Annotated in this window: 170 protein-coding genes, 3 pseudogenes and 1 CRISPR repeat array (2 of these 174 cut by a window edge); of the genes and pseudogenes, 82 read left to right on the forward strand and 91 right to left on the reverse strand. The window is 70.5% G+C overall.

Features of this window, described 5'->3' with window-relative positions:
• The 4 genes from EDC02_RS25690 to EDC02_RS25705 form a co-directional block, all read right to left on the reverse strand.
• Nucleotides 1–25653, reverse strand: the 5' portion of a protein-coding gene (locus EDC02_RS25690) for a toxin glutamine deamidase domain-containing protein (RefSeq protein ID WP_123604161.1). 17487 nt of this gene lie to the left of the window's left edge; the window shows 25653 of its 43140 coding nt (coding positions 1–25653); it begins with the start codon at nt 25651–25653; its stop codon lies beyond the left edge, outside the window.
• A gap of 246 nt (nt 25654–25899) precedes the next feature.
• Nucleotides 25900–28320, reverse strand: coding sequence for a hypothetical protein (locus tag EDC02_RS25695; protein WP_123604162.1), 2421 nt, complete (start codon nt 28318–28320; stop codon nt 25900–25902).
• A 237-nt stretch (nt 28321–28557) separates the two neighbouring features.
• On the reverse strand, nt 28558–29763 hold the full coding sequence (locus EDC02_RS25700; protein WP_123604163.1) for a S8 family serine peptidase: 1206 nt from the start codon (nt 29761–29763) through the stop codon (nt 28558–28560).
• Nucleotides 29760–30134, reverse strand: a complete 375-nt coding sequence (locus tag EDC02_RS25705) for a hypothetical protein (RefSeq protein ID WP_148083622.1) — start codon at nt 30132–30134, stop codon at nt 29760–29762. The genes EDC02_RS25700 and EDC02_RS25705 overlap by 4 nt, the downstream gene beginning before the upstream one ends.
• A gap of 384 nt (nt 30135–30518) precedes the next feature.
• Between EDC02_RS25705 and EDC02_RS25710 the strand changes: the two genes are divergently transcribed.
• Nucleotides 30519–31193, forward strand: a complete 675-nt coding sequence (locus EDC02_RS25710) for a hypothetical protein (RefSeq protein ID WP_148083623.1) — start codon at nt 30519–30521, stop codon at nt 31191–31193.
• A 38-nt stretch (nt 31194–31231) separates the two neighbouring features.
• Here EDC02_RS25710 and EDC02_RS25715 read toward each other — a convergent pair whose 3' ends face one another.
• From EDC02_RS25715 to EDC02_RS25735, 5 genes are all read right to left on the reverse strand, one after another.
• Nucleotides 31232–31669, reverse strand: coding sequence for a hypothetical protein (locus EDC02_RS25715; protein WP_148083624.1), 438 nt, complete (start codon nt 31667–31669; stop codon nt 31232–31234).
• Nucleotides 31670–31884: 215 nt separating this feature from the next.
• Entirely contained in the window at nt 31885–33189 is a 1305-nt protein-coding gene (locus tag EDC02_RS25720; protein ID WP_123604167.1) for an aminotransferase class III-fold pyridoxal phosphate-dependent enzyme, read from the reverse strand.
• Nucleotides 33186–34139, reverse strand: coding sequence for a transketolase C-terminal domain-containing protein (locus EDC02_RS25725; RefSeq protein ID WP_123604168.1), 954 nt, complete (start codon nt 34137–34139; stop codon nt 33186–33188). The genes EDC02_RS25720 and EDC02_RS25725 overlap by 4 nt, the downstream gene beginning before the upstream one ends.
• Nucleotides 34136–35230, reverse strand: coding sequence for a thiamine pyrophosphate-dependent enzyme (locus EDC02_RS25730; protein WP_123604169.1), 1095 nt, complete (start codon nt 35228–35230; stop codon nt 34136–34138). Before EDC02_RS25730 ends, EDC02_RS25725 begins: the two co-directional genes overlap by 4 nt.
• An 86-nt stretch (nt 35231–35316) precedes the next feature.
• Entirely contained in the window at nt 35317–36543 is a 1227-nt protein-coding gene (locus EDC02_RS25735) for an MFS transporter (RefSeq protein WP_123604170.1), read from the reverse strand.
• 324 nt (nt 36544–36867) lie between these two features.
• On the opposite strand from EDC02_RS25735, the gene EDC02_RS25740 reads away from it, so the two are divergent.
• The 13 genes from EDC02_RS25740 to EDC02_RS25790 all read left to right on the forward strand — a co-directional run bounded on the left by EDC02_RS25740 (nt 36868) and on the right by EDC02_RS25790 (nt 49286).
• On the forward strand, nt 36868–37626 hold the full coding sequence (locus tag EDC02_RS25740; RefSeq protein ID WP_123604171.1) for a ferritin-like domain-containing protein: 759 nt from the start codon (nt 36868–36870) through the stop codon (nt 37624–37626).
• A gap of 214 nt (nt 37627–37840) precedes the next feature.
• Nucleotides 37841–39712: a RiPP maturation radical SAM C-methyltransferase gene (locus tag EDC02_RS25745; RefSeq protein WP_123604172.1), complete on the forward strand. Its 1872-nt coding sequence runs from the start codon at nt 37841–37843 to the stop codon at nt 39710–39712.
• Between the two features lies 1 nt (nt 39713).
• Nucleotides 39714–40262 (forward strand): DUF5825 family protein, encoded by a 549-nt coding sequence (locus tag EDC02_RS25750; protein ID WP_123604173.1) that lies wholly within the window; start codon nt 39714–39716, stop codon nt 40260–40262.
• Between the two features lie 12 nt (nt 40263–40274).
• The gene (locus EDC02_RS25755) at nt 40275–41528 is read left to right on the forward strand and encodes a cytochrome P450 (protein ID WP_123604174.1); all 1254 of its coding nucleotides are present in this window, start codon (nt 40275–40277) and stop codon (nt 41526–41528) included.
• 124 nt (nt 41529–41652) lie between these two features.
• Nucleotides 41653–42402, forward strand: a complete 750-nt coding sequence (locus tag EDC02_RS25760; protein ID WP_123604175.1) for a GAF and ANTAR domain-containing protein — start codon at nt 41653–41655, stop codon at nt 42400–42402.
• Between the two features lie 82 nt (nt 42403–42484).
• Nucleotides 42485–43213, forward strand: a complete 729-nt coding sequence (locus EDC02_RS25765; RefSeq protein ID WP_123604176.1) for a GAF and ANTAR domain-containing protein — start codon at nt 42485–42487, stop codon at nt 43211–43213.
• Nucleotides 43214–43361: 148 nt separating this feature from the next.
• A complete protein-coding gene (locus EDC02_RS25770) occupies nt 43362–44141 on the forward strand; it encodes a SigB/SigF/SigG family RNA polymerase sigma factor (protein ID WP_158632302.1) in 780 nt (259 codons plus the stop codon).
• A 121-nt stretch (nt 44142–44262) separates the two neighbouring features.
• A complete protein-coding gene (locus tag EDC02_RS40990; RefSeq protein WP_199757767.1) occupies nt 44263–44436 on the forward strand; it encodes a hypothetical protein in 174 nt (57 codons plus the stop codon).
• Complete coding sequence (locus EDC02_RS25775; protein WP_123604178.1) at nt 44433–45449, forward strand: glycosyltransferase family 4 protein; 1017 nt, start codon at nt 44433–44435, stop codon at nt 45447–45449. Before EDC02_RS40990 ends, EDC02_RS25775 begins: the two co-directional genes overlap by 4 nt.
• Before the next feature lie 92 nt (nt 45450–45541).
• Complete coding sequence (locus EDC02_RS42885) at nt 45542–45967, forward strand: hypothetical protein (protein ID WP_370461493.1); 426 nt, start codon at nt 45542–45544, stop codon at nt 45965–45967.
• Between the two features lie 51 nt (nt 45968–46018).
• Nucleotides 46019–46744 (forward strand): glycosyltransferase, encoded by a 726-nt coding sequence (locus tag EDC02_RS42890; RefSeq protein WP_370461494.1) that lies wholly within the window; start codon nt 46019–46021, stop codon nt 46742–46744.
• Nucleotides 46741–47793: a glycosyltransferase gene (locus EDC02_RS25785; RefSeq protein WP_370461495.1), complete on the forward strand. Its 1053-nt coding sequence runs from the start codon at nt 46741–46743 to the stop codon at nt 47791–47793. The genes EDC02_RS42890 and EDC02_RS25785 overlap by 4 nt, the downstream gene beginning before the upstream one ends.
• A complete protein-coding gene (locus EDC02_RS25790; RefSeq protein ID WP_123605143.1) occupies nt 47790–49286 on the forward strand; it encodes a glycosylase in 1497 nt (498 codons plus the stop codon). The genes EDC02_RS25785 and EDC02_RS25790 overlap by 4 nt, the downstream gene beginning before the upstream one ends.
• Before the next feature lie 88 nt (nt 49287–49374).
• On the opposite strand, the gene EDC02_RS42895 is transcribed toward EDC02_RS25790, so the two are convergent.
• From EDC02_RS42895 to EDC02_RS25800, 4 genes and pseudogenes are all read right to left on the reverse strand, one after another.
• Nucleotides 49375–49659 carry a hypothetical protein gene (locus EDC02_RS42895; RefSeq protein ID WP_370461496.1) on the reverse strand — a complete coding sequence of 95 codons (285 nt, stop codon included), beginning with the start codon at nt 49657–49659 and terminating at the stop codon, nt 49375–49377.
• Between the two features lie 25 nt (nt 49660–49684).
• Nucleotides 49685–49921: pseudogene (locus EDC02_RS42900) on the reverse strand (DUF5994 family protein); the annotation flags it as partial.
• Between the two features lie 2 nt (nt 49922–49923).
• Nucleotides 49924–50991, reverse strand: a complete 1068-nt coding sequence (locus EDC02_RS25795) for an acyl-CoA desaturase (RefSeq protein ID WP_123604179.1) — start codon at nt 50989–50991, stop codon at nt 49924–49926.
• A gap of 311 nt (nt 50992–51302) precedes the next feature.
• Complete coding sequence (locus EDC02_RS25800; protein ID WP_123604180.1) at nt 51303–51881, reverse strand: hypothetical protein; 579 nt, start codon at nt 51879–51881, stop codon at nt 51303–51305.
• Nucleotides 51882–52609: 728 nt separating this feature from the next.
• Between EDC02_RS25800 and EDC02_RS25805 the strand changes: the two genes are divergently transcribed.
• Nucleotides 52610–53524, forward strand: a complete 915-nt coding sequence (locus tag EDC02_RS25805) for an AfsR/SARP family transcriptional regulator (protein WP_123605144.1) — start codon at nt 52610–52612, stop codon at nt 53522–53524.
• Here EDC02_RS25805 and EDC02_RS25810 read toward each other — a convergent pair.
• From EDC02_RS25810 to nocL, 12 genes are read right to left on the reverse strand one after another with little or no spacing between them, the layout of a single operon-like run.
• On the reverse strand, nt 53521–54786 hold the full coding sequence (locus EDC02_RS25810) for a cytochrome P450 (protein ID WP_148083625.1): 1266 nt from the start codon (nt 54784–54786) through the stop codon (nt 53521–53523). The two genes, EDC02_RS25805 and EDC02_RS25810, sit on opposite strands and share 4 nt — an antisense overlap.
• Entirely contained in the window at nt 54776–55945 is a 1170-nt protein-coding gene (locus tag EDC02_RS25815; protein WP_123604182.1) for a cytochrome P450, read from the reverse strand. Before EDC02_RS25815 ends, EDC02_RS25810 begins: the two co-directional genes overlap by 11 nt.
• Entirely contained in the window at nt 55942–57174 is a 1233-nt protein-coding gene (locus EDC02_RS25820; RefSeq protein ID WP_158632303.1) for a cytochrome P450, read from the reverse strand. Before EDC02_RS25820 ends, EDC02_RS25815 begins: the two co-directional genes overlap by 4 nt.
• A gap of 26 nt (nt 57175–57200) precedes the next feature.
• Nucleotides 57201–58211 (reverse strand): lantibiotic dehydratase C-terminal domain-containing protein, encoded by a 1011-nt coding sequence (locus EDC02_RS25825; protein WP_123604184.1) that lies wholly within the window; start codon nt 58209–58211, stop codon nt 57201–57203.
• The gene (locus EDC02_RS25830; protein WP_148083626.1) at nt 58201–60813 is read right to left on the reverse strand and encodes a lantibiotic dehydratase; all 2613 of its coding nucleotides are present in this window, start codon (nt 60811–60813) and stop codon (nt 58201–58203) included. The genes EDC02_RS25825 and EDC02_RS25830 overlap by 11 nt, the downstream gene beginning before the upstream one ends.
• Nucleotides 60810–62258, reverse strand: a complete 1449-nt coding sequence (locus EDC02_RS25835) for a nitroreductase family protein (protein WP_123604186.1) — start codon at nt 62256–62258, stop codon at nt 60810–60812. Before EDC02_RS25835 ends, EDC02_RS25830 begins: the two co-directional genes overlap by 4 nt.
• A complete protein-coding gene (locus EDC02_RS25840) occupies nt 62236–64125 on the reverse strand; it encodes a TOMM precursor leader peptide-binding protein (protein ID WP_158632304.1) in 1890 nt (629 codons plus the stop codon). The genes EDC02_RS25835 and EDC02_RS25840 overlap by 23 nt, the downstream gene beginning before the upstream one ends.
• A 5-nt stretch (nt 64126–64130) precedes the next feature.
• Entirely contained in the window at nt 64131–66050 is a 1920-nt protein-coding gene (locus EDC02_RS25845; protein ID WP_148083627.1) for a hypothetical protein, read from the reverse strand.
• Complete coding sequence (locus EDC02_RS25850) at nt 66047–67327, reverse strand: AMP-binding protein (protein ID WP_123604189.1); 1281 nt, start codon at nt 67325–67327, stop codon at nt 66047–66049. Before EDC02_RS25850 ends, EDC02_RS25845 begins: the two co-directional genes overlap by 4 nt.
• Nucleotides 67297–67491 (reverse strand): hypothetical protein, encoded by a 195-nt coding sequence (locus tag EDC02_RS25855; protein ID WP_123604190.1) that lies wholly within the window; start codon nt 67489–67491, stop codon nt 67297–67299. The genes EDC02_RS25850 and EDC02_RS25855 overlap by 31 nt, the downstream gene beginning before the upstream one ends.
• Entirely contained in the window at nt 67481–68200 is a 720-nt protein-coding gene (locus tag EDC02_RS25860; RefSeq protein ID WP_123604191.1) for an alpha/beta fold hydrolase, read from the reverse strand. The genes EDC02_RS25855 and EDC02_RS25860 overlap by 11 nt, the downstream gene beginning before the upstream one ends.
• Nucleotides 68197–69351 carry a 3-methyl-2-indolic acid synthase gene (nocL, locus tag EDC02_RS25865; protein WP_158632305.1) on the reverse strand — a complete coding sequence of 385 codons (1155 nt, stop codon included), beginning with the start codon at nt 69349–69351 and terminating at the stop codon, nt 68197–68199. Before nocL ends, EDC02_RS25860 begins: the two co-directional genes overlap by 4 nt.
• Nucleotides 69352–69777: 426 nt before the next feature.
• Here nocL and EDC02_RS25870 point away from each other — a divergent pair, with 426 nt between their 5' ends.
• From EDC02_RS25870 to EDC02_RS25880, 3 genes are all read left to right on the forward strand, one after another.
• The gene (locus EDC02_RS25870) at nt 69778–69927 is read left to right on the forward strand and encodes a thiocillin/thiostrepton family thiazolyl peptide (RefSeq protein WP_089009173.1); all 150 of its coding nucleotides are present in this window, start codon (nt 69778–69780) and stop codon (nt 69925–69927) included.
• Nucleotides 69928–70080: 153 nt separating this feature from the next.
• The gene (locus EDC02_RS25875) at nt 70081–71319 is read left to right on the forward strand and encodes a coproporphyrinogen-III oxidase family protein (RefSeq protein ID WP_123604193.1); all 1239 of its coding nucleotides are present in this window, start codon (nt 70081–70083) and stop codon (nt 71317–71319) included.
• On the forward strand, nt 71316–72470 hold the full coding sequence (locus tag EDC02_RS25880) for a hypothetical protein (RefSeq protein ID WP_123604194.1): 1155 nt from the start codon (nt 71316–71318) through the stop codon (nt 72468–72470). The genes EDC02_RS25875 and EDC02_RS25880 overlap by 4 nt, the downstream gene beginning before the upstream one ends.
• 33 nt (nt 72471–72503) lie before the next feature.
• Here the strand turns inward: EDC02_RS25880 and EDC02_RS25885 are convergent, their stop codons facing one another.
• A complete protein-coding gene (locus EDC02_RS25885; protein ID WP_199757769.1) occupies nt 72504–72989 on the reverse strand; it encodes a hypothetical protein in 486 nt (161 codons plus the stop codon).
• Nucleotides 72990–73263: 274 nt separating this feature from the next.
• Here EDC02_RS25885 and EDC02_RS25890 point away from each other — a divergent pair, with 274 nt between their 5' ends.
• Nucleotides 73264–74553, forward strand: coding sequence for a cytochrome P450 (locus tag EDC02_RS25890; RefSeq protein WP_158632306.1), 1290 nt, complete (start codon nt 73264–73266; stop codon nt 74551–74553).
• Between the two features lie 13 nt (nt 74554–74566).
• Here EDC02_RS25890 and EDC02_RS25895 read toward each other — a convergent pair whose 3' ends face one another.
• The 6 genes from EDC02_RS25895 to EDC02_RS25920 form a co-directional block, all read right to left on the reverse strand.
• Nucleotides 74567–75403, reverse strand: coding sequence for a TylF/MycF/NovP-related O-methyltransferase (locus EDC02_RS25895; protein WP_199757770.1), 837 nt, complete (start codon nt 75401–75403; stop codon nt 74567–74569).
• Between the two features lie 36 nt (nt 75404–75439).
• Nucleotides 75440–76387, reverse strand: coding sequence for an NAD(P)-dependent oxidoreductase (locus EDC02_RS25900; protein ID WP_123604196.1), 948 nt, complete (start codon nt 76385–76387; stop codon nt 75440–75442).
• 48 nt (nt 76388–76435) lie between these two features.
• The gene (locus tag EDC02_RS25905; protein ID WP_123604197.1) at nt 76436–77638 is read right to left on the reverse strand and encodes a glycosyltransferase; all 1203 of its coding nucleotides are present in this window, start codon (nt 77636–77638) and stop codon (nt 76436–76438) included.
• A gap of 1 nt (nt 77639) precedes the next feature.
• The gene (locus tag EDC02_RS25910; RefSeq protein WP_123604198.1) at nt 77640–78470 is read right to left on the reverse strand and encodes a class I SAM-dependent methyltransferase; all 831 of its coding nucleotides are present in this window, start codon (nt 78468–78470) and stop codon (nt 77640–77642) included.
• 283 nt (nt 78471–78753) lie between these two features.
• Nucleotides 78754–79524, reverse strand: a complete 771-nt coding sequence (locus tag EDC02_RS25915) for a VOC family protein (protein ID WP_148083628.1) — start codon at nt 79522–79524, stop codon at nt 78754–78756.
• Nucleotides 79525–79526: 2 nt separating this feature from the next.
• A complete protein-coding gene (locus EDC02_RS25920; RefSeq protein ID WP_199757771.1) occupies nt 79527–80195 on the reverse strand; it encodes a TetR/AcrR family transcriptional regulator in 669 nt (222 codons plus the stop codon).
• A gap of 90 nt (nt 80196–80285) precedes the next feature.
• On the opposite strand from EDC02_RS25920, the gene EDC02_RS25925 reads away from it, so the two are divergent.
• Nucleotides 80286–81581, forward strand: a complete 1296-nt coding sequence (locus EDC02_RS25925) for an MFS transporter (protein WP_123604200.1) — start codon at nt 80286–80288, stop codon at nt 81579–81581.
• Between the two features lie 6 nt (nt 81582–81587).
• On the opposite strand, the gene EDC02_RS25930 is transcribed toward EDC02_RS25925, so the two are convergent.
• Nucleotides 81588–83087, reverse strand: a complete 1500-nt coding sequence (locus EDC02_RS25930) for a SulP family inorganic anion transporter (protein WP_123604201.1) — start codon at nt 83085–83087, stop codon at nt 81588–81590.
• Nucleotides 83088–83525: 438 nt separating this feature from the next.
• On the opposite strand from EDC02_RS25930, the gene EDC02_RS25935 reads away from it, so the two are divergent.
• Nucleotides 83526–85688: a UvrD-helicase domain-containing protein gene (locus EDC02_RS25935; RefSeq protein ID WP_123604202.1), complete on the forward strand. Its 2163-nt coding sequence runs from the start codon at nt 83526–83528 to the stop codon at nt 85686–85688.
• Between the two features lie 52 nt (nt 85689–85740).
• Here the strand turns inward: EDC02_RS25935 and EDC02_RS25940 are convergent, their stop codons facing one another.
• Entirely contained in the window at nt 85741–86763 is a 1023-nt protein-coding gene (locus EDC02_RS25940) for an ADP-ribosylglycohydrolase family protein (RefSeq protein ID WP_123604203.1), read from the reverse strand.
• Nucleotides 86764–87004: 241 nt separating this feature from the next.
• Here EDC02_RS25940 and EDC02_RS25945 point away from each other — a divergent pair, with 241 nt between their 5' ends.
• Together EDC02_RS25945 and EDC02_RS25950 are read left to right on the forward strand one after the other, a co-directional pair.
• Entirely contained in the window at nt 87005–88324 is a 1320-nt protein-coding gene (locus tag EDC02_RS25945) for an MFS transporter (protein WP_199757772.1), read from the forward strand.
• Nucleotides 88325–88980: 656 nt separating this feature from the next.
• A complete protein-coding gene (locus EDC02_RS25950; RefSeq protein WP_123604122.1) occupies nt 88981–89292 on the forward strand; it encodes a MerR family transcriptional regulator in 312 nt (103 codons plus the stop codon).
• Between the two features lie 203 nt (nt 89293–89495).
• On the opposite strand, the gene EDC02_RS25955 is transcribed toward EDC02_RS25950, so the two are convergent.
• Nucleotides 89496–90839 carry an RNA-guided endonuclease TnpB family protein gene (locus tag EDC02_RS25955; protein WP_199757773.1) on the reverse strand — a complete coding sequence of 448 codons (1344 nt, stop codon included), beginning with the start codon at nt 90837–90839 and terminating at the stop codon, nt 89496–89498.
• A gap of 19 nt (nt 90840–90858) precedes the next feature.
• Here EDC02_RS25955 and tnpA point away from each other — a divergent pair, with 19 nt between their 5' ends.
• Complete coding sequence (gene tnpA, locus EDC02_RS25960; RefSeq protein ID WP_123600934.1) at nt 90859–91329, forward strand: IS200/IS605 family transposase; 471 nt, start codon at nt 90859–90861, stop codon at nt 91327–91329.
• Here tnpA and ggt read toward each other — a convergent pair.
• The 4 genes from ggt to EDC02_RS25980 are packed head-to-tail and all read right to left on the reverse strand — an operon-like array spanning nt 91272 to nt 95671.
• Complete coding sequence (ggt, locus tag EDC02_RS25965) at nt 91272–93011, reverse strand: gamma-glutamyltransferase (RefSeq protein WP_123604204.1); 1740 nt, start codon at nt 93009–93011, stop codon at nt 91272–91274. The genes tnpA and ggt overlap by 58 nt on opposite strands.
• 2 nt (nt 93012–93013) lie before the next feature.
• The gene (locus EDC02_RS25970; RefSeq protein ID WP_123604205.1) at nt 93014–93835 is read right to left on the reverse strand and encodes a cysteine hydrolase family protein; all 822 of its coding nucleotides are present in this window, start codon (nt 93833–93835) and stop codon (nt 93014–93016) included.
• Nucleotides 93832–94020, reverse strand: coding sequence for a hypothetical protein (locus tag EDC02_RS25975; protein ID WP_123604206.1), 189 nt, complete (start codon nt 94018–94020; stop codon nt 93832–93834). The genes EDC02_RS25970 and EDC02_RS25975 overlap by 4 nt, the downstream gene beginning before the upstream one ends.
• Nucleotides 94021–94048: 28 nt before the next feature.
• Nucleotides 94049–95671, reverse strand: coding sequence for an L-lactate permease (locus tag EDC02_RS25980; RefSeq protein ID WP_123604207.1), 1623 nt, complete (start codon nt 95669–95671; stop codon nt 94049–94051).
• Nucleotides 95672–96193: 522 nt separating this feature from the next.
• Between EDC02_RS25980 and EDC02_RS25990 the strand changes: the two genes are divergently transcribed.
• The 4 genes from EDC02_RS25990 (at nt 96194) to EDC02_RS26005 (ending at nt 100866) form a co-directional block, all read left to right on the forward strand.
• Nucleotides 96194–96892: a LysE family translocator gene (locus EDC02_RS25990; RefSeq protein WP_123605148.1), complete on the forward strand. Its 699-nt coding sequence runs from the start codon at nt 96194–96196 to the stop codon at nt 96890–96892.
• Between the two features lie 104 nt (nt 96893–96996).
• Nucleotides 96997–98865: a carbohydrate-binding domain-containing protein gene (locus EDC02_RS42905; protein ID WP_123604209.1), complete on the forward strand. Its 1869-nt coding sequence runs from the start codon at nt 96997–96999 to the stop codon at nt 98863–98865.
• 151 nt (nt 98866–99016) lie between these two features.
• Nucleotides 99017–99871, forward strand: coding sequence for a class I SAM-dependent methyltransferase (locus tag EDC02_RS26000; RefSeq protein ID WP_123604210.1), 855 nt, complete (start codon nt 99017–99019; stop codon nt 99869–99871).
• Nucleotides 99872–99927: 56 nt separating this feature from the next.
• Entirely contained in the window at nt 99928–100866 is a 939-nt protein-coding gene (locus tag EDC02_RS26005; protein WP_123604211.1) for a beta-ketoacyl-ACP synthase III, read from the forward strand.
• Nucleotides 100867–100913: 47 nt separating this feature from the next.
• On the opposite strand, the gene EDC02_RS26010 is transcribed toward EDC02_RS26005, so the two are convergent.
• Both EDC02_RS26010 and EDC02_RS26015 read right to left on the reverse strand, forming a co-directional pair.
• Nucleotides 100914–101774 (reverse strand): cytochrome c biogenesis CcdA family protein, encoded by an 861-nt coding sequence (locus EDC02_RS26010; RefSeq protein ID WP_123604212.1) that lies wholly within the window; start codon nt 101772–101774, stop codon nt 100914–100916.
• Nucleotides 101775–101804: 30 nt separating this feature from the next.
• The gene (locus tag EDC02_RS26015; protein ID WP_158632307.1) at nt 101805–102392 is read right to left on the reverse strand and encodes a redoxin domain-containing protein; all 588 of its coding nucleotides are present in this window, start codon (nt 102390–102392) and stop codon (nt 101805–101807) included.
• 123 nt (nt 102393–102515) lie between these two features.
• On the opposite strand from EDC02_RS26015, the gene EDC02_RS26020 reads away from it, so the two are divergent.
• Both EDC02_RS26020 and EDC02_RS26025 read left to right on the forward strand, forming a co-directional pair.
• Nucleotides 102516–102809, forward strand: a complete 294-nt coding sequence (locus tag EDC02_RS26020; protein ID WP_123604214.1) for a metal-sensitive transcriptional regulator — start codon at nt 102516–102518, stop codon at nt 102807–102809.
• A 116-nt stretch (nt 102810–102925) separates the two neighbouring features.
• Complete coding sequence (locus tag EDC02_RS26025) at nt 102926–105217, forward strand: cation-translocating P-type ATPase (RefSeq protein WP_123604215.1); 2292 nt, start codon at nt 102926–102928, stop codon at nt 105215–105217.
• On the opposite strand, the gene EDC02_RS26030 is transcribed toward EDC02_RS26025, so the two are convergent.
• On the reverse strand, nt 105207–105416 hold the full coding sequence (locus EDC02_RS26030) for a heavy-metal-associated domain-containing protein (RefSeq protein ID WP_123604216.1): 210 nt from the start codon (nt 105414–105416) through the stop codon (nt 105207–105209). The two genes, EDC02_RS26025 and EDC02_RS26030, sit on opposite strands and share 11 nt — an antisense overlap.
• Before the next feature lie 280 nt (nt 105417–105696).
• Between EDC02_RS26030 and EDC02_RS26035 the strand changes: the two are divergent.
• From EDC02_RS26035 to EDC02_RS26045, 3 genes and pseudogenes are all read left to right on the forward strand, one after another.
• A pseudogene (locus tag EDC02_RS26035) lies at nt 105697–107577 on the forward strand (adenylyl cyclase).
• A 99-nt stretch (nt 107578–107676) separates the two neighbouring features.
• Complete coding sequence (locus EDC02_RS26040; RefSeq protein WP_123604217.1) at nt 107677–107871, forward strand: phosphatidylethanolamine-binding protein; 195 nt, start codon at nt 107677–107679, stop codon at nt 107869–107871.
• Nucleotides 107872–108007: 136 nt separating this feature from the next.
• The gene (locus EDC02_RS26045) at nt 108008–110596 is read left to right on the forward strand and encodes a SpoIIE family protein phosphatase (RefSeq protein ID WP_158632308.1); all 2589 of its coding nucleotides are present in this window, start codon (nt 108008–108010) and stop codon (nt 110594–110596) included.
• Between the two features lie 78 nt (nt 110597–110674).
• On the opposite strand, the gene EDC02_RS26050 is transcribed toward EDC02_RS26045, so the two are convergent.
• Both EDC02_RS26050 and EDC02_RS26055 read right to left on the reverse strand, forming a co-directional pair.
• Nucleotides 110675–111454: a trypsin-like serine protease gene (locus tag EDC02_RS26050; RefSeq protein WP_123604219.1), complete on the reverse strand. Its 780-nt coding sequence runs from the start codon at nt 111452–111454 to the stop codon at nt 110675–110677.
• Nucleotides 111455–111650: 196 nt separating this feature from the next.
• Nucleotides 111651–112196, reverse strand: coding sequence for a peptidase inhibitor family I36 protein (locus EDC02_RS26055; RefSeq protein WP_123604220.1), 546 nt, complete (start codon nt 112194–112196; stop codon nt 111651–111653).
• 387 nt (nt 112197–112583) lie between these two features.
• On the opposite strand from EDC02_RS26055, the gene EDC02_RS26060 reads away from it, so the two are divergent.
• Together EDC02_RS26060 and EDC02_RS26065 are read left to right on the forward strand one after the other, a co-directional pair.
• Nucleotides 112584–114233, forward strand: coding sequence for a sigma factor (locus tag EDC02_RS26060; protein WP_158632309.1), 1650 nt, complete (start codon nt 112584–112586; stop codon nt 114231–114233).
• Nucleotides 114234–114298: 65 nt separating this feature from the next.
• Nucleotides 114299–116113, forward strand: coding sequence for a glycoside hydrolase family 15 protein (locus EDC02_RS26065; RefSeq protein WP_123605149.1), 1815 nt, complete (start codon nt 114299–114301; stop codon nt 116111–116113).
• Here EDC02_RS26065 and EDC02_RS26070 read toward each other — a convergent pair.
• Nucleotides 116046–117353, reverse strand: coding sequence for a glycosyltransferase (locus EDC02_RS26070; protein WP_123604222.1), 1308 nt, complete (start codon nt 117351–117353; stop codon nt 116046–116048). The genes EDC02_RS26065 and EDC02_RS26070 overlap by 68 nt on opposite strands.
• A gap of 91 nt (nt 117354–117444) precedes the next feature.
• Between EDC02_RS26070 and EDC02_RS26075 the strand changes: the two genes are divergently transcribed.
• Nucleotides 117445–119214 carry a glycoside hydrolase family 3 protein gene (locus EDC02_RS26075; protein WP_233606288.1) on the forward strand — a complete coding sequence of 590 codons (1770 nt, stop codon included), beginning with the start codon at nt 117445–117447 and terminating at the stop codon, nt 119212–119214.
• Between the two features lie 42 nt (nt 119215–119256).
• Here the strand turns inward: EDC02_RS26075 and EDC02_RS26080 are convergent, their stop codons facing one another.
• The gene (locus EDC02_RS26080) at nt 119257–119976 is read right to left on the reverse strand and encodes an ABC transporter permease (RefSeq protein WP_123604223.1); all 720 of its coding nucleotides are present in this window, start codon (nt 119974–119976) and stop codon (nt 119257–119259) included.
• Between the two features lie 51 nt (nt 119977–120027).
• On the reverse strand, nt 120028–120918 hold the full coding sequence (locus tag EDC02_RS26085) for an ABC transporter ATP-binding protein (protein WP_123604224.1): 891 nt from the start codon (nt 120916–120918) through the stop codon (nt 120028–120030).
• 134 nt (nt 120919–121052) lie between these two features.
• Here EDC02_RS26085 and EDC02_RS26090 point away from each other — a divergent pair, with 134 nt between their 5' ends.
• Entirely contained in the window at nt 121053–122177 is a 1125-nt protein-coding gene (locus EDC02_RS26090) for a sensor histidine kinase (RefSeq protein WP_123604225.1), read from the forward strand.
• 17 nt (nt 122178–122194) lie between these two features.
• Nucleotides 122195–122797 carry a response regulator transcription factor gene (locus EDC02_RS26095; RefSeq protein WP_123604226.1) on the forward strand — a complete coding sequence of 201 codons (603 nt, stop codon included), beginning with the start codon at nt 122195–122197 and terminating at the stop codon, nt 122795–122797.
• Nucleotides 122798–122839: 42 nt separating this feature from the next.
• On the opposite strand, the gene EDC02_RS26100 is transcribed toward EDC02_RS26095, so the two are convergent.
• On the reverse strand, nt 122840–123295 hold the full coding sequence (locus tag EDC02_RS26100; protein ID WP_123604227.1) for a hypothetical protein: 456 nt from the start codon (nt 123293–123295) through the stop codon (nt 122840–122842).
• Between the two features lie 184 nt (nt 123296–123479).
• Here EDC02_RS26100 and EDC02_RS26105 point away from each other — a divergent pair, with 184 nt between their 5' ends.
• Nucleotides 123480–124220, forward strand: a complete 741-nt coding sequence (locus EDC02_RS26105; protein ID WP_123605151.1) for a VIT family protein — start codon at nt 123480–123482, stop codon at nt 124218–124220.
• A gap of 9 nt (nt 124221–124229) precedes the next feature.
• Here the strand turns inward: EDC02_RS26105 and EDC02_RS26110 are convergent, their stop codons facing one another.
• The 3 genes from EDC02_RS26110 to EDC02_RS26120 all read right to left on the reverse strand — a co-directional run bounded on the left by EDC02_RS26110 (nt 124230) and on the right by EDC02_RS26120 (nt 127157).
• Nucleotides 124230–125609, reverse strand: coding sequence for a cell wall metabolism sensor histidine kinase WalK (locus tag EDC02_RS26110; RefSeq protein ID WP_305036218.1), 1380 nt, complete (start codon nt 125607–125609; stop codon nt 124230–124232).
• On the reverse strand, nt 125599–126291 hold the full coding sequence (locus tag EDC02_RS26115) for a response regulator transcription factor (RefSeq protein ID WP_123604228.1): 693 nt from the start codon (nt 126289–126291) through the stop codon (nt 125599–125601). Before EDC02_RS26115 ends, EDC02_RS26110 begins: the two co-directional genes overlap by 11 nt.
• A gap of 170 nt (nt 126292–126461) precedes the next feature.
• Entirely contained in the window at nt 126462–127157 is a 696-nt protein-coding gene (locus EDC02_RS26120; RefSeq protein ID WP_123605153.1) for a DUF2202 domain-containing protein, read from the reverse strand.
• Between the two features lie 103 nt (nt 127158–127260).
• On the opposite strand from EDC02_RS26120, the gene EDC02_RS26125 reads away from it, so the two are divergent.
• Nucleotides 127261–127563 (forward strand): hypothetical protein, encoded by a 303-nt coding sequence (locus EDC02_RS26125; RefSeq protein WP_123604229.1) that lies wholly within the window; start codon nt 127261–127263, stop codon nt 127561–127563.
• Nucleotides 127560–128207: a bifunctional 2-polyprenyl-6-hydroxyphenol methylase/3-demethylubiquinol 3-O-methyltransferase UbiG gene (locus tag EDC02_RS26130; RefSeq protein ID WP_123604230.1), complete on the forward strand. Its 648-nt coding sequence runs from the start codon at nt 127560–127562 to the stop codon at nt 128205–128207. Before EDC02_RS26125 ends, EDC02_RS26130 begins: the two co-directional genes overlap by 4 nt.
• A 232-nt stretch (nt 128208–128439) precedes the next feature.
• Here EDC02_RS26130 and EDC02_RS26135 read toward each other — a convergent pair whose 3' ends face one another.
• The 3 genes from EDC02_RS26135 to EDC02_RS26145 all read right to left on the reverse strand — a co-directional run bounded on the left by EDC02_RS26135 (nt 128440) and on the right by EDC02_RS26145 (nt 130944).
• Nucleotides 128440–130221 carry a hypothetical protein gene (locus tag EDC02_RS26135; RefSeq protein WP_123604231.1) on the reverse strand — a complete coding sequence of 594 codons (1782 nt, stop codon included), beginning with the start codon at nt 130219–130221 and terminating at the stop codon, nt 128440–128442.
• Nucleotides 130218–130640 (reverse strand): DivIVA domain-containing protein, encoded by a 423-nt coding sequence (locus EDC02_RS26140; protein WP_123604232.1) that lies wholly within the window; start codon nt 130638–130640, stop codon nt 130218–130220. Before EDC02_RS26140 ends, EDC02_RS26135 begins: the two co-directional genes overlap by 4 nt.
• A gap of 88 nt (nt 130641–130728) precedes the next feature.
• Nucleotides 130729–130944 carry a hypothetical protein gene (locus EDC02_RS26145; RefSeq protein WP_233606290.1) on the reverse strand — a complete coding sequence of 72 codons (216 nt, stop codon included), beginning with the start codon at nt 130942–130944 and terminating at the stop codon, nt 130729–130731.
• A 393-nt stretch (nt 130945–131337) separates the two neighbouring features.
• Between EDC02_RS26145 and EDC02_RS41905 the strand changes: the two genes are divergently transcribed.
• Together EDC02_RS41905 and EDC02_RS26155 are read left to right on the forward strand one after the other, a co-directional pair.
• On the forward strand, nt 131338–132594 hold the full coding sequence (locus EDC02_RS41905; protein ID WP_233606291.1) for an XRE family transcriptional regulator: 1257 nt from the start codon (nt 131338–131340) through the stop codon (nt 132592–132594).
• A 754-nt stretch (nt 132595–133348) separates the two neighbouring features.
• Complete coding sequence (locus EDC02_RS26155; protein ID WP_123604234.1) at nt 133349–133786, forward strand: VOC family protein; 438 nt, start codon at nt 133349–133351, stop codon at nt 133784–133786.
• A gap of 399 nt (nt 133787–134185) precedes the next feature.
• Here the strand turns inward: EDC02_RS26155 and EDC02_RS26160 are convergent, their stop codons facing one another.
• Nucleotides 134186–134545, reverse strand: a complete 360-nt coding sequence (locus EDC02_RS26160; protein WP_123604235.1) for a DUF4180 domain-containing protein — start codon at nt 134543–134545, stop codon at nt 134186–134188.
• On the reverse strand, nt 134538–135023 hold the full coding sequence (locus tag EDC02_RS26165; protein WP_123604236.1) for a helix-turn-helix domain-containing protein: 486 nt from the start codon (nt 135021–135023) through the stop codon (nt 134538–134540). The genes EDC02_RS26160 and EDC02_RS26165 overlap by 8 nt, the downstream gene beginning before the upstream one ends.
• A 247-nt stretch (nt 135024–135270) precedes the next feature.
• Between EDC02_RS26165 and EDC02_RS26170 the strand changes: the two genes are divergently transcribed.
• The 8 genes from EDC02_RS26170 (at nt 135271) to EDC02_RS26205 (ending at nt 144482) form a co-directional block, all read left to right on the forward strand.
• The gene (locus EDC02_RS26170; protein WP_123605155.1) at nt 135271–135750 is read left to right on the forward strand and encodes a hypothetical protein; all 480 of its coding nucleotides are present in this window, start codon (nt 135271–135273) and stop codon (nt 135748–135750) included.
• Nucleotides 135750–137174, forward strand: a complete 1425-nt coding sequence (locus EDC02_RS26175) for a hypothetical protein (RefSeq protein ID WP_123604237.1) — start codon at nt 135750–135752, stop codon at nt 137172–137174. The genes EDC02_RS26170 and EDC02_RS26175 overlap by 1 nt, the downstream gene beginning before the upstream one ends.
• Nucleotides 137171–138511 (forward strand): VWA domain-containing protein, encoded by a 1341-nt coding sequence (locus tag EDC02_RS26180; protein ID WP_123604238.1) that lies wholly within the window; start codon nt 137171–137173, stop codon nt 138509–138511. The genes EDC02_RS26175 and EDC02_RS26180 overlap by 4 nt, the downstream gene beginning before the upstream one ends.
• 51 nt (nt 138512–138562) lie before the next feature.
• Complete coding sequence (locus tag EDC02_RS26185; protein ID WP_123604239.1) at nt 138563–139678, forward strand: AAA family ATPase; 1116 nt, start codon at nt 138563–138565, stop codon at nt 139676–139678.
• Nucleotides 139675–142710 (forward strand): DUF5682 family protein, encoded by a 3036-nt coding sequence (locus EDC02_RS26190; RefSeq protein ID WP_233606292.1) that lies wholly within the window; start codon nt 139675–139677, stop codon nt 142708–142710. The genes EDC02_RS26185 and EDC02_RS26190 overlap by 4 nt, the downstream gene beginning before the upstream one ends.
• A 241-nt stretch (nt 142711–142951) precedes the next feature.
• Entirely contained in the window at nt 142952–143155 is a 204-nt protein-coding gene (locus EDC02_RS26195) for a cold-shock protein (RefSeq protein WP_123604240.1), read from the forward strand.
• A gap of 68 nt (nt 143156–143223) precedes the next feature.
• Nucleotides 143224–143913: a methyltransferase gene (locus EDC02_RS26200; protein WP_370461564.1), complete on the forward strand. Its 690-nt coding sequence runs from the start codon at nt 143224–143226 to the stop codon at nt 143911–143913.
• A gap of 14 nt (nt 143914–143927) precedes the next feature.
• On the forward strand, nt 143928–144482 hold the full coding sequence (locus EDC02_RS26205; RefSeq protein WP_233606294.1) for a Uma2 family endonuclease: 555 nt from the start codon (nt 143928–143930) through the stop codon (nt 144480–144482).
• 75 nt (nt 144483–144557) lie between these two features.
• On the opposite strand, the gene EDC02_RS26210 is transcribed toward EDC02_RS26205, so the two are convergent.
• The 5 genes from EDC02_RS26210 to EDC02_RS26230 form a co-directional block, all read right to left on the reverse strand.
• On the reverse strand, nt 144558–145853 hold the full coding sequence (locus tag EDC02_RS26210) for a serine hydrolase (protein ID WP_123604241.1): 1296 nt from the start codon (nt 145851–145853) through the stop codon (nt 144558–144560).
• Nucleotides 145854–145973: 120 nt separating this feature from the next.
• Complete coding sequence (locus tag EDC02_RS26215) at nt 145974–147608, reverse strand: DUF11 domain-containing protein (protein ID WP_123604242.1); 1635 nt, start codon at nt 147606–147608, stop codon at nt 145974–145976.
• 97 nt (nt 147609–147705) lie between these two features.
• The gene (locus tag EDC02_RS26220; RefSeq protein WP_123605159.1) at nt 147706–148401 is read right to left on the reverse strand and encodes an FMN reductase; all 696 of its coding nucleotides are present in this window, start codon (nt 148399–148401) and stop codon (nt 147706–147708) included.
• Between the two features lie 5 nt (nt 148402–148406).
• Complete coding sequence (locus EDC02_RS26225; protein ID WP_123604243.1) at nt 148407–149549, reverse strand: LLM class flavin-dependent oxidoreductase; 1143 nt, start codon at nt 149547–149549, stop codon at nt 148407–148409.
• Nucleotides 149550–149655: 106 nt separating this feature from the next.
• Nucleotides 149656–151014 carry a condensation domain-containing protein gene (locus tag EDC02_RS26230; protein WP_123604244.1) on the reverse strand — a complete coding sequence of 453 codons (1359 nt, stop codon included), beginning with the start codon at nt 151012–151014 and terminating at the stop codon, nt 149656–149658.
• 104 nt (nt 151015–151118) lie between these two features.
• Here EDC02_RS26230 and EDC02_RS26235 point away from each other — a divergent pair, with 104 nt between their 5' ends.
• The 5 genes from EDC02_RS26235 to EDC02_RS26245 all read left to right on the forward strand — a co-directional run bounded on the left by EDC02_RS26235 (nt 151119) and on the right by EDC02_RS26245 (nt 155982).
• Nucleotides 151119–152054: a type 1 glutamine amidotransferase gene (locus tag EDC02_RS26235; protein ID WP_123604245.1), complete on the forward strand. Its 936-nt coding sequence runs from the start codon at nt 151119–151121 to the stop codon at nt 152052–152054.
• Nucleotides 152051–152656 (forward strand): hypothetical protein, encoded by a 606-nt coding sequence (locus EDC02_RS26240; RefSeq protein WP_123604246.1) that lies wholly within the window; start codon nt 152051–152053, stop codon nt 152654–152656. Before EDC02_RS26235 ends, EDC02_RS26240 begins: the two co-directional genes overlap by 4 nt.
• 340 nt (nt 152657–152996) lie before the next feature.
• Complete coding sequence (locus EDC02_RS39755) at nt 152997–153488, forward strand: hypothetical protein (protein WP_148083629.1); 492 nt, start codon at nt 152997–152999, stop codon at nt 153486–153488.
• A gap of 589 nt (nt 153489–154077) precedes the next feature.
• On the forward strand, nt 154078–154800 hold the full coding sequence (locus EDC02_RS39760) for a DUF6518 family protein (RefSeq protein ID WP_148083630.1): 723 nt from the start codon (nt 154078–154080) through the stop codon (nt 154798–154800).
• A gap of 729 nt (nt 154801–155529) precedes the next feature.
• Entirely contained in the window at nt 155530–155982 is a 453-nt protein-coding gene (locus EDC02_RS26245; RefSeq protein WP_233606295.1) for a hypothetical protein, read from the forward strand.
• 215 nt (nt 155983–156197) lie between these two features.
• Nucleotides 156198–156596: a CRISPR direct-repeat array (repeat unit 36 nt; unit sequence GCCTCAATGAAGGGCAGCTCCCGAGAGAGCTGCGAC).
• Nucleotides 156597–156906: 310 nt separating this feature from the next.
• On the opposite strand, the gene EDC02_RS26250 is transcribed toward EDC02_RS26245, so the two are convergent.
• Both EDC02_RS26250 and EDC02_RS26255 read right to left on the reverse strand, forming a co-directional pair.
• Entirely contained in the window at nt 156907–157104 is a 198-nt protein-coding gene (locus tag EDC02_RS26250; protein WP_370461497.1) for a DUF397 domain-containing protein, read from the reverse strand.
• On the reverse strand, nt 157101–157958 hold the full coding sequence (locus EDC02_RS26255; RefSeq protein ID WP_233606296.1) for a helix-turn-helix transcriptional regulator: 858 nt from the start codon (nt 157956–157958) through the stop codon (nt 157101–157103). Before EDC02_RS26255 ends, EDC02_RS26250 begins: the two co-directional genes overlap by 4 nt.
• Before the next feature lie 285 nt (nt 157959–158243).
• Here EDC02_RS26255 and EDC02_RS26260 point away from each other — a divergent pair, with 285 nt between their 5' ends.
• The 7 genes from EDC02_RS26260 to EDC02_RS26290 all read left to right on the forward strand — a co-directional run bounded on the left by EDC02_RS26260 (nt 158244) and on the right by EDC02_RS26290 (nt 166180).
• Nucleotides 158244–158570 (forward strand): recombinase family protein, encoded by a 327-nt coding sequence (locus tag EDC02_RS26260; RefSeq protein WP_158632310.1) that lies wholly within the window; start codon nt 158244–158246, stop codon nt 158568–158570.
• Complete coding sequence (locus tag EDC02_RS26265) at nt 158567–158917, forward strand: recombinase family protein (protein WP_123604249.1); 351 nt, start codon at nt 158567–158569, stop codon at nt 158915–158917. The genes EDC02_RS26260 and EDC02_RS26265 overlap by 4 nt, the downstream gene beginning before the upstream one ends.
• A gap of 123 nt (nt 158918–159040) precedes the next feature.
• Complete coding sequence (locus EDC02_RS26270) at nt 159041–159331, forward strand: hypothetical protein (protein WP_123604250.1); 291 nt, start codon at nt 159041–159043, stop codon at nt 159329–159331.
• The gene (locus tag EDC02_RS40425; protein ID WP_158632311.1) at nt 159328–159591 is read left to right on the forward strand and encodes a hypothetical protein; all 264 of its coding nucleotides are present in this window, start codon (nt 159328–159330) and stop codon (nt 159589–159591) included. The genes EDC02_RS26270 and EDC02_RS40425 overlap by 4 nt, the downstream gene beginning before the upstream one ends.
• A gap of 653 nt (nt 159592–160244) precedes the next feature.
• On the forward strand, nt 160245–160607 hold the full coding sequence (locus tag EDC02_RS26280; protein ID WP_123604251.1) for a hypothetical protein: 363 nt from the start codon (nt 160245–160247) through the stop codon (nt 160605–160607).
• Nucleotides 160604–164983, forward strand: a complete 4380-nt coding sequence (locus EDC02_RS26285; protein WP_123604252.1) for a caspase family protein — start codon at nt 160604–160606, stop codon at nt 164981–164983. Before EDC02_RS26280 ends, EDC02_RS26285 begins: the two co-directional genes overlap by 4 nt.
• Before the next feature lie 183 nt (nt 164984–165166).
• Nucleotides 165167–166180 carry an alkaline phosphatase family protein gene (locus tag EDC02_RS26290; protein ID WP_158632312.1) on the forward strand — a complete coding sequence of 338 codons (1014 nt, stop codon included), beginning with the start codon at nt 165167–165169 and terminating at the stop codon, nt 166178–166180.
• Nucleotides 166181–166187: 7 nt separating this feature from the next.
• Here the strand turns inward: EDC02_RS26290 and EDC02_RS26295 are convergent, their stop codons facing one another.
• From EDC02_RS26295 to EDC02_RS26320, 6 genes are all read right to left on the reverse strand, one after another.
• The gene (locus EDC02_RS26295) at nt 166188–166325 is read right to left on the reverse strand and encodes a hypothetical protein (protein ID WP_199757924.1); all 138 of its coding nucleotides are present in this window, start codon (nt 166323–166325) and stop codon (nt 166188–166190) included.
• Nucleotides 166322–166654 (reverse strand): glyoxalase superfamily protein, encoded by a 333-nt coding sequence (locus EDC02_RS26300; RefSeq protein ID WP_123604254.1) that lies wholly within the window; start codon nt 166652–166654, stop codon nt 166322–166324. Before EDC02_RS26300 ends, EDC02_RS26295 begins: the two co-directional genes overlap by 4 nt.
• Nucleotides 166655–166738: 84 nt before the next feature.
• The gene (locus tag EDC02_RS26305; RefSeq protein WP_158632313.1) at nt 166739–167974 is read right to left on the reverse strand and encodes an MFS transporter; all 1236 of its coding nucleotides are present in this window, start codon (nt 167972–167974) and stop codon (nt 166739–166741) included.
• Entirely contained in the window at nt 167952–169961 is a 2010-nt protein-coding gene (locus EDC02_RS26310) for a DUF4910 domain-containing protein (protein ID WP_123604256.1), read from the reverse strand. The genes EDC02_RS26305 and EDC02_RS26310 overlap by 23 nt, the downstream gene beginning before the upstream one ends.
• Nucleotides 169961–171859 carry an aminotransferase class I/II-fold pyridoxal phosphate-dependent enzyme gene (locus EDC02_RS26315; RefSeq protein WP_123604257.1) on the reverse strand — a complete coding sequence of 633 codons (1899 nt, stop codon included), beginning with the start codon at nt 171857–171859 and terminating at the stop codon, nt 169961–169963. The genes EDC02_RS26310 and EDC02_RS26315 overlap by 1 nt, the downstream gene beginning before the upstream one ends.
• Nucleotides 171860–171864: 5 nt before the next feature.
• The gene (locus EDC02_RS26320; RefSeq protein ID WP_148083631.1) at nt 171865–173079 is read right to left on the reverse strand and encodes a hypothetical protein; all 1215 of its coding nucleotides are present in this window, start codon (nt 173077–173079) and stop codon (nt 171865–171867) included.
• A gap of 43 nt (nt 173080–173122) precedes the next feature.
• Between EDC02_RS26320 and EDC02_RS26325 the strand changes: the two genes are divergently transcribed.
• The gene (locus tag EDC02_RS26325; RefSeq protein ID WP_123604259.1) at nt 173123–174142 is read left to right on the forward strand and encodes a GNAT family N-acetyltransferase; all 1020 of its coding nucleotides are present in this window, start codon (nt 173123–173125) and stop codon (nt 174140–174142) included.
• Nucleotides 174139–175314, forward strand: coding sequence for a hypothetical protein (locus EDC02_RS26330; protein ID WP_123604260.1), 1176 nt, complete (start codon nt 174139–174141; stop codon nt 175312–175314). The genes EDC02_RS26325 and EDC02_RS26330 overlap by 4 nt, the downstream gene beginning before the upstream one ends.
• Before the next feature lie 14 nt (nt 175315–175328).
• On the opposite strand, the gene EDC02_RS26335 is transcribed toward EDC02_RS26330, so the two are convergent.
• From EDC02_RS26335 to EDC02_RS40435, 5 genes are all read right to left on the reverse strand, one after another.
• Nucleotides 175329–176234, reverse strand: coding sequence for a nucleoside-diphosphate kinase (locus EDC02_RS26335; RefSeq protein ID WP_148083632.1), 906 nt, complete (start codon nt 176232–176234; stop codon nt 175329–175331).
• A 340-nt stretch (nt 176235–176574) separates the two neighbouring features.
• Nucleotides 176575–177861 (reverse strand): pitrilysin family protein, encoded by a 1287-nt coding sequence (locus EDC02_RS26340; RefSeq protein WP_123604262.1) that lies wholly within the window; start codon nt 177859–177861, stop codon nt 176575–176577.
• Nucleotides 177858–179003, reverse strand: a complete 1146-nt coding sequence (locus EDC02_RS26345; protein WP_123604263.1) for a hypothetical protein — start codon at nt 179001–179003, stop codon at nt 177858–177860. Before EDC02_RS26345 ends, EDC02_RS26340 begins: the two co-directional genes overlap by 4 nt.
• A 115-nt stretch (nt 179004–179118) precedes the next feature.
• Nucleotides 179119–179268, reverse strand: a complete 150-nt coding sequence (locus EDC02_RS40430) for a hypothetical protein (RefSeq protein WP_158632314.1) — start codon at nt 179266–179268, stop codon at nt 179119–179121.
• A gap of 254 nt (nt 179269–179522) precedes the next feature.
• Nucleotides 179523–180323 (reverse strand): DUF6406 domain-containing protein, encoded by an 801-nt coding sequence (locus tag EDC02_RS40435; RefSeq protein WP_370461498.1) that lies wholly within the window; start codon nt 180321–180323, stop codon nt 179523–179525.
• A 2622-nt stretch (nt 180324–182945) separates the two neighbouring features.
• Here EDC02_RS40435 and EDC02_RS42910 point away from each other — a divergent pair.
• On the forward strand, nt 182946–183680 hold the full coding sequence (locus EDC02_RS42910; RefSeq protein WP_370461565.1) for a hypothetical protein: 735 nt from the start codon (nt 182946–182948) through the stop codon (nt 183678–183680).
• A gap of 2892 nt (nt 183681–186572) precedes the next feature.
• On the opposite strand, the pseudogene EDC02_RS42915 reads toward EDC02_RS42910, so the two are convergent.
• The 3 genes and pseudogenes from EDC02_RS42915 to EDC02_RS26455 form a co-directional block, all read right to left on the reverse strand.
• Nucleotides 186573–194867, reverse strand: a pseudogene (locus EDC02_RS42915) (toxin glutamine deamidase domain-containing protein); the annotation flags it as partial.
• A 135-nt stretch (nt 194868–195002) separates the two neighbouring features.
• Nucleotides 195003–195344 (reverse strand): hypothetical protein, encoded by a 342-nt coding sequence (locus EDC02_RS26450; protein WP_123604281.1) that lies wholly within the window; start codon nt 195342–195344, stop codon nt 195003–195005.
• Nucleotides 195341–195733 (reverse strand): YbaB/EbfC family nucleoid-associated protein, encoded by a 393-nt coding sequence (locus tag EDC02_RS26455; RefSeq protein ID WP_123604282.1) that lies wholly within the window; start codon nt 195731–195733, stop codon nt 195341–195343. The genes EDC02_RS26450 and EDC02_RS26455 overlap by 4 nt, the downstream gene beginning before the upstream one ends.
• Nucleotides 195734–195890: 157 nt before the next feature.
• On the opposite strand from EDC02_RS26455, the gene mycP reads away from it, so the two are divergent.
• Nucleotides 195891–197291, forward strand: coding sequence for a type VII secretion-associated serine protease mycosin (mycP, locus tag EDC02_RS26460; protein ID WP_123604283.1), 1401 nt, complete (start codon nt 195891–195893; stop codon nt 197289–197291).
• A gap of 9 nt (nt 197292–197300) precedes the next feature.
• Here mycP and EDC02_RS26465 read toward each other — a convergent pair whose 3' ends face one another.
• The 3 genes from EDC02_RS26465 to eccB form a co-directional block, all read right to left on the reverse strand.
• On the reverse strand, nt 197301–197585 hold the full coding sequence (locus tag EDC02_RS26465; protein WP_123604284.1) for a WXG100 family type VII secretion target: 285 nt from the start codon (nt 197583–197585) through the stop codon (nt 197301–197303).
• A 14-nt stretch (nt 197586–197599) separates the two neighbouring features.
• Nucleotides 197600–197923 (reverse strand): WXG100 family type VII secretion target, encoded by a 324-nt coding sequence (locus EDC02_RS26470; RefSeq protein ID WP_370461566.1) that lies wholly within the window; start codon nt 197921–197923, stop codon nt 197600–197602.
• Between the two features lie 185 nt (nt 197924–198108).
• Nucleotides 198109–199524, reverse strand: a complete 1416-nt coding sequence (gene eccB, locus EDC02_RS26475; protein ID WP_123604285.1) for a type VII secretion protein EccB — start codon at nt 199522–199524, stop codon at nt 198109–198111.
• Between the two features lie 75 nt (nt 199525–199599).
• Between eccB and EDC02_RS26480 the strand changes: the two genes are divergently transcribed.
• Nucleotides 199600–200460 (forward strand): SUKH-3 domain-containing protein, encoded by an 861-nt coding sequence (locus EDC02_RS26480; protein ID WP_233606297.1) that lies wholly within the window; start codon nt 199600–199602, stop codon nt 200458–200460.
• On the opposite strand, the gene eccD is transcribed toward EDC02_RS26480, so the two are convergent.
• Nucleotides 200450–201835 carry a type VII secretion integral membrane protein EccD gene (eccD, locus tag EDC02_RS26485; RefSeq protein ID WP_123604287.1) on the reverse strand — a complete coding sequence of 462 codons (1386 nt, stop codon included), beginning with the start codon at nt 201833–201835 and terminating at the stop codon, nt 200450–200452. The genes EDC02_RS26480 and eccD overlap by 11 nt on opposite strands.
• Nucleotides 201836–201960: 125 nt before the next feature.
• On the opposite strand from eccD, the gene eccCa reads away from it, so the two are divergent.
• The 5 genes from eccCa to EDC02_RS26510 all read left to right on the forward strand — a co-directional run bounded on the left by eccCa (nt 201961) and on the right by EDC02_RS26510 (nt 210127).
• Entirely contained in the window at nt 201961–205917 is a 3957-nt protein-coding gene (gene eccCa, locus EDC02_RS26490) for a type VII secretion protein EccCa (protein ID WP_123604288.1), read from the forward strand.
• Between the two features lie 77 nt (nt 205918–205994).
• The gene (locus tag EDC02_RS26495) at nt 205995–206591 is read left to right on the forward strand and encodes a hypothetical protein (protein ID WP_199757775.1); all 597 of its coding nucleotides are present in this window, start codon (nt 205995–205997) and stop codon (nt 206589–206591) included.
• Between the two features lie 31 nt (nt 206592–206622).
• Entirely contained in the window at nt 206623–208293 is a 1671-nt protein-coding gene (locus EDC02_RS26500; RefSeq protein ID WP_123604289.1) for a WXG100 family type VII secretion target, read from the forward strand.
• Nucleotides 208294–208400: 107 nt separating this feature from the next.
• Complete coding sequence (locus EDC02_RS26505) at nt 208401–209669, forward strand: S8 family serine peptidase (RefSeq protein ID WP_370461499.1); 1269 nt, start codon at nt 208401–208403, stop codon at nt 209667–209669.
• Entirely contained in the window at nt 209648–210127 is a 480-nt protein-coding gene (locus EDC02_RS26510) for a hypothetical protein (RefSeq protein ID WP_123604291.1), read from the forward strand. The genes EDC02_RS26505 and EDC02_RS26510 overlap by 22 nt, the downstream gene beginning before the upstream one ends.
• A 7-nt stretch (nt 210128–210134) precedes the next feature.
• On the opposite strand, the gene EDC02_RS26515 is transcribed toward EDC02_RS26510, so the two are convergent.
• The 3 genes from EDC02_RS26515 to EDC02_RS26525 are packed head-to-tail and all read right to left on the reverse strand — an operon-like array spanning nt 210135 to nt 212316.
• The gene (locus tag EDC02_RS26515) at nt 210135–211445 is read right to left on the reverse strand and encodes an SseB family protein (protein WP_233606298.1); all 1311 of its coding nucleotides are present in this window, start codon (nt 211443–211445) and stop codon (nt 210135–210137) included.
• Nucleotides 211442–211933: an SUKH-3 domain-containing protein gene (locus EDC02_RS26520; RefSeq protein WP_123604292.1), complete on the reverse strand. Its 492-nt coding sequence runs from the start codon at nt 211931–211933 to the stop codon at nt 211442–211444. The genes EDC02_RS26515 and EDC02_RS26520 overlap by 4 nt, the downstream gene beginning before the upstream one ends.
• Complete coding sequence (locus EDC02_RS26525; RefSeq protein WP_199757776.1) at nt 211933–212316, reverse strand: YwqJ-related putative deaminase; 384 nt, start codon at nt 212314–212316, stop codon at nt 211933–211935. The genes EDC02_RS26520 and EDC02_RS26525 overlap by 1 nt, the downstream gene beginning before the upstream one ends.
• A 180-nt stretch (nt 212317–212496) precedes the next feature.
• On the opposite strand from EDC02_RS26525, the gene EDC02_RS26530 reads away from it, so the two are divergent.
• From EDC02_RS26530 to EDC02_RS26540, 3 genes are read left to right on the forward strand one after another with little or no spacing between them, the layout of a single operon-like run.
• The gene (locus EDC02_RS26530) at nt 212497–214176 is read left to right on the forward strand and encodes a right-handed parallel beta-helix repeat-containing protein (RefSeq protein ID WP_123604294.1); all 1680 of its coding nucleotides are present in this window, start codon (nt 212497–212499) and stop codon (nt 214174–214176) included.
• Between the two features lie 3 nt (nt 214177–214179).
• Nucleotides 214180–215724, forward strand: coding sequence for a type VII secretion protein EccE (eccE, locus tag EDC02_RS26535; RefSeq protein ID WP_123604295.1), 1545 nt, complete (start codon nt 214180–214182; stop codon nt 215722–215724).
• On the forward strand, nt 215721–216410 hold the full coding sequence (locus EDC02_RS26540) for a hypothetical protein (RefSeq protein ID WP_123604296.1): 690 nt from the start codon (nt 215721–215723) through the stop codon (nt 216408–216410). Before eccE ends, EDC02_RS26540 begins: the two co-directional genes overlap by 4 nt.
• A 44-nt stretch (nt 216411–216454) precedes the next feature.
• On the opposite strand, the gene EDC02_RS26545 is transcribed toward EDC02_RS26540, so the two are convergent.
• From EDC02_RS26545 to EDC02_RS26555, 3 genes are read right to left on the reverse strand one after another with little or no spacing between them, the layout of a single operon-like run.
• The gene (locus EDC02_RS26545; RefSeq protein WP_233606299.1) at nt 216455–217990 is read right to left on the reverse strand and encodes an FtsX-like permease family protein; all 1536 of its coding nucleotides are present in this window, start codon (nt 217988–217990) and stop codon (nt 216455–216457) included.
• Nucleotides 217987–218691, reverse strand: a complete 705-nt coding sequence (locus EDC02_RS26550; protein ID WP_123604297.1) for an ABC transporter ATP-binding protein — start codon at nt 218689–218691, stop codon at nt 217987–217989. The genes EDC02_RS26545 and EDC02_RS26550 overlap by 4 nt, the downstream gene beginning before the upstream one ends.
• The gene (locus EDC02_RS26555) at nt 218688–219224 is read right to left on the reverse strand and encodes a PadR family transcriptional regulator (RefSeq protein ID WP_123604298.1); all 537 of its coding nucleotides are present in this window, start codon (nt 219222–219224) and stop codon (nt 218688–218690) included. Before EDC02_RS26555 ends, EDC02_RS26550 begins: the two co-directional genes overlap by 4 nt.
• Nucleotides 219225–219331: 107 nt before the next feature.
• On the opposite strand from EDC02_RS26555, the gene EDC02_RS26560 reads away from it, so the two are divergent.
• The 3 genes from EDC02_RS26560 to EDC02_RS26570 are packed head-to-tail and all read left to right on the forward strand — an operon-like array spanning nt 219332 to nt 222965.
• Nucleotides 219332–219853 (forward strand): PadR family transcriptional regulator, encoded by a 522-nt coding sequence (locus tag EDC02_RS26560; RefSeq protein ID WP_123605165.1) that lies wholly within the window; start codon nt 219332–219334, stop codon nt 219851–219853.
• The gene (locus tag EDC02_RS26565; RefSeq protein ID WP_123604299.1) at nt 219850–220527 is read left to right on the forward strand and encodes an ABC transporter ATP-binding protein; all 678 of its coding nucleotides are present in this window, start codon (nt 219850–219852) and stop codon (nt 220525–220527) included. The genes EDC02_RS26560 and EDC02_RS26565 overlap by 4 nt, the downstream gene beginning before the upstream one ends.
• On the forward strand, nt 220524–222965 hold the full coding sequence (locus tag EDC02_RS26570; protein ID WP_123604300.1) for an FtsX-like permease family protein: 2442 nt from the start codon (nt 220524–220526) through the stop codon (nt 222963–222965). The genes EDC02_RS26565 and EDC02_RS26570 overlap by 4 nt, the downstream gene beginning before the upstream one ends.
• A 33-nt stretch (nt 222966–222998) precedes the next feature.
• On the opposite strand, the gene EDC02_RS26575 is transcribed toward EDC02_RS26570, so the two are convergent.
• Nucleotides 222999–224285 carry an erythromycin esterase family protein gene (locus EDC02_RS26575; RefSeq protein ID WP_370461500.1) on the reverse strand — a complete coding sequence of 429 codons (1287 nt, stop codon included), beginning with the start codon at nt 224283–224285 and terminating at the stop codon, nt 222999–223001.
• A gap of 104 nt (nt 224286–224389) precedes the next feature.
• On the opposite strand from EDC02_RS26575, the gene EDC02_RS41000 reads away from it, so the two are divergent.
• On the forward strand, nt 224390–225424 hold the full coding sequence (locus tag EDC02_RS41000) for a hypothetical protein (protein ID WP_199757777.1): 1035 nt from the start codon (nt 224390–224392) through the stop codon (nt 225422–225424).
• Here the strand turns inward: EDC02_RS41000 and EDC02_RS26585 are convergent.
• Nucleotides 225411–226304, reverse strand: coding sequence for a CPBP family intramembrane glutamic endopeptidase (locus EDC02_RS26585; RefSeq protein WP_233606300.1), 894 nt, complete (start codon nt 226302–226304; stop codon nt 225411–225413). The two genes, EDC02_RS41000 and EDC02_RS26585, sit on opposite strands and share 14 nt — an antisense overlap.
• A 54-nt stretch (nt 226305–226358) precedes the next feature.
• On the opposite strand from EDC02_RS26585, the gene EDC02_RS26590 reads away from it, so the two are divergent.
• Nucleotides 226359–227474 (forward strand): FAD-binding oxidoreductase, encoded by a 1116-nt coding sequence (locus tag EDC02_RS26590; RefSeq protein ID WP_123604302.1) that lies wholly within the window; start codon nt 226359–226361, stop codon nt 227472–227474.
• A 19-nt stretch (nt 227475–227493) separates the two neighbouring features.
• Here EDC02_RS26590 and EDC02_RS26595 read toward each other — a convergent pair whose 3' ends face one another.
• Complete coding sequence (locus tag EDC02_RS26595; protein WP_123604303.1) at nt 227494–229041, reverse strand: peptide deformylase; 1548 nt, start codon at nt 229039–229041, stop codon at nt 227494–227496.
• 354 nt (nt 229042–229395) lie between these two features.
• On the opposite strand from EDC02_RS26595, the gene EDC02_RS26600 reads away from it, so the two are divergent.
• Nucleotides 229396–230187, forward strand: a complete 792-nt coding sequence (locus EDC02_RS26600; RefSeq protein ID WP_123605167.1) for a hypothetical protein — start codon at nt 229396–229398, stop codon at nt 230185–230187.
• Between the two features lie 69 nt (nt 230188–230256).
• On the opposite strand, the gene EDC02_RS26605 is transcribed toward EDC02_RS26600, so the two are convergent.
• On the reverse strand, nt 230257–230686 hold the 3' portion of the coding sequence (locus EDC02_RS26605; RefSeq protein ID WP_123604304.1) for a YbhB/YbcL family Raf kinase inhibitor-like protein. It continues 113 nt past the right edge of the window; only the last 430 of its 543 coding nucleotides appear in the window; the start codon falls outside the window, past its right edge; its stop codon occupies nt 230257–230259.

Raw genomic sequence — 230686 nt, forward strand, 5'->3', positions numbered from 1 at the left:
CCACGGAACCCTCAACTGGTCATCGAGAATCGGGAACCTGTCCGCGTGGGTATCAAACTCTATGGCGAGGCTCGTCTCGGACCTGGAACCGGAAACCGCGTGAGCGAGCGGAACCTGGAACGGCAACAAATGGCGTGGGTCCACACTGTCTTTGATCAAGCGCGCGACCCTCAGCAGATACCCCGGCGGGACGCCCAGCCGCAATGCCAACTGACCGAGGTCGTCCGGGATCCGGCCGATCTGCACAGAAAATGTGGTGAGGAGAGGCAGTTCTTCTTTGCTCAGCCCGGCACGGCGTCCCGCGACCAGCACGGCCTGCGGATCGAACCACGGCACCTCAGCCGTCAGGTGAGTGAATTCCGACACGTCGATGTGCAGACGGTCGGCCCACTCGGCCGCTTCGCTCGCCGAGTAGCCGTTGCGGGGCAGACCGGCGTGCAGTGCCCTACTGGGCGCCGCCTGGCCCTCACCGAGCAGTTTCAACTCGTCGCGGACCATCTCCAGTGGCACGTCACCAAAAGTCTCGTGCATCAGGAGCACGTGGTGCCGGGACGGCTGCAGGAACGCGAGGTCACCCGCCGGGAATCCGAGCCGGCCGGACAGGGAGAGATACCGCTGGACGTTCGGACCGGCAACAGCACCCTGTGCACGCAGCGCCGCACGCACCCGGCCAGCGACCTCCACCGCCTGCCACCGGGAACGATCCGCAGCCGACCCGTACACCTCCGGATCACCGGCCGCGTCCACCGCGGCGACAATCTGCGGCTCGATCACCGCAAGGTACTCCGGCCGCACCTGCAACTCCGCGGCGAGCAACTTCACCGCGAGACCGTCACGCAACCCCATCAAGACCCAGCGCTCGACCGGATCACCCGGCTCGCCGGACACCTCCCGCAGGTCACCACGATACTGGGCGAAGAAGCTGAGCGCCCGACGCACCTGCGCCACCGAGAACGCCTCATGCAACAGCGAATCAGGCAGCGAATGCAACAGTTCCACCGGCACCTGATAATCCCTGAAGGACAGCAAAACCTTCAGATCCCGCGGTGAAAGCCCGAGCCGCGCACCGATCTCACCGAGCCAGACCAGCTCATGGACCGCCCGTACACCCCGATCCGCCAGCACGCCGAGCAGCCGCGCCGCCGTAACCCCACCACCGTCGGAGACCAACGCTTGGATCTCCGACGCGAAGACCGCCAACGCGCGCGGATCGATCACGAGTTCCGACGCCAGCCGCAGCGCCGGCCCGGCGTCGGTCAGACCGAGACCATCGGCCGTCTCAGCGGGATCCGGCACCCGCCCGACCGCCTCCACCCACGACAACAGCCGGTTGTCCAACGGCAAACCAGAAGCCGCGGCCAGACCGGCCAGCCGCCGCGCGGTCGCCCGCCCCAACACCCGATCGGTGATCACCCGCTCCCACTGGCCGGAGTCGACGCCAGCGGGTGGGCGCTGGGCGGCGTCGGGCATGGGGGCGCGCGGGTAGGCCGGCTCTGTCGGATAATCCCGCAGCGCTCGCGGTGCAGGGAAGTAGTACTCCCGCATCTGTGCAGCCGCCGCTGGATCGAGCAGGACCTCGACCCAGCCGGGCAGCAGTTTCGCCGTCGGCTCCAACATGCGCCCGGTCGCCGGCCTCGTCGAGATCAACTGCGCTGCGACGACAACCCAAGGCGAGCCGTTCATCCGGACCAGACCGGTAGGTGTCGCATTCCGCAAAGTGAGGGTGCTGCCCGCTGGTCCGGGACCGCCCGCGAGAAGGGACAGCAGGCTCCCGTGCAGCAGGTCGGGATCGGGAGTCCGACCCGACCCGGCCTCGATGCGCAGCACTCCGGCCAGATCGTTGAGCGTGTAGGGCGCGACGGTGCCGAGAGACGCCCGGCCCTGGCCCCACCAGGCCCGGTCAACCGGGAACTCCCGGCGGCGGCGGCTGCCTTCCGGCAGCGGAGCCACCGGGGTCGGCTCGTCGGGTCGCAGACTCTCCAACAGATTCGCCGAGACGCGCTCGACGGCGGCACCCTTGTGCAACTCGATGGCGAGCTCGACCTGACCGGAGTACTCGGGCCCCCACACACCCACCTCGGACAGCCGGTACGGACCGACCCGACGGGCCCGCACGACCAACTTGATGTCACGCCGGCCCTGCGGCGGATCGACCGGCCACAGGACCATCCCCTTGTCGCCCATCGCCGTCGTCAGCTTCCTGGCCAGCGCGGCGTGTCCGATCAGATCCGCCAACGAGGCAGGCGCGTGCCGCCGCCTACCGGCTTTCCGCCACAGGCCCGAGCCAGCCGGGACGCCGCCTACGTGCCGCCGCCGCCACAGGCCGGTCTGGTCGAGGAGCTTGCCGGCCAGGTGAGCGGTGGTGAGCTCCGGGTTCCGGTCCGCGGCCAACCGCGGGTTCACCTCCGGTTCCCTGTCTTCGCCCGCCAGGTGAGCGGTGGTGAGCTCCGGTTCGGCCGGCCGGCGGAACCGGTCCATGGCTTCGCCCAAGTCTGTGTCCGCCGGAGGGGCCGACGGAAACAGCGCCACAGTCACCCGGCCGGACGCCACCTCCGACGCCGACAACTCGGCGGGAACGACCCCGCCACCGAGATACCCCAACGGCAGGTAACCATCGCCGACCCGGGCCACCGAAATCTGCGGACGCGTCGGATCACCTTCGGTCCGGACACTGCCATCGGGCTCCCACACCGCCACATGCGGCTCGGAACTCAAACCCCACCCGACCCGGTACGGCTCCCACACCGCGACGACACTGGCCAGATCCGTCGGCCGGTAGGACAACGGTTGAAGACCGAACTGCGCCGCCGTGTCCGACAAGGTCCAGCCCCGCACCAGGCCGCTGGTCACGACCAACCGCACCCGGGAGACATCACGCGGCGCCGACGCCTGCTCACCCCTCTGGCCGTCCCAGAACACCACCCGACCGTCTTCGTCACGGAACACGTTGAAGGCATGCGGCATCCCGCCGTCGGCACCGTTCACCACCACGATCCCCGACGCCCGATCCGACACCGCGCCCGCCATCAGCGTCTCGACCTCGTCGAGGCTCCCCACCTCCCGCAGCTCGGCACCCGCGTAGCCCTCCAGGACCCCCACCTCGGTCACCACCGAGTCCGGCGCCACCAACCACTCACGGCCATCCGACCCCCAGTTGGCGTCGGCGACGATCGACGCAAACACACAGTTCGTCTCCGAGTCCTCCGGATTGGTCTGGGCGACCTTCAGACCCGGATAACGCGCCCGGTAGCGTTCACCGTCTATCTCTCGGCCCACCGGCACCCAACCCGCACGATCCACCGGACCAGCACCAGCGAGATCGTTCCAGCCCGGAGCGAACTCTGGATTCGGCCACCAGCCGAGGTGGTACAGCGCCGCGGCCTCCCGCTGGTCGTCCGGTTCGACGAACAGTTCGTCGATCATCCGGCGGGCCGGGAGGGTCTGGGCCGGGTCCAACGGCTCGTCGGAGCGGAGTTCCACCTCGCGCTGGTCGGCTGCGGCGTCGTCGGGTTCGGGCCGGTGATCCAGGGGCAGGTCGTGGTCCAGGTAGTGGCTGCCACGCATCGCGGCCGCCACTGCGGCGGCGGCCAGCCGGGCCAGCGCCTGGATGATCCCGGGGCTCAGCTGGGTGCCTTCGGTGGACAATTTGAACGCCTCGTCCACACGGGCCTTGGCATTAAGGCTCATGTCCGCGTCGCGCGGCGTATCCGCCTCCAGCATCCGCTGGAGCGTGGCAGAGTGGCCGTCGACCAGGCGGCTCAGCCGGTCCCGCGCCGCGTCGTCGAGCACTCGGCCGCGTGGTTGAGCGGTGACGGTGACGAAGACCTCCTCTGGTGCGATCAGGCTGGAGATCTCTCGCGACACCCGGACGAGCAGCTGGTCCCGGCCGGTAACCGGTACGCGGATACCGACCCGGCCGCCACCGCGTCTGATGACGACTCCCCGGTGAGCCAGCAGCTGGTTCAGCCGGTTCTTGTCCACGTCGTCCTCGGCGAGTCTGAACCAGACGCCGGTCGCCACCTGGCTGATCCCGTCCACCTCGACCAACGGCAGGCGGTCGCGCAACGGAATCAGATCCAGAGTCCGATCCAGCCGCAGCCGCATCCGGGCCCGCTCCGCGTCGAAAATCTGCGGCGACTCAGTCATGATCAGCGGTTGAGGGCGCGGACCGTAGCTGTCGTAACCGGTCGGGCCCTGCCACAGGTGCAGCGTCCGCGTCGACTCCGGCCCGAACGCGACAGAACCTTCCGGCGAGGTCAACACGATCTCGACACCGAGCGCCCGCGCCACGAACGCCACCGCGGCCGGGGCCGCGACACTGGACCCCAGGTCCGGCCGGGCCAGCAGTCTGGCCAACAGCCGACCCACGCTCGGAAGTTGAGCACGTCCCTCGGTCAAGCCCCACAACAAGGTAAGAAGCAAATCCTGCGCAGACAGTTCCTGTTCCGGTCCTTGTTCCTGTCCCACCGTCTGCAGCCACAGCCGCAACAGCAGCCGGACACGGTCATCACCCCGGTCGATACCGGCGGCCACCTCGCCCCGCAACCCCAACCGCGTCCGCCCGGCAAGAGCCGCAGGACCCACATCAGGCAGCAAGGCGAGCTGAACGCCCAACGGCAACGCGGCGGCGATCACCTGACCGACCGTCAGCGCCGGCGAGGCACCCGTCGAGTCCGCACCCGCCCGCCTCTCCAGGTAACCACCCAACCCCTCGACCGTGGCCGCCTCCGCCGGCAGATCCACCCCCTGCCGGCGAGCGGCGTCCACAACCACCCTCAGGAACGAGTCCCCGCCGACAGACAACTCGATCCGGCGCAACAACGCGGCATCGGGGGCAGGGACCGAACGGACGTCACCGTCGGATACGGCGACGGCAGCCTCGGATACGGGGACGTCGGCGTCCGGCATGTCGACATCCTCAGCCGCGGCCGTGAACCACCGATGCCAATCCGCCAACGGAATACCGCTCGCGCGCAACTCCGCCCAGACCGCATCCGCCGCCCGCGTACGCTCCGCGACCACCGAAGCGCCCTCACCAGCCGCTGCCAGCGACCACACCTGCCGGACCCGGTCCACGAAACCCGACCAGAACGCCGGCGGCAACACGACCCCGTCAAGATCGGTAGCACGCATGCCCGGGGCAATCAGCCCCTGCTCGGCCAGAGCAGCCAACAGAATCTTCGGATACTCGACGGCGGCGTGGCCGAAGTCGTCCTCGTCCCACGGCGACGGAAGTCCGAGCCGCCGCGCCTCATCCGCACTCAGGCCGACCGGCAGCCCCTCATGACCCGGCCCCGGATGCCAGGGATTCACCAGGAACAACGCGGCCACCTGCCAAAGATCGGCTCCGTCGCCGAACAGACTCTCCAGAAAGGTCCATGTGGCATCGTCGGGATCGTCGTGCAGGAGCCAACCGCCGCCCGGGTGATCGGCCGTGCCGACAGCCCGGCCACCGACCTGCGGTCCGTCCCCGCCCAGATCGGTGACGCCGCGACCGGCGGCCCGCAGCAGACCCAACGCGATCTTGATGTTCGCCTGGATCAACGCGAAATCCAGAGTCGACGGCTCGAACAGACGCAGCACCAGGGACCCGTCGATCGATTCGATCGCGCCGTCGAACCCGTCACGGCCCAACGGCTCACGGACCCGACCGGCAGCCGGATCGGCGGCGAGCCGGCTGAGCATGCCGGCGTGCTGCCGCACCAGTCCACGGGCCGCGGTCTCCGCCTCGGAAATCTTGTCCAAACCGCCGACGGCGACCGTGAACGAGCCGGGCGTCGGGCGGGCACCGTAACGGCGCAGGACATCAAGAACGTAGCCGAGCCTGCGCCACGGCCGCCCAGCCCCGCCGAGATCCAACGAGACACGCACGGCCTTGCCGTCGAGGTCGAGCACCAACTCGCCCGGGCCGATGCCGACCTGCTCGATCCGGCGGCTACGGTCCACCGGATCCACGGAGGTCCACGGGTTCACCGACCGCGACACCGGCAGGTCGACCATGAAAGCAACCCGCACCCCGTACAGGCCGCGGCCCCCGCCGGGTAGCAGACCGTACGGGTCGTCGTCGGTATGCGGCACCGGATACAAACCGCGCCTGACTCTCTCGGCGACCCATCCACGCAGACTCGAACGGATGCGGGCGGTCGGCTCCCCGAGCACCGGGGCAAGCCAGGCCCGCTCCTCAAGATCGGCCCCGTCCTGCCACCGACCCTCCGCGGGGTACACCTCGTCGATCAGCCGAACATCCCGAACAGTGTCCGCCCAGGCATGGTCGTACCGTTCCAGGCCGGACCTGCTCCAGTCGTCGGTGGGTCCCGGGTCCGGCGGCAGGCCGTTGAGCACGGCGTGTGCCCGCGCCAGCACACTCGCCGGCAACGGAAGCTGTTCGGACCGCAACAGCCGCACCGCATCACCCACAGTCAGGCCGACTCCCGCGAACTCAGGAAGGACCTGCCCCGGCGTGCTGAAGATGAGCAGAACCTCCGAATCGGTCGCACTCCCCCTGATCCGGCCCCGGAGGTGGTCGAACCACAAGCGCCCACTCCCCGTCAACCCGGGAACCGACTCGCTGAAGCTCCCCCACGCTACGAGTCGTCGCCCAACCGCCTCGAGATCAACGGACTCGCCCCGTACCGGACCGATAGCCAACGGAGGCAACTCGTAGGAGTAACGGTGGCCCGGTGCGACAACTCGGCCCGGCTCCTCGGCCGTGACTCGGTCCAGGCCTGGGCCACCCTCCCAACCGTCGACGAGGAACAACGCCGCGAGTTGCGCCTGAGCGGTCGCGTCAGGCACGACGGAGAACAAACGCCGTGCCGCGTCGTAGGGGTCAACGACCGTCCGGTCGATGATCGTCCGCCGGCCGCCGTCGTCCGCCGGCGCGAACACCGAGTCTCTCGCCACCCCGCCGGGGTCACTTCCCGCCGCAGCCCTGACCAGGCTGTAGTAGAGCAGCACAGCCGCCTGCAACCGTGGTCCGCTGACGGTGGGCAGCCGGAACGTCACAGTGTCCGTCTCACGCCACTCGACGTCCAGCCACAGCGCGCGGTCCATGCGACGTTGATCGGCCAGGAACGCCGGGACCGTCGGATAACCGAACCGTTCGACGTTGTCGGCACGCGACACCTTCGGAAGGATTCCCAACCGCCGTAGCACCGGCTGATGCGCGTAGAACGCTTCCGCCAACCGCAGATAGGAGACGTAATGCTCACCGTACCCGGTTTGGATGGTGACCGACTCCACATCCGGCAGCTGGTCAGCGGACCTCTGATACCTCTCCCAGAACCTGGGGTCGCCGTTCAGCGGCACGCTCAGGTCCAACTCATCGTCGATCTGGCTGGCAACCCGCACGCCGGACCTACGCATCAGGTTACGGACTGCGGTCAGGTCGGAGCCTGCCTTTCTCTCGAACTCGACGGAAACACCTCGCGGCACCGGCAGACTGTCGATGAACGGGGTGACAGCCTCCGATCGCCGGCCTATCCGGTCGGCTGCGGCCCGCAGAAGATCGAAGGAATCCTCCGGGTGATCCTCCGCCAGTCTGGTCAGCGACCAGGCCGAAAGCCGGTTGTCCCTGATCCGCAGGGCGAGAATTTGGTCCTGCACGGCGCGGCTCTGCGCCGACAGATGCTGCAGGCTCAGACGGTTACTGCCCAGCCTCGCCCCTGCCCAGCTAATTTCGCCGGCCTGCAGGTGCGCGTCTCGCTCCAACCTGCCTGTCCAGTCGGCGAACTGCGTCTCGACGGTACGAACGACTCCCCCGCCTGTCGGGCCAAGAACCTGCGCCGCGATCGCCACCGAGTCGGGAGGTTGTCCGAGCCTGCCGGACAGGGTTGCCAACTCGGCGGGCGTGAGCCCCGCCCGTTCCGCCCAGCCCACGAGATTCTCGGCCAGCCGACCGGTCGATCTGTAGACCGCCAAAATCCACTCGAGCATCGTCGGATCGGGGCGCCTCGGCGAGGTGTCCGGAAGCTGCTCGACCGGCTCGAACCGCCGAGAAGGCGGACCGGACGCCAGCCCACCCAGCCCGTCAGCCTCGGTAAGCTCCGCCGGGTCCAGAGCCCGCTCCGCGGCGTACGCCAGAACCAAACCCGCATCGGCGACACCCAGACGTCCGGCAATCTCCGGCAGGTCGGTCGGCACCCGACCGATCGTCAGACTGAACGCCCGCACCCAGGCCACGCTCACCCGCAGCCTGGCCGCTAGGAGCGCCATGTCGTGCGGGTCAAGCCCCGCATCGTCGGCGAGCGAACGCAGCAACCGGTGCCAGCTGCCGAGTTTTCTCAAGGGCAGCTTGTAGGCCCCCATTCTGGTCCGGCGGACACCGAGGACGCGGGCGAAATGGTTGAGCGTCTGCTCATAGGTAGGTTCGCTCAAGGGCATCGCCAGCCCGTCGGTGACGACCAGACCGGTGTCCGCCCGTTGGGCGAGGTAACTGCCCGACACCACCCTGCTGCCCAGCGTCAGCAACGCCGTCCAGGTGTCCGCGACGCCGTCGGCACCGCGTGCACCGAGCAGGACCGGGTCGACGTCCCATTCATGTGCATGCGTGAACAGATCCTTCGCTGAGACCCCGAACTCGTCCGCCAACGCCAGCAGGTCGGATGGCACCCGGCCGATGGTTAGACTTAAGTCCCGCACCTCGTCGGGTTTGACCCCGATCTCTTCCGCCAGTCGCACGACAGCTCGATGGTCAAGCCAACGTCGGGCGGTGAAGTCTTCCCGGATCTTGGACGACAGTGTTGGGTGGAACCACACCGACCACCAGGTACTAAGCCATCCTTCGCCGCCGCGCGCCAACTGCTCGTCGGTGAGCCGGGGGTCGGGCAGTTTTTCGAGTTGGCCGAGAAGGTCCAGATCGGTCATGGTGTCGACGGTGCGGTGCAGCGGAAGGTACGGCAGCGTTTCCTGGTACAGGGCAGCCAATGCCGTCAACCCGGCCGCGATACGGGCGGTGTCGTCCCGTTCGCGGTCCGCTGGGCGCGGTAGGTCGGGGGCCAGTCCTAGCGCGGTCGCGGCCAGCACGGCTGTCGCCCGTACGTACGCGGTGTCCGCGTTGTGCACAGCGACGAGGTGGAGCTCCTCGTCGTTGCCGGAATTATGCGCTGAATCCCAATTGGCGGTATAGGCTGATCGTTCCTGACTAGCTCGGACGAGCTCGTCGCGACGGTGGGAGACCTCTTCGATGCGGGCCTTCAGCCGCTGACCGAAGCCGCTGGCCGCTGCCTGTGCGGCGTCAGTGAACGCCGACGGCACCGTCTGACGTTCCGTCTGGTCGGGCGGGCTGTCCTGAAGGATCACCAGCAAGCGCCGTCGCAATTCATCGACGTAGTCGGTGACGACAGGGTCGATCTGCTCAGCCACGCCGGGCCACAGGTGCGCGCCGAATACATTGAGTCTCTCCGGCAGTGTTGTCCGGAGATCCTGGGCGAGTCGGCTGACGAGGGTGTCGATGTCGGAATCAACTGACGCGTGATCGCCAGCCGGTCGACCGGCCAGCTTCGCCACCTCACGCTCGACCACGACCGCTGACTGGTTCGTGCCATCTTCAAGGGCCAGCAGCATTACTCCCTCAAAACGGCCCTGGGTCTCCGGCTTGCCCGCCTTGAGGAAATTCCGCACGATCTGCGCTGCGGCCTCTTCCACCTTGGCATCGAAGGCATTCCGGTGTTCCAGCTGCTCCTCAATCGTCTCGGTCAGCCATTTCATCATCGCATTCAGGCCGGAGGGAGCACGGTCCAGCTCCTTTAGCCGCTGATCGGCAACCTCGGGGAGCCACGCCTTGAGCGCGATCGCCAGATTCAGCCCGGCACCGCCATCGACAGTCGGGGCGAGTCCGTTCAGCGTCCGAATAAGTGCAGTCGACGCCCGACGTTTGACCGCCTGGATGCCCCGCGCGAGTTTGACTATTTCCTCGCTCTCGCGAGTCTGCTCGAATTCGTCGGGCCACCGTCGGTCGACAAGAATGGGCAGGTACTTTGCGATCCAGGCTGAGTCGTAGCGTCGGCCACCTGGTCCGGCCATCCATCGGAAGACCTGCCGGAAGGCCCACGGAACCCGCATCTGGCTGTCGAGAACCGGGATCCGATCAGCGGCAGTTCCTAACTGACCGGCAAGGTCTTCCAAACCAATCTTGTCACTAATCTCGTACACCTTGGGAGCTACGCTGACCATGCGGGCGAGTGGATCCTGGAACGGCAACAAGTGGCGCGGGTCCACCCCGATCTGCCCCGCCACCCGGAGCAGATACCCCGGCGGGACGCCCAGCCGCAATGCCAACTGACCGAGGTCGTCCGGGATCCGGCCGATCCGCACAGAAAGATCAGCGAGGGCAGCAGTTCTAGCGTGGGTCAGCCCGGCACGGCGTCCCGCGACCAGCACGGCCTGCGGATCGAACCACGGCACCTCAGCCGTCAGGTGAGTGAATTCCGACACGTCGATGTGCAGACGGTCGGCCCACTCGGCCGCTTCGCTCGCCGAGTAGCCGTTGCGGGGCAGACCGGCGTGCAGTGCCCTACTGGGCGCCGCCTGGCCCTCACCGAGCAGTTTCAACTCGTCGCGGACCATCTCCAGTGGCACGTCACCAAAAGTCTCGTGCATCAGGAGCACGTGGTGCCGGGACGGCTGCAGGAACGCGAGGTCACCCGCCGGGAATCCGAGCCGGCCGGACAGGGAGAGATACCGCTGGACGTTCGGACCGGCAACAGCACCCTGTGCACGCAGCGCCGCACGCACCCGGCCAGCGACCTCCACCGCCTGCCACCGGGAACGATCCGCAGCCGACCCGTACACCTCCGGATCACCGGCCGCGTCCACCGCGGCGACAATCTGCGGCTCGATCACCGCAAGGTACTCCGGCCGCACCTGCAACTCCGCGGCGAGCAACTTCACCGCGAGACCGTCACGCAACCCCATCAAGACCCAGCGCTCGACCGGATCACCCGGCTCGCCGGACACCTCCCGCAGGTCACCACGATACTGGGCGAAGAAGCTGAGCGCCCGACGCACCTGCGCCACCGAGAACGCCTCATGCAACAGCGAATCAGGCAGCGAATGCAACAGTTCCACCGGCACCTGATAATCCCTGAAGGACAGCAAAACCTTCAGATCCCGCGGTGAAAGCCCGAGCCGCGCACCGATCTCACCGAGCCAGACCAGCTCATGGACCGCCCGTACACCCCGATCCGCCAGCACGCCGAGCAGCCGCGCCGCCGTAACCCCACCACCGTCGGAGACCAACGCTTGGATCTCCGACGCGAAGACCGCCAACGCGCGCGGATCGATCACGAGTTCCGACGCCAGCCGCAGCGCCGGCCCGGCGTCGGTCAGACCGAGACCATCGGCCGTCTCAGCGGGATCCGGCACCCGCCCGACCGCCTCCACCCACGACAACAGCCGGTTGTCCAACGGCAAACCAGAAGCCGCGGCCAGACCGGCCAGCCGCCGCGCGGTCGCCCGCCCCAACACCCGATCGGTGATCACCCGCTCCCACTGGCCGGAGTCGACGCCAGCGGGTGGGCGCTGGGCGGCGTCGGGCATGGGGGCGCGCGGGTAGGCCGGCTCTGTCGGATAATCCCGCAGCGCTCGCGGTGCAGGGAAGTAGTACTCCCGCATCTGTGCAGCCGCCGCTGGATCGAGCAGGACCTCGACCCAGCCGGGCAGCAACACCTCTCTCGACCCCGTCGCACGCCGGGCCGACAGCATCGTGACGCGCAACTGGGCTGCGACGACAACCCAAGGCGAGCCGTTCATCCGGACCAGACCGGTAGGTGTCGCATTCCGCAGGGTGGAGGTGAGGCCCGCTGGTCCGGGACCGCCCGCGAGAAGGGACAGCAGAGTCCCGTGCAGTAGGTGGGGAATGAAGTGGGTTCGGCCCATCCCGGGCTCGGTGCGCAGCACTCCGGCCAGAGCGTTGAGCGTGTCGAGCGTGACGGTGCCCAGCGACGCCCGGCCATGGCCCCACCAGGCCCGGTCGACCGGGAACTCCTTCCCGCCGTTGCTACCGACGGGCAGCGGAGCCATCGGCGCCGGCTCAGCGGGCCGCAGACTCTCCAACAGATTCACCGCGACGTCATCCACGACGGCGTCACCGTTATACAACTCGATGACAAGTTCGACCTGACCGGAGTACTCGGGCCCCCACACACCCACCTCGGACAGCCGGTACGGACCGACCCGACGGGCCCGCACGACCAACTTGATGTCACGCCAGCCCTGCGGCGGATCCACCGGCCACAGGACCATCCCCTCGTCGCCCATCGCCGTCGTCAGCTTCCTGGCCAGCGCGACGTGTCCGATCAGATCCGCCAACGCGGCAGGCTCGCGCTGCGGCGCACCGGCTTGCCGCCACCGGTCCCTACGAGCCGGGTCGGTGGCCGCGTCCGGCGGCAGGCCGGACCGGTCCATGAGTTCGCCGGCCAGGTGAGCGGTGGTGAGCTCCGGGTCCCGGTCCGCGGCCAACCGCGGGTTCACCTCCGGTTCCCTGTCTTCGCCCGCCAGGTGAGCGGTGGTGGCCTCCGCGCCCAGGTCTGGGTCCGCCGGAGGGGCCGACGGAAACAGCGCCACAGTCACCCGGCCGGACGCCACCTCCGACGCCGACAACTCGGCGGGAACGACCCCGCCACCGAGATACCCCAACGGCAGGTAACCATCGCCGACCCGGGCCACCGAAATCTGCGGACGCGTCGGATCACCTTCGGTCCGGACACTGCCATCGGGCTCCCACACCGCCACATGCGGCTCGGAACTCAAACCCCACCCGACCCGGTACGGCTCCCACGCCGCGACGACACTGGCCAGATCCGTCGGCCGGTAGGACAACGGTTGGAGACCGAACTGCGCCGCCGTGTCCGAGAAGTCCATCGGACCGGCACCAGCGAGATCGTCCGAGCCCGGCTGAGGTTCGTCCCGCAGCGCAGGCAGGCTCTTCACCTGGTCATACTCCGACTTCGCTAAACCGGCGAGGGTGCCGAACCAACGACGAGCGTCGGCAACCGTCCCCCGGCGTGCACCGTACGAGCGGACCTCCAGGACGCCCAGCGGCACGGCGAGCCGCCCGTTGTCGGTGTCCAACTGGTCGATAGTGCTCATCGGAGCCAACTTGTCCTGGCTCACGGAATCGCCGGTGAGCGCGGCGACCAGGTATCCATGTAAGGTTGTTCCCGTCCCAGAATTGGACATGGTCCACGGCTCGCCGGGACTTTCCCGTCTGACACCTTTCGCCGCTAGCCGGGACCAGAGAGTATCACTACGCTCCGAGTAGAACTCGGCAAATCGATCGTGTATACGCGTTGCCGAGTTCGCGAGATAGCTGCGGACCCAGTCCGGGAGCTGGTTCACGTACAACGCCATGGGTTGTCGAGACAACACCCCAAGGTGCGCCTTTGCCAGAGCGTCGTTTCCGAGATCGTCAGCGAAGGCCGCCGAATGTGTGTAGATCAGCGCGAGCACACCCTTGAACGCGCCGATCACCCGGTCTGACGGGTCACCGAGGCGCGACCGCAATATGGCCGCCTCACGCTCGGCAAACTCGAGCGCCCACTCCAGGTTCTCCTTCGACCGATAACCGATCTCACCAATGGGCGACGAGTACCGGACAGATCGATCGCGCCAGGTGTTTTCTGCCACGTGGGCGAGAAAGTCAAAGATGCCCTCGATCGGCACACCCATCGTTATATGCCAGTGCCAGGCACCAGCATCCCCCGCTGGCGGCGCTGCGATGTACCCGTCCACTTCGACGGTGTCGCCCTCGATATTGAGCGTTTCCAGTCGCGCACCACCATCGACGATGGCGCCGGCCAGATCGTCATCCATCATTCCCGGATGACCATCGACGTTCTCGAAGCTGCTCTCCAGCCGTTTTAGACGATCCCAGAAAGCGTCGTCATTTCTAATGCGACCTTGCTCTTCATCGAGAGTCTGCAGGACTCCGGTGACCAGCTCCGGAATGACGAACTCGACCAACTCGCTGTCGTCGGTCGGTGCCAGCATGACCGCACCGTATGGAAACTCGTCGGTGTCACCCTCCTGCTCGTACAGATGCTTGGTCTCGACGATGACCTGGTAAGTGCCGCTTGGATCGGAGGCAAGAGCCTGGCCTTTGACCTTGTCGGGCTCGACCTCGCCACTGTCCGAGTCAAGCGACTCCCGCACCAGGGTGATAGGCATGGTGCGCTCGCCTTCCAGGCCGCCGCCAGCCGCCAGGTCCTCGGCACCGCTGACAGACGTTCCAGAAGCGGCCGGGTCGGGGTCCGCCGGATCGCGGCCCACCCCGTCGCCGGCCCGTCGCCTGCCGCTAGTCGATGGGCCGGAGTCGGTGGTCGGCGCGGTCAACTCGGTCAACAGTTGCCGCTGGCGAGCCGCCGCTGCGGCGTCGCGCGGTAGTGCCTGCGGCTGGTCGCCCTGCTGGTCGGCTCGATCGGCGGGAACGAGCCCTGGCACGTCGATGACGGGTACCCTGGCCTCGACCATCGCCACCACCCAGCGGACCGCGCCGGGTGGATCGGACCGGCCGGACCTCGGCCGCGCCGGTGAGCCGGGAGTGCCGGTCACCTTGAACAGCACTTTGCGGTGGGCGAGAACGTTGGGCGGGTTGGTGGCGTCAGCGTGCTGGCCAGGGAGCCGCCGGGCACGCCGGTCACCGTCGTTTACTGTGGAGCCTGGCGCTACCTGCTCGCCGCCGACGGCCGACAGCGTCAGGTAGTCGATGTTTGCCGTACTGAAGTTGCCCGGTGCAGTCCTGAACGCCGGGGCGACCTGGTCACGGGCTGTCCAGATCGTTGCGCCCAACTCACCCTGGACGACGCCTTCACGCGCGGCCATGCTGGCCGAGCCGGCCTTCGCCGAACTGATCGGCGAGTGCTCGATGACCCCCCGCCCGCCGGTGCCCACGACGAACGGGGTGGGGTCGCCGTCGACCCGGTCGTCGGACAGTTCCCAGGGCGTGGCGGCGACCGGCTCGATCCGCAACGTCGCCTGACGATCGACGAGAATTCCCGAGTCCGGAGTGAAGGTGCGTTCGGCTCCGGCCGGGCGTAGCAGTCGATGAACGTTGGCCTCGCGGGTCGGTCCGCCAAGGTAACTGTCGACGTCCCGCCGACCGTCCGAGGTCTCGTTGACCTGTGGTAGCACCTGTCGGGCCGCCGCTACCAGCTGATCATGGCCGTTGAACCAGCTGACCCGGACGGCCGGCGTCACCGGGTCGTACGGGGCCAGCTCCGGCATGCGTGGGCGCGGGTCGGTGCTGAACACCTGCGCTGCGGCCAACCAGTTGGGCGCAACGACCTGGATCGGTCTGGGGCTGGTGTCGCTGATCGACGCGCGTACTTTCGCCCTCGCGTCGACCCAGTCCGAGGTCGCCGCTCGATCGCCGGTGAGGGCGGCGAGGGCGGCGTTCGCCAGCGAGTTTCTCAGTGGCTTGAACTGCACCCGGATGGCCAACTGCACTGGAATGTCGAAGTCGACCGAGGGATCGCTGTTACGGATGGTGAACTGATCCGTCTCGGTCTGTCGTTGCGAGTCGGCACGCCCGGTCTCGTCCAGCAGCGTGGCGGCGACCCGGGCGGTGTGCCATCGCAGGTTGCCACCCCCGGGTATGGCAACCGGCACCGCACTGCTCCCGCCGAGGACCAGGAGGTTACCGTCGGCAGTCGACGTCGATCTCGATACGGCGCTGTAGCCTTCGAGACCAGCTGTGGTCAGCTCGCGGCCGAAGACGTTTCTGATGCCGTCTACCGTGTCGAACCCATCTGCCGGCTTTGCCAGCAGTTCGACCCGGCCCTCGACCGCATGGCCATGGCGGGTGGTGGTGAACGGTTTGGAGTTGATGACGACAGGGCCGAACGCCGATCCGGAACTGAAGTACTTGACCATGCCGGCTACAGCCGCGCTCGGCGCGCTCATGTCGGCGATGCCCTGTCGGACTCCGGGCATGTACGTATCCGAGCCGGGCAGGGTGACGCCGGGCAGTTGCTCCTCGACGAGAGCCAGCCCGCTGCGGAACAGTTTCCGGCTCGACGGATTCGGGGCCTCCTCGACGCCCGGTACGGCCGGGGTTTCGGTGCTGGGGCCCTCGGTTCCGGTCGTCTGTGGCCGACTACCCAGCTCGATGACGCTTCCGCCGCCACCCGGGTCGTGTTGTTGCAGGACCCCGAGCCGCTCCGCCTCGCCGGTATTCACCTCGCGGCTCGGCCCGACGACGGTCCGCCCGACCGGTGGCGTGGGCTGGCCCGGTGCCGGTCGCTGCCCGACCGGTCCGCCGGTCTCGGTGACATTGACGATCGTGGCGTCGCCGAGACCCAGCCGGGCAGCGATCCGGCGTGGCGGGTAGCGCACACCATCCTCGATCGGGGTCTGATGGGCGCTCCGCAGGACTTCGTCGGCCTGCCGCTGGGCGGCTGCCCTTTCGATCCGGGTCGTCAGATCCACGGGCAGACCGTCGATCGGTGGTCCGTCCTCGCCGAGCGCGGTCCGGGCCTGCCACAGGGTGACCAGTTCCTCGAAGCTGAGGTACGGCTGGATCGCGTCCGGCACGTCGACCGCGAACTGCGCCTCGCTGGACGAGTCAAGACCGACGGCGGAGGCGGCCGTGGTGGCGACGTTGCGTGGCGCGCCGTGCAGGGTGCCGACGAAGGTCACCGGAATGTGCACCTGATACGACTCGTCAAGGCTGGTGAACGTACGGACGTCCGTGGAGCTCTCGATCTCGCCGTCCTGCTGGAACCGGTCGATGCTCGCGCGGCCGCCGAGGCTCGGCACCTCGACGCGGTGCCCTCCGATGACCAGCATCAGCGAGACCGATCCGTCACCCCGGTCCCGACGGCTGACGGTCCGGCTCCCGCCGCCCCCTTCCGTGATCGACTGGGAATCCTCGTAGTAGACGCTGGACAGGCCCTTCCCGGCCCGCGGTGGACGGTAGCTGGGGCGCCCCGGGTATGCCTGCAGCTCCAGGTAACCCTCGGACATGGAGACCTGACCCTCCTCCACGGTCTGCTCGCTCGTGTAGGAGCCGGCCAGCATCTGCCCGAGCTTGTCGCGCAGCCGGGCGGGGCTGACGAACGCCCGCCGGGCCTGCGCCGACAGCGAAGCCTCGCTGGCCGGGCTGTAGCCGGTGAACCAGCTGTGCACGCTGCCCTTCGGCGCGCCGAACACGGTCTTCGCCAACTGCTGGAACATCCGGTTGAGTGCCGGCGCACCGGCGACTGTGGTAGTTCCCGGCGGTAGCCCGTACTGCTGGTCTGGCCGTCGGTTGAGGCCGGCCCGGTCGGCATCGGTGACCGGGCGCGGCATTGGCTTGGTCGGTGCCGGCGCCCGCTGACCGTGCAGCACCACCAGGTCGGGCAACCAGGCCCGGACGGTGACGCTCTGATCAGCGGGCCCGCTGTCCGGGTCGGTCGCGGTGGTCCAGGAGGGGCCGTTGTCGCCGGCCTGGTAGATCTCTGCCGAGAGCCGGCGGGGCAGGTCGAAGGCGTGGACCGGTTCGTCCGGCCAGGCGAAGATCGTCGTACGATCGAGGGTCGAACCCATCGGCGTCTCATGCTGCGTCCCCTGGCGGTGCTCGTACGGGCCGACGGTGATCGGGACGGAGGCCAGGACATCGGTTGCGTTCTTGCGCACACCGGGTATGACCCTGCCATCGACCCGGGCGGACACGGAGCCGCCCGACTGCCGCTCGGCGGTCATCGGAGTGCTTCCGTCGACCCCGAAGAGGAGTCGGCCACCGTCGGTCAGGCCCCGGTGAACGGCGTCGCCGTCGCGACTGAGTTTCCACCGCACCATCACCCGTTCGACCTCGGCGAAGTGTTTCTTCTCGAACGGGATCCAGATCGAGTCGCCGTCCAACTCGTCGAAGTGCGCCTCGCGGAAGTCCGGACTGGTCACCTGAAGCAACCGGTGTAGGTTCCGGACCTGTTCCGGGCTGGGATTTGGCCCCTCCGGAAGGAAGTGGTGTGCGCGGAGCTGCTGTTCGACCTGCTGGTCCACGCCGAGCCCAGCGGCCGGTGGGACAGTCTGGAAGTCGCTGAAGGTGGCATGCCCGGCGGACCCGGTGCCCCCGTGCTCGAGTTCGGCAGGCGGGTGGATCTGGTCATCAGCTCCGGACAGGGCCACCGGCACCCACCGCACCCGTCCACCGCGGCGCTGCGCGGCCCGGCCCTCGAACGACACCGGTGCGACGGACCGCCTGCCATCGATCAGTTCGGCTGTCCACACCATGTCGACGTCCGCGACCTCAGCCGGGTTCAGCTTTCCGTCGGGCGTGTTGCCGTTCTGCCAGCCACGCATGAACGATGCCGATCCGCCGGACTGCTGGGAGCGACCGTCGCCGAGCGATGCCCGGACCTGGACACCTGCCTGGCCCAGGGTGTATGTGCCCCAGGTCGCGGTGTCGGCCATCGACGCATTCACGTCGACCAGGTTCCCGCCGACTCCGAGGCCGACCCCACCGCTGCTCGTCAGGCCCGCCGAGCCGCTCTCGCTCACCTGGTTCTGCTGAAAGAGATCGATCCGGGTAACGGGTGACGTGGTGACCGTGCGGGCCGGCGCCGGTTGTGCCTTGAGCCGCAGGACCCCGACGAACTTTCCGTCGCGGTCGTACAAGGCCTCGGACAGCACGCCCGTACGCCGCAGTCTGCCGAAGCCACCGGACAGATTTGAGCTACCCACCGTCTTGAGCAGATTGCGCTGCGACTCGGGATTCAGCCTGTCGAACACGGCGATGCGGCTGCGCAACTCACGTTCGAGCCACCCCGGGTCGTGTACGCCGTCCAGGATCGCCACCGGCTGATCTGTCAACTGCGCGGCCCGACTCTCGAACGTCCCTTCGACGTCGACGTGCGGGCCCCCCGGGCGCGCCAGGTGTTCGGCGAACATCACGGTCGTCGGCTCGGCCGACTGCACGGTCCGGACCACCGGCCGCGCTACCGGTGCCGCGTCCGAGGGCGCCGTCCGCGCTGTCGTCGACGGCGGAGTGGTCAACGGGACGTTCGCCGACTCGACCCGGACCCGCCAGACAGTGTCGTAGCTGTGCGGATAGTGCGGCTCGCGCACTCGGTGAATGTGCGAATGCGACACGCCGAACATGGTCTGAATCTGGCGGGAGAGCTGGTTGTGAATCATGTTCAGCGAAAGGCTGGGGTTCAGCGATCGCAGTACCGGAATCTTGTTGAGCAGGCCGGCGATGGCCCCGAACGGGATCACCAGGTTCCGGTTGGTCCGGGCGGTCTGGCTGGTGTCGAACCTCGTGTCGTGGTGGCTGCGGGTCTCCCCCTCGACCCCCGCCGTACGGGTCCCGGTAGACGCCTCATCGGCCCGACGGACCATCTCCACCGAGAAGGTGACCCGGACGGCGTCGTCGCCGGCGCCGATGACATGCGCGCTGCCGCTCGGTGTGCTGGCCTGCCGGCCGTCCCGGCCCAGCGCCTCGGCGGTGGTCAAGAGGCGCACGCCCTGCCGGATGCGTTCCCGCGCCGCTTTGTCCGGCCGCCCCGACCGCCAGTGCTCGTCCAGCGCGGCCAGCGCCTCCTTCTGGATGTTCGCCGCGTCCGGGCCGGTGACGATCGTTTGACCGCTCGTGTCGAGCATCGACATGCTGCTGCCCAGGTCGGTCAGATCGGCCTGCGCCCGGCGACGCGCCTCCCAGCCCTCCACCACAGGCAACTGCTGCTGCAACCGCGACGCCGAAGCATCGTACGAATCCCGCTTGACCTCCAACGTACTCGCGCGGGTCTGTTCCTCGCTCTCCGCTGCGCGCAACGCTGTCCGGGCTTCCGTCTCCTGCTCGCGCAGCGACGTCAGCTGGCCGTCCAAGCTGGTCTCGTCGGCCCGACTGATGGTCAGTTTCTCGCTGGCGGCCCGGTGCAGCTGCGAAAGCCGGCCGATCTCCGATTCGAGGGACTCGACCCGTTCCTCGGCGGCGGCCAGTTGTCGCTGTTTGCTCTCCACTGCCTCGCCAGCTCGGACGCTGGTGGATTCGAGTGGCAGTCGGTCCGCCGGAGTACGCTCGTCCGGCGGCAGGGCCGCCTGGGTCCGGTCGAACTCGACGAGCGCCTCAGCCGCCTCCTTGACCTCCTCTTTCAACGTCTCCAGCTCGGTCTTAGTGTTCCCGATCTCCGTCTCGGCCAGGCTCAGCTCGTCCCGGGTCCGGTCAAGGTCACCCTGGAGGGCGCGCACGTCCCCTTCCTGCTCGGTGATCCGACCTCGCAGCTCGGCCAGCTTGTGCTCAATCTCGCGCAGCTGAGCCGACAGCCGGTCGATCCGGGACTGATGATGCGCGACGCGACGCTCCGATTCGGCATGCCGCCGGGTCGCCAGGTCGAGCCGGTTGGCGGCATCGACGAGCTCGGTGTGGATCCTGGTCAGCTCGTCGTGTTCCCGCGACCACCGGCTGAACGCCTGCGCCGACGTCAGTTCGAGATCGGTGTCGGGCAACGCCGAGGCGGTGGTATCGGCTGGACCGGCCAGCAGCGCCGCCAACGGCGGCGGCGGGATCGTCCCGGGGACCGACCGCATGCCGGACCGGGCGTCGTCGTACGTGTTCAGCACGGCAGCGAGCAGGAGCTCCCGGGCCGGGTCGGGTGTGCCGTCACCGCTGGTGCCCCGCACCGCGTCGAGGTCGTTGACGAACGTGCCGAGCTTGTCCACGACGGCTGCGGCGCCCGGATGGCCACCCTCGGCCAGGTCCCGGACCGCAGCCCAACTGCGGTCGGCCCAACGCTGGTACCGGTCGACGATCCGGTCCACGGCGACCGCCGGGTCCAGCTCCGCGGCACGTAGCAACGCCAAGGGGCCGGCCTGGTGCAACGGGATGAAGCGGATCTCGGATGGATGTGCCGGCAACCCGGCCGGTTGACGGGTCACCACATCGACGAATGTCACGACGTCCGGCTGCTCGCCCGGGCGATGGACGAGGGTGCGCGTCGGCGGCGCATCGGGCGTGGTCCAGGTCGACAGGACACCGGCAGATCCCGGCGGCGCCTGCCGCATCGCCTGCTCGACCCGGTCGTAGCTGGCCGCCTCGGCCGGCAGGCGGGTACCGGTCGCCTCCGGGTACGTCTCGTCGGATGTCGCCTCGGCGAACCGCAGCGCCGCGACGCCGTCGGGCCCACCCGCGACGCGAGCGATCAGCCCGGCGGCGGCCCGGTCGCGTACGGCGTCGGAAGCGCCGGCTGGCGGGTGGAACTGCGGGACGGTGCCGTACAACTGCGCGACGGTGTCCGCCGCAGCGCCCCTGCTGACCCGCCGCGCCGTCGACGGGGCCGTCGGGGTGCCGGACCCGACGGCAGCGGAACCGGTCGGGGTACGGCCCGATACGCCGACGCGGTCCTGGTCATCCCCGGATGGCGACTGCCGCGACGGCGGTACGTCGCGTGCTGCCGGTGTCGGCACCACCCCGCCGGTCGCGACGAACCGGACCCGCGACACCGCCGGCGGCACCCACGCCTGCCTGCCCGACCCATCGTCCCAGGTCACCTGACTGTCCCAGAACACCACCCGGCCGTCGTCATCGCGGAACACGTTGAACGCGTGCGCCACCGCACCATCCGCGCCGTTCACCACCACGATTCCCGACGCGCCCGGCGAGGCGTCCGCCATCGCCGCCTCGATCGCGTCAATCCCCTGGACGTCGCGCAGCTCCGCGTTGGCGTACCACGCCAGCACTCCGATCTGGGTTGCCACCGACTCTGGTGCCTCGTACCGGCCGCCGATTCCTAACCGCTTCGACCGCCAGACCATGTCACTCACGATCGAGGTGAACACGCAGTTCGTACCGGACTGCGTCGGATTGACCTTGACAGGTTCCAGATCCGGATCAGCGGCCAGGAACTTGTCCCGGTCCACCGTCGGTCCCACCGGCACCCAACCAGCCCGGGAAGCCCGGCCCGCGCGAGCCACCTCACCGGTCGTCGGCGCAGGTGGCGGCGCAGGCTTGTACCGGGGAACCGACGGCGGCGGCGGTCCGACGGCCGGAAACGGATCACCCGGCGGAACCGCCGACAAGTTCCGCCGTACTTCCTCGCGCACCAGCAGCGCGTCGGCCGTATCGAGCACACCCTCGTGGGCCGCAAGCAGCGTCTCTGCCCGAGCCGCCGCCACGTCCCGCGACGAGCCGTCGAGCAGCAGCGACGTCGCCACCTTCCCGGCCGGCCGGGTCTGCCAGTCGGTCCGGCCCAGATGGTCTGTCCGTCGACCGGGCCGCAGCTGCATGATTCGCAGCTCCCACCGGATCCCCTCGATCGCGGCCGCCCGTCCGAGGCCGTCGCGACGCGCACCGTCCGGTGCGGGGCGACGGGCCAGCCAGGCCGCCACCGCCCCGGAAAGCTGGGCCGCCACTGAGTCAGCGTCCGCGCCCCGGCTGATCAGGATCTCGGCCCCGTCCGGGTCGTCCCGCAGCGACAGCACCGAGCCTTCAGGCGCACCCGCTGGCGGCCCATCGACCAGGCGCATCGGGATGCGACCGGTGTCGGTGCCGTACGCCGCGCTGCCCCGGTCCGTCCGCAGGCGCAGCACCGGATCCCCGCCGCTGCCGACCACCTCGGCATCGAGCAAGCCGGGCAGTCGCGTCGCGGCCAGGAACCGCATCGCCTGGTCGGCCACGCCGAAGATCTCCCCGGACCGGTCAGCGGCGAACCGGTCAACGGCGGACCGGGCACCGGACGGGCCGCCATCCGCTGTCGGGTCGGTGGAGCTCAGCGGATCGGTGGCTACCGACGCCGTCTCCCGGTCGCTGTCCGTCGGACGCGAGCCGGGATCTGACGCCGACCCGGCGGCTGGCGACCGGGTCGTGGTCAGCGGCATCGGTACGCCGACCAGACCGACCGGGTCGTCGCTTTCCGTGTCTATCCCGTCGTTACGTGTCGTGCCGCCACGTGCCCCGTCGCCACGTGCCCCGTCGCCACGTGCCCCGTCGCCACGTGCCCCGTCGCCACTACGGGTCTCGGCTGGACGCGGCGGGGTCGCGCTCTCCACCGCCGGCGGTGTCTGCCGGCCAGCGGCCGCCTGTTCGGGCTGCTGGCGCCCCGGGTCACGGACCGTCCGTTCGGCAGCGCTCGCCGGGACCTCGGCGGTGGGCTGCCGTGACTGATCCACAGCGGATACCCGCTGGTCGGGGGTGAGTGTCGGGACCGCTGCGGCGCCGGTCTCCGTCTCACTCGCCTCGGATTCCACCGCCCCGAGGTCGTCGACGTCGGCGACGTCCTGCGAGGTGAGGAACTGGGTGAGCCCCTCGGGTTGGCGTCCGACGGCATCCTCGTCAACGGAGGATCTGGGGGCGGTGGGTGCAGTGCTGGTCGCCGGTGGGCTGGCGGTCGCCGGTGGGGTGGCGGCCGCCGCCCGCTGCGCACCGGAATCCTTTGCCACTGGCGCCGGTGCGTCCGACTGGACCACCGAGGTGTTCCGAACGTCCACGCTGCCGACTTGGATAGAGCGCGGCTGACCACCACCGACGGTCTCGTTCGACGCTTGCTCGGCCGAGTCATCCGGCGCGACCTGCACTGGATCGGGGGCGGCTCCGTCCGCCGAAAGATCCGGGTCGCCCAAGGTCGTCGGCGCGACGACCGGATCGCCAGCGACCGGATCCGCATAACTACTCGGCGGCGGGCTGCCGTTCTCCGCCGAGACCGTCTCCGGCAACACCGTCTCCGGCGACGGGGCAGCCGCACCTTGGGCCTCGGTCGTCCCGGGCCGGACGCTGTCACCGGCACGGCTCCCCTCGCTGCCCCGGCTCCCCTCGCCAACCCGGGTGCCCTCGCCGCCCCGGGTGCCCTCCCCTGCACGGGTCTGGGTCTCCGACTGGCGGGCGCTGCCGGTCTCGCCGCGCTGAGACGGCTCAGTCCGCCCGGCGGTGTCGCCGGAACGCGTACCACCCTCGGCTGTCTGCGCAGCCACGGCACCGCCGCCCAGGACACCGGTGACCGGACCGGTCCGTCCGGATCCGCCGGCGCCGTTCTGATCCGCCGCCTGCCCACCGTTCTGGTCAGCGATCTCGCCGGCGGCCGGAGCGCCGTTCATCTCCCCGTCGACGACCGACGCTTCGGGCTGCCCGTTGGCGGTACGGAAGGCGTCCGTACCGGCCGGACCACCGCCGATCTGGCTGTTGACAGAACCGACGGAACCGATGGAGCTGTCCTCGCCGTCGACCCGGCCGCCGGCGTCGACCGGTGAGACCAGGTCACCGAGCGAACTGGTGACCGGTACCCCGCCGGCCCGATCGTCGCCGCCCGAAGCCGGCGTGTCCGCCGCCCCACGGCCAGCGCCCACCCCGTCGACAGCCCCGACGCTCCCCTGCCCGGCGAACCCTTGCTGCTGGGCCTGGATTCTGCCGCCAAACCCGACCAGACCAGGCACTCCGCTACTCGGCAGGATGTTGGCCGCTGCGTAGTCGAGGAGCCGGTCGTCCTCGTCGTCGGTTGCCCAGTCCTGGGAGTCGTCGTCAGACCAGATGCTCGATCCGTCGTCGCCGAGCAACCGTTGCTCGGTGACGTCCCCGATCCAGGTGGTGTCCTCGTCATCGCCGACGACGCCGTCATCGCCAATGACGCTGTCGTCGTCAGCGACCAGGGTCGCGTCGTCACTGAAGACACTGCCGTCACTGAAGACGCTGCCGTCGTCGGCGACCACCGTCGCGTCGTCGCTGACCACGCTGCCGTCGTCGCCGATCACCGTCGCGTCGTCGCTGACCACGCTGCCGTCGTCGGCGATCACACCGTCGTCGTCGGACAGCGGCCGGAAGGCGCGGTCCCATCCGGTGACCGACGGCAGGTTCACCGACTCCTTGAGCTCGGTGGGGGTCGCCGCGTTCGACTCGTGCATACCGCTCACGAAGGCACTGGTGGCGGTCCCCCACCGCACCTCGATCGGCGCACCGACCGCGGCCTGCCCAGCCAACTCGGCGGGAATCGCGACCGCCCCCTGGGCACCGCCCTTGGTGGCGATCGCCCCGGCGCGGAACGTCCAGTGGTTCTTGATGAACACGGTGCCGTCGGGCAGCGCCCGATCGACCCTCGCCCATCTCCCCGCGCCCCACCGGACCAGCGACTGGGCACCGAAGTTGGTCACACCGGCCGCACCGGCCTGAATGATCGTCTGAATGGTCGCGTCGCGGATCGCATCCCAGTTGATGCCCTCGCGGTAGTCCCGGTGCTCCTGGATCGCCTGGATCAGCAGCATCAGCAGCGGCTCCTGCGCCAGCTCCTGCGCCACCTCGACGAAGATCTGACGGAGGATCGCGGTGACGATCGCCCGCGTCCCGGCGATGGCCGCCGGGATGGCGAGCGCCCCCCACAGCGAGGCGATCAGCCACGCCAACTGTATCGCCAGCAGCGCCAACTGAATGACGACCATCGCCTTGGCCTCACCAAGGTCGGCCGCGCCGTTCTTCAGGTCCTTACGCATCTCCTCGACCGTGTCACGCAGACTGTCGATGTTCTCAATGACATTCCCGAGTGACTCGTCGACCCCGTCCGCGAAGCTACCGGACAGCACATCCGGAACTGCGGACCGCTGCTGCACGACCTTTTCGCGGGCCGTGTCCAATGCATTACGCAGAGATTCCCACTCGGCGGAGTGGGCCCGCAAACCGCCTTCACTCCCGACCGGCCACCGCTGACCGACGAGGAACTCCAAGATGCCATTCAGCCAGGACGGGATCTGAACGTCCATGGCAGATCACCGATCTGTTCCAGGCCGACGAGCCGCCGGGAACGCGGACAGGTCGTCGGCGGCAAGAGTCGAGACGCGAGCGCCGGAACCCGGAAGTTGTCCTACCACCGCTCGCCACCCCCTGACACGTATCGACGCGTCAAGCATGCTGCTCACCGGCACGGCGACGACCGGGCCAGCCCGCCGGCGTCATCCGTACAGGGAAATCCCTCGGCGCACGTCGGCCCGCGCTCCAGCGGGCCGGGGTCAGACTGATCGGAGCTGCGGGCCGCCCGCTACGGCAGTCTCCGGGTTCTGCACCAGGTAACCGAGCGGCGGCCCGGCCAGTCGATCGATCGCTTCCTCATCGGTCAGCGCCTGGGGCGCGACGGACCACCGCCGGCGCAGGGCCCGCTCAAGCCGGTTCAGCGCCGCCCGGTCCGCCTCATCCAGGCCTGAAATGTCCGGCTCACCGGGGAGCACCTCCCGCAGCAGCACAGCGGTCGTTGGGACTGCGACATCCTCGGACGGCGGCGGGCTGCCTTCCCGGACGGCGAGGACCTTGAACCGGGCACCAGCTAGAAAGACCGCCTCATCCAGCTCCTGCCGTTCGGCCAACGCACCGGCCTGCCGGGCGGTACGGGACCAGACCAGGTAGTCCACGTCGGCACCCTGCACGGCCAGACCAGCACCACTCACGCTGCGGAACCCCGGCTCGACCAGCGTCGTTCCCTCCGAGTAGAGCTGTTGTGCCGGCACCGCGAGCCGGCCCTGGCAGAGCATCGCCCGCCGGCACGGCGGCAACCGGCGCAGCCCGGACACCAGGCACGACAGGTAGCTGGACAGTTCCGGCTGTTGCCCGGCCCGCAGCCCGGCGTTGAGTCGGGCCGCGCCCAGCTGCGACCGGCCGAAGAAGACCCGTACCGCGACCAGGTCGATCTTCGCTTTCGCCGAGATGTCCTGACGCAGCGCGGGCCACGCGGCCAGCGCGGCGTTCACCGTGGTGATCGAGTCCGTGTACGCCGGCCCGAGGGCGGCGGTGAACTCCCGCTGTTCCTGCAGGGTGCTGTCGCGATCGGGGACCGGGGACCCGGCCGCCGCCACATACTGCTCAGCTGACCCGGATGTGCTCTGCTCCGGCGCGGCGGGCTCCAGTTCCCCGGCCGTCGTCGGCGGAAGCTCGATTGCGGCCGGCGGTGAATCCCCGACCGTAGCGGGAATCTCGTCGGAGCTGTCGTCGTCGGGCAGCTCCGGGTCCGGCCCGGAACTGGTGATCACGAGGGGGTGGGTAGGCGGTGGGACCGTCGCAGGCGGTGGGGCCGGTTCCGGCCGTACCGGCACCGACACCCGTGCCGGCAGCGGTACGGTCAACCGTGGCGCCCCGGTAGCTGGCCGTACCGGCTCAGCAGTCGTCTGTTCGACGTAGCGCAGGTCGGATTCCTGCCTGTCCGGTACGCCCTCGCCCGGTGCGACCTTGTCCGGTGCGACCTTGTCCGGAAAGCCCTCGCCCGGTACGTCCGCCGAGCGACTACCGAGCGCGGCGGTCAGTCGATCGGTGGCTGAGTGGGCGAGACTCGGGTCCACCCGGAGTTCGCCGGGCGCTGTCGCGACGGTACGACACAGCGCCGCCACCAGCGGCTCGGATGCCGCCACATCGAGCCTCAGCACACCGGCGGCCGGATCGATGAATGCCTGGTCCGCCCGGCGGTAGGTGCCAGCCACGCGGAGGAGAATCCCGGTCGCGGTGACCTCCGACAGTAGTTTCGGCTCGACCGCGTGGCGGTAGAGCCGGTCACTGACCCGGATCCACCCGGCGCGCAGCACCGCTGGCGGCGGTGGACCAGCGAACTCGCGGCGGCCGATCGGCTCCGCGCCAGCGGTGACCTGACCGTTGTCAGACGAGCGCTCGAGTACCAGTGCGAGCCGGTCCAGCCACTGTGGCCCGGGCTGCTCTGCCGCAGGGTCGATCAGACCGGTCTCGATACGAACCATGCTCCGGGCCGGCAGTCGGGCGAAGATCACCGCCAGCTGGTCCGGCTGCACCGGCGGCTCGCCCACCTGCCGGAGCACCAGTGTCGGCCCGCGTCGGTCCACCGGCAGGTTGAAGGCCGGGTCCGAGCGGTCGACCACCGACCCGGCGCTGGCTCGGAGCAGGACCCCGGCCGGAATGGGGTCGGCGACGAGGCCGGGCAAGCCAACCGGGCGGTCCGGCAACGCGGTTTCCCACGGTGGTGTCGGATAGCGGTTGGCGATCAGGTGACTGTCGCTGCCGGGACGGAAAGATCGCCAGCCTGAGGCGCCGGCACCGGTGCCGACGTAGCGGGTGCCGTCCAGGGTGAGATGGATCGGACCGTCCGGGGCCACGAGCTCGGCTCTGACGTGGGTGGCCAGCCGCATCAGCCAGTCGGCGTGCGGGTCCCCCGGGTTCCCGAGACCGTCTGCGGCCACCCAGACTCGTCGGGCGCCCAACTTCCGTGTCGCGTGTTCGACGACGCCACGCAGCCGGGCGCCACAGGTGGGGTGGTCGAATGCCCGGTTGGTGACCAGGACCAGTGCGTCGCCGCCGCGGCAGGCGGCAGCGTCCCGCAGCAACCGCCAGAGCAGTGCCGGCGGATCCTCGGCGTGCGTCACGACGGCGACGTGCCCGTACCACAGTGGATAGATCTGGTCCGGCGGCGGAACGTCCACGGCACCGGGCCGCCGTCGCCACCTAAACCACCGCGGCGGTGCCATCCCCACCAGACCTCCAGATCCGCAAGGCCCGACCTCCTCGCGTTCGCCATCTGACAGATTGACGCGTCGGCCGCCGGCGATGCACCAGGCCACTCACCATCCGCACTTCTGCGGGATAACCCTTGCTGACGTGGCCGGCCGCGCGACAGGTGACCTGCCGGGCCTGGTCACCGGCCGTGCTTCCGGCCGTCATCAGCCGGATCGCCGGGCCGACGTACGCCATCTCCGACCAGCGATCAGCACACCCGCCAGGGCCGAGCCGGCCAGGACGAGCCCGATCAGGACGAGTCTCCAGTCGGTACGGGTAAGGCTGCCCGTCGAGGGCGCGGCACCGTCGTCCACGACGTCCTCGCCTACGTCCGCGACGCCCTCGCCTACGTCGTCCGGCTGCACCTGGACCGCCCGCCCCGGGTTGATCAGACCCCAGCCACTGATCGGATCGGGCGGTACGTCGGCCAGCCCATCGGCCGTCCGCTGGATCTGCTCGGCGGTCGCGACCGCCGACAGCCCGGCCGCCGACGAGCGGACGAGCGCGGCAAGCCCGGCCACGAACGCGACCGACAGGTGCGAACCGGTCCGGATCACCTCGCCCGAGCCGTTCGCGCTGAGCGTGACGACCGCCGAACCGGGAGCAAGGACGTCGACCGTGTCGGGTTGGTAGTTCCCCACCAGACGGTTCGCCGCGTCGACGGCGCCGACCCGGAGCATCCCAGGTATCCGGCCGTCGCCGACGAGTTGGTCTGCGGCGACCACGACGACCACGTCACGGGCGGTTGCCGCGCGAACCGCCCCGGCCACGTCCGCGTCGGTGAGGTCCACGCCCCCGGCGATCATGACCACGTCCGCACCTGCGGACACCGCTACCTGCAGACCCAAGGAGAGTTGGGCGGAGCGCAGCGGACCGTCGGTGGCTTCGATCCGCACCGGGAAGACGGTCGCCTCCGGTGCGATTCCCACCAGGTCGCTGCCGGGCCGGGAACGGGCGACGGCCACCCCGGCCATCTCCGTACCCTTGCCGAGACAGTCGGTGTTGGCGAAGCTCTTCCCGGTGACGATGTCGGCACCTGCGGCAACCTGACCGGCCAGCGCCGGTGCGGCCGAGTCGACGCCTGAACCGATCACCCCGATGGCGATCCCCCGGCCACGCCCGCTCGGCCATGCCGCGTCCGGCGCGAGCCGCAACTGCGCCCAGGAAACCGAAGTAACAATCTGGTCGACCGGTGTCGCGCAGCCGGTGCCCGGTGCGGCCGTGGTTGGTTCCGGGGCGGGCGCGGCCACCGCCGGGGCTGATCCGACGACGACACCTGCCGCAACCGCTGCGACGAGTCCGGCCGGCCATCGGCCGAGCGCCGAGGCCGCAGCGCGCCAGGTCAAGACACCGATGGCGATCGGCATCATCTCGCGCCCCGCCAGAGCAGCACCAACGCGCCGCCGGCCAGGCCGGCCACCGTGATCAGCAGCGCCGCGCTGATCAGCCGACGGAGCAGGTCTGGTGCGAGGTAACGTGACTGTCGATCGGCCGGCTGCGGCTCGACGGCTACGGCTTCCGGCGAGGTGATGGCCGGAGGATCTCCGACCATCACGCCGGGACCAGAGGCGTCCGGTGGGAGCAGGAGCACCCAGCCAGGTTCGATCCGGGTGGGATCCACCAGCCGGTGGCCGTGCGGCTGCGGGCGTCCCTGATTCAGGTCGAAGATCTCCTGTAGCCGGTTGCCGTCGCCGAGCGTGGCTGCCGCGATGGCGAACAGGAACTCGGGTTGGCCGTTCACCGGCGGGCCAACGATGTAGTACTTGACGGGCCCGGTACTGGCCGGCGCCGCCATGAGATCCATCACGTCCCGGTGTGCTATCGACGCTGAGACGGGGGCCGACAACAGGACGGCGCAGAGCACGAAACCGGGGACCCTGCCTCGCAAAGTGTGGACCTCCCCGGACAGCTCACGCGCCCTTCGACGACAGCTCATGCGTCCTTCGACGTGGCTCCGGCCGCCGGCAGCCGGAGCCGCTCAAGGATAGCGTCACGACCCTGCCCAGCCTGCTCCAGCGGCAGGTCCGACCGGATCGCGTCCGATAGGCTTCGGCGGATGGAGCCGGACGGAAGGCCACGCAGCGGATCGACCCGCCACCGACCGCTTGCCATGCTCTGGGCCGCGGTGCCACTATCCGTCGCCCTGGTCTTCATCCAGATCGTCGAACCTGACGGTGCGGCCATGCCCGATGCCAGCACGGCGGAGAGCGGAGCTGTCACGACACCGGGCGATCCCCTGCCGCAGTGGCCCAGAGCACAGCTCGCGCAGGCCCAGTCGGACCAGGCCCAGTCTGAGCAGACCAGCCAGCCGCAGGAGCAGGCCAGCCCTTCGCCGACGGTCGGGAACCCGGTGTCATCGACCACGCCCTCGGTGCGGCCCACCGGGTCGGCCGAGGCCAGCGCGCCGGGAGCCACACCGGCCACCCCACCCGTCACCACGGTAAGCGTCGAAGCAGAAGCATCGAGCAATCTCCTGGGCGGCGATGCCAAAGTAGCCAGCTGTGCCACTTGCGACGGCGGAGCCCGGGTTCAGTACGTCAATGACGAGAACTACCTGGAGGTGTACGTCGACCTGCCGGTCCCCGGTACCCGTTCGGTAGCGGTCCGCTACGAATCCGACGGGCTACGGAAGATGGGGGTCCAGATCAACGGCGGTCCGACGCTGACGTACCCGGTGGCCGGCTCCGGCGGTTGGGAGACCCCGGCGACCTTCACCTTCGAGGCTCACCTGTCCGCAGGCCGCAACGCGCTACGGTTCTCCGGACACTCGCCAGACATCGACCGGATTGTCGTTGGCTGACTCACCCGACTCAACGAGGTTGACAGGTTGCGGTGCGGCTATTTCCGCCCAGCACGCCGTACCTCCTCGACCAGGTCGACCTCGCCCTCAACGGCCGCGGCGGCGAAGCGAACCCTTTCGCCGGACCACAAGGTGAATTTGTAGACGGTGAACGCCGCCACCGGGAACACCCGGTCGTGGTGCCACGGGGCCACCACCTTCAATCGGCCGGCGACGCCGCTCACCGCGATCCCGCCGGTGTAGAGCAGCAACATCGCGTTGCGGCGCATCAAGAGCGAGGTCGCGGCGATAGCCGCTCCGGCAAGCACCAGCGCCGCACCGACAAGCCACGACACCAGCGTCATGATGGCTCCCTGAACGATCAGGGTAACGCCGGCCAGGATGACAAATGCAACAACCGGGCGGTAATGCCACCGAAAGTCACCAAGGTTCGCGTCGCGGGCCGCCTTCTCGACCAGTTCGTGTGGGCTCGGCACCCTGCCCTCCGTTCCTTGTTGCACGTCGATCCATCCCGGTGCCGACAAGCTTGCAGCGGCTGGATGGCTGAGGTCGGTAGCCGGCGCGGGTTGGTCACATCCCATGACTGTGTGTCCGTCGATCGTGGCCAGTCTACGCCCGGGTATGCCGAGAGCGAGCCACAGCCGCGTTCGTCGAGGCTGGACCCGAGGAACAGACTCGGGGGCCGGGCCGGCTACCGCGCGCCGAGGTGCTCGGCGGCGTACGCGGTGATCGTCTTGCCGAGGATCGCGGCGAGTTCGGCGCACTCGTCGGTGTCGATGGTCAGCGGCGGCAGCAGCGGCATCACGCCGTCGGAGTAGCTGGTCAGCAGCCCGTTGTCCCGGCAGGCCAGCCGGAGCCGGTAGACGTCGCGCACCGTCCACGGCGTACCGTCGTCGCGGTAGCGCAGCTCCAGGCCGAGCAGCATCCCCTCACCACGTACGTCCCCGACGTGCGGATCGTCGGCCAGCGTGTCACGCAGGATGTCGCACAGCTGCCGGCCACGGTCGCGGACGCCGTCGAGGAAACCGTCGGCGGTGAGGACGTCCAGGACGGCGAGGCCGGCGGCGGCACCGAGCGGGTGCCCGTCGGTGGTGCTGCCGTTCGGGAAGCCGAGCCGGAACGGCGGCTCGGCGAGCGCGTCGAAGATCGGGTCGGCTACCGCGAGCACGGCGAGCGGGAAGTATCCGGCGCTGAGGCCCTTGCCGAGCACGATCATGTCGGGTGGCTCGGGCAGCCGCTCGCTGACCGTCATCGCCGCGACCCGACCGGCGCCGGTGGTCACCTCGTCGGCGACGACATGGATGTCCCGGGCCCGGCAGTAGTCGATCAGCGCCGCCAACTGGTCGACGCTGGCGGCGTGCAGATAGTTGCCCATCACCGGTTCGACGATGACGGCGGTCACCTGCGCCGCGCCGAGCCGGTCGACGACGGCAGCGACGGCGTCGAGCAGCCCGTCGCCCCCGGCGACGTGCACCACGCGGTCGTCCAGCGGCGTCGACCACTCGTGCAGGATCTGCTCACCGGTGAGCGCGGTGGCCAGCGGCCCGGTGCCGTGGTAGCTGCCGTGCACCGCGATGATCCGGTCACGGCCGGTCTCGCCGGTCATTCTCCGGTAAAAGCGGGACAGCATGCCGGCCGCCTCGGTCATCTGGCTGCCGGTGTTGCCGAACCGGATGTGCCGCAGGGTCGGCGGCAGCGTCGCGGCGAGGGCGGCCGCGTACCGCACGGTGACCCGGGGCGGGTGCTCGTAGCGCATCACCGTCCCGGACGGCAGCTCGTCGAGCTGGCGGCGCATCGCCGCCTTGACCGGCTCGCACGAGTAGCCGAGGGTGACGTTCCACATCGACGAACGGGCGTCGAGGTAACGTCGGCCGGCCTGGTCGACGGCGTAGCTGCCGTCGCCGCCGACGAGGAACATGTCCGGGTCGGACTCGGCGAGGAACTCGCCCATCGGGGTGATGCCGTGCCAGGCGTGGTAAGTGGACCGGTCGATCATCGGGCGGCTCCTCGGCGGGCGGCGGACACGACGTGTTCCTCGTCCGGCAGCAGGGCGGCGCTCAGCGGCGGGCTCACCGGGGCCGGCACCGGGGCACCGGCGACCACGTCGAGCCGCTGCGGCGCGACCGCGCCGGTGCGTACCAGGTGCAGGCCGAGCGCGGACATGACGCTGACGCCGGCTGGGGCCTCGTCGACCAGGATCACCTGACCGCCGGCGGTGCGGACCATGGCGGTGACGCCGTCGAGGTCCAGCGGGGCGGCGGTACGCAGGTCGACCACCTGGGCGTGCAGCCCGTCCCGGTCGAGGACGGCGGCGGCCCGCAGGCAGGTGGCGACGGTGTTGCCGATGCCGACGAGGGTGAGGTCGCGGCCGGGGCGGGCGCGGCCGGCGACGCCGAACGGCAACGCGGCGTCGGTCGGCTCCGGTTCGGGCAGCGACGCCCAGTCGGCGGCGTACAGCCGGGGCGATTCCAGCACCACCACCGGATCCGGATGCACCAGCGCGGTACGCAGCAGCCCGGCGGCGGCGTTCGGTGACCCGGGCACGGCGACGACCAGCCCGGGAATCTGGCTGAGCAGGCCGTGCGCGGCGTGTTCGTGCTGGGCGCCGAGTTGCTCGCCGCCCTGGGTCAGCCCGCGCACCACCACCGGTACGGTGAACTGCCCGTCGGACATGTACCGCCACTTGGTGGCCTCGTTCACCAGCTGGTCGAAGGCGGTGAACAGGAAGGCGGCGCGGGCGATGCTGACCAGCACCCGGCGGCCGAGCAGCGCCATCCCGACCGCCATGCCGAGCATGGTGTTCTCGGCGATCGGCAGCCGGACCATCCGCTCGGCGCCGAACAGTTCGATGAGGTCGGGCTGCTGGTACGTACAGAACATGCTCATTGTGGGCTGGTCGGCCAGGGCGCCGCGGACCGCGCCGACGGACGGGTGCCGGCGGGTCATGCCGCCGGCTCCCGCACCGTGACGGCTTCCGGCCAGGTGGCGCCGGGCGGCCAGGTCGCGGCGGTGACCGCGGTGACCGCGCTCGCCGGGTCCGGCCGGTCGGCGGCCAGGGCGTCGGCGAAGACCTCGGCCAGCTCCGCGGTGGCCTGCTCCCGGACCGTGGCGGCCCGCTCCCGGCCGGTGGCGGCCTGCTTCCGGATCGCGGCGGACGGTCCGGCGAGGGTCGCCTCGACGCGGGTCAGCGGATCCCGGGCCAGCCAGCGCTCCCGCTCGGCGGCCGGTCGGTACTCGCCTGGCGGCTGCGGTCCGAGCTGGGCGTGGAAGTGCCGCAGGTAGGTGTGGGCGACGAGGACCTGCGGGCGGCCCGCCCGACAGTGGGCCAGGGCCGCCGCCGCGGCCCGGTGCACCGCGGTCACGTCGTTACCGTCCACCTCCGCGCAGTCCAGCCCCAGGCCGCGGGCGGTCTCACCGGGTGTCCGGTGCCGCACCAGGTCGCTCGGGGTGTGGTCCTGCCAGCCGTTCTCCTCGCAGACCAGCAGCAGCGGCAACCCGAGCACGGCGGCGACGGTGAGCGTCTCGTAGGCGGCGCCGGCGCCGAACGCGCCGTCACCGCAGAACGCGATGACCGCCCGGCCGCTGCCGGCGGTCTTCTCCGCCAGCGCGGCACCGGCCGCGATCGGCAGCTGCGTGGCCACGATGGAGCTGGCACCGAGCAGGTAGCGGGACCGGTCGGCGATGTGCATCGACCCGGCCTTGCCGCCGCAGACCCCGCCGACCCGGCCGAGGATCTCCCGGGCCAGCCCGGCGGCGGCAACCCCGGCGGCCAACGCGTGCCCGTGGCACCGGTAGAAGCTCACCACCCACTCGTCGGGCTGTCGGGCGGCCAGCACCCCGACCGCGACAGCTTCCTGCCCGGTGTACGGGTGGACCGATCCGGGCACCTGGCCGGCGGCGGCGCATGCCAGGACCTGCTCCTCGAAAACCCTGATCCGAACCATCTCGCGGTACGCGTCCGACAGGTCCATCGTCTGGGTGTTCCCCGTCCCTGCGCCGGCGGAGATCCGTGCACCGGCCGCATCGGAAGCAATCATGATCGCCTGCTGAATGCCGCCAATTATGGTGCCGGATCGACGCCGGTCGCAATACTGGAATTGGTCGGGGTCCGGTCAGGATATGGTCAGGATGTGGGTGCGGTCACTCGCCGGGAAACCACGGTGACGGTGCCGAGGAAGGCCACGGCTGCGAAGCAGATCAGGGTGGGCAGCACCCCCCAGAGTTGCGCCGCGACGCCAGCGAGCAGCGATCCGACCGGCACCGCCAGCACCGCGAGCGCCCGGCTCAACGCAAGCACCCGGCCCAGCAGCGGGCCGGGGACCACGGACTGCTGCAACGACACCGAGGCGATCAGCCAGACCGTGGCGCAGTACCCGAAGATCGTCTCGTAGACGATCAGGGTCAGCACCGACGGCGTGACGGCGGCCAGCGGGATCAGCATCAGGGCGGCCCCGGCGAGCGGGGCGAAAACCGGGACCACCCGGGGGTGGCCGAGCCGGGCGATCACCCGTCGCGCGGTGGCCACGCCGGCGACGGCGGCGACGCTGTTCACCGCGAAGGTCAACCCGAGCACCCACGGCGACAGGTCGAGGACCCGGTAGGCGTACAGCACGTAGAGGCCGCCGATCGCGGACCCGCCGAGGTTCAGCGCGGCGGCGGTGACCGCGATCCGGACCAGCTCCGGGCGACCGCGCAGCGCCGCCACCCCGTCGCGCAACGCCCGTAGTGGATGTTCCGGCACCGGCGGTGTCCCGCCCGGCCGGGGCCGCAGTGCGGCGAAGCCGACGGCGGCCAGCGCCTGCGCTGCGGCGTTCGCCGACATCGCCAGCGCCCCGCCGAGGGTCTGCACCAGCCAGCCGGCCAGCGCCGGCCCGGCGATCTGGCCGGCCGACTGGGCACCGGCCAGCGCGGCGTTCGCCGGCACCAGCCGGTCCGGTTCGACCAGTTGCGGCACGGTGGCCTGCAGGCCGATGGTGACCAGCCCACCGAGGATGCCGGACAGGCCGGCCACGGCGTACAGCAGCGGCAGGGAGAGCGCTCCGGCCAGCGCGGCGACCGGTACGGCCAGCACCACGGCGGCGGTGCCGGCGCTGGCGGCCATGAGCAGCCGGCGCCGGTCGACGACCCGGTCGACGACCACCCCGAGCAGCGGTGCGGCGAGCGCCTGGGCGCCGTACTCCAGGGCGAACAGGGTGGCCGCCGCCACCGGCGAGGCGTGCAGCGCCACCACCGCCACGGTCGGCAGGGCCAGCGCGGCGACGTGGGTGCCGACGACGCTGGCGGCCTGAGCGGCGACGGCCGGGCGCAGCGGTCGATCAACCGCGATCGACGTGATGAGACGGCCGGGCATGGGCACCACTCCTCGGCTCGGTCGGTCGAGTCACCTTCCCACAGCCACGGTCGCCATCGAAAGTCACGGTGATCAAGGTAAATACCCTTAGCCCGCTCCACTGGTCGCGAACCGACCACCGGCCGTCACGGTAATGCTTGCCGTTCCGACGTGAGGTCATTTATGCTCATCACATCGTGCGCCGCAGACGGCGCACATCCTCGCCGACGCACACGAACCAGCGCACCGAGAAATCAGCGCACCGACGAATCAGCGCACCGAGAATCTCCTGCTTGTCGTAATCCCGTGACCGACGCTGGGCGGCAAGCCTGTGGGGAGTCGCCAATGGCACTCATCGATGCCGACGATCTTGATCGCAACGAGTTGGCGTACCGCGTCTTCGGCGTGACCCGCGACAAGACGCCGTGGCGCGCCGCGGACATCATCGCCGGCGGGCCGGCGGACCCCAGCTGGGAGCGGGCCGAGCTGGCCTGGCGGATGTCCTCGCGCGGCTACTACGCCGAGCAGGCCGGGCTGGTCGCCGCCGCCACGCTGGCCGCGCAGACCGAGGACGCGCCGCTGCGGTTCAGCCTGGCCCTGGCCACCGCGGACGAGGCCCGGCACGCGGACGCGTTCTACCAGTACGCGAAGCTGGCCGGCGGCGGCGAGCCGGAGCCGGAGGCGCCCGAGCTGATGGAGCCGCTGGACACTGCGCTGGCCCGGCTGCCCTACATGGGCCGGGCGCTGGTGCACACCATGCTGGAGGGGTTCGCCGCCGACGAGTTCATCCTGCTGCGCGAGGTGTTCGCCGGTGACCCGCTCGGCCTGCTCTACCACCACGTACGCCGCGACGAGATTCAGCACGTCGCGATCGGCCTGAACTACCTGGCCCGCGAGTCCACCACGGGCGAGGGGCGCGAGCTGTGGCGCGAGTACGGGTCGCAGTGGCACGAGATCGGCATGCGACTGACCTACCTGGACAAGATCTCGGTGTCCCTCGCCGAACTGACCGGCCGTGAGCCCGACCGGCTGCGGCACTGGTTTCTCCGCCGGCACCGAGCCCGCCTGAGCGCCGGTGGAGTCGACATGGACGGAGGGAGGTGAACATCTTGACCATCAAGAAGGTCACTATCAAGACGCCGGCCCACGGCACCTGCAAGTACCTGGTCCCGACCCGGAAGGCCGAGAAGTGATCGCGGCCGGCGAGGCGCGGGTAAGACCGCGTGGAGGGCCGAAGACGTGATCGGCCGGATGGGGCGGTCCCGCCCCATCCGGCGTACCTCGGTACGACGCGCTCACCAGCTGAAAGGCCCGACCGATGTCCGTATGTCTGGTCGCCATGCCCTGGCAGGCCATCGAATCACCATCACTGCCGATCGGGTTGCTCAAGGCGATGACGGTCGCCACCGGGCGGCCCGCCCCGACGGCGTACCACGGCAGCCTGCGCTGGGCCGAGTTCCTGATGGAACGCAGCGACGGCGAGCTGAGCCCGGCCGACTACACCGAGGTCGCCGAGGTGGGCCTGTTCGACGGCCTCGGTGACTGGGTCTTCGCCGGGGTGCTGCACGACGACCCCGAGTTCGGCGTGCAGACGCTGCGCCGCTACGCGGCCGAGTACGGCACCGGCATCGCCGGACCGACCGCGATGCGCCAGTACGCCGCCGACTTCGTCGAGCTGGCCGCCGCCGAGATCCTCGCCACCGATCCCCGGCTGGTCGGCTTCACCACCACGTTCATGCAGAACGTGCCGAGCCTCGCGGTCGCCCGGCGGATCCGCCAGCTCGACCCGGGCGTACGGATCGCGTTCGGGGGCGGCAACTGCGACGGCGCGATGGGGATCGCCCTGCACCGCAACTTCCCGTTCGTCGACTTCGTGGTACGCGGCGAGGGCGAGGTCGCGTTCCCGATGCTGTTGGACGCACTCGACGCTGGCGACAACCTCGACGCTGGCGACGAGCGTGACGCCCGACTCGCGCGGATACCCGGGCTGTCCTGGCGCCGGGCCGACGGCAGCGCGCGGCACAACCCGCAGGGCGCGCTGCTGCCCCCGGCACGCATCCCCACCCCGGACTTCGACGACTGGTTCGACCAGCTCGCAGCCTCGCCGGTCGGCGAGTACATCGAGCCCAAGCTGGTCCTGGAGGGCGCCCGGGGCTGTTGGTGGGGCGAGAAGCACCACTGCACCTTCTGCGGGCTCAACGGCACCGCGATGACGTTCCGGGCCAAGCCCGCCGAACGCATGATCGCCGAGATGACCGAGCTGGTCGGCCGGCACCAGACCCTCGACGTGATCATGGTCGACAACATCATCGACAACCACTACTACGCCGACTTCCTGCCCCGGGTCGCCGCGCTCGGCTGGGACCTGCGGCTGCACTACGAGGTGAAGTCCAACCTGCGGCCGGCCGAGATCGACGCGCTGCGCGCCGCCGGCGTGGCCCACGTACAGCCCGGCATCGAGTCGCTGGTCAGCCCGGTGCTCAAGTTGATGGACAAGGGCGTCGCCGGCGTGCACAACGTACGGACCCTGCGCGACTGCGAGTCCGCCGGCCTCACCGTGTCGTGGAACTGGCTGTACGGGTTCCCCGGCGAACGCCGCGTCGACTACGACTCGGTGCTGCGCCAACTCCCCCGGCTGGTGCACCTGCAGCCGCCGGCCGGTTCGTCGCGGATCCTGCTCGAACGGTTCAGCCCGTACTTCGAGAACCCGGTGCTCGGCTTCCCGACCCGCCGCGCCGCCCGGCTCTACCAGCACGTCTACGACCTGCCCGAGAACGAGCTGGCCGACCTGGTCTACCTGTTCGACACCGAGCCCGCCGGACTGTCCGAGCAGGACGCCGAGCCGCTGAACGAACTGCTCAAACGCTGGACCGACGGCTATCCGGCCAGCGCGCTGCAGCTGCTCACCGGCCTGGACGCCGACGAGATCGTGATCGCCGACCGGCGGGTCGGCTGGCCGGACCGCGAACACCGCATCGCCGACCCCCGGCTGCGCCGTGCCTACGCCGAGCTGGAGCACGGCCGTACCGTCACGGCCCTGGCCGGGCGGCTCGCCGCCGCCGGACTGCCGGTGGAGACCGACCAGCTGGCGCGGTGGCTGGCCGAACTCGACGACGCCGGGCTGGTCTTCGAGGAGAACGGCCGCTGGATCACCCTGGCGACCGCCGTCGAACCGGTCAAGGTGGCGTGAGATGAGTACGGCGACGCTGCTCACCGACCGTACCGACCTGGCCGCCTGGTCGCTGCGGACGGTGACCCTGCCGGAGCCGCTGGACTTCGGTGACTCCCCCGAGCAGGACCTGGCCCAGTTGCGGTTCCTGCGCGCGGTGACCAGCCACGCCGTACGGCTGCGCTGGACCCTGCGCGGGCGGCCGTCGCTCCCGCTGGACACCCACGTGCACCTGGTCGCGCCGTCGGCCGGCACCGACCAGGCCAGCCGGGCCTACGCCGGTGAATGGGGCCTGGCCTACCGGTACGGCAGCTGCTACTACCGTCGCGGGCCGGGAATGGTGGTGGTCAAGGACGTCCGGCCCGGGGTCGAGGCCAGCCGGATGGTGATCACCGACGGGGCCGACGCGTTCCTGCGGCTGGCCGAGGACCCGTCCGGGGTGCCCGCACCGGGTGATGTCGACGCGGCGGCCGTCGCCGTCGAAGTCGGGCTGGCCTGCGCGGCCGGCGACGCGGTGCTGATCCTGCCCTACCGGATGCGGCACTGGCCGGTGCCGCACGTGGCGGTGTGAGGCAGCCCGGCGATGACCGCGTCCGCACCACACGACCCGCAGCCGCACGACGAGCCGCAGCCGCACAAGCCGCCGCTGTACCCGTTCCGCGACTACGACGAACTGGCGCTGGATCCCAGGTTGGCCCGGCTGCGCGCCGAATGTCCGGTGTCCCGGATCCGGCTGCCGTACGGCGGCGACGCCTGGCTCGCCACCCGCTACGCCGACGTGACGACGGTGCTCGCCGACCCCAGGTTCAGCCGGGCCGCCGCCTGCGGCCCGGACGTGCCCCGGCAGACCGAGTCGCCGCCGGTGGCCACCACCATCCTGGACCTGGACCGGCCCGAACACGGTCGGCTCAGACGCATCGCCGCCAGCGCGTTCGCCCAGTGGCGCATCGAGCGACTGCGCCCGTACGTCCGGCAGGTCGCCGCCGAGCGGATCGACGCACTGCTGGCCGGCCCCTCACCGGGCGACCTGTACGCGACGGTCGCGCTGCCGGTGCCGCTGACCGTGCTGTGCCACGTTCTCGGCGTACCGCTGGCCGACCGTGAGCGGTTCCGCGCCTGGACGCATGCGCTGCTGATGCCCGGGCCGATGCCGGCCGACGAGTTCCGGTCGGTCACCGCCGCGCTGGAGGACTACCTGCGGGAACTGATCGCGTACCGCCGCGAGTCGGCCACCGACGACCTGCTGAGCATGCTGGTCCGGGCCACCGACGACGGCGACCGGATGACCGAGCAGGAGCTGGTGTCGTTCGGCGTGACCCTGCTCGCCGCCGGGTTCGAGACCACGGCCAGTCAGCTGGCCAGTTCGGCGTACCTGCTGCTGCGCCGCCGGCACGTGTGGGAGTCGCTGTGCCGGGAGCCGGACCGGGTGCCGGCGGTGGTCGACGAGCTGCTCCGGTTCGTGCCGCTCAACGGCGGCAGCGGGCTGCCCCGGGTGGCGACCGAGGACGTGGTGCTGGGCGGCGTGACGGTCCGGGCCGGGGAGGCGGTGTTCGCCTCGACCATCTCCGCCAACCGTGACGACGAGGTGTTCCCGGAGGCGGACACCTTCGACCCGGACCGGCGCCCGACGGCCCGGCATGTCACCTTCGGCTACGGCCCGCACCGCTGCCTCGGCGCCTGGTTGGCCACGATGGAGATCCAGGAGGTGGTCGGCGCGCTGGTCGCGGCGGCGCCGGGCCTGCGGTTGGCCGACCCGGACGGAGTACGGTGGCGCGCCGGGACCATCGTGCGCGGCCCGCTCGCGCTGCCGGTCGACTGGCGACGGTCACGAGGCTGACCTGACGGCTGCTCGACCTCGCGCTGCGTCGCATTCGAGAGTACGGTGCAACCGTTGCCCGGACTCCCGGCGGCCGCAGGACGCTCAACTACTTCAGACAATCTGAGTTGGAGTCGGGTCGGCAGTGGGCAGGGACACCCCGGAGTACGGCGATCCGATGCACTCCGGTCGTCGGATGCGGCTGTGGACCGCGGTACTCGAGGCGGCACGGGGACACACGGTCGAGGTCGATCACGTCTGTACGGCGACGGTGTCGGTCGCCGGCGTCGACTCCGCCGCCCTCGCGGTGATCCTCAACGCCACCCCGCGTGAGCTGCTGCACGCCACGGCCCGGACCGCGTCGGAGCTGGAAGACCTTACCCTCACCCTCGGTGAAGGGCCGGGCGCCGACGCGATGAGCGGCGGCCCCGTCCTGGTGGCAGATCTGACGGCGACCGAGTGCCGGCACCGCTGGCCGGTGTTCGCGCCAGCGGCGCTGCTCACCGGGGTCCGAGCGGTGTTCGCTCTGCCGCTACGGATCGGCGGGATCCGGCTAGGTGTCCTGGACCTGTACCGGGCCCACGCCGGCGGCCTCGGGGCCGAGCAACTGGCCGATGCGCTGGTCCTGGCGGACCTGGCCTGCGCGGTGCTGCTCGGCCACCGGGTGGACCGCGATGATCCGCGGCCGGAACGGATCGGCTTGCAACATCCCGAGGTACATCAGGCGACCGGGATGGTAACCGTTCAGTTGGGAGTGACTGCGGAGGTGGCGCTCACCCGTTTGCGCGCCTACGCGTACTCCCATGACCGGCGCCTCCAGGACGTGGCAGCTGACATCGTCGCCCGGCGCTTGCGTCTCGAACCTGCCAGGACACATGGTGATCGGGGTGGATGAGCAACAAGGTGATGCGAGGGCGGCGCGTCCCAGACCCTCCGTCAGACGACCGGCGGAACCACTGATCGACGAGGTGACTGAGATGGCCGAGACCCAGCTAGCCGCTGTCTTCGTGGAGATGGCCGACACTCTCGTCGACGATTTCGACGTGATCGAGTTCCTGCACGTGCTCACCGAACGGTGTGTCGAGCTGTTGGGTGTGTCGGCGGCAGGGCTGCTCCTGACCGACGAGCGGGACACGTTGCAGGTGGTCGCCGCGTCGTCCGAACGCACCCGGTTGTTGGAGTTGTTCCAGCTGCAGACCGACCAGGGCCCATGTGTGGACTGCTTCCGTACCGGCCAACCGGTGTCGGTGACCGACCTGCCTACCGCCGATCGGTGGCCGAGGTTCACCGCTGCCGCGGCCGAGGTCGGTTTCGCCGCGGTGCACGCCCTGCCCATGCGGCTGCGTACCGAGGTCATCGGTGCGCTGAACCTCTTCGACGTCCGGCCGGGTGCCCTCGACGAGGGTCGGCTCCGTATCGGTCAGGCGCTCGCCGATGTCGCCGCCATCGGCCTGCTGCAACAGCGCGCCATCCTTCGACGCGACATCCTCACCGAACAGCTTCAGACCGCGCTGGACAGCCGCGTCCTGATCGAGCAGGCCAAGGGGGTCCTGGCCGAACGCCTCCAGGTGGATGTGGGCCAGGCGTTCGCGATATTGCGCGACGGCGCCCGCAGCCGCAACCGACGTCTGGCCGAGCTGTCCCAGGCGGTCCTCGACGGCACCGAGCAGCTGTTTCCGGGACCGGTCGCCAACCGGCCCGGCTGACGACCAACGCAACAGCCGACCCCCGCTTCCGGAAGCGCGGCTTCCAGGGGTGTCGGTCGGGGAGCTGAGGGCGTACGGTGGCTGTGTCGCCCGGGTCCCCGGTGGCTGCCGATCTCGCCGCCACCAGCCCGTGAGGGGTGCACAACAGATGGCTACCCCCATCGCGACAGCAACCGCCCTTTCACCGCCCGCGACCAGCGAACAGTTGCTGCGCCGACGTGCGTCTCTGTCCCTGGACGACCCCGACCGTGCGCGGCTGCGGACCCGGATCATCGAGGCCAACCTGCCGCTGGCCGGTCGACTGGCCCGCCGCTACACCGGCCGCGGAGTGCCTTACGAGGACCTCGCGCAGGTCGGCGCGCTTGGTCTGATCAAAGCCGTCGACGGGTACGACCCCAACCGGGGCGTGCCGTTCGTCAGCTACGCCGTACCGACCATCCTCGGCGGCATCCGTCGACACTTCCGCGATACGGCCTGGGCGATCCGGGTGCCGCGCTCGGCCCAGGAACTGAGTGCCCGGGTGCTCAGCGCCTGGGGCGAGTTCAGTCAGCAACGGGGCCGTCAACCTACTGACGACGAACTCGCCGACCATCTGGAGGTGACCGTCGCCCAGCTCACGGCCGCTCTCGTCGCCGCCGAGGTCTATCGGTTGCCGTCGCTGAACCAACCTCCGCCCCGCTCCGACGGCCCCGAGCGTGCCGATCTCATCGGCACCGATGATCCGGGATACCAAGCCGTGGACGACCACCTGACACTCCGGCTGGTCCTCGCGTCGCTTCCCCCGCGCGAGCGGCTGATCCTGGCCATGCGCTTCTACGGCGACCTGACCCAGGCGCAGATCGCCACCCGGGTGGGCTTGTCCCAGATGCACGTCTCACGGCTGTTGAGACGCTCCCTGGCGCAGCTCAGAACAGGGATGCCCCGTTGACCGGGCGTCGTCGTCTCGGGCTACGGCTGCGGCGGACCCTCGGGCTTCGACTCCGGTGGGCCGTCGAGGGCCGCGCGCTGCCGCAGGTGTTCACTCCGAACGGCTTCATGAGGAGCATCCCTTGAGCATCGCCAGGCAACGAATCGTCACGGCTCTACGCGAGCGCGGTCAGCAGATCAGGGCCGACTGGGTCGAGCGGGAACTGCCCGAGCGGGTCGATCCCGACAAGCATGTCGGGCTCCTCACGACCCTGCGTCTCGATCCGGCCGACCTCACCGACCGGTCAGCGTCGTGAGGGTGGCTCTGCTCGGGCCGGTAGCCTGGCGGACACCCCCGTACCACTACGGCCCCTGGGAGCAGGTGACCGGTCTGCTCGCCGAAGGACTGGTCGCGCGCGGGGTGGACGTGACTCTGTTCGCGACGCTGGACTCGGTCAGCTCAGCCGCCCTCGACGGTGTGTGCCCACGGGGGTACGCCGACGACCCGGTTATGGACGGCCGAGTGTGGGAGGCGATGCACGTCTCGCACGCGTTGGCTCGCTCCGGCGACTTCGATGTGGTGCACAGTCACCTCGACTGGCTGCCGCTGGCCTTCGCCGGACACTGGCGCTCCCCGCTGCTCACCACTGTTCACGGCTTCTCGGGGGCCGGTAGCTTGCCCGTCTACGCCTCGGCGCGCTCGTCCTACGTGTCGACGATCTCCGACGCGGACCGGCGCGCCGGTCTGGACTACCTCGCCACGGTGTACCACGGTGTCGACCTCACCGGATTGCCGTTCACCCGGGACCCCGGTCCCGGACTGGTCGTCTTCGGACGTATCCATCCCGACAAGGGCATCCGCACCGCGATCGAGATCGCCCGCCGCGCGGGCCGGCCGCTGACCATCTGCGGCGTCGTGCAGGACGAGCGATACTTCGCCGAGCAGGTGGCCCCGCACGTCGACGGCGACCAGGTCGTTTTCCTCGGCTCGGTCGGCCCCCGACGACGTGCGGAGATTCTGGGCTCGAGCACCGCCCTGCTCCACCCGATCGCCTTCGACGAACCGTTCGGACTTTCCGTGGTCGAGGCGATGGTCTGCGGCACACCGGTCGTCGCGTACCGGCGGGGGTCCATGCTGGAAGTCGTCGACGAAGGCGTGACGGGACGTCTCGTCACCACCGTCGATCAGGCCGTCGCAGCCGTCACCGAGGTCGCCGCCCTCGACCGGGCGGACTGCCGGAAGCGGGCCTGCCAGCGCTTCGGCGCAGACCGGATGGTCACCGACTACCAGGCTGTCTACGACGAACTCACCCGTCGGCAGCGCCCCTGAGAAGACCGAGCGACCGCAGGTGTACCCGACCACACGGTCACGGGCGTATCCCGCCGATGAATCCGTTCCGTCGGCCACACACGCTGGCCGACGTGCGCCGTCACCGCGTGAAGGCCGCCACCGTACCCGGCGGCCGACAACCGAAAGGCCCGACGCTCATGCCCAGCTACGGGTTCCTCAGCACCCACCCGCCGACCCGGTGCGGCCTGGCCACTTTCAACTCCACCCTCGCCGCCCACCTGACCGCCGACGGCACGCGCGGCGGCATCGTCCGGGTTATCGACCGCGGCGGCGACCAGCGGGCCGGGCCCGAGGTCGTGCACACCTGGTCGACGCACGGTTCGGCCGGGTGGCGGGACGCCTCCGACGTCCTGAACACCTTCGACGTGGTGATCGTCCAGCATGAGTACGGCATCTACCCCGGCGCCGACGGGGAGGACGTACTGCCGTTGCTGCGCTGCCTCAAGGTGCCGAGCATCGTGGTCCTGCACACCGTGCTCCGCCGGCCCTCCGCCTGACAGAAGTTCCTACTGGAGCAGATCGTCACGGCCGCCGGGGCGGTCGTCACGATGACCGGCACCGCTCGTGCACGGCTGCTCGTCGGCTACACCGTACGTCCGGAAAAGGTCACGGTCATCCCGCACGGCGCCGCCGAGCACGTCGGCGTGCCCGCCGACCGCCGTACCCGCCCGCACCTGCTGACCTGGGGACTACTCGGTCCCGGCAAGGGCATCGAGTGGTCGTTGCGGGCCCTCGCGCGGTTGCAGGACCTGGACCCGACCCCCACCTACACTGTGGCGGGCCGGACCCACCCGAAGGTGGTCGAGCACCGCGGTGAGGCGTACCGGTCGGGACTGCACCGGCTCGGTGCGCAGCTGGGCATCGCGCACACAGTGGACTACCAGGACGCCTACCACGACCAGCTCACCCTCGGCCGGTTGATCCGTTCCGCCGACGTGGTCGTGCTGCCCTACGACTCTCACGAACAGGTCACCTCCGGCGTGCTGATCGAGGCGGTGGCCGCCGGGATTCCGGTCGTCGCGACGGCGTACCCACACGCCGTCGAGCTGCTCACCGACGGACCCGGTCTGGTCGTACCTCACCAGGACCCAGCGGCGCTGGCCGCCGCCATCCGACGAATCCTCACCGAACCGGGCCTGGCCGCCCGGCTGGCCGGCCGCGTCCGACCGCTGGCCGCTGACCTGCGGTGGCCGGCGGTGGCTGCCCGCTACGAAGCCCTCGCCGAGCGGCTCGTCGCCGCCCGTGCCGCCACGGTCGGCGCGGTGTCGGCGTGACCGCGACCGTCGACCCTCCCCGCCCGCCGGTGCGCGGTCTCCGGCCCGCGCCGCCCCGGCCGAGTTTCACCCATCTGAGCCGGATGAGCGACGACACCGGCCTGTTCGAGCACGCCCGGCACGCTATCGTCCGCCGCGGGCACGGCTACTGCACCGACGACGTCGCGCGCGGCCTGGTCGTCACCAGCCGCGAGCCGGAGCCGACCGAGGCGGTGCTCAGGCTCGCCGAGTGCTACCTCGCCTTCCTGACCCATGCGCAGGACGGTGGCGGCGCCTTCCACAACCGGCTCGGTCACGACCGGCGCTGGACCGACCAGCCCGGCCTCGGCGACTGGTGGGGACGAGCGTTGTGGGGGCTGGGCACCGCCGCCGCGCGCAGTCCCGCAGCCTGGATCCGCGAGGAGGCGCTGGTCGCGTTCAGCCGGGGCGCCGTACGGCGCTCCCCGGCACCGCACGCGATGGCCTTCGCCGGGCTCGGTGCCGCCGAGGTGCTGCGTCGCCATCCGGCCCACGCCGCCGCGGCCACGCTGCTGACGGACGCGGCCACCACGGTCGGCGCCCCCGGACCGGATCCGCAGTGGCCCTGGCCGCAGCAGCGGCTCACCTACGCCAATGCGGCCTTCGCCGAGGTCGTCATCGCCGCGGGCAACCTGCGCCACGGCGGTCGACGCCTCGACGCCGGTCTGCGGATGTTGGCCTGGCTGCGCGACATTCAGGTCCTCGATGGGCGGCTGTCGGTCGTCCCCGCCTGCGGGTTGCGGCGCGGCGCGGCGCGGCTGCGCCACGACCAGCAGCCGATCGAGGCCGCCGCCTTCGCCGACGCCTGCGCGACCGCCGCCACGGTCACCGGTGACCCCGGCTGGGAGACCGGGGTGAACTTGGCGGTCGGGTGGTTCCTCGGCGACAACGACACCGGCGTGGCGATGTGGGATCCGGCGACCGGCGGCGGCTACGACGGGCTGACCGCGCACGGGCCGAACCGCAACCAGGGTGCCGAGTCCACCCTCGCCCTCATCTCCACCCTGCAGCACGCCGGCCGGTGGTCATGACCCTGACCGTCCGGCAGGACATTACCCTCACCCCGGACCCACGCCGGGTCATCGTCAAGCTCTTCGTCCCCGGTGAGGACGACGCCGTGGTACGCAGCCGGGCGCGGGCGCTCATCGACCGCGTCGCGCACCTCGACGACGCGGAGACCGGCCGGCTGCTGAGCGACACCTACGACCGCTTCGGCGGCCGGCACCGCGACCTGGATGTCACCTTCCACCACCACTACGACCTCGTCCGGCACCGGATCGCCCGGGCACAGGACCTGTCCCCCACCACCCGGCTCCTGGTTGGTGCCTACTTCAGCCACGAGTACGCGGTCGAGGCCGCCGCGCTGTGCAATCCGTCAGTGGTCGATCATCCAGACCAGACCGGTCTAGGCGCGGGGCAGTTGCGTGTCGCGGTGAGCCTGCGCCAGATCGGTGAGGGGCACCTGTCGTCGATCGGGTTCGCCGTCGCCGTCCTCGGACCCGGCCGCCGGCTCACCATTGTCGACCGGTCCGGTCCGTTGGTCGTCGGGCAGCGGGTAGGCGTACGGCACCGCCGGGATCTGCTCGCCGCCGGCCTCGCCGAGGAAGACTGCGACAACGAGGTCACCGCCACCGTCCTGGACACGCTGCCCGACCGGTACGACGAGGCCGCCTTCGAGCGGGTGCTCGGCCAGTTGCCACCGGACCTGCTGGCCCGCAGCACCGGCCCCGGAACTCTCGAACGTCTGCGCCGTACCAACGCCGCCAGCTACGCCACAGCCTTCCCCGCCGACACGGCACTGCACCAACGGGTGCTCTGGCCCACCACCCCGGCGGAAAGCAACGGCTTGGAGGACGCCCGCTTCGTTCGGTTCACCCACGAGTCGGAAGCGGTGTACCGGGCCACCTACACCGCTTTCGACGGACGGCGCATCGTCACCCGCATGCTGGCCAGCTGCGACCTGCGCCGCTTCGAGATCACCCCGATGCGCGGGCCGGGCACCCGCAACAAGGGCGTCGCGCTGTTCCCCCGTACTGTCGGCGGGCGGCACCTTGCCCTGTGTCGCACCGACGGTGAGACCATCGGCCTGACCTGCTTGGCCGCAGACAACCAGTGGCAGGCTCCGGTTCCGTTGCACGCCCCCCGCGACAGCTGGGAACTCGTCCAGGTCGGCAACTGCGGATCTCCGATCGAGACCGACGCCGGTTGGCTCGTGCTCACCCACGGGGTCGGCCCGATGCGCCGGTACGCCATCGGCGCGCTCCTGCTCGACCTGGATCGACCGGAACGGGTCGTCGCGCGGCTCCCCGGCGCGCTGCTGGCCCCCGAGGAATCCGACCGGGACGGGTACGTGCCCAACGTCGTCTACTCCTGCGGCGGGCTGATCCATGACGGCGATCTGTGGCTGCCGTACGGAGCGAGCGACGCACGGGTCGGGTTCGTCACAGTGCCGGTGGCCGACCTCCTCGCGGCGATGACGGCGCCACCGCTGCTCCGGGACGGACCGGCAGGGGAAGCTGGTTGACCTGATGGTCGTACTCGGCCGCTGAACCGGTCGGTGGGGGCGTCCGTCAGGCGACAGCCGTCACGCCGGGTGGCTTCGAGCAGCCCGGTCAGCTCCGAGACACGGGCGGGCGAGGGTTAGGTATGGCCGTGCTCCCGCCCTCGTTGTCCCATACTGCGCTCGGATCGGTCGCCGCTGTCGGCGGCGGTGGCGCGGATGTGCCGGTGAGAACCTCGGGCGCGTGCAGGGTGTTCATCGGGTCGGCTGCGGCGGTCATCGCCTGCTCTGCCGCTGCGGTTGTGCTGCCCGGCGGTACGACGAGCAGGTCGAGTTGGTCTCCGCGGTCGGTGGTGGCGATCAACAAGGCGGTATCCAGTGATGCGAGCCAGCCCACCCGGACCGCGTCCGTGCCGACTGCGAAGTCGACGGAATCGGCTGCCCCAAACGTCGTCGTTGAGCATCACGTTCCGGATGCGTCCGTAGCGGCTGGACAAGGCCAGGAGGAGCCCGGGGAGTTCGGCCATCGGGTCCCAGGAGCGGGGCCACCACCCGCCGTCCAGGACGGTCCGGCTGGCTCGGACAGGGGCGAGTACCAGTCGAGGTCGCGAGGGCGGCGAGGACGAGGTCACGGTGGCCCGCTGTATGGCGGTAAGCATGGTCAGCTCTCCTGCGCGCGGAGTGGGGGGTCGGCGGATTGCCGTCCGACCTGGTGCAGGTGGCGTAGGACCTGCCGGTACGAGGCGAACACGCCGGTCTCGGCGTAGCTGACGCCGTGCTCGGCGCAAAACCTGCGGATCAGATGCTGCGAGCGGCGCAGGTTGGGCCGCGGCATGCTCGGGAACAGGTGATGTTCGATCTGGTAGTTCAGCCCGCCGAGAACGAAATCCGTCAGCCGGCCGCCGCGGATGTTGCGGGAGGTGAGCACCTGTCGACGTAGGTAGTCCAGGTCGTCGTCGGCGGTCAGCACGGGCATGCCCTTGTGGTTGGGGGCGAACGAGCAGCCCATGTAGAAGCCGAACAGTGCCTGGTGGACCGCGATGAACGCGATCGCCTGCCAGGGTGGGAGCACCAGGAACACCACGGCCAGATAGGCCACGGTGTGCACGGCGAACAGGGTGGTCTCCAACGCCCGGTCGGCGCGCGACCGCACCGTCGGCCCGGCGAGTGCCCGCACGCTGGCAACGTGCAGATTCAGCCCTTCCAGCAGCAGCAGGGGGAAGAACATGTACGCCTGCGCCCGCCGCCAGAGCCGGAGCGCCCTGCTGCGCAGTGGGGCGTGCCACCCGGTGAAGACCAGCACGCCTGGTTCGATGTCGGGATCGCTGCCGACTTCGTTGGGATGAGCATGGTGACGGTTGTGCTTGTCGATCCACCACCCGTAGCTCAGCCCGACGCCCAGGTTCCCCAACGCCACGCCGAGCAGGTAGTTGGCGCGCCTGGTCCGGAAAATCTGCTTGTGGCCGGCGTCATGGCCGATGAACGCGACCTGGGTGTAGACCACCGCCAGCAGTGCTGCGACACCCGGTTGCCACCAGGACGGACCGACCACCACGAACGCTACCCATGTTCCGGCGAACGCCAGCACGGTGAGCGTGACCTTGAGTGTGTAGTAGCCCGGTCTCCTGTCCAACAGACCAGCGGCCTTGACTCGTTTCAGAAGCTTCCCGTAGGCGCTACCCCGCGCCGCGCTGGCAGGCCGGCCGGTGACCGAACCAACGGTCGTCATGGTCGTTCCTTCCGGTCAGTCACTGGCGCCACGACAGGTGGGACGTAGCGGCACCACCCTTGTCCAGACGAGTACGACGTACCCACCGCTCCCGTGCCGAAGGTTCCGAAGGCCCAGCTGGCCCAGATCCCGCGTTCGACGTCGGTGTTCCTTCCCCGTTCCAGGTCTTGTACACATCGAAGAAGAGGTTGGATAGCCAGCCCTTGGAAGTCACGGCAGACGCGGTCTCCGGCGCGGCCACCGGTCAGGCCCTAGGTATGCAGCCGAGTGGTCGTCGGTCAGCTCTGTGCTGGGGTAACGGAAGCTGCAGCTCAGGTCAACCGGAGCGACCGCTCCCAGTCCACCGCCACTCGGTCGGGGTCGACTGGATCCACCTTGACCTGCAGCACCCGGCCGGGGGCCACCGACCCGGCAGACGAGGCATCCAGGTACTCGCCGGTCTTGACCAGGTATCGGGCACCGTCCGGTCGGACGACCTCCAGCTCCAGGTAGACCAAGTGGCGGAACTGACTGGCCCGGTGTGCGGACGCGAGGAACTGCACCACCGCTGTGGTCGGCACCCCAGCGGCGAGCACCGCCTTCTTGTGCCGGGTGGCACGCTGGGCGATCCGGGAACGTTCCAACGGCCGCCCGACCGTGTCGCGCCGCGCCGCCATGGCCTCGACCGCGCGTGGACGGGACTCAGGCGAGCGGTGACGTAGCCGGAACCGCAGCCAGACGAACACCAGCAGCCCGCAGCAGACCGCCAGTGGCGCACCCACCAGCACCCACCACAGCGGCGCGTCGTCGACCACGATCGCCGCCGCCGACAGCGCGAATCCGGTCACCGCCCCGCCGTAGACCACCACTCGGAGCGTCCACGTGCTGATCCGGCTCGGTTCGTCGACCACGACGCAGCAGCGTAACGACTGTACGCAAGCGAGGCCGGCGAACCCGAGCGCCAGGGGTTCGCCGGCCGCTGGAGCACGGCCACCAAAGATCCAATACAAATAACGTTGACCAGATAGATCATCGGCAATCTTGCAAAACGAGACAAGGCGCGCAGCCTTGGATTGCGACTCAGTCCACTGGGATACCATCGGACCAGTCGGCCGCAACCTGGGTAGCGCCACGATGCCACTCAGCGGACTCCCGCCGCAGTGAGGACAGACCAGCCGAAGCGCGGCCAAGGCCCAGAGCCATACAGCCGAAGCGTCACCGAGGCACCGCAGAGGGTTACCCCCCTGCCGATCGGGTGCTATGGTCGAGGAGCGTTGCCGACGGGGGTGCCTGGAGAATACCGACGGGAGTGTTCAACTCGGGCTCTTTAGACAACGGCGTCTTATGCCCGTCGAAATGCATCGAAATCGATCTTCTGGCGACCGGCACCACGACACGTACGACCATTCTGTCGGATCGACCGGTGCGGCTTCGCAGGGACCAGTGATGGCGGGGGAGCCTGACGCCACCCGTCCAGATCTAGATACCGCGGTGGCCGCCCGCGCTGTGGCTTTTTGTGGTGTCGGTCGGGTTCTCGCCGCGAGATGTGCGTTCGAGTCTTCCAGCTCGGACCGTGCCGCCGACACGAATTCTCGCAGACCGAGAGCTGGTCCGCGTTCTTTGCACTTGGGGAGTGACCGTGCGTATTGCAATCCTAGGCCCGCTAGCTGCGACTCACCACGGTCAGCCCGTCGTTCCCACCGCCATCAAACCACGAACAGTTCTTGCCGTGTTGGCGGCGCATGCCAATGACGTAGTTCCGGTGGACATTCTGATCTCCGAACTTTGGCCCGAGTCGCCGCCCAGACATGCCCGTACCACCATCCAGACGTACATTCTGGGCCTTCGCAAACTGATGCAGAGTGCCGCCGCCGCCGCAGGAGAAGCTGACGATGCCAAGCAGGTCCTCGTGACGACTCCGGCCGGCTATCTGCTCCGCGTACGCCGCGACTCGGTCGACGCCGGCCACTTCGAGCGGCTCGCCAACATCGGGTACCGGACGCGGGAACGGCAGGAGCATGCAGCCGCCGCCCGGGCCTTCGCCGAGGCGCTCAGCTGGTGGCGGGGGCCCGCCCTCGCGGACGTCCAGGCCGGCCCGCGACTACGGCTGTACGCGCAGAACCTGAGCGAGGGTCGGCTCAACGCCCTCTCCTGCCGGATCGAGGCCGATGTACGTCTCGGGCGACACCACGAACTCATCGGCGAGCTGTCCGTGGTCACCTCGCAACACCCCACCCATGAAGGCCTAGTGGCGCACCTTATGCTCGCCCTCTACCGGTCGGGCCGCCGGTGCGAGGCGCTGGAGGCATACCAGCGACTCCGCGCCAACCTCACCGACAAGCGCGGTTTGGAACCCTCGCCAGCTCTGCGTCGCCTGCACCGTTCGATGCTGAGCGCCGACCAGGCGACGACGAACCTGATCGAGCCCTGGCAGGGCACCCTGGGGACACTGGGTGCGCCCGGGGCGCAGGGCACGCCACAGCGGTCCGTACCACAGCAGCGGATCCCGACCGACGTCGCAACCGCACCGTGGTCGGTGGGTGGCCCGGGCTAGGCCCTGCCCGTGCTCCCCCGCTCGGACCCCGGGTCGGCTCGGCCTCCCGTCGGCCGGTCCGCCACGCGGTACGGAAACGCCCGGGCCGTCTGCGCGAACCCGTCGTCAGTCAGCCGAAGGCCCGACACATCCGGGTGAACGCGAACGGCGCCTACCAGACCAACCAGCCCTGCCACCACCTGCAACCTGGCACTGGCCGCACCGAGGCAGTAATGGGCACCCTTGCCGAAGGTGATATTGAGGTTGCGGCTACGTCCCGGGCAGAAAGCGAGGGGATCGGTCATTCGGCCCGCATCGCGATTGACGGCCACCAAATCGACGACCACCGCCTCACCGGGACGCAGCCGGACACCGAGACAGTCGCAGTCCCCCAGCACCCAGCCGTACACACCGAGGAAGGGCGGCGACAGCCGCATCGCCTCCTCGGCCACGTCCGCAGCGTCAACCGTGCCCTCTCGCAACAAGGCCAACAGCGCGGGATCGCCATACACGGAACGGCAGGCCACGGCAGTGCCCGTCGTCACCTGGGGCACACCGGCCGCCAGCAGCTGCGCCACCGCAGCCACGTCGCCCCACGGGTCCGGTCCCTCCGCCGCGGCGTGTGCCTGGAAACTCGCCACCACCGGCGTCACCGCCGCGCCGGCCGTCAACTCGTCCATGGCCGCCCGCAGATAGCGCAACGCGGTGCTGAACGCCGCCGCCTGGCGAGCTGGCAGATCCAGGACACCGCGCGAGCGCGCATGGATCACCAGCATGATGACCCGGTAGACCTTTGCCAGCATCGGCCACCGGGCAGGGGGGAAACCCATCAGCCGCAACGTGCTGTCCAGGCAGAACGGCTCGATGAAGTCGGCGACCAGGTCGCCAGCGGACGGCAGCGCAGCGGCCCGGGCCGTGGCCAGGTCGACGAAGGTTGTGGCGAAGTCTGCGACCGCAGCGGGGGCGTACGCGCGACGCAGGTGCCGGCCAAAGGCCGGATGGTTCGCCCCTCGTTGGTACCACAGCTCGAAGAACTGGGTCACGGACGGAACCTCTTCGGGCGTAGGCAACGGTACGGGCACCCGGTCGGGCGCCAGCTCCATCCCGACGTGCGAATCCCGCAACACGATGTCGGCGAGGTCGTGGCTTCGGACCAGCCATTGCTTCGTGTCGGCGCGCCAGGACAAACCGGCGGGCAGGGCCGGTGCACCGTCCGTGGGGTCGCCTGGTGCGCCGACCGGAGAAGCCGCAGCTGCCGGGCACTGGTCCGGTTCAGGCGGCATCGTCGCTCCCGATCCGGTAGGGGATCGCCCGTACCTCCTTGAGGTTGTTACTGGTGTCGATGCGGACAGCCGCAATGTCCACTTCCAGTTCGGGCGCCCCGTGGATCAGCTGGCGCAGACCGGTGGCGATCTGCAGCCGTGCGCTGTGCGCGCCCAGGCAGTAATGCGTGCCCTTGCCGAAGGTGAGCAGCTCGCTGGGCCGGACCGGGCAGCCCTGGGCCGGGTCGGCCGCAGGGTGGTGGCTGAGGTTGACCGCAGCCGTGTCCACCGCGACGATCGTTCCGGGCTGCAGTTGAACGCCCAGACAGTCGCAGGGCTGGCTGACGAACCGGAAGATGTTGCCGAACGGTGGGTTCTGTCGCAGCACCTCCTCGGCGATCTCGCCGGTGTCCACCATCCCGCGCAGGATCGACTCCCGCAGGTGCGGAGACGACCAGACCTCGCGGCACGCGATGCTCGACCCCACGATCATCGGCTCGATTCCGGCCATCAGGAGTTGCCCGATCAGGGCGGCGATGGGCCAGCTGCTGGAATCGACTGTGGCGAGCTGGCGGGCCGCCGCCAGGAACGGTTGGGTGCCGGGGCCGGCGAGTAGCTCATCGGTCAGTCTCTTGAGATAGAGCATGGTGGTGGCAAAGGCTGTCTGCTCCCGATCACCGTACTCGGTGACGCCCAGCAGTTGCTGTTTGAACAAATGGATCACGAGCCGAGAGACCTTGCCCAGGCGGCTCCACTCCTGCTCAGGTACGCCGAGCATCAGGAAGGTGCTGTGCGTCAGGTAAGGCGACAGGTAGTCACGAGACAGGTCGCCCCGGGCAGGCATACCGGCCACCAGCCGGTCCGCCTCGGCCCGGAAAGCCGCATTGAACTCCTGCACCGTCCGAGGAGTGAACACCTTTCGTAACTCGCTGTTGAACACAGCGTAGTGCTCACTGACCGTGTACCACATCTCGAAGAACTGCGTGATCGTCGGCGCATGTCCTGGTGGGGGCAGCTCGGCCGGCCGGCCCGACTTGCCGTGGTCGACGCCCGTGATGATGTGCTGGTCGCGAAGCACGATCTCAGCCAGCCGCGGATCACGGACCTGCAGCCGGCCCCGGACGTCGTCCCAGAGCAAACCGGCCGGGAGCGTACTGCCGGCCAACGGCGTGGCGTTCATCGCTCGTCCCCAGAGGTGGTCAGCCGTAGTTCCCTCGGGTAGTACGTGAACAGATTGCTGGCCAGGACCACGTCGGAGAGGTCCTCTGCGGGGCGGAGGTACGGGAACCGCGCCAGTACCCGGGAGATGCACTCCTGCATCTCGCTCCGGGCGAGGGCCGCGCCGAGGCAGTAGTGCGGGCCATGGCTGAAGGCGAGCTGGTTGGTCGCCGACGGCCGAGTGAGGTCCAGCACGTCGGCGTTCACGCCGAAGACTGAAGTGTCACGGTTGCCCGACCCGAGCGAGACGAAGACCGTGGCACCGGCCGGGATTGTCGTTCCGCCGACCTCGATGTCGGCGGTGGCGTACTTCGCCACCGCGAACCCGGTGCCCATCTGTGCCCATCGCAGCAGTTCGTCCACTCCGGTGCCGATCAGCTCGGGACGTTCCCGTAGCAGGGCCAGCTGGGTGGGGTTGAGGAAGAGTGCGAAGAAGGCGTTGCCCAATTGCACGGCGGTGCTCTCGTACCCGGCCATGAGCAGCAATATCACAGTGGAAATCAGCTCCTCGGTGGACAACTGTGACTGGTCCTCGTCTCGAAGCGTGATGAGCCGGCTCAGCAGGTCTTCGCCGAGGTCGCGGCGCTTGCGCGAGATGAGCCGGGCCGCGTACCGGCCGATACCGCTGATCGCCTCGCCGAACTCGACGAACGACGACTGCATGTCCCGGCGGGTGATCTTGGCCGCGAGCTCCACGAACTCGGGCCGATTCTCGACCTCGATGCCGAGCAGGTCGCTCATCACCCGGATGGGCAGCTCGTAGGCGAAGTCCGCCATCAGGTCGAACTGGTCACTCCGCACGGAGATCCCGTCCAGGATCTCTTCGACATGCGCGGCGATACTCGGCCGCATCGCGTCCGCCTGCCGCTGGGTGAACGCTTTCGCTACGATCCGCCGCCAGCGGGTGTGTCCCGGTGGCTCGGAAATCGAGGATCCGAACGTGAACGTGGGACTTGACCGGTCGGCCTGGTATCCCGTGTCGACCCGAGCCGCGCCCGCCCGGTTGATGGAACGGCTGAAGCGGGGATCGACCAGGGCTGTCCGGACATCCTCGTACCGGGTGACCACCCAGGCCGGGTCGCCGCTGGCCAACTTCACCCGGGTCACCGGGGCATGTTCGCGGATCCATGCCCACTGTGGTGGCTCCACGAATGGCTTGGTGCGGGTGAACGGGTAGGGGGTGGCGGTCACGTCCATGATCGTCCTCCGGCTTGGGGTCAAGAAACGGGGTGAGTCAGGGCACTGAACCGCTGTGCCCGTTCGGCGCGGGTCTGCTGGAGCAGATCCTGGTCCGCGACGGTGCCGGCATACTCGGCGAGCACGTGGTGCCCCAGGTAGCCCAGGAACGCCTCCTGCTCCGGGGTGAGACCGAGCCGGTTGTTGTGGGTGTGTAGGTAGCTGACCAACAGCACCCGGCGGCGGCGTGCCGGGTCGGCGTCCGGACCGGCCAACGTCACCGCCCGCAGCACCGTCGCCTCGGCTGCCACTGCGGCGACGGCCGTCCGTACCGCCGTGCTGTAGCCGTCGGTCAGCGGTCGGGCGGCGAGCAGCCGCCCGGTCTGGGCAGTCACCTGGCCTCGGCGTTGTGCCAGGAGCTGCGGCCAGGTGTCGAGGAACTCGTCGAAGACGTAGGGCGACCACATGAGGCAGTAGTGGCGCAGGAACGCCGCCGCCTCCGCCAGCGACAACCCCGCCGCGTCGAGACCTCGGAGCATCATCGTGAAGCCCAGGCCCAGACGGCGGCCGGGGCGTTCGATCACCTGCGGTAGTACGCTCAGCGCCAGGCTGGCACTACGGTCGAAGAACTCCTCGGCTACGGCCACCCCGGCCGGTCCGCCGTATTTGTCGTACTCGGGGACGTACGGTGCCTCGCGGACAGTGCCCGGTGGGTACGTGCTTCCCGCCGGTATTCCCTCCAGCGCGGCCATCGTGGGTTGTGCGATACGCGCGAACTCGTCGAGGTCGAACGAATGGTCCTCCGGGTGTACGCGCAGGTACCGGGTCAGCACCCCGGCCAGGTCCGCTACGACGGCATCGGCGTCCGTCGACGCGCACCGGACCCGCACCCGGACGTGGTGTCCGCCCTCCCAGTACCGCAGAAAAAACGCCCGGCGGACGCGGCATTGCGCCCGCAGGGCGGCCAGCGCGGGACCCAGCCCATCGGTCAGGAACGCGTCCTGCCCACCGAGCCGGTGCACGTGCACACTGCGCCAGACATCACCCGACATCGGTCACCCTCCGGTTGAACTCCACGAAGAACTCTTCGGCGCCGCCCGCCCCGTCCTGGTCCGCCGTCTGGGGCAGGCACTCGTGGAGCACCACGGATCCGCCGCGAATCGCCCTCGCCTGCTTCGCGAAGACGTGTGCCAGGAAGGGATTGCGGGTATCCAGGTAGTGCGGTTTGTGCAGTCGGGCGCTGCGCGCTTCCAACGCCCACTGCCGGGTTTCGGCGAGCAGGTCCCGCTCGCCGTGCGGCACCGCCCGTGGCGGAACCAGCCGGAAGAACACCTGTCGCGGCAGGCCGACGGATCGGCGCCAGGAGTCGAAGTCCGCCAAACCGCTGGACTCGTACCGTTCGAGCTGTGCCAGGGCCGGCAGGTCGTCGATGTCGAACCGCCACGACCGGCGGTCCAGCACGAGATCGCCGAGGAGCAGGCGGGGCCGTGGGCCGACGTACGGCCCGTCGGCGCGGTCCAGTTGGTCCCACAACCCGCCCCGGTACGTCCGGGTCGGCGCGAAGACGCATAGGAACCGGTACAGCATGGGTGCCGCCGCCGGGTAGAGGAAGTTCAACGGCACCAGGTCGATAGGCTGTCCGTCCCGGTCGGACACCAGCACCAGGCGGTGCCGCTGCCGGTCAGCCCGTACGCTGAGGTCGCCCACGGTCAGCGGTGCGGCACCGCCGGGTGCCGCCACCGACCCGGGGTACACCAACTCCATCGGACTCAACCGGGGATGAAGGTTGAAGTTCAGGCCCAGCACCACCGTGAGGTCGGTCTGCCTGGGTGCGGTGCGGGCGACGTGCCGCCGCAGCACCGTTGCCAGGCTCCAGCCGTCGGAGTCCTCGGGCTCCAGCAACTCGCAGAAGCGGGAAAAGAACACCCCGCGCCCGGTGGTCATCCCGTTGACGACGGCGGTGCCAGTTTCAACATCGAACTGCACCCGGTACGCGGCCGAACGCCACGGTGCCACGGAGGGCGGGAGCCGGTCCACGAACGCCGCGAGTTCGGCCGGGGCCAGGACCAGCCGCTCGGCCGCCGGATCGGCGGCCAGCCGGGACCGCAGCAGGCCGAAGAAGTCCTCCCGCAGCCTGTGTACCGTCGCACTGGTGGGATCGTCCACGCCGCACATCACCGCGCTGGCCGCAGCCGGCGGCAACTCGGCGAACCGCCGGTACACCTCGACGAGGGGCACCTGCGCGGTGGACCCGAACTGCTGGACGAAGAATCCGTACAGGCCCAGCTTCTCGATCGTGGCGTCGTCCAGGACGGGGACCAGCCGCTGCAGCAGGTCGAGGTTGTCGCAGTTGGCGGCGAGAATCTGCGGCCGCCAGGTGTTGGGCCGGCCGGTGGTGCCGACGTCCTCGTAGAGCGCCGCCCGCATGGCCTCGGGGGTGGGTGGTGGGCCGCTGCACACCTCGGCGAAGCGGTGCACCAGCGTTCTGAGCTGGGCAAGCAGGTCGGTCCGACGTCGGGCACTCGCGGCGCCGTACGTCCGCTCGATCGCTCGCAGGCCTTCGAGGATCTCGGCGCACGCCGCAGCTTGCGGGGTGCCGAGGCGGCGCAGCCGGACGGCGGCCTCCCCCGCCAGGTCGGTGGTCTGGTCCGGCAGCCCGAGCCCGCGGTGGCACAGCCCCAGCCGAATCAACTTCTCCACAGTGTCCCGGACGGACGCTGCCGGCAGCCCCACGGCGACCAACCGGTCGCACAGCTCGGTGACGGTCAGATCTCCCGCGCCGAGGATCGTCGTCAGGGCCCGCACCAGGTCGGTGTGCCGGGCAACGACCACCTTGTCCGGCTCGAACCCGTCCTCGGACCCCTCGATGGGTCGGCGGACGAAGACAGCACGGCCGTCCTGGACCCGCAGCGAATTGTTCAACCGGACCCGCAGTAGGGCGTCCGCCCCGTCGATCCGGTGCAACTGATGCAGCATCCACATGACCAGCCCGACACTGAGCCGGACCTGGGTACGCCGAACCGCCGTAGTGGGCACCGGCGCCCACGGCCCGGCACCGATTTCGGTGAAGGCGCCGAATGGCGAGGGTTTCAGTGCGACCCGGTAGGCGAAGCTGGTCACCGTGCTCTCGGCCCGGCGCGTCCGGCTGGCCTTTCGCCGGGCTTCCAGCGGATTCCCGGCATAGGCCATCACTTCCCGGTAGACGTCCTCGCCGGACAGTTGCACCCCACGCTGGAAGTCCTCGCCTCGGGCGACCTCGGCCAGCGCCTGCCGTCCCGCGCTCAGCTCCGCTGCCAGTACCTCCTCGGTCCGCGCCGCCAGCCCTTCGGCGATGCCGCGTTCGGCGCGCCATTCGTCGAGCAGGCCTCGGAGCGGGTCGGAAAGCAAATCGGGGCAGGACGGCGAGGGCGGCATCCGGTCGTTGTGCACCGCCCGCCTGATGGCGAGCAGTTCCCTCCGATACTCGGTCGCGCTGAGCGGGACGGCGGCGTACAACGCGTCGGCGAGCTTCTGGCGCAACGGCGCTCGCCGTCGGGCTGTCTCCTCCGCCTCGTCCAGCAGTGCCCAGAACCGCTCGGGCACCAGACCTCGCAGCGCGGGCAGGCCGAACGCGCCCCGCCGGAACAGCACGTACGGGCTGAAGTCACCGGTCATCGGGGCCTCACCGCCACCTCCCACTCGTCGCCGGCATGTACAGCTCCGACACAGATCTGTGCCTGCGCGCCGCTGTCCTGCCCGTCCAGGCCGTACGCCGCGTCCACCGCACCGGCGTCGAAGCCGAGGAAGGGGTGGTTGCCCAGGTCCACAGCGGTCGCGGCGAGGACGGTGGCTTCGATCGCCACGCCTACCGCCAACTGCTGGGTGCGGTAGTGCCGGGCCGACCGGCACCCGTGGCGGGGGGAGGCCACGACGTGGACGGTGAACGCCGCCAGTTCGGCGTTCACACCGCTGCCGAACAGGGCTTCCTGCAGGCGGGGACCGAGTCCGGGGTCCGGGCCCCGGCCGGCCGGGGCAAGCAGGTCCGGACGGTACGCATACCAGCCGGTCGGCACGCCCCGCACCCGGTGTACCGCCACGAACAGTCGGATGTCCGGCACAGCCGGATCCGCTCGGTCGCGCAGTTGCGCGCCAGCGGCCTCGGCGTGACATAGCACGGTGGACAGCGTCGCCGGGTCGACGGGGTGGCCGGTGAACGCCCGTCCGCCGGAGCGTCGACGCACGATGACCCGGGGGTCGTTGAGGTCCACCGACGCTGCCGCAGGCAGCGCCACCGCCCCGACGCGGGACGCCACCTCCGGCGCGGCGCGGAACGCCACCGGGTCCGGCGGCAGCACCTGAGCGCTCGCCTGGACGAAGTCGAACATCAGGGACCGCTTGACGCGCCGGGACCGCTCCAAGACGCTAGGTGCCTCGATCGGTGCCGGATCGACCCGTCCGGCCGCGCCGTCCGCCTCCACAGGGCCGCAACCGACGACGGCGTACACGCTTTCGTCCCGGCCGTCCAGGCCCAAAGCGGCGTTGACGGTGGCGTCGACGAAGTCGGTGCGGACCAGGGCGGTCCCGAACTCCGCCTCGGCCAGCCGGAGCACGCGACCGAGCACGACGCCGGCATCGACGGCGCCCAGTCGGAAAGAAAAGTTCCCGTACTTGTAGAAGTTTTTCCAGAATCGGCTGGTCAGGACCAGCACGACGGGCGGCAGGGCGGCCCCGGGCGCGAGCCGCAGACCCACGCACAGGAGACGGCTCGGTCGGTCCGCCGGCAATGCGAGCAGTTCCATCCGGTACGGGTCGACGTGCCAGAGCCGATCGGTGTGGGCGCACAAGACGTACACCTCGGTGGGGTGCATCGCACCACCGGATGGCACGGCGCGACGCAGCGTAGTCCGAGGGCCCCGTACCGCAGTGACCGCGACCGATCCGCCCAACACCCGCGCCAGTGGCCCCTCCGGCGACACCCGGGTCCCACTCTGGTGCACCTTCACCGGCCACGGCCCGTCCGGATAGTCCACCCGCCAGTCGGGTGCGTTGACCGACTGCGGATCCTCGCGTAGCCGCCGCAGGTACTCGGTGATCCGGTCAGGGGAAGGGGTGCGGTACATTTCCTACCTCCTCTCCAGCGGCCAGTTGACTGCGGTAGGGCAGGCTCGTCCCGTCGGTGAGGCGCGGCAACCCTTCGGTACGCCGGTTCAGATGGCCGAATGTCATCGGCACCAGGCCAGGCACGATCACCCGGGTACAGTGCAGCCCGTTGCGGGCCAGCTCGGGCATCGTCTGGTCGACGACCAGCACGTCCAGTCCGACGGCCAGGAGATCACCGACAGCCTGATGCAGGTCGCTCCGAATGTCCGGATCGTGCACGGCGACGGTGGCCACGACCTCGTCCAGCGCAACAGTCGGCTGGACGGTGTCGAGCAGGAACGAGTAGCGGTCGCGTGCCTCGGGCAGGGCACCTACCAGCGAGTGGTCCTCCATCCGCCGGACAAGTGTGGGGTCGGCCAACATCCGCAACGCCTCCGGCCGCCGCTGTGGATAGCTGTGCCGGGTGGCCAGGATGCTGCCGACGAGTTCGTGGAGTCCGCCAGTGACTGCCTGCCGGGGGTCCGGATGGGCTCCGGAGCCAGCGAAGACAACTGGCCCGACACCTGGCTGCGATCGGTACGCCATCAGCCAGAACGTCGGCAGCCGATATTCCATCGTAGACTGAAAGCAACGGACGTCGAAGCCGGTAAAGAGCTTGGCCTTGCGCAGCAGCACGCCGAGATCCCCATCGGTGGGCAGCTCTACCTCCGGCAGGGCCAGGCGTCGGTACCAGGTGAGCAGGAACGAGTCGCGTTCAGCTACCTCCCGCAGTCCGTGCAGCACCGCTTCCTCGACAGAGTTGCCAAGGGCGCACCCGTTGGAGGTGTCGTAACAGAACGACACCTCCTGGTCGTGCCGCGGCCCCCAGAACGCGGACCGTTCGGGTACCAAGATCCGGTCTCCGGTCCGGAACGAGTACGCCCACACCCAGTCGACGACGATGTCCGGATCGAAGGCCTGGTAGCGAAAGTTTTCCCGGGCGTACGAACTCGCGGGGTGCATGCCCAGCCGGGGTGGGTGGAGGGCCTGGTCCGCGACATCGGCGTAGGCCGCGCGCACCGGTGCCCGCCGACCGCCGCGATGCAGGCCGGCGTAGCGTTCCAGGCCTTCCAGCACGGCGATCGTGCGGCTGTCCGCGTAGCTGCGGGCCCGGCCGATGGCCGGCTCCCGCCGCCCCCAGCGAGTGGTCAACTCGACGGAGCAGGCCCCGTACGGGCTCTGCAGGTCCTGCCGGAGCTCCTTGAACAGCCCCAATCCCGAGAACAGATAGTCTCTGCCGAGGGTAGCGGCGTCCAATTGTCGGGTACGCAGGGTCACCGGTGTCAGTTTGGGCATGGCGGTGTCGGTCGGGGTGAACGATGGCACCGTCGTCGACGCGGGCCGGCCGCAGCCAGCGCAGGTCGAGTCGGGCAACAAAACCTGGGGCTCGGCCGTCCCGACCTCGGTGTCCAGCACGAGCACCCGGCCCGGGGGCAGCAGCGCGCCGTCCAGGGCAGCCTGGACGTAGCGCTCGACCATCCCCAGCGCAGCCGGGCGCAGCGACCAGATCCGCGAGTCCTGGCTCGACGACTCCGGCATCGTGTCGCCGTCCACGTCCGGACCGAACGGAGAGTTCGCCACCCGGATCACCAGGCAGCGGGGACAGCCGGCCCGGGTGGGCGTCCACATCGGCCCTATGTACACCAGGGCGCGCCACATGCCCACGAACAGCAGGGACTGGCCGAGCCCGACGCATTCCACCATCGTGTCGTGATGACTGTCGACGTCGTCGAGTTTGGCGACCAGGAGGCGGACCCCGGTGCCCGGGCCCGCCGGCCAGGTCAGCCGCGCCGCGAGGTGACGGGCCAGGAAGCCGGTCCCGACGACGTCCATCGATGCAATCGCCATCGCCGTCATGCCGGCACCCCCGGAACGGCCACAACGAACGCCTGGTCGTCGAGGAAGCCCAGGAGGTGGCCGAGGTCGAGACCGTCCGCCCACCGGGTCCGCCGGTCGAGCCAGGCCAGGGCCTCCGGCCAGGTACGTACCGGCGGGGCCAGATGGGCGGCCCGGACCGGCCCGTCGTCGGCAGCGCACGCAAGGCCGTCGGCCACCGCCCGCAGCAGGGCGTTGTCCCGGGCGTGGCCGGCGGTGAGACCCTGGCCGGTGACGATCCCCGTCGTGGTGTCGAGCACGACCCGGACGAAACCCGTCGCGTCGTCGGTCACGGCAGCCGTCCGCCAGGAGCCGCAGGTGGCGAGTTCGCTGGCGAGGAACGTACCCACCGGTCCTGTCGTGTCGTCCAGGGTGGGGAAGGCGCGGGTCGGCGCCACCTCCGCTGGGACGGCTTGCGTCACGGTGGGCACGGCCTGCGCCGCAGCGAGGCGGGCCCGGTACAGGGACTCCGCCCGGGACCAGCCCGCACCGACGTACCAGCCCTCGGCGAGCAGCCCGGCGCGGTCGGCCAACTCCCGGGCCAGCTCTTCCCACGCCGCCAGGACGACCTGGTTGCGGGCCTCCCTGGGGGACACCGCGCGGCAGACGATGCGGACGACACGGGGCACCCGGGCACTGTTGTCGGGCCGGGCGACCCGGCACGCGCTACCTGCCAGCGGAGCCTGGTCGATGTCTTCCTCGCCGAGGGCCAGCACTGGCCCGACGACAGGGTCGGTCCACCCCGCGCATGCAACGACGATCCGGTCCGCGACGGCGAGGACGTCGGCCGTGTCCTCGGGAGTCGGGACGTCGGGACGAACCAAATCGTCCTCGTCACCGGCGGGCTCCAGTCGGGTTCCGTGCGCGGCGTGCTGCGCGGTGGCCGGGTCCGCCCGGTGTGACGGGCAGCGCGGGTGCCGGCGCGGCTGGTGGGACCGCACCACCGGGGCGATCGGTTCGATGGTCGCGATCCGCTCGAACGCGGGTTGCGGCACTCCGGCCAAAACGGCGAAGGCGTGCTGTGCCAGATGCAGTGCGGCGATCGCGGCGGGTGCCGCAGCCATCGGCAGCGGTTCACCGGTGGTCGCCACCGCCCGAGCCGCCGTCCAGCGGTGCATACAATCCCAACAACTGCGGGAACCGCCGGGCAGAGCCACCGTGAAGTCGCCGCATCGGCCGAGAACCGACAGGAACCGTCCCTCGTCGCGCAGCCGGGCCTGAGCGTCGGCAAGGCGGGAGACCGCCGCTGGATCATCGTCCGCCTCGTCGGCAAGCAGCACCATCGGCGCGTTCAACTGCTCCGCTCGGTCGACCAGTTCCGCCGGCTGGACCTGGTCGACCTGTTGGACGTCGTACCGCACCTGGTCGTCCCGTCGTTCGGCGGTGGCGAGGACCTGCGCGACCCGCTCGTCGTCCGACTTGGCCACCACGACGTGCAGTCTGGCCAGCCCGAAATCGGTCAGCGCGCCGAGCAGCGCGGTGAGCGCGACGCCACGACCGGCCACGAGCAGCGGTGTCGACCGGGCACGGTGGAACCGCGCCACCGGCCGTTCCTCCGCGTGCAGTTCGAGGAAGTCCAGCTGGGCCGGGTAGTACCGGCGGAGCCGGTCCGGCACCGGCTCCGCCGGATGCCGGACCTTGGCGAGAAAGCCGTTCGCGTCCAGGGTCGCGACCAGTTCCAGCACAGAACGGCGGGCCGCGTCGGGCAGTCCACATACCAGGTCGTCCAGCGTGCGTTCGCCGTCAAGGCTGCCGAAGAGCGCGGCGACGAGCCGGTAGGCGCCAACACCGCGGATTGTGAACGAACCGGAGTTGTTACTCAGCCGCACCCCGTCGGGCCGTCGTACGAAAAACGCGTCAGGCCGGATGCGGAACCGACGCGAGTCAGCTGCCGTCATCGCAACTTCCCGTGCGCGTTGTATACGGTGCCGGCCGCCTGATCAGCGAATACCTGGACGTCGATCGGCCGTTCCAGCTCGTCGAGCTCCAGGCAGTGCGCCCGAACCGCGGCCGGTTCGACGTCGCCAACGATCCGGGCGACGAGCCGCTCCAGACCGGAGTCGCGGCGCTCGACCAGTACCCGCACGTCCGACACGCCGGGCAGTCGCAACAGGTGGCGTTCGATCGCCCGGGGGTAGATGAGCACACCGTGCAGCTTCTCGCCAGCGTCGACCCGGCCCTCGAGACACAGGTTCCCGGCGGCGTCGAACCGGCCGTAATCCATGCCCTCGACATGATCGCCGGTGGCACGCGGCGACTCCCCGGGCCGCCAGAGATAGCGGCAGCAGTCCGGTCCGGCCACCGCGACCCTGCCCACCCCCCGCTCGTCCGGTTCGTCGATCCACACGGTCTTGCCGAGAATGGGCCGACCGACATGCTGGTTGTGGCCGGGATCATGGTCCACGGTGATGGCCCCGGTCTCGGCCGTCCCGTACAGGTTGGCCAGCGAGACCCCCCGGAACCGATCCCGGATCAGGTCGACCCGGGTCTTGGTTACATGGCCGCCGCCGAGAAAGAGGCGGACGTGCCGCATGTCGACGGGTGCGGCGGTGCCGGCACAGGCCGCTGCGGTCACCGCTGGCACGCCCAGCACGAAGGTGTCGCGCGACGACTCCGACACCGGCGCCCAGTCGTGCGTCGGGAAGACGACCATGTCCCGCTGCAGGAACAAGCTGGGCAGAACGACCATGAAGAACGCTGCCGAGAACTGCAGCGGCAGGCAGGTGGCGAGAACCGCCGGGGTGCGACCGTCAAACGCGGGCTGGAACATTGCCCGCTCGTAGTGCAGTGCGACGAGTTCCCAGGCGTCGGCGTGACCGATCGCGATCTTCGCGGCCCCAGAGCTGCCGGAGGTGGCCACGCCCCAGATCGGGCGGCCGGTGGGACCCGGCAAGGGTGGATCGATCTCGTAAAGACCGGTGGCGAGCTGCCGGCGTGCGCCAATGGAGCCGGGAGTCGCCCACAGCAGGGTGGTGTCCGGGACCGACGCCACCGCGAGGAGTGCCGCCACGGATGCCAGACCGACGGACGGATCAACCACGTAGGCCCCGCCCGGTCGGACCTCGGCGACCCGATGGGCCGCGAGGTCCCGCCAGCTTGCGTGCTCGCCGCCCCAGTACACCCCGGTGGTGGCGGACGATGTGGTCAGGAAACGGTGGAATGCTGCTCGACCCATGCCACCCACCCCTCGATGGTCAGCGGCCCGTCCTCGGCGGGCGTGCCGTAGCCCTGATTCGTCAGGTACGTCCGGATGACCACCGACTCCAGCGAGTCAAGAGTGCGACGGGCGTCTTCTTCCTGCACCAGATGGGAAAGCTGAGCTCGCACGTCATCGCTCACTGCCGTGCTCCTTCCGCCAGAACGCCTCGACGGCGCTGTTGAACTCATCCGGCGCGTCGTGGCTGGCGATGTGTCCCGCGCCGTCGATGACATGTCCGTGCACCCGTGGTCCGTACCGATCCGCATCGCGCGCGGCCGCCAGCTCCACTGACTTGAGCGTCCCATTGATCAGCAGCGTGTCGGTGTCGAGCGCGGCCAGGGCCTCTGGACGGACCAGTGCGGTGTCCTCGTACGCCCGCTCGACGTGCTCGGTGAAGGCGGCCAGCGTCGCCCTCCACCGGGTGCCGTGCAGGCGGTCGTACTCGACGACCAGGGCGAGGTCCGCTTCCACCAACGTGCCGAATCCGGCGAGCAGGGTGACAAAGGCGTCCCGCCGCAGGCCGGGCGCGAAGCCGGTAAGGACCAGCGAGTCGACCAGGTCCGGTCGACCGGTCGCGCACCGCACGGCCAGGGGTCCGCCGAGGTACGAGGCGGCGACCAGCCGTCCGGGGCCGCCGAACCGCTCGATGACCGTCGTGACGTAGTTCAACGCGGTGTCGAGGTAGTCGGGGCCAGCGTCGAGCCGGCACCGGCCGTGTCCGGGAAGGTCGACGGGTACCACCCGGTGCCGCCCCTCCCAGGCCCGGATCTGCCCGCTGAAGTGTCCGTACCCGGTGCCCAGCAGCCCATGCAGCAGGTACACGGGCAGCTGGTCTGCCTGCCGGTTCAACCGATCGCGACGGTCGGCACGCCGGCGGGGTCGACGAAGTGATCGACCCGCATTCCGCTGGCCTGCAACCGGCTGAGGATGTGCCGAGGGCGGCGCAGGTCGGCGACCAGGAATTGTGAGGTGTTCACATCGTTCTGCGCCTGGGTGCCCGCGCGGTACGGTGCCACGTCCGGGCTGCCAGGGCTGAAAACTCCGGCCAGACCGACGGCCTTGTCCTGGAAGTCCTGCGGCTCTCGGGTGGTGAGTACGAGACGCTGCTCCGGGCAGGTGAATGCGACGACTGCGAGCATCCGCAGGTAGTCGTCGTCGTTTACGCGGGTGGTGTCGCGGGAGGCGTTGGCAGGACGCATCCGTGGTAGCGACAGATCGACCACGGCGCCGCGTTCGTGCAGGTGGGCACCGTGCGCGACGAGGTCCACGAGTTCGGCGGCCAGATCGTCGTGCAGGCCGACCAGCACTCCTGGGTTGACGTACCGGAACCCGGCGTCGAGCCAGCGGTCGAAGGAGACGACTCGGCGGTCGAAGTCGGCCTTCGGCACCTCCTGCGGCGTCCGGCCCATGAACCGCTTGTACGTCTCTCGGTCGTAGGACTCCTGGAAGACGCACATGGTGACGGGTTCGGAGGGGCGGATCCATTCCCCGAGGACGTCGATCTCGTCTGGTTCCATGCTGCCGATGTTGAAGTAGATGCGCTCGAAGCCCATGTCGAGCGCGGCTCGCATTGCCCAACCGATCCGGAACGCCGTGCTGAGCCGTGTGTACTTGTCCTGGTACTCGCCGGTCAGCAGGCCGACCCCGCGGACGCCTTCATGGGTGTAGAGGATGTCGAGCTGCTCGAGGATCTCGTTTCGGCCGGAGAACTTGCGATCCATCCGGGTGTTGCCCTTACGCATCGAGCACATCTTGCATTCGGAGTCGCAGTGGTTGGTGGTGTAGAGCGGCACGAACGTGTGCAATCGCGGCTCGCGAGTCGCGCACCGGGCCTCTGCGGCGGCGATGAGCTCTTCCGTGGAGATCGTCCGGTCCTGCCACAGGGCCAGTGCGACGGCAGGTCGGCCTGCGGCGGGAACCTTACCGACGGGCGACGCCAGCGCGGCCCTCGCGTCGACCGCCTCGGCCTCCTTCTGCACAGCGCCGAAGTCCGGTTTCACGAAATCGGATGTGGCTGTGGCGCTCTGATCCCTCACGACTTCCCCTTCCGACAGTCGGTGGTGGCGCAATTTCCCGTTGCTGCCAACATACGAAATTGACGCATCCCACTGGGTGACCTCGGTGAGGCTACCTCGGTGCAACCACAAGACGCAACCACACTTGACAACACAAAAACACCCCGGTAAAAGCCATCCGATTGCCCAAGGCCAAGGGGTCTAGCTGCAACAACAGGTCCGGACCATGGCTATCCTTGACGTCAACGATGCCACCCGTAGAGCCGGATCATAACAAGGTTTTAGCACCCTTGTAGTCAGAATCTACTTTGCCAAGGATTGTTTGGCAAAGCTTGACAGAGCCGCCCATCGATCAATAACTTCACCTTCGGGGCCGCATCCGGAACCACTTTCAGAGAAAGAGGTGGCAAAATGGAGAACGAACTCTCGACGCTCGACATCGACGACCTGGAGATCTCGGAGTTCCTGGACGAGAGCCGGCTCGAGGACAGCGAGGTCGTCGCGAAGGTCATGTCGGCGTCCTGCACCACCTGCGAGTGCAGCTGCAGCTGCTCCTCCTGATCACCCTCGACCGCCTGGGTTCGCCAGTGAAGTCCGGTGACCCGGCGTAGAGAACGCTCGCACGACTGAGCGTGTCCCGTGGTCGACGGCCCCACCGCCACGGGACACGCTCGGACGGCAACCAACCCGCAGACTGCTCGAAAGGACCGGCTGATGAGGACCGCCCCCGCCGCCGACAACCAGCTCGGCCTTCCCAGCAGCACTGCGGACAGGCGCGTCCTGCTGCTGTACGTACACGTACCTTTCTGCCACTCACGCTGCACGTTCTGCGACTGGGTGCAGGCGATCCCCAACAAGGACCTCCTCCGCAAACCCGGCGACTCCGTCCGGGAGAAGTACATCGACGCGCTCTGCCGGGAGATTCGCGAGCGCGGTGCCGAGCTCGCCGGGAGCGACACGATGTCGTACGTCATCTACTGGGGTGGCGGAACCGCGAGCAGCCTCGACAACGACGAAGCCACCCGCGTCATGACAGCCCTGCGGGACGCGTTCGACCTCAGCATGGTCGCCGAAGCAACGATCGAGTGCAGTCCGGACACGGTAGACGCGGAAAGATTGGCCTTCTTCCGCAAACTCGGCTTCAACCGAGTGTCCAGCGGGGTGCAGTCCTTCGACGACGACCGGCTGCGGCGGCTGGGCCGCCGGCACACCGCCGACCAGGCCATCCGACTCACTCACGCCGCCCGCGAGGTGGGGTTCGACGACGTGTCGATCGATATCATGTCCGGCTTTCCGGACCAGCGTCTCGACGAGTTACGGTACACCGTCGACCACGCGGTACAACTGCCAGTCAACCATCTGTCCCTCTACTCGTTCCGCCCCACACCCGGCACGTTCATGCGACGTCGGATGAACCCCGAGGAGAAGCGCGGCTACCTCCGCGATCAGAAGCACCTGTTCACGCAGGCCCGACGGCTCATCACCACGGCCGGGCTGAGTGAGTACGCGTCCGGCTACTTCGGGAAGGTGTCACCGTTCGCGGCGATGTACTTCCAACTGCGCGCCGACACGGTGGGCTTCGGATCCGGGGCGATCTCACTGGTCAACCAACAGTTCCTGGCGCATCGCAAGGGCCTGCTGCACAGCTACGTCGACGCCCCTACCAAGTTCGACGTCGCGGTCCCGGCCAGCCAGGACCGTGTCCTGATCTCCTTCCTTCAGGCCGGCCTGGCGATGTTCGACGGCATCCTGCGCGACGAGTGGCTCGTCTCCACCGGCACCGACCTCGACGAGGTGCTCACCCGTCCGGCCATCGCGCCGCTGACCGATTTCCTGCGGGGACGAGGGCTCATCTGTGACGAACGTGGCATCCGTTTACCAGTACGCAACGTCGGAGTGACGCTCATCGAGCTCGCCTTCGAGATGGCGATGTCGCAGCCGGAGTTGGCGTGACCCACGCCGATTGGCAGTGGTGGGAGCTGGAGCTGGTCGTTCCGGCGGACTACTGGTGCGCGACCGTCGTCGAGGTCGGTGGACCGCTGCTGCGTACGGTCTCGGAAGTAGCGGCGCCGATCGCCGACACCGTACTCGTCCGTGATGTCACCGTACACGGATCGACCGCGCTGTACCTGCAGGCACGAGCGGCCTCCGGCAGCGACCTGGCCGAGGCTTACCGGGCCGTACGCGGCGGCATCCAGCGGTCGCTGCCGGTCGCCGCCGACGCCACCGTCGACCCGTCGGGTCCGACGGCGCGCGCCCACTCGGGCCGCGGAATCGTGGCGACCCCCGACACCGCAGTGGTGCGTCCCGCCAGCCTCGTCCCGCTTGCCGGTCCGGTTTTCGGCGGACGGGCCCTGCCCGCCCTCACCCGCTCCTTCCTGCGACAGGTCGGACCGGCGCTGGTTCAGCTGGCCGTCGCCGGCCGTCGACAACGGCAGTCTCTCGTCAAGGAAGCCTTGTCCGTCATGGCGGCGCAGCTGGCGGCGCAGGGACCGTCGGCCGCGCCCGGCGCGTCGGAACTGCCACTCAACGGCGTACCGGTAGGTTTCGTCAGTTTCCGGTCTCACGCCGAGGCGTTCCTCAGCACCTGCCGTGATCCGCACGCCGCGCGTGCGTCAATGGACGAGCGCTACCAGCGTGCGCGATCCGTCGTCGACACGTCGGTCGAGGGCGTCCTCCGAGCGGCTGATGGCGGCCTGCTGACGGACGGGCCGGCAGGGCTGTGGTACCGGACCGCCCAGGCGGCGAGGCAGGAGTTCGAGGCGGCCTTCCGATCGGGGGAGATTCAGGTAGCCGCACCGGTCGATCCCAGCACGCACGACAACGAGCTGGCCCGGAGCGGATTCCACCGCAAGGCGGCGGCCTCCGCAGCACTCCAACGGTACGTGCAGAGCGACCCGGCCTTCCTGGCGGTTCGCCTCGGTACCAGCCTGCTCTATCTCGGACTACACACAGCCGGTCTGACCATGGCCGAGCGGTACCTGCTCTGTTACCTGGTCAGCCGCAGCTGCGAATCGTTGAGTGGCACCGACGCGCTGTCGGTCCTGGACACTCTGTCGGCACCGGAGTCCTCGGCAACGGATCCGGCGGCTACCGGCCGGTGAGGCTGCCGCGCGGGCGCGGAACGGTCTCAGCCGTCAGGACCGTTCGCCCGGATCGCCCTTGGTCGTCGGAATGACCAACGCGTCAGGCTCGGGGACGTACTCCCTGGGCCGGCTGAGCGGTTCCACCGCAGGTTCCTGGAATGCCAGTCCGAGGCCGGCCATCAACGCGCCGACCGCACTGATGCCCTCGACCGCAGCTTCGACCGAGAAATACTCCCTCCTGGTCGGCCGGTAGCCGATCAACTCCCCCACCCGGGATACGGCCGGCGGTCTGCCGTACGCGGCCTCCTCGTTGTCCCACAGGTAGACCGCACCCCAGAGCTCGCCCTCCGGACCGGTCGACGAGATCCAGAGCTTCTGCCTCAGCCCGACGATCTGCGAATACGCATCGACAGCGTAGTCACGAAGGTAACCCCGCAACGAGGTGATCGTCTGTTCCGACTGGGAGAGATTCCAGAGGATGATGGAGCAGTACAGGCGCTTCGCCACCACGGCGTCCTCCTCATAAACTGTGGCCACCGATAATCCTAGAAGATGAACGGGCGAACGGACAGTTCCGGGAGGTGACCCGAAGGTCCCGACACAGCCTCACTTCGGATGGTGCGGGCGATCGCCTAAAGGTTCGGTCTAATCTCGCTACAGCGGTGTTCTATTCGACTTGACCAGAAGCAAGACACCTTGCGAAGCACGGATGTCCACGCTATCTTTTGAGCCACCGGTGGGCAGCCCATCCACTCGTCCGTCGCGCGGATTTCATGACCAGAGGATCCACCCTCCTGTCAGCGGAGTTGAGATGAACACCGAAACGGACAAGACCTCAGCAGACGGCGGCACCTCGGTATCCACCGGTTCGGGTTCACCGGCAGATCCGCCGACGTATCCGTTCGCCGCCGAATGCCCCTTCCGACTCCCGCCGGAGCTGGGCCGGCTGCGCCGCGAAGCCCCAGTCGCTCAGGTTCGGCTTCCCACCGGCACACCCGCGTACCTGGTCAGCAGCTACCAGCACGTTAGGCAGGTGCTGACCGACGAGCGGTTCAGCCGGCGGCCGGTGCGTGCCCGGGCCGTCTCCGGCCAGGCCGGTGGGTCACCCGACGGCCGGACCCGGCCCGCCACACCCGCCTTCGACTTCGGGCTGTCGATAGCCGATCCGGCGGACCACGCCCGCTGGCGCCGACACGTCAACCAGGTGTTCAACGTCCGCCAGGCCGAAGCCATGCGACCCCAGGTCGCACAGCTCGTCGAGGAGTTGCTCGACGAGCTGGCCAGTACCCCACCGCCAGTGGACCTGATGGCGCACTTCGCCTTCCAGCTGCCGCTGCGGGTGTTGTACGCACTGTTCGAGGTGCCCGACAACATCCGTCCCGCCTTCGGTGAGTGGGCGGTCTCTCTGCTGGATAGCGGCGCGTCGATGGCGACTTTCGGCGCCGTGATGTCCCGCCTGCACCGCGCCGCCGTCGAGCTGCTCGACGTCCGACGCGCCCAGCCCGGTGACGGTCCACTGTCCCAGCTGATCCGACAGCCGGGTGAGCTCTCCGACGACGATCTGGTCTCCACGGTGCTCCTGCTGGCGATCGCCGGTTACGAGACCGTGGCGACCCAGCTCGGCAACGGGTTGCTGGCACTGTTCCAGCACTCCACCGAGCTGACCCGGTTGCGGTCGGGCGAGGTGGCTCTCGACGCTGCCGTCGAGGAGATCCTCCGGTACGCCCAAGCCAGCACCGGATTCTCCGGCATGATGTACGCCACCTGCGACGTCACCGTCGCTGACGTCGTGATCCCGGCCGGCGCGGCGGTGCTGGTGTCGATCGACTCGGCAGGCCGCGACGAGATGCGGCTGTCAGCTCCCGAGTCGTTCGGCCTCTCCCGCGGATCGACCAACAGCCACCTCGTATTCGGCGCTGGTGCCCACTTCTGCCTGGGCGCGCCGCTGGCCCGGGTCCAGCTACAGGAGTCCATCGGCCGGTTGTTCGGCCGGTTCCCCGACCTCGCGCTGGTCACTCCGGTCGCGGACGTGGCCATTGTCAGTAACCGGTTCAGCCGGAGGCCGGCCCGACTCGAGGTGCGGCTGCGACCTCGCGACTAACCCGGACGGGCGCTCAGATCTCCTTACGCCAGTACACGCCGCACTGGTCGATGGTGGTCAGATCCGGCTCCGGCGTACCGGAGGCCTTCAGATAGTCGTGTACGGCCTGCCGACACTCGTCCAGGAAGTGATAGTCATCCACGACGACGTACCCGCCGGGCGAGACCCGGGGATACAGGTGTTCCAGGGTCAGGTAGGTGGAGTCGTAGAGATCGTTGTCCACCCGCAGGATCGCCAGTTGCTGCACCGCTGCCGTTGGCAGCGTGTCGGCGAGCCATCCGGGTAGCAGGTTGACCTGCTCGTCGAGCAGGTCGTACCGGCGGAAGTTCTCCCGTACGTCGTCGGCCGAACCGCCCCGGAGGAACAGCGCCTTCATCGCCTCGGCGGCCTGCCGGCGCCCCTCGTCGGCCTCGCCGGCCAGCTCCGGGTACACGTCCCGCAGTTGGTACCGGACTTCGGCGGGAGGCTCCGGGAATCCCTGGAACGAGTCTGCCAGCCACACCCGGCGGTCCGTGACCCCGTACGCCTTGAGCACGCCACGCACGAAGATCATGGCACCGCCGCGGCCGACGCCGGCCTCCAGGAAATCCCCGGGTACGCCATCGCGCAGCACTCGCTCGGTGAGCTCGCGCAGATTGTCGAGCCGGGCGAAGCCCACCATCGTGTGCGCCTGGCTCGGGCAGTCGAGCCCTTCGACGCGGGCCTCGAGCCCGAACGGTACCTGCGGCGCCCACGGCGGAGAGATCGGCGGGTCCTGGTAGATCACGTTCGTCACGCAACGCTTGAGTAGGTCCAGGTAGAGCTGGACTGGGCTGTGGTGGCCCGTCCCAGGTGGCGGGAGGTCTGTCACGGTCGTTGATCCTCTCTCGGCGTGTGGGCGGGCCGGTCAGCCGGCGCGGCGTAGACCGTTCGGCGCGGTCCAGTGCTCGCCCTCGGTCTTGATGAACCAGTCGACTGTTTCGGCCAGGCCGTCGGACAGCTCCCGCAGGGTGCCGGGATCGATGCCGATCCTGCGCAGCGTCTGCGCGTCCGCCCTGACCGGCACCTGCGGATCCTCACCCGGTCGCATCGGCAGATCGACGATGGGGACCCGGCTGAAGCCCTGTTCGGCGGCCAGGTCGATCGCGATCTCGGCCAACTGACGGATGGTGGCCGACCGGACGGGGCCCACTTCGACCACGTCAACGATCCGTCCTGCCGCCACCGTCTCCAGGGCGGAGACCAGGGCTCGGGCGACGTCGCCGACCCACACCATGTCCGACACCTGGTGCCCACCGCCGTACAACTCGACAGGCATGCCGGACAGCGCCCGGCACACGACGGCCGGGGTGATCTTCCGGACCTTGCTCGACCCGAACGGCGCGGCCGCGAGCTGGCGCGGCCCGTACGCGTTGACGACCCGTACGCTGCTGACCCGGGTCGCGCGTTCGACGCTGTACATCCGGACGAACCGCTCGATGGTCGTCTTGGTGATCGAGTACGAGTTGTTCATGGTGTGGTTGCCCACACAGATGTAGACGCCGGGCAGGTCGTACTGGGTGATCGCATCGAGGAAGTTCAGGCCACCGAAGATGTTGATCTCGGCAGCAGGGCGTGGATTGCCGATCGTCTCCTGCGTACCGAGAACAGCGGCCAGGTGGATGACGGCGTCGCAGTGGGCGGCCAACTCGAACATCGCGGTGGCGTCCCGGACGTCACCGAGCATCACCTCCCATGGCGGTGCCGACGCTCGGCGTTGGCGGTCGAATGCCACCGGTTCGTGGCCCCGCTGTGCCAGCTCCTCGCAGACGTAGGTGCCGATGAATCCGCAAGCTCCGGTCACTCCGACCTTCATGGCGGTCCTTTCAAAGTCCGGCTGATACTCACAACCGATCGGGTCAAGTCACCGGGCCGCAGCCGCGACATGCGATTGCAGGTCGGCGGCCAGACGGTCCAGCGGGGGCAGAGCCCGCATCTGGCGGCGCAGGTGCACGGCGCGGGTCCGGTAGCCGGGATCGCGTAGGACAGTGGTCACCGCCGCGCGCAGCGCCGCCGGGGTGACGGTGTCGGCGTTCAACTCCAAGGCCAGCCCGAGCCGGGAAAGGCGAGCGGCGGTGGCGGGGTGGTCGCCGAACAGGGGCAGGGTCACCATCGGAACCCCGGAGCCGATAGCCTCCCGGACGCCGTTGAATCCACCGTGGGTTATGAAGAGATCACAGAAGGGCAGCAGTTCCTGCTGCGGAACGAACGACTCCAGCCGTACGTTGGTCGCCCGCGCTCCGCCCCATCCGTCTGGATCCTGATCCGATCCGATCGCCACCACAGCCCGCACTGGAAGCTGCCCCAGTGCCTCGACGGCGGCATTGAGCAAGTCGACGGCCCGAGGGTCGAAGCGTGGCGCGTTCATCCCCAGGCTCATCAGCACGAGGGGCCCCTCGCCGTCAGGCAGGGAGACGTCGACGGCCCCCGCCGGGTTCTTCTGCTCGTCCGCTGCGGACGGGCGGTAGTAGGAAGCGCCGGACCAGCGCAACTCGGCCGGGTAGAACGCGGCTGGGATTAGCCCCACCCGGAACGGTCGTACCGGGTGCCAGGGATCGTCGGTCGCCGGCAGATCGACCTCGGCACGCAGACGATTGAGTTCGTCGTGGGCGCCGGGCCGGGCGCACGGCGACAGCGGAGCTATATCCACTGTGACGTACGGGACCTTCAGAGACTCAGCTGCCAGGTAACCGCCCAGTTCGGTGCACTCCCGTAGGACGCAGGTGGGTCGCCACTGCCCGAGCAGCTCGATGATCTCGGTCGCCTGTCGACCGGTGTACGGAGTGATGAAGGGATGGGCGGGCATCCGCGACGTCCTCCCTCCGGCCGGGCGCGGGACCGCTGGCGCCGGAGCCTGCCCGGCGGCTGCCCGGGCGCTGAGCAGTTCGTCTATCGTCCGCATGCTCGGCACGGTCAGCGCGTGGAATCCCGCCGCTTCGATCAGTTCGCTGACCCCGGGTCCCGACACGACGGCCACCTCGTAACCTGCGCGCCGGGCGACGCGGGCTGCGGACAGGGCACCGACCAGGTGGCTCGGATTCGGGTGAGTGGTGACAGCCACGCGCATGTCAGAAGCCCACCATCTGGGGTGCGGACGCTCCCCCGTCGGCGGCGTAAAGCTTGGAGTAGACCGCACGCAGACCGGCGTTGTACCGCTGCCAGTCGCCCAGTGTCATGGTGACGCTGGCAGCGACATACCGGCCGAGTCGGACGACGCTCCTGACCTCGATGCCCGCACGGTCGGCCACCGCGTCCGCCACCTCCCCGGCCGTCAGGCCAGCCGGGTCCCAGGTGGCGTAGAACTTGCCCTTGGTGAAGGCCAACGGAGTCAACTCGCCACTCAGGTACTGCTCCCAAAGCGCCATCGCCACGCCTGGAATATGGGCGCTCGACCAGTCGTCGACCACTACGACCCCGCCGGAACCGAGTGCCCGGCGGGCGGTCTCCATGTCGGCGCGGGCGACCTCGTAGGTGTGCCCACCGTCGATGTGCACGAGCCGGCACGAACCCGCAGCGACAACCTTGCCGAGCTCTTCGGACGGCCCGACATGCACGCGTGGCAACCGATCGTGAAACCGCAGGTAGTTCTTCTCGAAGTCCGCCTGGTGCAGGCCGGGGTAGAACGCCGCGTTCTCCTGGGCGTTCCCGTCGCTCACCATGGCACCGGAGTCGAAGATGTCGCAGACCGTGAGCGATTCACCCGCTGCGGGGAAGAACCCCAAAAGGATCGCGCTCTTTCCTTTGTAGGCACCGATCTCGACGATATCGCCACGGAACCCGTGGCCAGTCTGCAGATCATTGATGACGCCCATCAGGTAGGCGTCCGTGGGATAGAGCCATCCTTCCACGTCGTCCCGGCCGGGGTCGCAAACAAAGTCGAGATAGTCGGCCAGCCTCATGTCAGCACTCGGTTCCTCTCACGACGGATTCCGGCAGCGCACCGGACGTCGTTCCAGCTCTCCCTTGCAGTCGACGGAGAAGCTGGTGGAACAGTTCGGTGTGCGGGCGAGCCTAGGATCACGCTCAGAACTATGTCAACCAGCGTCTATTTTTGTGGCCGTAGTAAAGCACGATTCAAGCGCCCCTTGAGCGAGACTGTGTCGAGCAGCGGATTCCAGCGTCGCGAGCAGCCCGCCTGCGCGATCTGGATCCAGTCGACACGGAGCAGGTCGGGAAAGATCGCTACATCTGGTCCCGGTGTCCGGCGGTCGTCGCCGTGGCTGCCGTCACCTGGACGGCGATCCCCTCGGCGCTGGACAACAACCGGCGTGTGGAAGGTGGCTGCGAGCCGGGGACGGGTGGTGCGAGGTTGCCGCCGGATCGGGCGGCACGCTCGCCGAGTGCGTCAAGGTCCTCGTCGACGGCGACGACGAGTTGCCATTGGGTGGCGACCGCTCCGCCGCGAACCCGGATCAGGTCGGCGGAGTGCAGGGCCGCGCCGAGTGTCTCCTGGTAGAAGCGGCGGGTTTCGTCGGGTCGTGGGCAGCCGAGAATCATCCGGTGTGGGGCGGTGATGACGCCTGCCGGATGTCGCCAGCCGTGGCTGCCCTTGCGGTGCCACAGCGATACGGGCGTACCGGAGGGGTCGATCAAGGTGGCGATACGCCCCTGGTCGGCGATGTCGAAGGGTGCGACGACGAGTTGGGCGCCTGCGGTGGTGGCCGCCGAGGTCCGGTGGTCGACATCGTCGACGGCGAGGTAGTAGGCGACGTGCGGCGGGGTGCCGGGTGGGTAGATCGGGGCGGCCAGGTCGCTGACGGTGCCGATCCGGTGGGTGCCGACGGTAATCGTGGTGGCGCGGCGCCAGTCGTCGTCGTCCACCGCGAAGCGCCAGCCGAGCGTGGCGGAGAAGAACCGGGCGGTGTCGGCGACGTCGCGGGTCTTGATGTCCATCCAGCAGAATTCACCGTCGGCGCCGAGGTGCGGCGGCGTACCGGCAGCGGGATTGCGCATGTTCACGACAGTTCCAGCGTCAGGCTGGCCGGGATGGCGTCGAACGCGTCCTCGACGAGGCGAGCGAGCATCGGGAGTCCGCCGTAGCCGATCTGATGTTCCTGGCCGGGTTCGCCGTTGCTGCGGCCGGCGACCCAGTTGCGGGCACCGCACCGCCAGGCGCTGAGGGCGAACTCGCCGAGCAGTCGCAGGCGTACGTCGTAGCGGCTGTCGGCATTCAGCCGGGTTTCGAGGATCTCGACGAGGCGTTGCTGCACTTTCATCGACGACAGGACGCTGTGGTCGCGCAGCACGGGCGTACCGGCCGCGAGCCGGCGGGTGGCCAGGAACCGGCGTTCCCAGTCGTCGGGCATTCCCACGATGGCCGCGACCAGGCTGGCGCGTAGGGCGGGTAGGGCGGGTCCGGGCTCGTCGTGGTCCTGGAAGTGGGCGATGTACGCCTGCCAGAGCTCGCCTTCGGCGGCCATCGCCACGTCTTCCTTGCTCGGGTAGTAGCGGAAGAACGTGCTGCGGGCCACTTCCACGTGGGCGGTGAGCTCCTCCAGGGTGACCCGATCGAAGCCGCGCTCGGTGAACAGTCGCAGCGCGACGTCGGCCAGCGCCCGCCGGGTGCGCTGTTTCTTGCGCTCGCGCAGCGGCAGGGCTTCCAGCCGGTCTGGATCGGCAGTCACCAGAGGATCATAGCGGAGCAAGCCTGAGACGCATTTCACACTTGATGCCAAACAAAACTCGACCCAATATAAGACTCGATTTACTTTTCGATGGCGCTGGGGGTCGCTGTGGTCGTGCCGGTCGATCCGCAGCCCCGACCCCAGTCCAGGCCGGGTCGACCCGTCCTCGCCGTGCTACTGCTGGCGTCCACTCTCGGCGTGATGGGTGGGGCGACGATCGCCCCGGTCATCGAGGTCGTCCGACAGGAATTGGCGGTCGGCGGCACCGAGGCCGGTCTGGTCCTCACCTCGCACAGCCTGGCTATCGCGCTGGTCAGTCCGCTCGCCGGGCGGGCGGCGGACCGGTTCGGCATCCGCGTACCGCTGGCGGGTGGGCTGCTGTTGTACGGCGTCGGCGGTGCGGCGGGGATGCTCACCGCCACCTTGCCGACGCTGCTCGCCACCCGGCTGGTCCTTGGCACCGGAGCCGCCGCCATCTTCACCTGCTCGGCGGTGGCGATGCTGGCGCTGTACCAGGGCCCCGACCGCGACCGCGTCATGGGCTGGCGCACGACCGCCGTCACCGTCGGTGGGTTCGCCTATCCCCTGGCGGCAGGGATGCTCGGACACGTGTCCTGGCAGGCGCCGTTCGCCATCTACCTCGTCGGCGTACCGCTCGGAGTGGCCGCCCTGCTCACCGTCCCGGCCGGCGCTGCGGCCTCGATCCGCCCGGCCCGAGGCACCACGTCGCCAACGTCCAACAGCCGCCGGGGCGCCGTGCGGTTGCTGCGAGACCGTCCGCTGCTGCTCGGACTCTGCGGGATCTGGGTCGCGACCGCCGGGCTGATGATGGTCCTCGCGGTCTTCCTGCCACGCCGGCTGGACCAGCTCGGCGTCCAGGACACGGTGCTCGTCGCGGTCTACTCGATGGTGGTCTCCGGTGCCACCGCCAGCCTGGCCGGCCTATCCTACGCGCGGCTCCGCGCCTGGCTGTCCTATCCGGCGCTGCTGCGCGGGGCGGTGCTGTGCTGGACGGGCGCATTCGTCGTCTTCGCCGTCGCGGACCATCCGCTGCCGCTGCTGCTCGTGCCGGCCCTCACCGGTCTCGGCAGCGGTCTCGGCAGCGGTCTCGCCATGCCGACCTTGACCGTTCTGATCGATCACGCCGCGCCGCCCGGGCAGCGCGGAACGGCCACTTCGCTGCAGGGCAGCGCGCTGTTCGGCGGCCAGTTCTTCTCCCCGCTGGTATTCGGGCCGTTCATCGAGGCGACGTCTATCGCCGTCGGTGCGGCGACTGCAGCCGCCGGCACCGCGATCATGTTCGTCGCTCTGCTCCGGCTCGCCGACCCGGAAGGGTCGGCGGACCGGACGTCCACCGGTCAGGCCGGCGGCGCTCCGCCGGCCTGACCGGTGTCAGTGGCCGACCCTGAGCTGCCCGGCGAGGGTGTCGTGGATCCGGGCGCTGGGCTGGTTGAGCTCGATGATCTCGACGCTCTTGCCGCGACTGGCGTACTTGGTGGTGATGGCGTCGAGCGCGGCCACCGACGAGGCGTCCCAGATGTGTGCGTGCGTCATGTCGATGATCACCCGGTCCGGGTCGCCGGCGTAGTCGAACTGGTAGACGAGGTCGTTGCTGGAGGCGAAGAACAGTTCGCCGTGCACCGAGTAGATCCGGGTAGTGCCGTCGGGGTCGAGCACGCTGGTGACCTCCACCATGTGCGCGACTCGGCGGGCGAAGATCACCATGGCGACGAGGACACCGATGATGACGCCGATCGCGAGGTTGTGGGTGATCAGCACTGCGGCGACGGTGGAAACCATCACCGCGAGTTCCCCCCACGGCATCCGCTTCAGCGTGGCCGGGGCGACGCTGTGCCAGTCGAACGTCGACACCGCGACGATGATCATCACGGCGACCAGGGCGGCCATCGGGATCCGGGCCACGATGTCGCCCAGGGAGACGACCAGGATCAGCAGGAACACGCCGGACAGGAACGTCGACAGCCGGGTCCGGGCACCGGCCGCCTTAACGTTGATCATGGTCTGGCCGATCATGGCGCAGCCACCCATACCGCCGAAGAAACCGGTGACGATGTTGGCCACCCCCTGCCCCCACGACTCGCGGGTCTTGTTCGAGTGGGTGTCGGTGATGTCGTCGACCAGCTTCGCGGTCATCAGCGACTCCATCAGCCCGACCAGGGCGACCCCGAAGGCGTACGGAGCGATCAACTGCAGGGTGGCCCAGGTGTACGGGATCTGCGGCAGACCGAGCACCGGCAGACTGTTCGGCAGTGAGCCCTGGTCACCGACGGTCGGCACGGCGAAACCGGCGACGACCGTGACGACGGTCAGCACGACGATCGCGACCAGCGGCGCGGGCACCGCCTTCGTCAGCCGGGGCAGCCCGACCATGATCACCAACGCGACGGCGACCATCGGATAGACCAGCCACGGCACCCCGATCAGGTACGGAACCTGCGCGGCGAAGATCAGGATCGCGAGGGCGTTGACGAAGCCGACCATCACGCTGCGCGGGATGAACCGCATCAGCCGGGCGACGCCGAGCGCGGCGAGCAGCACCTGCAGCATCCCGCCGAGGATCACCGCCGCCAGCAGATAGCCGAGCCCGTGGTCGCGGGCCAACGGGGCGACGATCAACGCGATCGCGCCGGTCGCCGCGGAGATCATCGCCGGCCGGCCGCCGCAGATGGCGATGGTCACCGCCATGGTGAACGAGGCGAACAGCCCGACCCGGGGGTCGACCCCGGCCAGGATCGAGAACGAGATCGCCTCCGGGATCAGCGCGAGGGCCACCACCAGGCCGGCGAGGACCTCGGTACGGAACACCTTCGGCGACAACCACGACGGGCGGGACAGACGCGGCCGGAACGCCGCAGGGGAGAACGCAGACATACAGCCTTTTCCGATCAGGGCGCGCGGCGGCGCGCAGGGGTCTCGTGACGGGATCCGCAGACCAGCACCGATCCCGGTGATCATGGCGGCACGATCCGTCACGATCACGATGACCCGAGAAGATGACCTGGTTGTTTCCTGGCGTCGTCGCCTCGGAAACCATCCCCCGCCGTGCTGGTCGAACAGCACGGGCAGCAGGGGTGAATCTACCGTTGCGGAAGGGTAGGGATGGCGCAGAGTGGCAATCGTCACCATTGGCGGATGGTGAAGCCGCGGCGGCGACGGGGTGCCGAACCTGTCCCGCCCCGGTCGCCGAGCAGCCCTCGGACTCTACCCTGACGTCACGGTACCCTGGCGGACAGGCGTCTTGCGCCGGCACCCGGCCCTGGCGAGCAGGACGTTCGAGTCGTTCCACGGCAACCTGATCCGGAGATTGCTTTGACAGACGCGCAGCCACGAGACGAAGAACAAGAGCGCAGGCATCTGGCCGAGACGGTCCGGCTGCTGACGACGGAGCTTGATCGTTTCACCACCACCATCGGCAGTTCCGCCAGCGCCATCCGGGCGCAGAAGGAGCAGATGTGGGCGAACTGGCGCGACATGGATGGTGCCGAGAAGGCCAACGTCCGCGTCGAAGTAAACACCTCCGTCGCCTTGGCTGACCATGCCGTGACAGCGCGAAAGCGGATCCAGCGGCTGCTGGCGACTCCCTACTTCGGGCGCGTCGACTTCCATGTGCGAGGCGCAGCCGACGCCAGCGCCCACTACATCGGGGTGCACAATCTGACGGACCCGAGAACGCAGCAGATAGTAGTACACGACTGGCGCGCCCCTGTGTCCAGCCTTTACTACGACTTCGAATCAGGGGACGCGCACTTCGAGGCACCTCAAGGGATCATCCACGGCGAGATCATCGGCAAGCGCCAGTACAAGATCCGGGATGGGCACCTGGAATACATGTTCGAAAGCGCGCTGAACATCGGCGACGACGTCTTGCAGCGGGAGCTCAGTCAATCCGCCGACGACAAGATGAAGAACATTGTTGCCACCATCCAGCGCGAGCAGAACGCGGTGATCCGGAACGAGACCGCCCAGATACTTATCCTGCAGGGCGTGGCCGGCTCCGGAAAGACATCGATCGCCCTACACCGGGTGGCGTTTTTGCTCTACCGCTTCAAAGACACCCTTTCGTCCGACAACGTGATGATCCTCTCCCCCAACAAGGTCTTCGGTGACTACATCGCCAACGTCCTCCCCGAGTTGGGGGAAGAGCAGATAGCTGAGATCGACTTCGGAACGATCGCGGACAGGTTTCTCGCGAAGATCACCGACTACGAGACCTTTAGCGAACAGGTCGCCAACCTACTCGATCACGCCGACGAAGCGGCGACCGAGCGCATACGTTACAAGGCGACGCCGGAGTTCGTCGCCGATCTTGGAGCGTGGATCGACTCACGTGCCGACGAAGACTTCACGCCTCGCGAGATCGAGCAGAAGAACGAACGGCTCTCAGCGAGGTGGGTTGCAGCCACCTTCGCAGATGCACCGACACTTCCGATCTTCACGCGGCTCGATCTGCTGACCAACAGCGCCGTCCATCTGTTCAAGCAGCGGGTGCTGGACAGAGGCGGCAAATGGACAGCCGCCGACACGGCCAGCATCCGCAGGCAGGTCCGCGCCATGTTCCCACACAAAGACGCACTCGCGTTGTACAAGGCGTTCTACTCCGACCCAGCCCGCCGCAACCTGTTCAAGCCGCTCGGCCGGAAAAAGATTGAATATGCCGATGTCTTTCCCCTGATCTACACCATGATCAGGACAGCTCGCCAGGAGAATTACGGCAGAATCTTGCATCTCGTGGTTGACGAGATGCAGGACTACACACCCATCCAGTACGCCGTGGTCCGCGAACTGTTCTCCTGTAAAATGACGATCCTGGGAGACTCCAACCAGTCGGTGAATCCGTTCAGTTCGTCCACGCCTGCGACGATCCACAACATCTTCCCGGAGGCTGACTGTCTCGAGTTGCGCAAGAGCTACCGGTCGACAATCGAGATCACGAATTTCGCCCAGCATATCTCCAGAAACAGCAAGACCATACCTATCGAGCGCCACGGGCGTCCGCCCCAGATTATTAGCTGCGCAGACCCCAAGGACCAGGAGTCACGGGTCCTGGCTCTCGTCGAGGAACACCAGCGCACCACACATCGATCCATGGGGATAATCTGCAAGACCGCCCCTCAGGCTGAAGAAATTCATCGCGCGCTGTCGGCGGCCGGCGTCGAACTGACTTTTCTTGACTACGACAGCACGGAGTTCGTTGGCGGCATCATCGTCACCACAGCACATATATCGAAAGGACTAGAGTTCGATTCAGTCATCGTCCCTAACGTGAGCGACGCGAACTACTCCAACGACATGGACAGAAGCATGCTCTACATCGCGTGTACCAGGGCGATGCACGAACTCCACCTGACTCACCACGGGCCCGTCTCACGCTTCCTACGATTCGCCGACGAGCACCCGGGTACCGGCACAACCGACGTCAACGCCGACGCTGCGGAGATCCACAACCGCGCGCCCGGCGTCCAGGTGGGCTGACGGTACTCGGCGTGCTGCCTGGCACGCGGCCGCTGCCTGGCACGCGGGACGGTCAGCTGCCGTCGACCGGACCGCCCGGGGTGACCGCCGCCAGCGCACTCGCCACGTGCCACAGCCGCCGGGTGTCCGCCACCCGCAGCCCCCACAACACCGGCAGGCCCTGCTCCCCGCACCGGGCGCCGCACACCGCAGCCGCCATGGCCGCGATCGTGTCGGTGTCCCCGCCGACCCGGATGGCCGATCGGACGACGTCGTGCGGCCGCTGCGGGCCGGCCAGGAACACGGCCAGCGCCGCCGGCACCGACTCGACAGCGGCGACTCCGTTGCCGACCGCCTCGGCGATCTCCGCCGGGGTCGCCCGTCGCCGGGCCAGTGCCCGCACGATGGACAACGCGGCCCGGAACTGCGGCGTCTGTAGCTGCGCGGCGACCGCCGCGATGAGCAGGTCGGCGTCGATCGGCGTGTCCTGGCGAGATCTGGCCGCGACCGCGACCGCCACCGCCTGTGCGACGGCACCGTCCTGAGCCAGTGGATGAGCATGGGTGATCTCGGCGGTGCGACGGGCGCGGCGCGCCACCTCGGCCAGTGGCAGACCCGGTAACAGACCGACCGGGGCGACCCGCATCGCGGCCCCGTTACCGTAGGAGCCCGCACCGCCGAAGGCCCCCCGTGACGTCGCCACCCAGGATTCACCGGCGACGATACGGCCGAACTGTTCGGCCACCCCGGCGCCGTACCCGAGGTCGGGGCGGGCGGACCACTCGGCCGCGAACGCCGCAGCCAGCTGGTCCTGGTCGACGTCCCCACCTCGGCGCACCAGGTGCTCCGCCAGGGCCAGGGTCAACGCGGTGTCGTCGGTCCATCGCAACTGGGGCGGTGTCTCCAGCAGGTGATCCACCGCGGCCTCGTCCACCGCCGTCACGCCCTCGAAAGGAGCGCCCAGCCCGTCGGCACAGGCGCTGAGCAGGATCGCACCACGGACCCGCAGCGACCATGGGTCGGGCCCACTGGCCGGCAGGTCCAGCCCGCTGGCCGGCGTCGCTGGCGACACCGGCTCGTCCTCCCGAAACGCCACCTCGGCATCCTACCCTCACGCGAAGGTAGAGTCCCGCCCGTCCCGCCCGGCACGTCGGTTCGATCCGGCACCATCGGCTCTGTTAGCCGCACCACTGGGCGCCACCCACAAGGCTTCCCGCACGTTAGGTTCGAGATGGTGGCCGCAGGGCCCGACCGCTGACCGCCCGGCGCCGCAGTTGGCATTGAAGCCGCACGTCCGACACCCCGACTCCGCGGTGTTCCCGACCGAGGAATGGACCGTGACCAGCAACCGCGAGCCCTCTTCGTCGGAGTCGACCGCCGCGCCGCCGGTGCGCTTCCACGGCTGGCGCATCGTCGGGTACGCCAGCGTCGCGCTCGCGATGACCGCCCCCGGCCAGACCCTCGCCGTGTCGGCGTTCATCGACCCGATGATCGCCGACCTGGGAATGACCCGGTCCACCGTCTCCACGGCCTACCTGGTCGGCACCCTCGCCGGTGCCGCCGCACTGCCCGGCATCGGCATCCTGATCGACCGCTACGGTGTCCGCCGCTGCATGGCGGTCATCGGCGCGGTGTTCGGCACCGTACTCATCGCTCTCTCGCTCGTCACCGGGATCGTCGGCCTGACCGCCGGATTCGTCGGCATCCGCCTCGCCGGCCAAGGCGCCCTCGGCATCGCCGCCACCACCGTCACCGCGCACTGGTTCCTACGCCGACGCGGCACCGCCCTCGCCATCGTCTCCGCCGTCGGCACCACCGGTATCTCCCTGGCACCGCTCCTCCTCGAACGCCTCATCGCACTCCAGGGCTGGCGCACCGCGTGGCTGATCGAAGGGCTGGTGGTCTGGGCCGTCGTCATCCCCATCGCCCTGCTCGGCATCCGCGACCGGCCCGCCGACGTTGGCCAGTTCGTCGACGGCCAGCCACCCACCAGGGCCGGCGGGGACAGCGGACCGGTCGGCGTTACCCGGGCCAGGGCGCTGCGGACGCCGTACTTCTGGATCCTCGCCGCAGCGGTCGCCACCGCCGGCATGCTCACCACCGCCGTCGGCTTCCACCAGATCAGCCTGCTCACCGAACGAGGACTGAGCACCACCGCCGCAGCCGCGAACTTCCTGCCGCAGACCGTCGCCGGACTCGCCGCCACCCTGCTGGTCGGCCCGCTCGTCGACGGCCGGCACCCGCGCGCCCTGCTCGCGGTCGCGATGGCCGGCCTCGGTACGGCGCTGACCTGGGCGACGCTGGTCACGCCAGGCTGGTCCGCGATCGGCTTCGGCGTCGCGATCGGGGCCGCCTCCGCCGCCATCCGTACGGTGGAGACCGCGCTCACGCCCCGGCTGTTCGGCACCGCCCACCTGGGTGCCATCCGGGGTCTGCTGACCGCGATCACCGTCGGCTCCACCGCCTTCGGTCCGCTGCTGTTCGCCCTGGTCCACGACGCCACCGGCGGCTACCAGGCCGCCCTGCTCGGCTGCGCCGCGCTACCGGTGGCGGTCGGGCTCGCCGCCCTGGCCACCCCACTACCCACACCCCCCGCCAACGGCGGCGCACCCACGCCGGCCCGATCGACCACCACCAGCGGCGGACGCGACGGCTGACCTCCGGTCGGTCGTCGATGCGCCCCTTGCCAAGCCTCGGACCACCGGCCGAGAAAATCTGGTCTCCGTCGACTAGACATTCTCGGTGCGGCTGGGTAGTGTTACCTCCGTTGACAACGGAGATCGGTAAAAGACGCCGACGAGACAGGCCGAGGGTCAAGCATGGCCCGGTTCCCTTCGTGGCCCCCTCGGTAACTGCGGTGGAACCACATCACCGCATGCAGTAGGGCAAGTGCAGGTCAAGACCTTGACGTAACTCCAGGTCAAGGCAGCGCAGGCAGGGCCGATGCAGGTTCGGGGCTCCGCCTGATGTGGGACAGATCCGCCGCACGTGTACGGGGTCGTGAAGTTGCGTGGGCCCCGACACCGGCGGTCAGTGCCAGGTAAAGGCAACAGAGGAAAGGGAGGGCGGTACGCCGTTGGATCGCCCGCCGGCAGGACGTAGTCGCAGTCCTGCCGCGGACACCGTAGTCCCATCGAACGTGAGGTGGTGGTCTCCGGTCACGCTTATGCGATCCTCGCATCCCCTGTCGCAGATGGCGGCACGGTGCGGAAGCGAGAACCCGACGAACCTGTCGGTAGATGGTGTATTCAACCCGTAACCCTGGGCCCCGGCGCGCTCTGCGCCGGGGCCCTCGTTCATGAAAGAGGTATGCATGGCCCCACCCGACGACATGCTCGACGACGACGACTACCCCGCCTACACCATGGGCCGAGCCGCCGAGATCGTAGGCACCTCGCAGGACTTCCTGCGCCGCCTCGACGAAGCGAAACTGATCATCCCGTTCCGCTCCCCCGGCGGGCACCGCCGCTACTCCCGCTACCAACTGCGCCTGGCCGCACGAGCCCGGGAGATGGTCGACCACGGCACCGCCCTCGAAGCCGCCTGCCGGATCATCGTCCTCGAAGACCAACTCGAGGAAGCCCTCCAGCACAACCAGCGCCGCCAGCAAGCCGGCACCGCCTGACCCCACGCCCTCACGGTCCTTCTCCCCCACGAGAGGGACCGTCGGTCGTACCCGAATCCCGTCGCCGGACCGCACAGTTGCGGGGCCTCGCCTGTCGCGTGGCGCGTTGACGTCGCCGAGTTCGGCACTGCGGCGCCGGCCGAAGTGGATGACGGTATCGGCTGCCTCGTGGCGACCACCTCGTCCACCACCGCCCAACCCGACTACGCCCAACCGGCGCAGGTGCCATCCGCCGATGTCAGCAGCGCAAAGGTAGCTGATGGGCAGGGCGGCAGTGTGCCACTCATTGACATCCTCTCCGCCCTAAACTGAAGGACGGAGATTCCCTCCACGCTGCGCGTGGAACACGCAGCGTCCGGGTGGGTTACCGCTTCACTGCGCACCGCCGGGACAAGTCCCGGTCTTACGTGCGCTCGACGGTCGTTGAAGTCCGCCTGTCCGGCGGCCTTGATGTTGATGGCGGCGTTGATGTCCCGGTCGTGGTGACTGCCGCACGGGCAGTCCCACTCCCGGACGTTCAACGCGATCTTCTCGTTGATCCGGCCGCAGTCGCAGCACATCCGGGTGGACGGGAGCCACCGGTCCACCCGGGCGAACGCGCGCCCGTACCGCTTCCCCTTGTACTCCAGCATGCCGGTGAAGGCGGCCCAGCCCGCATCGTGCACGGACTTCGCCAGCCGAGTCCGGCCGAGACCAACAACGCACAGGTCCTCGACGTACACCGCTTGGTTCTCGCGGATGATCGCCGTGGACAGCTTGTGCTGCCAGTCCCGCCGGGTGTCGGCTACCCGCGCGTGAGCGCGGGCCACCTCGATCACGGCCTTCTTGCGGCGGTTGCTGCCCCTCTGCTTGCGTGAGAGTGCCTGCTGCAACCGCTTGAGCTTGCGGGCCGCGCGGCGCAGGAACTTCGGTGCGGTCACCTTCGTGCCGTCGGACATGACCGCGAAGTGGGTCAGGCCCAGATCGATGCCGATCTCGGAGTCGACCGGCGGCAGCGTCTCGTCCTCGCCGATCCGCACGACGAACGAGGCGAAGTACCGGCCCGCTGTGTCCTTGATCACGGTGACCGAGGTGGGATCCGACGGCAGGCCGCGCGACCAGCGCACCGGAACGTCGCCGATCCTCGGCAGCCGCAGGCGGCCGTTGTCACAGACCTTGAACCGGGAGTTCTCCGTGAACCGGATCGCCTGCCGGTTGTCCTTACGGGACCGGTACCGGGGCGGGGCCACCTTGCGGCCCCGGCGTTTGCCGGACAGCGAGTTGAACAAGTTGCGGTACGCGGTGTTCAGATCGGCGAGGGCCTGCTGCAACACCACGGCCGACACCTCACCCAGCCAGGCCCGGTCCTCGCTGGCCTTGGCCGCTGTGATGACCAACTTCGACAGGTCGCCGTCGGAGATGTACTTCTCGCCCGCCTCGCGGGCCTGCTGACGCAGCCTGAGTCCGTCGTTGAAAACCACCCGGGCACACCCGAACGCCTGCGCCAGCGCGGTGCGCTGGGCGGCGTCCGGGGTGATCCGGTAGTTGTAACGGAGCTGCACGGCCATCACTGTATCATGTTGGTTTATGGTCGAACTTCAAGGCGTCCGCACCGGCAGGCACTGCACCTTCGCGATGCATGTCCACTTGGTTTTCGTGACGAAGTTCCGACACAACGTGTTCGCCGACCGGCACCTGACCCGGATGGAGGCGATCATGCGAGACGTGTGCGCCGACTTCGAGGCCGAACTGGTCGAGTTCAACGGCGAGAACAACCACGTCCACCTGCTGGTCAACTTCCCGCCCAAGGTCGCCGTGGCCAGGCTGGTCAACAGCCTCAAAGGGGTCTCCTCGCGCCGCCTCCGGCAGGAGTTCCCCGACCTGGTGCGCCACTACTACCGGGCCAACAAACTCTGGTCCGGCTCGTACTTCGCCGGGTCTGTCGGCGGCGCACCCTTGAGCGTCATCAAGCAGTACATCGAGCAGCAGAACCGTCCCGGTCAAGGCACTGCTCGGGCCTGGCGGCCCTCCCAGCGCGGGCCTTCACCCCCGGCCTGAAGGCCGGAGCACTGGCCCGCATTCCGGTAGCCGAGGGCCGCGCCGTCACCGCGGGGATCCGCGCCAGCCTCCAGCAGTCCTCGTTCGTGGTCGATCCGGATGGCGTGGGCATGGCCCATGTTGTCGTCCCAGTTGGGCAGCATCCGCACCGGCTGGCCACGGCGCTGCAGCTCGCGGATGACCTCGTCGCCGATGCGTCCCTCCAGCGACAGGTCCTGCGCGGTCGTCCCCCAGGTACGCCCCATCAGCCAGCGGGGCGCCTCGATGGCCTGCTGGACGTCGTACCCGAAGTCGATCATGCGGGTCAGGAGCGCGGCGTGGGTCTGTGGCTGGCCCTCACCACCCATACTGCCGAAGGCCAGCCAGGGTCTGCCGTCCTGGCAGGCAAGACCGGGGATGAGGGTGTGGAAGGTTCGCTTGCCCGGCTCCATCCGGTTGGGATGGTTGTCGTCGAGGGAGAAGAACGAGCCGCGGTTCTGCGGGATGATGCCGGTGTCCCCGGCGATGATCGCACTGCCGAAGTCGTGGTAGATGGACTGGATCGCGGAAACGACGAGGCCGTTGTCGTCGACGGCGCTGAACGCGCAGGTGTCGCCCTGCGGGGGCCGCCGTCGGGTCTGCGGACCGAACCGGATCCCCGCCTCGACGTCCGCCATCACCATGGCCCGGTCGGCCCGGATCAGCTCGCGGCGCCGCGCCGCGTATTCCCGGTCGAGCAGGTCTGCGATCGGGATGTCGACCCAGTGCTTGTCGGTGAGCCACTCGTCGCGGTCGGCGAAGGCGAGCTTCACCGCTTCGGCGAGGTGGTGGTAGTAGTCAGGGGTGCCGTCTCCCCAGCTGGCCACGTCGTAGCCGGAGATCAGGTTGAGGATCTGCAGGGCGGCGAATCCCTGGGTGTTCGGGGGCAGTTCGTAGATGGTGTGGCCGCGGTAGTCGGTGGAGATCGGGTCTTCCCAGTGCGCCTGGTAGGCGACGAAGTCCTCGACGCGCAGCGGGGATCCGGTGGGGGCGAGCGAGCCGCAGATCCGCTGGGCGAGGTCGCCCTCGTAGAAGCCGCCCCGGGCACCGTTGGCGGCGACCGCCGCCAACGACCGAGCCAGGTCCGGCTGGGCCAGCCGGTCACCCTCGCGGGCGGCACGCCCGTCGGGAACGAAGATCCGGGCCATGGACTCCTCGGCGCTGAGCAGGCCCAGATCCTCGACCAGCCAGTCACTGAGCGATCGGGAGACCGGAACGCCGTGCCGCGCATAGTGGATGGCGTCGGCGAACAGGTCGGACCAGGACAACCGTCCGTAGCGCTCGTGGGCGAGCCGCCAGCCGTCGACCACACCGGGTACGGTCAGCGCGGCCAGACCACCCCGAGCGGGCACCTCGTCGGTGTGCCCTCGCTCCCGGTAGTAGTCGCGGGTGGCGGCGGACGCGGACGGGCCGGAGGCGTTCAGTCCGCGTACCGTGCCGCCGGGTTCGGCGATCAGCCAGAAGCCGTCGCCACCGAGCCCGGCCATGTGCGGATAGGCGACGCAGAGCATGGCGTTGACAGCGATGGCGGCGTCGACCGCGCTGCCTCCGCGACGCAGGGCGTGTAAGCCGGCCTGGCTGGCCAGGGTGTGTGACGAGGTGACCGCGCCCCGGTCGACCCGGGTGGGTGGCCGGCCGGTACGCGGGCCGTGTGGGGCGGTCATCTTCAGTTCCCCGATCGTGGTCGGTACGGCCGCGGGTCAGCGAACCGGTCGCTGGTGGTGACGAAACCCCAGCACTGTTTGGTGTTGAACACCACGGCGTCCTTGCAGTAGGCCGGGCTGGAGGTGGCGGTCGCGTCGGCGATGAGCACCGCGTTGTAGTCGCGGAAGTAGGCGTCCTCCAGGGTGGTGCTGACGCACTGGTCGGCGTTCACTCCGCAGACGAAGAGGGTCTGGACGCCCTGGGTCCGCAGCACCTGGTCCAGGTGGGTGCCGTAGAAGCCGCTCATCCGTACCTTTTCCACATGGATGTCGTCGTCGCGCATGTGGATCTTCAACTCGTCGACCGTCTCCGCCCCCCACGACCCGGCGGTCAACACCGACCCGTTGTCCAGCTCCTCGCCGATACCGCGCTGATCTCGGCGGTGTTTGAAGGAGAAGAGTGTGGGGGCGCCGAGGTTGCGCAGGTCGGGCCGGTTGTGCCAGTAGACCCAGATGACGAACATGTCGTGCCGACGGGCAGCCTCGATCGCCCGCCGCACGCCGGGGATCGCCGCCCGACAGGCCCGGTAGTCCAGGCCCGAACGGTCGGTCCAGCCGCCAGGAGCGCAGAAGTCGTTCTGCATGTCGACCACGACCAGCGCACCACGGTTGAGGTTGTCCACGAACGGCAGCAACTCGGCGTCGAATCGGACCAGCTGGCCTTCGGTGTGGTGCGGCGACAGGTGCACGTGGTCCTCGTAGAGGTGCCAACGGTCGGCAGCGGCACCCAGTTGCACGCCCCCGTCCCCGGTGTCGGCGTAGATTTCCCGGAAGCGACCCGTCACCCCTCCTCACCCCCGTCGTCGGCGGGTGCGAACTTCAGCACGATCGGTATCGCGCCGGCGACCCCGACGAGCGCCAGGCCGGCCCACCATGCCGGCGGTGTGTCGGTGTCGGTGCCGAGGCTGAGCACCGGCAGTGCGACGAGGAACAGCACCAGCGCCAGCAACAGCCAGCGGAGCTCGGTCATCACGTCCTCCCGACGCCATACGAAGCGGTCATACGAAGAGCAGAGTCAGCAGACCGATCACTGCGGCGGCTGCCAACGTCCAGGGCAGCGTCTTGCGCAGCACCTCGCCTTCCTGGCCGACGATGCCGGCGGTGCCGGTGCCGAGCACGATGTTGGCCGGGGCGATCGCGTTGCCGACCGCACCGCCAGCACTCTGCGCGGCAATGATGGTGTTGCCGGACAGGCCCGTACCGCTCGCCACGCCCTGCTGCAACTGACTGAACAACACGTTCGACGCGGTGTTGCTGGAGGTCATGAAAGCGCCGAGCAGTCCGATGAAGTTCGCGACGAAGGCGTAGACCAGCGGCGGGGAGACCGACTCGATGCCCTGCGCCAGCACGTCGGTCTGGCCGGAATGCTCCATCACCCCGGCGAGCACCAGGAACGACAGGATCGCCACCGACGCCGGTGCCGCGTTGTCCGCGAGGGAGGACCAGATCGACTGCTGGCCGGCGCGCTCACGCTGCGCGGCGAAGAAACCCCGGGACCGGAAGGTCAGCCAGGTGACGGCCGTCGCGACGATGAGCGCGAACCCCGGGTGAGTGAACGGCGAGATCGGCGAGTACGGGCGGTCCGGCTCACTGGTCACGTCGTAGCCGGTCGTGACATCGGGGAACGGAAAGCCGAACTCCACCTGGTCGAGCAGGTTCTCCACCGGCGCGATCGCCAGGGTGAGCACAGCGACGGCGGTCAGTACGGCGTACGGCAGCATCGCCCACGCCAGGCTCATCGTCGGCTTCGTGTCCTCGTCCTCGGCGGCGTCCCCGGCTTCCTCGTTCATCGCCGGACGCCGCTTGATGTCGTGCGCCGGCTCACGGTAGCGGGACCATCGGGACAACGGGTAGAGGGCTACCAGGGCGACCGTGGTGGCGAGGAAGTTCGACAGCACCGGCTCCCAGTACATGATCACGAACTGCAGGCCGGCGTGGATCGCCGAGATGATCAGGATCAGCGGCCAGGCCAACCGGACCGCCGCGCCCCGGCCCGCCATGTAAGCGATCGTGAACCCGGCCATCAGCGTGATCGGCGCCAACAGCACCGCGGTGACAAGGGCGGTGGTCAACTCGTCGTCCAGCTCGACCACCTGCAGCGTGGCCAGCCAGCCGACCGCCAGTGTGCCGAACATGTTCGCCCAGGCGTGCCCGATCAGCGGGATCGCCACCGCGTACACGGCCCGGACGCCGATCGCCAGCAGCAGCGGTGCGACGATGGCGATCGGCGCGCCGAAGCCGGCGATGCCCTGCATGAACGACGCGAACACCCAGCCGAAGGCGAGCACCAGGAAGACGTGGTTGCGGCTGTAGCGCGACAGCCCTTGCCGTAACGCGTCGAATGCTCCGGCCGCAGTGCCGATCCGGTAGAGCAGCAGCGCCGGCCAGATCACCAGTAGGATGAAGATCGCGTCCCAGATCCCCTTGCCGGCGCCGACCGCGACCGTTTCCCACGGCGTACGGAAGAACACCACGGCGAGCAGGATGGCCAGGAACATGCCGACCGGCCCGGCCTGCGGCGCCTTCCACCGCAGCACCGCCAGGAGAACCAGCAACAGCACGACCGGGCTGATGGCCAGCAGCCAGGTGCCGATGGTGATGGGCAGCGTGGTCTCGTTCACGTCGGGTGCCGCCGCACACGTGACGCTGCGAGCGGGTAGCCCGGGTCCGCCATGGCTTCAGTTCTAGCCCAAAAGTCGGACCGATAGGATCAATACGAAAATTTCGTCCATGGCCTGGTTCGTCGACTACCGGGAGGTCGGCGCCTCCCGGATGCACGTCATCACCGCGAAGAGACGTGCGGTCATCGACGCCGGGGACCGGATCGGGACAGGAGGGCAGCTCCAGTGCGGCGGTGGCGCGCCGGGCGGAGGCCTTGACGAACGGCCGGTCGGCAGGTCGGCGATTCATGTAGGTCGGCCGAGTGGCGCCGTACTCCGGATCTGCTTACCTGACTTTTCCCCCTTTTAGGCATGCACCGGCCGGTGTATGGTCATGTCGATCTCCCCGGGGTCTGGTGCGGCGGGCGTCGCACACCCGGATGTGACTCGTCCCCACGCGCAGATCGATGCATGCCTGACCGCGCCCATCAGGAGGCACCCCACGATGCAACTGCCGAAGATGCCCGAGGGGTGCCGCATTTGTTGAGCGGCGAGCTCGTCACGTTCGTCGGCGTGGCGGCCGCGATGGTCGTCCTACCCGGAGCGGACTTCACCATGGTGGTACGCAACGCACTCGACGGCCGCAAGCTGGGGCTGGCCACCGCCGGTGGCATCATCAGTGGGCTGCTGCTGCACTCGTCATTGGCTGCACTCGGAATCGCGGCGCTGATGATTGCCTCGGCGACCGCCTACCGGGTCATCCAGTTCGTCGGCATGGGCTATCTCTGCTATCTGGGCATCCGGCTGCTGTGCAGTCGGCCGGGAACCGACCTACCGTCCGGCCGGGCGGTCCCCAGCGAGAATGACGTACGCCGCCATCGTCGGATCCAAGGTAGCGGCCTCTGGCGGGCGTACCGGCAGGGCCTGGTGACCGATGTGACGAATCCCAAGGTGTTCGTGTTCTTCGCCAGCCTGATTCCGCAATTCGTTCCTACCGGCGTGCCGGTCGGGCCGCCTACCGCCATGTTGGCTCTGCTGATCGTGCTACTGGCGGTGATCTGGTATCCGATACTGGCGGTAACGGTCGACCGGGCCGGCGGCTTCCTCCGGCGACCGGTGGCCGCCCGTACGCTCAACCTACTCACCGGACTCACGCTGCTCGGGCTGAGCCTGCACCTCGCCACCGAGCTGACGCTGCTGCTCGACGGCCCGGAGCCTCCCGCGCGCCTGGGATCAAGGTAGCCGGGCTGGGACGCGGTTCGCCGGAACCATCGAGATTCATCTATAGTTATCGATGTGTTCACGCGCGCGTCCCGTCCCATCCACCCGAGTCAGGACAGATCGTTATGAAACGCATCCCCCTGAGAGCCATCGTCCCCGCCGGGCTCGCGATCGCACTGATCACCGGCCCGCTGCCGGCACCGGCAGCAGCACAGGCCACCGTCCCGATCACGCTGACCGGCACCAGCGCCACCAGCCCGAGTGCCGACGTCACCATCGCCGGGCGGGCCGTCACGATCACCGCACCGGGCACCTATCAGGTCACCGGCACCCTCAACGACGGCTACCTCAACGTCGACGCCTCAGGCACCGTCAACCTGATCCTCAACGGCGCCGCCATCACCAACTCCAGCAACGCGCCGCTGCAGGTCACCGACGCCGACCAGGTCGTGATCACACTCGCCGCCGGCACCACCAGCCGACTCACCGACGCGACCAACTACGTCTATCCCGACCCGGACACCGACGAGCCCAACGCAGCCCTGTTCAGCCGCGCCGACCTGCGGATCACCGGCACCGGGGCGCTGGCCGTACGCGGCAACGCGTACGACGGCATCACCAGCAAGGACGGCCTGGTCATCGAGTCGGGCACGATCACGGTCGACGCGGTCGACGACGGCATCCGGGGAAAGGACTTCCTCGACATCACCGGCGGAAGCCTCGATGTCACCGCTGGCGGTGACGGCATCAGGTCCGACGACACCGAGGCGGACCGGGGCCGACTCACCATCACCAACGGCACCGTACGGGTGAACGCCGGTGACGACGCCATCAAGGGCGAGAACACCGTCGACATCTCCGGCGGCACCGTCACCGTCACCAACTCCTACGAGGCGATCGAGAGCCGGCAGGTGACCATCTCCGGCGGCACCGTCGACGTCACCGCCCGCGACGACGCGATCAACGCCGTCGAGGACGGGTACGGCGACTTCGAGGTGGCACCGAACGCGTTCGTCCGGATCACCGGCGGGACCACCCTGGTCGACTCCAGCATCGACGGTATCGACTCCAACGGCACGGTGACCTTCGCCGGCGGCACGGTCGTGGTCAGTGGGCCGAGCAGCGGCAGCCCGGGCGAGGGCGCGATCGACTCGAACGGCGCGGTCCACTTCACCGGCGGCACGATGCTCGGGGCGGGGTCGACCGCGCTGGCGGTGCTGAGCCTGCCGCCGACCTCCGGCCAGGGCTGGGCCGCACCTCAACTGTCCAGCAGTCAGCCCGCCGGCACCCTGCTGCATCTGGTCTCCGGCGGCCAGGTCCTCGCCTCCTATCGCGCCGCCAAGGCGTTCCGCGAGGTGGTCTTCTCCTCCAACCGGATCCAGAACGGGCAGAACTACGACGTCTACCTCGGCGGCAGCCTGTCCGGTCCGACGATCGGCGGCATGTCCACCACCGGCGGCAGCATCGCGGGCGCCAACCGGCTGATGACCGTCACCGCCGGGCAGTACCGCGGCGGTCTGGTCGGCTGGCCACCCGGCCCCGGCTGGCCCCCGCCGCCGAATCCCACCACCCCACCGCCGAATCCCACCACCCCACCGCCGAATCCCACCACCCCACCGCCGAATCCCACCACCCCACCGCCGAACCCGACCACCCCACCGCCGAACCCGACCACCCCACCGCCGAGTGCTAGCGGCTGCACGGCGGCCTACTCCGTGGTGGGCCAGTGGCAGGGCGGCTTCCAGGGCGACGTACGGGTCACCGCAGGCTCGTCCGCGATCAGCGGTTGGCGGGTGACCTGGACCTTCGCCAACGGTCAGACGATCAGCCAGTCCTGGAACGCGACCATCAACGCCAGTGGCTCGGCGGTGACGGCGACCAATGTCTCCTTCAACGGCTCGCTCGGCGCCGGGGCCAGCGCCACCTTCGGATTCATCGGCACCTGGAACGGCAGCAGCAACGCCGCACCGGCCCTGACCTGCACCGCGACCTGAACTACGACAGCGACCTGATCGGACAGCGCCGGCGCTCGCCCGGCGTCCGATCAGCGTCCGATCAGTGGGGCCCGGCACCACGCCGGGTGCCGGGCCCCGGCACACCGACAAGCGGATTGATTCTCCTTTGGAGATAAGCCAGGATCGATCAATGAACCAGACCCGTGAAGACGACGTGGCGGTACGGCAGTTCTACGAGACCTACGGCTGGCAGCGCGGATCATCCGGGCAGTACCGGGACGCGGAAGCCTTCGTCGACCTGCGACCGGTGATGGACGGCTACCATCGGCGCCGTGACCAGCGGGTCGCCCGACTGCTGGCGGGCGAGGGACCACTGTTGGACCTCGGGTGCGGTGGGGCGCCGGTGCCGGTTGCGGCCGACGGCGGCCTACGGGTCAATCTCGATTTCGCGGCAGCGGCGTTACGCGGCGCACGGCAGACCCTCGGCGACACCGCCAGCTACCTGCAGGCCGACATCTGCCAGCTGCCCTTTCCGGCGGACACTTTCGGCCGGGTGCTGTGCGCCCACGTGCTTTACCACCTCACACCGGAACGACAAACGCTGGCGCTCACGGAGATCTGCCGGGTCCTGCGGCCGGGCGGCGTCGCCGTGCTCGTGTACATCCAGACGTTCGCGCGGCTGCAGAATCTGGCCCGCCGGCTACGGCTGGACTCCCGTCCGGTAGCGGACCTCCCGCCGTTGCCGTACCACCCGGTCGACCATCGCCGGCTGCAGGTCGGGCTACGCGATCGGGCGCGAATCGAGGTTCGAAGCTGGTCCATTCTCGCGCCGGAGATCACCCGTACGGTGGTGCCCGGCGGGCGGGCCGGCCGGGCGATGGTGGCCGGCGTGGCCGCGGTCGAGGATCACCTGCCCCGCTGGAGCGCACGACTCGCCCGCTACCCGATGCTGATCGTCCGCAAGAGCCGCAGCCACGACGACCCGCCTACTCATGGCGATCGGCCGGAAACGCCACCCCGGTCGGAGGGCGGGCAGGCACTATAGTCGACCCCAGTCGCTGGCATCACTCGTGGCAGCCCAGCCCAAGGGAGATCAAACCGTTGACCGGTTCACGCATCCTCTCCGTTGGGCACTACCAGCCCAGCCGGATCCTCACCAACGACGAGCTGTCGAAAATGGTCGACACCAGCGACGAATGGATCCGGTCCCGGGTCGGGATCCAGACCCGGCACATCGCCGAGCCGGACGAGACCGTCGACGAGATGGCGGCGCACGCCGCCCGCAAGGCCCTCGCCCAGAGCGGCCTGTCCCCCGCCGACATCGACTACGTCTCGGTCGCCACCTGCACCGCCATCGACCGGTCGCCGAACATGGCCGCCCGGGTCGCCGCCCGCCTCGGGCTCGGCCACCCGGCGGTCATCGACGTCAACGTCGCCTGCACCGGATTCACCTACGCGCTGGCCGCCACCGACCACGCAGTACGCGCCGGCGCCGCGCGTAACGCCATCGTCGTCGGGGTGGAGAAGCTGTCCGACTTCGCCGACTGGACCGACCGTACGACGTGTGTGCTGGTCGGTGACGGCGCGGGGGCCGTGGTGCTGACCGCCGCCGATCAGCCCGGGATCGGCCCGGTCGTCTGGGGCTCGGTTCCGGAGATGTCCGACGCGGTGCGGATCGAGGGTCGTGCCGGCAACTTCCAGCAGGCCGGCCAGGCGGTCTACCGGTGGGCGACCACGGTGCTGCCGACGATCGCCCGGCAGGTATGCGAACGGGCCGGGGTCGCCCCGGCAGACCTCGCCGCGATCGTGCCGCACCAGGCGAACCTGCGCATCATCAGATCGCTCGCCGAACGGATCGGCGCACCGGACGCGATCGTGGCCGAGGACGTCGTCGAGTCCGGCAACACCTCCGCCGGCAGCATTCCGATCGCGCTGTCGAAGCTGGTGATGCGCGGCGACATACCGTCCGGCGCGCCGATCCTGCTGTTCGGCTTCGGTGGCGGCCTGTCCTACGGAGGCCAGGTCGTCCGCTGCCCGTGACCACCGGCTGCCACGGCTGACACCGTTGGCCAACACGTACCTGACAACTATCTCCTGCCCGGACGGCGGGACCGGGCCAACCGGAGCAGGCCGGCACCGACCAGCAGCACGACCAGGACCGCTGCCAGGACGGCTGCCCCGGCCTGGTCCAGCGTGCCGGCCAGCCACCGCTGGATTTGACCGGCGCCGTCGATCAGCGGGTCCCCGCCCGGCCCGCCGCGCAGCAGTCGGATCTCGTACCAGCCGTACCAGGCGATGTAGCCGCCAGCTGCCACCAGCAACGCGCCGCCGAGGCGGGACAGCAGCGGGGCCGCGCGGCGGACCCGGCGCAGCAGCCCGTCGCGGGCCAGCGCGACGGTGACGGCCGCGATCGCGACGGTCAGCCCCATCCCGGCGGCGTACGCCACGAACAGGGCCACCCCGGACGCGACCGAGCCGGCGCGGAAGCTGGCCGCCACGATCGCCAGGAACGGAGCGATCGTGCAGGACAGTGACGCGGCGGCGTAGGCCATCCCGAAGACCACCATGGACAGTACGGACCGGCTGGTGGCCGGGGCGCGGGACGGCACCATGCCGATGCCGGGCAGTTGCCGACCGGCCAGCAGCACCCCGCCGAGCCCGATGAGCAGCAGCCCAATGCCGATGGTCAGCCACGGCAGGTGGCGCTGCACCGCTCCGGCTGCCGGCGCCACGACCAGGCCGAACACTCCGAAGACGACGACGAATCCGGCGGTCATCGCCGCTGTCGTGGTCAGCGCCCGGCCGACGGCGGCACCTCGGCCGGTGCCGGCCGCGTCGCCGCCACTGACCAGAAAGGACAGGTACGCGGGCAGCAGCGCGAACCCGCACGGGTTGACCGCTGCGAGGGTGCCTGCCGCCAGGGCGAGGGCGAGCGGTGCGTCGGTCATCGGATCGGCTGCGTTCGGTGGCCGGGTCGGCTATCCGGCCAGCAGCCGGTCGAGGGTGCCGGGCAGCGCGTCGACGTCGACATGTCCCTTGTCGACGATCTCGCCATCGGCGTCGAGGACGACGAAGGTGCTCTGTGCGGTGATCTCGAAGTGCCGCCACACCGCACCCTGCTCGTCGGCCAGTTGCGGAAAGCCGGAGAGCTTGGCCAACTCGACGAAGTCGTGCATGGCCGGCACCCCGTCGAGCCCGGCCACGCCGACCACGCTGGCGGTCTCGGCGTAGTCGGCGGCCAGCGAGTTGACCCGGGCGGCCTGACCGAGGCAGGTGGAGCACCAGGGTGCCCAGAACCACAGCACCGCCGGTTTCCCGGCCAGGCTGCGCCCGTCGAAGGTGTCGCCGGCCAGGGTGTCGGCGGTGAAGGCATAGCTGGCGCTGACGCCGCCACTGTCGGTGTCTGTGCCACTGTCGGTGTCTGCACCGGTTTCGGGGTCGGTGTCCCCGGCTGGCGCGCTGGCACCGGTCCCGTCCCCGCCGGACGGCGGCGTGCCCTCTCCGTCGGCCGGAGTGCCGCAGCCGGCCAACGCCACCGAACCGGTGACGACGAGGCTGATGATCATCGACCGCACCCGCATAATGTCCGCTCCGTCCCGACATCCGACGTCCGACGATGTTCCGGTAACCGTACCTGCCCGACAGCCGGTTCCTCGCATATACCCCCTGGGGGTTGCTAGCCTACGAGGATGACCAGCCAGACCACCCGCGGCTACACCGCGTCCAAGGACCAGCTCCAGGCCCGGCTGCGCCGCATCGAGGGACAGGTACGCGGTATCGAGCGGATGGTCGACGACGACCGGTACTGCATCGACGTGCTGACCCAGATCTCCGCCATCCAGGCGGCTCTGGACAAGGTCGCCCTCGGCCTGCTGGACGGGCACGCCCGGCACTGCATGCAGGAGGGATCCGCCGAGGGCCGCGCGGACGAGATGGCCGCCGAGATGATGGCGGCGATCGGTCGGCTGATGAAGCGCGGTTGACCTCGTCACACCCACCCAACGGCACCCCGACGGCTTTACCCCCTAGGGGTATGGTGGGTCCCGCAATAGCAGCGAGACGAGGGTTCCGCCAGCACCGCGCGGGCGAGGAGGACGGCATGAGCAGCACCGGAGCGGGCCGGACCACGACGGCGACCCGGATCGAGCTGAGCATCGGTGGGATGACCTGCTCGTCCTGCGCGGCTCGGATCGAGAAGAAGCTCAACCGGATCGACGGGGTGACCGCGACGGTGAACTTCGCCACCGAGAAGGCCAGCGTCACCGTCGAGGATCCGACCGTGACCGCCGACGAGCTGGTCGACGTCGTACGCCGTACCGGCTACACCGCCCAGGCGCCCGCTCCGCCGCCGACGGATCGGGACGCCGACGGATCGGCTGGCACCGACCGGCCGGCCGTCTCCGACGACCTCGGTACGCTGCGTACCCGGCTCTGGGTCGCGCTGGTGCTCAGTGTGCCGGTGGTCGTCCTGGCGATGGTGCCCGCCTGGCAGTTCACCTACTGGCAGTGGGTCAGCCTAGTGCTGGCCGTCCCGGTGGTGGTCTACGGCGGCCTGCCGTTCCACCGGGCCGCCTGGACGAATCTGCGGCACGGCGCGGCGACCATGGACACCCTGGTCTCGATGGGGACCCTCGCCGCCCTCGGCTGGTCGCTGTGGGCGCTGTTCTTCGGCACCGCCGGCACCCCCGGTATGACCCACCCGTTCAGCCTGTCCGTCGACCGCGGGATGGCCGCCGCCAACATCTACCTGGAGGTCGCCGCCGGGGTGACCGTGTTCATCCTGCTCGGCCGCTACTTCGAGAGCCGGGCCAAGCGCCGTGCCGGCGCGGCGCTGCGGGCCCTGCTCGAGCTGGGTGCCCGGGACGTCGCCGTGCTGCGCGACGGCGCGGAGACCCGGATTCCGGTCGACCAACTCGCGGTGGGTGACCGGTTCGTCGTCCGGCCCGGCGAGAAGATCGCCACCGACGGCGTGGTGACCGAGGGCTCCTCGGCGGTCGACGCCAGCATGGTCACCGGCGAGTCCGTGCCGGTCGAGGTCGCCCCCGGCGCCCCGGTGGTCGGCGCCACCGTCAACGCCGGCGGCCGGCTGGTGGTGACGGCCACCCGGGTCGGCGCCGAGACCCAGCTCGCCCAGATGGCCCGGCTGGTGGAGCAGGCGCAGGCCGGCAAGGCGGCGGCGCAGCGGCTCGCCGACCGGATCTCCGGCGTCTTCGTGCCGATCGTCATCGCGCTCGCCGTCGGCACCCTCGGCTACTGGCTCGCCACCGGGGGCGGGGCCACCGTGGCGTTCACCGCAGCGGTCGCCGTACTGATCATCGCCTGCCCGTGCGCGCTCGGCCTGGCCACCCCGACGGCGCTGCTGGTCGGCACCGGACGCGGTGCCCAGCTCGGCGTGCTGATCAGAGGCCCGGAGGTGCTGGAGTCCACCCGTCGGGTGGACACCGTGCTGCTGGACAAGACCGGCACGGTCACCACCGGCACCATGACGCTGGTCGACGTGCTGGTCGACGGCGCCGACCCGGATCCCGACGAACTGCTCCGGCTGGCCGGTGCGGTCGAGGCCGGGTCGGAGCACCCGATCGGCCGGGCGGTCGCCGGGGCCGCCGCCGAGCGGGTCGGGCCGCTACCGGCGGTGACCGACTTCGCCGGCCGGCACGGACTGGGCGTACGTGGCACCGTCGGCGGGCGTACCGTGCTGGTCGGTCGGCCGGCGCTGCTGACCGACGACGGCCTGACCGTGGACGCGACGCTGGCCGGCAGGATGACCGCCGCCGAGGCCGCCGGCCGGACCGCGGTCATGGTCGGCTGGGACGGCCGGGCCCGGGGCGTGCTGGCCGTCGCCGACCGGGTCAAGCCGACCAGCCGGCCGGCGATCGACGCGCTGCGTCGGCTCGGACTCACCCCGGTCCTGCTCACCGGCGACAACGCCACCGTCGCCCGGGCGGTCGCCGCCGAGGTGGGGGTCGACGAGGTGATCGCCGGGGTGCTGCCCGCCGACAAGGTGGACGCGGTCAAGCGGTTGCAGGCCGATGGTCGGGTGGTCGCGATGGTCGGTGACGGGGTGAACGACGCCGCCGCTCTGGCCCAGGCCGATCTCGGCCTGGCGATGGGGACCGGCACCGACGCCGCGATCGAGGCCGCCGATCTCACCCTGGTGCGGGGCGATCTCACCGCCGCCGTGGACGCCGTCCGGCTTTCCCGCCGCACCCTGCGGACGATCCAGGGCAACCTGTTCTGGGCGTTCGCCTACAACGTCGCGGCGCTGCCGTTGGCGGCGGCGGGACTGCTCAACCCGATGATCGCGGGTGCGGCGATGGCGATGTCGTCGGCGTTCGTGGTCGCCAACAGTCTGCGGCTGCGCCGGTTCCGGCCGGTTGCGCTCAGCCGCTGACCAGCTCGTAGCCCGCCTCCTCGACGGCGGCGGCCACCGCCTGGTCGCTGACCGGCTGCTCGCTGGTGACGGTGACCCGGCCGGTGGCCAGGTCGACGTCCACCTCGGTGACCCCGGCGATCCCGCCGACCTCGGTGGACACCGAACCGACGCAGTGGCTGCAGGTCATCCCCTGCACGGTGTAGGTGCTGACCTCCATCGGTCTCTCCCTCGCTACTCGTTCCGATCCGACTCGACCGCCGAGCTTACCCCTACCGGGAATACGTATGTTCGCGGATCCGGCACCGCCGTCGGCCGGCGACCGGCGAGCGCCCCATAGCCAAAGACCGATCCAGCGGGTAGAAACAGATCATTCCCCGCCGGCACCGGTGGTGCCGGCGGGCGAGATCGAGAGAGCGCTCTCACGCAGCTCTGACCGACCCGACCCCACCCCACGCCGCGCCGGGGCAGCCGCCACCGGCGTGACCGGAAGGAACCCGATGATCCGACGACACCCCGGCCGGCTCCGGCGGACCGCCGGCAGCCTCGCACTCGGCCTGGTCGTGACGACCGCAGCCGCCGGCCTGACCAGCACCACCGCCGCCGCCGGCCCACCGCACCGGCCCGACCGGACCGGCCTCGGCCCACATGTCACGGTCTTCCACCCGGGCATGCCGGTCGACGAGATCCAGGCCCGGCTGGACGCCGCGTACAACCAGCAGGTCGACAACGAGATGGGCCGGCAACGGTACGCGTTCCTCTTCCGACCCGGTAGTTACGGCACCGCAGATCAGCCGCTGCACATCCGGGCCGGGTACTACACCGAGATCTCCGGCCTCGGCGCCAGCCCCACCGACGTGGTGATCACCGGCAAGATCGAGGCGTACAACCGCTGCCTGACCGACGGCGGCACCGGCAACTGCATCGCCCTGGTCAACTTCTGGCGGACGCTGTCCAACCTGTCCCTGCGCATCGACCCGACCGGGCAGGACGAGTGCCGGTCGACGGCGAACTTCTGGGCGGTCTCCCAGGCGGTGTCGATGCGCCGGGTGGACGTCAGCGGCGGCGGCCTGTCGTTGATGGACTACTGCACCGCCGGGCCGCAGTACGCCAGCGGCGGCTTCATCGCCGACTCCCGGCTGCCCGACGTCACCAACGGCTCCCAGCAGCAGTGGCTGACCCGCAACAGCGAGATCGGCAGCTGGTCCAACGGGGTGTGGAACCAGGTCTTCGCTGGCGTCGTCGGGGCACCGGACGACGAGGCGTTCCCCGACCCGCCGTACACCACCCTGGACAGCACGCCGTTGCGTCGGGAGAAGCCCTACCTGTTCGTCGACCGGCGCGGGGCGTACCAGGTCCGGGTGCCGGCCGTGCAGCGCGACAGCAGCGGCATCTCCTGGGGCACCGGCCTGACGCCGGGCCGTACGCTGCCGATCCGCGACTTCTTCGTCGCCACCCCGGCCGACCCGGTGCACGTGATCAACAGCCAGCTCGCCCGCGGCCGCCACCTGCTGCTCACCCCCGGCGTCTACGACATCGCCCGCAGCATCAAGGTCCGCCGACCGGACACGGTCGTGCTGGGCATCGGGCACGCCACGCTGACCGCCCGCAACGGAGCGGTCCCGCTCGAGGTCGCCGGCGTGCCCGGCGTGGTGGTCGCCGGGGTGACGATCGACGCCGGGGAAACCGAATCGCCGGTCCTGCTGCGGGTCGGCCGCGAACACGGCCGCAACCTGAGCACGCCGCGCAACCCGGTCACCCTGTCGGACGTGTACTTCCGGGTCGGCGGCCCGCACATCGGCCGGACCGACACCGCCCTGCAGATCAACAGCGACCACGTGCTGATCGACCACACCTGGGTGTGGCGGGCCGACCACGGCGTCGAAGGGTTCACCGAGGGCGTCAACGGCGACACCGACCGCTGGCACACCAACACCGGACGGTACGGCGTCGTCGTCAACGGTGACCACGTGACCGCGACCGGGCTGTTCGTCGAGCACTTCCAGCGGTACAACACGGTCTGAAACGGCGACCACGGCACCACCGTGCTCTACCAGAACGAGCTGCCGTACGACCCGCCGAGCCAGGCCGACTGGATGAACGGCGACACCCCCGGCTGGGCCGGCTACAAGGTCGCCGACCACGTGCGGCACCACCAGCTGTACGGCGGCGGCGTGTACGTGTTCAACCAGAACGACCCGTCGATCCGCACCCGCAACGGCTTCGAGGTGCCGCACCGTCCGGGCGTACGGCTGCGGCACATCATGACCGTCAACCTGAGCGCGGGCGCCATCGACCACGTGGTCAACGGGGTCGGCGCGGCCGCCGACACGACCCGGGTCGGCGCGCCGGTCTACCTGGTCGAGTACCCGGTGCCGTAGCCGATACCCGATGCCGTGAGCGGGTACCCGGCGCCGTAGTGGGTACCCGTCCGGTCGAACGGCCACACCGAGTCGGACAGGTCATCGCGAGGAGGCACGATGTCGGGGAAACGACCAGGCAGCAAGGGGTACGACAACCAGCGCGCCCGGCTGCGTAAGGACCTGGAGAACTCGGGTACGGCGAACGACGCGGGTGCCGACGAACTCGCCAACGAGATCCTGCAGGAGCAGGCCGACCGCCAAGGCGTGCTGCGTACCGAACGGGGTCTCGGCCCGAAAGGGGAACGGTCCTAGGCCGCAGGCGGTGACCGGCGAGGGGACCGACTGGCGTCGCCGGCACCTGTGAGCCGTACGGCGGTCGACGCTGCCATTATCTTCTGGTGCGCACCCGGGGAGGTCTTCTGGTGCGTGTCCGGGGAGGATGACAGCTTTGACACAGGTCGCCGGCGAGCCGGCACGTCGGCGGGACCAGGCCGGGCAGCCGGACCGGGGCGGGCAGCCGGACCAGGCCGGGCAGCTGGGCCGGTCGGCGCTGATCGCGCTCTGCGTCACCGCCGCGTACGCGATCGGCTCCGGCTGCGCCTGGCTGCTGTTCCACGCCTCGGCCGTCGGCGCGGTGTTCTTTCCGCCGGCCGGGGTGACCCTCGGTGCGCTGGTGCTGACCCGTCGCCGGCACTGGCCGTGGATCCTCGGTGCCGTTGGTCTCACCGAGTTCGGCATCGACCTGTGGCAAGGGCTCGGCCCGCTGAGCGCACTCGGCTTCGCGCTGACCAACGTCGTCGAACCGCTGGTCGGTGCCGCCGGGCTGCGGTGGCTGCGGCCGGGCCGGATCGACCTGACCCGGTACCGCGACGCGGCGGCGTTCCTGCTCTACCCGGTGGGCATCGGCCCGTTGGTCGGCGCGGTGATCGGGGCCACGACCAGCGCGGTCAGCACCGGCGGCGCCTGGTGGCCGGCGTTGGGCCGGTTCTGGGCCGGCGACGGGCTCGCGGTGCTCACCCTCGGTGCCGCCCTGGTCGGCCTCGACGCGATCCGCGGCCGGGTCCGGCCGTGGCAGCTGGTCCGGGGCGGTACGGCGTTGGCCGGCACCGGAGCGCTCACCGTCATCGGTTTCTGGCCCCGGGAGCTGCCGCTGGCCTACCTGCCGGTGCCGGTGCTGCTCGCGGTCGGCTTCCGGGGTCGGGTGGCGACCATCGGGGCGGCCGGGTTCGTGATGGCGTTCGCCGCGAACCTGCTCAGCGCCGCCGGGCACGGGCCGTGGTCGGTGCTGGCCGGACAGCCCCGGCTGGAGGCGGCATCGCTGCAGGTCTACCTGGCGGTGGTGGTGCTCGGTGCCTGGGCGCTGGCGATCGCGGTGGCGGAGCGGGACCGGGCGCAAGCCGAGTCACGTCGTGAGGTGGCCGCCCGCCGGCGGTTGCAGGCGCTGCAGGACGTCACCGCCGGGCTGGCCACCGCCGCCACGTCCGACCAGGTGATCCGGGTGCTGGTCGACCGGGGCGTCGGCCTGGTCGCCGACCACGGCGCGGTGGCGCTCACCGATCAGGCCGGCGGGTCGGTCCGCAGCTGGCCGACGGCGGCCCTCGCCGAACAGGTCGCCGGCGGCTTCGCCACGTTCCCGCTCGACGGGTCGGACCGGTTGCCGGTCGTCGACGTGATCCGGACCGGCCGGCCGGTCCAACTGCCGACCCTGGCGGCGCTGGACGCCCGCTACCCCGTACTCGCCGACGCTCATGCCCGGACCGGCACCCGCAGCCTGCTGGCGGTGCCGGTCAAGGTCGGCGACCGGTGCCTCGGTGCGCTGGCGTTCGCGTTCCGTCGGGACGACGCGATCACCCCGGAGGTGGTTTCGATCGCCCGTACCCTCGCCGAGCTCGCCGGTCAGGCCGTCGACCGGGCAACGATGTACGAGTCCGAACACGCCGCCGCGCACCAGTTGCAACGGGCGTTGCTGCCGCAGATCTCGCCCGACCTGCCGGGCGTCACGGCCGCCGTGTGCTACCGGCCGGCGGAGCACGGCCGCGACGTCGGCGGCGACTGGTACGACGTGTTCGAACTGCCCGGCAACCGGGTGGGTATCGCGGTCGGGGATGTCGTCGGCCACGGGCTGTCGTCGGCGATCACGATGGGCCGGCTGCAGCAGTCGCTGCGCTCGGTGGCGCAGACCGGTGCGTCACCGGTCGAGGTGCTGGAGGCGCTGGACACCGCCTGCCAGACGATCGACGGGGCCGACTTCGCGACCGTCGGGTACGCCGAGTACAGCCCCACCGACCGGGTGCTCACCTACGCCTGCGCCGGGCATCTGCCGCCGCTGCTGGTGGCCGGCGGGGTCAGCCGCTACCTGACCGACGCCCGGTCGCTGCCGCTGCGGCTGACCGCGCAGCCCCGGACCCAGGCCCAGATCGCGGTGCCCGACTCGGCGATGCTGGTCTGGTACTCCGACGGTCTGGTCGAGCGGCGCGACCAGGTGATCGACGCCGGGTTGGACCGGCTCGGCCGGGCCGCCGCCGGGTTGTCCGGCACCGAGCCGCAGGTCTGGTGTGACCGGCTGTTGGACGCGATGACCGACGGCCAGGTGATCACCGACGACACGGTGGTGGCCTGCGTCCATCTGGACGGGCTGCCGACCGGCACGGACGGCTCTCCGGTGCTGCGGCTGACCCTGACCTCCCCTGCCGACCTGTCCGCCGCGCGCCGGGCGCTGCGGGACTGGTCCGCCGGCAACGACCTGACGCCGGATCAGGTCGACGCGCTGTTGGCCACCTGCAACGAGGCTCTGATCAACTCGTTGGAGCACGCCTACCACGGGCGTCCGGGCGGCCCGGTCGCGTTGCAGGTGATGCTGCTGGACCGGCAGCAGGTCCGGGTCGAGGTCACCGACCGGGGGCACTGGCGGGGCCACTCGCACGACGGGTCCGACCGGGGGCGCGGGCTCGATCTGATCAACCGGATGGCCCGCCGGCTGGTGCTCGACCTCTCCGGTGCCGGCACCCGGGTCACCATCACCCTGCCCGGTCAGTAGTCCTGCCGTCCCGGTGGTCGACCACCGGGGCGGGTGGTCGACCGACCGGGACGGTGATCGACCACCCCGGGACGGTGGTCAGCCCTGGATCGCCTGACGAATCCAGTAGGCGATGTTGTCGACCCGCGACGTCGTCTCGACGTCGGAGTGCGGGCAGTCCGGGCCGAAGCTCTCCACCGAAACCAGCGCCGGACCGCGGCGACCCCGCTCGACGAAGTACGGGGCACCGGAGTCGTACGGGCAGGCGCTGGTGTCCGGGTGCGGGTACCGGCCGGTCACGCCGATGGTCGAGTCGGCGACCTCGGTGACGGCGAACAGCCCGGTGCGCAGCACGGTCGACGGCACCGGGTCGACCGACGTGTCTGCGCCGTATCCGGTGAGCCGGACGATGGCTCCGACCTGCGGCGGCCGGTGGGCCAGGGCGATCGGCTTGATGCCGCGTACCGGCTGGTCCAGCTTTGCCAGCGCCAGGTCGTTGGTGGGCGACTGGCGTACCGCGATCACGGTGGCGACCTGGCCGCCGTCGCCGGTGAGGTCCGCCCGGCCGACCGTCGCGGTGGTCAGGTCGGCGACCGGACGGTCGACCCGTACGCCGTCGAAGGTCCGGAAGCAGTGCCCGGCGGTGACCACCCACTGCGGGTGGATCAGGGCTCCGGAGCAGGCGCTGTTGCGGCGGCCGCCGTCGGCCGTCGGGATCCCGGTCATCGTCAACTTCACCGAGAACTGGTACTTGCCGTCGGGGACGACCTTGCCGTTGGCGACGGCACCGGCCGGCCCGGCGGTGGCCAGGCCGAGGCCGGCCGTCACGGCCAGCGCGAGCGCCGCCGTGGCCAGGCGGGAGGCGAGGGTACGGGACACAGTGGTTCCTTGTCGGATGGCCGCACCGGACGACCGGGTCGCAGGCTGGGCGGCACCGGTGCCGGCGGGCAGCGGACGTGGACTCTCGACGCTAGGTCGGCCCGCTGACCATCGGACATGGACATTTCCCTACATCTTTCCGGCACACCGCGACGGCGATACCGACTCACTGTCCGGTCGCGACGCAATGCTCTCCTCAGGTGCACGCACGGTAGACGTAGTCGGCCCGGTTGCGGTGCGGTGAGACGTCGGGCACGGTCCGGCGGGCCGTGTCGACCACGAAGAGTTTGGTGTCGGTCGGGCCGGTCTCGTCGAGGAACGTGGTGCTGCCGTAGTTGAGGTTGTAGTGCACGGACTCGGTCCGGTTGCGCCACCCCCAGTGGCCGAGGTCCTGCCATCCGCAGTCGCTGAGCCGCCCCCGCGGATAGGTGTAGTTGGTGCCGTCGTAGAAGCAGAACCAGCCGCCGGGGCAGTCCGGTCCGGCAAGCGGCCCGACGTCGGCGGGACGGGCCACGCTGACGATGAACACCCCGCCGGAGTAGGCGATGTCGGTCTGGTTGACCTGGATGCCGCCGGGGTGGGCCGCCAGGTAGGCGTCCACCCGGGACTGGACGGTGATGGGGCCGGCGGCGGCGACGCCGGGCTGCAGTCCGGTGGCCAGCACGGCGACGGCCAGCACGGCGGGTGCCAACCGCCGACTCAGGTGAGGGCTCCGGTGACGGATCCGATTGCGGTGCGTCATGGCGGGCTCCAGTTGGTCCGTGTGGCGGTTCGGAAGTGGGTTGGGCGTACCAGCGAGACCGCCGTCACCCTCAGTGCCCAGTCAGGAACTTTGCGGCACGATACCGCTGACGATAGCCAATCAACCAACGAGATCGCCATATCTGCGTCAATAAATAAACGAGCTTCAGTCACGTTTCTCCGACCCAGAGTGAGCTGCAACTTTCGGCCAGCAACTACCACCACGCAAAGCGCGACTTTCTCATGTTCCACATCCTGGAACAATTTGACCATGATCAACAAAAATCATCGGGCACGATCTGGCACGCTGACGCCTCTTATATAGCGGATGCCGGCACCGGCACCCCCGATTGCGACGACGTCACCAGAACGAGTACCGAGGAGCATTGTGGATGCGGAAGATGCGGCAGAGCTCGATGCCTGGCTCGGGGAACAGGTGAGTCGGCATCATGCGCTGCTGTGGACGGTATTGTTTCAGCGCCTCGAGGACACCAGAGTCGCCGAAGATCTTCTGCAGGAGACATTCGTCAGGGCATGGCTGCACCGTCGGGACGGTCACCAGATCCGGCATCCGAGGGCGTGGCTCTACCGGATGGCCCGACGACTCGCCGAAGAATGTCTGGACAAGGACCATCGCAGCCAGCAGGCCTCGCGTACCACCCCGCTGACGCTGGTGGTCAGCAACGACGGCGAACCGGGTGCCGGCCTACTGCGCCAGAATGTGGCCCGGCTCGGTCGGCGGCTCAGCGTCAAGGACCGGGAGTGCCTGCTGCTGACCAGCTACGGCGTCAGCACGGCCGACATCGCCGCCATGTTGCGGATGAGCCCGGCGGCGGCACGGCGGTCGCTGTACCGGACCCGCCGCGCGTTGCACAAGCTACGGGACGAGGTGCAGGGCCGGCGTACCCCTTTCCCGAGCATGGATCAGGAGCCGGCCGAGGACGACTTCCGCCGCGACGAGATGGTGCAGCTGGCCGTCCGGGCGCTACTGCCCAGGCAGGGCCGGATTCCGCCGCCACCGGAGATCGACGTCACGGACCTGATAGCCCTGGCACACCGGCGTCAGTCGGCGCAGGAATCGACCCGCTGGCGGTGGCGGCGGCCCAGGCTGTGGCGACCCGGGCTGTGGCGGCCCAGGCTGTGGCGACCCGGGCTGTGGCGACCCGGGCTGTGGCGGATCGCGGTCCCCACGGTCGTCCTGGTGGTGCTGCTGATCATCGGGATCGAGGGCGTCCGCCCGTACGGCGTGTCCGGGCCGGACCCGGTCGGGCCGGACACCACCGACCCGGTCCCCGCCGACCCGGCCCAGCCGCTGCCGCTGACCGCCGGCCCGGGCACCGCCCCGGCCCGGCACCAGTTGGCGGCGATCGCCCGGCACCTCCACTCGCTCGACCAGGCGGCGCCGGACCAGCCGGCAGGAGCCACCGGCCGCTACACCTACGTCCATCTCCGGGCCTGGTGGCGCGACGATCCCGCCACCGGGCAGGACGGCGGAGCGTACGACCGGCGACTGTGGTGGGCCGCCGACCGGTCCGGGCAGGAGACCCGGGTCGACCCGGCGGAGCCGGACCGGCCCGCCGAGGTGGTCGAGTACCCGCCCGGCGCGCTCGGTGTCGCCGTACCCGATCCCGCCGCCGACCGGACGGTGCTGGCCGGCCAGCTCGCCGAGGAGCAGCCGATGCACGAAGGCCCACAGGCCGCACTGCGGGCGGTGGTCGGCCTCTACCGATTCCACGACCTGTCCCCGGCCCAGCGGGCCGCCGCCCTGGCCGTCCTCGCCGACGCGGAGCTGGCCACCCACGGCCCGGTGCTGGACCGGGCCGGCCGCTCCGGCGTCGCGGTCAGCGCGACCGGTGAGATGGACGGCCGACCGGTGCGGGACACCGCCGTCATCGACACCGCCACCGGTCGGCTGCTCAGCTACGAGCGGGTGGCCCTGCCCGCCGACGACCGCGTAGCGGCCGGCACGGTCACCTACTACCTGGTGTTCCTGCGCTCCGGCCGGGTCGGTCGGCTCGGCGCCGAACCGGCCGACTGACCCGTCACCGGATACCCGCCCCGGACGGCCGGCATGAACCTGCGGCCGGCGGGTACCCGGTGACGATGCCCGACATCGCCAGCTACGGGCTCCTGAGCGACTGCCAGGGAGCGGCGTTGCTGTCCGCGGACGGTTCCGTCGACTGGTGGTGCCCGGCCCGGTTCGACGCGCCGAGCGTCTTCGCCCGGCTGCTCGACCCCGGCGCCGGGCACTGGTCCATCACCCCGGTCGACGGGCATCGCATCGCCCGCCGCTACCTGGCGGACACAATGGTGCTGCAGACCGACTTCCGGACCGCCGACGGCGAGCTGCGGCTCACCGACGCACTGGCCCTCGGCCCCGGCGAACGTGGCCACCGCATCGGCGACGCCTCGCCGCACGTGCTGCTGCGCCGCGTCGACGTCCTCTCCGGCACCGTGCAGGTCGACGTCGACCTGGTGGTACGACCCGAGTACGGCCGGGTCGTCCCGGTGGTGACCGGCGACGACGGGCGGATCGAGCTGGTCGGCGGCAGCGACCGGCTGATCCTGACCGGCGACCCGCTGCCGGCCGAACTGTCCGCCGAGGTGGACCGGATCGGCGGCCGGCTCACCCGCACCGCCGGGCAGACCGTCCGGTTCGCGCTGCGGCACCTGCGCGCCGACGACACCACGCCGCCAGCCGACGACCGGCGCTGCGGCGTGGACGACACCGTCGTCGGCTGGCGGTCCTGGGCCGACGAGCACCACACCTACCAAGGGCTCTACCAGGAGCAGGTACGGCGCAGCGCGCTGGTGCTGCAGGCGCTGACCTACCAGCCGACCGGTGCGGTGGTGGCCGCGCCGACCACCTCGCTGCCCGAGGAGGTCGGCGGCGACGCGAACTGGGACTACCGGTACGCCTGGCTGCGCGACGGGGCGTTCACCATGCAGGCGCTGTGGGTGGCCGCCTGCCCCGACGAGGCACACCGGTTCTTCGACTGGATCGCCGACTCGGTCGGTGAACTGCCCACCGACCAGCCGGTACCGATCATGTTCGGGGTCGGTGGCGAACGGGACCTGACCGAGCACGATCTGGAGCACCTGCGCGGCTACCGGGGCTCTGCGCCGGTCCGGGTCGGCAACGGCGCCTGGCGGCAGCGGCAGCTCGACGTGCTCGGCGAGGTGCTGCACGGTGCCTGGATTCTGCGCGACCGGCTCGGCGGCCTGTCGGCTGGCACCGTACATCTGCTCCGTGGTCTCGCCGAACGGGCCTGCCGCACCTGGTCCGAGCCGGATTCCGGGATCTGGGAGGGTCGGGAGGGCGAACGCCACTACCTCACCTCGAAGCTGATGTGCTGGGTGGCGCTGGACCGGGCCATCGGGCTGGCGCCGGTGTTGCACGCCGAGCGTGACGTCGACCGCTGGCACCGGACGCGGGAACAGATCCGCGCGGCGATCCTCGACGAAGGTTGGAGCGACCGGCGCCAGGCGTTCACCGGTGCGTTCGGCTCCGACCATCTCGACGCCGGCGTCCTGATCATGCCGATCGTGGGGTTCCTGCCCGGCACCGACCCCAGGGTGGTCGCCACGATCGACGCCATCGAGGCGGACCTGACCCACGACGGTCTGGTCCAGCGGTGGACCGGCGGCGAGGACGAAGGAGCCTTCCTGATCTGCTCCTACTGGCTGGCCGAGGCCCTCGCGCTGGCCGGCCGGCACGACCGGGCCCGCCAGGTCTTCGAAGCGGCCACCGCGTGCGCGAACGGTCTCGGTCTGCTCGCCGAGGAGGTGGACCGCCGCGACGGCGGCCTGATCGGCAACTTTCCGCAGGGGCTGTCGCACATCGGTCTGATCAACGCGGCGTGGACGCTGTCCCGGACCGGGGAGGCGTCGCGACCACCGGGCCCACCCGTCGGGTGACCGGGCGGTCGTCGTCCGTCGGTGCCAACGCGGCCACCGCCGTCAGGTCCAGGCCGGCGAGGCTCTCCCGATACCGCCGGTCGTCGCGGATCCGCCGCACCGCGGCGGCGATCCGGTCGGCGCAGCCGACGTCCAGCAGCCGGTACGCGGCGTCCCGCCCGGTGCGGGCACCCGCGTCGAGGCTGATCCCGATGCCGAGCCGGGCCGCCTGCCGGGCGACCAGCGGCTGATCGCCGAAGAACGGCACGACGACCATCGGTACCCGGGCGATGATCGCCTCGTGGAAGCTGTTGCTGCCGCCGTGGGTGACGAACACGTCGGCCCGGCTGAGCACCCGCTGCTGGTCGACGGCGTGCCGGATCACCCAGTTCGCCGGGTACCGGTCCAGGATCCGGCGGCCCCGGGTCGGGAACACCACCGTCAGGTCGGCCGAGGACCAGTGCCGGGCCAGGCCTGCGACGCACCGGCGCAGCGCGCCGACCAGCTCCGGCTCGGCGTACCAGAGGTTGTCCAGCACCTCGGTGCCGAAGGACAGGTAGACGACCGGCCGGGCCGGGCCGGCACCCCGGCTCTCCCGGCCGGCGCCATGGCCGTCCTGGTGGTCCGGCCGGTCCCGGGACGGCCAGCCGTCGGAGAGGTAGCCGGCGAAGCGGTAGCCGACCGCCGCCCGGTTGTCGCGGAAGTCGGTCGGCGTGACCGTACGGTACGACCAGAGGATGTTCTGCTCGGCCGGCAGGTGCAGACAGTTCGAGACGAGTTCCACCGTGGCCGGGTCGAGCGTGACGCCGTACCGCCGGTCCAGGGCGTCCAGTGCCGCCGTGTTCGCCGGTGCCGTCAGGCAGCGCCGCAGGTATCCGGCGTCCGTCATCGGCCCGACCAGGCCCGGCACCGAGCACCACGCCGGCACGCCCAGCCGGCGGGCGACCAGCGCGCCCTCGATCGCGCAGAAGTCGTACAGCACCAGGTCGGGGCGGTAGGCGCGGGCCACCGCCAGGCATTCGCCGAACAGCCGGTACGCCCGGTCGAACACCCGGTCCGCCGGGGTGTTGCGGAACTCGCGGCAACCCGGCACCGCGACGGTCGACCCGGCCAGGTCACCCAGCCGGGGCGCGGTGGTCTGCCGGTCGACGAGCACCAGGCGGAAGCTGTCCTCGGCCCGGTGCCGGCGGATCAGCCGTTTCAGGATGTTGAGGTGTCCCTCGTTGGGGATGCTGAACACGAGCACCCGTCGTCGCCGCATTCCGCACCTTTCCCGCCGGCCGGTCCGACAAACCACCGCATCCCGGCCGAACCGCCTGCCCGGCGGCGCTCACCCCGTTACCGTCGGCCCGGTGACCACCCAGCAGCCAACCGTCATCCGACCACCCCGACCACCGCTGCAGCAGGCGGACGACCTGCTGGGCCGGATGAACCTGGCGGAAAAGGCCGGCCTGCTGTTCCATCCGATGATCGGCATCGGGCCGGGCGGGACCCTCGCCCCCGCCGACCCGGACGCCGGGCTGCTCGCCGCCGAGGACCTCGTCCTGCACCGCCGGATCAGCCACGTCAACCTGGTCGGCGTCGCGGCACCGGCCGACCTGGCCCGCTGGCACAACCAGCTGCAGGACCTGGCCGCGTCGACCCGGCTCGGCGTACCGGTGACGGTCTCCACCGATCCCCGGCACGCCCGGTCCGCCAACCCCAACACGGCGGCGCTGGCCGGCGCCTTCTCCACCTGGCCGGAGCCGCTGGGGCTGGCCGCCACCGGCGACCCGGAGCTGGTGTGGCGGCACGCCGACACCGTCCGGCGCGAGTATCTGGCGGTCGGCATCCGGGCCGCGCTGCACCCGCAGGCCGACGTCGCCACCGATCCGCGCTGGCCACGGGTGCTGGGCACCTTCGGTGAGGATCCGGAGCTGGTCAGCCGGCTGACGGTGGCGTACCTGTCCGGGTTGCAGGGTCCGACGCTCGGACCGGACAGCGTCGCCGCGCTGGTCAAGCACTTCCCCGGCGGCGGCCCGGTCCGCACCGGCGAGGACCCCCATTTCCGGTACGGCGCCGAGCAGGCCTACCCGGGTGGCCGTCTCGCCGCCCACCTGGCGCCGTTCGTGGCGGCTGTCCGGGCCGGCGCCGCGCAGGTGATGCTCGGCTACGGGCAGCCGGTCGGCACCGAACTGCCGCCGGTGGCGTTCGCCTTCAACCACGAGGTGGTGACCGGGCTGCTCCGCCAGCAGTTGGGTTTCACCGGGGTGATCTGCGCCGATTGGGGGGTGCTGACCGACACCTGTTTCCGGGGCGAACCCCGCCCGGCCCGGGCCTGGGGCGTCGAACACCTCGAACCGGCGCAGCGGCTGCGGACCGCGCTGCACGCCGGGGTTGACCAGTTCGGCGGCGAGGCCCGACCGGACCTGGTCGTCGACCTGGTCCGCGGCGGCCAGGTCACCGAGGACCGGATCGACGAGTCGGCCCGCCGGGTCCTGCACGACAAGCTGCGGCTCGGCCTGTTCGAGCACCGCTACGTCGACCCGGAGCACGCCGCGCAGGTGGCCGGCGGCCCGCCGGCCCGCGCCGCCGGACTGGCCGCCCAACGGGCCTGCGTCACGCTGCTGCGTCAGGCCCCGCCGGACAGCCCGGCCCGGTTGCCGCTCGCCCCCGGCCTGCGGGTGTACGCCGAAGGCCCGCTGCGTGCCGCGCTGGGTGGCAGGTGGACGGTGATGTCGGACCCGCGCCAGGCGGACGTGGCGGTGCTGCGGCTTGCCGCACCGTACGAGCGGCGGCCCGGCCCGGTGGAGGCGTACTTCCACGCCGGGCCGCTGGAGTTCCCGCCGGGCGCGGTGGACCGGGTGCTGGCGATCGCGGCGGCGGTGCCGACCGTCGTGGACGTCTACCTGGACCGGCCGGCGGTGCTCACCCCGCTCGCCGGCCGGGTCGGCACGCTGCTGGTCAGCTTCGGCGTCGAGGACACCGCGCTGGTCGACGTACTCGCCGGGGAGCCGGCACCGACCGGCCGGCTACCGGTCGATCTGCCGGCCAGCCAACGGGCCGTGCTCGCCGGGCAGCCGGACGCCCCGTTCGACGACCCGGCACCGCTGTTCCGGTACGGCCACGGGCTGACGTACTGATCCCTGGTGGATACGCTGTCAGCGGCTCCCTGGTGGATACGCTCAGCGGCGCGGTTCCCAGCGGAACAGCCGGGCGGCCAACGCGACGGCGACGACGACCCAGCCGAGGGTGGGCGCCAGCAGGGCCAGCGAGTCCGTCACGGCGACGCCGCCGTTCCATGCGTCGACGACCAGTTCGGTGGCCGCGCCGCCGGGAAGCAGCCGCTTGAGCAGGGTGAGATCCTCGGTGCCGCCGATACCCACCCAGCTCATCACGGCGATGATGCCGAGGCTGACCGGCAGCGTGGTCACCTGGGCGTGCTCGGGTGAGTTCGTCAGCCCTGCGGTGGCCAACCCCAGACCGATCAACATGATCGTCGTCGCGACGACGGCCGCCGCCAGCAGCGGGATGTTCGCCGGCTGGCCGGTGACCACGGCCAGCACGGTCAGAATCCCGGTGACCTGGACCAGGGCGATGACGGTGGCCGGGGTGAGCAGTCCGGCGAGGATCTGCGGGTCGCTCGCCGTGGTGGAGCGCAGCCGTTTGAGGAAGAGGTTCTGCCGGCGGGAGGCCAACGTGGTCACCGTGGTGGCGTACAGCCCGAACGCGCCCACGGTGAACACCACCACCCCGGCGATGTACCCGAGGCTGCCCAGCGCCGCGAATGATTCGTGCTGGTAGATGAAGTACCCGCTGACCACGATGGGCATGATGAGACTCGTGACCAGCACGAGCCGGTTCCGGAAGATCTGGGTCAGTTCACTGACGGCGATGGAGAGCATGGCGAGACGGTCCGTCCTTCAAGGATTCGGTAGGGGGTCGTTCGGACGCGGTCATTCGGTGCCGACGGCGCGGAACACGTCGTCGAGCCGGGTCGGCCCGGCTTCGAGGCCACGCAACTGCACGGCGTGGTCGTCTGCCCAGCGCAGCAGGGTGTGCAGATCCCGCTGCAGGTCGAGGGTCTCGATACGCAGCGCGCCGCCGTCGCCCTGCTCCGCCGGCAGCGGTAGCGCCGGGGTCGGCGCCGGCCCCGGGAGGGAGAAGTGGATGACGGCCGGCAGGGACTGGGTCAGCTCGGCGACGGTCCCCTCCCTGTGCAGGGTGCCCTGGTGCATCAGACCGATCCGGTCGGCGCGCTGCTGGGCCTCTTCCAGGTAGTGCGTGGTGAGCACGACGGTCGAGCCGTCCGCACGCAGGTTGTCGATGACGCCCCACAGTCCGTCGCGGGACTGGATGTCCAGCCCGGTGGTCGGCTCGTCCAGGAAGATCAGCTCCGGTGCCCCGTACACGGCGGTGGCGAAATCCAACCGCCGTTTCTCCCCGCCGGAGAGCTGGGCGACCAGGGTGCCGGCCTTACCGGTGAGGCCGACCAGGTCGAGCACCCGGTCGACGTGGTCGACCCGTTGGCTGAGTTTCCCGATCAGCCGGACCGATTCCCGCACGGTGAGGTCCGGGGAGAATCCGCTCTCCTGGAGCATGATGCCCATCCTGGGCCGTACGGCTGCCCGGTCACCGGGGCGCTGCCCGAAGACCCGCACCACTCCCGAGGTCGCCGTCCGGTGACCTTCGATGGTTTCCAGCGCCGAGGTCTTCCCGGCCCCGTTCGTGCCGAGCAGGGCGTAGAGCTCGCCCCGGCGTACCTGGAAGGAAAGGTCCTTGACGGCGTGGAAGTCGCCGTAGGCGACGTTGAGGTGTTCGACGTCGATGACTGATGTGGTGGACATGCCGTCAATTTCAGCGCTGACCGCGCCCGCCGGTCAGTGCGACCACGTCACCACTTCGCGATGACATTCCCGCCGGTGCACCCGTGACGTAGTGTCACTGGTGGCCAGCCCGGATCCGGACGAATACTCAGGAGATGCCCGAGCACACCGAGCCCACGCGGCGACGGCTGCGCAAACTCAACCTCGTCATGCTGGTCCCGCCGCTTGCGGCCGGTGGGGCGGCCGTGGTGGTCGTCGACTCCCGCACCTGGTGGGACGCCGTCATCCTGGCCTCGGGCGTGGTCGCGGCGCTGGTGGCCTTCGAGCGGTGGACGGCACGCGACCTGTCCCGGTTCGCACCGTTCTGTCTGATCGTCACCGCTGCTGTCTGGCCCCTCGGCGTACTCGTGATCGACAGCCCGGGAGCGTCGTACGGCCTGACCCTCGTGGGCTCCCTCGTCGTCCCCTATCTGAAGCGGTACCGGGCCGCGGCAGCCGTCGGTCTCGTCGGCTACGTCGCCGCGGTGGGCGCGACGCGGCTACTGGTGTCGTCCGACGATGTCTCCGACGTCCTCCTGCAGTACGTCGTCCTGCCCGCCGGCGCCGTCGCGGTCATCACCGGCCTGATGTTTCCGAACAAGCGGTTCTACGACGTCGTCGAGGAGCTGCAGGAGTCCCGAAAGCGCGAGGCGGAGCTGGCCGTCTTCCGGGAACGCGTCCGGTTCGCCAGCGACCTGCACGACATCCAGGGCCACACCTTGCACGTGGTGAAGCTGAAGATCGCGTTGGCCCGCAAACTGGTCCGTACCGACCCCGACCGGGTCGACAGCGAGCTGCGGGAGATCTACTCCCTGGTCAGCGACACCATCAAGCAGACCAAGGAGCTCGCCTACGCGCAGCGGCGGCTCAACCTGTCCGCCGAGCTGGAGAACGCCAAGAACCTCTTCGAAGCCGCCGGCATCCGGGTCCGCGTCGACCGTGAGGCCGAGGTCGACACCCGGGCGGACGAGCTGCTCGGCCAGGTCCTGCGCGAGACGACGACCAACATCCTGCGGCACGCCCAGGCCACCCAGGTGAAAATCACCCTGTCCGGCTCGGGCATCACGGTCGTCAACGACGGCGCACCGCAGACTCCGCTGCCCGAGCTGCACGGCCTGGCCACACTGCGGGACCGGGTGGCTGACAGCGCCGGTGAGCTCACCGTGGAGCAGACCGACGGGCGTTTCCTGACGGCTGCGACCTTCCCGCGCCCCGGCACCGCCCCGATGGAGGACCGATGACACAGGCCGATGCCCCAGTGACCACCGTGGTGCTCGCCGACGACGAGGTCCTGCTCCGCAAGGCGATGGCCGCGCTGCTCCCGCTCGAAGGCGACATCACCGTACTCGCCGAAGCCGCCGACGGCGCGTCGGCTATCGAGGCGACCCTGCACCACCGGCCCGACGTCCTCGTCATCGACCTGGAAATGCCCGGCGTGGACGGGCTCGGCGCCGTCGCCCAGATCCGGCAGGACCGGCCCGAGCAGGTCATCCTGATGCTCACTCGGCACGCTCGACCGGGCGTGCTGCGCCGCGCGCTCAAACTCGGCGTCCAGGGCTTCGTCAGCAAGTCGGCCGAGCCCGCGCACATCGCCTCGGTCATCGGCACCCTGCACGCGGGCAAGCGGTGGATCGATCCGGACGTCTCCGCGCTCGCCGTCATCGACGACTGCCCGCTCACTGACCGGGAGGTCGACGTGCTGCGGGCCACCGGCGACGGCTACTCGGTAGCCGACATCGCCGTCCGGCTCCACCTCGCCGAAGGCACCGTACGCAACTATCTGTCCAACGCGATGCAGAAGACCCAGACCCGGACCCGGCACGACGCGGCCCGCTACGCCCGCGAACACGACTGGCTCTGAAACCCGTCGGGGGTACGCCGTACGGCCGCACGGCCGGGCAGGTCAGTCGCTGCGCTGCAGCCGGTGCAGCACGGCGGCGGCGACCACGCCGTACGCCAGGTGCGGCACGATGTCCGACGCCCAGTCCGCGGCGCTCCACTGCCGGGGGTCGGTCACCTTGAGCAGGGTCATCGGCGCGTCCGAGCCGGCCATCGCCAGCATGGCGAGCAGGCCGGTGGCCGCCCAGACCGGTGCCCGGCGAGGGCCGGCCACGGCGTACAGCGCTCCGGCGCCGAGGCCGGTGGCGTAGCCGAGCAGCGGCCCGAGCCCGGCCCGCCGGTTGCTGGCCGTCTCCTCGTCGCCCAGGTCGACGTGCAGTGTCTCGGCGAGCCGGCCGACGCTGCGCTGCGGGGTGCTGCTCGCCGGCCGGGCGCGGCCCGCCATGTCGAGGTAGGTGACCATGTTGAGGGCGCTGGTGCCGGCGGCACCGGCCAGCAGCCCACTCCAGATTCGCCGCATGGTCTGCCGCGTACCCGGTGCTCGGACGAGCTAACTCGGTGCCCATGTCCCCAGGCGGTCGCCCGAGCCACTGTGGTAACAACAAGACCCCCGTGCACCACGCGTCCACCTGCGACAGGGCAGGCTAAGCTTCGTTGCCGTGGCAGGACGCCCCGCCGTACGGTGGCGGAGGCAGGTGATCTGGATGAGTGCCGAAGGTACGGGAGCCGGCTGGCCCGGCACGATTCACCTGGGTGAACCGCACGGCGGCGGGATCTCCACCCGGTTGAACTGGTTACGGGCCGGAGTGCTCGGCGCCAACGACGGCATCGTGTCGACGGCGGGTCTCGTCGTGGGGGTGGCCGGCGCGACCATCGCCACCGGCCCGGTCCTGACAGCGGGGGTCGCAGGGGTGGCGGCGGGCGCCGTTTCCATGGCCCTGGGCGAGTACGTTTCGGTGAGCAGCCAACGTGACTCCGAACGGGCGCTGCTGGCGAAGGAGCGCACCGAGCTCGAACGGTTCCCCGAGCAGGAGCTGGACGAGCTGACCGCGATGTACGTCGCGAAGGGGCTGACCGCCGGGACCGCCCGGCTGGTGGCGGAGGAGCTGACCGCCAAGGACGCCTTCGCCGCGCACGCAGACATCGAGTTGCGGATCGACCCGGATTCGTTGACCAACCCCTGGCACGCGGCCGCCGCCTCGGCGATCGCCTTCACCATAGGGTCACTGCTGCCGCTGATCGCGATCCTGCTGCCACCACCCGACGCGCGGGTCCCCGTGACGTTCGCGGTCGTGCTGCTCACCCTCGCGGTGACGGGTGCGGTGAGCGCGAGACTTGGCTCCGCCCGCGTGGGTCGGGCGATGGTCAGACTCGTCGCCGGTGGTGCCCTGGCCATGGCCGTCACCTTCGCCATCGGGCAACTCGTCGGCGCGACAGTGCTCTAAGCCGGCCTCTCAACCGAGGTTACCGGCCGGCATAGCCGGGGCCAGCGGAAGCCGGATGGTGAATGTGCTGCCGTGGCCGGGCCGCGACTGCGCGTCTACGGTGCCGCCGTGTGCCACGACGAGTTCGCGGACCACCGCGAGACCGATGCCGGCACCGCCGGTGGACCGGCTGTTCCGGCCCCGCCAGAAGCGGTCGAAGACGTGCGGCAGGTCGGCGGGTTCGATGCCGGGTCCGGTGTCGACGACCCGGATGCGCGCGTGGTGGTCGACGGTGTCGACGCTGACCTGGACCTGATCGCCCGGTCGGCAGTAGCGGGCGGTGTTGGTCAGCAGGTTGGTGACGGCCTGGTGGAGCCGGTCGGGGTCGGCGTGTACCGGGACCGGAGAGTGGATGTCACGGTCGACATGAAGGCCGGCGCTGCGCAGCCGGGACTCGTGACCGTCGAGCGCGGCGGTGACGATGTCGGCGAGGTCGACGTCGGCGCGGCGCAGCGACAACGCCGAGGACTCGGCCGCCGACAACTCGGCGAGATCCTCCACCACCCGGCCCAGCCGCAGGCTCTGATCGTGCAACCTGGCCAGCCGGGCCGGGTCCGGCTCGGCCAGACCGTCGCGCAGCTCCTCCAGACCGGCCTGCAGCGAGGTCAACGGGGTACGCAGCTCGTGGGCGACGTCGGCCGACAGCTGCCGACGCACCTGTTCCGCCTGCGTCACCTGGTCGGCCATCGCGTCGACCGCGCTGGCGAGTTCGCCGAGCTCACCGGGTGCGCGCAGCCGGGCGCGCACGGCCCGGTCACCGCCGGCGAAGGCACGGGCGGCCCGGGTCACCGCGACCAGCGGCACACTGAGCCGCCTGGCGACGTACCAGCTCACGGCCAGGGCGAGCAGCAGCGCAGCAGCGCCAGCGGCGGCGACCCACTGCCAGGCGACCGCGCGCCCACCGGTCTCCGGTGCGCGGCCGAAGAGGAGTTCGACTGTTCCCACGTCCTGCCCGGCGACCCGGACGGTGGCGGTCGCCACGGTGCCGGTGGCGTTGTGGTGGGCGCCCCGCATGGGGCCGGAGCCGGCGGGAGCCCGGCCGGGCCACACCATCGCGCCGGTGGCGTCCCGGATCACCAGTTGCGCGCCGGCCGCCTCGGCGACGGCCCGTGCGGCGGTCAGGTCGGCGGCGGCCCAGCCACCGGTGGCAGGGTAGCCGTCGGCGGCGGCTACCGCCGTACGGGCGGCGGCCGCTTCGCGGTTGGCGCGTTCGGCGGTGGCCAGTCCCCGGTCGGTGCCGATGAGCGCGGCGACGGTCAGCATGGCGACGGAGGACAGGGCCACTGCGGCGAACGCGGCGAGCAGCCGTCGGCCGAGCGGGCCGAAGACAGCGGTCGGGTCACCGGTCACGGTCGAGGACCAGCCGGTATCCGACGCCGAGCACGGTCGCGATGATCTCGCCCGGGTCGGCGGCGAGCTTGCGGCGCAGGTTCTTCACATGCGAGTCGATGGTCCGTTCGTAGCCGGCGAACTCGTAGCCCCGGACCCGGTTGACCAGTTCGTAGCGGGAGAACACCCGGCCGGGCGCGGACGCCATTGTGGTCAGCAGCCCCCATTCGGTCGGGGTCAGCTCCAGCAGGCGGCCGGCCAGCCACGCCTCGTGCCGGGCCTCGTCGATCCGTAGCCGACCGGCTCCGTACGAGGCCGGTCCCGGCTCCGTCGCACCGCCGCGTAGGCGGTGCAGAACGGCCTGCACCCGTAGGACAAGTTCGGTGGGGCTGAACGGTTTGGTGACGTAGTCGTCGGCGCCATGCTGTAGTCCCCGGATGCGGTCCTCCACGCCGCTGCGGGCGGTCAGCACGATGGTCGGCACGTCGCCGTGGGTGCGGGCTGCGGCCAGCACGTCGAGGCCGTCGACGTCAGGCAGTCCAAGGTCGAGTACGACCAGGTCGATGCCGCCCTCATCGAGCAGGCGGACGGCCTCGGCTCCGGAGTGGGTGGTGTGGGCTTGCAGACCGGCCCGTTCCAGGTAACGGCGCAGCAGCTCGCGGATTTCCCGATCGTCCTCGACGACAAGCACCGTGCCGGCCATGACCTCACCTCATCGTGCTCAGGTGGGCGGGCGGCAGAGCCGTTCGGCCTCTCCCCACCCGCCCGACGACACGTCCTGCGGCGCGTTCGCCCCCTGAGGTACGACGCGGAGGACCTGCGCCAGCCGACCGGCTGTACCGGTGCGCCGGCTGACGCAGGTCCGGTGCTGAGCTACCGGGTAGCCCAGGTGGTGAACGCGGTCAGGTGGTGCTGCGAGGCGGCCAGCAGGTGCTGGTACACCCGGGTCACGTCGGCCGCGCTGAGCCCGGTGAGGGCCTGCTGCAGGCTGTCGATGTCGGCCTGCTCGACCTGCTGCCCGACGCCGAACGCAGCGCTCTGGCTGGTCAGACCTTCGGCCAGCAGCCGGTCGTAGGTCGCCTGCACGGCCGGGTCGGAGAACTGACCGGCCGGCTGGTCCGCGGTCGGGTCGCTGAGCCCGTACCGGTCCAGCAGGGTACGCACCGCCGCCAGGTGCTGGTCCTCGGCCGCCGCGATGCGGTCGAAGACCACCGCCGGGTACTCGTCGGCGAACGCCCGGTACAGGTCACCGGCGAGCTTCTCCTCCTGCGCCATGGCGGCCAGGGTGGCCTTCTGCTGCTCACTCAACGTGCCGGACGGCGCGTCCGCCGACGGGTACAGGCAACTGCCGTCACGGGAAGCCGTCCCCATGCCGTTGCCAGCCCTTCCCATGTCGTTGCCAGCGGCTCCCGGGCCCATGCCGGACACCGGGCCGGACCACGAGGTGCTCACTGACGGGTTGCCGAACGGCCCCGCGCCGGCGATCGCCGGTGCCGTCACCGCCACCGCCCCGGCGGTGAGCACACCGCCGGCCACCAGCGCCGTCGCCAGCCGAGTCTTCCTGTTCATGGCCCCTCCTCCGTTCGTGCCGATCACCTTCACGTTCACCGTCGCTCGCAGCGGTGCACGCGCTGTGGTGCCGGTGTGCAGAACGTGTGGAGCTCACCCGCCGGTGGGAGCTTCCACACGCTGGTGTCGGACGCCTGGTCGGTGTGGGCGAGAGTGGGTCAAGCACGTCGACGCGGATCTGCTGGAGCGGATCCGGTCCACCGGTGGGCTGGTCTACCGCACCCACGCGATAAAGTACGGCTACGTCCGGCGTACCACCGCGCACACCTTCCACGCCCAGATCGATGATCTGGCCAAACAGGCGGAGCGGGTCTACGACGGACTGCCAGCCGAGATCATCACGCCACCGGTCGGTGCCTCCGACCGATCCCCCGTCACTGCCAGCACCAGCGAGGATCGCGCATGACCAGCTCACCGCCGGTCGAGACTCCCGGCATCGTCATCGGCAACCACACGCAGAAGTACACCGCCAAGAACCCGGCCATCCGGTGGCTCACCGCCCGCTGGGTGACCAGGCTGGAGCAGATGCTGGACCGGGTCGCGGCCGACCCGGGCGCCGCCGGCACCAGCCACGCGCTCGAAGTGGGCTGCGGCGAGGGGGTCATCGCCAATCACCTGGCCTCTCGCTGGTCCCGGGTGACCGCCCTGGATCTACCCGATGCCGGACTGCGGGACCAGTGGCGGCAGCGGCCGGGACCGCACTACCTGCACGCCGACGCACACCGCCTTCCGTTCGAGGACAACCGGTTCGACGTGGTGGTCGCGGCAGAGGTGCTGGAGCACCTGCCGGACCCGGAGCGCGGGCTGGCCGAGATCGCCCGGGTCGGCGCCGGCCACCTGGTGCTGTCGGTGCCGCGCGAACCGATCTTCCGGTCCTGCAACCTGCTCGCCGGGCGGTACGTGCGCGACCTCGGCAACACCCCCGGGCACCTGAACCACTGGTCGACCCGGTCCTTCGTCCGGTTCGTCAGCACGGTGGCCGAGGTCCGTGCAGTCAGCAAGCCGTTCCCGTGGACCGTGGTGTGGGCCACTTTGCGGACCCGCCCGTGACCGCCCCGCCAGCTCGCCGGGGAGGGTGATGTCGCGCCGCCGAGGCGGCGATCGTCGCCGCCTTCGTCGGCTTCCTCACCCTTCGCCGCCATGGTGGGGATCTGGTTCAGTTTCCTGTGCTGGCGGGCGATCCTGACTGATCTGGCGAGCCGGATCCCGGTCACCGCCGGCATGCGGGGCTCTCGTCGGCCAAGTCGGCAAGATATGTGCCCACGTGGGCGTTCTGCTGCCATCAACACTTGCTCGGATGGTCTGTGGTGGTGGTGTGGGCGCCATCGGGGTGGAGCCGGATGGTGGCGGGCTGGCCGGGCTGGGTGGCGGCGTGGCGGCGTACCTGGGTGATGACGGTTGTGGTGTCGGTGAGGGTGCCGGTCGCCGCAGGCTGTTGTGGGACGGGTATCGGTTGTTCCGGGTCGGTGGGGATGGTCGTGCGGAGTGCGCCGTGCAGGTAGCGGTAGCAGAGCGCTACGGCTTCGGGCAGGGCAGCGCTGGTGGGGACGGGGTCGACGGCCAAGCGTGTGGCGGGGTCGACGACCCGGACGGACCAGGAGTGACCCTGGGACAGTTCGGGCCGGCCGATGGTGTTGCGGTGGTCGATGACGGTGACGTCGAGGCCGAGGCCGAGGCCGCGCACCAGGGCGGCGAGTTCGTCGAGGGTGGGGCCGGGCCAGCCGTTGGCGAGGACCATGACGCGGGCGCCGTCGTGGGTGGCGCCGACTTCACCGAGGTACGCGTCGACGGGGTCGCCGCCGGTGTGGGGGACCTGGCTGACGCCGTTGCGCAGGTGCTGGTCGATGACGTGTTCGCCGTCGATGTCGGTCAGGTCGGTCGGCCGCACGCCGAAGCCGGCCGCGAGCGCCCCGATCCGGTAGTGCTCGGGTAGTTGCCACACCATGCTGCCGGACAGCCGGTCAGCGACCGCGAGGGTGGGTGGTGGTTGGTCGGTGTCGTCGGGTCGCCAGTTGCGGTGCACGGTCCGGCCACGCAGGTCGGTGACGGTGAGCACCGCGCCGCGTCGGACCTGCCGGGTGCCGTAGCAGTCCAGGCAGAACGGCGGATCGGGCCGGTCGGCGCACCGGGTGCAGGGGTGGGCGGGGATCGGCTCGCCCCAGTGTTTCGGGGTCGGCGGTTCCCAGCCGCGCACGAATCTGCCGGGGGTGTCGGCGGGTCGCAGGCTGGTGTGCCACCAGTGCCGGTTACGCCAGATGGCCTGCGCGCCGCCGTGCTGCTCGGCATCGCTGATCATGCGGCGTTCGACCTGGTCCAGGTCGTGGCCGCCGGGGTGCCCGTCCAACCCGACCGGCACCGCACGCCCGGTGAGGGCAGCTTCGGTGAGGTAGTGGGCGGGTAGCAGCGGGTTGGCAACGGTCAGGCCGGTCACCGCCCGTTCGGCCGGGATGGCGGCGAGCGCGGTCGGCAGGTCGCCGATCCACCGGTGCTGGTAGTCGGGCACCGTACCGCCGGCGTGTTCGAACCGGACGTCCCAGCTGAGCCCACGCCCGATGGAGCTGGGCCGGACTTCGACGACCAGGTCGACGTGCAACTGGTCGGCGAGCGCGCACAGCCGGCCGAGCAGCCGGCCCGGGTCGCCGGGTGGCGGCGGTTCGACGCTGCGGCCGATCAGCACCAGCCACGGCGTGGCGGGCCGCTCGGCGAGCGCCACCGCCTCCCACCGCAGCCGGTCCCGCTCCGAAACGGTGGGCTGCCACTGCCGGGGCAGCGTCAACCCCGAAGACGGCAGCCGGCCCGGTTCGTCGGGGAAGTCCGGGTCACGCAACGTCGCGGCGGCCACCCCGGCACGCTGGGCAAGGTCCGTGACGATCGGCGCATACGGCAACCACCACGTCCCACCCGGCGTCGGCAACGGCGTGAACGAGCCCGGAACCAAACTGGTCGATGCCACCTGCCCGGTATCGAGGTTCGCCACGGTGAACACCCGCTGCGCCCGCCGCCGCTCCGCGCCGACCCCGACCACGTGCAGCGAACCGGCCGGCACCGCGTTGACCCCGTTCACGCCGCCACCCCCACCCCAAACCCGTAGGACTGCCGGGTCTGCTCGAACTGCTGCGACTGCCAGTCCCGCAACGCCTGCTTGACCCGCATGTTCTCGTCCTGGGTGGAGCGCAGCTCGGCGCGCAGGGCGGTCAACTCGTCAGCGACCAGGTGCAGGAACGCCCGCACCTCGACCGGGTCGCAGCCACGCCGAACCCGGTCGCCGAACGAACGGTCGCGGACCAGGCCTGGGCTGATCGACGGCCGCACCGGCCTGCCGTACAAGTGACCGACAGCGTTCGGGGCAGGCCGCACCGACGGACGCGGCCCGGCAGCGGCGTCGGCCGGCCGCCGGTTGTGGCGGGCGATCTCAGCGAGCAACCGCCGGTTACGCCGACTCCGCACCGGAGCCCGCCGGAACAGGTCAAGAAATCCACGCACAGCAGGAACCACCTTTCACACAATCGAAAAACCTTCAGAGGTACGCATGGAGAGGGCGCGGTTCGCGTCGCAGTTGTGCCGCCGCCCTTCAGCGGTGAGGCCGGCGCGGGCGGGGCGCCCAGCGAAGACCGTCACGCTGGACGAAGATCTCCCGACGCTCACGGGCCTCACCGTCGGGTGCCAACACATACCCGGCCAACCAGACCCAGCCCTCGTACGTCAGCTTCGTGTCCACTGTCGTCACCCGGAACCGGAAACCCCGCCCGGCCGCGAACTGCACACTCGCCCGACCATCAACGATCAACTCATCACCGGGGCGGGGATCCGCCGGCGACCGGTCGGCCGGCACGCTACCGACCAGCGGCCGGCACCGTCGTCCGACCGCAGTCGGGACACCACCGCGACTTGACCTTGAAGCTGAACAACCCGACAAAGAACCCGAGCAGGATTCCGGAAGTCAGGGCACCAAGCGCCACCATGATCAACCCTTCTGATTGGGCCGGGGCGACGAATGGGCCGCCGCCTTGCTGAGCACCAACTCACCTGGCACTACGCCAGATCTTCCGCGCCTTCTGGTTGACAATCAGATGTCGATAGAGCAACGATCTCACTCGATCTTGATAGGCGGCAGGTGTCACGGCGGTGACAGGTCGAAGTCCCCTGCCATATCACCCCTGTGTGGTGGATACTCGAAGCCATGAGGGATGAGCCTGAGGAAGACTCCCGGCCGGCGTGGGCGCAGCGGCTTCGCTCGGAGCGGACCGCCCGGGGGTGGTCCCAGAGTGACGCGGTACGGGCACTCAGAGCACACGCAGCCGAACCACTGCCCTCCGACAACGCCCTGTTGCGCAACTTGAAGCGGTGGGAAGCCGGTAGCTCCGAGCCCGATGTCTTTTACAAGACGCTGATCGCCAAGACCTATGGCACCGTCACAGCCGCATTCTTCCCTCGCCAGGGTGGGGCACACGTCGAAGCGGACCTGCTGGCGGACAGTGGCCTGGAAACCCTGGAGATTCTCTCTCGCATTCGCGCCTCGGATGTCTCGGCAGCCATGCTTGATGCACTTCGCATTGCGGCCGATCGGCTCTGCTGCGAGTACCCCTACGCTCCCCCGTATCAGCTCTATGTCGAGGGGAAGGCGTGGCTTCGACGCCTCACGAGCCTCATGGATCGCCGTTTAACGCTCGCGCAGCACAAAGAGGTTCTATCGCTTGCTGGTCTGGTTGCCTTGCTCGTAGGGTGCGTCGAATACGACTTAGGGCTACGGCGGGAAGCGGAAAGCACCCGTAAGGCTGCGCTAGCCCTTGGCGAGGAGGCGGGCGACGCTGCAGTTGTCGGGTGGGCGCACGAAATGCGCGCGTGGTACGCGCTGACGCAGGGCGACTACCGGGGAGCGATAGCCGCCGCTGATATTGGAGCGGCAAAGGCCCCCGGCCAAAGTGTTGCTGTGCAGCTAGCAGCGCAGCAGGCTAAGGCATGGGCACGTATCGGAGACCGCAGACAAGTGGAGACGGCACTTGATCGGGGCCGGTCACTCCTGGAATCACTGCCCTACCCAGAGGATACCGACCACCATTTTGTGGTTGATCCGTCGAAGTTCGACTTCTACGCGATGGACTGCTACCGGCTGGCACGAGAAGACCGGCTGGCCGGGATTTATGCCCATGAAGTCATACGGTCTTCCACGGATCCGGACGGCACCGAACGAAAGCCCATGAGGAACGCCGAGGCTCGTTTGACACTAGGTGTGGTATCGGCGCGCAGAGGGGAGATTGAGGAGGCAGTGGCCTACGGCCGACAAGCGCTGTCGGGCGACCGCAGGTCCCTACCGTCACTCCTCATGTGCTCCCGAGAGCTACGGCAACTGTTGCAGGAGCAAGTACCCAAACACCCTGAGGCGCTAGCCTTCCTGGACGAGCTACGAGTCCTCAGCAACCCAGCAGGCTCCCGGTAGCCCAGGAATCCATCCACGGGTGTTGCAGTCAGGGCAACAGATCCGGTTTCGCCCATCTCCGAACACAGCCTCGCCGGATCCTGCACACAGCTGGCAGGTCGAAGCGAAGGGCGGCCGGTCCGGCATGAGATGTCTCAATTCCGGGTAGCGGCGCGCTGCCTGGACGTGGGCGAACTCGTGCTCGCTCGCATCGGCGGGGCGCAACCTACCGTCGTCTTCGTCGATGAACACCTCGCCCGACTCTGACATGACGAAGGAGATCCCCAGGGTGCCGTAGACACCGAGCAGTCCGAGTTCCCGCGCCATCGCGGCAGCGGGATGGGCGGACGAAGCTTGGTCTTCGACGAGCCTCGCAAAGTACCCGGGAGCGCCCACGAGGCAAACATACTCGGGATCGCTCGTCGGTAGCGCCCCGTCATTCGGGGTCGCCGGTCCGTAGGTTGTCGACTATGGTCGGACGTACCTGACGAACGTGAGCACCCTTCCGGCGAGGCTGCTCCGCGACCGGGGAGGCCAGTTCGGCGAGCGTTGACGTGGTCAAGACCCGGCTGAGCAGGGGCCTGCGAAGCATGTCCCTTTCTCAGTTGACCTGCTCTCTTCTCAATGTTCCGGCTCCGCCTGGCGGGTTCTCAGCCAAGGTGCTCAGGCTGTCGGGGTACGGCCTGGCGTGCAACGCTGCGTACGGGGTGGATGTGCGTAGCCGGGCCGAACTCGCTCGGCCGTCGGTTGACCGTCGGCGGTCTATGGTGGGGCGATGTCCGAGCAATGGTCCTTGACCGTCGACTGCGCGCGCCCGCGCGAACTGGCCGTGTTCTGGTGCCTCGCGCTGGGGTACGTCCCGGCCGCCCCACCAGAAGGGTTCGCCACCTGGGAAGCATGGCAGACCCATTTCAAGGTTCCCGAGGACGAGTGGGACGACGGCGCCTTCATCGAGGACCCAGACGGCGTCCAGCCCGGTGTGTCGTTCCTGAAGGTGCCGGAACCGAAGGTAGTCAAGAACCGCATGCACTTCGACATCCGCGTCGGCGGAGGTCGGCAGGAGCCGTCCGAGATGCGCTGGCCGCAGGTCCAGGCGGTGGTCGACAAGCTGGTGGCGGCGGGCGGCACCCTGCTCCGGGTGGACGAATCAAACGGTACGCCTGACCACTTGACGATGGCAGACCCAGAGGGCAACGAGTTCGACGTCCTTTAGTGCGGCCGCCGGGCAGCTGGCCGCCGGACCCGGATGGGCGTATCGAACGCTCGTTCTCACCCCGCTACGCCTACAGGACAAGGCATTCAAGTCAGCCAGGGCTACAAGGCCAGCCGTGACCCCTGCAAGATCAGCCGTACTCACACTTACCGCGCGGATCTTGATGGCCGCGACGGTCGACGAGGTCATCGCCCAGCTCGTGCGCTGCCGCTGGCCTCAGCTCGGCCGCCGCGATGGCCCTGCGCGCCCAGCAGGAAGTGACCGAAGTCGAGGAGACCGCCGCTCAGTACATGTAGTCGCCCACCCTCGTCTGCTGATGATCCACAGCGGCTGTTCGACTTGACACGCCGGGGATGTGTCAGACCAAGCGCATCCGATCGCCCGGCTCAATCGCCCGGCTCAGCTGAGGCGGGCGGCGAGGGTGTCGAGGTCGTCGACGAACCAGACCTGCCGGCCCCGGTTCGACTCAACGACCAGGTCACGCAGCGCCGTACTGCCGGCGGTGTGGCCGGTGATGTCGCCGACCACGACCAACCGTAGCCGGTAGTTGACGAACTTCTGCATGATGCCGCCGGCCAGCCCGCTGCGCAGCGCGAAGAAGCGTTCGTCCAGCCGCGCGACCGGGATCGCGACGATCTCGGCACCGGCGAACGTCTGACCGATCACGTCCAGCGCGTCCTGCTCGCCAGCGATTTTCGGCCCGTCGGCGGTGCAGACCAGCACCGGTACGCCGGCCAGTTCGACGATCTCGTCAGCCATCGTCTCCAGCCCTCTCCCCGCTGTCCGTACGGAACATTCCGCTGCCCGCCCGCGTCACCGCGTCGATGGTGGACAGAATCTCGGCGACCGCGTCCGGGCCACCGAAGACGACGATCTTCAGCCGGTCTCGCGCCGGGTCGTACCCGGTCTGCAGCCGCAGCGGCGGCGCGGCCGACGCCCGGCTGCCGCCCTGCGCCCCGGCGACCAGCAGGGTGCTCAACCGGTCGGCGTCGGCGGACGTCAACCCGTCGATGTCGACCACCGCGGAGACCTCGACCACCGGGTCGGCCGGCTCGGCGGAGCCTGCGGCCCCGGCCGGGCGGCCGGTGAACGCGTCGAGGTCGGCCGGTGCGATCCGGTACTGCTTGCCGATCCGTACGGCCGGCAGCCGTCCGTCCCGGATGTAACTACGCACCGTACGCACATGCAGGTCAAGCTGCTCTGCGACTTCCTCCACCGAGAGCCACGACTTCGCCATTCTTCCCCATCAGCATCTTTTTCCCGTACGGCGGGGAAGTTTAGCGTATCAGCCGGTCGCCGACTACGATCCGGGCCGGTCACCGCCCGCCACCCCGGTTTGTCGCACCGGGGCGATACAACTTCTCGGGTACGGATCACCGGTCCGCAGCCCCGCCGTCTGAGATGACGGCTGACGACGGCTGCGGTCGACACGCCTGGAGGGCAACCCAGTGGACGCGGACGACGCCGCCTGGCAGCGGCGAAGCATGGTACGGATGGTGCCCACCGCACGACCCCGCAAGCTGGCGAAGGTCCCCTTCGTCGAGATGGCGGACGGACGCCTGCAGGGCGTCGTTTCCAGCGGCTCGGACATCGGGCGGGTGTACGTGTCGTCGGTCGCCGCCGGCAACTACGAGGTCAGTTGCAGCACCAACAACAACCGGCCGTGCGGCGGGCTGCGCGGCGGTGACTACGCGTGCAACCACCTGACCGCGCTCGCCGACGAGGCCGTCGTGCAGTACGGCGGCGACCGGGTCGCCCGCTTCCTGCGGCTGGAAACCAACGACGAGGTGACCACCGGCAACGAGATCTTCTGGGCGATCGGCCGGACCACCCTGGCCGGCGCGTCGCCGGCGGCGGCCGTGTTCAGCCGGTTCCTGCATCACTTGTCCTACCTGGACCTACCGGGGGCGGTCGAGCCGCTGCCCGAGCTGAGCTGGTTCCCGGCCGGGGCGGGGGCCCGCTGATGCGCGGGGCACAGCTCGACGACCTGCGCGACGGCGTACCGGCCGGGGTCGCTGAAGCGCTCGACGTGGTCGACCGGTTCGACCAGGCGATGACCGGCGGCCTCGGCCGGCTCGACCCGCAGGGTACGGCGGCCCTGGCCGACCTGGCCGGCGCGGTCTCGGCCACCCCGCTCGGCGCGGCGGCTGCCGAAGCCGTCGACAAGGTCACCGCCGGCTCGGTCGGCGAGGAGCAGTTACTGCTGCTGGCCGCCGCCCGTACGGCCGTGGTGGGCGCGGTGCACGACGCGCTGCGGGACCGGCTCGACGGCACGCTCGGCCGCGACCGGGCGCAGTGGACGGCACCGACCACGGCAGCCGCCCCGGCCGACGGACGGCTGCTGGCGGCCCGCTCCTGGCTGGCCGAGCTGGCCCTGGCGGGCTGGCGCAACGTCGACCACGACCTGGTGTCGGCCAGCCAGCAGGCACTGACCGCGCTGCTCGCCGACCCGGCCCGCCGCCGGATCGCGGTGCTGCTCGACGGGCTCGCCGACGAGCTGCGCTACTCCAGCCCGGTGGCCACCATGGAGCGGATTCCGGCCCGTCGCTGGGCCGACCTGTGGACCCGCGCCATGCTGCTGACCAGCCCGCCGGGCGGGCCGGCCGCGCCGGAGACGGTCTCCGGCCGGCTGCTGATCGTCGGCGCCGACGTGCAGGAGCACGCGACCGCCGTACAGCTGCAGGTGCACGCGGTGCTGGAGGCCGGCGGCGGGGGTGGCGACGCCGACCGGTCCCGGCTGGTCCGGGTCAACGTCTCCGCCGCCAAGGTCGACACGATCGTCGGTCCGGTGGTGTGGCAGCTGCTCGCGGAGCATCCGGTGCTGCTGGCCGCCCTGGCCGGCCGGCTCAGCCTCGACGTCACCGACCTGCCGCTGCTGCCCGGCGGCGACCTGCTCTGGCGCGACGACCAGGCCCGCCCCGGCGAGCCGACCGACCCGTTCGCCGTGGCCCGGGTGCAGCTCAGCGAGGCGCTCGCCCCGGCCGTACCGCCGCTGGACCGGCACCCGGTCGCCATCGCCGAGCCGGTGCTGCTGGAGGGCTACACGGTGCTCACCGACGACGCCGGGCTCGGCTTCGAGGTCGACGGCACCCGGGTCGCCGTCGACGTCGACCGGCTGCCCGGCTGCGGGCCGATCACCGCCGAACTGCTGGCCAAGTCGTCGGCCTGCATCGGGCTGCTGCGCTGGGACGGTGACGCGGCGGCCGGCCCAGGCTGGTCGGTGCAGCCGATCGGGATGCAGGTGACGGTGAAGCGCAAGCAGGTCGACCTGCACACCGGTGACTGGGCGCAGGGGCCGACCGACGCCAAGGTCGCCAAGGCGGTGGCCCGCTCCGGCGACAGCATCGCGATGCTGCGGGAGCGGGCGGGACGGTTGCTGCGGAAATGACCGATTCGATGATCAACTATCACGAGAACCGGCGCCAGGTGCTCTACTGGCGGCTGCTGGCCCGACTGTTCGACGGGCAGGAGCAGGCCACACTGGAACGCACCAGCATGGCGGTGGTCGACGAGCTGGGGCTGCCGGCCGCGCTGCTCGACCCGGCGGTCTCCATCGACACCGTCGTGCAGCGGTTCCCGGAGCTGGCCGACGAGCTGCCCGGCCTGCTCGTACCGCCGGCTGAGGGCGAGAGCGCCGACGAGCAGCCGGCTGCGGGCGACAGCGCCGGCGAGTCGTCGGTGCAGGTCGGGGGCGACGAGGTACGCCGGGCCGCGCTGGCGTCGAAGCTGCTGCTCAACATCTTCGCCACCGGCAGCGGTGACGTCTCCGCCGGTCAGCTGGCCGGCTGGCAGTCCGACGCCGGCTGGTACCAGCAGGCCTGCGGCGCGACCCCGGGCCGCCGCGACGGGGTGCTCGGCACCATCGAGGCCGACCTGGTCCGCCGGATGCGGCTGCGCGAAGTGCTGGCCGATCCGGCGCTGGCCCGCCAGCTCACCCCGAGCATGTCGCTGATCGAACAGCTGCTGCGGGACAAGTCGAACCTGTCCGGAGTGGCGCTGGCCAACGCCAAGGCGCTGATCCGCCGGTTCGTCGACGAGGTCGCCGAGGTGCTCAAGACCCAGGTGCAGCAGACCAGCGTCGGCACCATCGACCGGTCGGTCCCGCCGAAGCGGGTGTTCCGCAACCTCGATCTGAACCGCACCATCTGGAAGAACCTGCCGAACTGGAGTCCGCAGGACGAGCGGCTCTACGTCGATCGGCTGTACTACAAGCAGACCGCGAAGCGGACCACCCCGGCCCGCATGATCGTCGTCGTCGACCAGTCCGGCTCGATGGTCGACGCGATGGTCAACTGCACCATCCTGGCCTCGATCTTCGCCGGGCTGCCCAAGGTAGACGTGCATCTGGTCGCGTACGACACCCGGGCGTTGGACCTGACGCCGTGGGTGCATGACCCGTTCGAGGTGCTGCTGCGCACCCAGCTCGGCGGCGGCACCGACGGCATGGCCGCGTTGGAGCTGGCCCGGCCGAAGATCGCCGACCCGCGCAACACCGTGCTGGTGTGGATCTCCGACTTCTACGAGTGGAAGTCGCAGGAGGTCTTCAACGGGCTGCAGGCGGTGCACCGCAGCGGCGCCAGGCTGATCCCGGTCGGCTCGGTCTCCAGCGGCGGCCAGCAGAGCGTCAACCCATGGTTCCGGCAGCGACTCAAGGACCAGGGCACCCCGGTGCTGTCCGGGCACGTCCGCAAGCTCGTCGTCGAGCTCAAGAACTTCCTCACCTGATCCCCCTTTCCACTCGCCGTACGAGCCTTTCAATCTAGGAGAAACCGCACCATGACCGCAGAGATGCTGCGCGCCCCCGCCGAGATCAAGTACGCCGAGGAGCTCGACTGGCTCGAATCGATCGACGACAGCCCGAAGCCGTACTCGTGGCGGTTGAGCCCGAAGATGGTGCGCCTGTTCATCCTCGGTTCCGAGCGCGCCGACGGCCTCGACCGGGAGATCCCGCAGAAGTGGTTCGGTGACCGCAGCTTCGTCGAACGCAGCATCGTCACCCTCGCCTCCGACCGGGGGCTGCTGCTGATCGGCGACCCGGGCACCGGCAAGAGCTGGCTGGCCGAGCTGCTCGCCGCCGCGATCTGCCGCAACTCGACCCTGGTGGTGCAGGGCACTGCCGGCACCACCGAGGACCACATCAAGTACTCGTGGAACGTGTCGATGGTGATCGCCAAGGGCCAGTCCCGGCAGTCGATGATCCCGTCGCCGATCATGACCGCGATGGAGCAGGGGGTGATCGGCCGGTTCGAGGAGCTGACCCGCTCCACCAGCGACGTGCAGGACGCGCTGATCTCGATCCTGTCCGAGAAGTACGTCTCCATCCCGGAGCTCGACTCGGACAACATCGTCTTCGCCCAACCCGGATTCTCGATCATCGCCACCGCGAACAGCCGGGACCGGGGCGTCAACGACCTGTCGTCGGCGCTCAAGCGTCGGTTCAACTTCGTCCGGATCCCGGTGATCACGAACAAGCGCAGCGAAGCGGAGATCGTCCGGTTCCGCACCACCGAGCTGCTGCGACGCCACCAGATCGAGCTGGAGGTGCCACCGACCCTGCTGGACGTGCTGCTGCAGAGCTTCGCCGATCTGCGCAAGGCCGCCGCGTCGGCGACCAGCGACGACGAGAAGTTGGAGTCGGCGCTGTCCACTGCCGAGCAGATCGGCGTGCTGGAGGACGCGATCCTGCACAGCCAGTTCTTCGGTGACCGGACGCTGCGCGCCGAGACCCTGGCCAGCTCGATGGTCGGTTCGCTGGCCCGGCGCAGCCCGGAGGACCTGGCGATCCTGAACAAGTTCTGGCACGGGGTGATCGAGCCGCGCAGCAAGGCCGACGGCGGGGAGTGGCCGGCGTTCCTCGAAGGCGGCCGGCAGAGCATTGCGACCCTGTCATGAGCAAGCCCGTCACGAGCAGGCCCGTCACGAGTGCGTCGGTCACGGGTGCGTCGTCGGACAGCCGGTTCGGGGCGTTGCGGGAGCAGTTGGCGGACGCCGCGACGGCGTTCGCCGACTCGCCCGACGCGCTGACCGGCATCCTCGCCGGCCTGGTCGACGACGTCGACCACGCACTCGGCGAGGAGTTGGAGATCTTCCCGGTCTGCCACCACTCGCCGTCGTCGGCGTTGGCGATGGCCCGCCGGCTGCGCGCCAAACAGCCCAAGGTGATCTACCTGGAGCTGTGCGAGGACATGCAGCCGCTGCTGACCGAGCTGCGCAACTGCGAACTGCCGGTGGCGTTGCAGGCCTTCGCCAGCGACCTGGACGGCTTCCCCGCCGGGGCCGGGCCGTTGAGCGTGATCGCACCGATCACCGAGGCGTCCGCCGAGTACCAGGCGATCGCGTACGCGATGGAGACACCGGGCGTGGAACTGCTGCTGGTGGACCGCTCCACCGACCACGTCTTCCAGTGGCAGTCCGACGACCAGACGGATTCGGCCGCTCCGGCAGACGGCGACGACGAGCCGGCGCAGCAGGGCCAGCAGAGCGGGCAGGGCCAGCAGCAGGGCCAGGCAGACGGCGAGGACGATGAGAAGGCGCTGCACGGCGACGCCGTCGGTGTCGGGATCGGCGACCTGCGCCCCGGGTTCGCCGAGCTGGAGGCGTACCTGCTGCACCACGGCAAGGTGCGGCACTGGTCGGAATGGTGGGACCAGTACGTCGAGCAGCCGCTGATCGGCGCGGACCACGACACGTACCGGCAGGTCATGGTCATGATCGGCAGCCTGTTCCGGCGGCTGCGGCCGAGCGACGCGGCGCGGTGCGACCGCGACGAGGACCGGGAACGCTACATGTGGATCCGGATGCGCGAACACCTCGCCGCCTCCGGGGCCGACCCGGCCGACTGCCTGTACGTCTGCGGCGCGTTCCACGCCGCCAGCCGGGTCGAGCAGTTCGGCGTACGGTCGACCGCGCCGTTCGAGATCACCGCGCGGACCGACACCAAGTGGCGGTACGGGCTGATCCCGTCCAGCCACTCGGCGATCGAGGCACAGTTCGGGCTGGCCGGTGGCACGGTGTCGATCGCCGCCAGCACCTGGCAGAAGGCGCTGACCGGCAGCAAGATCATCCCGTACCGGCTGGCCGGGCAGCAGGGCGGCCGCAAGAGCTCGGCCCGCAAGCCGAAGAAGCCGGCGCGGCCAACGACCGCCGGCGGTGGCGGTGGTACGGCGGTCGCCGGCGACGATCGGCTCAGCGGCTTCCTGGCCGCCCCGAGCCGGCCCGGCGAGCTCGACGAGGCCGAGTTGCGCGGCTGGTCGGTCGACATCGTCCGGCTGGCCCGGCGCAACGGCTACCTGGCCAGCACCGCCGACGCGATCGCCATCTTCGAAACGGCGGTGCTGCTGGCCGGGATACGCAACCGACGCCGGCCCACCCCGTACGACTTCGCCGACGCCGCGGTCACCTGCATCGAGAAGGACGTGGTGCCGGGCCGGCGCGACGTCCGCCGGCTGTGCGAGATCATGTTCGGCGGTGACCGGATCGGTCGGGTCGGCTACGACGCACTGCCGCCGCTGGCCCGCGACGTCTACGACCGGCTGGCACCACTCGGGTTGGACCCGAAGCGGCGTACCGTGCAGCGGGCGCTGCTGGATCTGCACGGGCAGCCGGAGCTGCGGCCCTGCTCCGATCTGTTGTGGATGCTGCGGCGGCTGCTGCCGCCGGAGGTGGTCCGCCCGATCATGGGCGAGCGGCGGCTCGGCGAACAGTCCGTCCAGGAGAGCTGGGATGTCGCGATCGGTCGCCACCAGCGGTCGATCATCGAGCTCGGCTACGAGGGTGTGACCATCGAGCAGGTGCTCGAACAGCGGCTGCGCCGGGCGGCCTGGGATCCGCAGGCCACGGCGGCACACGCCCTCGCGGCGGTCGAGGACTCGCTGCTGTTCCTGAGCAACCGGCGGCTGACCGACGAGCTCGGTGCCCGGGCCGTGCAGCTGCTCGCCGCCGAGCGCACCGCCGACGGGGCGCCCGAGGTGCTGCAGCGGATCCGGCAGTTGCTGGCGTACTACCGCACCAGCGGTGAGCCGCAGCTGCCGGCCTGGTGCCAGGACTTCGTCAGTACCGGGTACGCCCACTACTGCACCCTGCTGCCGACCGCGTTCGTCGACGACGAGACCGGGCTGCGGCAGGTGGCGGCGATGCTGGGCTTCCTGATGACCATGGAAAGCGTCGCCATGGCGTTGGGCTGCGACCGGACCCAGCTGGAGCTGGCGGTACGCCAGTCGCATCCGGAGACACCGGCGAAGATCGCGTTGCACTGGGCGGCGCAGTCCCAGCTCGGTCAGCTGCCGCTGGCCGAGTTGCGTGAGCGGTGCTCGGATCTGCTGGCCAGCCCGCTCACCGTCGGGGCGTTCCCGCACTACCTGAGCGGGTTCGTGCAGGCGCTGGAGCCGGTGCCGACGTTGGCGCCGTTCGTGGTGGAGGTGCTGTCGGCGGCGTTCGGCCAGCTGCCCGACCCGGTGCTGCTGCCCTGGCTGCCGACGCTGATCACCACGCTGCGGGAGCAGGCCGGCGAGTTGGTGCCGATCCTGGTCCGGGAGGCCGGCCGTACCTTCCCGGCGACGCTGCCGGCGTTGGACTCCTGGACCCCGCCGTGGGCCGCAGCCGCCCCGACAGGACAGCAGACCGGCATGCAGACCGGCATTCCCGGCGGCGGGACGGCACCGGCGGCGGAGGCCGCCCGGTACGTCATGTCCGGGCCGGCGCCGCAGCTGCTGGCCGAGCATCCGCTGGCCGCCGTGGCGGTGGCGGATCTGCTGGACTGCGCGGCCGGTGCCGCGGCCGACGGGCAGGCGGTAGGGCTGGGTCCGGCCGACGGAGGGTCCGGCAATGCCGGCGGGGATCCGGCGGTGGCCGACCTGCTGGGGCGGTTCCCAGTGAGCGCGGCCGGCATCGCCGCCCACGTCGGGCTGGTCCCCGCCGCCGGTTGAGAGTGGCCCGGGGGTCGCCGGTGCCGGCGGTACGCTGCCGGCACCGGCGAGGGCGGGGCACTCGTACCCCCTCGACATGCTAGGTTTGCCGCGTTGCAGTTGATTTCTTCATGCCGCCTGCCTGATCGCAGCCGGCAGCAGCCGGGCATTGGCAGATTCTGCCGGTCTCTCCGGACGGAGATTGATGAGTGCGGCAGCAGAGGTCCGCACGTCGCGGACCCGTCACCGGCTAGGAGCAGACATGGCAATCGGTACCGTGAAGTGGTTCAACGCTGACAAGGGTTTCGGCTTCATCACCCAGGACAGCGGAGAAGCTGACGTCTTCGCCCACTTCACCGCGATCGCGTCCAGCGGTTTCCGTACCCTCGAAGAGAACCAGCGGGTGGAGTTCGACGTCGAGCAGGGCCAGAAGGGCCTGCAGGCGGCCAACATCCGGGTGATCTGAGGTTGTCCCCGTCCCTTGGGACGCGACCGTCGACGGCGTCGTCCCAGGGCGGGCTGACACCGGATCCGCTGACACCGGATCCCCTGCAACGGCAACTCTTTGACGACGCCGCCGGCACCGACACCGGCGGAGCGGACCAGCTCCGGCTGACCAGGGTGCCGCTCGCGGCGGAGATCAAGCTCTTTCTCGCCGACGATCCGACGCTCCTCTGGGCCCGGTTGGAAGCCGCCGCCGGCCGGCGGCTACCGCCGCCGTACTGGGCCTCGGCGTGGGCCGGCGGTCAGGCACTGGCCCGCTACCTGCTCGACAACCCCGACGTGGTCGCCGGGCGGCGGGTGCTCGATCTCGCCTCCGGGTCCGGGCTGGTCGCCATCGCGGCGGCGATGGCGGGTGCGGCGACGGTCACCGCCAACGACATCGATCCGTACGCCGCGACGGCGATAGCGCTCAACGCCGTCGTCAACGACGCCCGGCTCACCACCACCGTCGACGATCTGCTCGACGGCACCGTGACCGAGGTGGACCTGGTGCTGGTCGGCGACGCGTTGTACAACGCCGAACTCGCCACCCGGGTGCTGCCGTTCCTCGGCCGGCTCGCCGACCGGGGCGTGCAGGTGCTGGTGGGTGATCCGGGCCGGGGCCACTGCACCTTCGACCGGCTCGAACCGGTCGTCAGCTATCACCAGCTGAACGCGGGTGCCGCCGAGGACTCGTTGCTCGACCGCACCCAGGTACTGACCCTCCTGCCGCGCCGCTGAGCTAGAGTCAGCCTATGAGCGCGGAAGCCGTCGGCCGGCACATGCCTACGGTGATCACGCTCGACGACCTCACCGCGATGATGGCCGAGGACGAGCACCATCGGTACGAGATCAGCCCCGATCAAGTGCTGTCGGTCATGCCACCGGCCGGGTACATGCACGCGATCATCGCCACCCGGCTCACCGGATGGCTGCTCGCCGCCGGGATTCCCGCCGACCGCATCGCCCAGACGGTCGGCCTGCGTATCCCTGGGGCAGCCGGGAGCACCGGTGGGCGCATTCCTGATCTTGTCGTCTGGAACAAGGCGCAGGCCGATGGGGTGTGGCTACCTGTCACCGATGTCCTGCTGGTAGTGGAGATCATCTCGCCGGGCTCCGAGGCCACCGACACCGTCGCAAAACCGGCCGAGTACGCCGGTGCCGGCATCCCGCAGTACTGGACGATCGGCCAAGATTCGGCGCAGACCGTCACGATGTACCGACACGAGGGTGACCACTACCTGCCCCGGGCCACCATGCCGCTCGCCTGGGTGCTCAACGCCGACCCGGCCGAGCACGACCTCCACTGAAAGGTGCGGGGCCGCCGAGTGGTCCCGGCACGCCGGACGGCGCAACCGGGACCACGGCCAGCGGTCGCCGTACGGCTATCCGACCGCCACCGGCCCGGTGTTGCCGGGCAGCCGGGTCACGCTGGGCGGCAGCTGGGCCGCACCGGCGGACCGGCTCGCCGACGCGTCGGCCGGGCAGAGCGCGCCCAGCAGCAGCGTCTGCCAGGCGACGTCGACCGGGTGCGCGTCCGGGAACCCGATGTCGTAGTGACTGAGGTTGATACCGGTGGAGAGCTGACGTGCGCCGTCCCGGCTGTGCAGTGAGATCGTCAGATGGCCGAGCACCGCGCCGTCGTGTCCCCAGAACTCGCCGCACGGCAGCGGCGCCGAGTAGATGCCGAGACCGTAGCCGCCGAACTGCGGGGCGGACGGGTCGAACGGCACCGTGGTGAGCATCTCGTTGAGGGTGTCCGCGTCGAGCAGTTCACCGTCGAGCAGCGCCCGGTAGAACGTGTTCAGGTCGGCGGTGGTGGAGATCATCTCACCGGCGGTCCACGCCCAGCTCATGTTGAACTCGCCGAGGTCCCGCACACCGAACGACGCGAAGTAGGCGCCGCCGTGCGGGCCACGGATCGTCGGGTCGGCGCCGGGAAAGTAGGTGCCGGTCAGTCGCAACGGCCGCAGGATCCGCCGCTGCACCTCGGTGGTGGGGTCGTTGCCGGTGACCGCCTCGATCAGCAGGCCGGCGAGGACGTAGTTGGTGTTGGAGTAGCTGAACATCGCGCCGGGCGGGTTGGTGCGCGGCATCGCCAGGCCCGTCGCGACCAGCTCCGCCGGCGGGTACGTGGTGACCTGCATCTGGTCGATCGCGGCGTACGAGGTGAGCATCGCATTCGTGTAGTTGCCGATGCCGCTGGTGTGGTTGAGCAGCATCCGTACGGTGACCTGCTCGCCCACCTCGCCGGGAACCGTCTCGGGCAGCCACTGCCCGATGGGGTCGTCGAGCCCGAGCCGGCCTTCGTCGACAAGTTGCAGCACTGTGGCGGCGACGAACGTCTTGGTGGTGCTGCCGATCCGGTGCCGCATCCACGGCTGCATCGGGCGGGGTCGGGTGGCGTACGCGTGGCCGGCAGCGGCCTGCCACTCGTGTCGGCCGTCGCGGACGGCGGCCAGGACGCCGGGTACGCCGGCTTCCGTCACGTCGTCGAGTACGGACTGCAGTGCGGCGCGGTCGATGGCGTCGCCGGGCGAGCCGCCCGACGCGGGTCCACCGGCGGACGGGCCGGTTGACGGGCTGGGTCGCGCGGCGGCGGACGCTGGTACGACGGCGATCGCCGCCACCAGTGTCACGCTGGTGGCGGCGACCCGGAGTGTCCTAAAAAGGCTAGACATATTTACATGTTGCCGGCCTAGCCGATGTGACGCATCGTGCTCAGGTGCGAGAGCCAGCTCCCGCTGGCGGACGACCCGGCCTCCTGCTCACCGACGGTGGTCACTCTGGAGCGAAGACGGTCACTCTGGAGCGGAGACGGTCACCGTTGCCCGCCGCCGTACGGTCAGCAGCAGTGCGACACCGAGCGCCACCGCGACCGCACCGACGCCGACGACCGTGCCGACCGACGCGCCGGTGATCGGCAGTTCGTCGCCGTCGCCGGCCCCGCCGCCACCCGGTTCATCGTCCGGGTCGTCGCCCGCGCCGGTGAAGACGATGGCGACGGTGTTGTTCGACGGGTCGGACTCGGTCGACGGCCCGCCGCTGTCGGCGACGATCGTTCCGTCCGTACCCGGCGTTGATTCGATCTTCAATTGGAGGGTGTGGGTGATCTGCCCGCCGCCGGACGCGGTGGCCGGGAAGATGCTCTCGAAGTTGCACCGCAGTGCCGGTGACTCGGGCAGCCGGGTGCCCGGCTCGCCCTCGGTGTAGCACCAGTCGGACGGCAGCAGGACGGTGCCCGACGGCGCGGTGACGGTCACGCCCGGTCCGCTTCCGTCGGACGGCCCGTTGTTGACGACGGTGAAGGTCAGGTCGACGGTCTCGCCCGGCTCGCCGGTCACCGGCTCGGCCGTGACCGCGATGTCGAACGTGTTCGGCTTGGTGTGTACGGCGAAGTAGTCGACGTTGTCCTCGGTGTCGATCTCCTCAAGGAGCGACGCCGCCGATCGGCCCGCCGATCGGGCCGCCGCCGCCTGAGCATTCGCCAACGCCTCGTTGATCGACTTCCCGCCGGCCGTCGACGCCCGTGCCTGCGCCTGCGCCGGGTCGTCGGCGACCAGTCGCGCCTCGAACGACCCGCTCGTCTGGTCCGGGCCGGCCAGGTTGTTGCCGAAGTACAGGTCGAACAGCGACTCGCCCTGCTCGTCGACGAGGAACAGGGTCTCCCCCGGCGCCAGCGGGATGGTCAGCGCACAGGTGACCCGACTCGGGCCGTACGCGTACCCCTCCGTCTTCGGGTCGTTCGGCCAGTAGGAGATGTAGTCACAGTCGGTGTACTCGTCGACGAAGCCGACTCCGGTCGGCAGGTCCAGCCCGATCGTGTAGCTGTCGGCGGTGCTGTCACCCTCGTTGAGCACGGCGGCGTACAGCGGGGCGGTGTCGCCCGGTCCGACCCGGTCCTGCTCGGTGTTGATGTCGTCGACCAGGGCGACCAGGTCGGGGCCGGAGGCCAGTACGGTCACCGGGAAGGTCGTGGTGTTGTCGGCCGGGTTGGCGTCCTGCTCGGCCGAGCTGATGGTGACGGTCATGGTGCCGGCGTCACCCGGCGTGGCACCGGCCCGGCTGGCCAGCCGCACCGGGTAGATGTGGTCGGTCAGTCCGGCGGCGAGGGCACCGTACGCGCAGGTGACGACCCGGTCGGTGATCTCGCAGCCGGGGTGGTAGCCCTCGGCCAGCTGCACCGCGTCGTCGACGCCGGTGGCGTCGACGACGATGGTCACGTCGCTCGCCGGCGCATCGCCGTAGTTGTAGACGTACATGCCGAGGGTGACGCCGGAGTTGTCCACCTCGGCGACTGGCTCCCGGTCGAACGAGACGAACAGGTCCGGCCCTGGGTTCTGGGCGGCGGCCGGAGCGGCCGCCGCGACGACGAGGGCACCGGCGAGCAGGGTGCCGGCTCCGAGCCGGCCCCAGCCGGCTGCGTTCAGCATCATGATTCTCCTGTGGACGGGTCAGGAGCCGGACTCTATCGACAGTCCACGAGGTCTGCCACCCCGATCCGCCCACCGGAATCAGAATGCGTCCGAGATTTCACCCGCGCTTCGAGTTCATCCGCAGCTGCTCGAAGTCGGTGGTCAACGCGAACGGGTCGGCCACCCGTACCGGCTCCCGGCGGTGCATCTCGACGGCCAGCTCCCGACCGGCCCGGGCGATCCGCCCGCGCAGCGCCCCGTCGTGGCCGCCGTTGCTTCCGGCGCCGGCGACCGGACCTGCGCCGTCGACGGCCCGGTCGTCTGTCTTGTCGCCGGCCCAGTCCTCGGGGCCGGCGAAGACGGCGGTCGGCAGCACCACCGCACGCAGGTAGGCGAACATCGGCCGCAGCGCGTGCTCCAAGGTGAGCGAATGCCGGGTGGTGCCGCCGGTGGCACCGACCAGCACCGGCTTGTCGAACAGCGCGCCCTCCGGCAGTACGTCGAAGAAGGCCTTGAACAGCCCGCTGTACGCGGCGTTGAACACCGGGCTGACCGCGATCAGCCCGTCGGCGGCCGCCACGGCGTCCAACGCCTGCTTCAGCGCCGGTGCCGGGAACCCGGTCAGCGTGTTGTCGACCACCTCGTGGGCATGGTCGCGTACCTCGATCACCGTCGTCTCCAGCTGCCCGCCGAGACCGGCCAGCTCGTCGCGGACCGCCGCGGCGAGCTGGTCGGCGAGCAGCCGGCTGGTCGACGGCTGGCGTACGCCGGCGGTGACGACCGCCAGTCGCCGGCCGCCGGTGTTCGTGGCCATCGCCGTCACACCGTGGCCGGCGCGGCCGAGTCGGCGGCGCTCTCGGCCGTACTGCCGTCGGTCGCCGTGCTGCCGTCAGCCGCCGCCTCGACCAGGGACGCGTGGGTGGGGGCGTCTGGCACGTGCGCCGGCCGGCCCACCGCGAACTCGCGCCGCAGCACCGGCACGACCTCCTCGCCGAGCATGTCCAACTGCTCCAGCACCGTCTTCAGCGGCAGTCCGGCGTGGTCGACCAAGAACAGCTGCCGCTGGTAGTCGCCGACGTACTCGCGGAAGGTCAGCGTACGGTCGATGACCTGCTGCGGGCTGCCGACGGTGAGCGGCGTCTGCGAGCTGAAGTCCTCCAACGACGGACCGTGCCCGTAGACTGGGGCGTTGTCGAAGTACGGCCGGAACTCGCGCACCGCGTCCTGCGAGTTGCGCCGCATGAACACCTGCCCGCCGAGGCCGACGATCGCCTGGTCGGCGGAGCCGTGGCCGTAGTGGGCGAACCGTTCCCGGTAGAGGCCGACCATCCGCTGGGTGTGCTCCTTGGGCCAGAAGATGTGGTTGGCGAAGAAACCGTCGCCGTAGTAGGCGGCCTGCTCGGCGACCTCCGGGCTGCGGATCGAGCCGTGCCAGACGAACGGCGGTACGCCGTCGAGCGGGCGCGGCGTCGAGGTGAAGCTCTGCAGCGGGGTACGGAACTTGCCCTGCCAGTTGACGACGTCCTCGCGCCACAGCCGGCGCAGCAGGTCGTAGTTCTCGATGGTCAGCGGGATACCGTTGCGGATGTCCTGGCCGAACCACGGGTAGACCGGCCCGGTGTTGCCGCGCCCCATCATCAGGTCGACCCGGCCGTCGGCCAGGTGCTGCAGCATCGCGTAGTCCTCGGCGATCTTCACCGGGTCGTTGGTGGTGATCAGGGTGGTCGCGGTGGACAGCAGCAGCCGCTCGGTCTTCGCCGCGACGTAGCCGAGCATGGTGGTCGGCGACGACGGCACGAACGGCGGGTTGTGGTGCTCGCCGGTGGCGAAGACGTCCAGGCCGACCTCTTCGGCCTTGAGCGCGATGGCGACCATGGCCTTGATCCGCTCACGCTCGGTCGGCTCCCGACCGTTGGTCGGGTCGACGGTGACGTCACCGACGGTGAAGACGCCGAACTGCATGGTCTGCTCCTCCTCGCGGCGAGGGGCCGGTTGGGATTCCCTCGGACTACCCGGCCAAACATAGTTGCTGCGTCAACTATTCCGCGAGTCGCGGGCCGCCGCCCGACTACCCGGTGAACGCCCCGTCGACGAGGCGGGCCTCCAGCGCCCGCAGGAACCGCTCGATGTCGTCGGTCGAGAGGTAGGTGGTGTCGGCGGTCAGCGCCAGCCCCAGCCCGTCCGGGCGGTCGACGATCTCGATCCGGGTCCGCCAGGTGAACCGCTCGATCCGCTCGGCCAGCCGAAACGTGGTGCCGGCCAGCGCGCCGCGTACCGCCGCCTCGTCGACGTCCCGGCCGAACAGGTCGCTGTCCGCCGACAGCCGGATGTCGTTCAGATAGCAGTGCGGGTTCACCCCGGTCGCGTACGGCAGGCCGGCCGCGCCGAACGCGTCGCTGAGCGTCTGCGGGTCGTAGTAGGCGTGCCGGTACCCGTCCAGCGCCGCCCGCCACACCCGGGGCAGCAGGTACGCCATCCGGCGGTCGCCGGTCAGCTCGACCGGCACCAGGGCCAGCTGGTTCAGCTTGGCGACCGCCTCCGGGTAGCCGTCCAGTATCCGGTTGTTGACCATCGTGTGTATGCCGACCAGGTCGTTGCCGGAGCATTCGCCGACCACCAGCGCCGCCGCCGCGAGCAGCACCGTCGAGGTGGTCGTCCGATGCCGTACGGCGAGCATCCTGGTCGCGGTGTCCGCCGCCGCCGACGTCAGGACGCCCCGCCGGAAACGCGGCGTGGCCGGCTCCCGCTGCGGCATCCGGGTGTCGCGCGACAGCCGGCGGGTCACCTCGACCCAGTACGCCGCCGCCCGCACCGACCGCCGCCGGTGGCTCTCCCGCTGCTCCAGGTCGGCGACGTCCGCCGACTGCAGGCCGGGCGTGCTGTCGATCCGGCCCCGGGCCAGCAGCAGCCGCAGGTCACGCAGCACCAGCTCGGCCGCCCGGAAGTCGACCGTGGTGTGGCTGAACACCACCACGATCTGGTGCGGCACCCCGTCGCGGGTGACCACGGCGACGCGCTGCGGCCAGTCGTCGGCGTGCGCGAACGGCTCCGCCGCCAACTCGTCGGCGACCCGCTGTGCCACCGCCACCGGATCCGCCGACCCGGCCGGCACCACCGGCACCGACAGTTCGCCCCGGTCGGCGACCCGTTGGCGAGGCTCGTCGCCGGCCAGCTCCAGCCGGGTACGCAGCGCGGTGTGCCGCACCATCAGGGCGGCGATCGCCGCGTACACCCGTTCGGGGTCGGAGCGTGCCCGGCGGGGCACCGCGACGTGCCGTTTCAACGCGAACATGGCCTGGCTGGCGCCATGCCGTCGGAGCGCCATCCACAGTGCCCGCTGGCCCCAGGTGATCGGGGCGGTGCGCGCCGGATCCGGCGCGACGAACGACACCGTACGCCGGCCCACGGTCGACAGTTCGGTCACCACGTCGACCAGTATCAGTGGATGTGCCGTTACCCGACAGGGTCGAGTAAGCGCTTTCCTCTGACCGATCGGCCGATGATCATCACCTGGGCGGTAGTCTCCGGCAGGTGCCCCACCACGCACGCGCCGCCCACCGGATCCGGGACCGGATCCGCCTGCTCTTCGTCAACACCCAGGAACGCGCCACACTGACCGCCCTCGGCCTCACCGGCTATCCGCAGTGGATAGCCGCCGCCACCGGGCTGGACCCGGCGCAGATCGTCACCATCGACGTCGCCGACGGCCAGCCGCTGCCCGACACCATCGAGGCCGACGCGGTCATCGGCGGCGGATCCGGGCACTCCGCGTACGAGAAGCTGCCGTGGATCGCCCGGACCAAGGAGTTCTTCCGCGCCGCCGCTGCGGCCGGCGTACCGGAGCTGCACATCTGCTGGTCGCATCAGGCCCGCGCCGAGTCGGTCGGCGGGCGGGCGGCGATCGGCGGGCACGGCCGCCGCTTCGGCGTCGACACGGTTCGGCTGACCCCGGCCGGGCGGCTCGACCCGCTGTTCACCGGGCTGCCCGACGAGTTCGACCTGTTCACCTCGCACGTCGACGTGGTCGAGAAACTGCCGGCGCGGGCCGCCGAAGGGGCGGTCGTCGAGTTGGCGTACAGCCGGGTCTACCGCAACGAGGTGCTGGCGATCGGCCCGACCGTACGGACGATCCAGGCCCACCCCGAAATCACCGCGAGTATCGTCGCGGCGCTGGCCCGCAGCCGACGCGGTGCCCTGGTCCGCGAAGGCTCGATCGGCCCCGACGACGCCGACCTCGACGCCTTCACCGCCACCCTGTACGCCCGTGAGGCGCAGATCGTCGCGACCTCGCGGCGGCTGCTTGCCAACTGGCTGCGGTACCACGCCCGCCCAGGTGTCCGGCCCGACACCGCTCCGACCGGTACGCCCGCCGTCGGCGCTGGCGTTGGCGTCGTCGCCGGTGCTGGTGTCGTCGCTGGTGCTGGTGCTCATGGCGGGGTGCCGTCGGCGGTCGGCAGCGTGTTGTGAGCGTCGTCCTGCCAGCGGCGCGCAGCAGCGCCGAAGCACGCCTCTACGTCGAGCTGCACCCGTGCGACTGCAGCGAAGCGCGGTTCGAGCCGCAGGTCGAGGTGGTCGCGCTCGCCGATGGCGACCTGGCCACCCGCTACCACGGAAGCTGTGCCGGCTGCGGCACCGCGCGGGAGTTCCTGTTCCGGCTGCCCGCCGAGCCGGTGCGCCCGTCGGCCGGCACTGCCTTCTCGTACGGCGGCCCGGAGCCGTCGCAGCTCATCGACCCCGGCGAGTGGATTGCCGTCGCCGACCGGTACGCCGCCCTGGTCCCCGCCGACTTCGCCACCGCCGGGCCGGCTGGTGCCGACCCGGTCACGCTCGATCCGGTACAGCGGCGGCGGGCGACGGCGGCCCTGTCCCGGGCCGTCGCCGCTCTCGACGAGGTGCTGAAGTTCGTCCCGGCCGACGCCGACGAGGTGCCGTCCGACACCGTCACCAGCGAGGTCGGGCGACGGATGCGACGACGCGGACCGGGCCGGTTCCGCCGCGACCGCCTCACCGCCCTCCGCGACACCTACACAACCCTCCTCTCCGGTACACCGGCAGGACCGCCGGACTGACGCCGCCTACGCCTGCACACCGCCGCCAACTCGGCGTAACCAGCAGCTATCCGATCACGTGTTCCCTGGGGCCGCTGCGTACCGCATCACCCACCACGGACTACGGCTGCCCAAAATCCACCAGATTCCTGCCCAAGAGCCATGCTTGCGCCAAGCATAGAGTCCACGGGAAGCTGTCCTGACCAGCGTTTCTGCAACGCGGTCATACTAGGCAATCCCAAGGGAGAGATTTCACATTGAGACCCCCTTGACGAGCAGCTACCGGAGGTCCACGAGCGAACCAAAGAAGCTTTCCTCACGGGAAGTGACAGACTCCATCCGCAATGCTATGGTAGTTCTGGTGGTTCCACCGCAGTCGATTTGTTTGATCACTGCAGATAGGGAAATCATGTCAAATTCGAAATCCAGTCGAACTCTGCTCAGCAAGGTCGCCGTCGTAACGACGCTGATAGCCGTGTTATCGCCGACACTGCTAGCAACACCGGCATACGCCGGTTATCAAACACCGATCAGTGGCTCCACTTTCAGCTCGGGAACTGTCTGGTACCTATCAACCACCTGGCGCACCGTATCCTTCTATGGCCCGTATATTGAGATCAATATTCATCGGGCACCCCGGCTGGCGGATGGTAAGGCCGACTACATGAGATGGCGGATCAATCAAGGTTCCAGTTCCACCGATGGCCCCGTCTACGCAATCAATGAGACTCCGTCAGGCTACACCGACCTTGGCTACTACGGCCCACCTTACACTCAGTTCCGAAATAAGTTTGGGCGCGGGACCACCTGCAACAACTGCGACCACGATTTCGAAGGTAAAATGACCTACTAGCGCGAGTGGCCGAGCCGGGCTAGGCGAGTCAGACTTGACACGCGTTGCCCGGCTCGGCCGTTCGAATCACCAGCCCGGAAAGGCATAGAAGACTGAGTGTTCAGGAACACGATACACAGAGTGGGTGTCTTACTCTTGCCACTCGTATCTGCTTCAATTTTCTCCTGTGGCGCACCCTCAAACGCATCGAGATATGTCGACGCAGCGCAGGCGACTCGCGAGTACCTGGATGAGGCCGAGCAGTTGCACCTCGCCGCAGGCTGGGAGTGGCCCACGCATCCCGGCTATTCGGATCGCGACGAGAATGGCGACCGCGTATTGTACGAAGTAAATTTGGGCCGAGTCGACGCCGCCTGGTATTGGCATTGTTCATGGGCGCAGACTTTGCTCGCTGCGACGAGCTCAGAAGATTACACCCACGCGAACACATTCGTCCAAGATCTGCGCACTTCTGCGTTCTACCAGTGGGGGTTAGACGCAGAAGAACAGAGTCGCAGAGATAAGATTCTGGACGACGTCGCGGACGGAGATCTTACCGAATTTAGTAAGATAATCAACCTAAATTGCCCAGATGCACCAAGGTAGGCCAATGCCAGCTGCAACAATTCAGCAGTTGTTCCGAGTCCCACTGACTGTGCCACTTCTTGCCGGCGGAGGACTCGGCACCGCCACCTTTCTGGTGGATCTGATCCCAGAGTTCCTCGCATTCTTCATCACCCCCGTCGTTAGTTCCGCTGCAGCCTGGGGTGCGGTGGCGCTCCTCGTGGCGATGCGCACTGAGACACGCTCATTCGCCACGCTATTTGGCGTGGCAACACTTTGTTCATCGACCGCAACCTACTACCTACTTATTCTAGTGTTGAGTCAACGCTGGAAACTCGGTGCCGAAACGGAAAATTTCACCCTATCACATAGCGGCATTCTCTCGGTCGTAGCAGCGAATGGATTCTGGCTCCTACTGTCGATATTTGCCGGAGCGACACTCGGAGTTCTTGCTCACGCAATTCGATCTGGCCCACCTGCACGAAGTGCTGCCTTGACCGGTATAACGACAGGGATGCTAGCAACCGAAGGGACCTACACAATCATTCACGTCTCATTTATCTGGGTCGGACCGCTTGACTCCTTCACATGGGCAAGAATACAAACGGCCTCGATGCAGTTGTTGTTAGCTGGGCTCGTTCTTGCGCTGATCGTCACAACCCGCAAACTACACCACACCTGGGCGGTATTACTGACATCCTTCATTGCATCAATTTCTGTTGGTATTGCCCTTTGGCTCCCTTTGGCGGAAATCCGACAGTCCCTTTAGGTTACTCCGATTTCAACCCATGGGCTCGCCGAGGTCGCGGCCGGCTTGAGACAGAGTGCCGGCCCATCTCGATGAGGCGGCTCAGCCGCCAAGCTGCCGGCCGCCGCTTGGCCTGAGACCGCCCGCCGGGAGGCAGAAGGGCTGTCCAACACGACCAAGGTGGAGCGCTACCTCGCCCATCTCGCCGCCTAGGTGGTTGACGCCGCCGACATCACAGACATCTACGAAGAGGCCGGCCCGGCAGGCTCGATATCACCGACCTCAACAGGTCTGGGAACAACTGTGCCAGCTTCGCCATCGGTCTGTCTCATATCATCTCACTCTCGTACCAGGTGCCGCTCTGCGACGACGGCTGGGATGTGACGTGGAACCAAACACTCCATAAGGTGGAGTGGCATGGCGCAAGCACAGGTGGCCAGAACGACAGCCGCAGCGCGTCGGGCGCCAGCACTGTCCGACTCCCATGGAGCACACCCATCGTGTACATGAACTATCGGATCGGCTGGACATACGCCTGCTTCTGCTGATCGCCCACCTCTTCCCCGTGGCGGTCATCGGCCGCCACGGGGACATCGAGCCGGAGATTTCTCAGACATGCGCAATACTGTCGGCATGCGCGCCCGCATCCTCCTGACCGTCGTAGCCGGGCTACTCGCTGTGCAAGGCTGCGCTGACGCTACTACTGGCCCTGAGGCGCCCCCGCCCACCCCGACCGTCGGACAGCCCGTGGTGTTGGATGCCCGCGTACCGGGTTGGGAGACCGCCGCCTGGCTCGCCGAAGACGCGTTCTGCGTGTGCGTCGCCCGAGTCGATAAGCGCAGTGAGGGCAAGGAGAACGAGTTCGTCTTCTGCGATCCGGTACCGGAGACTCTGGACACTGTAGGTCCACCACTGCTGCCCACCAAGCCGATGCCGTACGTCGCCCCGCTTGACCCGCAGCAGCGGGAGATCATCCTGGTCGGGTCCGTACGCGGTGCGGTGACCAGCGTGTCCGTGACCATGTTCGGCCAGACCGCCACGGCCGCCGTACAGCAACTCCCCGCCACCGGCGGTCGCCAGATCGGCGCGTACGCGGTCTGGCTTCCTCGCGACGGGGGTCAGCGCGACGGGATGAACCTCTCCGACATCACCGCCGTCGTCGGCCACGACGCCGACGGCAACGTCGTGACCCAGCTGGACTGACACCAGCGGCGAGCGCCGGCCAATCTTGGTAACTCGTGGGCAGTCCCCGCGCAGACCCCACACCGGCATGTTATCTGGTGGATCCACTACCTTGGCCCGGACCTGGCGGCGCTGGCCAGCGAGTACGAACCGTTCAACCGCTGTCAGCCCGGCAGCCGGCAGTCCCGCCCACCGAGCCAGCGCCGCAGGATGTTCCCAACCAACTGCCAGACCAAGCCCTTATGAAGGGCAGCCCCAAGAAGCTGCGACACCGCGATTTCAAATTGAAACTCTAGCCCGAAAGGCCTCAATGAAGGGCAGCTCCCGAGAGAGCTGCGACCTCGCGGCGCTCGACTTCGATGACATGATCGACCTTCAGCCTCAATGAAGGGCAGCTCCCGAGAGAGCTGCGACCCGCGCGGACCTATCCGTCCCGAGCGTGCCGGGATCTGCTGCCTCAATGAAGGGCAGCTCCCGAGAGAGCTGCGACGGTGCACGACGAGCCAGCCGATCCAGCCGGCGGCGACGCCTCAATGAAGGGCAGCTCCCGAGAGAGCTGCGACGGCCGTCGCCATCACCATCCCCGCCGGCACCACCGTGCCTCAATGAAGGGCAGCTCCCGAGAGAGCTGCGACAGGGTACAGATTCTACCCCTCCTGAACTGCGGTGGAGCGGGCGGTCCGCGAAGGGTCCGCCCGGAGAGAGCACGACAACAGCCCAAGCGCCACCAACGTCCACTCTCGAATAGCAGTTGAACAGCGCAAACAGCTCCGCGAGGGGTCCGCGCTCACGGACGTCACGACGGAGCCTTCGCGGCGGAGAGCGAACCGACCGAGCCGGCCGGCGAACACGCGACCCCGACTCGCTGCGTCCGGCAAACGATACAGAGCGCCGACCCTACCGAGGCAGGGTCGGCGCTCTCCGACTGTCTCGCCGAGATAGCCGTCAGTGGTGCTGCTTGGCCAGCTCGACGAACGAACGCCACGCGGACGGGCCGAAGGCCAGGATACCGCCGTCGCGGTCCTTGGTGTCCCGGACCAAAACGCCGCCCGGAAGGTTGTCGGCAACCTCGACGCAGTTGTTCTGTCCGTTGCTACGGCTCGACTTGAACCAACGAGCCGCTGAAATGTCGCCAGTGATCACTTGTCCATCTCCTTCATCGCGTCCCTGATTGCCTGCCTCGACGCCCGCTCGTCCGGCGAGGCGTCCCAGATGTTGCTGAATGCTCCCTCGTACCGGTCGATCTCATGCGGTTTGTCCAGGAACAGCGCCCCGGTGAACCCGTCGACATAGACCGTGGGCGGTTCCGTCGCCTGGCCGTTGCCGTTGGTGGGGAACTCCAACACGGCAAACGGACCCGACATGATGCCGGCGTGCATCCCGACCGCGAACGGTAACACCCTGAGTGCCACGTTCGGCATCTCGCTCACGGTGACCAGCCGTTCCAGTTGGGCGCTCATGACCTCCTGCCCGCCCACCGGCCGGCGGAGGATCGACTCGTTGAGCACCATCCTCAGCTCCGGTGCCGCGACCGGTCTGGTGAGCAGCGCCTGCCGAGCGATTCGGAGCTTGACCCGCCGGTCGATCTCGCGCGGCTCCATGCCGGGGTTGTCGGCCTCGATCAGCGTACGGGCGTAGTCCTCGGTTTGCAGTAGCCCTGGAACGAGCTCGGCTTCGTACCACCGCAGGCATCGACAGGACTCCTCCAAGCCGATGTACACGTCGAAGCCCTCGTTGATTACGTCGCTGTATGACAGCCACCAGCCCTTGCTCTTGGTCTCCTTGGCGAGAGCCATGAGCGATGTCGTCGTCTCTGTCAGCGCACCGTAGACACGGCACATCTGCTCGACGTCGAGCGACCGCATGGACGTCTGCCCGGTCTCGATCCGCCAGATCTTCGCCTCGCTCCACTCCAGAGCGTCGGCTGCGGCTCTGACCGTGAACCGGGCCTGCATCCGGAGATCGCGCAGGCAGCGGCCCAGTTGCCGTCTCGGCACCGTTGACCCTGTCGCTCCTTCCGCCACGTCTCATCCTCCGCTCCTCGCCTCACGATGAGGCGACCCTGTCACTCACGATGAAAGCACCTGTACGCCTGTTTTGCAATGCATGCTTCGCTCGCTATGACGGACTTCCGGGTCCCCTAAATGAAGTCTTGCAGATCGATACCCGCAGTGCTCTACTCGTCCTCGATACCTGGGCGCACCGCACCGCCAAGCATCCGGCGAGGGATCGCCCGAGCACGCACATGTCGTCGGTCCCGCTCGACTCGAAGGGGGCAGTCCATGGTGAAGCCGTTGGTGTACGGCTACCTGCGGGTGGACCGCGATGCCCTCGATGGCGACATCCGGCAGATGGAAGTCGCGTTCAAGTTCTGGGCCGAGCAGGAGGGCTACTGCTTCGCGGGGCTCTTCCATGAGGACGACAGCGCGCTGAACCGCCCGGCCCTCACCGCACTGATCGAAGAGATCGGCCGCTGCGACGTCCGGCACGTGATCATGCCCAGCCTTGCGCACCTCTCCACGCACCAGGTCTTCCAGTGCCACCTTCTCGGCACGCTGGAAGACGCCGGCGTCCAGGTCCACACCCTGCAGGAGGAACTGAGCCCATGAAACCGCCGCTGTACGGCTACATCCGCCTACTGCCGCCGCACGCCAACACCAGCAACGCCATCGTGGACCAAGCCGAGCAACGCATGCAGCAGTTCGCCGACAGCCACGGCTACGAGCTGACCGCCGTCTTCATCGAACGCGCGACCAGCCGAGCCGCGTTCGACCGCCTGATGCATGACCTCCTCGTCGAGGACGCCCACCACATCATCGTCCCCGCCCACGAAACCCTCTCCGCACACCACAGCCACCTCTTCAACAACCTGATCGAGGAACTACACGCGGCAGACGCGCTCATCTTCGACCTCGAAGCCATCGACACCTGCGACAGGAGGATGTGGCCATGCTAGGAATCGGGGCGGCTATCGGCGCAGCGCTGCTCGGCTTCTGCGCCGGGCTGTGGTCATTCAAGGTCAAGTCCAGGTGGTGCCCGGACTGCGGGCGTACGAAGTACCCGATGGCGGATCGGCCTGGTGAGTAGCCGGCTACTCGCCACGCCGGAGCCGAAGCCCGGCGACGTGCTGATCATCGGCCGGGAAGCCAGCGTCCAGTTCGCCGACGACCGCGCCATCCGACTCCGGGTCATCGCCGTCGACCGGAAGTGGACCTACGACGGGTGGATCTGGCTGACCGGATACGTGATCGACCGTCACGGCAACGCCGCCGAACGGCGGGAAATCTTCGTCCAGCGCCACGGACTCTACCGACTGCCCCGGCGCACAGAAACCCGACCATCGACCAAATTGATCAAGGGAGAGAAATGATCACCGAGATGATCCGTGACTGGTGGCTGCGGCGGCTCGGCTGGCGCTCCGGCCGGTCGACGGCCTCCCAACGGCTGCACCACCTGCGACGCGAGTCGCGGCGACAACGGCAGACGGCATCGGCCCGTCACCGCCGACTCGACGGCAACCGGGGACATCACTGGTCCACCGAGGCGACCGAACTGGTCCCGACCCTGCGCCCACTGATGACCTACGGCCAGCAACTCGGCTACCGGGTCGTCCTGCACGGCTCACCCTGACCGGCCACCCGCCGCCGACACCCACCAAGCCGGGATCACCATGATCAGTTGATGGTGAGATACCTTTCAACCGGCGGGAAAGGTATCTCACCATCAACTCGTGGCATCTGCTGTGGTGGTGACCGGCTCGGGACAGGGTCCACCACAGGTAGCTGGACCGTCCCGCCAACTGGGGTCCGGCGTAGGCGACGAGCAGAAGCAGCTTCGGCCGCTGCACCCGGGTCCGCCCGATCGCCGGACAGACCCGGGACCAGTAACGGTCCATGGCCGCCTCAAGCTCGTGTCGCAGCAGCCAGGCGCACGCCCGTGGCCAGGCACCTCGGGTGCCGCGGATCACGCTGGTCAGCATCCGGTCGGCGGTGGCCAGGTAGACGGACTGGTTCATCGCAACCGCCTCACCAGCACCTTGGTGTTGTCGACCATCTTCCAGATGGACATCTCGCTTGGCACTCCGTGGACGGCGTCGGCGACTGCCTTGACCGTCCGGGTCGTTTCCCGGCCGTACTCGCGGTCGAGGTGCGCGAACAGGCTGCTGACCGAAGCACAACGGACGGCTCGACACCCGACAGTACCTGGCGAACCCGCATCCGGTACTCAGTGGCGCGGGCGCGTTACCCTCCGGTGGCCGGGGGTCATCGGGAAGGGGGAGGTAAGTGCGGATCGAGGTCGAGGGCAGTAACCCGACCGCCGACCTGGAGTCGTTACGAGACTGGTTCGCGGAGGTTGACGAGCTGCGAGGACGAGTCGACGAGATCCAGGCTCCCGCAGGTGCGGACAAGCTCGGGCCTCTGCTGGAGGCGTTGAGCGTGGCGGCGGGGTCGGGTGGGGTTGCCGCAGCTGTCGCCGCGTCGGTGATCGCCTGGCTGCGGACCCGGGCCGGCGTCGTGCGCGTACGGGTGGAGCGGCCGGACGGGACGAAGGTCAGCGTCGACGCGACCAGCGTGCGTACTCTGTCACCCGAAGCCGTCCGGGCCCAGGTGGAGCAGTTGCTCAGCGCCATCGAGCCCCCGCGATGAGCGGAGTGGTCGAGGGACTGGCGTCCGACGGGGTACGAGCACTGATCATCGCCACCGCCACGCACACCGGCTCGCGACTGCCCCCGGTTCCCGCGGCGCGGCGGTCGGCGGAGGCGCTGGCCGACCGCCTGGTCCGGGTGTGCGGGATGGCTTCGGACCGGGTACGTCTGTTGGTGGACCCACCGACCTCGCTGGACGTCGCACGGGCGGTGAGCGAGGAGGCCGCGAGGGCGACGACCGCGTTGTTCGTGTACTACGTCGGGCACGGCCTGCGTGGACCGGACGGCGCACTGTACCTGGCGGTGTCGAGTACCGACGAGTTGACGCCGGGTCTGGCCGCACACCAGGCGTACCCGTTCGCCGACCTACGCCAGGCTCTGACCTCGGCCCGGGCGTCGTCGCTGGTGGTGGTGTTGGACTGCTGCTTCTCGGGCCGGGCGCGGGCCGGGGCGGCACCGTCGGGTGCGTTCGACGCCCCACCCGTGCACGGCTTCTACCTGCTCGGGTCGGCCGAGCAGTTGGCGCTGGCGCCCGAGGACGCCGAGTACACCGTGTTCACCGGTGCGCTGATCGGGCTGCTCGACGGCGGCGACCCACGCGGCGGACCGGTGCTGACCCTCGACGACGCCTACCACTACCTCTTCGCTGCCCTGCGGGACCGTGGTGCACCGCTGCCGCGCCGCCAGGAAGGTGGACGCTCTGGGCAGCTCGTGCTGGCCCGCAACCCCGCCTCCACCGGACCCGAGCACGAGGAGGAGACGGAGCAGTCCGCCGGGCGAAGTCCGTACCTCAGCCTGGCGCCGTTCGGCGAGGAGGATGCGCCGTACTTTTACGGACGCGCCGAGCTGTCCGCCCGGCTGGTTCGGACCGTGCACGAGCGGGTGGACGATCCCGGCCCGCTGCTGCTGGTCGGCGCGTCGGGCAGCGGCAAGAGCTCCCTGGTGCAGGCCGGGCTGGTGCCCCGGATCCGGCAGTCGCCGGGATGGCGGTGCCGGCTGATGAGACCCGGTCAGCACCCGCTGACCCGGCTGGCTGCCGGCCTCGACGCCCCGGGTACCCAGGACGGCGAGGCACTGGGCGATCCCTCCCTCGCCGTGACGTGGCTGCCGGAGGACGACCCACCGGTGCTGCTGGTGGTCGACCAGCTCGAGGAGCTGGTCACCGTGTGCCAGGACGAGGAGGAGCGGGTAGCGTTCGCGGCGGCGCTCGCCGCGCTGGCTGGCTCCGGGCGCGCCGTCGTCCTGGGCGTCCTGCGCGCCGACTTCTACGCGCAGGCCATGCGCTATCCGGTGCTGGCCGACGCGTTACAGCAGCGGCAGTTCCTGATCGAGCCGATGGACCAGGCCCAGCTGCGGGAGGCGGTCGAAGGACCGGCGAGAGTCGCTGGACTGAAGCTGGACGAGGCGTTGTCCGACCTGCTCCTGCACGAGCTGGGTGCGTACCGCCGGCGAGGGCCCGAGTCGGGTGCGCTGCCCCTGCTGTCCCACGCGCTGTGGGCGACCTGGCAGCGGCGGCGTGGCAACCGCCTGACCGTGCGGGACTACCGGGACATCGGAGGGATCGGTGGTGCGATCGCGCGTACCGCCGAGGGCACGCTCGCCTCGTTGGACCCACCGGCCCGCGCCGCCGCCCGGCACATGCTGCCGCGCCTGGTGCGCGTCAACGAGGAGGCGGCTGACACCGCCTTGCCCGTCGACCGTGCCGACCTGGTACGCGGACTACCGGCCGACGCTGCCGACACCGCTCTGCGCGCCCTGACGGACGCCCGGCTGGTCATCATGGAGCGGGACGTGGTGCGGATCAGCCACGAGGCCCTACTGTCGTCCTGGCCTACGTTGGCCGAGTGGGTGGAGGCCGACCGGCAGTGGCTTACCGTCGCGCAGCGCCTGACCGCCGACGCCCGCGCCTGGACGGCGGAGGGTCGCGACCCGTCCCTGCTCTACCGGGGCGCCCGGCTGGCCCTCGTCCTGGACCAGGCGGCCGAGGCCGCCGGCGCCGACGAGCTCGACCAGCAGTCGTCCGCGTTCCTCGCCGCCGCCCGGAGTCAGGAACGCCGCAGCGCACAGCTCCGCCGCGGAGTGGTGGTGGCGCTCGCGGTGCTGCTCGTCGTCTCGCTGGCCGGTGGGCTGGTAGCCGTGGTCCAGGGTCGAGAAGCCTCCGCGCAGGCGCGGGTCGCCGACGCGCGCAGCCTGCTCACCACCGCCGACGCGGTCCTTTCCACCGATCCCCGGCTCGCGCTCCAACTCGCCGTGACCGCGCATCGCCTGTCACCCGGCACCGCGTCCCGCGCCCTGCTTACCGAGGTCCTGGCCACGTCGCGGTACGCGGGCGGGTTGCCCGACCAGCTCACACCCGTCACCGCCATGGCGCTGGCGCCGGAAAATCAGACGCTGGCGGTCGGTACCCAGGAAGGGGTGCAGCTTTGGGATGCCCGTGACTGGCAGGACCCGCGCCCGATCGGCGATCCGACGGGCGGGTTCGACGTGGCCGTCACGGCGATCGCCTGGCACCCCAGCGGGAGGTTGCTCGTCGCGGGTGACCGATCGTCCCTGCGCTTTCTCAGCGTCTCCCCGGATGGGCCGGTGGTGGAAGTGGCGTCGCTGCCCGGCTTCGGGTCCACGGTAGAGACCGTGGCGTGGTCGGCGGACGGTTCGGTGCTCGTCGCCGGCAACGCCACCATCACCGTGGTGATCACCCGGCACGAAAGCGGATACCGGGTTGCCGCCACGCTGCCGCACGACCCGGCTATCGTCTCCGCACGGGCCGTTCTCCACCAGGACGGCAGCTCCATGGTCGTCGGCACCGACGACGGCGACGCGCAGCTGTTCGACCTCTCCGACCCGCGCTCGCCGAGGAAGGTCGGGCCGCCGCTGTCCGTGGCGGCGCTGACCAGCGCACCGATCACCGCGATGGCGCTGTCGGCCGACGGCAGCGTGCTCGCCACCGGGACCGCGGACGCGAGGGTCGCGCTGTGGGACCTGCGGAACCGTGAGCGGCCCAGGCGGGTCGGCGACTCCCGCAGCGTGGGCGGCATGACCATGCAGGTGGTGCGGGTGGCGTTCGACCGGGATGACCGGGCACTGGTCGTCGCCGACCGCAGCGGCATGGTCGCGCTCATGCCGTTTCCACCGGGCACACCCCTGGCCGAGCGGCTGAATCCGGGCCGCATGGAGCCGTCGTTCGCCGCACACGCCGGCCAGGTCGGGGCCCTCGCCGTGGACACCAGTCGCGGCCTGCTGGTCACCGGCGGTGACGACGGGACGGTACGACTGTGGCATCTCGACGACAGCGGGGCGCGTCCCACCAGGTGGGGGGAACCGCTCGCGGGACACGAGACGGACACGCGCAACGGCCGCATCGAGGTCGCGGCGAACATCGCCACCAGCACCGCCGAGGACGGTCGCCTGTTGGTGTGGGACGTGACCGACGACGGCGCTTTCACACCCAGACCGCCGGTGCGCTTCGCCGGATCGCCAGGGACCTCGGACCACCCGAGCGGGTCGGCGCTGTCGCCGGACGGTGGGACGGTGGTGACCGCCACCGCCGATTCGCTGAGACTGTGGGACATTTCCCCAGTCGGCCCGCCCGAGCAGGTCGGCGCGGACGTACCGCTCGGGACCACACCGGTCGACTTCGCCTGGAGCAGGGACGGCCAGATCGTCCTCAGTGGGGGTGCCGACGGCACCGTGGCCGTGCACGACGTCGCTGACCGCGCCGCGCCCCGCGAGATCACGCGGTTCGACGTCGACGGCTCGGTCACCGACGTACACCTGGCGTGGACGGAGCCGTTGGCCGCCATCGGCACCGCGAGCGGCGTCGTGGCGTTGTGGGATCTGAGCGACCCGGAGGAGCCTCGGCGGCTCGGCGGCGTGCGCACCGGCCAGCACGGCACCCAGCGCTGGGCTTCCGCGTTGTCCGCGGACGGGACACTGCTGGCGATCGGTCAGTTCTCCGGCACCGTGCAGTTGTGGAGCGTGGCGAACCCGGCCGCGCCGGAACAGCTGGCGTCGTGGCAGACCCCTGGCGTCGGTCCGATCGCGTCGGCGGAGTTCTCTCCCGACGGCAGGGTGCTGGCTATCGGCGACACGACGGCGGTACGACTGTGGAACATCGTCGATCGGCAGCTGCCCCGCAGGCTGAGCCTGCCTCTGTACGGTCAGGCGATTCTGCCGGTTTCGCTTGCATTTCTGCCGGGTGGCGAGCGGCTGGCGAGCCAGACCGGCACGCACGTCGACATATGGGACCTGTCGGCGCTGCCGACGCTCCGCAACCAGGGTGTCCGCCTGGCGTGCGACCGCCTCGACGGGCAGGGCCTGAGCCGGGCCGACTGGGCCCGCTTCCTGCCCGGCCGCGACTATCAGAATGTCTGCGCCTGACCCGGCATGAAGATCTCCACCAACGTCCCACTATCCACACGGGGCACCGATGCCGGAAAGCAAATCGTAGGGACGCAGGCGCGGCATCGTCACCGACACCCTCGGGCGGCGCCGCGCACCTCACTGGCGGACGTACCCGATGTCGTCTGCGACGAGTTGTCGCGGGCGCGACGTGGGGTGATCATGCTTGCCGTTGACGGGTTCCCATACGACGCGGCGCTGGCGGCAGGCTGGCAAACCGCCGAGCTGACCTCGCTGGCCAGCACGTTTCCGAGCACGTCGACGACTGCGTGGCTGACCGCCATGACCGGAGTCGGGCCGGCTCAGCACGGGGTGCCCGGCATGGTTTACCGCATCCCCGGCCGTGGCACTCTGGTGTACGCCGTCACCGGCCAGGTGCTGGCGCAGGGACCAGCCGACCCGGGCGGCGACCCCAGACTCGTGATCGGCCACCCGACCATCTTCGACCGGGCGGTGGCTGACGGCGTGCAGTGCCGGGCGGTGGCCCGGGAGATCGCCCACCTACCCGGCCCGTGGGCGCAGGCGCTGCTCCGGGGCGCGACCGTCGTCCCGTCTGCACCGTCGGAGACGCTCGCCCGGCATGCCCGCGACCCCGCGTCGCTGGTCGACGCCGCCGCGACAGAGATCGATGAGCAGATCGGCATACAGATCGACGGGCAGGCCGGCGGCGTGCGGCGGGGGCAGCCGATGCTCCTGTGGACCTACGTCAACCTTGACGACTACCTGCATCGCCACGGCTACGACGAACCGGCCGTGGCGGCGATGGCCGAGCTGGGCAGCCGGGCCGCCCGGTGGGCGCAGGCCGGCTGGACGGTCATCGGCTACTCGGACCACGGCCAGGTCCGGTGCGCTCCGGACGAGAACCTGATGCGGGCCTGGTCCGCTCTGGACGATCCGGCACGACGGCTGCTCCCGGCCGGCGGGGCGGGCCGGGTCCGCTGGCTGTACCCGGCCCCCGGCGACGAAGACGAGGTCGGCGGCCGACTCGCTGCGGCGCTCGGCTCCTCGGCCAGGATCGTCGCCACCGACGAAGCCTGGCGGGACCGAGTAGGCCCGGTGATCGCGATCGCCGCAGACGAGCGCTTCCCCGTGCCGGACCCCAGCCTGAGCTGGGAGCACGGCGCCGACTCGGCCGACGAAACGGTGGTGCCGCTGGCGATCTGGCGGGGCCGCTAGTGCCGCATCAGGCAACGTTCGCCCTGTCGACCACGGCTCGTAGCCGTTGGTCGTCGGCGTGTCGGTTTCGCCAGATCATGTAGCGGCGGATCATGCTGCCCTGCTCCTTGATCTGGCCGGCGAGTGTCACTTCATCGGCTGTCATTTCATCGGCGTGCCAATCCGAAGCCGGTTGCCATCAGGGTCGCGCAGCTCAATCTCACGCGCCCACGGAACATCCTCCGCCTGCACATCGAACTCGGAGGCGATGGCCTCGACGTCACTAACGCGGAGGTAGACCAACGTGTCAGGACGCGCATCTCCCTTGTGCTCCGACAAGAACAACCGCACCCCGCCCCGGGCGACCTCGACGAACGCGGGAAAGCCCGGCTCGAAGCGGTGTTCCCACTGCTTGGCGAAGCCCAGTCGCTCGTACCAGGCAGCCGCCGCCGCAGCGTCCTCGACGCGAAGAATGGGGATGACTTCCTCGTTCATGAGGCCATCGTCGCAGACCGCCCAGGGTAGTCGATGCCTAATGTGGCACTAGGACAGACACGCGGCCGCCAGGAACACGAGCCGCTAGGAGGCGGTGCCGACGGGCGAGACGTCAGCCGGGCGCTGCGGGTGCGTCTGGGCCCGGAACGGCAACAGCGCGGCCCCCACCAGGATGAAGACTGCGGCGACCACGAAGTAGATCGGCCGGTACCCGACGGTGCCGACGACGACGGTGCCAACACCGATGCATACGGCGTACGGCGTATTGATGATCGCCTCCGACGCCACGATCGCGCGGCCCTGCAGCTCGGCGGAGGTGCGCCGCTGCACCAGGGTCACCTCGGCGACGAGGATCAGCGGCAACCCCAACCCGACCAGGACCGCCCCGGCGGCGACCCCGGTCAGGGTGGCGGTGCTGGCCACGGCGAGACCGACCCCGTTGAGCAGGAAGCCGGCGCAGGCGGCGGCGTACTCGCCGTAGCGCCGCATCGCGGGCCCGACCAGGAGACCGGCGACGACGCTGCCGGCGCCCTGGACGCCGCCGAGGATCCCGATGATGGCGGTCGGACGCTGCAGCCCGTCGCTGACGAGCGAGAACAGGGCCACGTTGATCATGCCGGCGCCGCCGAACGCGACCGCGCTGGCGATAACGATCCGCCGGATGATCGGATGGCGGGCCACGTGCCGGGCCCCGGCGACGACCTCGGCCGCGAGCGAGCCGCGCTCCGTGGCGTCGGCCGACCGGACCAGATCCCGGGGCCGGCGCAGCAGCACCAGCGACGCGGCGGACAGGGCGAACGTCGCGGCGTCGACCAGGATGACCGCTTCGATGCCGCTGGTGGTGTAGAGCGCGGCGCCGACGACCGGCCCGATCACCCGCATCCCCTGGCTGAGGCTGCTGAGTACGCCGTTGGCGTTGCCGAGGCTGTCGTCGGGCAGCATCGAGTGCAGCAGGCCGCCACGGGAGGCCCGGTAGATCTGCCCGGAGCAGCCGTACAGGAACGTGACGACGTACACCAGCCACAGGTCGGCCGCGTCGTCCACTGTCAGCAGTGCCAGAATCAGGATCGCCATCGACCCGTCGTTGGCCGTCATCAGCCACCGGCGTGGCAGGCGGTCCACCAGCAGACCGGTCAACGGCGACAGCAGCACGGCGATGGCGAACAGTAGGAAGACCAGGCCGGCGGCGCTGGTGGATCCGGTGAGGTCCTTCATCCAGATCGCCAGCACGATGACCATCATCGTGCTGCCGAACATGTTGAACGACTGACCGGCAAGGAGCAGCCGCATGTTGCGGTCACCCAGGATGACGGGCCGCATCAAGATCCTCCGCCGCATTGAGATCCTCTGCAGGGTTCAGGACCGGGACGACCCAGCCGGCCCGGTGCAGCATGTCGAAGACCCGGTCGGCGAACGCCACCGAGATGGGAAGTTCGCTGGCCAGCGCCGCCCACCAGGCCGCGCTGCGGCGGCCACGCCGGCCGTCGACGGCTCGCAACAGCGTGAGTACGCGGGCGTGGCTGCCGCCCCGGTCCTCAGCCAGGTGTTCGGCCAGCCAGGCGCGATCAGCGGCGGTAGCGGCCAGTGATCGGGGATTGACCGGGCCGAGCGCGGCGCGGGCCAGCACCGTACCCGACCCCTCGTCGGCGGTCGACGGCTCGGCGCCCAGCGCGCGTTCGCGGCCGGCGGCGGTCGCGCGGGCAGCGGCTGCGCGGTCCGCAGCGGTGGCGGACACGTCGGCCAGCCAGTGTGCCGTACGGACGATCTCCCCGGCCGGCACACCGGCGTGGGTCAGCGTGCCGACACATCTGCCGACGATTTCGCCGCAGTGTGCCACCCGCCGGCCGGATGCGGCGTCGCTGGCCGGGTCCAGCACCGGGCTGCCGTCGTCACCGTACGGGTACGGTGCCGGCGTACGCCGCCGGCCGGGCAGCGCCGCCAGGATGTGCCCGGCGGCCCAGCCGGCACACGCGTCGGCGACGTCGGCGGCCAACGCCGGGTCCGCGCGTCCGCGTACCGCCGCCACGGTCGAGGCCGCGACCGTGATGGTGCGACGCAGCTCAGCCGGGTCGACCATGTCGAGCGTGTCGGCCGAGGTGTGGTTGGTGCGGTCCGGCCAGTGCCCGAAGGACACCGTCGGGCACCCGGTCGGCGCGTCCGAGACGAGCGCGTGGTCGGATCCCCCGGAGAACGGTGCAATAGCCGTCTCCCCCGGTTCGCACGGCACCGCGCCGCTGTAGGACCGGGCCCGTGCCGGCATCAGGTCGGCGCAGCGTTCGGCCAGCGCCGGCAGAAACGACGGTACGTCATCCGGCCCTCGTTCGATCATCAGCGAGCTGCCGCAGCGGTACGGGTCCTGCCCGGCCATGTCCACGTTGACTGCCAGGCTGGGCCGGGCCACGGCACCGCTGCCCACGAGATCGTGCAGGTACGCGGCGACACCGACGAACTCCGGTGCCCACAGGAAACGCAGATCCGGTCCGCCGGCGGGCCGGGCACCGAGCAACCGGGCGGTCGCGAGCAGCGCGGCGACGCCGGAGGCGTTGTCGTTGGCGCTGGGCCGGGGATGGCACAGGTGCGCCGAGAGCAGGAACTCGTCGCCGCCACCGTCGCCGGGCAGCACCCCGGTCACCACCGGCATGTCGGCCGTCGACTCGGCCACCGCCACCTCGACGGTGACCGCCTCGCCCCGGTCGGCGGCCGTGCTGAGCCGGGTGAGCTGCGCGGCGGTGAGGCTGAAGCCGGCCAACGCCGTACCGGGCAGCAGTTCCAGCCGGCCGACCTGGTCGGCGAAGCGGTCGGTCCGGGCGCTGAGCGGGTCTGCGGCGACCGCGACGGCGCCGCCGGCCGCCGCCCGTCGGGCGCATTCCGGAAACGGTACGCGGACGTCGTCCAGCAGCACGAGCGTGCCGGTCGCGTCAGCGCCGGCGCACATCGCCGACCAGCGCAGCAGTGGTACGGCGACGCCGCCGGCGCGGGTCGGTGCCGAGTACGCCGCGAGGGTGTACGGCTGCGCCGGATAGTCGATCAGCGTCTCGCCGCTGTGCCGGAGGCTGGCCCGGACCGGGGTCCACGACATCGGGGCCTGGTAGGTCCACCACCGCCGGGCCCCGTCTGCCGGGAACGTGTGCACGGTGACGTCGCGCAGGCCGGCGTCTGCCGCACGCTGTGCGACGTAGCCGGCTGCGGCGAGGATCCCGGCCGAGGCCTGGTAGCGATCGTGGCGGGCGACCTCCGCGACGTCGGCCATGGCAGCGGCGACGTCGATGCCCTCGTGCACCGCCGCGATCAGCTGGGACAGTCTCATCAGCGGTCCGCCGGCCCGGGTCGGCCGGTGGCGGATCCGGCAGCGGCGGCCGTCGGGGCGGCGGCGAACGCGGCCAGGCGGGCCTCGGACAGCGGGACCGACAGCCGCAGTAGCGCGCCCGGTGGGCCGCCGGGCGCCAGCGACGGCACCTGCTTGGCGAGCACCCCTCGGGCGGCCAGGATCCGGCGTACCCCGTCCTCACCGGGCAGGGCCAGCCACGGCAGCCGGGGATCGGTCGGCAGCGGGGTGAGACCGGCGGCGATCAACTGCTCCTCGACGTACGGCTTCACCTGTGCGATCCGTTTCCGCAGTAATGCAAGCGGATCCCGCTGGGTGAGCAGCGCGGCGGCCAGGTCCAGGGCGAGTGCGCTGACCGCCAGCGGCGGTGCCACCTGCCGGACCACATCGGCCAGGTCCGGTGCGGCGACGGCGTATCCGACCCGCAGCCCGCCGGCGCAGAACCCCTTCGACATGCTGCGGATGACGACTGTGCCGGGCAGCTCGTCGGTGAGCGGGGCGGCGCTCTGGTCAGGCGGTAGGTAGGCACCGAGTGTCTCGTCGACGACCAGCACACTGCCGACCGTGGCGCAGGCCTGCGCGACCCGGCGCAGTTGGTCCCCGGTCCAGATCGGGCCGAGCAGGCCGGGCCGGTCGACCAGGGTCAGCACCGGCCGGTGCTGGGTCACGGCGGCCACCGCGTCCGACGGGTCGCGCAGCGACGTGGCCAGGACCTGGCCACCGGTGGCGCCGGGCAGCTCCGGATGGCCGACCAGGTCGACCAGGACGGTGCCGCCGTCGCCCAGTCGGGCCAGCGCGTGCAGCAGGCCGGTGGCGCCGGCACCGGCGGTGACCCGTTCGGGCGGCAGGTGCCGGCCCTGCGGCCAGCCCAGATACGCGGCGACGAGGGGCGCGAGCCGCTGCGCCGCGTACGGGTCGGCGAGGTCGTAGCGGCGTGCCCGCTGGACTGCGGCCGGCCCGGTGGGCAGCGACGCCCACGCCGCGGCCAGCGCGGGTTCGACCGGTACGGCCTCATCGGGGGCGGCGCGCAGGTCGAGCGGCCCCGGTACGTGGTCGTCGGCAGGTGACGGGACTGGTGGCGTTGGCGTACGGTGGCCGTCGAGTGCCGAGGTCACCACCGGTGCCGGTCTGGCGACGAACTGGACGTAGCGGGCGTCCATGGTCAGTGTGGCACCTGCAGTGAAGTCCGCGTCGGTGCGGGCCACGGCGAACCCGGCCCGCGTCAGCAAGGTGGCCACCTCGGTCGGGTGGTAGAGGCGGACGTCGTCGGGCAGGACGGCGGTGGTGCCGTCGGGCCGGCGGACGTCGACCCGGCCGCTGCTGCGTCCGGTGGTCGGGTCGTAGCGGCGCTGAAAGTGGAACGCGGTGCCGCCGATGTCCGCGTGTGCCTCGTCCCGGTAGTGCCGGGCGATGGCGAGCACATTGGAATGGTCGAGGATGAGCGGACCGTCGGCGGGCAGCAGGCGGCGTACCGCGCGCAGCAGCCGGAGCTGATCGGCGTCGGTTCCCCAGCCGAACGCCTGCACGCAGATGGCCGCGTCGACGTCGGGCAGCCCCCACCCGGGCGGCTGCGCGCCGAGCAGGTCCACCCGGCGCAGGTCGAGTGTCACACCGGCGGCGTCGGCTGCGCTCGCGGCCCGCCGCAGCGCGTACCCGGACACGTCCACCCCGATGACGTCGAAGCCCTCGCGGGCCAGACCGACGGCGTGCCGGCCGACCCCGCAGCCCAGGTCGACCACGCGCCGGCCGGGGGCGTGGGTGGCCAGGACGTCCGCCAGGTAGGCGACCTCGGCGGCGGTGCGTTCGGCCGTGTACTCGTCGTCGGCGAACGTCCAGTAGTCAGCCGTGAAGTAACGCTCGTACCACGGGGTCGGCGGCATGCCGGTCAGGACACGGTGGTGAGTTCGCGACGGGCGAAGAAATCGCAGACGTCGCAGAGGTCCGGCGCGTTGGCGACACCTTCCTGCTGCAGGTAGACCCCGCCGCAGACGCGGCAGGTCGCTTCCATGAAGGGGAACATGTAGCGCTGCATGTTCTCGAACGCGGAGAACATGTAGTAGTCGATGCCCGGCCACAGATCGAGCAGATGGTCGGTCATGGCGTACGACAGGGACCGCTCGTCCGGGCCGGTGGTGAACCGTCCCGGTGTGCCCTGTCGGTTCAGTTCCGGCGCGACCAGCTCCAGGTACAGCGTCAGTTCCTTCTTGGTGATCCGGTACAGCGGGAAGATGTACCGCAGGCCGCCAATTTGCCGGGTCGGGATGCCACCCATCCGGAATCCGCTGGTCATCCAAGTGACCATGCTGGCCAGCAGGTCGTCGGCGTTGAAGCCGAACGCCACCACGCCGGCGCCGCGCGCGTGTGCCTCCTCCTCCAGCATCCGCCGCAACACCTGGTGGCCGATGACCATCGTCAGGTGGCTGCCCTCGTCGCCGACGATCTCGTTCATCGAGTCGACGAACGTGCCGCGTAGCCGGAACGCCCGCTCCACGTCCGCCGCAGTCACGATGACCTGCTCGATCCCCAGCCGTTCGCCGGAGGCGCGGGCGGCGGCGAACGTCGCCGGCTCCTCCCAGTCGGGCAGGCCGGTGATGGTCACGGCCGTCATGTTCAGTGGCGGCAGTCGGTCTCTGGTCCGCTCCAGCAGGGTCAGGTAGGCGACGCTGTCCCGCCCGCCGGACAGCCCGACGATCACGTGGTCGCCGTCGCGCATCACCTCCCGGGACAGGACACTGTCGACGAACGCCTCCTCGACGTACTGGATGAAGGCAGCAGCGTCGAACTGCTCGCCCCGGACCTCGATGGCGCCCTTGTCGTCGAAGACGACGCTCTTGGTGTAAACCGGGTTGGGTACGCCGTAGACCTGCCGTTTCGGGCGGCGCATCACATTCAGATCGTAATGCCGGACCTGCCGGACTTCGATGATGTCGTCGGCGCCGACAACCGTGGTGTCCTCCGACACCACCTGCCCATCGCGCCAGCTCAACACGGAGTTGACCGGGATACCGTTGCGGCGTAGCACGTCGACCAGAGGCTGCCCCGCCGTCGCAGCCAGTTCCTCGGTCGTGCCGACCTTCGTGTGGTAATAGACTGACGCCATTGTCCAACAATAGATCTCCGCCGGTGTCCGGTACAGTGCGATCATGGGCCGTACCATCGTCGTCGACCACTACGACGACCCACGGGCGGCGGCGCGGGCCGGGTGGGATGCGGTCGCCGGCAGCGATGACACACCGGTGTTCTATCAGGACGGTTACCTGTCGGCCTACCACGATGCGCCGCTCGCGCCGCTGGAGCGGCTCGGATACCTGGTGGCCCGGGAACCGGCCGGGCGGCCGGTGGCCGTGCTACCGGTCGCGCTGCACCGGCTCGCCGACCCGATCGGCGGGCTGCGGCGCCTGCATCCCGGCATCGAGCGGGACAGCGCGCTGCTCAGCCACGTCTGGCACTGCTACGACACCCAACTGCTCGGCGCGGTCGCCCGGACCGATGTGGTCACCGAACTGCTCGACACCCTGCGCCGGCTCGCCGCCGGCTGGGGAGCCCGCTGGTACGGGCTGGTCAATGTGGAGTCGTCCGGCCCGACGGCGACCGCACTCGCCGCCGCCGGGCTGACCGGGAAGCATCTGGTGGACCGCTACTCCACCGACCTGACCGGCCTCACCTCGTACGAGGACTACCTTGCCCGGCTGGCTCCTCGGCCCCGGGCCAACCTGCGCCGCAACGAACGCCGGGCGGCCGACGCCGGTTTCGTCTGCGATGTGACCACACCGGACGGCGCTGACCTGGTCGAGATCGCCGACCTGTGCGACCGGACCGCCGCCCGCTTCGGCAACGCCGGCTTCTACCCCGCCGAAACGTTCACCCGGTTCGTCACCGCCCTTGGCCCGGCCGCGCACGTGCTACGCATCCGCCAACGGGGCACGCTGGTCGCGGCCGGGGTGTGCCTGACCGACCAGCGCCGCTTCCACACCTGGACCTGCGGTGTCGAATACCGCGTCGACGGCAACGCCAGCCCGTACGCGGCGCTGTTCACCGAGTCGGTCCGGCTGGCGCTGCGGCTGGGCCGTCCGATCCTGGAGGGTGGGCGCAGCAACGACGTCTTCAAGCGTCGGCACGGACTGACCGCCCGCCGGCTCGACGCCTACGTGATGCGGCTGTGAGCTACCGGCTGCGCGTGCATCCGGGCATCGCCCCGCAGTGGGAGCGGCTGGCCGCTGGCGGGCCGATGCTGACCACACCGGGGTGGCTGCGCGCGATGGCTGGCCGGCTCGGTGGGCGCACGCTCACCTTCGTCGTCGAACAGGGCGGGGAGGCGTGCCTGGCCGTGCACGCCACCGTGCAGCCCGCGCCCCGCCCTGGTGAACTGTTCGACCTGCACCATGTACTGGTCAGTGAGGCTCCCGCGCTGCCGCTGACCGACGCGTCGCGGACCGCGCGGGCCGAGTTGTCGAGGCGGGCCGAGCTGTCCGGCCGGGCCGCGTCCGATCCGTCCCGTTGGACGCCGAACCTGCTGGTGATGCTGCCCGGCTACGAATGCCTCCCCGTCGGACCGGCCGCGGCCAGTCCGGCCGCGCCAGCGGTCGCCGTCGACGGCATCCTGGGCTGGGCCGCGGACGCCGGCATCGCGACGGTGGCCTTCCTCTACACCAGACCGGACGCGACGGCATTGACCGGCGCCCTGTCCGCAGCGGGGTTCCTCGCGATGCCACTGTCACTGACCTGGGACCTTCCGGTACCCAGCGGCGGGTTCGACGGCTATCTGGCGGCACTGCCCCGCAAACGGGCGGCCGAAGCAGGGCGGGAGCTGGCCCGGCTCACCGCCAACGGCGTACGGCTGCGTCATCTGCACGCCGACGCGATCCCCCCGCTCGTGCCGGTGCTGGCCAGGCTGCGCGGCCAGTTGGTCAGCAAGTACCGGGGCGGCTGCGACGAGGTGGCCGAGCGCAGCCGGCTGGAATCGCTGCTGCACGACGTCGCCGACGGCCGGGCCCAGGTGGTCCTCGCCGACGCCGGGGACGCCGTCGTCGGGTTCGCGCTGTTCGCGCCGTTCGCGGACGGGTGGCAGTGCCTGGCGCTCGGGTACGACTACACCGATCGCCGGTCGCGGTTCGCGTACTTCGGCACGGCGTTCTACGGGGCGGTCCCACTCGCCTCGGCGCAGGGTGTCCGCCGGATCGGCTACGGGCAGGGCTCGGCGCGGGCCAAACAGGACCGGGGATGTGTCGGTACGCCGCTGACGGCCTGGCTGCACTCGACCGATCCCGAGCTGATGGCTACGGCGCGGGCCGCCGCGACGGCGACCGTCCTCATCCCCGGACAGCGACCGTCCTGATCCCGGCGTCGGCGTCACCGGCGGGGCGGGAACCGGCGTGAAGTGGCGAGTACGAGGCGTTCCCACGGGTCGAGCCGGGCGCCGTGGACAGCGAGGAGGTCCTGCACCCGGGCCGGGTCGGGGCCCGGCCGGTCGGGGGTGAACTCGGCGGCCAGGACCGGCGCGAGCGGATGCCCGACGGCCAGCAGCCCGGCGGCCTTCTCGCCGGCCCCGGTGGCGGCGAGATCGCCGGGGTCACCCGCCAGCAGGTCGGCCGCGCTGCGGCGGGCGGAATCGGACAGCTCCGGCCACGCCAGGGCGAGAACCCGGGCGCGCAGGCCGGCCAGGACCTGCGGATATCCCCGGCGCTCGGCGGGAGCGCTCCGGCTGAGCAGATCAAGCAGGGTACGCAGGTCGGCCGGATCACCGCCGCTGTAGCCCGCGGACCCGCCGCCGCCGTAATCGCCGCCGGATCCGCCGTCGAAGCCGCCGTCGGTGAAAACCGCGCTTTCCCGCTGGGAGTCGGCCGGGGTGTCGGAGCTGTGCATCAGGGCCAGCATGACGTTGATGGAGCCGAGGTCGGCGCGGATCGTGCCAGGACTCGCCTCAGCGGGATCGCTCGCCCCTTTGGCCAGGCGCAGCCGCGTGTGGCTGGGGTGTCGCGGATCAGGCCGGACGTCGCGGACCAGGAGCGCCACCGTCGGGCCGAAGTCGAAGAGCTGGTCGACGAGGCGGTAGAGGTACGCCTTCCACACCTGCGTGATGTTGCGTTCGTGGAACGCGTCCAGGTTCGTCGGCCGGTGCCACAGCACGCGCCATGCCACTGGCTGAAACCCCTGAGCGACCACCCGGTCCATGATCGGACCGCCGAGGTGGCGGGCGAGGGCATCGGGGGCGAGCAGCATGAAGACCGTACGCTCCCAGTCGACTGCTTCACTCACGCGGAGGCTCCTTCGCCACGGAATGGTGCCGGGTGCGGCCCCGGGCCTGCCGGCTGCCGCACCCGTCGTCTGTTTCAGGTCACCGCTTCTTCTTTTTCACGACCGGGCGCCGTGTGTGGACAGCTTGGCGGTTCATCCTGGCCTCCTTCCCGGGTGAGCGCTGGATGATCCGTCGGTTGGCGGATCAGCGAGCGGTTGTGCGGCCGGCAAGGGGATGGTCACTTGCGGGTCGTTGTCGTCTTCTTCTTCACCCGCGGCCTGCGGCCGAACTTCATGTTCCGGTTCACCCTTTCCCTCCCTTCATCGGTAGGTGGTCTGCCGGGTGGCCCGCCGCGAGCTTTCACCCGCCGGCGGTGGCCACCACCAGCTGGTCCGCCATGGACACGGCGGCGTCGTGGACCTGCTGCGGGGCGGCGGCTGCGATCCGGTCGGCGTACTCGGCCACCGACCAGCCGGCGCTGCCACCCAGCAGAGCGTGCCGGCCCAGCAGAAGAGTCTCATCGAGGGAGGTCTCGGCGTCGAGCCGGACCAGCCCGGCGGCGCGTCGTCGGGCCACCGCCACCCGGGCGTCGCTCCAGCCATCCGCCACCGCCGACCGGATGAGGTCGGCGGCGAGCCGGGCTACCTCGTCGCGGTGCTCGATGGCGGTGGTGATCGCGATCCGCCAGACGCCGGTATCGGCGTAACCGCTGAGATCGCCCCAAATGTCGTAGGACAGCCCCAGATCGGTACGCAGCCGTTCGACGAGGACGGACGTGTTGCCCCCGGCGAACAGTTCCATGACCACCTCGGCGGCGGCGAGCCGCGGATCGGCCAGGGCGAACGCGGGTCCGCCGAGCACCACGACCGCAGTGTCGCCGGGCAGCGGATGATCCAGCCGCCGTGCCGGTACGCCGGCAGCCGTGGACGGCAACGGGAACGGAAGCGGGGGTGGAAGCGGGAGCGGCTCGGTCGCAGGCCGGACGGTGCGGGCACGCTGATGCGGTACGGACAGGCCGGCGAGGGCGCTCCGCGCGGTCGCAGCGGTCACGGCCGCAGGGGTGACGCCGCCGGTGACCACGACGGCGACTCGTCCGGCCTGGAGATGGCGGCGGGACCAGGCGGCGACGTCGGCGGCGGTGAGCCGCAGCACGTCGGCGGGAGCGCCGCCGACCGGCCGGCCCATCGGGTGGTCGCCGTACACGGCGGCGAAGAACACGTCGTGGACGATGTCGGTGGGGTCGGCTTCAGCCAGGCGCAACTCCTCGAGCACCACCCGACGCTCGGCCTCGATGAGGACCGGGTCGAACTCGGTGACCGTCGCGGCCTCGGCGAGCAGGTCCAGTACGGGCAGCGCGTCGACCGTCGGGACCCGCGCGTACAGCACCACGTAGTCCCGAGCGGTGATCGCGTTGCCCTCGCCGCCGTACGATTCGATTTCGTCGATGACCCGCATCGTCCGGCCGGGCGGCACCGCCTGCATGACCAGGTGTTCGAACAGGTGGGCGGTGCCGGGGGTGGTTTCGTCGCGGGCCCCGGCGAGAATCCACACCGACACGGTGGTGATCTCGGCACCCGGCCGGTGGCGGGTCAGCACCTGGATGTCGTGGTCCACCGCCCGCCCGGCGATGTCGGCGGCGGCGGTCACGGATGCGCTCCGGTGCTCGCCGGTCGAGGCTCCGGGCCGGACAGTTCCGCGACGGTGTCCTCGTCGACCTCATCGCCGATCGTCAACAGGAACCTGCCGACCGGAGTGTCCACCCAGGCCAGCCGGCCGCGCTCATGCAGAACTGCGGTAGGGGCGGCACTTCGCGGGGCACCGTCCAACGGCAGGCCGAAGGCCAGCACCCCGGACCGGACGGACGCACCGGCGGAGAGCCGCTCCGCGGCCACCGCCCAGGACCGCTGCTCGATCCGGGCGGAGGCACCCTTGATGTTGCGACGCTGCAGGTGGCGGGCCACGCCGGTGAGGGGGCGGCGCAGCACGGCCGCGCTGCGGATCGCCCGGCGGGCACGGGTGTCCAGCTGGTTCCGCCGAGGTGGCGGTGGCAGTGGTGGAAGGCTCGTCCGCGCGACGAGCGCGGCGAGTTCGGCGTACTCCGGCCACAACCCGAGGGCGGTCAGCGCCCCGGTGAGGGTGGCCAGTTCGTCCTCGGAGGCCGAGGCAACCAACAGGCTGGCGTCGATCAGATCCCGGGCCCGGAAGCGTTGCTCGAAGCGCTCGAACAGGAGCATCAAGGTGTTCTTCACCGCCGGCGCCCGCCAGGGCTGCGGCATGGCGGTCAGTGGTCGCACTCCGGCCAGGTCACCCAGCGACCACCAGGTGGCGATCTCCACCCCGTACGGCAGGACGAAGCGGGATTCGTGCGGGCGCCGCAGACTCACCATCATGTGCAGACGATCGTCGAAACAGGCGAACGTGCCGGTGTGCAGGTCCCAGCCATCGTCGATGAGTAGGTTTGCCGCTCGCCACAGATCAGCCTCGGTGCTGGCGACGTAGTCGAGGTCGTTCATGGTGCGACCAAGACCAGCCGGGTAGCGGTCGGCTACCTCCAGGCCTTTGATCGGGGTCAGGTCGCTGACGCGTGCGGCGAGCTCAGTGGCCACGGTGCGGTAAAACGCGATCCGCGAGGTGGCCAACTCAAGATCGTAGGCGGTGCCCGGGTCAAGGGTGACGCCGTCTGCGGCCCACGCGGAGTACAGGGTGGCGGTCAGCGACGGCTGCCCCTGGCGAAGTGCCGCGACCGCCTCGGCCGGTTCCTCGAACGACTCGCCGCTACAGACGCTCAACGCACTAAGGACATCGTCCGATGACAATGCAAAGGTCACGGTACGGTGCTCCTCGCGGCTCGGCGACGCCGGCGTTCGCACCGCACGGCGACGCCGAGCGCCCGACGGCGGTGCGCTAGTAGTTGGGCAGGCAGTCCGTGCAGGTGGTGCGGAACTTGGCCACCTGGACCGCCTGGCGACGCGCGAGCATCTTCTCGACCCGGCTCGGAGTGAGCAGCGTGGGCGCGACTACCGTGTCTTTCCTGACGCTAGTGGAGTTCTTCACTTCATCCCCTTGCTAGGAAAAGTGGTGGCGTATTCAGCTGATCGTACGGAGATCGCCACACGCAGTCAATACACAGACCTCTATTGCCGTCCAAGCAGGGGAATCGATCAGCACCAAATTAGTTAATGCCGGATAAAAGCTGGGAGCCACCCAAAACCGACCAACCACCGCCACCCAGGACGGAACCACCAAGATCAATTAACCAGAATCCGGGCGACACGCCGACGCCAGCCCGAATCTTCGTCAAGTGATCTTCACGCTACGCCTGGTGCGTCGAGCGGGGTGAGCCGGCCAAGGAAGTCGCCGAACGACCAGCCCATGCTGGTAGTGACCACCTGCCGCTCCCGCCAGGCGATCACATCCGGCGTCCCCGGGCCGGCCAGCAGGTCCTTCGGCAGGAAGCCGACGCTGCCCGGGCGGGGTTCCGCCAGCCGAAGCAGCAGCAGACCCTCCATCGGGACCGCGATGACAACGAAGTCCATCGACAACTTCCCGACCCGCCACTCCCGCTCAGCGGTCAGCAGGTCGAACGCCGGATACTCCGGGTGCACACCCAGCAGCGGACGCCCCGGGAACAGGGTGAACGGCGCACCCGGCACCCACTGCGGCTCCACCGGCTGCATGCCGTTCGTCTGAGACAACCAATCCCGGTAGGCCCAGGGAAGCGGGCGCTCCAGCGCCTGCTCCAGTGCCTGCAGCCGCCCCTCGTCCAGCTGCCCGAACGGCTGCCGCTGCGCCGGCCGCCACCCCGTCACCGCCGTCGACTCGTCCACCACCGGCGGCGCCTCACCCGGCGCCAGCCGCCGCACCGTGACCCGCCACCGACCAGCGTTCTCGAAATGCGCCCCAGCGAAGTACCAGCTTTCGGCACCGATCGGGAAGGTCTCGCCAAGCCGCAGCAGGTGCGTCGTCGAATCGGCAGTCCCGGGATAGGCAACCACCACCTGCGCAGTCGCCGGCCGCTGCGGGTTCGCCCCCGCCGCACCGAGGCTGAACGTACCCATGTTCACCTGTGTGTTGTTCCGGACCACTAGTACATCAGGGTACGAAGGCACAATCCTGTCCTTCCTGTCGAGAACTCAGCCACCGAGCATTTCATGCAGCGTCGACTCGTCCGGCAGCTCGAAGCCCAACTCGCTGCGGGCCACCTGCTCTGCCTCCGCCCGGCTCACCGGCAAGCGTCCCGCTGCGTCGGCTGGTGCCGAAACAATGCCAGGGCTGGGTGCCGCAGTATTGTTACCCCAGGCTATCGAGCGCGGACCGTCCGGTCCCACCTCGACGGCCAGCAGCTCGACAAGCTCACCGGCGGAGCCCCGGTCCGCGTAGTAGACGAAGTACGTGCCACCCCGGTCGATCACCGTCCGGCCCGGCCCTGCAACGGTCAGCGCGTTGGTCGCCACGCCCGCCGACGCACCGACGCGGGCTTCCGCAGTCAACCCACCTGCCCAGCTGGCCTGCTCCGCGACGGGCGGCACCGGCCGGGGCGGCGGGGGCGGCGGCACCACTGGCGCGCGATCGAGGTGGGCGTAGTCCCTACTCATCAGGTCGAGAAACTCCCGCACCGGCATCGGCTGCGGATGGCTATGGTTCCACGGGTTGCGCAGCCAGACACGCCCGTTCTGAACCGCCACCACCTCGTACGCGTGTCCGGCATACAGCCCGTACGGCGGCGTTCCGTTTGGCAGATGCTGGTAGCGGTGCGGCGGCAAGGTGCTGGCGATCACCGGATTCCGCTGCGCCAACAATTGGGCCAGCGTCGCCTCGACCGTTGCTTCGCTGCCTGGATCCGTGGGGAACCGGTCAGTGCGGGCAGGCGCGCCGGTCAGTTGGGTCAGCAGCTCCGCCCACAGATCGGGAGTGCTGCCGGGATCCATCCGGGCGTAGCCGCGTGGTGCGGCCAGGTGCGGATCGGGCTGCTCCTGCCAGCCCTGCCACTGCTGCTGCCAGGCGACCTGCCGCGACTCGGTCCAGGTCCGGTCGACCGCCGCCAGCGCCTTCTCCAGGATGCTTGCCCATGCCGCCCCTACCCGCGACTGGTCAGCGTAGGCGGCCTGCCCTGGCATTATGGCGTGCACCGGGACATCCGGAGTCACGGTGATCCGCAAACGCCGGCCGGTGGGAGTGGTCCGGCCACCCGGGAGACTGCTCTCGTGGAGTAGGACGTCGACGGTGCCGTCCGGGTTCGGATGGAACAACCCACCGATCGTCTGCGGGCTGTGTCCGGCGACCGCGCCGATCGAGGCGAGCATGCCGCAGTCGCCGAGAGCTCCCTGCGCGACGTGCTCCCGCCTGGGCAGCCCATTCCACAGGGGTGCTGCGGTACCCGAGTTGGGATCCACCGGGCGGCCGTACTCCGGTGCCACCTCTCCGGAATCCGGCTCGGGCAGAGTCGGGTGGTCGGCGTACACGTGGATCTCGGTCGGACCGGCGGCGAGCGGTGATGCTTCCGGCGCCGGCCCGACCGGCGCGCTCGGCGCCAGGTTGAGGATCGCCCGCGTCAACGCGTCCGGGACCAGCACCATCGTGCGGGTCTGCCCCAGGTAGTGAAAGCTGTGGCTGCCCAGCAGCCGGACGACTTCCGGGTTCTGCCCGTACCTTGCGGTGATCGTCGCATGGGCCCGGCGGACGTCCTCGGCCAGCAGCGCCCGTCGGCCGGCGTCCGTCGTCAGGTCGAAACCCGGGTGTACGCCGCCCACATCGACATGCGGCGCGTTCGCCAGCACGTACGGGCTGATGTCGACCTGGCCGGTCAGATCGACGTACACCCCGTCGCGGGCGACCCGCGCGGCCAGCGCCGGATCGACGGCCTGCAGTTGGGCGATCTGATCGGCGCGCAGCCCGATCACCTGCCCGGCGGAGGCCGGCAACGTCGGCAGGCTCCGCTGGCCCTGCTCGGCGTCGACGGCGAGCCGGTGCAACTGCTCGGTGAGCTGCGGCGCAAACGGAACGTACCCGTTGTGGACCAGCCGGGCCCGGTAGTCACGCTGCTGGGCGCGTTGCGGCTCGGTCAGCGTCGCCGGGTCCGCACCGAGCACCGCCAAGACGGTCTCCGGCGTGAGCGCCGGTGAGGTGAGCCGGAGCAGCAGGTTCGCCAGGTCGGGCGGCAGCTGCGCCCACCGCGCGTACGCCTGCGGGGTGCCGCCGGTCAGGCCGAGCTGGTCGACGAGTACGCCGATCTCGGCGCGCAGCGCCAGCCGGGTCCCCGGGTCGGCAGCGGTGTAGTTTGTCGACAGCTGGCGGATCCGGGTCAGCCGGGGGTCGGCTGGTCCGCTGTCCCGGCTCGGGGCCAGATCTGGTGACCGCTGATCCGGCCCTGCCGCCTCGCCGCCACGTACTGCTTCATGGCCACCGGTATCGGCAGGCTGCTGTGCACCGTCACCGTCCCCGACTGGTCGATGATGTAGCAGCCCATCCCGACGTGCGCCCCCGTCGCCCGCTGTTCGGTCGACGGTGTCTCCTTCGCCAGCCAGCCGAACTCGAACGGATGCAGATCGATCAGATTCGCCGTCCCGACCAGCCGTTCGATCAGTTGCTGCGCTTCGTCCTCCGTCATCGCCGGGCACCTCACTGGTTGTCGTGAGTGGCGTCGCTACGCTGCGGTCATGTCCGACGCCAGCGACGGCCGGCCCGCTGTCAGCGATGCCCTGTACGCCGCCATCCTCGCCGACCCCGACGACATGGACCTGCGGCTGCGCTACGCCGACGCCGTCGAACCCACCGACCCCGACCACGCCGCGCTGATCCGGCTCCAGATCGAGTACGACCGGGCCACGATCGCCGGCGCCCCGATCGCGCCCGAGCTGTCCCGGCGGATGCGTGGACTCGCCGTCACGCTCGAGCCGCGGCTCTGTGCGGGGATCGCCGGGCTCGTCGACGACTGCGGGGTACGGCGTGGCTTCGCCGAGCTGATCGAGTTGCCCGGTGCCGACTTCCTCGACCGGGGCACGGAGATCTACCGCCTGGCTCCGGTCCGCCACGTCCTGCTCACCGGCGTCAGCCCGGACCTGGTCGGTGCGATCTCCGCGAGCCCGCTGCTGGCCCGACTCACCAGCCTCGGACTGGACGACAACCCGATCGGTGACGACGGGCTGCGTACCCTGCTGGCCTCCCCACACCTGCGGCGGCTCCGCTGGCTGGGACTGGTCAACTGCGGCATCACCCCGGTCGGTGCCGAACTGTTCGCCGAACTCGCCCCCCGGGTCCTGCCGGACCTGCGGTTCGTCTACTTCGCCCGCAACCACGCCGAGCTGGTCCCCTACGGTGCGGGCTTCGACGCCGTCGGCGGGCAGGACCCGATCGACGTCTACGTCCCGCCGATCGCCGAGCGGATCACCGCCGAGCACGGGCCGCTGCCCTGGCTCGACCCCGCCATCGCCTGGCGGGGGGGATTTGTCGACTTCAGCGAGGTGTGACGGCGGCGGTAGCGATCTCCGGTTAGCCTCGGCGATCCGCTGCGCGTGGAAGCGGATACTCGGCGGGATGTTGCGTGAGTCGTCCGGCAGCGCAGCGGACGCTTCGCTGATCTGGAGCTCCGCTGACCTCCTGAACCTGGGGCCGACCGACGGCATGAGCTGACGGGCCACTGCGGCGGCACCGAGGATCCGCAGCTGTCCGGAGGCGTCGGACAGGCCGAGAAAGTCGGGACCGCCGTCGCGGGTGGTCGCCGGCCCGTGCAGCGGGCGCAGTTGCAGCGCGTCGGCGAGTGCGGCGACCCCGCCCGGGTATTCGGGAGCCTGGCCGATGGAGAGGACGACCCGGTCGTACTCGTGGCGGGTGCCGTCGCTGAACTCGACCAGGAACGTACCGTCCACGGTGTGCCGGGCGGAGACGATTTCGCGCAGCGACTGGCTGATCCGGCTGTCGGTGGCGGCCACGTCGTACGCGCCGACCTCGGGCAACGTGTTGCGGCGGTTGTAGCCGCCGGAGAAGCTGCGCTGAAATTGCAGGTCGGCGTCCCGGGTCGGGTCACCGGTGCGGTCGGCCGGTGGCAGCCCGACCGCGCGGGCCGACCAGTCGATGGTGGCCGCCGGTGACGCGGCGGCCTGCTCGATGTCCCACGCCCCGGAGGCGCCCGCGCCGAACACCAGCACCCGGTCACCCGGCTGGTACGCGTCGGCGAGGTTCTGCCCGCCGAAGTCGATCCGGGGTCGTGCTGGCCGAGGGCCGGTGAACCGGCCGTCGGCGTCGTAGCCGAGCCGCTGCGCCACGTCGCCGGGCAGCGCGGCCGGGTCGACCGGGAAGCCGTCCGGCGCGTACACCTGGCCGGTCCCGGCGTCGACGGCGTAGCCGCTGTCCGGATCGACCAGCAGCGGATCGGTGAGCCGGCCGGCGGTGTCAGCCAGCAGCGGCGGGTCGGCGCGGACGGCATCGGCGCCGCCGAGCACCGCACGGACCTGGGTGGGCAGTGACGCCGGGTCGACGGCCACCCCGGTCGGGTCCCGGAACACCGGCACCGGGCCGGACCGGTCGACCTGGTAGCCGGTCGCCGGGTCAACGTACCGGCCGGTTGTCGACGCCGGCGCGGCCGGCACCCGCGCCGGGCCCGGACCGGCGGCGATGTCCACGCTGGCCGCGTAGAAACTGCGCTCGCCGAGCGTCACCCGGTAGTTCGCGCCATCCGGCCAGCCGGTGGCATCGCTGGCACCGGCCGGACGGGGAGTGATCGCGGTCGCGGTGCCCTGATAGCTCGGCATCCCGGTGTACGCGCGGGCCGCGCCGACCGCCGCCGCGAAGTCGCTGGAGAGGGCGAACTGGGTGCCTTCGTCGGCGAAGTCCGCCGGCTGGAACGGCAGCCCGGGGATCTCCAATTCGCTGGGGACCTGCCCCATCAGCAGCTGCTGCCGGTCCGCCCACGGGTCGTGGCCCTGCGACACGGCCAGCACCGGCGGCAGGCCGTCACCGGTGTCCGGTGGCGCGTCGAGGGTGGCGAAGTCGGCCGTGGCCGCCCAGCCGCCGCCGATGACCAGCCGGTCGAAGACGTGCCGCGGGTCGGCGTCGAGCGCGGCGTCGACCCGGTCGGTCAACGCCAGGTCCGCCTGGTCGCGGGCGGCTGTCGCCTGTGCGGCCCACCGGCGGGCCGCCGCCCGTACGTCGGCCTGGACGACCCGGATCTCGTCGGCCAGGCCGGGTCGGTCGCGGGCGACCGCGAGCAGCCCGGCGAGGTCCGCGAAGGCCGGCCCCAACTGGGTACGGACGGCGGCGAACCGGGCGTCGGTGGCGGCCAGCCCGACCACCGGTACGTTCGGCACCAGGCTGTGCACCCGGTGCCCCGGGTACGGCTCCAGCAGCCCGCTGCTGATCAGCAGGCCGACCGCTTCGGCGTGCACCTGGGCCAGCTGGGCCGGGTCGGCGTGCCGGCCGGTGCCCGCCTGCGCCAACTGGTCGGCGACGGTACGCAACTCCGCCAGCCGGCCCATGTCCCGCGCGGTCAGGTGCCGCTGCCCGTCGCCTTCCGGCCGGGCACCCTCGGCGAGCGCGGTCGTCGCATCGGTACGCAGCCCGTCGGCCCGTTCCTGAGCGATGGCATCCACTTCGGCCAGTGCGGCGGCGACCGCCCGCCGGACATGGTCGGCGGAGGCCCGGTCGGATACCCGTACGGTCGCCCCGTCGGCGTGCGTCGCGATGGTGGCGACGGGTGCCACCGCCGTACCGGGCGGTAGGGAGGTCACGGTGAGGGTGACCGTCACCGGCCCGGCCGAGGTGTCGAGAGTGACCGTGCCGGCGTCCGGGTCGGCGACCGCGCCAGCCGGCAGCAACCCGGTGTCGAGCGCATCGCGTACCGCCGCGCCGACCGCCACCGGGTCGGCGGCGTGCAGCGCGCCACCGAAGGTCGTCCCAGCGGCGGCGCTGACCAGGCCGTCCGGTGCGGCGGCCAGTGGTTCGGCTCCGGCTTCTCCGGTGGCTAGCGGTTCGGCTCCGGCTGGTCCGTCGGCGGCCACACCTGGCGGCCGGTCGTCCGACCCGCCCGGCGGGCCGCCGCGTACTCCTGCATGATGATCGACGGCGGCATGCTCCGGTGGGCCGTCACCACTCCGTTGCGGTCGATCACCCAGTTGCCCTGGCCCAGCCCCATCCCCTGGGCGCGTTCCGTCTCCGAGAGGATCTCCCTCGCCACCCAGCCGAACTCGAACTCGTGCAGCGCCATCCGGTTCGGCGTCCCGACCAGCCGCTGGATCAGCTCCTGCGCGTCGTCCCGAGTCACTTCCGATCCCTCCCCGTGCCGCCGGCGCGTCCATCGACCACAACGTGTGCGTCGCCGCCAGGTACTCGGCGGGCGGCTGCGTCGCGGTTCCGCCGTACTGCGGATCCCACCACACCGGCCCGTCGGCGCCGTACGGGTAGACGATCAGGAACGCGTGCGAGCCCGCCGCCTGCGGGTCTCCGTCGGCGTCCAGGTGCAGCTGGCCGGTGTCCTGGTCGAAGCTGAACCAGTCGGCGACGACCAGGGCGGCACTACCCGGCCCGGCCGCCGCCACCCGCTGCTGCAACTGTGCGTACTGCTCGGCGACCGCCGCCACCCGGTCCGCCGGTGCCCTCGGCATGTCCGCCGGTGGACCGACCCACTCCCCGCCCAACCACTGCTCGGCCCGGCTGATCCCGTCGGCCTCACCCGTGACCCGGTCGATCGTCCCGTCGCCCGCCCGGTCCGGCCAGCGGGGCAACGACACCATCGGCCGACCAAGAAACGTCGACAAACCCGCCAACGAACAATCCATACAATTGTTGCCCCGACCCGACCGCCCCGGCCCACCATCATTCACCAACCCACCAAACGGATGCGAAGACGGATCCGCACCGACCACAAACCCACCACCCGACCACAACACCGCCTCAAGATCAGCCTGAAAACCCACATCCTCCAACGGCGCCAAATTCAACGGACCAACCGGACGCGGCCCCGACAACTCCCCGCCGTCAGAAACCCCGTCAACTACCCCGGCGGCTTGGACGCCCCCGTCAGCTACTCCGTCTCCGACGACTCCGTCTCCGGCCACACCTGCCGACCCGAGATCCGCCCCTGCCGGCGCTCCGCCGCGTACCGGCTGATCGTCACCGGTACGGGCAGACTCCCGTGCACCGTCACCGTCCCGTCCCGGTCGATGATGTAGCTCCCCAGGCCGACCCGCATCCCCGTGCCGCGTTCCTGCGGACTCAGGATCTCCTGCGCCAGCCAGCCGAACTCGAACTCGTGCAGCGCCATCCGGTTCGGCGTCCCGACCAGCCGCTGGATCAGCTCCTGCGCGTCGTCCCGAGTCACTGTTGGCCCCTCCACCTGCTGCCGGCGTGTCCATCGACCACAACGTGTGGGTGGCGGCGACGACGTGCGTCGGCGGCACGGTCCACGTCTGGCCGTCCTGCGGATCCCACCACACCGGCCCGTCGGCGCCGTACGGGTAGACGATCAGGAACGCGTGTGAGCCGTCGGCCAGGGCGTTGCCGTCGGCGTCGACCTGCACCTGCCCCGTACGCTCGTCCACACTGAGCCAGTCGGCGACGACCAGTGCGGCACTACCCGGCCCGGCCGCCGCCACCCGCTCCTGCAACTGCGCGTACTGCCGGGCGACCGCCACCGCCCGCTTCTGCGGCGCACCCGGCATGTCCGCCGGCGGCGCGACCCACTCGCCGCCCAGCCACTCCTCGGCGCGGTCGACGCCGGCCGCCTCGCCGGTCTGCCGGTCGACGGCGCCGTCCGGCAGGATGTCCGGCCAGCGCGGCAGCGACACCATCGGCCGACCAAGAAACGTCGACAACCCCGCCAACGAACAGTCCATACAATTGTTGCCCCGACCCGACCGCCCCGGCCCACCATCATTCACCAACCCACCAAACGGATGCGAAGACGGATCCGCACCCACCACAAACCCACCACCCGACCACAACACCGCCTCAAGATCAGCCTGAAAACCCACATCCTCCAACGGCGCCAAATTCAACGGACCAACCGGACGCGGGCCGGCCAGCGACGCATTGCCGTCCGCCACAAGTACGGCCCGGTCGGCTACTCCGGTGGCGGGTCCGGCTCCGGCCACACCTGCCGACCCGAGAATCGGCCCTGCCGACGCTCCGCCGCGTACTCCTCGACCACCACCGTCGCCGGCAGGCTCGGCTGGGCGGTCACCACGCCCGTCAGGTCCACGATGAAGCTCCCCTGGCCGATGTGCATCCCGGCCTGCCGTTCCCGGGTCGACAACTCCTCTCGGACCAGCCAGCCGAACTCGAACGGATACATCTCGATCGGGTTCCCGCTGCCCAGCAGTCTGCTGATCAGCGCTCTGGCCTCGTCCTCGGTCATCGACTGCCCCTCCCTGCTCCGGCAACGTCGACGACTCGCCTGCGGCATTCGCCGACGCCAGGCTCGTTGACCCGGTATCGCGGCCCTCACCGGACACCGGCCGGGTGCCGGTCAGGTCGGGCTGGCCTCCCGACAGATCCGGGTCAACTCCGCCTCGCTCGGCAATGGCACCGTCGTGAAGTGATGCGTCATCGACTCCGCCGTCGCCCGATCGGTCCGATGGAATGTATGACGCTCCTGATTCGCGTACAGAATTGCCACTGCGACGTCTGGTCGGAAGTTCCATCGGTCCGCCCGACGGTCCCAGATCACCGCCCGAGTCGGACCAGGACAATCCGCCAGTGCTATGACGTTCACCGGCACCTCCGCCGAGTCGATCAGGCGGTAAAGTGGGTAGTAGTGAAACACTTGGTCGCTCATCAGTCACCGCCGTCACGTGGAGCGCGAACCCCGGTAGGTCCGCTGGATCAAGACCACGCCTCGCTAGGATATCGTCAAACGACTGCCCACTGCCGGCGAGCCAGTCAACGTATCGACCCCGTGCAGAACTGGCCCCGAGACCTCTGTCATCCAACTTTGCAATCCATTTTGAAATCCCGTTGAAGACCGGTTGACCAAACCGTCTGGTCAACGGCTCCAGCCCGCCTGGAATCGAGCCATAAAGGCGGCTGATCTTGTTCTTCGACAGGATGTCGAGGAACGCCTCCATCCTGCGCTCGATTGGCATCACAGGATTACGCACTATTCCGTACTCACTACGAGTCTGCTTTCCAACCGACCAGCTCCTATCGGTAGGAAACTGAAGCTCGTAGACTCGACCAGAAGGCGACAATAGCGTGACATTCAGTCCGTAGAAGCGATTCCCTGGATGCCAGAAAATCTTGCCGGAAGAGACTTCATGTCCCGAATTTTCCAGGCCACTCAACACCCTCTCCACCACAGGGGCATACAGATCACCCTCAGGGCTCCTTACCGAGAACCTCACGACGTCGTTTACTTTAGCCAGGGCTTCCGGCAGTTCGTAACCTTCTGGCTCGAGTTCGGTGAGGTACTTGCGCGCCAGCGAACCCGCCGTCTTGACACTGTCCTTGAGACCAAGCAAGGCAAGCGAATCAGCTCCGGCAAGATTCGACTCGGCATTTATCCCGTACAGGAGGGAGCCAATTTCGCCAGCGATCATCGCCGCGTCTGACCGTGCCCCCGAGACCGCATCGGCAACCATCCGCTGCTCTGCCGCCGAGAGGCTGTCCAAGTAGGCGGAATCAGGGTCAGCCAGCTGTCCGACCGCTGCCGCTGGTGGCTGCGTCAGGTCGGAGGCGTCACGCGCCGGGATGCCTCGGTACTCGTCGGGTAGCAGATCCGGGTCAGCTCCGCCTCGCTCGGCAACGGCACCGTCGTGAAGTGGTGCGTCACCCACTCCGCCGTCGCCCGGTCCACTCCTCGAAAGTTGTTGCGTTCCTGGTTCACGAACAGCACTGCTATCGCGACGTCCGGCTGGCAACTCCACCTGGCCGTCGGTCGGTCCCAGGTCACCGCCATCGTCGGGCCCGGATGGTTCGCTAGGGCGATCACGTTCGCCGGGTGGTCCGACGGCCGCGTCGGGTGGTACAGCAGGTAGTACTGAAACTCCATCAGCGGCAGCCTCCCCGCCGTCGTTCCGACCTGTGGTCAGGTTCGGCTGGCCTCCTGGCAGATCCGGGTCAACTCCGCCTCGCTCGGCAACGGGACCGTCGTGAAGTGACGAGTCGCCGACTCCGCCGTCTCCCGGTCCACTGCCCGTACGCTGTGGCGCTCCGGGTTGGCGTACAGGATCGACGCCGCCACGTCCGGTCGGAAGCCCCACCTCGACGTCGGACGGTCCCAGATCACCGCCTGCGTCGGCCCGGTGCCGGCCGCCACCGCTATCACGTTGACCGGCGGCTGGGTCTGGTCGTCCGTCCGATACAGCAGGTGGTAGCGAAAGGTCAGGGTCGGCATCTGTGCTTCCTATCGCATCAGGATCGAAACCGGGCAGGTCGGACGGGTCCAATCCTCGCGCAGCCAGCTCCTGCCGGAAGCTGCGGGCCGGGTCCGCCGCCAGCCAGTCGGCGTAGTCCTGCCGCAGGCCGGCCTGGTCCTGCTTGCCGATCCACTTGGCGAAGCTGGTGTCCTTCGGTGGCCCGTACCGCTCGGTCAGCACCGGCATGCCGCCGGGCATCCGGCCGGCGATGTCGTGCGCCTTGTTGACGGCGAGGATGTCGAGGAAGGCGTGCATCCGGTCGGCCGGGGTCCGCGCCGGGTCGCGCATCACCTCGTACGGGCCGTGGGTCTGCTTGCCGATCGCCCAGCTGGTGGCGGTCGGGAACTGGACCTCGTACATCCGGCCGGTCGGCGACACGAGAGTGCAGTTCAGCCCGAAGAACCGGTTGCCCGGGTGCCAGAAGCTCTTGACGTCGGTCACCTGGTGGCCGCTGGCGGTCAGCGCGTCGAGCACCCCCGCCACCGCCGGCCCGTACGCGTCGGTCTCCGGTGCCCTTACGGAGAACCGCACCACGTCGTTGATTTCGGCGAGCGCCTCCGGGAGGGTGTAGCCCTTCGGCTCGAAGTCGGTGTTGAACTTGCGGGCCAGCGACTCGGCGCCTTTGACCCGGTACTCGCTGCCCAGCGGGGTGAGCGCGTCGGTGCCGGCCAGGCCGAGGTCGGTGTTGAGTCGGTCGCCGATCGTCCCCAACTCGGCCAGGATCGAATCGGCGTCGACCTGGGCGGCGGCCAGTTCGGCGAGCAGGGTGGCCCGGTCGGGCTCGGTCAACGCGTCCAGGTACGCCGCTTCGCTGGCCGCCCCGGTGGTCGACGCGGTCGTGGTCTGCGGGCCGTCGGCCGGCACCGGGTTGCCGTCGGCGTCGAGGACGATCGACCAGACCCCGTCGACCTCGCTGTCGTAGATCGGAGCGGTGTCGGAGACCTGCCGGCTCTGCGCGTCGATCCAGATGATCTGCCCGTCGTGGTTGACGGCGTTCCAGGTGTGCGCGCCGCCGCCGGCCGCCGCGGTCCAGCTGGTGATGATCAGGGCGGCGGATCCGGGGCCGGCGCGGCGCAGCCGGTCGGCGACCGCGTCCAACCCGCCCGGCCCGCGGCCGTCCGGGGCGAAGGACGCCCCCAGCCATTGTTCCTGGCGCCGGGTGCTGTCCGGTTCGGCGGTCACCGTGGCGTCGGTCGCCGCCGCGGCCTGCGGATCGCCGTACCAGGTGGCGAGGACGGACAGTCCGACGTCGGCGCAGTTGGTGCTGCGGCCGGGGTTGGCCGGGCCGCCGTCGTTGACCAGCTCCGGCCAGCGGCCGTCGCGCGGGTCGGGATGCCGGGCCGGTCGGCCGTCCGACCCGACCGGCACGGAGTCGGCCAACGCCTGCTGGTCGGCGAGGGCCGGCGGCACCAGGGGATGCCCGTCGCCGGTCGGTCTGGTCTCCGGCAGCGCCCGGCCGTCACCCAACGCGCCGGAGTCCGGCGGTACGGCCGGGCCGGGCAGCCGTTCGGTGTCCACTACCAGGGTGACGCCGAGTATCTCCAGCATCGGTCCGCACGACCGGCAGGGTGGCCGGTAGTCGCCGCGTTCGTACACCACATCGACGTCCTGGGCGCGGCGGAACTGGTGAGTGACGATCCGCGCCCCGGCCAGCTCCGATCGGGCGTACGCGTCGAAGTCGCCGGCCTGGCCGGCGTCCTGCCACTGCCGTTCCAGCTGGTACACCACATCGGACACCAGAGCGACCTCGGCGCACCGACCATGCCCGCTGCCGACCCGGCTGACCTGCTGGGCGACCTCGGCGAGGGCGGTCTCGACCAGCGGATGCGGCGTCGGCTGGGTGGCCGGGTCGGTGCTCTGGTCGGCGGTCATACTGCTGTGTGTGGTGATCTGCCCGCCACGGGTCATCAACGCCCCGACCACGCCCGGCCGTCTGCCCATCGAAATCTGTTCGCCGGGCGTGGCCTGCTGCTGGTGTCGGGTCACCGCACCCGTGACGGCGTCGACCAGGGCCCGGGACGCGTCGATGAGTGCCTGGTCGGCGTCCGTGCTGTTTGGATCGCCGTCAAACTGGACCGGGGCCAGCTGCCAGCTGTGCGTACCGGTGCCGGTGGGACCGGCCGACCGGCGCAGGGTCTGCGGGTCGACGGTGGTGCCGGCGGACGGTTGCCGGGGCGCCGGGTCGGACGGCCGGTCCGGCCCGCCGGTGGTTGCGGTCGGCGGCGGCGCGGACACCGGTGAGCCGATCGGTGGCAGTACTGGCGGCGTCGGGCTGGTCGTCGTGCTCGGGCTGGTCGTCGTGCTCGGGCTGGTCGTCGTGCTCGGGCTGATCGCGGCCGACGTCGGCCCCATCGGGCTGGTCGCGGTCGGGGTGCCGACCGGCTGGCCGGGCTGAGCCGGTGCGGCGGGTGCGGCGGGTGCGGCGACAGCCGGTCCGAAGCTGACCGAGCCGGCGGAGGGTCCGGCGACAGGTCCGGCAACCGGTGCCGGTGGCCGGACCTGCGCCGAGGTGGTGCCGGTCGACGAGCTCTGGGGAGCAGCCGTGGTGCTGCCGCCGGCCGTCGACGCCGCCGCCGTGGCCTGGGCAGTGGTCTGGGCTCCGGGCTGGGCCGGCCCGGACGTGGACGTCGCAGCCGGTGTGGACGTCGAACCCGGAACAGACGTCGAACCCGGTGTAGACGGGGAGCTTTGCGGGCCGGCGGCGGTCACGGCCGGAGCCGCTGCCTGCGCCGACGTACCGACCCCGGCCGGGGAACCGGCGGCGACCTGTACCGGCGGCCCGTCGTCCGCCCGCGCCGGCCGTACGCCGTCCGCCGTGACGTCCGGCGAGGCGGTGCTGGTCGACGGCGTGTCGGCCGAGGACGCGTCGGTCGAGGAACCGTTCACCGGGCTGGCGATGTCCCCCACGCCGACCACCGACGGCTGACCCGAGGTGACCAGCGGAGGAGGCTCGGCACTGGGTGCCGGCTGCACGCCGGGTTGGTCGACGGCCATCGGGGCCGCCTGGGTCATCGGGGCGTCCTGAGTGGTCGGGGCGTCCTGCGTGCTCGGGGCCAGCGAGATGGAACCGGCCCCGAAATCGGGTACGGTCTGCGGCGTCGTGTCTGCCGTGACCGGAGCCGGGGCGGCGGTGCCCGTACCGCTGGCCGGGTCGGACCCGGTAGCGGGCCCGGACCCGGTAACTGGACCGGACTCACTGTCACCGGCCGGGCTACCACCGGCTGGGCTGTCGCCGAGCGCGCCAAGGTCGATCCCGGCGGCGTCCACACTCGTCAACTGGGCGTTGCCGGCCAGGTCGACGGTGCCGGGCACGCCGATCGGCGGCGCGACACCACCCAGCCGGTTGGCCCAGCCGGCGGCCGCGCTGCCAGCGGACGACGCCGCCATGGTGGCACCACCCCGACCGGCGCCGCTGGTGAAACCGCCGAGCGCCCCCTGCCAGCCGGGGTTGGTCCACTGCTGGTTGACGGCGAGGTTCGCGGCGACGCTGGCCGCCGGGGAGATGACCGCGTTCTGCATGCCGGCGGCGACTGACCGGCCGCCCCAGCGGACGACGCCAGCGCCCCGGAAGTCCATTGCCGGCGGCCGGAACGACACCGGCACCCGGGGCGCGACCGTGTTGCGCAGCAGCCGGTTGCCGCCGAAGCCGAGCATGCCGCCGAACGCGCCGCCGACCCCGGCGGTGAGGGTGCGCCGGCCGTCCCAGTTGTCGCGGTTGCCCTGGGCGACCTGGAACGCCTGGGCGCCGATGTCGATGATCAGCTCTTCGCCGATCTCCTGAGCCAGCTCGATGCCCAGCTGAGTGCCGAGCCGCTGGGCACCGGCGCGGGTGACGTGGGTGGTGGCGATCCTGACCGAACCCTGCAGCGCGGCCCGCATCCCGGCCTGGGTGAGCATCCGCCGGCCGAGCTGGGCCAGCAGCCGGCGGAACGCGACGGTGACCGCCTGCCGGCCGGCGGCGAGGATGCCGGGGATGGCACCGGCGGAGACGCCACCCAGCCAGGCCATCAGCAACGCCACGAACACCGCGATCACGGTGATGGCCACCGCGATGAGGATCGTCAGCTTCGCGTACTCGATCTCGGTGGCGGCGGTGTCGCAGCCGTTCGCGAAGGCGGCGGCGGCCTTCTGCAGGACCGGCAGTCCGGTGTTGGGGCCGACCCCGACCTGCTGCCAGAAGTTGGCGAACTCGGCACCCGCGTCGCCGCCCCAGCTCTCGATGACCCGCAGCGCGGCCGGATCGGCGTCGGCCAGTGCGACCCGTACCACCTCTTCGAGCTCACGCCAGGCGGCGGCGAGCTCGCGCATCTGGTCCTCGTCACCGGTCGGCCACGCCTCGCCGGCGCTCACCCAGGTGATGGCGTCCCAGACCCAACCGTACTCGCCGAACCACTCCCGGGGATTGATGATCGCCACGTCGTTGGCCCTCCGACAGCGACCGCGCTACCTGCCGCCGCCGAAGCTGTCGCCGACCGCGCCGTCGTCGTCGACCGTGCCGTCGACCGAGGAGACGATCCGGAGCCCGGTGTCTTCGAAAGCGGCGACGAGGTCGTCGCCGGCGTCCAGGGTCACCTTCGCCGGGGCCTCGTCACCGCCGTCCAGATAGTGCTCGTTGAACGTCCGGCCGGCCTCGTCGTCGCCCCATGGCCGGGCCTCGTTGAGCGTCCGGATGGTGCCGGTGACGCGGGCCCACTCGGCGGCCAGTGTCTCGGCCGCCGCGCCGAGCGCGTTGCCGGCCGGGCGGGCCAGGTCCGGGTTGAGGAAGGTCTGCTGCGGCTCGGTCAATTCCGGTCACCCCCGGGCAGGTCGGTGTCGAGCTGGCGGAAGATGCCTTCGAGATCGAAGTCGATGTGTGCCTGGAACTGCGCGTCGGGCACCAGCGGCCGGCAGATCCGCTCCACTTCGGCCATCGTCTGGGCGGTGGCGGCCCGGATGGTCTCGGTGACCGTGACGGACAGCTGCGCGGCGTTCGGCCGGCGGTAGATGCGCGGGTCGAGCTCCACCTTGGTAACCTGCCCTCTCGGCCCGACCGTGACGGTGACGAGCCCGTCGTCGGAGGTGACGGTAGCCGACACCGCTCGCAGTTGCTGTTGCAGGTCGGCGGCGCCGGAACGCATCCGGTCGAACTGTGCCATCAACTCGTCGGCGCGGGCGCGCAGGCCGTGCACGTCCATCGTGTCCCTCCCCGTCGCCGCGTCACACCGGCCGCTGCCGGGCACCGAGGGTGAAGCGTCAAGACGACGATACTGAATGTGTGCCAGCCGCACGAGCCCGCCGGTCGCCGCCGCTGGATAGGATGCCGGGCGGTACGGGAGGTCTGGAGGTCAGCTGATGCGGTCACCGACCCTGCTACTGGCCGTCGCGCTGGGCGTACTGCTGGGCGTACTGCTGACCGTCGCGCCGGGCGTGCTGCCGGTCGTCGCGGCGGCACCGGCGTCCGCCGCCCCGGGCAGTTGCCGCGGCCCGGCCGACCCCGGACCGGTGATCCCTCAGATCTCCTGGCATCAGCGCTGGTTGGCGCCCGAGCGCAGCTGGCCGGTCACCGACGGGTCGGGGGTGCGGGTCGCGGTGATCGATTCCGGTGTCGACGACGACCATCCGCAACTGTCCGGTCAAGTGACCGCCGGCGCCGACCTGACCGGCGTCGAGGCCGACGGCACCGTGGACTGCGCCTCGCACGGCACTGCCGTGGCCAGCCTGATCGCCGCCACCAGGGTGGACGGCGTCGGCTTCCACGGCATCGCCCCGGGGGTGACGATCGTTCCGATCCGGGTCACCGAGCGGATCCAGGCGCAGCAGGACGGCCCCGACTCACCGGCGGACCGGCTGGCCGAGGCGATCGACCTCGCGGTGGCCAGCGACGCGAAGGTGATCAACATGTCGCTGATCATGTACCGCGCGGATCCGGCGGTACGGGCAGCGGTCGAGCGCGCCGTCCGGGCCGACGTGGTGCTGGTGGCCGCAGCCGGCAACAGCCACCAGCAGGGCGCGTCGCCGGATCCGACGCCGTACCCGGCGGCGTTCGACGGGGTGATCGGCGTCGGGGCGATCGACGAGAACGGCGTACGGCTGGCGGACTCGCAGGTCGGTGACTACGTGGACCTGGTGGCGCCGGGTGGGGCGGTGTTGGCGGCGAGCCGGGTGTCCGGGCACCAGGTGGTCGCCGGCACCAGCTATGCCACCCCGGTGGTGAGCGCGGCGGCGGCGCTGCTGCGGGCCGCCGAGCCGGATCTGTCGGCGGCCGACGTGGCCCGGCGGCTGACGGCGACCGCGGATCCGGCACCCGGCGGCCGGTCGGAGGGCTACGGCCACGGGGTGGTCAACCCGTACCGGGCGGTGACCGAACGGCTGGCCGCGGGCGAGCCGGTCGCCGCACCGGCGTTGCCGACGGTCGTGCCGGATGCCGCCACGGCGCAGCGGGCGGCCCGCTGGCAGCAGCTGACCCGGACCGCTGTGGCGGTGGCCGCCGGTACGGCGTTGCTGCTCCTGCTGGTCGCGGTGGCCGTGGCGGCGCTGCCGGGCGGCCGACGCCGCCGCTGGCAGCCGACCCGGCGGGCGGTCGGCCGCAGCGGCGTGGCATCACAGGGCGGTACGCCCGCAGGCGGCGCATCCGGTCGCAGCGCATCCGGTACCGGCGTACCCACTACCGGCGTGACCGGTGCCGGCAGCCACCCGGCGGGCACCGATCCGCAGGAGGCGTACTTCGTGGTGCCCGGACCGGCGGGTCGGTGACCGCGTCGGTCACTCGAACTTGGAGCGGTTGGCCGCCTCGCGTGCCTGCATCCGGAGGGCCGCCTCGCGCAGCGCCTTCTCGATCCGGTTGAGCAGGTCCTTGAGGTCGTTGGCGGCCGATTCCCACTCCGCCTGCCGGGTCAGGTACGCGGTCTGCGCGTCGCCCTCCCAGGTTGCCACCAGCGGCTGGATGCCGGTCTTGAGGCCGTCGAGCTCTTGAGTCATGTTCTTGGCCGCGGTGCCGCAATTGTCGGCGGCGTTGTTGAGCGCGGCGAAATCGTAGCGGATGTCCATCTCGATCCCTCCGGTCAGAGCTTCAGAGCCGCGGTGATCTGGCCGGCGGTCGCCCCCGCCGAATCCATCTCGGATTTGATCTCTTCGTCGCTGACTTCGTAGTCCTTACCGGCCGAACCGACCGCCTCGGCGATCGACCGCAACGCGATGTTCAGCCGCGCCATGTCCTCGTCGAACGCCTGACGCACCTGCTGGAACGAGCCGGCACCGATGCCCTTCCACTGGTCGTAGAGCGGCATGAGCTGGTCCATCAACTGGTTCAGGTTGCCGGTCAGCCGGTTCGCGACGTCATCGACGTCCTTCTCGGTCTGAACCATCAGCCCGGTATTGGTGTTCATCCCGGTCATGGTGATCTTCACCCCGTCCTCTGGTGGGATGCCCCGCAATCCGAGGGGCGGTGCCGCATGGTGCGCCGACGCACCATCTGTCAACGGAAACGGTAGTTCCTTGTGTCCAGTGGCGCCAGACCGATACCGATCGACCGACGCCACCCGGCCGACGTCCGTTGATCCACAATAGTCGTTCAGGCTGGTCGTCGGGCTGCCGCCGGGTCCAGCGCCGGACCGCCCGGCAGCCGCACCACCAGGCTGGCGGGTAGCCGCACCGGCTCCACCTCGGGGTAGCCGAGCATCGCGGCGACCGCCCGGTCCGCCAGCGGATAGCGGATGCCGAGGTCGGTCACCAGGGTCAGGGTGCCGGCCGGGGCGTCCGGGGCGGGCATCGACTCGACCAACGCGCCATGGCCGGGCTCGATCACCACCCGGTCCGCCAGCGGTACGCCGTCGGCGGTGCGCGCCGGGGTGACGATCGCCTGTGTCGGCGGCTCGACCTGCGCGTCGACCAGCACCTGCGGCTGGTGGCTGCCGGGCGGGTAGCCGGCGCAGACGCTCTGCCGGCCGTCGGTCAGCCGCAGGATGTCCGGTCGGCGCTGCGGCGCCCGGGCGCCGGTTTCCCCGGACTCGGCCGCCCGGGGCGCGCCGACCACGGTGGCGGCGGCGACCGGCCGTGCGGTCGGCGGTTCACCGCCGTACGCGTCCCGGGTGCCCGGATCGGCGAGCAGCACCTCGGCCTGCAACTCGGTCAACGGCGCCAGCCGGTCCCGTTCGGCAAGGTAGTACTGCCGGTCGCCGGTCTGGTTCTCGACCACGTAGATCTGGCCGGCGACCGCGTCCGGCAGTGCGGTCGACGGCTCGCCCCGGCCGGGCACCGGCCGGCTGCCGATCGGCTCCCCGGCCGGCAACGCGTTCAGCCAGGCCCCGCCGACCAGCACGACCGGCTCGGAGCGCAACGCCAGGCCCTCCAGGACGATGTCCTCGTCGACCAGTTCGTGCCGCTGGTCCCGCCAGATCAGCTGCAGGTGCCGGGTGTCGACGTCGCGGACCAGCAGCGCCCCGTCGGCGGTGGGCCGGCCACCGACCGGCGGCCGGCCGACCGTCAGCACCGTGGTGGTCACCAGCTCACCGGACTCGTCCGGGACGGCCTGCGAACACAGTGTCCACCCGCCGGTCAGGATCCGCTTCGCGTCGGGCAACGCGTCCGGTGCGTCCGGGATGCCGATCCGGGGACCTCGCGGCGTACCCGCCAGAGAGTTGCGCGACACGTCGGTCACCGGGGCGAAGGACTCCAGCGCCAGCAGCGCCGAGGCGTAGTTGACCACCGGGTGCAGATGGCCGTCGCGGTAGAGGTAGCGGGTGCCGGTCTCCTTCTCCAGGATCACCGAGGCACCGTCCTGCCAGCTGGTCGCTCCACCGGGGACGACGAAGCCGAAGACACCGACCGCGCCGAGGCACAGCACCGCCACCATGATCCCGCCGAGGCCCGCGCCGCCAAGTCGTTGAAACGGTGCGACCGCCGGGTCCGGGTCCCTGGCCACCAGCGCGGACGTCGTCCGCTGGACGAAGAACTGGTACGACTGGACCTGGTCGCGCCGCGACGGCATGCCTGGTTTCCTTCCACCCGTCGGCGCCGCACGGCTGCACCACACGGCGTGCTGCCTACCATAGGCTCACGCGGCGTGCCGCATCCCACAGGCTCCGGTGACGACGGCGTACCGTGGGGTCTCGCCCGCAGCCCGGAGGGAACATCGATGCTCGGTCGCGACGAGGCGCTGGACCTGGCCCGACGATGGGCGACCGACCACGGTGCCGGTGCCGGTGCCGACGAGCGGATCGGCCTGCACGAGTTCGAGCACGGCTACGTCGCCTGGCTGATCCCCGCCGACGACTCAGCGGGCCCGGCGACCGGGCCGCCGACCGGTTCCGGGTCACCGCGGATCGTGATCGACCGGGAGTCCGGCGAGGTCAGCCAGTGGCCGCCGATCCCGGTGACGGTCGTCGCCGAGCGGTACGCCGCCGCCCGGGCCGCCGCCCGCCGGTTCCCGCCGGACGTACGGCCGGTGCTGGAAGCCGCCGGCTGGTTCCCCGGCCGGGACGTCTCCGCGATGGTCGACCAGTGGGCCGGCCGGTGGGCGGGTGAGCTCGACGGGCTGGTCATGACGCCGGTGGCCCGCGCGGCGCTGACCGAGTTCGGCGGGCTGACCATCGCCCAGTTCGGCTCGGACGGCACCGCCGACGCCGGCTTCCCGACCTTCATCCACCCGGTACGCAGCGGTCTGGTCACCGAAGAGGCGCGGGTCTTCGTCGACGAGTACGACCATCCGGTGTTTCCGCTCGGCGGCAACTCGGACGGCCCGGCCGAGCTGGTCGTCGACGGCGCCGGCCGGGTCCTGCTGCTGCACTGGGCCGGCTACCAGTACGTCGCCGACGACGTCGACACGGCGCTGATCCGGCTGGTCCGGGGCGGCCCGTTCCCGCCGCTGCGGCCCGAGCAGTTGGCCGGGCCGGCCGAGGGACCAGCCGGAACCGTCAGCCGTTGATCGCCCGCATGAAGCCGTACAGGCCGAGCACGGCGCAGGCCACCGGCACCACGGCCAGTTGCAGCACCACGTCCAGCCCGTCGCCGAGCCGGGCCAGCCGGGGCGTCGGCGGACGTCGGCTGTAGACCATCCCGGCCGCCAGCACCAGCGCCACCACCAGCAGCACCACCGGCAGCAGGGCCAGCCGGGTACCGGCCGCCATCCCGCCCGTACCGATCAGGGTCAGCAGACCGACACCGACCAGGCCGCCGGCCAGCAGCGGCACCCGGTGCCGGATCGTCGAGACCAGCCGGGCCCGCAGCAGCTGACCGGCCGTCACCACGGCGACCAGCAGCACCGCGCCGACCGTCGCCGAGAAGGCCAGCACCGCCGACCCGGCGGCGGCGACCACGGCCGTACCGAACATCAGGCCGGTCAGCACCTCGTCGGCGCGGGCCGTCGCCCGGTAGATCTCCGCCCGGTCCGGTTGCGGGTCGTCGCGGACCAGGTCCTCGGCGGTACGCGGCAGCGCCGGCATCGGCAGTTTGCCGGCCCGTACCGAGATCAGCGGCAGCGCCGGCAGCAGCAGGGTCACCGCGGCCACCAGCACCGCCGCGGCGCGCGGCCCGTCCAGTGGCCCGACGGCCAGCACCGCACCGGTCGTCCCGCTGACCCCGGTGAAGATCGCCGCGACGAAGACCCGGCCGGCGTCCCCGACGCCGAGCATGCCGAACACCCCGGTCAGGGTCAGCGCCGCCGAACCGACCAGCAGGTGCGGTGCCCCCAGCTCGGTGACCGGTTCACCGCCGGCCAGCGACACCGCACCGCCGACGAACGCGTACGGCAGGGCCAGTGCGGCGAGCACCGCGCCGGCCAGCGAGTCGGCCATCGCCCGGGACAGCAGCACGCCGACCGCGACCAGCACGGCGGCGGTGCCGAGCAGGGCCGCCCCGGCGGCCACCCCGGTGCCGCCGCCGGTCACCACCGCGACCAGGGCGAGCAGCAGCAGCACGGCCCCGGTCAGCAGGCCGGTCAGCCGGGTGGCGGCCGGTGTCCAGGACAGTCCGCGCCGCCGGGCGCCGGCGGCGATCGCCTCCATCAGGTCGTCGTAGGCCAGCTCCGGCCACTCGGTGCGGCGGGGCAGCAGATGCAGCGTCTCGCCGTCGCGGACCTGCTGCGCGGCGAGCGTACGGTTGAGGTCCAGGGTGGATCCGTTGGTACGCCGCAACGCCCAGCCGCCGTCGGCCGTACCGTCGGAAGCGTTCTCGTCGGCCTGCCGCAGCACCGCCGGAAGCAGCCCGACCAGCGGCAGGTGTTCCGGCAGGGCGAGGTCGATGCGTCGGGTCGGCGCCACGACGGCGATCCGGGCGAGTCCGGTTCCGGCCTGGGTGACCACTGCTGACTCCTCATCAAGCCGCGCGGGCTGTCCTGACTCGAGAAGGCTACCTACCATGTGCCGGTGCCATCGGTGCCGGTAGCGACCCGGCGTCCGGGTGTGACGACGACGGGGAGGATCGATCCGTGGGTACGGTGGTGATACGGCGTCCGGCGCGCCGACCCGAGCCGGAGTACCCGTCCGGCGAGGTCCTGCTCGACGCGCCCCCCGAGGTGCCGGCGCCGACCGGCCGGTCCTGGGGGCAGCTGATGATGCTGCTGCCGATGCTGGCCGGCTCGGTCGCGATGGCGCTGATGTACGCCGGGCGGGGCGGTTCGACGCTCAGCTACGTCGCCGGTGGCCTGTTCGGCCTCTCCGCGCTCGGCATGCTCGCCACCCAGCTGTCCAACCAGGCCGGTGGGCCGAGCCGGCAGGAGATGGCGCAGCGGCGGCGCGAGTACCTGGCGCATCTGTCACGGCAGCGTCGCCGGGTCCTGCGGACCGTACGCCAGCAGCGGGAAGCCGCGTTCTACCGGCACCCGGATCCGCAGACGCTGTGGTCGGTGCCGGTCGGTCCCCGGCTGTGGGAACGCCGCCGCGGCGATCCCGACTTCGCCACCGTACGGGTGGGTCTCGGGCCGCAGGAGCTGGCGACGCCGCTGGTCCCACCGCCGCCGACCGCGCTGGAGAAGCTGGAGCCGATGTGCGCGTTGGCGCTGCGCCGGTTCCTGACCAGCTACGCCACCGTGCCGCAGCTGCCGGTGGACATGGCGCTGCGCGGCTTCGCCCGGGTGCATCTGCGCGGCGACCCGGACGCCGCCCGAGCCCTGGTCCGGGCGGTGATCGCCCAGGCCACCGCGTTCCACGCGCCGGACGACATGCTGGTGGCGGTCTGTCCGGCCCCGGCCCGGCGGGAGCACTGGGAGTGGGTCAAGTGGCTGCCACACGCCCTGCACCCGACCCGCACCGACGCGACCGGTGCGCTGCGGCTGGTGTCGCCGACGGTGACCGGGTTGGAGGCGATGCTCGACGACGTGCTCGCCAACCGCCCCCGGTTCAACCTCACCGGCGGCGGGTCCGCCGCCACCTCCGGGCCGCACCTGCTGGTGGTGCTCGACGGCGGTGACCCGGCCGGCTCCGATCACCTGATGACCGACGGCGGCGTGGAAGGAGTGACCATCGTCGACCTGTCCGAGCCGCCGCCACGGGTGCTCGACCGGGCCCGGCTGGTGCTCGATGTCGCCGCCGACGGGTCGATGACCAGCGTCACTCTGGACGGCCGGGCGCAGATCGGCACCGCCGACGGCTGCACGGTCGCCGAGGCGGAGGCGTTGGCGATGGAGTTGGCGCCGCTGCGGCTGTCCGCCGCGTCCCGTGGCGAGCAGCCGCTCAACCTGGAGCAGGACCTGGCCGACCTGCTCGACCTGGGCGACCCGTACGAGTTCGACGTGGACCGGGCGTGGACGCCCCGGCCGAACCGGGACCGGCTGCGGGTGCCGCTCGGGCTGACCCCGGACGGCACCCCGGTCGAGCTGGACCTCAAGGAGTCCGCGCAGGACGGCATGGGCCCGCACGGCCTGCTGATCGGCGCCACCGGCTCCGGCAAGTCGGAGCTGCTGCGCACCCTGGTGCTGGCGCTCGCCGCCACCCACTCGTCGGAGACGCTGAACTTCGTGCTGATCGACTTCAAAGGCGGGGCGACGTTCACCCGGCTGGACAAGCTGCCGCACACCAGCGCGGTGATCACCAACCTCTCCGACGAGCTGCCGCTGGTCGACCGGATGACCGACGCGATCAACGGCGAGCTGGTCCGCCGGCAGGAGCTGCTCCGCTCGGCCGGCAACTACGCCTCGCAGCGTGACTACGAGAAGGCCCGGGCCGCCGGGGCACCGCTGGAGCCGATGCCGGCGCTGCTGATCATCTGTGACGAGTTCTCCGAACTGCTGACCGCCAAGCCAGACTTCATCGACATGTTCGTCCAGATCGGGCGGGTCGGCCGGTCGTTGAGCGTGCATCTGCTGCTCGCCTCGCAGCGGCTGGAGGAGGGCCGGCTGCGCGGGCTGGACACCCACCTGTCGTACCGGATCGGCCTGCGGACCTTCTCCGCGATGGAGAGCCGGGTGGTGCTCGGCGCCACCGACGCGTACGAACTGCCCCGCTCCCCCGGCCACGGCTACCTGCGGTTCGGCACCGAACCGCTGGTACGGTTCCGGGCCGCGTACGTCTCCGGCACGTACCGCAGCAAGACCGCCGAGGCGGTCGCCGCCGGCGACGGCGACGACCGGGTCCAGGAATACACCACCCAGTACGTCGCCCCCCGGCTACCGGCCGACGCCCGGCAGCCGGCACCCGAACCGGCCGACACCACCGGCGAAAGCCTGCTCGACATCCTGGTCAGCCGGCTCACCGGCCGAGGCAAACCCGCCCACCAGGTGTGGCTCCCGCCGCTCGGCGACCCGATGACCCTCGACCAGCTCCTCTCCCCGCTGGTCGCCGACCCCGAACGCGGCGTCACCGCCGCCAGCCCGACCCTGCAGGGCGAGCTGCGGGCCGCCGTCGGCCTCATCGACAAGCCGTTCGAGCAGCGCCGCGACGTGCTCTGGCTGGAGCTCGGCGGCTCCGCCGGGCACACCGTCATCGTCGGCGGACCGCAGAGCGGCAAGAGCACCCTGCTGCGTACGGTCGTGTCGTCGCTCGCCCTCACCCACACCCCGCGCGAGGTGCAGATCTACTGCCTCGACCTGGGCAGCGGGGCGCTCACCGCGCTGCGTGACCTGCCACAGGTCGGTGGGGTCGCCACCCGGCTGGACGCCGGGCAGGTCCGCCGGACCATCGCCGAGCTGCGGCTGCTGATGGCCCAACGGGAACGCCGGTTCGCCGAGAACCGGATCGACTCGATGGCCACCTACCGGCGGGAACGCCGGCACGGCGGGCACACCGACGACCCGTTCGGCGACGTGTTCCTGGTGATCGACGGCTGGGCGGCGGTACGCGCCGAGTTCGAGGACCTGGAGCCGGCGATCAACGACATCGCCAACCGGGGGCTGTCGTTCGGCGTACACCTGGTGATCAGCGCCGGCCGGTGGATGGACCTGCGACCGGCGGTACGCGACGTCTTCGGCACCCGGCTGGAGCTGCGCCTCGCCGACGCCAGCGACTCCAACCTGGACCGGCGGGCGGCGATGAACGTGCCGGACAAGTCACCCGGCCGGGGCATCACCCCGGACGGCATGCAGTTCCTCGCCGCGCTGCCGCGCACCGATGGCGACGCCGACGCCGGGACCCTCGCCGACGGGGCCCGGCGGTTCGTCACCGAGGTCGCCGCCGCCTGGCAGGGCCCGGGTGCGCCACCGGTGCGGCTGCTGCCGGCGGTGGTGCCGTACGACTCGGTGCCGGACACCGGACGCCCCGGCGTGCCGATCGGCATCGCCGAGGTCGACCTGCAGCCGGTGCACCTGGACCTGGGCACCGATCCACACTTCATCGTCTTCGGCGATGGCGAGTCCGGCAAGAGCAGCTTCCTGCGGGCGCTGGCCCGGGGCATCACCGACCGCAACGACCTGACCCAGGCCCGGCTCATCGTCGTCGACTACCGGCGCAGCCTGCTCGGCGACATCAGCGAAAAACACCAGATCGGGTACGGCACCTCGACGGACGTCACCGCCGGCATGCTGACCGAGGTGGTCAACGTGATGCGGGACCGGCTGCCCCCGGCGGACGTGACCCCGGAACAGCTGCGTACCCGCAGCTGGTGGCGCGGCCCTGACCTGTACATCCTGGTCGACGACTACGACCTGGTCGCCGGTGGCGGCGGCAACCCGCTGCTGCCGCTGCTGGAGTTCCTGCCGCAGGCCCGTGACATCGGGCTGCACCTGGTGATCGCCCGGCGCAGCGGCGGGGCCAGCCGGGCACTGTACGAGCCGATCCTGATGCGACTGCGCGAGCTCAGCTCGCCGGGCCTGGTGATGTCCGGCAGCCGCGACGAGGGGGTGCTGCTCGGCAACGTCCGGCCCGGCCCGCTGCCGCCGGGGCGGGGTTGGCTGGTCACCAGGCGGGAAGGCACCCGGCTCGTCCAGTTGCTCCATCTACCGTCCACATCGTGACTCTCGGTCCACGATGATTGCGGTGACACGATAGTTTTGTGGATGCCGATACGCGCGTGGGGCCTGGGGGAGGGATCATGGCGGACGACAGCTGGCTGGTCAACGAGACCATCGACGTCGACATCGAGCAGCTCGACGACTTCGCCCAGTGCGTGATGGACGAGTTGCGGCTCAACTTCCAGCCGAGTCTGGCGAGCGGCATCAACCACATGCTCACCATCCCGGTGCCGTTCGGCGGGTCGGGGATGTCCGAGGGCCGGTTCTTCCAGGGCCGGCACGACGAGAACCGTGAGGCGGCAACCCTGCTGCTCGGCGAGGTGGCCAAGGGCCTCGCCTCGCTGGCGACCGCCGCCAAGTCGATCTCCGCCGAATACCTCGACGGCGACGCCCTGGTCGCGGCCGACCAGATGACCGTCTTCAACGCCTTCGCGGCGCTCGACGGGCAGGAGACTCTGGAAGGCCACTGGCAGGACCCGGAGAGCGGCGTCGAGGATCCGAGTCTGGTCGTCGATCCGGACGAGGAAACCTCCTCCTACGCCCCCGAGGCGGCCGACCGGGACCTGTCGCTGTACGAGGCCGAGACGATCGGTGAGGGCGACGGTGCCTACGACATCCGTGCCGACGACGAAGACATGCACGACGACGAGCTCGACAGTCCGTCGGCCGATCACTGAGCAGCGCGGATAGCGACGTCGAGGAGCGGGGATGTCCGACGAGTACTTCGGCTGGCAGCCGGTGTCGATCCCGTACGTGAGCACCAGGAGCGACTACGTCGTTCACGACTACTCGGATCCGAACCAGCGCTACGAACCCACCGTGTGGGACAAGGAGACAACCAACATCGAGACGATGTGGGGTTGGATCCAGAATGAGAGCGACGAGCGGGTGATCGCCGTCGCCGACATGTGGCACCGGATCGGCGTGCTGCTCGACAGCACCCGCAACAACCTGCAGCGGTACGCGACGGCGCTGGCCGCCAAGTGGCAGTCACCGGCCGGTGAGTACTTCATGCAACGGGTGGGCGCCACCCTCTACTCGCTCGACGAGTGGAAGGAGGCGGCCGACAGCAACCGCCGTGGCCTGGAGCAGCTGGCCGGCAAGATCGAGTCGACCCAGCAGGAGTTCCGCAGCCTCTGGGAGCAGTACACCGTCGAGGCCGCCGACCCGGACAACGGTCTGCAGTGGTCCGACACGTACGACTGGATTCCCGGCACCACCGGCCGGACCCGCAAAGACGTCATGGACGACTACTTCGAGCGCGCCCGGGACATCATCAAGCCGTTGGCCGAGATGTACATCGACGTGTACCTGAGCCACATCACCCGGGGCAGCACCTTCCGGGGCCCGACCGACGCGGCCGTGGTTGACCCGTCGGTCGCACCCCCCGGCGGCCCGGGGGCACCGCCACCCGGTGCGCCGCCGCCCGGCAGCCCGGGCGCACCGCCCCGGCCGGAGTTCGCGGGGCGCGGCGAGCCGCCCGCCGCTCCCGGGCTGGGCCGGGGCACGCCGTCGCTCACGCCACCGCCGGCGGTGCCGGACGGGCTGCACCTCGCCGGGGGCACCGTCGCCCCGCCGACCGCGCCTCCGCCTGCACCCAGCCTCCCGCAGACCGGCGCCGGCCCGGCACCGAGCCCGCCACCGGCGGTGGTGCCACCCGGCGTCACCCCCGGGCCACGACCGGGGGCGCCGGGGGTCAACCGCCCCGGAGCACCGCCGCCGGGTGCGAACCGCCCGAACCCTCCGGTCCGGCCGCCCGGTCCGCCCCGGCCGGCGCTGCCCGGGGCCGGTGGGCCGCCGCCGAACAACCCGGCCAGCCGAGGTCCCGCGCCGCAGCGCCCGTCACTGCCCGGCAGCACTGGGCCGACGCCGGGTGGCTCCCGGCCACCGGGGCCGACCGGCCGCCCCCCGGTCCGACCCACCCCACCGGCGGCGCCACAGTTGCCGGGCAGCACCGGCCGCCCGACCGGCGGCGGCACCGGCCGGCCCGCCGCCCCGCCGCCCAGTCTGGGCGGCCCGCGCAGCCGCCCCGCCACCGCCCCGAATGCCGGTGGCCCCCGGCTACCGCAGCCGGCCGCACCCGGCTCCGCCGGTCGACCGGCGGCCCCGGCTGCTCCACGGCTGTCCGGCCGGAGCGGGCCGACGAAGCCCGGCAGCGCCGCCAAGGGCCCGGGTCCGGTGCTGGGCGGGCAACGGGGTGCCGGCCCGGCCGGTGGCGGCGGTCGCACCAGCCGCAAGACCGACGATCGGCAGCAGACCTGGGAGTACGGCGACGGTGACGACGAGCTGTGGCAGACCGACCCGGCGGCTCCCGGCACCATCGACACCCCCGACGAAAAGCCGCCGCAGCAGCAGGGCCGGAGTCTGGGCCAGCGATGAGGCCGACAGGCGGCCGAGCTAAGCCGGACGAAGCACCCGACGCAGTATCATCCGGGCACAGCGCCGGGCGGCCCGGCGACTGCCCGACGGAGAGGTGTGCTCCGCCCATGCGTGCTTGCCGGAGGTCGATTGGCCTGGTGGTAGCTGCACTGGTCGGCCTGCTCGGCATGGCGTCGCTGCCCGCCGAGCCGGCGCACGCCGACGAGACCCGGGACCAGTCCTGGCACGTCGAGGCGATGCGGCTGGCCGAGGCGCACGCGATCACCCAGGGCGAGGGGGTGACCGTCGCGGTGGTCGACACCGGCGTCGACGCCTCCCACCCCGACCTGCGGGACAACGTCCTCGCCGGCGCGGACATGTACGACCGCGACAGCAAGGGCCACGTCGACCGGCGTAACCACGGCACCGGCATGGCCTCGCTGATCGCCGGGCACGGTCATGGGCCCGGCGGCCGTGACGGGGTGCTCGGGGTGGCGCCGAAGGCCAAGATCCTGCCGGTCGCAATCACCAGCCCGACCACCGACATCATCCCGCCCCGAAACATCGCGACCGGGATCAACTGGGCGGTCAACAGCGGTGCCGACATCATCAACGTCTCGCTCACCGGATCGTCCGACCCGGCGCTGGAGCGCGCCGTCGAAAGCGCCTACCGGCGCGGCGTCATCGTCGTCGCCGGCATCGGCAACCGCCGCGACGTGCTGATCGGCCAGCCGGCCCGCAGTGAGTGGACCATCGCGGTCACCAGCAGCGGGCGGGACGGTGGGCTCAGCCCGGAGTCGATCCGCGCCGAGCAGACCCACCTCGCCGCACCCGGTGAGGACATCGTCCGAGCAGCCGTTGGCGGCGGCTACTACACCATGGACGGCGCCAGCGCCGCCACCGCGTTGGTGTCGGGGGCGTTCGCGCTGCTCAAGGCGCGGTATCCGGACGAGGACCAGGGCAAACTGTTCCAACGGCTGGTCGGTACGGCGCACGACGCCGGGCCGCCCGGCAAAGACCTCGACTTCGGCTGGGGCATCCTGGACATCCACGCCGCGCTCACCACCGAGCCGGACGACCGGGCCAGCCCGCGGCCGTCGCCGACCGCCAGCGACCCGGTCGCCTACCTGCCACCCGAGCCAGGCTACGAGTTCGGGCTCGACGAGCTCATCGGCATGCTGATCTTCTTCACCATCCTCGGCACACTGATCACCGGCGTCATACTGCTGATCCGGTGGCTGCGACGCCGGGCGAGACGTCCGGCGGCCGCCCGGGACGGCCCACCGACGGCGGCCGACGTCGGCGCACCGGTGGCCCGGGCCGGGCCCGATCAGCCGACCGGGGGCGAGCCGCCGACCGCCGAGGACGATTCGGTATGGCGTCCACCGAGCCGGTGAACGTACCCGGGCCGGACGCCACCCCCGCCACCCCCGCCACCCCGGCCACCGGCCGGCGGCCACCGGTCGTCGCCGCCGCCGTACTGCTGGCGATCCCCACCGCTGCCCTCTGGCTGGTCGCCGGTCTCGCGTTCCTGGTCGTCACCTACCGGGCCGAGGGTGACGCGAAGTTCCTACTGTGGATCATCGCGTTCGCGATCCTCGGGCTCTGCCTGCTGCTGGTCTTCATGACCCTGGCCGGCATGCGGATCGTCTGGGTCGGCGGGCCGAACATGCTGCGGGCCCCGGCCGGGTTCACCGCCGGGCTGCTCCTCGTCGTGCTGGGCGGCCTGCTGCTGTTCGGCAAGGTCGAATACCACTCGACGATGCTGCTGCCGATGGTCGTCGGTGCGCTGGCCGGGCTGGCGGTGATCCTGCTGGCCACCCCGCCCGCGCGGCGCTGGCTGGCCAAGCGGTAGTCGCCGGTCAACCGGTGGTCTCGACCGGCGACGACTCGGCTGGCGACGGCTCCACCGGCAGCCAGCGTCGACCGCCCCGGTCGAAGCGGGCCAGCAGTTCGTCCCTGCCGTCCTGATGCAGCACGTGCAGCTCGGCTCCGTCCGGCACGGCCAGCGCCCGCTGCTGCGGCCGCTCGTCGAGCCAGGTCAGCGGGGTGTCCGGGCCGGGTTCCCAACGGACGACCGGCACCCATTCGTCGGCGGCGGTGAACGGCGACTCCGGCCCGAGCAGGCCCAACCGGGCGTACAGCCGATTGGGGGTGTCTCGACCAGGTCCGTGCCAGCGGTGCACCGGGCCGGCCATCCGGTCGTAACCGTCCGCCACGTACGCGTGCAGGTGGCGGTGTGGGACGACCAGCTGCATCCGGACCGGAACATCCGGATCAGCATCGACCGCCTCGGCCTGGTCCGCCTCGACCGCCTGGTCCGCCTCGACTGCCTCGGTCGCGGTCCGGCGCAGCTCGTCGAGCCACCAGCTGACCTGCCGGACCGCCGCCCCGGGCAGGCTCACCGTCGAGGCGGTGCCGGGGTCGACGGCGAGCTGCCAGCGCGGGTCCGGCCAGTTCGCGAAGAGTCGCACGCTGGAGGCGACGACCGATGGCGGCGGCACGTCGAACACCTCAGCCAGCAACGCCGGAGAGGTGAAGACCGGCACCGACGGTTGTCCCGCCTCGTCCGGCAGACACCACCAGGGAAACTCAGGGTCGGCCACGTCTCGTGCGGCGGCGTCGGGGGCGGCGTCCGACGGCAGCGGTACGGTGAACTCGGCCCGTAGCAGGGCGGCCATCACCGCGTCCGGGTCCTCGGCCGCGACGGCGGCGCGCAGCGCCTGCGCGATGTCGCCGGCCGGATCGGCGGGGCCAGCCGCAGCACCAGCACGGACATCGGCATCGGCATCGGGTGACGGTGACAGCTCCCGCAGCTGCCCGGCGCTGATCCGGTCGGCGATCGGCAGTCCCGGATCGACCGCCAACCACCAGCTGTCGTCGGGGATCGCGGCGGCCACCTCGGCCAGCGTGACCGTCACGTACCGTACCGACTCGCCCGGCAGTCCGGCGGCGATGGCCTGCGGCGAAGTGAAGGCCAGTACGTGTGGTGTGCCGTCGTGTTCGACAGTGGGCCAGGCGAACGGTGCCTGACCGGCGGCGGTCTCGGCCGACACCGGCAGCAGCAGCGGCCCGGTGCCGAGCGCCGCCAGGTAGCCCGCCCGGTCGGTGGCGGCGGCCATGCCCGCCTCGGCTGCGGTGGCCGGCCGCCACCCCGCCGGGTCGGCGGTCACCAGCTGCCGTCCTCGGCGAGCCGGTGCGGCCGCTGGCCGAGGACCAGCACGGTGACGGCCTGCTCGACCGACCGGCCGATGAACCAGTCGCCGCCGTGGTCCAGCACGAACACCCGCTGCCGGGCATCGATGGCCAGGACGCCGGTGCCGTCCGCTTCGACGCCGAGCGGGCTGACCGGTACGCCCAGCGTGTCGGCGAGTACGGCGAGGGTGGCGACGGTGTGCACGGCGCGCAACGGATCAAGGTGGACCGTGCTCGGTGCGACCGCCTCGCCGGGGCCGTCCGGTTCGACATACAGGCCGCCGAACTCGGCGTACGCCTCGATCGCGGGACCGACCACGGTGTGCTGCCGCCCGTCGGGGCCGACGTGCCCGGCGACCCGCAGGGCCCAGTCGCGGCCCCGCTGCTCGTCGCGTCGCCCCGGCTGCCAGCCGGCCGCAGTCAGGGCGGCGAGCACCTCCGGCGGGAACCGGTCGTCGCCGGGCATCAGAGCGTCTCCATCCCGAACCAGTCGAGCAGCTGCTGGCAGGACCGGCACGGGGCTACCACCGTGCCGTGGGCCGGATCGTCCGGCTCGCGGATCAGGGTGACCCGGATCCGGGCACCCCACAGCGCCGCCCGGGCCGCGGCCGGCGACAGCTCGGTGCCGGGCTGGCCCTGCTGTACGGCGTACAGCCGGTCGGAGATCAGCACCGGCTCGGCGCACCAGCCGACGAAGCGTTCCCGCTGGCCGACCGGAAGTTCGTCCAGGATCCGCCGGACCAGCGGGTGCAGCTGCGGGAAAAGGTCGCCGCGCACCGAGGTGTGGGTGTGGACCTCGCCGTCAACCAGCAGAGCGGCTGCCGTCATCGGCAGCATGCGTACCGCCATCACGCTCTCCTTCGCCGTCCGGTCGGAGCCCGGGATCCCGCCGTAGAGCGTAGACAACCGGTGCCGGTCGCTGCTGCCAACGGCAGGCCCGCGACGACGCACTCGGTCACCGGACACCGGGTCTGGTGGTGCTGCGATATCGTCGGTATCCCCTGTCCCGCCGCGCACGAAGCCGGAGCCATGACGCGCACCCTCTCGGTCAGTCCGGACCAGCCGGGCGCCTATCCGTCGATCGGTGACGCGCTCGCGGCGGCGTCCGACGGGTCGGTGGTGGCCGTCGCCCCCGGCACGTACTACGAGGCGTTGTTCGTCAACGGTCGACAGATCACTGTGGTCGCCGCGCAGGGTGCCGGGTCGGTGACCGTCGACGCCTCCGCCGGTCATTACCCGACCGTGTCTGCCAACGGCGGCACTCTCGAACTGCGTGACCTGGTGCTGCTGGCCGGCGACGCGCCGGCGGTGGCGGTCGACCGGGCCGGGCTGACCATGACCGGCTGCCAGATGCGGGCCGGGTTCGGTGCCGGCGTCGTGATCGGCAACCGGTCGAGTTTCACGCTGACCCGGTGCACGGTCACCGGGGCGCGGCACGGCCTGGTGGTCGAGGATTCGGACGGCACCGTCGACGGTTGCGAGTTCACCGACCTCGCCGAGGACGGCGTGATCGTGCGGATCGGGGCCGCGCCCACCATCCGGGCGTCGACCATCACCGGCTGCGGCAACCGGGGCGTCTACGTCTACCAGCACGGCCGCCCGGTGTTGGAGACGTGCGAGATCTCCCGGACCGGCGGGGCGGGGGTCGCGGTCGCCCACCAGAGCGCGCCGACGCTGCGGCGCTGCCGGATCCGCGACACCCGCGGGCCGGCGGTCTCCTTCGGTCGCGGCTGTGCGGGCAGCGTCGAGGAGTGCAGCACCGAGAACACGGCGACGCCGGTGTTCGACATCGCCGAGGGCGCCGAGCCGACCATCGTGACCGGTACGGCGAGCCGACGCGCGGTGTTCGGCGCGGCCGCCGCCGCGTCGGCCGGCGGGCAGGACACCGCCCGTACTGAGGAGTTGCTGGCCGAGCTCGACGCGATGGTCGGCCTGGAGTCGGTCAAGGACGAGGTGCGCGGGCTGATCGACGAGATCCAGGTGAACGAGTGGCGGCGCGGCGCCGGGCTGCCGGTCAGCGCGGTCAGCCACCATCTGATTTTCGCGGGCGCGCCGGGCACCGGTAAGACGACGGTGGCCCGGATCTACGGTGAGCTGCTGGCCGCGCTGGGGGTGCTGTCCGGCGGGCCGTTCCGTGAGGTGTCCCGGCGTGACCTGGTCGGGCAGTACCTGGGCCACACGGCGGAGAAGACGGCGGCCGTCTTCGAGCAGGCCCGAGGCGGTGTGCTCTTCGTCGACGAGGCGTACACCCTGTCCCGGTCGTTCGGCAGCGGCGGGGACTTCGGTCAGGAGGCGATCGACACCCTGGTCAAGCTGATGGAGGATCACCGGGACGAGATCGCGGTGATCGCCGCCGGCTACACCGGGGAGATGCGGCAGTTCCTCGACGCCAACCCGGGCCTGGCGTCCCGGTTCGCCAGGACGATCGAGTTCGGCAACTACACCCCGGAGCAGTTGGTGGTGATCGTCGAGCGGATGGCGGCGAACGACGAGTACCTGCTCGCCGCCGCCGTGCCGGAGGTCCTGCTCGGACACTTCTCGACGGTGCCGAGGGACGAGAGCTTCGGCAACGCCCGCGAGGCGCGCAAGCTCTTCGAGGGGGTACGCAAGGTGCAGGCGCAGCGGCTGCGCCAGTCCGGCCAGCGGCCCAGCCTGGACGAGCTGCGTACGGTGACCGAGGCCGACGTCCGTACGGCGACCGGACGCTGAGCGATGACGACCGACCCTGGCCCTCCCGCCGACCAGTCTCCGGACGCACCGGCCGGCTGGCAGCAGTGGGCACCGCCCCGACAGCGCGACGCCGCGCCGATGCCCGCAGCGGCACCGCCATCCGCAGCCGCGCCGCCGACGGTGGGCGTGGCCGGCCCGGCCCCCACCTCGGAGCTGCCGATGGTTGGCGCTGCCGGACTATCGACCGGGCAGGCCGCTGGCCGGTCGGCGGCGGCGGCGCGGGCGGCGCGGGCCGCCGTGCCGGTGCCGCCGCCCGGATCAGGGTCGGGTAGGCCGACGCCGGACATGATTTCCGGAGTCACCGGGTCGGCAGCGGCGGCATCGACCCCGGCGGCGGCCTCGGGCAGCCGGATCCGGCCCCGGCGGGTCCGCCCCGGCACCGGCCCGTTCGCCATCGGGCAGTTGGTCTACTGGCAACTGGCGGCGACGGTCTTGCTCGCCGCGTACCAGCGGGGGCCGGTCGTGGCGCTGGTGACGGCGGCGGCGCTGGCCCTGCTGCTGGCGCCGACGGTGGTTCGGCTGCGCGGGCGGTGGCTCTACCAGTGGATGGCGGTGTGGTTGCGGTACCGGCTGCGGCCCCGGCGGCTGCCGGCCGGTGGCGGCAACCGGGCGGCGGGCCTGCTGCGGTTCGTGGAGCCGACCGCCATGGTGGACGATGTCACGGTCAGCGGCCGGACGATGGCGACGATCAGTCACCGGGGTGGCGTCTGCGCCGTCCTGGAGCTCGACCCCGCCGACGGTTCGCTGTTCGTCGGTTCCGCGCTGAGCCTGCCGTCCCCGGCGGCGCTGCTGCCGGCGGCGGATCCGGCCGCCCCGCCGATCTCGGTGCAGCTGCTCGTCCAGGTCGCGGCGGCACCGCGCGCGCACACTGGCCGAGGGCTGGTGGAGCGCTCCTACCGGGAGCTGACCGGCGGTGACGTGCCGGCCCGCCGGCGGGCCTGGCTGGTGCTCCAGGTGATGCGTACGCCGGACGGCTACACCGACCGGGAGCTGGCGCCGGCGTTGGTGTCGTCAGTCCGACGGGTCCAGCGCCAGCTGAAGCAGGACCGGGTGCCGGCCCGGCTGCTGGGCGGCGACGAGTTGCTGGCCGCCGTCGGCTACCTGGCGCAGCTGCCCAGCCGGCAGGACGGCGGCAACGTCTACGGCACCGCCAGTAACCGGGTCGCCGGCGAGGAGACCTGGCAGGCGTGGTGGAGCGGTGAGGTGCCGCAGGTCTGCCGCCGGCTGCTGCGCTGGCCGGAGCTGCCGTGGCAGCTGGACGACGTGTTGCGGCAGCTGCCGATGGTCGACACGGTGGTGTCGGTCGCCGTCGCCCGGGAGCCGGGGCACCCGACCGAAACCGCCGCCGGGGACGTGACGGTGTCGGCTGCGGTCCGGCTCACCGCCGCCGACGTGACGACGCTGGCCGCCGGCGACCAGGCCCTGACCGACGCGGTACGCGAACGCGGCGGGCTCACCGAGCGGATCGACGGTGAGCATGTCCGTGGGCTGGCCGCCACCCTGCCGCTCGGGGGGTTCCTGCCGTGACGGGTCCGTTGTCGATCATCCCGCCGACCGGCCTGCACACCGCCGGTCTCGAAGCACTCGGCGACGTACGGTTGCGGGCCGGCGGAGACGGCATGGTCGTCGGCCGCAACCGGCAGGGCGGGCCGGTCGCGGTGCGGCTGTTCCGCCCGGAACCGACCCGGCTGCTGGTGGTCGGCGGGCTGCGCTGCGCCCAGCTGTTGGCGCTGCGGGCGATGGCGCTCGGCGCGCACCTGTTCATCCAGACCGCCCGCGAGCCGGACTGGCACGGGTTCCTGCACCAGTGCGGCCTGGGTCGGGAGTCGGCGTCGTTCCTGCCGCCCGGCGCCCAGCCGCCACCACCGCCGTCGCCGGCGCATCCCCAACTGCTGACGGTGGACGTCGGCCCGGCGATGGGCGGCACCCCGGAGGTGGGGGTGCCGTGGCGGACGACGATGGTGGTCCGCAACGACGTGGGCAGCTGGGATCTCGACCCGCTGGTCCGCAGCGACTTGGTGGTGCTGCAGCGGTTGACCGCCGCCGAGGCGGCGCTGGTGGCGTCGGCGTTGGGGTTCACCGAGGCGCAGAGCTGGCTGACCCGGATCCATCCGGAGATGGTCGGTCTGGTCAGTCAGGGCCGGCTGCAGTGGGTGATGCTGCATCCGACGTCGATGGAGTCGGCGCTGCTCGGCCCGGTCGGCCGATCCTGACCAGGCCGGCCACGCCGGCCGCAACCGTCAGATCTACCGAGCCGTCAGGTCTGCCGGAGCTCCGTCAGGTCGGTGGCATTGCGCAGGAACAGCAGTCCGATGCCGACCGTGGCCAGGGCGGCCACCATCGCGCCGGCGCCGAGCAGCGCCAGGTCGTCGAGCGGCACCGGCACCGGCACGGTGATGCCCGGATGTTCGATCGTACGGCCGTACTCCGTCCAGTCCTCGGCGGTGCGGCAGGCGTCCACCGGATCGCAGAACGTGGCGGTACGCGGGCCGGAGGAGACTTCCGTACCGAGAGCCCGGGCCATCATCGTGCCGGCGGTCAGCGCCACCAGAGTCGCTGGGAGCAGCGGCGTGAGGGTCTGCACCAGGACGGAGCGGGCCAGCACCGCGCGCGGCACGCCGGTGGCGACGAGTGCCGCGTTGGCGCGGCGACGCTCCACGATGCCTTCGACGACCGCGACGGCCAGACCGGCGGCGGCGATCGCCAGGCCCACCAGGACCGCGATGTGCACCAGGGTGACCGCGTTGAAGTAGAAACTGTTGTCACTCGGGCTGTACGGCTGGCCGCTCTGTTCGGCGAGGATCCGGTGGACCCGGTCCCAGCTGCCGAACTCGGCCGCCAGGTAGGCGCTGAAGCCGGCGGTGCCGGCGCCGAACAGGACGCAGACCAGCAGCCCGGCGAAGGTCCGTGCGCCGTGCCACGGGTCGGCGGTCAGCCGCCGGGCGGCGAGCAGGGTCGCGGGGCGGCGGGCCACTCGCCGCAGGATCCGACCGCTGACGTGCGAAATCCAGCCGGTGCCGGTGGCGACGCCGATCGCGATGGCCAGCGCCCCGGCGAACGCGATGACCGCGACGCCCCACAGTGCGGCTTCCCGGCCGGCGGCCCAGTCGACGAGCGGCCGGAACAGGAAGGTCACCACCAGGCCGCCGAGGATGAGCAGGCCGGGCCACCACCCGGGCCGCGCTTCCCGGCGTCGGCGCTGTACGCCGAGCGGCGACACGACGACCGTACGCAGCAGTGCGGCGGCGGCTGCGGTCGCGAGCAGTGGGATGCCGGCCACGACCAGGATCAGCGACCAGACCGGGGGCAGCACGTCGGTGGGCAGCGGCAGCAGGCCGTGCTCGTCCGGGCGGTGCAGCAGCTGCCGGCCGGCCAGGTACACCGCCAACCCGGCGACGGAGCCGAGCGCACCGGCCAGCCCGGTTTCGACGGCGGCCAGCGCCCGGACCTGGCCGGGGGTGCCGCCGGCCAGCCGGATGGTGGCGAGTCGCCGGTCACGGGCGGGCGCGCCGAGTCGGGCGCACTGCCCGGCGAGGGCGAGGACCGGGATCGCCAGGAGGAACAGGGCGATGGCGACTCCCGTCCGCAGCTCGGCCTCGGCGATCAGCGCCGGGCCGTACTGCGGGGACCGTTTGGATCTTCCGTCCGGGACGGTCGGTACGGCGATGACCGTGGCGGCGGCCAGGAAGGTGACGGTGGTGAGCAGCGTGGCGGCGGCGGTGAGGACGATCCGTACCGTGTCGGTGCGGGTGCCGACGAGGCCGAGCCGCAGCAGGGTGGCCGGACGGATCACGACCGCGCCGTCCGGGCGACGACCGGGCCGAGACCGGCCGGGTCGATCTCGCCGTCCCGCAGCATGATCTCGCGGTCGGCGTATCCGGCGACCCGGGGGTCGTGGGTGACGAGCACGACAGAGGTCCGCTGCTCGCGGGCGACCCGGACCATCTGGTTGAGCACCTGCTCGCCGGTGAGGCTGTCCAACGCGCCGGTCGGTTCGTCGGCGAAGAGCACCCGAGGTTCGGTGATCATCGCGCGGGCCAGCGCGCACCGCTGCTGCTGCCCGCCGGACATTTCTCCGGGTACGGTGTCGGCCTGGTCGGCGACGCCGAGCCGGTCCAGCCAGGTGAGCGCAGCGGTCCGGGCTGCTCGCCGCCCCGTGCCGGCGAGCAGCAGCGGGAGCGCGGCGTTCTCCGCTGCGGTCAACTCGGGGACGAGCTGACCGAACTGGAACAGCACCCCGAGTTCGGTACGCCGCAGCACGGCGCGAGCCGACTCGGAGAGCAGGTCGATGCGCTGGTCGCGGTAGTGGATCTCACCGGCGTCCGGGCGCAGGATGCCGGCGAGGCAGTGCAGCAGGGTGGACTTGCCGCACCCGCTCGGCCCGGTCACGGCGACGATCTCACCCTCGGCGATGTCGAGGCTGACGCCGCGCAGCGCCGGGGTGGCGCCGTACGAGCGGACGACTCCTCGGCCGGCGAGCAACGGACTGTTCACTGGCGTACCTCCCGATGCAGGTCGGCGACGCGGCCCACGGTGGTGTCCAGCCAGCGCAGGTCGGCGTCGAGATGGTTGATCGCGTAGTCGGCGGCGACGATCTCGCCGAGGGTGGCGTCCGGCGCGGTCTTGGTCCGGGTGAGTTCTCGGATCCGCGCGGCGTGTGCCGCTCGCTGGGCGGCCAGGTAGCGCCGGGCCCGCTCGGGGTGGTCGATCAGCAGCGCGACGACGACCTTGGCGAGCAGCGTGCTGGTGACGTACGGGGCGGGTGCCTCGATCGCGTCGAGCCAGCTGTCGAGGGCGGTCCGGCCGGCGTCGGTGAGCGCGTACGAGGTGCGGTCGGGTCCGGCGGCGCGGTCGCGCTGCGCCTGCTCGACGAGGCCGTCACGTTGCATCCGGCCGAGGGTGGCGTAGACCTGGCCGAACGCGATTGGTTTGGCGCGCGGCAGCCGCTGGTCGTGGTCCCGCTTCAGCTCGTAGCCGTGCCGGGGACCACGGGAGAGCAGCCCGAGGAGTACGTGGACGGTGGACACCCGGGCAACTATTCACTGAGCGAATAGCTGCCGTCAAGTGACTTACCGGGACACGCCGACCACGGGGTTATACACCCGGTGTATACACGGGGTGTATGGTGACCGGCATGTCCCTCGGTCAGACGTTCCTCGGCCTGCTGGAGTCCGCCCCCCGGCACGGCTACGACCTCAAACGCACCTACGACGAACGGTTCGGTCGCGGCAAACCGCTGCACTTCGGGCAGGTCTACTCGACCCTGTCCCGGCTGCTACGCGACGGCCTCGTCGAAGTCGACGCGGTGCCCGGCGACGGCCCGGAGCGCAAGCGGTACGCGATCACCGAAGCCGGCGTCACCGACGTCGCCCGGTGGCTGCGCCAGCCGGAGAAACCCGACGTCTACCTGCAGAACACCCTCTACACCAAGGTGGTGCTGGCGCTGCTCACCGGCCGGCCGGCCGCCGACCTGCTCGACGTACAGCGTGCCGAGCATCTGCGGCTGATGCGCGAGCTGACCCGCCGCAAGACCGGCGGCGACCTGGCCGACCAGCTGATCTGCGACCACGCCCTGTTCCACCTGGAGGCCGACCTGCGCTGGCTGGAGCTGACCGCGGCCCGGCTCGACCAACTCGCCAAGGAGCTGCGCGCATGACCCCCCTGCTGTACGCCGAGGAGCTGCACAAGTCGTTCGGGCCGACCCCGGCGCTGGCCGGCGCGTCGATCCGGATCGCGGCCGGTGAGGTGGTCGCGATCATGGGTCCGTCCGGGTCCGGGAAGTCCACCCTGCTGCACTGCCTGGCCGGGATCATCCGACCCGATTCGGGGCGGGTCGGCTATCGCGACCAGGACGTGACCGGCATGTCAGACGTACGGCGCAGCGCGTTGCGCCGTACCGACTTCGGGTTCGTCTTCCAGTTCGGGCAGCTGGTGCCGGAGCTGACCGCCGTGGAGAATGTCGCGTTGCCGCTTCGGCTGCGCCGGATGGGCCGCCGCGAGGCCGAGCGACGGGCCACCGAGTGGCTCGACCGGCTGGAGGTCGCGGACGTGGCCGACAAGCGTCCCGGTGAGGTCTCCGGCGGGCAGGGCCAGCGGGTGGCGATCGCCCGGGCGCTGGCCGGCGACGCCTCGGTGATCTTCGCCGACGAGCCGACCGGTGCGCTCGACTCGCTCAACGGCGAACGGGTGATGCAGCTGCTGACCGCCGCCGCCCGGGACACCGGGGCGGCCGTCGTGCTGGTCACCCACGAGGCACGGGTCGCCGCGTACGCCGATCGGGAGGTCGTGGTCCGCGACGGCCGGACCCGCGACCTGGCCCTCGCCCAGTGACCGGGCAGCGCGAGACCAGCTGGCTCGGCCAGGTCGGTCACGACGTCGCCTTCGGCGCGCGGCTGGCCTTCGCCGGCGGCCGGGACGGCTGGACCCGGACGATTTTCACCGCCGTCGGCGTCGGCATCGGGGTGGCGATGCTTCTGCTGGCCGCCTCGGTGCCGGCCGCCATCGACGCGCGCGAGCAGCGCGGTGCCGACCGCGACTGGCAGCAGGCGCTGAGCACCGGCGACGCCGACGGACCGGCATCACCGGCCGGCGATGGACCTGCATCACCGGCCGGCGACGCGGGCGCGCCGACCGCGATGACCGACGACACGCTGCTGACCGCGCACGCCTACACGACCTTCCGGGGCCGGCCGGTGTGGGGGCGGGCGGTGCAGGCCGGTGGCCCGCAGGCCCCGTTGCCGCCGGGGGTGGCCCAGCTGCCCGGGCCCGGCGAGGCGGTCGTCTCACCGGCGCTGGCCGAGCTGCTGGCCGGCCCGGACGGCGCGCTGCTGGCTCCCCGCGTCGGCGAACGAATCATCGGCGAGATCGGCCCGGCCGGTCTGACCGGACCCGCCGAGCTGGCCTTCTACCGGGGCGTCGACACGTTGGACACCGAGTCGCATGAGCGGGTCGCGGCGTTCGGCGGCGGCCAGCCCGGCGAACCGTTCGGCCCCGTCCTCACCCTGCTGCTGGTGGTCATCTTCGTGGTGCTGCTGCTGCCGATCGTGGTCTTCCTCGGCGCGGCGGTCCGGTTCGGCGGGGCCAGCCGGGACCGGCGACTCGCCGCGCTGCGGCTGGCCGGCGCCGACCGGCGGATGATCACCCGGATCGCCGCCGGGGAGGCGCTGACCGGCGCGCTGCTCGGGCTGGCCGTCGGCGCGCTGCTGTTCGCGATCGGCCGGCAGGTCGCCCCGCTGATGCAGGTGTGGGACCTCAGTGTCTTCGCGTCGGACATCCGGCCGCCGGCCGTACTGGTGGCGCTGGTCGCCGTCGCCGCGCCGCTGGCCGCCGTCGCGGTCGGCCTGGCCGCGCTGCGCGGCGTCGTCGTCGAACCGCTCGGAGTGGTCCGCCGGGGCACGCCGCGCCGCCGCCGGCCGTGGTGGCGGCTGGCCGTGCCACTGGCCGGGCTGGCCCTGCTGTACCCGCTGCTGCGCGGCGGGATCTCCGCCTTCGAGACCGCGGCCCGCTACCAGGTGGCGGTCGGCGCGGTGCTGCTGCTGGTCGGCGTGGTGACGCTGCTGCCGTGGCTGGTCGAGGCGACCGTACGGCGGCTGCGCGGCGGGCCGGTCGCCTGGCAGTTGGCGATCCGCCGGCTGCAGGTCGACGGCGGTGGCAACGCCCGGCAGGTCTGCGGTGTCGCGGTCGCGGTCGCGGTCGCCGGCGCCATCGCGCTGCAGGCGCTGTTCACCGGCGTCGACGACGACTTCGTCCGGCGCACCGGTGCCGACCCGGAGCGGGCCAGCCACCTCGCCCACCTCGGCGTACCGGACCAGTCGACCGGGGATGCGCTGCTGTCTCGGCTGGGCACGGTACCGGGGGTCGACTCGGTCGCCGAATACCGCTCCGCCATGGCGTTCACCAGCTCCGATGCCGCGCGGCGCACCGATGAGCTGTTCATCGCCGACTGCCGGGTGCTCGCCGAGTTGATCGTCGCGACCGACTGCGCCGACGGTGCCGTCTTCCTGGTCGCACCGCCCCCCGAATACCAGCGGTCCGCGATGACTGTCGACGAGCAGGGCCAGCTGGTCGAGGCGCCGGTCGAACCGATCCGGGCCGGCGAGCGGGTGCAGGTCGGGCCCGGTGAGTACGAGTGGACGGTCCCCGTCGACGCCAGCCCGGCGGAGCCGCGTGTCGATCCACACGGGTTCAGTCGGTTCGGGATCTTCGCCACGCCGGGCGCGATCGACGTCGACGCGGTCGGCCGGCTGCCGACCATGGCGTACCTGCGGATCGACCCCGGCCAGCCGGACGCGGTCGAGCACGTCCGCAACCTGCTCGCCACCGCCGGACCGATGGACCTGCTCTCCACCCTGTCGGCGACGACGGAGACCCGGCAGTTCGCCAACGTCCGCCGTGGACTCGCCGTCGGCATCATCGTCACCCTGCTGCTGATCGCCGCCAGCATGCTGGTCACCATGCTGGAGCAGTTGCGGGAGCGGCGCCGGCTGCTGGCCATGCTGGACGCGTTCGGCACCCCTCGGCGGGCACTCGGCTGGGCGGTCGTCTGGCAGCATCTGGTGCCCGTACTGCTCGGGCTGGTCCTGGCGGTGGCCGCCGGAGTCGGGCTCGGCGCGGTGCTGCTGGGCATGGTCGGCCGCGACCTCGTGGTCAGCTGGTGGACAGTGGCCGGGGCCAGCTCGGCCGGTGCCGGTGTCGTGCTGCTGGTCGCCGCCGCCGGTCTGCCGGCGCTGTGGCGGCTGATGCGCGCCGACGGGCTGCGTACCGAGTGATCCTCAGACGCCGGCAAAGCGAACGGGTGACGCTCAGACGCCGGACGGGAAGGTCTCCGGTTCGCGCAGCTCGACGTGCGCGGTCCGCAGCGGGCGTACCCCGCGGCTGCGGTCGAACCAGAGGAACGCGTCGTAGCGGTCGCCGAGCACGGTCGGCACGTAGTTGCCGCGCCGTTCCATGTTCGGCTGGTAGACCACCCCGATCGCCCGGTGGTCCAGCTCGTCGGTGAGCAGGTCCGGTCTGCCGTCGGTGGGGAAGACGAACAACGACTCGGCCGGGGCCGCGACGGAAAGGACCGCTTCCAGCGACCCCGGCCGGGCCGGCGGTACGGGCATCAGCCGCATCGGCGCCCCCCAGATGTCGCCGGCCACCACCGTGCCCCGGTAGGTGCCGAAGCCGACCAGGACCACGCGGTCCCGGCCGTACCGCTCGCGGGCCAGCTGCCCGATGTTGACCTCGCCGAGTTCGGCCATGTCGGTGGCCCGGGCGTCGCCGACGTGCGTGTTGTGCGCCCACACCACCGCTCGCGCGTCCGGTCCGTACCGGTCGAGCAGCCGGGCGAGGGTGTCGTCCATGTGCCGGTCCCGGACGTTCCAGGACAGCCGCCCACCGGACACCAGCGCCCGGTAGTAGCGTTCGGCCCCGGCCACCACCTCGGCGTTCTGCCAGGCACCGAAGCTGCCGGCCCCGTCGGCGGCGGCGGCGCGCCGCAGCCGGACCAGCAGGTCGATCACCTCCGCCTCGCAGCCGGCGGGCACCAGCCGCAGCGCGGTCGCGTAGTCCTGCGGGTCCTCGCCGTACGGTTCGAAGCAGCGGTACGCGTCCAGCGCCGCCGGTACCTCGTCTGGTCGATGTTCCCGCAGGTAGACGAGGATCTCCCGGAGTGACTCCCACAGCGAGTAGACGTCCAGCCCGTGGAAGCCGACCCGGGCGGATTCGCTGACTGAGTCGTTGTGCCGGCGCAGCCAGCGGCAGAAGTCGACCACTTCGTCGTTGGCCCACATCCAGGTCGGCCAGCGTTCGAAGCTGGCTAGGGCGTCACGCGGGTCACGGGGGGCGTCGCGCCGGCCCCGGACGCTACGGTCGACCCGGTCGCAGTCCGGCCAGTCCCCTTCGACGGCGACGAAGGAGAAGCCGTGCTCGGTGACCAGGCGGCGGGTGACGGCCGCCCGCCAGCCGTAGAACTCGTGCGTACCGTGGCTCGCCTCGCCGAGCATCACCACCCGCGCGTCGGCGGCCCGGTCGATCAGCGGGTCGAGGTCGTCGGCGTCGACCAGCGGTCGCGCCAGCGCGGTGATGTCCGCGGCATATCTGGCCACCGGGCCCGGGTACCCGGGCGTTACCGGCACAAACCCAGTCAGCCGGGGCCGCTGGAACCGGCGAGGCGGGTGTTGCGGGCGGGTTCGGGCTAGGCTGCGTGAGCATGGAGGAGCAATCGCCTGACGCTGAGCCGAGGCGGTCCCCTGCCCCACGGGCCAGGACGCCGAAGGCCGGCTTCACGCCGCCCGCCGTCATCGCTCCCGTGTTGTTCCAGCCACCGCCGAGCGCAGCCGGCAGCGCCGAGGGCCCCGCCAAGAAGGCCGCGCCGACGAAGAAGACCGCCGCCAAGAAGGCCGCGCCAGCGAAGAAAGCCGCCGCGAAGAAGGCCGCACCGGCAGCGGAGAAGACCACACCGACGAAGGCCGCCGCGCCAGCGAAGAAGACCGCCGCCAAGAAGGCCGCACCGGCAAAGAAGACCACCGCGAAGAAGGCCGCGTCGGCGCCGGATCCGGCCGACACTCCGCCGCCAGGTCCGGGTCCAGGTCCGGTTCCCGGCAGTACGCTGCGACAGCTGTTGGCGCGTCCGGCGTACGCACCGGAACTGCTCGCCCTGGCCGCGGTGGACCGGATCGGGCCGGCGGCGCGGGACTGGGCGGCCCGGCTGCGCGACGACTACCCGGCGGCCAGCGACGACGCCCTGGCCCGGCTGGCTGCCCGCCGGTTCACCCGGCTCGCCGGGGCCGGCGCGGCGGTCGCCACCGCCGGTGGGCTGCTCGGCCCGGCCCTGGAGCTGGTGACGCTCGGCTGGACGCAGGCCGCTGTCACGCTGCACGTGGCGGCCGCGTACCGGCATGATCCGACCGACCGGGACCGGGCGGCGGAGCTGCTGGCCCTGACCGGCATGCAGCCGGACGTCGCGGCGGCCCGCGCCGCGTTGGATGCGGCGGGTCGGCCGGCGGCCGACGACGAGGAGGATCCGGCGTTGCGGCTGCTCGGCGGTGCGCAGCGGTTCACCGAGGCGGTGAGCCGGTTGACCGACGGCGGTTGGGCGCTGCTGCGGTTGCCGGCCCGGTTCCTGCCCGGCGGGCGGGCGCTGGTCGCCTGGTCGGGCGACACGTTGCTGCTGGAGCGGCTGGCCGCGCGGGCGAGCGCCCACTACCGGCCGGTCACGCCAGCTGCGCCGGTCACAGCCAGCTGAACCAGTCACGGGGCAGCAGCGCGTAGCCGACGAACGCGAAGACGTCCAGCAGGGTGTGCGCGATGATCAACGGCATCACCCGGCGGGTACGCAGGAAGAACAGCGACAGCACCACACCCATGATCACGTTGCCGACGAACGCCCCGAAGCCCTGGTAAAGGTGGTAGGTGCCGCGCAGCAGGCAGCTGGTGGCGATGACCGCGCCGATCCGCCAGCCGAGCTGCCGCAGCCGGGTCATCAGGTAGCCGACCACGATCACCTCCTCCAGGATGGCGTTCTGCGCGGCGGCCAGGATCAGCACCGGGACCGTCCACCACAGCTGCGGTAGCGCGGCCGGGACCAGGCTGGCGTTCAGCCCGAGCAGCGCGGCGATCCAGAACAGTCCGAGTCCGGGCAGCCCGATCGCGGCGGCCAGGGCGGCACCCCAGGCCAGGTCGCGCAGCGGTGACCGGGCGTCGAGTCCGAGCCGGGCCCGGGCGTCGGCCCGGTCCCGGCTGAGCAGGTGGACCGCCAGCAGGACCGGCACGAGGGCGAAGAAGATCCCGAGCAGCTGGTACGTCAGATCCAGCCAGGGGCGGGCCGACTGGGAGGCGTTCATGGTGGCGGTCTGCTGCCCCAGCGGCCGGTCGGCGGTCAGTCGCGCGGTGATGGTGACCAGGGCGTAGATGGCGGACTGGCCGAGCGACACGCCCAGGACCAGGAGCACCTCGGCGCGCAGCAGGCGCGGCGGCAGCGGGGCCGCCGGGTGGGCGTCCGGGTTGTTGCTGGCCGGTGGTGGCGTACCAGCGGGGTCGACCGTCACCGGACCACTGTGCCCGAGCGGGTACGGCAGAGCAATGTCGCACATCGGGTACGTCGACTCGCCACAAAGAGTGCTCACCCTGGAACTCAGTGGTACGGCGTCAGTGGCGGCACGGTGACGGGGAAGGCCTCGATGAGCAATCTCGCGCAACTGTTGAAGGAGAGCTGGGTGCTCGTCGAGGAGGAGCACGACCAGGTGGCGGGCTACTTCTACGCCCGGCTGTTCCTCGACCGGCCCGATCTTCGCCAGCTCTTCCCGGTGCAGATGGACACCCAGCGGCGCTGTCTGATCGAAGCTATCGTCTCCGCCGTCGGCTCGATCGACGACCCGGAGCAGTTCGCCGACTACCTGCAGTCACTTGGCCGGGCCCACCGCAAGTTCCATGTGCAAGCTGCGGACTACGCCGCGTTCGGCGGCATGCTGCTGGAGGCGCTGCGCACCGTCGCCGGTGACCGGTGGAGCTTCGAGTACGACGAGGCCTGGGGCGCCGCGCTGGAGATGCTCACCACCAACCTGATCATCGGCGCCGAGAGCGACCCGAACCCGGCGTTCTGGCACGCCGAGGTGCTCGACCACGAACGCCGGGGCGCCGACGTCGCCGTGCTGACCTGCCGGCCGCTGCAGCACCGGCTGGAGTATCAGGCGGGGCAGTACGTGAGTGTCGAGGTGCCGCGCTACCAGCCGAGGCTGTGGCGCAGCTACTCGATCGCGAACGCGCCCCGGGCGGACAACACGCTGGAGTTCCACGTCCGGGCGGCAGCGGCCGGCTGGGTGTCCAGCGCGCTGGTCCGCCGGGTCCGCCCCGGCGACCTGCTGCGGGTGGCCGCCCCGATGGGCTCCATGGTGCTGGACCGGGGCTCGCCACGGGACATCGTCTGCCTGGCCGGCGGGGTCGGTTTCGCCCCGGTCAAGGCCCTGATCGACGAGCTGACCCGGTACAACCGAAGCCGCTGGGTGCACGTCTACCTGGGCGGGCGGACCCGCGACGACCTGTACGACCTGGCCGAGCTGAGCCAGCTCTGCGCCGCCTATCCCTGGCTGAACGTGGTGCCGTGCTGCTCGGACGACCCGGGCTGGTCCGGGGAGCACGGCGAGGTCGCCGACGTGCTGGCCCGGTACGGCCCGTGGTACGAGCACGACTTCTTCGTCGCCGGGTCGACCGGCATGGTCCGGTCCAGTCTGCGCCGGCTGGCCGAGCTCGACGTCCCGGCCAACCACATCCGCTACGACAGCTTCGGCGAGGTGTGACCATCTTGGCTGGTCAGTGTCAGTACACCCAGGGCCGGCCGCTGTCCCGGTACTCCTCGACCGGCACCAGGCTGGTCCCCGGTGCCATCCGGTCGACGTACAGCCGGCCCTCCAGGTGGTCGATCTCGTGCGCGACCAGCCGGGCCATCGCCCGCTCGAAGGACGTGATCACCCGGCCGCCGTCGAACCGGGAGTGCTCGACGTCGATCCGCAGCGGACGCGGCACCAGCCCACGCACGTCGAAGTAGGACAGGCAACCCTCGTACTGGTCGTCGGTCTCCACCGCGACGTCGACGACCCGCGGGTTGATCAGCACCAGCGCCTCGGCTCCCGGCTCCGGTGGCCGGACCAGGGCGGCGGCCCAGGGCAGCCCGATCTGCGGCGCGGCCAGACCCACCCCCTTGCCGAACGGGTGCAGTTCGTCGAGCCGGGCCAGCATGGCCCGCAGCCGGGCGACGGTGTCCAACGCCACCGCCTCGTCGGCCGGCAGTTCGAACGGTTGCACCTGCTGCCGGAGCATCTCAGCGCCGCGCTGCACGATCCCGATGGCCCGCATCCGTTCACTGGCCCGCGGCTCCGGCCGGGCCTCCGACCCGGCCGGTGACCCGACCTGACCGCCGCCGTGGGTCGGTGGCCCGGACCGGAACCGCCACTCCAGCCGGTACCGGGCGTTGAGCAGCGGGGCGTCGGTCGACCACTCCAGCACCGACCGGCCGTTCACCCGCTGCCGGCGCACCGGCGTGCGCAGTGGGGCGTCCTCCGCCGACAGGGACGTCTCGACCCCCCAGACCTGGGGGTCGAACGCTTCCGGGAAGTCCAGCCGTACGGTGAGCTGCCGGGTGGGCAGCCGGACGGCGCGTTGGAACCACTGCCCCCACTTCTCCTGGCCGACCCGGTAGGTGTACTCGATGCTGGTGCGCTGCCCCGGGTACAGCGGGAACCGGCCGTCGGCGTTCTCGAACAGCAGCCAGACCTCTTTGAAGGCGTCCCGGTCGTGTTTCTTGCGCCACTGCATCGGCTCCTGGTGCCCGGGGGTGCCGCAGAAGGCGTGCAGGTCCAGCTCGACGAAGGTGAGCGGATGCTCCCGGTGGTGCCGGTTGGACCGGTCGGGGTCGTCGGGGTACCGGTCGACGGCGACCCGGACCAGGTAGCGGGTGACCGGGTCGGTGCCGGCGTTGTAGAGGGCCCGCCGGATCGTGCAGTGGTAGTAGCCGTCCCGGTAGGCGAGGGTGGCCACCTCCTGCTCGACGATGAGCCCGGTGCCGGGTGGCATCCACTGTTCGGGCACCGGTGGGTCGCGCGGCGGGGTGCTGGTACGGCTGTGCCGCAGTTCGTCGTACTCCTGGTAGCGCTGCCAGATCGCGCCGCCGGCGCCGAGCACCGCTTCGGCCCGGCGGGCGAAGTCCTCGGTGGGTCGGTGCCGGCGGCCTTCGACGTGGCTGATGTACGACGGATCGAAGCCCATCCGGGCGGCCAGCTGCTTCTTGGTCATCGCCCGGTCCAGACGCCACTGGGCGAGCTCGGCCGCGAAGGTGTCCGCGGCGCGGTCGATGGGCGAGCTGGTCATCGCAAGGCGTCCCCTCAGGCCGGATCCACAGTCTGCTTTCCGACTCGTACGCCCGGTCGGATTTGGCGCGTTGCCGACAGAGCACTTGACAGCACAGATCGGAGCACTCTGTGAGATTTGCCCATCACTCACCGCCACGGAGTGTCATCACCCCGGCTGGGAGTTTCGCCGATACTCTGGTTAGCCTAGCCTTAGCAAGCTAGGGTGAACCATCGGCAGCTGTCGGAAGGATCGAAAGGTGAGAACGTTGCGGCGAGGCACGTGCGACCCGGTTGACCACGGGAGCACCACCTCCTTCTCGGTTGTCACCGTGACCTGCCCGGTTGCCACCGCGCCGATCGACGGTTGCTCACCGTGACCGCCGTCATAGACCCCCGGGCCCGCGCCGCCGCTCCGCTGGCCCCGATCACCGCCACGCTGCGCACCGCGTTCGGCACCGACGACCTGCCCGGCCTGCACGCCGGTCTGCTCGTCGACGACCAGACCGGCTGGCTGCCCGCCACCGAGCTGATCCACGGCGGCCACCTGCCCCGGCTGCTCGACTCGGCCGCCCAGCGCTGGCAGGCGAAGCGGCACGCCGCCGCCGCCCTCGCCTGGAAGGCGTACAGCTACTGGGTGGCGCTGCCGGTCGCGCTCGGCTGGGCGTCGGCCCGCCGGGTGCCGCTGATGCGCGCCGACGACGTACTGCTGCGGATGGACGACGACGGACCGCTGGTCGACGTCGGCCTGCGCACCGGGATCCCGGTGGCGGTGCTGCCGCACGACCCGATCGCGGCGGCCGGGCTGCCCGAGGTGCTAGTCGTGGCCGACGAGGCCGAGCTGCTCCGGGTCCTGCGGATCGCCCTGCTCGACCAGCACATGAGCCCGCTGCTGGACGAGATCCACAGCCGGGTGAAGCTCGGCCCGCGGACGCTGCTCGGCTCCCTCTCCTCCGGCATCGCCTACGCGGTGCTGCAGGCGGCCGACGCGCTGCCCGGCTCGTCCACCGCCACGATCGGCACACTGCTCGACGCGCTCGACATCGGCGACCTGATCGAGCTGGTGCCCGGCGAGGACGGGGCGGTCACCGTGCAGCGCCGGACCTGCTGCCTGGCGTTCACCCTGCCCGACCCGAAGATCTGCCCCGGCTGCTGCATCCGCCCGTGACCCCGCGCCGCGCGGCCGGTCGATCCGGCCACGCGGTCAGCGGTCAGCCCAGCTGCGGGTAGATGGCGGTCAGCCCGGCTGCTGGTAGGTGGCCGTCAGCCGCGCCCGGGCGAGGGTGTGGAAGGCCAGGTTGAAGCCGACGTACGCCGGGGTCGCCGTCGGGCCGAGGTCGAGCCCTTCGACGTCGAGGGCGTGCACCGCGAAGATGTACCGGTGCGGCCGGTCGCCGGCCGGCGGTGCGGCGCCGTCGTACCCGGCGTTGCCGAAATCGTTGCGTACGCCGAACGCGCCCGGCGCCGCCTTCTCCGGGTCAGCGCCGGCACCCTGCGCCAGCTCGGTCACCGACGCCGGCAGGTTGACCAGCAGCCAGTGCCAGAACCCGCTACCGGTCGGCGCGTCCGGGTCGAAACAGGTCACCACGAACCCCTTGGTCGACGCCGGAAAGCCCGACCAGGACAGCTGCGGGGACAGGTTCGCCCCGCCGGCTCCGGTGAAGACG

The sequence above is a fragment of the Micromonospora sp. Llam0 genome, assembly GCF_003751085.1.
Lineage (GTDB): Bacteria > Actinomycetota > Actinomycetes > Mycobacteriales > Micromonosporaceae > Micromonospora_E.

What these genes read in the sequence shown, in the direction of transcription:
- EDC02_RS25700 (WP_123604163.1), bottom strand. Translation starts at nt 29,763, where the DNA reads ATGATGCCGATCGCCATCGGTGTCTTGACCTGGCGCGCTGCGGCCTCG.
- EDC02_RS25720 (WP_123604167.1), bottom strand. Translation starts at nt 33,189, where the DNA reads ATGATCGACCGGTCCACTTACCACGCCTGGCACGGCATCACCCCGATG.
- EDC02_RS25725 (WP_123604168.1), bottom strand. Translation starts at nt 34,139, where the DNA reads ATGACCCGCCGGCACCCGTCCGTCGGCGCGGTCCGCGGCGCCCTGGCC.
- EDC02_RS25730 (WP_123604169.1), bottom strand. Translation starts at nt 35,230, where the DNA reads ATGATTGCTTCCGATGCGGCCGGTGCACGGATCTCCGCCGGCGCAGGG.
- EDC02_RS25735 (WP_123604170.1), bottom strand. Translation starts at nt 36,543, where the DNA reads ATGCCCGGCCGTCTCATCACGTCGATCGCGGTTGATCGACCGCTGCGC.
- EDC02_RS25740 (WP_123604171.1), top strand. Translation starts at nt 36,868, where the DNA reads ATGGCACTCATCGATGCCGACGATCTTGATCGCAACGAGTTGGCGTAC.
- EDC02_RS25745 (WP_123604172.1), top strand. Translation starts at nt 37,841, where the DNA reads ATGTCCGTATGTCTGGTCGCCATGCCCTGGCAGGCCATCGAATCACCA.
- EDC02_RS25750 (WP_123604173.1), top strand. Translation starts at nt 39,714, where the DNA reads ATGAGTACGGCGACGCTGCTCACCGACCGTACCGACCTGGCCGCCTGG.
- EDC02_RS25755 (WP_123604174.1), top strand. Translation starts at nt 40,275, where the DNA reads ATGACCGCGTCCGCACCACACGACCCGCAGCCGCACGACGAGCCGCAG.
- EDC02_RS25765 (WP_123604176.1), top strand. Translation starts at nt 42,485, where the DNA reads ATGGCCGAGACCCAGCTAGCCGCTGTCTTCGTGGAGATGGCCGACACT.
- EDC02_RS25770 (WP_158632302.1), top strand. Translation starts at nt 43,362, where the DNA reads ATGGCTACCCCCATCGCGACAGCAACCGCCCTTTCACCGCCCGCGACC.
- EDC02_RS42890 (WP_370461494.1), top strand. Translation starts at nt 46,019, where the DNA reads ATGACCGGCACCGCTCGTGCACGGCTGCTCGTCGGCTACACCGTACGT.
- EDC02_RS25790 (WP_123605143.1), top strand. Translation starts at nt 47,790, where the DNA reads ATGACCCTGACCGTCCGGCAGGACATTACCCTCACCCCGGACCCACGC.
- EDC02_RS25795 (WP_123604179.1), bottom strand. Translation starts at nt 50,991, where the DNA reads ATGACGACCGTTGGTTCGGTCACCGGCCGGCCTGCCAGCGCGGCGCGG.
- EDC02_RS25810 (WP_148083625.1), bottom strand. Translation starts at nt 54,786, where the DNA reads ATGCCGCCTGAACCGGACCAGTGCCCGGCAGCTGCGGCTTCTCCGGTC.
- EDC02_RS25815 (WP_123604182.1), bottom strand. Translation starts at nt 55,945, where the DNA reads ATGAACGCCACGCCGTTGGCCGGCAGTACGCTCCCGGCCGGTTTGCTC.
- EDC02_RS25825 (WP_123604184.1), bottom strand. Translation starts at nt 58,211, where the DNA reads ATGTCGGGTGATGTCTGGCGCAGTGTGCACGTGCACCGGCTCGGTGGG.
- EDC02_RS25830 (WP_148083626.1), bottom strand. Translation starts at nt 60,813, where the DNA reads ATGACCGGTGACTTCAGCCCGTACGTGCTGTTCCGGCGGGGCGCGTTC.
- EDC02_RS25835 (WP_123604186.1), bottom strand. Translation starts at nt 62,258, where the DNA reads ATGTACCGCACCCCTTCCCCTGACCGGATCACCGAGTACCTGCGGCGG.
- EDC02_RS25840 (WP_158632304.1), bottom strand. Translation starts at nt 64,125, where the DNA reads ATGGCGATTGCATCGATGGACGTCGTCGGGACCGGCTTCCTGGCCCGT.
- EDC02_RS25845 (WP_148083627.1), bottom strand. Translation starts at nt 66,050, where the DNA reads ATGACGGCAGCTGACTCGCGTCGGTTCCGCATCCGGCCTGACGCGTTT.
- EDC02_RS25850 (WP_123604189.1), bottom strand. Translation starts at nt 67,327, where the DNA reads ATGGGTCGAGCAGCATTCCACCGTTTCCTGACCACATCGTCCGCCACC.
- EDC02_RS25870 (WP_089009173.1), top strand. Translation starts at nt 69,778, where the DNA reads ATGGAGAACGAACTCTCGACGCTCGACATCGACGACCTGGAGATCTCG.
- EDC02_RS25875 (WP_123604193.1), top strand. Translation starts at nt 70,081, where the DNA reads ATGAGGACCGCCCCCGCCGCCGACAACCAGCTCGGCCTTCCCAGCAGC.
- EDC02_RS25890 (WP_158632306.1), top strand. Translation starts at nt 73,264, where the DNA reads ATGAACACCGAAACGGACAAGACCTCAGCAGACGGCGGCACCTCGGTA.
- EDC02_RS25900 (WP_123604196.1), bottom strand. Translation starts at nt 76,387, where the DNA reads ATGAAGGTCGGAGTGACCGGAGCTTGCGGATTCATCGGCACCTACGTC.
- EDC02_RS25905 (WP_123604197.1), bottom strand. Translation starts at nt 77,638, where the DNA reads ATGCGCGTGGCTGTCACCACTCACCCGAATCCGAGCCACCTGGTCGGT.
- EDC02_RS25910 (WP_123604198.1), bottom strand. Translation starts at nt 78,470, where the DNA reads ATGAGGCTGGCCGACTATCTCGACTTTGTTTGCGACCCCGGCCGGGAC.
- EDC02_RS25915 (WP_148083628.1), bottom strand. Translation starts at nt 79,524, where the DNA reads ATGCGCAATCCCGCTGCCGGTACGCCGCCGCACCTCGGCGCCGACGGT.
- EDC02_RS25925 (WP_123604200.1), top strand. Translation starts at nt 80,286, where the DNA reads ATGGCGCTGGGGGTCGCTGTGGTCGTGCCGGTCGATCCGCAGCCCCGA.
- EDC02_RS25930 (WP_123604201.1), bottom strand. Translation starts at nt 83,087, where the DNA reads ATGTCTGCGTTCTCCCCTGCGGCGTTCCGGCCGCGTCTGTCCCGCCCG.
- EDC02_RS25950 (WP_123604122.1), top strand. Translation starts at nt 88,981, where the DNA reads ATGGCCCCACCCGACGACATGCTCGACGACGACGACTACCCCGCCTAC.
- EDC02_RS25955 (WP_199757773.1), bottom strand. Translation starts at nt 90,839, where the DNA reads ATGGCCGTGCAGCTCCGTTACAACTACCGGATCACCCCGGACGCCGCC.
- tnpA (WP_123600934.1), top strand. Translation starts at nt 90,859, where the DNA reads ATGGTCGAACTTCAAGGCGTCCGCACCGGCAGGCACTGCACCTTCGCG.
- ggt (WP_123604204.1), bottom strand. Translation starts at nt 93,011, where the DNA reads ATGACCGCCCCACACGGCCCGCGTACCGGCCGGCCACCCACCCGGGTC.
- EDC02_RS25975 (WP_123604206.1), bottom strand. Translation starts at nt 94,020, where the DNA reads ATGACCGAGCTCCGCTGGCTGTTGCTGGCGCTGGTGCTGTTCCTCGTC.
- EDC02_RS42905 (WP_123604209.1), top strand. Translation starts at nt 96,997, where the DNA reads ATGAAACGCATCCCCCTGAGAGCCATCGTCCCCGCCGGGCTCGCGATC.
- EDC02_RS26000 (WP_123604210.1), top strand. Translation starts at nt 99,017, where the DNA reads ATGAACCAGACCCGTGAAGACGACGTGGCGGTACGGCAGTTCTACGAG.
- EDC02_RS26010 (WP_123604212.1), bottom strand. Translation starts at nt 101,774, where the DNA reads ATGACCGACGCACCGCTCGCCCTCGCCCTGGCGGCAGGCACCCTCGCA.
- EDC02_RS26015 (WP_158632307.1), bottom strand. Translation starts at nt 102,392, where the DNA reads ATGATCATCAGCCTCGTCGTCACCGGTTCGGTGGCGTTGGCCGGCTGC.
- EDC02_RS26020 (WP_123604214.1), top strand. Translation starts at nt 102,516, where the DNA reads ATGACCAGCCAGACCACCCGCGGCTACACCGCGTCCAAGGACCAGCTC.
- EDC02_RS26025 (WP_123604215.1), top strand. Translation starts at nt 102,926, where the DNA reads ATGAGCAGCACCGGAGCGGGCCGGACCACGACGGCGACCCGGATCGAG.
- EDC02_RS26030 (WP_123604216.1), bottom strand. Translation starts at nt 105,416, where the DNA reads ATGGAGGTCAGCACCTACACCGTGCAGGGGATGACCTGCAGCCACTGC.
- EDC02_RS26040 (WP_123604217.1), top strand. Translation starts at nt 107,677, where the DNA reads ATGTCGGGGAAACGACCAGGCAGCAAGGGGTACGACAACCAGCGCGCC.
- EDC02_RS26055 (WP_123604220.1), bottom strand. Translation starts at nt 112,196, where the DNA reads ATGACGCACCGCAATCGGATCCGTCACCGGAGCCCTCACCTGAGTCGG.
- EDC02_RS26065 (WP_123605149.1), top strand. Translation starts at nt 114,299, where the DNA reads ATGCCCGACATCGCCAGCTACGGGCTCCTGAGCGACTGCCAGGGAGCG.
- EDC02_RS26070 (WP_123604222.1), bottom strand. Translation starts at nt 117,353, where the DNA reads ATGCGGCGACGACGGGTGCTCGTGTTCAGCATCCCCAACGAGGGACAC.
- EDC02_RS26080 (WP_123604223.1), bottom strand. Translation starts at nt 119,976, where the DNA reads ATGCTCTCCATCGCCGTCAGTGAACTGACCCAGATCTTCCGGAACCGG.
- EDC02_RS26085 (WP_123604224.1), bottom strand. Translation starts at nt 120,918, where the DNA reads ATGTCCACCACATCAGTCATCGACGTCGAACACCTCAACGTCGCCTAC.
- EDC02_RS26090 (WP_123604225.1), top strand. Translation starts at nt 121,053, where the DNA reads ATGCCCGAGCACACCGAGCCCACGCGGCGACGGCTGCGCAAACTCAAC.
- EDC02_RS26100 (WP_123604227.1), bottom strand. Translation starts at nt 123,295, where the DNA reads ATGCGGCGAATCTGGAGTGGGCTGCTGGCCGGTGCCGCCGGCACCAGC.
- EDC02_RS26105 (WP_123605151.1), top strand. Translation starts at nt 123,480, where the DNA reads ATGAGTGCCGAAGGTACGGGAGCCGGCTGGCCCGGCACGATTCACCTG.
- EDC02_RS26115 (WP_123604228.1), bottom strand. Translation starts at nt 126,291, where the DNA reads ATGGCCGGCACGGTGCTTGTCGTCGAGGACGATCGGGAAATCCGCGAG.
- EDC02_RS26120 (WP_123605153.1), bottom strand. Translation starts at nt 127,157, where the DNA reads ATGAACAGGAAGACTCGGCTGGCGACGGCGCTGGTGGCCGGCGGTGTG.
- EDC02_RS26130 (WP_123604230.1), top strand. Translation starts at nt 127,560, where the DNA reads ATGACCAGCTCACCGCCGGTCGAGACTCCCGGCATCGTCATCGGCAAC.
- EDC02_RS41905 (WP_233606291.1), top strand. Translation starts at nt 131,338, where the DNA reads ATGAGGGATGAGCCTGAGGAAGACTCCCGGCCGGCGTGGGCGCAGCGG.
- EDC02_RS26155 (WP_123604234.1), top strand. Translation starts at nt 133,349, where the DNA reads ATGTCCGAGCAATGGTCCTTGACCGTCGACTGCGCGCGCCCGCGCGAA.
- EDC02_RS26160 (WP_123604235.1), bottom strand. Translation starts at nt 134,545, where the DNA reads ATGGCTGACGAGATCGTCGAACTGGCCGGCGTACCGGTGCTGGTCTGC.
- EDC02_RS26165 (WP_123604236.1), bottom strand. Translation starts at nt 135,023, where the DNA reads ATGGCGAAGTCGTGGCTCTCGGTGGAGGAAGTCGCAGAGCAGCTTGAC.
- EDC02_RS26170 (WP_123605155.1), top strand. Translation starts at nt 135,271, where the DNA reads ATGGTACGGATGGTGCCCACCGCACGACCCCGCAAGCTGGCGAAGGTC.
- EDC02_RS26175 (WP_123604237.1), top strand. Translation starts at nt 135,750, where the DNA reads ATGCGCGGGGCACAGCTCGACGACCTGCGCGACGGCGTACCGGCCGGG.
- EDC02_RS26180 (WP_123604238.1), top strand. Translation starts at nt 137,171, where the DNA reads ATGACCGATTCGATGATCAACTATCACGAGAACCGGCGCCAGGTGCTC.
- EDC02_RS26185 (WP_123604239.1), top strand. Translation starts at nt 138,563, where the DNA reads ATGACCGCAGAGATGCTGCGCGCCCCCGCCGAGATCAAGTACGCCGAG.
- EDC02_RS26190 (WP_233606292.1), top strand. Translation starts at nt 139,675, where the DNA reads ATGAGCAAGCCCGTCACGAGCAGGCCCGTCACGAGTGCGTCGGTCACG.
- EDC02_RS26195 (WP_123604240.1), top strand. Translation starts at nt 142,952, where the DNA reads ATGGCAATCGGTACCGTGAAGTGGTTCAACGCTGACAAGGGTTTCGGC.
- EDC02_RS26205 (WP_233606294.1), top strand. Translation starts at nt 143,928, where the DNA reads ATGAGCGCGGAAGCCGTCGGCCGGCACATGCCTACGGTGATCACGCTC.
- EDC02_RS26210 (WP_123604241.1), bottom strand. Translation starts at nt 145,853, where the DNA reads ATGTCTAGCCTTTTTAGGACACTCCGGGTCGCCGCCACCAGCGTGACA.
- EDC02_RS26215 (WP_123604242.1), bottom strand. Translation starts at nt 147,608, where the DNA reads ATGATGCTGAACGCAGCCGGCTGGGGCCGGCTCGGAGCCGGCACCCTG.
- EDC02_RS26220 (WP_123605159.1), bottom strand. Translation starts at nt 148,401, where the DNA reads ATGGCCACGAACACCGGCGGCCGGCGACTGGCGGTCGTCACCGCCGGC.
- EDC02_RS26225 (WP_123604243.1), bottom strand. Translation starts at nt 149,549, where the DNA reads ATGCAGTTCGGCGTCTTCACCGTCGGTGACGTCACCGTCGACCCGACC.
- EDC02_RS39760 (WP_148083630.1), top strand. Translation starts at nt 154,078, where the DNA reads ATGCCAGCTGCAACAATTCAGCAGTTGTTCCGAGTCCCACTGACTGTG.
- EDC02_RS26260 (WP_158632310.1), top strand. Translation starts at nt 158,244, where the DNA reads ATGGTGAAGCCGTTGGTGTACGGCTACCTGCGGGTGGACCGCGATGCC.
- EDC02_RS26265 (WP_123604249.1), top strand. Translation starts at nt 158,567, where the DNA reads ATGAAACCGCCGCTGTACGGCTACATCCGCCTACTGCCGCCGCACGCC.
- EDC02_RS40425 (WP_158632311.1), top strand. Translation starts at nt 159,328, where the DNA reads ATGATCACCGAGATGATCCGTGACTGGTGGCTGCGGCGGCTCGGCTGG.
- EDC02_RS26285 (WP_123604252.1), top strand. Translation starts at nt 160,604, where the DNA reads ATGAGCGGAGTGGTCGAGGGACTGGCGTCCGACGGGGTACGAGCACTG.
- EDC02_RS26290 (WP_158632312.1), top strand. Translation starts at nt 165,167, where the DNA reads ATGCTTGCCGTTGACGGGTTCCCATACGACGCGGCGCTGGCGGCAGGC.
- EDC02_RS26295 (WP_199757924.1), bottom strand. Translation starts at nt 166,325, where the DNA reads ATGACAGCCGATGAAGTGACACTCGCCGGCCAGATCAAGGAGCAGGGC.
- EDC02_RS26300 (WP_123604254.1), bottom strand. Translation starts at nt 166,654, where the DNA reads ATGAACGAGGAAGTCATCCCCATTCTTCGCGTCGAGGACGCTGCGGCG.
- EDC02_RS26305 (WP_158632313.1), bottom strand. Translation starts at nt 167,974, where the DNA reads ATGCGGCCCGTCATCCTGGGTGACCGCAACATGCGGCTGCTCCTTGCC.
- EDC02_RS26310 (WP_123604256.1), bottom strand. Translation starts at nt 169,961, where the DNA reads ATGAGACTGTCCCAGCTGATCGCGGCGGTGCACGAGGGCATCGACGTC.
- EDC02_RS26315 (WP_123604257.1), bottom strand. Translation starts at nt 171,859, where the DNA reads ATGCCGCCGACCCCGTGGTACGAGCGTTACTTCACGGCTGACTACTGG.
- EDC02_RS26320 (WP_148083631.1), bottom strand. Translation starts at nt 173,079, where the DNA reads ATGGCGTCAGTCTATTACCACACGAAGGTCGGCACGACCGAGGAACTG.
- EDC02_RS26325 (WP_123604259.1), top strand. Translation starts at nt 173,123, where the DNA reads ATGGGCCGTACCATCGTCGTCGACCACTACGACGACCCACGGGCGGCG.
- EDC02_RS42910 (WP_370461565.1), top strand. Translation starts at nt 182,946, where the DNA reads ATGGACCTGCGGCTGCGCTACGCCGACGCCGTCGAACCCACCGACCCC.
- EDC02_RS26455 (WP_123604282.1), bottom strand. Translation starts at nt 195,733, where the DNA reads ATGGACGTGCACGGCCTGCGCGCCCGCGCCGACGAGTTGATGGCACAG.
- mycP (WP_123604283.1), top strand. Translation starts at nt 195,891, where the DNA reads ATGCGGTCACCGACCCTGCTACTGGCCGTCGCGCTGGGCGTACTGCTG.
- EDC02_RS26465 (WP_123604284.1), bottom strand. Translation starts at nt 197,585, where the DNA reads ATGGACATCCGCTACGATTTCGCCGCGCTCAACAACGCCGCCGACAAT.
- EDC02_RS26470 (WP_370461566.1), bottom strand. Translation starts at nt 197,923, where the DNA reads ATGAACACCAATACCGGGCTGATGGTTCAGACCGAGAAGGACGTCGAT.
- eccB (WP_123604285.1), bottom strand. Translation starts at nt 199,524, where the DNA reads ATGCCGTCGCGGCGCGACCAGGTCCAGTCGTACCAGTTCTTCGTCCAG.
- EDC02_RS26495 (WP_199757775.1), top strand. Translation starts at nt 205,995, where the DNA reads ATGGCGGACGACAGCTGGCTGGTCAACGAGACCATCGACGTCGACATC.
- EDC02_RS26500 (WP_123604289.1), top strand. Translation starts at nt 206,623, where the DNA reads ATGTCCGACGAGTACTTCGGCTGGCAGCCGGTGTCGATCCCGTACGTG.
- EDC02_RS26505 (WP_370461499.1), top strand. Translation starts at nt 208,401, where the DNA reads ATGCGTGCTTGCCGGAGGTCGATTGGCCTGGTGGTAGCTGCACTGGTC.
- EDC02_RS26510 (WP_123604291.1), top strand. Translation starts at nt 209,648, where the DNA reads ATGGCGTCCACCGAGCCGGTGAACGTACCCGGGCCGGACGCCACCCCC.
- EDC02_RS26520 (WP_123604292.1), bottom strand. Translation starts at nt 211,933, where the DNA reads ATGCCCGGCGACGACCGGTTCCCGCCGGAGGTGCTCGCCGCCCTGACT.
- EDC02_RS26525 (WP_199757776.1), bottom strand. Translation starts at nt 212,316, where the DNA reads ATGGCGGTACGCATGCTGCCGATGACGGCAGCCGCTCTGCTGGTTGAC.
- EDC02_RS26530 (WP_123604294.1), top strand. Translation starts at nt 212,497, where the DNA reads ATGACGCGCACCCTCTCGGTCAGTCCGGACCAGCCGGGCGCCTATCCG.
- eccE (WP_123604295.1), top strand. Translation starts at nt 214,180, where the DNA reads ATGACGACCGACCCTGGCCCTCCCGCCGACCAGTCTCCGGACGCACCG.
- EDC02_RS26560 (WP_123605165.1), top strand. Translation starts at nt 219,332, where the DNA reads ATGTCCCTCGGTCAGACGTTCCTCGGCCTGCTGGAGTCCGCCCCCCGG.
- EDC02_RS26565 (WP_123604299.1), top strand. Translation starts at nt 219,850, where the DNA reads ATGACCCCCCTGCTGTACGCCGAGGAGCTGCACAAGTCGTTCGGGCCG.
- EDC02_RS41000 (WP_199757777.1), top strand. Translation starts at nt 224,390, where the DNA reads ATGGAGGAGCAATCGCCTGACGCTGAGCCGAGGCGGTCCCCTGCCCCA.
- EDC02_RS26590 (WP_123604302.1), top strand. Translation starts at nt 226,359, where the DNA reads ATGAGCAATCTCGCGCAACTGTTGAAGGAGAGCTGGGTGCTCGTCGAG.
- EDC02_RS26595 (WP_123604303.1), bottom strand. Translation starts at nt 229,041, where the DNA reads ATGACCAGCTCGCCCATCGACCGCGCCGCGGACACCTTCGCGGCCGAG.